The organism is Thermoactinospora rubra (genome assembly GCF_002093975.1).
Taxonomy (GTDB): Bacteria; Actinomycetota; Actinomycetes; order Streptosporangiales; family Streptosporangiaceae; genus Nonomuraea; species Nonomuraea rubra_A.
Genome location: NZ_MSZZ01000022.1, coordinates 1 through 208,477 on the forward strand (window position 1 = coordinate 1; position 208,477 = coordinate 208,477).

Consider the following 208,477-nt stretch of genomic DNA (forward strand, 5'->3'; position numbering starts at 1 on the left):
CACTGGCTTTTAGCACACTGTTGAGTTCTCAAGAAACGGACGCATACTCCCCGTCTTACCGGGGAGGCACATACCTCCGGTGCTTCATCTTACCAGTCCGGGACGATTCGTGTCAAACCGCCCGCACCAGGAAGATTCCGGCAGCCCCGCCAACCTACCCGAGATTCCTGACGTGTCCAAACGCGCGGACAAGCCCGAAGCTCGGGTGTGATCGGTGGGATGTGCAGAGCCTACCAGCCTCGGCGTGGCCTCCGGCCGCAGCACGATCAGCCGTGCAGCCCTGCACTTCAAACTTTACCAGCCCGCCAGGGGTGTCCGGGCCAGCTTCGGTAACAACACCCCACCGGCCGGGCCTATTCCCGGCCGGCGAGCTCCGCGAGCTGGCCCTCCAGCCGTGCGATGTCCGCCGCAGCCTGCTCGGCCCGCGCCTTGACCTTCGCCACGACGTCCGCCGGGGCCTTCGCCATGAACTGCTCGTTCCCCAGCTTGGCGGCGACCTGGGCCGCCTCCTTGCGAGCCGCGGCCAGGTCCTTCTCCAGGCGCTTGCGCTCCGCCGCCACGTCGATGGCGCCGGCCGTGTCGATCTCGACGGTCACGCCGCCGACCACGAGCCGCGCCGTCGGGGTGAAGCCCTCGCCCGGCGTCTCCAGCCGCAGCAGCGACCGGATCGCCGTCTCGTGCCCCGCGACAGCCGTACCGGACATAGCCAGCCGGGCGGCCACCTTCTGGCTGGGCTTGAGGCCCTGGTCGGAGCGGAACCGGCGGATCTCCGTCACCAGCTCCTGCAGCGCGGCGATCTCGGCCTCGGCCGCCGGGTCGGCGTAGCGCTGGTCGGCCACCGGCCACGGCGCGATGACGACCGATTCGCCGCCCGTGACGGCCCGCCACAGCTCTTCGGTGACGAACGGCACCAGCGGGTGCAGCAGCCGCAGCAACGCTTCGAGGACGTGGCCGAGCACCAGCCGCGTGTGGTCCAGTCCCTGCGACAGCTGGACCTTAGCCAGCTCGAGATACCAGTCGCAGACCTCGTCCCACGCGAAGTGGTAGAGCAGGTCGCAGGCCTTGGCGAACTCGAATTCCTCGAACGCCGCGTCGGCCGCGGCGATGACCGACTGGAGCCGCGACAGGATCCACCGATCGGCCGCCGTAAGCTCCAGGCCCTCCAGCGAGCCGACCGCCGCGCCGTTCATCAGCGCGAAGCGGGTCGCGTTCCAGATCTTGTTGCAGAAGTTGCGCGACCCGGCCGCCCACTCCTCGCTCACCGCGACGTCGGCGCCCGGGTTGGCCCCGCGCAGCAGGGTGAAGCGCGTGGCGTCGGCGCCGAAGCGGTCGATCCAGTCGAGCGGGTCGACGACGTTGCCGAACGACTTCGACATCTTCTTGCCGTACTGGTCGCGCACCATGCCGTGCAGCGCCACCACGCGGAAGGGCGGCTGGCCGTCCATGGCGTACAGCCCGAACATCATCATCCGGGCGACCCAGAAGAACAGGATGTCGTAGCCGGTCACCAGCACGGACGTCGGGTAGAAGCGCTCCAGGTCGGCGGTGCGCTCCGGCCAGCCCAGCGTGGAGAACGGCCACAGGCCCGAGGAGAACCACGTGTCGAGCACATCGGGGTCCTGCACGTAGCCCGCCGGCGGCTGCTCGTCGGGCCCCACGCACACGACCTCGCCATTGGGCCCGTACCAGACCGGGATCCGGTGCCCCCACCACAGCTGGCGCGAGATGCACCAGTCGTGCATGTCGTCGACCCAGTCGAAGTAGCGCTTGGCCAGCTCGGGCGGGTGGATCCGGGTGCGGCCGTCGCGTACGGCGTCGCCCGCGGCCTTGGCCAGCGGTCCCACGTTGACGAACCACTGCAGCGACAGGCGCGGCTCGACCACGGTCTTGCAGCGCGAGCAGTGGCCGACGGCGTGCACGTAGGGCCGCTTCTCGGCGACGATGCGGCCCTCGGCGCGCAGCGCCGCGACGACGGCCGGGCGCGCCTCGAAGCGGTCGAGCCCCTCGAACGGCCCGTGCGCGGTGATGACGCCGCGCTCGTCCATGATGGTCAGCGACGGCAGCGAGTGGCGGCGGCCGATCTCGAAGTCGTTGGGGTCGTGCGCCGGGGTCACCTTGACCGCGCCGGTGCCGAAGGCCGGGTCGACGTGCTCGTCGGCGACGATCGGGATCCTCCGGCCGGTCAGCGGCAGCTCGACCTCCTGGCCGATCAGGTGCCGGTAACGCTCGTCGGACGGGTGGACGGCCACGGCCGTGTCGCCCAGCATCGTCTCCGCGCGGGTCGTGGCCACGACGATCGACACGTCGCCCGAGCCGTAGCGGATCGAGACGAGCTCGCCCTCGTCGTCGGTGTGCTCGACCTCGATGTCGGACAGCGCGGTGTGGCAGCGCACGCACCAGTTGATGATGCGCTCGGCGCGGTAGATCAGCCCGTCGTCGAACAGCTTCTTGAAGATGGTCTGGACGGCGCGCGAGAGGCCCTCGTCCATCGTGAAGCGGTCGCGCGTCCAGTCGACCCCGTCGCCGAGCCGGCGCATCTGGCCCTGGATCTTGCCGCCGGACTCGGCCTTCCACTGCCAGACGCGCTCCACGAACGCCTCGCGCCCCAGGTCGTGGCGCGACAGCCCGTCCTTGGCCAGCTCGCGCTCCACGACGTTCTGCGTCGCGATGCCCGCGTGGTCCATGCCCGGCAGCCACAGGGTCTCCTTGCCCTGCATCCGGGCGCGGCGGGTGAGGGCGTCCATGATCGAGTGGTCGAGCGCGTGGCCCATGTGCAGGACGCCGGTGACGTTGGGGGGCGGGAGCACGATGCAGTACGGCTCGCGCGAGCTGCCCGGGTCGGCTACGAAGTAGCCCTTCGATACCCAGCGCTCGTAGCTGGGAGCCTCGACTTCGGCCGGGATGTACTGGGTAGGCAGCTCTGGCGTCGTCACAGTGCACAAGTTTAGGGCTGGCGGGAGGGCGGCGGAGACGAGCTGAGCGCCGCACCGCGCCGGCTACGCCGTACAGTGCCGGAAAGCGCCGGAGAGCGCCTACGCCGACTTCTCGCGAGGAGTCCGCTGCTGCTTGGCCGCCAGCGAGTCGCGGGGCACCAGCGTCGGGATCGCGTGCTCCAGCACCGCCTCCCGGGTGATCACCACCCGGCCGACGTCCTGCCGCGAGGGCACCTCGTACATCACCGACAGCAGCACCTCCTCCAGGATGGCCCGCAGGCCCCTGGCGCCGGTGCCGCGCAGGATCGCCTGGTCGGCGATGGCCTCCAGCGCGTCGTCGGTGAACTCCAGCTCCACCCCGTCGAGCTCGAAGAGCTTGCGGTACTGCTTCACCAGCGCGTTGCGCGGCTCGGTGAGGATGCGGATGAGCGCCTCGCGGTCGAGGTTGTGGACCGAGGTGATGACCGGCAGGCGGCCGACGAACTCGGGGATCATGCCGAACTTCAGCAGGTCCTCCGGCATCACGTCGGCGAAGATGTCGGCGGAGTCGATCTCCTCCTTGGAGCGGATGATCGCGTTGAAGCCGATGCCCTTCTTGCCGATCCGCGACTCGATGATCTTCTCCAGGCCCGCGAACGCGCCGCCGCAGATGAACAGCACGTTGGTGGTGTCGATCTGGATGAACTCCTGGTGCGGATGCTTGCGGCCGCCTTGGGGCGGGACGCTGGCCGTGGTGCCTTCGAGGATCTTCAGCAGCGCCTGCTGGACGCCCTCACCCGAGACGTCGCGCGTGATCGACGGGTTCTCGCTCTTGCGGGCGATCTTGTCGACCTCGTCGATGTAGATGATGCCGGTCTCGGCCTTCTTGACGTCGTAGTCGGCGGCCTGGATGAGCTTGAGGAGGATGTTCTCGACGTCCTCGCCGACGTATCCGGCCTCGGTCAGCGCGGTGGCGTCGGCGATGGCGAAGGGCACGTTGAGCATCTTCGCCAGCGTCTGGGCGAGCAGCGTCTTGCCGGAGCCCGTGGGCCCGAGCAGCAGGATGTTGGACTTGGCCAGCTCCAGGCCGTCGTCTCTGCCGCGGTCGCCGGACTGCACCCGCTTGTAGTGGTTGTAGACCGCCACCGAGAGCGCCTTCTTGGCCTTGTCCTGGCCGATCACGTAGGCGTCGAGGAACTCGTAGATCTCCCTCGGCTTGGGCAGGTTGTCCCACTTGAGCTCGGAGGACTCCGACAGCTCCTCCTCGATGATCTCGTTGCAGAGATCGATGCACTCATCGCAGATGTAGACGCCGGGACCGGCGATGAGCTTCTTGACTTGCTTCTGGCTCTTCCCGCAGAACGAGCACTTCAGCAGGTCTCCCCCGTCGCCGATGCGTGCCACCCCAGATACTCCTTTGCGTGGGACAGGAACCGCCCTGCTCCCGCGGTCCGTGTCACCGGACCGGGTCGAACCGCTCAGGTATCGACGTTACCGTCTTCTGGGCCCTCAGTGAGCCCCCTGGCGGCGAGTCGCACCGGAACGTGCCTTATCCGGCACCTTCCGGTGCGGTCCGCATCCGTCAGGAAACAGCGGCCTGAGCACGCTTCTTCCGAGACGGAATGATGTCGTCGATCAGACCATACGCCTTGGCATCGTCGGCAGTGAGAATTTTGTCGCGCTCGATGTCCTTGCGGATCTGGAGCACGTCCCTGCCGGTGTGCCGAGCGATGATCTCCTCGAGTTGGGCCCGCATGCGCAGGATCTCCCGCGCCTGGACCTCGATGTCGCTGGCCTGGCCGCCGCCCTCGGAGGAGGGCTGGTGGATCAGGATGCGGGCGGTGGGCAGCGCGAACCGCTTGCCCGGGGTGCCGCCGGCCAGCAGCACGGCGGCCGCGGAGGCGGCCTGGCCCAGGCACACGGTCTGGATCTCCGGACGCACGAACTGCATCGTGTCGTAGATCGCGGTCATCGCCGTGAACGACCCGCCCGGCGAGTTGATGTAGATGCTGATGTCGCGATCGGGGTCCAGCGACTCGAGTGTCAGGATCTGCGCCATGATGTCGTTGGCCACCGAGTCGTCGATCGGCACACCCAGGAAGATGATCCGGTCCTCGAAGAGCTTGGTGTACGGATTCATCTCCTTGATGCCGTACGACGTGCGCTCGGTGAACGAGGGGATGTAGTAGCGGCTTTGGATGTTCACTTCACTCCCCTTAGGAGACGGCACCCTGGGAGGGCACCTGCCGCGCGCTGCGCACCACGTGGTCGATGAAACCGTAATCCTTGGCCTCGTCGGCGGTGAACCAGCGGTCGCGGTCGGAGTCCTTCTCGATCTGCTCGAGCGGCTGACCGGTGTGGTAGGCGATCCGCTCGGCCAGCGTCTTCTTGACGTACAGCATCTGCTCGGCCTGGATGGCGATGTCGGCCGCGGTGCCGCCGATGCCGCCGGAAGGCTGGTGCATCATGATCCGCGCGTGCGGCAGGGCGTAGCGCTTGCCCGGCGCGCCCGCGCACAGCAGGAACTGCCCCATGGAGGCGGCCAGCCCCATCGCCACGGTGGCGACGTCGTTCGGCACATACTCCATCATGTCGTAAATCGCCATGCCCGCCGTCACCGAGCCGCCCGGCGAGTTGATGTAGAGGTAGATGTCCCGCTCCGGGTCGTCGGCGGCCAGCAGCAGCAGCTCGGCGGCGATGCGGTTGGCGATCGCGTCGTTCACCTCCGAGCCGAGCACAATGATGCGCTCACGCAGCAGGCGCTGGTAGAGCTGGTCTTCTAGCCGGAAGGCGGAGGCGTCTTCGCGGGCTCGCGACTCTGGGTTGAAGAAGGTCGGCGGGCTGATCACAGCGTCACCTTCCGATGCGTCGTTCTCGATGGGCTTTGCTTGTGACCTTAACGCGGACTGCCCACAGGTCATGCCAGCATCCTCGCACTGTTCGCTGTCGGCGCAGGTTGCCTCCACTTGCCTCCACTTGCCTCCGCGAGGCGGACGGGCGCGCCTCACGGCGACTCCGAGTGCCCGCGCCTGTCCTCCACGTCCAGCTCCCGCGACAGCTTGAGTTGCGTCTCCGCGCTGATCTTGCCCTTCCGGTAGAGCTCGTTCACCTTGTGCCGCTGGACGCGGACGAGGTCCCGGCGCAGCCTTCCGCGGCCGTGCGGGCTCTCGGAGTCCTCGTCCAGTACGGCGCGCACGCGGTCCAGGCGCAGCTGGAACAGCTGGCGGTACACCTCGGCGGTGCGGTCGTCCACCTCGTCGTCGGACGCCAGCTCGTCGATGCGGGCCAGCGCGGCCTCCAGCATGGCCTCCCGGGCGAGGGCCTCCTCGCGCAGCTCCGCCTCGCTCTCGCCCATGCCCAGGCGCCGCAGCAGCGGGGCGATGGTCGGGGCCTGGCCGAGCAGGGTGGCCAGCACCACGCAGGCGGCCAGGAACACCACCAGGTCGCGTCCCGGGGCGTCGTGCGGCAGCGACAGGGCGATGGCCAGCGTGATGGCGCCCCTGATGCCCGCCCAGCCCATCACGAACCGCTGCCGCAGGTCGATGCTCTCGAATCGCTTGAACCGCAGCAGCGGCACGACCACGATCGTCCAGACCATCCGCACGCCCACGACCACCGCCACGACGACCACGGCGGCCAGGACCAGCCGCTGCCAGTGATGGTCGAGGATGGCCGCGAAGACGTCGGTGAGCTGGAGTCCCAGCAGCACGAACAGCGTCGACTCCAGCAGGAACACCAGCACGTCCCAGAAGGTGTCGCCGGCCAGCCGGGAGGACGGCTGCAGCACGCCCTGGCGTTTGACGCCCAGGTGGAAGCCCACGACGATGGTCGCCAGCACGCCCGACAGGCCCAGGTGCTCGGCGGGGAGGTAGGCGACGAACGGCGTGGCCAGCGACAGGACGATCTGGGTGGCCGAGTCGCGGATGTGCGTGCGGACTCTGCCGATGACCCAGCCCAGCGCCGCGCCGTACAGCACACCGCCGGCGACCACGCGCAGCAGGTTCCCGCCGACCTCCAGCGGGGTGACGGCATGGGCCAACGCGCTCAGCGCCAGCCCGAACATGGTCAGCGCGACCCCGTCGTTGACCAGGCTCTCGCCCTCCAGGATCGTCACGAGCCGCCTGGGCGCGCCCAGCCGTTTGATCACCGAGGTGGCGGCCACGGGGTCCGTCGGGGCCACCGCCGCGCCCAGCGCGAGTGCCACCGCGCCGCTCAGCGCGGGTACGGCGAAGCCGGCCGCGAAGGCGACGCACAGCGCGGTGGCGCAGGTCAGGCTGAAGGCCATGATGCCGATCGGGACCGCGTCCTCGCGGGTCTCGCGGGGGGCGGTGAAGAAGGCCGCGTGGTAGACCAGGGGCGGCAGGAAGACGTTCAGCACCAGCTCGGGCGGCACGTGGACGTCGTCGGCGCCGGGCAGGAAGCTCGCCAGCAGGCCCAGGACGACCAGGAGGATGGCCTCGGGCACGTCGATGCGCCGGGCCACCGCCCTGGCCACGACGAGCGAGACGGCGACCGCCACGCCCACGATGAACAGCTTGTCCTCCATCGCTCTCCTCCCCCGGCGGCCCGGCGCCCGCCCTCGCCGCCGTGACACCGGGGCCTTGCCCTGCCCCGGGGACGGCGCGCCCGAGCCTCCCGCTGGTGTCGGACGCCGGGCCGTACCGTCGCACTTCCCGCTCCGGGGCGCCTCACCCCGGCGCTGCGGACGGCTCCGGCCCTGGAGCATGCTCGGCCCGGACCGCGAACGACCCACCCGGCACCGCGAACGACCCACCCGGCACCGCGGACGACCCGTCCAGCCCTGCGGATGGCCCGTCCAGCCCTGGAGACGACTCACCCGGTCCCGAAAACGACTCACCGTCCCGAAACGACTCATCCGTCCCGAAAACGACGAAACCCCCGGCCGCCGGGCCGGGGGTTCGCGTGAGAGGGGCGGGTTACTCCTTCTCGGACTCCTGCTCGGAGTCGGAGGCGGGCGCCTCGGCCTGCTCCTCGGCGCTGATCTCGGCGTAGATGGCCTTCAGGTCGACCTCGTTGCCCTCGGTGTCGACCACCTTGGCCGCGTCGCCCACAAGCGTCTTGGCCTTGTCGCGGACGATCTCCACCATGGCCAGCGTCAGCTCGCCGTTGTCGGCCATGTGCTGGGCCAGCTGGTTGGGCTGGACGCCCATCTGCATGGCCCGGCGGACGACGAAGTTGGTCAGCTCCTGCTCGGCGACGCCCAGCTCCTCGGCCTTGGCGATCTTGTCGAGCACGAAGCCCGCCTTGATGGCCCTGGCGGAGGTGGTCTCGAACTCGGCGAAGCGCTCCTCCTCCGTCGTCTGGTAGAGGCGGAAGAAGGCCTCGCGGCTCAGGCCGCTGTTGGCGATCTGGTGGTCGAGGTTGTGCTTGCGGGCGTCGATCTCGGCCTTGAGCGCGCTCTCGGGGATCGGGATGTCGATCTTGGCCAGCAGCGCGTCGAGGGCCTTCTCGCGGGCCTGGACGATCTGCTCGACGAGCTTGTTGCGGCGGACGCTCTCGCGGATGCTTTCCTTGAGCTCCTCGAGCGTGTCGAACTCGCTGGCCAGCTGCGCGAACTCGTCGTCGAGCTCGGGCAGGACCTTCTCCTTGACCTGCTTGAGGGTGATGATGACGTCCGCCTCCTGGCCGGCGTGCTCGCCGCCGACCAGCTCGGTGCGGAAGGTCTTCTCCTCGCCGGCCGACATGCCCTCGAGCGCGTCGTCGAGGCCCTGCAGCACCGACCCGGCGCCGACCTCGTAGGAGACCTCGCTGGCCTGCTGCTCCTCGATGTTCTCGCCGTCGATCTCGGCGCGCAGGTCCATGACCACGAAGTCGCCCCTGGCGGCCGGGCGGTCCACGCCGGTCAGCGTGGCGAAGCGCTGGCGCAGGGCGTCGAGCTGCTTGTCGACGTCCTCGTCGGTGACGGTGGCGGCGTCGACGGTGACCTCGATGTCGGAGTAGTCGGGCACCTCGAAGTTGGGGCGCACGTCGACCTCGGCGGTGAACTCGATCTGCTCGCCGTCCTCGATCTTGGTGACCTCGATGTCGGGCTGGCTCACCGGGAAGACGTCGGCCTCGTCGACGGCCTTGCCGTACAGCTTGGGCACCGCGTCGTTGAGGGTCTCCTCGAGCACGGGAGCCCGGCCGAACCGCTGCTCGATGATGCGGGCGGGAACCTTGCCAGGGCGGAAGCCCGGGACGCGCACCTGCTGCGCGATCTTCTTGTACGCCGCATCCAGACTCGGGCGCAGCTCCTCGAACGGCACCTCGACGGTGAGCTTCACCCGGGTCGGGCTGAGCTCCTCGACAGCGGTCTTCACGGGGTGGTCTCCTTGATCAAGCATCGAGTGATCGCGGGCGCGCCATTCGGTACGGCTCACGCGCCGCGCCCACATAGCGGCGATGGGCATGCTGCGCCCACGGCCCCTGTCAGTCTAGGGCAGATATTTCTCCACTCAGAACTCTTCGGCTATCTGCCTGAGCAGGTCCACCGTCTCGTCGGGCGTGGTGCTGACGGCGCACAACCGTTCCATGACCTGGCTGTAGCGGTCCACTTCCTCGCGCTTGTCCAAATACAGGGCGCTGGCCAGCTGTTCCACGTAAACGATGTCGGGCAGGTCGGGCTCGGGGAAGCGCATGATGCTGAAGGCGCCGCCCTCGGCGCTGTGGCCGCCGTAGCTGAAGGGCATGACCTGGATGGTGATGCGCGGCTGGCGCATCAGGTCGATCAGGTGCTCCAGCTGGGCCCGCATCACCTCGACGCCGCCGATGGGACGGCGCAGCGCCGCCTCGTCGATGACGGCCCAGAAGACCGGCCCGTTGGGGCGGTCCAGCACGCGCTGGCGCTCCAGCCTGAGGTCCACGCGGCGGGCGATCTCGTCCTGGGTGATGCCGGCCGACCCGGCCGTGACGACCGCCCTGGCGTACTCCTTGGTCTGCAGCAGGCCGGGCACGAACTGCACCTCGTAGGTCCTGATGCGGCTGGCGGCCTCCTCCAGGCCGATGTAGGCCTGGAACCAGCCGGGCAGCACGTCGTTGTAGCGGTACCACCAGCCGGGCTCGTTGGCCTGGTCCACCAGGTCCAGCACGGACTTGCGGGCTTCGGGGTCCTCGACGCCGTAGAGGGTCAGCAGATCGGCCACGTCGCGCGCCTTGAAGCCCACGCGACCCAGCTCCATACGGCTGATCTTGGACTCCGACCCTCTGATGAGGTGGGCCGCCTCCTCACGTGTGACGCCCTTGGCCTCCCTCAGCTTGCGCAGCTGAGTGCCCAGGAGCATGCGCAACGCCGTGGGACCCGTGGTGGGCTGGTTCCGCGTCACACTGCCTCCTTCCGCACACACAGTGACACCCCACCCGTGCTTATGACAAGCTCCCCTTTTTACCTGTTGCGTACCTGATGCAGACGGCACTTGCACGTGCATTTGGGTCTTGCAGACTCGCTCTTGGTATCCCATGATGGGCTAGTGCATATTGGGGCAAAGCGGTAGCAGCAGGATGGTGAGAGACCCGATAGCCGCTGCCGACTGCCTCCAGATCGCGCGCGAGGTGGACGTCGAGAGCGTCATGTCCTGTCCCCTCCCGTTCCAGGCGGACTCCGTCAAGATGGCCAGGGACGTCACGCGCAGCACCCTGGACGACTGGGGCCTGACGGAGCTCACGGACGACGCGACGCTGGTGGTGTCGGAGCTGGTGACGAACGCGGTCCGCTACGCGCGCGGCAACCGCGAGATCACGCTGTTGCTGGTGCGGGCGGCGCCGCACGTGGTGCTGGCGGTCGCCGACCCGAGCGACGAGGCGCCGCTGCCCAAGAAGCCCGACTTCTGCTCGGAGAACGGGCGGGGGTTGTACATCGTGGAGACCTACAGCCAGCGATGGGGCTGGGACCCGCTCAGCGGCGGCGGCAAGGCGGTGTGGGCGCTGTTCAGCGCCGACTCCTAATGATCAGCGGCCTCGCCGGCTCGCCCTGGCATGGCGATAGATGATCTTCGTGTGGTGCGCCCACGAGATCGCGCCGTACAGGAGGAAGGCGGCCCCTCGTAGGTAGTCCCAGAGGTCCGGCCCCACGATCAGATCGTGCGCTCCCCATACGGCGAAGCCGGGGCCTCCGATGAACGCCCACCAACCGGTCCGGAAGTCCTCGCTTCTGCTCCGGGATGGAGGCCCCGATCGCCCGGTCACGGCCACACCGTAGCCGACGGCAGCAGGGTTGGGCAGATGCCGGCCGCGTCCGCGCCCTCTTCCGTCCGCCTCGTCCGCCGGAGGGCAAGTTCGTGGACTCCGACCACCCGTGACTCTTCGTGAGCAACCGGCTGGACTGGCACGTCTGTGGCACGCCCACGGGGCGTCAGCGCCGCAGGAGTGCCGCCTCGATCCGCAAGACCAGGCCGACGAGGACCACGAGCATGAAGACGCCAAGGACCTGCCAGGACGGTTCGCCATCCTCGACCATCAAGGCGCCGGCACAGAGCGCCATGCCCGCGACGAGGATCACGGTGCCATAGGTCTGGACAGTTACGGGATCATTGCCCTCGCCCGGTGGCTCTTCTTGTGTTGCGCGCTTGTCCGATTCGGTCACAGCGCAGAGCATTCCACGTTGATCCATTTGCGTGGAAGAGGCGGCGAATTGCCGCACTCGTTCCCCTCCCCGATTTTCCCGGAGCCCGAGTCCCCGCCCGGAGGCCGTTAACGCGAACGAAGCAGGGTTGGCCCGCGGCCGAGACTGGTGGGTAGTGGACAGTCCCCCCGGCTCCCACGCGGGACCGGCCCCCAGGCCGCATGCCCGCGCGGGGAGAGCCGCGCGGGTGGCACGTCGATCTTCGAAACGGCGGTGAAGATTGGAAAGGCCAGGCTCCCTATGCGGGTTGACCTGGCCTCTCACCGTCGGAGCGGACGACGGGAATCGAACCCGCGTAGCCAGTTTGGAAGACTGGGGCTCTACCATTGAGCTACGTCCGCGCGAGCCGGGGGAAGTCTGGTCTAGACTTCATCCGGTTCGTCAGGGCGTAAGCGTACCGGAGTCGCGGAGCGCATGCGCACCTGGCGCCGCGGGGCGTGGCGCAGCTTGGTAGCGCGCTTGCTTTGGGAGCAAGAAGTCGCAGGTTCAAATCCTGTCGCCCCGACTTGCCGCGCTCCGGCACGCCCATCCGTCCGCCGTCATCGCCCCCCGATGGCTGGCGCCGATCCGATCATCGCAGGCCCGCGAAGAGATCGTCCTCCCGGTCCGGAGCGGCGACCCGGGTCCGGTGGCGCACGAAGTGCTCGGTCGAGAAGGCCATGCGCTGCACCTCGTCCGGCATCCGCAGCAGGAACATGTTCTCTCCCTGGCTCTCGTGCGCCTTCAACGCCAGGATCTTCTTCTCGGCGTACGGCGAGACGTCCACGGCGGCGGTGATGAGCTCGTCCGGGGTGCCGAAGTCGTCGGACTCCGGCAGGCCCTCCATCTCGATCCCGCTCGACCGCAGGAAGGCGAACATCTCCCGGATCCGCGCCCGGGGGATCGCCGTGAAGTAGAGCTTGTCCGGAATGCCGGTCGCCTCCGCGGCGGCCATGGTGATGCGGTGCGCCTGGATGTGGTCAGGGTGCCCGTAACCGCCGTCGGCGTCGTAGGTGACGACCACCTGCGGCCGGTACCGCTCCATCAGCTCCGCCAGCCGCCCGCTGGACTCCTCGACCGGCACGTTCGCGAAGGACGACGGGTCGCCGTTGGCGTCCCATCCGGCCATGCCGGAGTCGCGGTATCCGAGCAGCTCCAGGTGCGCGATCCCGAGGTGGTCGACGGACTCGCGCAGCTCGGCCAGCCGCCGGGCGGCCACCGCCTCGGGGTCGTGGCCGTCCTGGCCGGGCTTGACGCCGCCGGGTCCGTCGCCCTGCTCGCCGTTCGTGCACGTGACGAGGACCGTGCGGATGCCCTCGGCGGCGTAACGGGCGAACACGCCGCCGGTGCCCAGCACCTCGTCATCGGGGTGGGCGTGGACGGCCATCAACGTGAGCTCCATCAATTTCCTCCAACAGCGTGAAGTCGATCAATCCACCGGAAAGGTCGTGAAGTCCTGCGAAGCGCCGCAATCGCGTGGATTCCGGAACTGTGACGGAGCCTAGCCAGCGGGCCGCGACGGCGAGCGAAGCGTCCAGCATGGACACATCGGTCAAGCGCGGAAACGGTGGTTAGCGTGGAGGCATGCGTGCCCGCCCGATCTCCCCCCAGGCGCTGGTCGAGGAGCTGGCCGAGCGGATCGCGGCCGGCGGCGGCCCCTGGACGAGGGTCGCGGTCGACGGCGCGCCCGCCGCCCGGCCGGGCGAGCTCGCCGACCGGCTGGTGGAGCCGCTGCGGGTCCGGGGCAGGCCGGTGCTGCGGGTGTCGGCCGGCGACTTCCTGCGCCCGGCGTCGCTGCGGCTGGAGTACGGCAGGACCGACCCGGACGAGTTCTACACGGCATGGCTCGACACCGGAGGGCTGACGCGGGAGGTGCTCGGCCCGCTGGAGCCGGGCGGGAGCGGCCGGGTGCTGCCCAGGCTGTGGAACGCCGAGACCGACCGTGCCTATCGCGTGCCGTACGAGACGCTGCCGGAGCGAGGGGTGCTGCTCCTGGACGGCACGCTCCTGCTGGGGCGCGGGCTGCCGTTCGAGGTGACCGTGCACCTGGCCCTGTCGAAGGGCGCGCTGGAACGGCGGACCGATCCGGCGCAGCGGTGGCGGCTGCCGGCCTACGAACGCTACGAAAGGGAGGTCTGTCCGCAGAAGGTGGCCGATGTCGTGGTACGCGCCGACGACCCCCGCCACCCGGCCGTGCTGATCTAACCGCGGAAAGAAGCCCGGAAAGAGGCCCCGGAAAGAAGCCCCGGGAAGAGGCGATCTGCGGCCCGCGTTACGCGAGCCATGACTGACTACGGCCGTCCTGTGGAGTTCGGCTACTTCCTGGTCCCGGGCGCCGGCGATCCCCTGATCGAGCGCGCGAGGCTGGCCGACGACCTCGGCCTGGACCTGATCGGCGTGCAGGACCACCCCTACCAGCGCCGGTACGTCGACACCTGGACGCTGCTGAGCGTGATCGCCGCCTCGACGCGGCGCGTCAGGGTGTTCCCGGACGTGGCGAACCTGCCGTTGCGCCCGCCCGCCGTCCTGGCCAAGTCCGCCGCCAGCCTGGACCTGCTCAGCGGCGGCCGGGTGGAGCTCGGGCTCGGCGCGGGCGGGTTCTGGGACGCGATCGAGGCGTACGGCGGGCTGCGCCGTACGCCCAAGGACGCCAGGACGGCGCTGGAGGAGGCGATCGACGTCATGCGCGCGATCTGGAGCGGCGAGCGCAACCTGCGGTTCGAGGGCGAGCACTACCACCTGCGCGGCGCGCACTCCGGGCCGGTTCCCGCGCACCGCATCGAGATCTGGCTCGGCGTGCGGGGCCCCAGGGCGCTGGCGCTGACCGGGCGGAAGGCCGACGGCTGGCTGCCGTCCTCGCCGTGGGCGCCGCCGGAGAGCCTGCCCGGGTTCCACGCCCGCATCGACGAGGCGGCCGTGAGCGCCGGCAGGCGGCCGCGCGAGATCAGGCGCCTGTACAACGTCCACGGCCTCATCTCCGGCCGCAGCACCGACTTCCTCCGGGGCCCGGCCGACCAGTGGGGTGGAGGAGCTGACGGACCTGGCGCTGTCGCACGGCATGGACACCTTCCTCCTGTGGCCGGACGGCGAGGAGGACCGGCAGCTGCGGCTGTTCGCCGAGGAGGTCGTGCCCGAGGTGCGGCGGCAGGTCGCTCTGGAACGCAAGCCGTAACCGGCGCAGACTGTCCAGCATGACGCCAAGCCACTGGTACAACATCGTTCCCGACCTGCCGGCGCCGCCACCGCCGCCGCTGCATCCGGGCACGCTCCAGCCCGTGGGGCCGGACGACCTGGCCCCGCTGTTCCCGATGGAGCTCATCGCCCAGGAGGTCAGCGGCGAGCGGTTCGTGCCGATCCCGCAGGAGGTGCTGGACGTCTACCGGCTGTGGCGGCCGACGCCCCTGCTCAGGGCGCACCGGCTGGAGAAGGCGCTGGGGACGCCCGCGCGCATCTACTACAAGTACGAGGGCGGCTCGCCCGTCGGCTCGCACAAGCCCAACACCGCGGTGCCCCAGGCGTACTACAACGCGCGCGAGGGCGTGCGGAAGCTCACAACGGAGACCGGGGCCGGGCAGTGGGGCTCGGCGCTGGCCTTCGCCTGCGCGCAGTACGGCCTGGCCTGCGAGATCTGGATGGTGCGTGCCTCCTATGACCAGAAGCCCTACCGGCGCTCGCTCATGCAGGTGTACGGCGCGACCGTGCACGCCAGCCCGTCCCCGATGACGAGCGCGGGCAGCAAGATCCTCGCCGAGCATCCCGACTCCACCGGCAGCCTCGGCATCGCCATCAGCGAGGCGGTGGAGGTCGCCGCAGCCGCGGACGACACCCGCTACGCCCTGGGCAGCGTGCTCAACCATGTGCTCATGCACCAGACCGTCATCGGCGAGGAGGCGCTCGCGCAGCTGCCCGAGATGCCGGACCTGGTGGTGGGCTGCACGGGTGGCGGCTCGAACTTCGCCGGGCTGATGTTCCCGTTCCTGCGGGAGAAGCTCGCGGGGAAGATCTCCACGATCTTCCGGGCCGTCGAGCCCGAGGCGTGCCCGTCGTTCACGCGCGGCCGGTACGCCTACGACTTCGGCGACACCGCCGGGTTCACGCCGCTGCTCAAGATGCACACGCTCGGGCACACGTTCGTGCCGGACCCGATCCACGCGGGCGGGCTGCGCTACCACGGCATGTCGCCGCTGCTGTCGCACATGTACGAGCTGGGGATGTTCGAGGCGGTCGCCAGGTCGCAGACCGAGTGCTTCGAGGCGGGGGTCCGCTTCGCCAGGACCGAGGGGATCGTCCCGGCGCCCGAGCCCACGCACGCCCTGGCCGAGGCCATCGCCGAGGCGCTGCGCTGCAAGGAGACCGGCGAGGAGAAGGTCATCCTGACGGCGTTGTGCGGCCACGGCCACTTCGACATGACCGCCTACGACCGGTTCCTGTCCGGGGAGATGCGGGACTACTCGCTGCCGCCGGAGCGGATCGAGGAGGCGCTGACCGGCCTGCCGCGGGTCTGACCGGATAGCAGGCCGAACAGCAGCCGAACAGCAGGCCGGACGGCTGGCCGCCAGGCTCCGCGCGGACGTCTAGCGGGCGGCCGGCCGCTTGCCGTGGTTGGCCTTCTTCTTCTTGCGGGCTTTGCTCTTGCGTGCTCGTTTCGCCATGCGGACAACGTCTCCCGAGCCGGCCGATCCGACAAGCCCCTTCGGGGAATCGCTCACAGTTCAACACTTTCATGTCATAATTTGATGGAATGTGTTGGAAGGAGACAGCGTGCTCGCACAGCAGCGGCAGCAGGCGATCCTCGAGCGGGTGCGGCGCGACGGCGGGGTCCGTGTCGCCGAGCTGGTGCGCGAGCTCGGCGTCTCCGACATGACCATCCGGCGCGACCTCGAGGCGCTGGCCGAGCGCGGCCTGGTGGAGAAGGTGCACGGCGGCGCCACGGCCTCCGGTCCGGGCTCGACCGAGGAGCCGGGCTTCACCGCCAAGGCCACGCGCCAGCGCGAGGAGAAGGAGGCGATCGCGCGCAGGGCCGCCCAGCTGGTACGGCCCGGCACCGCGATCGCGCTGTCGGCCGGGACCACCACGTGGGCGCTGGCGCAGTTCCTCACCGAGGTGCCCGAGCTGACCGTGATCACCAACTCGATCCCGGTCGCCGACGTCTTCCACCGCGTGCCGCGCAACGACCGCACGGTGGTGCTGACCGGCGGGGTGCGGACGCCGTCCGACGCCCTGGTGGGGCCCGTGGCGGTGGCGGCCATCCGCGGCCTGCACGTCGACACCCTCTTCCTGGGAGTGCACGGGATGAGCGTGCGCGCCGGGTTCACCACCCCCAACCTGCTGGAGTCCGAGACCGACCGGGCTCTGGTGGCCTGCGCGACCCGCCTGGTCGTACTGGCCGATCACACCAAGTGGCAGACCGTGGGCATCAGCACGATCGCCGAGCTGTCGCAGGCCGACGCGGTCGTCAGCGACGCCGGGCTGGAGGAGGCGGCGCGCCGCGAGCTGTCGGAGCACGTCGGAGAGCTGATCATCGCGGAGGTCCCGCGGTGAGCGGCGCCGGGAAGGATCAGCAGTCAGCTTCTCGGCCTTGAAAGGGCCGAGCTTGCGGCTCCTTGCCGTCGGTGGATCCGACGGTTCAGGCCGCGTCGTCGGCAGCGTGACTCACTGCCCGGCGACCGATGTTGATCGCCGCGATGTGGTCGGCAGGCCCAGCGAAGCCGCACGCCACACACAGAAAGGAGTCCCGATGGGGACGGTTGCGTTTCGCGCAGTGCCCGCATGCGGGGCAGGTGCGCGAGGTGTTACGCGGATCCACCAGCCGCACCGGCACTCCGGCGATCGCCGCCTTGTAGGTGATAAAGGCGCGGAGCTGGTGGAAGCCCCAGCTGTGCAGATCGGCACGCTGCGCCCGGGTAACCGTGACCCGGTCGCGGATGCCCTGGAGGTCTTCCAGGGCGATCCCAGACCGGGTGTCTTGGGCCTTGCCGACCAGATGCTTGCTGATCACGTGGTTGGTGTTGCGGGCGAACCGGGCTTCGGCGCGGCGGCGCTTCTTCAACAGCCGCTTGGCACTCTTGGTGGCCTTCTGCTGGAGACGGCGGCGCAGCATCAGGTTGCGGTAGCGGACCGCCCGCACGGCCTTGCCCGAGTGGGCTTGGCCGGTGGAGTCGGTGGCCAGGTTGACGATCCCCAGATCCACGCCGAGCCAGCCGTCCGGCTCCCCGTCCTTCGGGGGTTCGGGCACGTCGATCACCACGGCCAGGTAGAGCGTGCCGTCGCGACAGACCAGATCGGCCTGCCCGCGCATGGTCGTCCCGCTGGCGGAAAGCCAGCGGCCCTGGTAGGCGACCGGGACCAGGATACGCCCGGTCAGAGTCAGGATGGAAACCCAGTCGCGTCCTTTGAAGGTGAGGATGCGCTGGTCGTAGGCGACTTCGGCGGCGCGGTTGGCGGCGGCGTTGCAGGCCCGCATCGTCGCCAGCAGACTTTGGGCCTGCTCGGCGTCCGGGGCGAGTTTCAGCATTTCCGTCACCAAAACGCTACCGACGGTATCACTCAATGTTCATGGAAAGGATCACAATATGCACGACCGTTCCGCGCTTCCTCCCGGCCCTGAGGGACCGGGCTTCCGCGCTGTAGGTGTCCAGTGAAGCGCACCGTCACCCACCTGGCCGACGGCCGGGAGCTCATCTACTTCGACCGGCGCGACGACGCCGACCGCAGCGCCGTCGACCGCAGGCCCCTGGACCCCCGTCCGGTCGCCTCGGAGCTGCGCTACGACCCGCTCACCGACGAGTGGATCGCGATCGCGGGACACCGGCAGACGCGCACGTTCATGCCGCCGCCCGACCAGTGCCCGCTGTGCCCGTCGACGCCGGAGCGCGCCACGGAGATCCCCTCGCCCGACTACGACGTCGTGGTCTTCGAGAACCGCTTCCCGTCCTTCTCCACCAATCTCGGGATTTATCAGGATGTGGGGGGTTTGAGCGAGGTACGGCCAGGCGTGGGCAGATGCGAGGTCGTCTGCTTCACCTCCGACCACAACTCGAGCTTCTCCCAGCTCAGCGACGAGCAGGTGGAGCTCGTCATGGAGGCCTGGGCGGACCGCACCGCCGAGCTGTCCGCGATCGAAGGCGTCGAGCAGGTCTTCTGCTTCGAGAACCGGGGCGAGGAGATCGGCATCACGCTCCACCACCCGCACGGGCAGATCTACGCCTACCCCTACGTCACCCCGCGCACCCGCCTCCACCTGGCCGCCGCCGCCCGCCGGCCCACCCTGTTCGCCGACGTGCTGGCCGCCGAGCGGGCCTCCGGCGAGCGCGTGGTCGCGGCCAACGACCTGTGGACCGCCTTCGTGCCCGCCGCGGCGCGCTGGCCGTACGAGGTGCACATCTACCCGCACCGCCAGGTGCCCGACCTCACGGCCCTGTCCCAGGAGGAGCGCGCCGCCTTCGCGCCGCTCTACACCGGCGTCCTGCGGGCGTTCGACGCGCTGTTCGACCTCCGCATGCCGTACATCGCCGCCTGGCACCAGGCTCCCGTACGGCAGGGCCGCGAGCTGGCCTACCTCCACCTGGAGCTGTTCAGCATCCGGCGGGCGGCCGGCAAGCTCAAGTATCTGGCCGGGTCTGAGTCGGCGATGGGCGCGTTCGTCAACGACGTGCTGCCGGAGGAGGCGGCCCGAATGTTGCGATCACGGGTAGATCTCTAGTTGGTCTCGGCCTGGACTCGCGTTACCTCCGTTTTACTACTAGTATCCCTCTCGCATCGGCCGTCACGGCCGTTGCACGCCTAATCCTGGGCGCGTCGCCCGGGAGCCGGGGACCCACCCGTTGCCATGGGGTGAATCCACTTCGGTGGTAGGGCTTCTTTCCTTGCCCGAACCCGTCAGCTAACCCGGTCGGCAGTAAGGAGAGGAAGGTTCGTGGCGGCCAAGTCCGCACTGCTCGTCGCCGCAGCGCTCACGGCGGCGGCCCTGACCCTCGGCCCCTCCCCCGCCCTCGCGGCTCCCAAGCCCAGCGAGAGTGAGCTGCGGGCCGAGCTGAAACAGCTCAACGAGAAGGTCGACAAGCTCATCGAGCGCTACAACGCCAAGCGAGTCGAGCTCGCCAAGGCGCAGGAGGAGGAGAAGGCGGCCGAAGAGCGGCTGGCCGCCGCCGACGCGCAGCTGGCCGACGCCGAGTCGCTCGTCCGCAAGATCGCCCAGGCCTACTACCAGGGCGACCCCGCCATCGCCGGCATCCTGCCCCCCTCCAGCGCGGACGGCGCCGCCGTCATCGCGCAGGTCACCGAGGAGCAGCAGGCGGTCGTGCAGAGCGTCCAGGCCATGCGCGACGCCCGTCAGCGGGCCGCCGACGCGGCCGCGGCGCTCACCGTCAAGATCAAGCAGGACGCGGCCGAGGTCGCGGACCAGCGTGAGGAGGCCGAAGACCTCATCGCGGACATCAGGAAGAAGCTGGAGCAGCTGGTGCCGTACGGCACCGGCCGCCGCTCCGACGGCACCTGGGCGCCCGAGCTGCCCAGCGGGCCCGACCACATCACGCCGCGCACCCGCCTGATGCGCGACCAGATCAAGAAGACCTTCGACCTGAAGTACACGGTCGGCTGCTACCGGGTCGACGACTCCGGCGAGCATCCACTGGGCCGGGCCTGCGACTTCATGATGAGCCAGGGCGGCAGCATGCCCTCGGCCGCCGACAGCGCGCTGGGCGACCAGATCGCGGCCTGGGCGCTGAAGAACATGGACCGGCTCGGGGTGAAGTACGTCATTTGGAAGCAGCGGATCAACATGGGTTCGGGGTGGCGGGCGATGGAGGACCGCGGCAGCATCACCGCGAACCATTGGGACCACGTGCACATCTCGATGCACTAGGCCCTCCTGGCTTGGCGTGCCCGGGCGTCTGGCGCGGAAGCCCGGGCACGCCATATGCATCGCCGGTCCCGGCCCGGCCTGCCGCACCGGGCCGGGACCGGGGTGCCATCCCAAGGGTGTCCGCCCTGCGCCGCAGCCGCGCGAGCGCTGCATGGCCAGGTCAGCGTGACGGTCAGCGCTGCAGCGCCGACAGCGCGTCCAGGGCCAGCAGCACGCCGACGATCCCCAGCGCCCAGCCGACGGCCGAGGCGGAGTGCTTCAGCAGCCAGGCACGCAATCGCTCCAGCTTGGGGTCCAGCCAGCGGCTCGCCACCGTGCGCGCGGCGAGCAGGGCCAGCGCCGGCACCACCATCACCACGACGTACCCGGCAAGCAGGACCGCCCACTGCGCCACGGGCAGCTCCGCCTTGGTCATGATGCCGACGGCCGCCAGGTAGGGCACCATGGTGGCGACCTCGACCAGGCCCGCGGTGAGCGCGACCAGCGCCATCACGCGGGGGCCGCCGAGCCGCGGCTCCCACAGCGGCCGGTAGCCGCGCTTCTTGGAGTCGAAGCGCCAGCTGAGCGCGAACAGCCCGACCCCGATGGCCAGCTGCACCCAGGACGCGGTCCGGCTGGCGAGCGCGTCGCCGAACCGCTCCAGCAGCGCGCCCAGTCCTAACATGAGCGCCGCGCCGACGGCGAAGTAGAACGCCGAGATCGTCGCCAGGTAGACGAGCAGGCGCTTCGCCGTGGCGCCGCTCAGCATGAGCACCACGGGCACCCCCAGCGTGCCGAAGCTCGTGCTGTCGACCAGGGCGAGCGCGACCAGCGTGACAACAAGCCCGATCGTCATGCCACGATCATGCGTCTCCCGCTCCGGGGGATTCCTCCTTCGCGATGCCCATCTCGGCATACATCTTTGTGATGAGCGTCTTGGGCGCGACCGCCCGGTAGGCGTCGGCGACGATCTCGGCGACCTCCTCCCAGTCCACCTCGACGTCGAGGTAGACCCCGAGCCAGCCGCGGTGGCCGACGTACGGCGGGCGGAAGAAGCGCCCGGGGTCCTCGGCGACCAGCTCCTCCTGCACGCCCGGCGGCGCCGCGCACCAGAACGCGACGCGGTCGTCGTGATGGTGGTCGGCGTACATGACGAAGGTCTTCTTGCCGCGCACGAACCAGGTCGGCTCGCCGTGGCTGAGCCGTTCGGTGACCTCGGGCAGCGCCATGCAGATGCGTCTCAGCTCCGTGAGGGGATCGACCATAGCCGCAACCTACGGCACGGACCCCGCGGGCGTCCGGGTCAGCCCGTGAGCCGGACCGGGTTGACCAGGTCCGCGTAGACCAGCAGCCCGGCCATGAAGATCATCACGAAGGCCAGCGCGTAGGTCAGCGGGAGCACCTTCGCCACGTCCACGTAGGCGGGCTCGGGGCGGCGCATGACCTTGGCGTAGGCCCGCTTGATCCCCTCCCAGAGGCCGCCCGCGATGTGGCCGCCGTCGAGCGGCAGCAGCGGGATGAGGTTGAACATGCCCACCGCGAGGTTGAAGCCGGCCAGCAGGTTGATGAAGAAGGCGAGCTTGTTCTCCACCGTGGTGTCGAGGCTGGCGATCTCGCCGCCGATGCGGCCCACGCCCACCACGCCGATGGGCCCGTAGGGGTCGCGCTCCTCTCCGGAGAAGGCCGCGTTCCACACCCCGACCATGCGGTTGGGGAGGTTGACCAGCGACTTGGCGACGCTGCCGGTCAGCTCGGCCATGTGGGTGGCGACGAAGCCGACGCCCTGCCGTTCCATGACCTGCTGCGGCATGACGCCGAGGAAGCCCACGCCCTTCTCCAGCTCGCGGGTGTCGTCGAGCTTGGGGCGGTCCTGGGCGATCAGGGTGACGTCGACGGTCAGCGGCCGGCCGTCGCGCACGATGCCCAGCTTGATGGGCCCGGCGCCGTGGCCGCGGATCATGTCCCTGGCGTCCTCCCAGGAATCGATCGGCTGGCCGTTGAAGGACACGAGGCGGTCGCCGACCTTCAGGCCGGCCGCCACGGCCGGGGTCTTGGGGTCACTGGGGGTGCAGGTGCGGTCAGGGTTGGCCTTGACCTCGGAGTAGGGGATGACGCACTGGGAGAGCTGGGCGATGACCGGCTTCTCGACCGCCACGCCGAAGCCCATGAACAGCACGCCGAACAGGAAGAAGGCCAGCACGAAGTTCATGAACGGGCCGCCGGCCATGATGATCGTCTTCTGCCACCACTTCTTGCGGTAGAAGACCCTGTTCTCGTCGCCGGGCCGTACCTCCTCCTGGGCCATGTCGCGCACCTGGTCGATGAGCGCCTGGAAGGGGCCGGTGGAGGCGCCGCGCAGCTTGCCGGGGTCGTCGCCCTGGCGCGGCGGCAGCATGCCGATCATGCGGATGTAGCCGCCGAAGGGCAGCCACTTGATGCCGTACTCCGTCTCGCCCTTGCGCCGTGACCACATGGTGGGGCCGAAGCCGACCATGTACTGCGTCACACGCACGCCGAAGAGCTTGGCGGGCAGGAGGTGGCCGATCTCGTGCAGGCCGATCGAGACCATCAGGCCGACGAGGATGATGGCGATCCCCGCCACGTAATACAACCAGTCCATCCACGACCTCCCGTAGGCCCCAGACTAGTCGAACTCTCCCGGGCCGCAGGGATCGCCGAACTTTTGCCGGGCGAGGATCGCAGGCCAGTGATGGCGCGCACGATCCGCGCACAATCCGGCACACAGTGCGATACGTGTCGTTGGTCACGTCACCGGACCGGGTCAGGGGCGCCAGATGAGCACGAGCGCGCAGTCGTCGTCGGCGGTGCCCGTCGACATGGCGTTGACCAGCGCCCGCGCCCCGTCGCGGAACCCGGCCGGCAGCAGCCGCTCGGCCTCGCCCAGCAGCCGGTCGAGGCCCGCGTCGATGTCGCGCCCGGGCTGCTCGATCAGCCCGTCGGTGTACAGCAGCAGCGCGTCGCCCCTGCGCAGCACCCCGCTGTCGGGCTCGCACTGCAGGTCGGGAACGACGCCGAGGACCACGCCCTTGGCGGAGGCGATCTGCCAGCTGCCCGACCCGGCGTCGAACTTCACCACCGGCGGATGCCCGGCCGAGGTGATCTCGTAGGCCCCGGTCGCCAGGTCCAGCCGCACGTGGACGGCGGTGACGAAGCCCTCGTCGGCCTTCTGCCGGTGCAGGTAGGCGTTGCAGGCGGCCAGGAAGTCCGTCGCCGAGCCCAGCAGCCCGCCGAAGGTGCCCGACAGCAGCAGCGCCCTGGTGCCCGCGTCGGCGCCCTTGCCGGACACGTCGACCAGCGCGATCTCCAGCCGGTCCCCGTCGCGCAGGGAGACCACGAAGTCGCCGCCGAAGGAGGACCCGCCCGCCTGCTTCAGGACGACCTTGCCGCCCCAGTCCTTGGGCAGCGGCGGCAGCTCGCTCTGGCGTTTGAGCCGGTCGCGCAGCTCCAGCAGCATGGCGTCGCCGCGCAGCCCCTGCATGCCGAGCTTGCCGCGGGTGCGTGCCATGAGAGCGGCCAGCACGGCGGTGAAGCCCGTCGTCGCCAGCAGCCCGGCGCCGAGCGCCTGCCAGCCCCTGACCACCGCGACGTAGCCGAGGGCCACGGCCACCGCCGTCAGCAGCTTGGCCAGGCTCCGCAGCCGCAGCTGCAGGCCGCCGACGAGGATGACGAGGATGAGCAGCGAGGGCGAGAACCACTCCATGTTCACCCGCGCCAGCGCGGCGATCAGCAACGCCGTCAGCGACAGCGTGATCAGCAGATTGCGGTCGCGGGCCAGCGGTCCGCGACGGAGGAACCGCACGAACGGCACCAGGAACGGCACCCGCACAAGGAACGCGCGGAGCCGTGGCGGGATCAGCGGCGCCGGACGTGAACTCATGATGCGCTCGACTGTATCGGTATGACCGGCCGTCAGGCAGCCGACTTGACCAATGCCTTGATCATTTAGCACGGATATTCGGTGGCCGTCCGGCTTTGGCCACTCCTACGGTGGATGGATGAGCTTCCCCATTCGCCCCTTCGGCGAGGACGAGTTCGGCGCCTTCGCCGATGTGCTGAACGAGGCCTTCGGCTGGGCGCCGACTCCCAAGGAGCTGGAGCGCTGGAAGGCCGGCACGGAGTTCGACCGCACGCTGGCGGCCTTCGACGGCGACCGCATGGTCGGCACGGCCGGGGCCTACACCTTCCAGATGACCGTGCCCGGCGGCCGGCTGCCGGTGGCGGGCGTGACCACGGTCGGCGTGCTGCCCTCGCACCGCCGCCGTGGCATCCTGTCGGCGCTGATGCGCCGCCAGCTGGCCGACGTCCGCGAGCGCGGCGAGCCGGTCGCCGCCCTCTACGCCTCCGAGGCGGTCATCTACGGCCGCTTCGGGTACGGCAGGGCCTCCGACGACCTGTCGTTCCGCATCCCCACCCATCGCTCCTCGTTCGTCCGCCACGCCCCCGTCGATCCGGCGTTGCGCCTGACGGTCGTCAAGCCGGCCGAGCGCCGCGCCGACTTCGAGCGGCTCTTCGAGGCGGTCGTGGACGGGCGGCCGGGGCAGTACCGCAGGAACGAGCACTTCTGGAACGGCGTGCTGGCCGACGAGGAGTCCGACCAGGGCGGCAACGGGCCGCTGCGCGCGCTCCTCGCCGAGGACCCCGGCGGCGTGCGCGGGTACGCGCTGTTCCGCGTCAAGTCCAAGTGGTCCGACACCGGCATCCCCGACGGCGAGCTGTTCCTCAACGAGCTCTACGCCGCCGACCCGGCGGCCTACGCGCTGCTGTGGCGAGGCGTCCTGGACCGCGACCTGGTCACGCACGTCAAGGCTCCCGGGCGTCCCGTCGACGACCCGATCACGCAGCTGCTGGCCGACACCCGCCAGCTGCAGGCGCGGCACGGCGACGACCTGTGGGTGCGCGTGGTGGAGGTCGACAAGGCGCTGACGGGCCGCGCGTACTCCGCCGCCGTGGACGTGGTGCTCGACGTGGCCGACGACGTCTGCCCGTGGAACGCCCGCCGGTGGCGGCTCACCGCCGACCCCGCCGGCGCCGAGTGCAAGCCGACCGACGAGGAGCCGGACATCTCGCTGCCCGTCTCGTCGCTGGGCGGCGCCTACCTGGGGGCCGGGTCGCTGGCGGCCCAGCTGGAGGCGGGGCTGGTCGCCGAGCACGCGGCGGGAGCCGTACGGCGGCTGGCCACCGCCATGTCGTGGACCCCCAAGCCCTGGGCCGGGCTTGTTTTCTGAGCCTGTGTTCTAATCGAGACATGGCACTGCAGAGCTTGCAGATCACCGCGGTCGTCGCCATGCGCGCCCGCGACGTGTCCAGGCCGAGCAAGGAGCAGCTGGAGGCGGCGGACCGGCGGCCCCTGCGCGACGAGATGCCCAGGAACCCGCGCAAGGGCCGCCAGAACGGCTGACGCGGTTACTGGGGCAGCGGCGGCAGCTGGCCGATGGTCTCGTAGGAGGCCAGCTGCGCGATCCGGCGGCTGTGCCGTTCGGCGCCGGAAAACGCCGTGCCCAGGAAGACCTCGACGAACCGCGTGGCGTCCTCGGTGGGGTGCATGCGCGCCCCGACGCTGACCACGTTGGCGTTGTTGTGCTCGCGTGCCAGGCGGGCCGTCTCCTCGCTCCAGGCCAGCGCGGCCCTGATGCCGCGGACCTTGTTGGCCGCGATCTGCTCGCCGTTGCCGGACCCGCCGATCACCACGCCGAGGCTGCCCGGGTCGCCCGCCACGCCCTCGGCCGCCCTCAGCACGAACGCCGGGTAGTCGTCCTCGGCGTCGTAGACGAACGGACCGCAGTCGACGACCTCGTGGCCGTGCTCCTTCAACCAGGACACGAGGTGGTTCTTCAGCTCAAAGCCGGCATGGTCGGCACCGATGTAGACACGCACACGGCAAGTCTTTCACAGTCGCTAGAGTAAGAGGCGGCAAGCTCTGGTGACCCTTACTCGTGGAGTGATCCATGCGCGACATCCGCGTCATCGGCGACCCCGTGCTGCGCACGCCCGCCGAGCCCGTCGTCGATTTCGACCGGGAGCTGCGCCGCCTGATCGACGAGATGTTCGAGGCCATGTACGCCGCCGAGGGCGTGGGACTGGCGGGGCCGCAGATCGGGGTGCCGCGGCGGCTGTTCGTCTACGACGTCAACGGGCGCAGGGGCCACGTGGTCAACCCGGTGCTCACCGTGGACGACGCCGAGGAGGTGCTGGACCACGAGGGCTGCCTGTCCGTCCCCGGCCGCGAGACGCGCAAGCCGCTCTACGCCCCCACGCCCCGCGCCGCCGGGGTGACCGTGACCGGCGTCGACCGCCTGGGCCGTCCCGTCAGCGTGCGGGCCCGCGGCACGCTCGCCCGGTGCTTCCAGCACGAGGTGGACCACCTCGACGGCAGGCTGTTCGTCGACCTGCTGCCCAAGAGCGAGGCGCGCAAGATCATGCTCCAGACGTAGGCCGGGCGAGCCGGGCGGCGGGCGGGCTGGTCGGATAGCTCGCCCGATATGGGGGGCGAATACGGAGGGATGCAAGCGGGCTGCAGGCGGTGACGGCTATCACGGGAGGGCACCAACCGCACCAGGGGAGCCAGACATGAACCATCCCGTCCCGTCGTCACGCATGCTCGGCAAGGTGAGACGCTGGGCGACGTGCCTCGCCGCCGCGGCGGTGGCCGTCACCACGGCGGCCACCGCTCCGGCCGTCGCCGAGACCGGCACCGCGGCCGGTAGCGCGGCCAGCGTCCAGGACCGCGTCAACGCCGCCCTCCGCTCGTGGATGTACGCGAACGGCGTCAGCAACGCGGGCCTCGCCGTGATGCGCGACAACGACCTCGTCGGCTCCTACGGCTACAACGAGATGTCGGCCGAGTCGCCCGCCAACGTGGCGTCGCTGTCCAAGGCGATCACCGGCGTGTGCGTCATGTCGCTCGTCGACAACGGCCGCCTCGGCCTCGGCACGCGGCTCGGCTCGATCCGCGGCCTGCGCCTGACCATCGGCCCGCGTGCCGCCCGGATCGCCCGCAACATCACGATCGAGGAGCTTCTGCGCCACCGCAGCGGCATCACGTTCGACCCGTCGCAGGCCGGGCTGGCCGGGATCCCCAACGCGGACTCCTCCGACGTGATCCTCATCCGCCGTGCCCTGTCCCGGCCGCTCGCCGCCCGCCCCGCGGCCGAGTCCTACAACAACGTCAATTACGCCCTGCTCGGCCATGTGATCCAGGTCGTCAGCGGCGAGCCGTACGAGAGCTACTGCCGGCGGATGGCGCTGGCCCCGCGCGGCGCGAACGGGCGCATCGGCCCGGGCACGCGGGCCATGGGCGCGTTCGGCGGGTGGGAGATCTCGGCGGTCGACTACGCGATGTTCGCGCGGGCGTACGACAAGAGGTCGCGGCTGATGAGCCCGGCGGCGCACCGGTTCATCGACGCCATGGGGTCGGCCGCCTCGCCGACGGCGTCGCTGGGGATGTACGTGGTCCACGCGCCGAAGGGGCGGAACCTCTTCCACCACGGCAACTGGCGGTCGACGGCGACGACGCCGAACGAGTTCAGCGCCTTCTTCGCCATGTGGAACAACGGCGTCTCGGTCGTCGTCACCTACGACCGGATGGTGAGCGACGCGGCGCGGGTGTCGCTGGACAACATGTTGCGGGAGGCGGCGTTCAGCCAGGGCTGACGGCCGTGACCGGACCTCCTCCGACTAGACGCCTAGAACTGCAGGGCCTTGGTCTCGAAGTACTCCTCGAGCCCTTCCTCGCCCAGCTCCCGCCCCAGTCCCGACTGCTTGTAGCCGCCGAAGGGGGCCTGCGGGTTGAACGAGCCGCCGTTGATGGACACCTGGCCGGTGCGCAGGCGGCGGGCCACCGCGACGGCCCGTTCCTCCGAGCCCGCCCAGACGGCGCCCGAAAGGCCGTAGGGCGTGCCGTCCGCGATCGCGACCGCCTGGTCCTCGCTCGTGTACGGGATGATCGACAGGACCGGCCCGAAGATCTCCTCCTGCTCGATCGTCATCCCCGGCTCGACGCCCGCGAAGACCGTAGGCTCGACGTAGTAGCCCCGTTCGAGCGGGGGCTCGGTGCCGCCGGTGACGAGGCGGGCGCCCTCCTCCTGACCCCGGTTGATGTAGCGGACCACCCGGTCGCGCTGCCGTTCGGACACGAGGGGGCCCAGGCGCGTGCCCTCGGCGAAGGGGTCGCCGACGGTGTACTTGCGCGCGGCCTCGACGGCGAGCTGGACGGCCGTGTCGTAGTGGTCGCGGTGGACGATCATGCGGGACAGGGCCGAGCAGGTCTGGCCGGAGTTGACGAAGGCGTTGGCGACGCCCACCTTGACGGCGGCGCCGAGGTCGGCGTCGGGCAGGATGATCGTCGCGGACTTGCCGCCGAGCTCCAGGGCCACGCGCTTGACGGTCTCGGAGGCCAGCGCGGCGACGCGGCGGCCCACCGCCGAGGAGCCGGTGAAGGAGACCATGTCGATCTCGGGGTGGGTGGCGATCGCCTCGCCGACGACGGGCCCGACGCCGCTGACGAGGTTGAAGACGCCCGGGGGCAGGCCCACCTCGTGGAAGATCTCCGCCAGCGCGTAGGCGGCCAGGGGCGCCACCTCGCTGGGCTTGAGCACGACCGTGCACCCGGCGGCCAGGGCCGGGGCGACCTTGCAGACGATCTGGTGGAGCGGGTAGTTCCAGGGGGTGATCGCCCCGACGACGCCCACGGGCTCCTTGACGACGAGCGAGTTGCCGACGCGCCGCTCGCGGGGGTGGCTCTCGGCGAGCTGCGCGTAGGAGGCGAGCACGCCGGCCGGCATCAGCGTCTGGACCTTCAGGGCGAAGCCGTACGGCGCGCCCATGTCGGTGGCGATCGTGCGGGCCAGCTCGGGCGCCCGTTGCCTGATCAGGTCGGCGGCGGCGGCCAGGAGCTTGGCGCGGTCGGCGGGAGCCGTACCCGACCAGGAGGGGAAGGCGGCACGGGCGGCACGGGCGGCGGCGTCCACGTCGGACGCGGAGCCGGCGGGCACGCGGTCGATGACCGCTTCTGTGGCGGGGTTGACGACGTCGACGCCCTCACCGGATGCCGAGGCGGTCCACGCCCCGTTGACATAGAGCTGACGCATGGCCCCCATCCTTACGCGCCTTCCCGGACAAAGCGAGCCCGCCCGGCCGTGCGGGCCGCCCGCGCTGTCCTTCCTTCCAGCAGGGTACGGCGGAGCGGCCACGCCGGCAGGAGATGTCGGAGATCTCGGGAAACTCTCAGCAAGGATGGCGCGTCGAGAGGGCTCAGTCGAAGGCCGGCTCCGCCGTCCTGGACCGCTTGATCTCGTAGAAGAACTCGTAGCCGGCCACGGTGAGCACGCCGTCCCACAGCCGCCCGGCCTCCTCGCCGCGCGGGATGCGGCTCAGCACGGGGCCGAAGAACGCCGTCCCCTCCACCGCGATCACCGGCGTGCCGACCTCCTGGCCGACCAGGCCGATGCCCGCGTGGTGGGACTCCCTGACGACCTCGTCGTACTCGTCGGACTCCATGACCTCGGCCAGGGCGACGTCGAGGCCCGCGGCGGCGAGGGAGTCGGCGACGGTCTCCGGCAGGCGGCCGGGCTGGTCGATGAGGCCCTGGTTGTGCAGGCGCGTGCCGAGCTCGGTGTACAGCGGCCCGACGACGTGGTCGCCGTACTTCTGCTGCGCGGCGGCGACGACACGGACGACCTCGATGGACCGCGCGATCTTGGCCCGGTAGTCGTCGGAGACGTCCTTGTCCTCGTTCAGCACGGTCAGGCTCATGACGTGCCAGCGAGGCTCGATGGGGCGAACCTTCTCAACTTCGAGGAGCCATCGTGACGTAATCCAGGCGAAGGGGCAGAAAGGATCGAACCAAAGGTCTACGGGGGTCTTCGCTGTCATGGCAAGCAATAACCTTGAGCACCGAGGACGATATTCCATGAACGACAACAGGAGCGGATCGTGGCAGGCAACCTGACCCGGGACGAGGCACGAGAGCGCGCCCGGTTGCTGAAGGTCGAGTCGTATGCTGTGGAGCTCGACCTGCGGGTCGGTGAGGAACGCTTCGACAGCGTCACCACGGTCCGCTTCACCGGGCTGCGGCCGGGCGCGTCCACCTTCATCGACCTGCATGGCGCAAACGTTTACAAGGTCACGCTCAACGGCACGGATCTCGACGTGTCCACCTACGACGCGGAGAAGGGCCGCTTCCCGCTGCCGGAGATCGCCGAGACCAACGAGCTGCGGATCGAGGCCGACTGCGCCTACATGCGCACCGGCGAGGGCCTGCACCGCTTCGTCGACCCGGTCGACAAGAACGTCTACCTCTACACGCAGTTCGAGACGGCCGACGCGCACCGCATGTACGCGTGCTTCGACCAGCCCGACCTGAAGGCCACCTTCGAGCTGACCGTGCACGCGCCCGAGAACTGGAAGGTCGTCTCCAACGCCGCGCCCGACAGCGTGGAGAACGGCCGCTGGCACTTCCCGCCCACGCCGGTGATGTCCACCTACGTCACCGCGCTGTGCGCCGGGCCGTACCACGAGGTCAGGTCCGAGCACGACGGCATCCCGCTGGGGATCTACTGCCGGGCCTCGCTGGCCGAGCACCTGGACGCCGACAACATTTTCGAGATCACCCGGCAGGGCTTCGACTTCTTCCACAAGGTCTTCGGCATCCGCTACCCGTTCGGCAAGTACGACCAGCTGTTCGTGCCGGAGTTCAACGCCGGGGCGATGGAGAACGCCGGGTGCGTCACGTTCCTGGAGGACTACGTCTTCCGCTCCCGCGTGACCGACGCGCTGGTGGAGCGCCGCGCCGAGACGATCCTGCACGAGATGGCGCACATGTGGTTCGGCGACCTGGTCACCATGCGCTGGTGGGACGACCTGTGGCTGAACGAGTCGTTCGCCACCTACGCCAGCGTGCTGTGCCAGGCGGAGGCGACCAGGTGGGGCCAGGGCGCCTGGACGACCTTCGCCAACGTCGAGAAGACCTGGGCCTACCGGCAGGACCAGCTGCCCTCCACGCACCCGATCGCCGCCGACATCCCCGACATGCAGGCGGTCGAGGTCAACTTCGACGGCATCACCTACGCCAAGGGCGCCAGCGTGCTCAAGCAGCTGGTGGCCTACGTGGGGCTGGAGAACTTCCTGGCCGGGGTGCGCGACTACTTCAACGACCACAAGTGGGGCAACACCACGCTGATGGACCTGCTCGGCGCGCTGGAGCGCACCAGCGGGCGCGACCTGTCGGCCTGGTCCAAGGAGTGGCTGGAGACGGCGGGCGTCAACACGCTGCGGCCCTCCTTCACCGTGACCGACGGCCGGTTCGACAGCTTCGAGGTGCTGCAGGAGGCCCACCCCGACTGGCCGACGCTGCGCTCGCACCGCGTGGCCGTCGGCCTGTACTCCCTGCGGGACGGCGTCCTGACCCGCACCAAGCGGGTCGAGCTCGACGTGGTGGGCGCCAGGACCGCCGTGCCCGAACTGGTGGGCGTCGAGCGCCCGGACCTGGTGCTGCTCAACGACGACGACCTGACCTACGCCAAGATCCGCCTGGACGACCGGTCGCTGGAGACCCTGGTCGGCGGCGGCATCAACGCCTTCGAGGCGTCGCTGCCCCGCGCCCTGTGCTGGTCGGCCGCCTGGGACATGACCCGCGACGGGGAGATGCGCGCCCGCGACTACGTCAAGCTGGTCGCCTCCGGCGTGGGCACGGTCAAGGACATCACGGTGCTGCAGGCCATCCTGAACCAGGCGCGGCTGGCCACCCAGCAGTACGCCGACCCGGCGTGGCGGGCCGAGGGGCTGGCGCTGCTGGCCTCGACCCTGCGCTCCCTGCTCGCCACGGCCGAGCCCGGCTCGGACCACCAGCTCGCCTACGTCAACGCCCTCTCGCAGGTGGCGATCTCGGCCGGCGACCTCGACTACCTGCAGGGCATCCTCGACGGCTCGGCCGTGCCCGAGGGGCTGTCGGTGGACGCGGACCTGCGCTGGACGCTGACGCGCGCCCTGGTCGCGGGCGGCCGGCTGGGCGAGCACGACATCGCGGCCGAGCTGCGGCGCGACGCCACGGCCTCGGGCGAGCGGTCGGCGGCGCTGTGCCGGGCCGCGATCCCGACGCCGCAGGCCAAGGAGGCCGCCTGGGCGTCGATCACCGGAGGGGAGCTGGCCAACGCGATCCTGCGCAGCACGATCGGCGGCTTCCAGGAGCCGCACCACGTCGAGCTGCTCAGGCCGTACCGGGAGAGGTACTTCGCCGAGGTGGGGCGCGTCTACCGGGAGTGGACGTTCGACAGCGCGCAGACCTTCGCCAACGGCTGCTTCCCTGCGCTGGTGATCGAGCAGGAGACCGTAGACGCCGCCGAGGCGTTCCTGGCCTCGGGCGACGTCCCGCACGCGCTGCGCCGGATGATCATGGAGGGCGCCGACGGCGTGCGCAGGGCGCTGCGCAACCGCGCCACCGACGCCGCCTGACCTCCGTCTCCTCCGAGCAGGGCCCCCGCCACGGCAGGGGCCCTGCCGCGTTTGCGGCTCTTGACAGGGAGGCGTCCGCGCCCTCATTCTTTCGGCACTAAGTTTAGTTCCGAAGAAAGTGATCCGGATGGCAGCCACCGATCGGGGCGACCTCACCAGGACGGCGATCCTCGCACTCCTGGGCACGGTCGGGCCGCTCAGCAGGACCGAGATCGCCCGCGAGCTGGACCTCAGCCCCGCCACCGTCACGCAGCTCACCAAGGAGCTCATCCGGTACGGCATGCTCGAGGAGCTGGACCTGCGGCCCTCGCGCGGCGGGCGCCCGGCCCAGCGCCTGGGCCTGGTCGGCAGCGCCGGACGCGCGCTCGGCGTCAAGGTCACCGCCGACCACCTCGTGATCGTCGACGTCCGGCTCGACGGCGAGGTGCTCGGCTCGTGGGAACGGCCCTTCCACCCGGCCTCGCCCGCCGCGCTGGAGGAGCTGGCCGACGCGGTCGCGGCCGTCGTCGAGACGGTCGAGGAGGCCCCGCCGCTGCTCGGGATCGGGGTGGGCGTGCCCGGCAGCGTGGACGAGCAGGCGGTCGGCACGGTCCACGCGCCCACGCTGGGCTGGCCCGCCATGCCGGTCGGCGAGCGGTTGCGGCGCCGGCTCAACCTGCCGGTCCTCGTCGAGAACGACGTCAACGCGCTGGCCGTGGCCGAGCGCCTGTACGGCAGGGGCCGCACCCACCGCGACTTCCTCGTGCTGACGATCGGCCGGGGCGTCGGCGCGGCGATCGTCGCGGACGGGCGGGTCTACCGCGGCGCCCGCGGCGGCGCCGGCGAGTTCGGCCACGTGCCGGTGCACCTGGACGGGCCGGTGTGCGGGTGCGGCGCGACGGGGTGCCTGGAGGCGTTCGTCGGCTCGGCGGGGCTGGTGGCGGCCGCGCGGGCCCGGGGGCTGCCGGCCGGGTCCGGCGAGGATCCGCCGGCGGTTGTGCGGGAGCTCGGCAGGGCCGCCGACGCGGGCGACGAGGGCGCGCAGGCGGTGTTCGCCGAGGCGGGCGCGATCCTGGGCCGCGCCGCGGCCGGGCTGGTCAACGTCATCGACCCGGAGGTCGTGGTGGTGCTCGGCGAGGGCACCACGGAGTGGGCGCACTGGCGTGAGGGGTTCGAGAGGGCGTTGCGCCGCCAGCTCATGCCGGGACGCCGCGACATCGCCGTCGAGGTCGAGGGCTGGGACGACACGAGCTGGGCGCAGGGCGCCGCCGCGCTGGTGCTCGCCACGCCGTTCGACGAGGCCGGGACTGCCGGCGAGCAGGGCCGCCTCGTGCGCGCCCGGCTGATCGGAGCCACCCCATGACCGCCACCGAAACCCCTGCGAGCGCCACCGCCCGCCGGGCCGGGGGCCGGCGGCGCGCGGGCGCCGGCGGGCGCCCGCCACGCGGACGCCGCCTGCGCTACGCCCTCACCGTCGCCGCGTTCCTCCTCCCGAGCCTGGTCCCGCTGACCCTCTACACGCTGATCCCAATGGCCGGGTCGCTGTGGGTGAGCCTGCACGAGTGGAACCTCATCACCCCGATGCGGTGGGTCGGCCTGGACAACTACGCGGACCTGCTGGGCGACCCCGGCACCAGGGCCGCCTTCCTCCACACGCTGGCCTTCATCGCCGGCTACCTCCCGCTGGTGTACGCCGGCGGCCTCGGCCTGGCGATGCTGCTCAACCGCGCGATGCCGGGACGGGCGCTGCTTCGCGGCATCTACTTCCTCCCGGTGATCACCAGCTGGGTGGTCGTGGCGCTGATGTGGAAGTGGCTGCTCAACCCCGCCTCCGGCCTGGTCAACTGGGCGCTGGGCCTGGTCGGGATCGACGGCCCCGGCTGGTGGACCGATCCGGCCTGGGCCATGCCGTCGATCGTGCTCGCCTCGGCGTGGAAGGACCTCGGCTTCGTGATGATCATCCTGCTGGCGGGGCTGCAGGCCGTCCCGAAGGAGTTCCACGAGGCGGCCCGGGTCGACGGCGCCTCGGCCTGGCAGCGCTTCCGTCACGTCACGCTGCCGCTGCTGTCGCCCTCCACGTTCTTCGTGGTCGTCATCTCACTGATCAACGGTTTCCAGGTCTTCGACCAGGTGCACGTCATGACCGGGGGCGGCCCGGGCGGGGCCACGCAGGTGGTCGTCGAGCAGGTCTACACCTTCACCTTCCAGTACCAGAAGGCCGGCGCCGCCTCGGCGCTGTCGTGGCTGCTGTTCGCGGTCGTCCTGCTCGTCACCCTCGTCCAGGTGCGCGCCCAGCGGAGGTGGGTGACCTATGCGTAGGATCCTCGGCCTGGCCGTGGTGGCGGCCGGCGCGCTGGTGATGCTGTTCCCCTTCGCCTGGGCGGTCATCACGTCGCTGACGCCCGGCGGGGCCGTGCTGGCCACGCCGCCGGACTTCACGCCGGAGGGCGCGGGGCTGGACGCCTACCGCCGCCTGCTGGAGGCGGTGCCGTTCTGGCGCATCCTGTTCAACAGCCTCTGGATCGGCATCGTCTCGACGCTGCTGCAGCTGGCCACCAGCGCCATGGCGGCCTACGCCTTCGCCCGGCTGCCCTTCCCAGGCCGGGGCGCGCTGTTCGCGGTGTACCTGGCCACGCTCATGGTGCCGCTCCAGGTGCTGATCGTGCCGCTGTTCATCGAGATGCGCATGTTCAACCTCGTCGACACCTACTTCGCCGTGCTCGCGCCGACCATCGCCTCGGCCTTCGGGGTGTTCCTGCTCCGGCAGGCGATCGCCCAGGTGCCGAAGGAGTTCGACGAGGCGGCCGTGCTCGACGGCGCCGGACATTTCAGGATTTTTGCCTTCATCGTGCTGCCGCTGATCCGGCCCGCCCTGGCGACCTTCGCCGTCTTCGGGTTCATGGCGAGCTGGAACAGCTACCTGTGGCCCCTGGTGATCATCAGATCGCCCGAGTTCATGACCCTCCCCCTCGGCCTGGCCGAGCTGCACGGCCGCTTCACCACCGAGTGGAACGTCGTCATGGCCGGATCCGTGGTCAGCGTCGTCCCGATCCTCGTCCTCTACCTGTTCGCCCAGAAGCACGTCATCGCCAGCGTCGCCCAGACCGGGCTCAAGTAACACTCGGAAGGTCCCCCATGAACAAGACAATCCTGGCGCTGGCCGTCCTGGCCACCGCGCTGGCCACGACGACCGCCTGCTCCCAGGGCTCGGCGACCAAGGCCCCCGCCGCCGACGGCGGCAAGGTGACGCTGCGGTACTTCACCTTCTCGGCCGCCCCCGACCACGTGAAGGACCTCGACAAGATCGTCGCGGCCTTCGAAAAGGAGAACCCGAAGATCGACGTCGTGGTGGAGACGGCGCCCTTCGACCAGTACTTCACCAAGCTCCAGACCAGCATCGCGGGCGGCACCGCCCCCGACGCCTTCGAGCTGAACTACGAGAACTTCGTCACCTACGCCGCCTCCGGCTCCCTGCTCGACCTCGGCGCCGTCGGCGGCGACAGCGACGTGTCCGCCTACGCCCCCGAGTCGCTGAACGCCTTCAAGCACGGCGGCAAGCAGTACGCCCTGCCCGCCTCCTTCTCCACGGTCGTGCTGTTCTACAACAAGGACCTGTTCGACAAGGCCGGGGTCGAGCCGCCCACGGCCGACTGGACGTGGGCCGACGAGCAGGCCGCCGCCGAGAAGCTCACCGACAGGAAGGCCGGGATCTACGGCGACTTCCAGCCGGTGCAGTTCTTCGAGTTCTACAAGGCGCTCAAGCAGGCGGGCGGGGAGTTCCTGTCGCCCGACGGCAAGAAGACCGCCTTCAACAGTCCGGCCGGGATCAAGGCGGCCAAGTGGCTCGTCGGCAAGGTCGGCAAGACCATGCCGACCGAGGCCGAGATCGGCGGCACCGCCGACTACGACACCAACCTGTTCAAGTCCGGCAAGCTCGCGATGTGGCACAACGGCATCTGGCAGTTCGCCGGGCTGAAGGACGTGCCGTTCGAGTGGGACGTCGTCGTCGAGCCCGGCGACGCCACCAAGGCCAGCGCCGTCTTCCACAACGCGGTCGCCGCCTCCTCGGCCACCAAGCTGGCCAAGGAGGCCTACGCCTGGGCGAGGTTCCTCAGCTCCTCCAAGGTCGCCGCCACCACGCGCATCGAGTCCTCCTGGGAGCTGCCGCCCGTCTCCGACCAGTCGGTCCTGGCGGGCTACCTGAAGGATCCCAAGCCCGCCAACCGGCAGGCCGTCTTCGACTCGCTGAAGTCCATCGCGCTGCCCCCGGTCATCCAGCGCCAGCAGGAGATGCAGGACGCGGTGACCGAGGAGCTGGCCAACGCCGCCGCCGGCCGCAAGCCCGTCGAGGAGGCGCTGAAGGACGCCGCCGCCAGGGTCGACGAGCTGCTGGCCTGACCCCTTTCCCGACCGGTCCCATCCCAGGGAGACGAACACGTGTCGCTAGTGACCCGAAGCCTCGAGGTGATCCGCGGGCACCAGGCCCCGACGGGCGCCTACCCGGCCTCGCCCACCTTTTCCGCCTACCGCGGCTACTCGTGGCTGCGCGACGGCGCGTTCATCGCCGAGGGGGTGAGCAGGCACGGCGACGCCGAGGGGGCCGTCGAAGGGGCGACCGCGTTCCACGCCTGGTGCGCCCGGGTCGTCGGCGACCGGGCCGGGCAGGTGGAGGCCCTCATCGCCCGGCCCGGCGCCCCCTCGCCCGCCGAGATGCTGCCCACGCGGTTCACCCTCGACGGGCTGGACGGCACCGACGAGTGGTGGGACTTCCAGCTCGACGGCTACGGCACGTGGCTGTGGGCGCTGGCCGAGCACACCGCCCGGCACGGCGTGACCGTGCCGGGCGCGGACAAGGCCGTGCGGGTGGCCGCGCGCTACCTGACGGCGTTCTGGCACCTGCCCTGTTACGACTGGTGGGAGGAGCACCTCGACCGGCGGCACGTCGCCACGCTGGGGGCGGTCCACGCGGGCCTGCGGGCCGCCGTACGGCTCGGCGTGCTGCCCGCTGCCGACGCGGAGGCCGCGCGCCGGGCGATCTCCGCCATCGCCGAGCTGATCGCGGCCGAGGGCGTCGCGCCCGCCGGGCACCTGCGCAAATGGCTGGGCGGCGACGCCGTCGACGCCAGCGTCCTGTCGTGCGTGGTCCCCTTCGGGCTCTACGCGCCCGACCACCCGGTGGGAGCCGCCACCGTGGCCGAGATCGAGCGCCGGCTGGCGGTCGGCGGGGGCGTCCACCGCTACCTCGAGGACACCTTCTACGGCGGCGGCCGGTGGGTGCTGCTGGCGGGCCTGCTCGGGTGGAACCACGCGCGGGCGGGACGCCGCGAGGAGGCGGCGCGCTACCTGGAGTGGATGGCCGCCCAGGCGACGCCCTCGGGCGACCTGCCGGAGCAGGTGTCGGACGTGCTGCTGGCCCCCGAGCGGCTGCAGGAGTGGGTGGACCGCTGGGGACCGGTGGCCACGCCGCTGCTGTGGTCGCACGGGATGTACCTGATCCTCGCCGACGAGCTGGGGGTGCGCCCGTGATCCGGCACCGCCCCTTCGGCTCCGGCCACCCCTACCGGCACAGTGAGGACCAGCGCGTCCCGGCCCTGCCGCTGGACGGCTCCCCCGTGGAGCTGCGTGTCCGCGCCTCCGCCCAGGTCACCTCGGTCGTCTGCGAGTGGGTCGTGGACGGCGGGGACCCGCTGACGCTCCCCCTGTCCAGGGCCGCCCGGGAGGGGGCCGCGCAGGCGCCGGGCGACGGCGGGCACCTGGCGGCGGCGCAGGCGCGGGCGACCAGGGCGCTGGCCGGTTCGTGGCACGTCACGACGCCGCCCCTGGCCGCGGGCCGCCGTTACCGGTACCGCTTCCGCGCCACGAGGAGCGACGGGGCCGGCCGTACCACCAGATGGTTCGAGACGACCGCGGCCCGCTGGCAGGACACCGGCGGCAAGCTCACCGTCGAGGGCGCCGACCGCGTCGTGCCCGGCAGCGTGCGGTGGCTGGTGGACGGGGACGGGCCGCGGCGCGTGCGGTTCGAGCTTCCCCTGCGCCCGGCCGATCACGTGGTCGGCTTCGGCGAGCGCTACGACGCCGTGGACCAGCGAGGCCGGACCCTCGACGCCGTCGTCTTCGAGCAGTACAAGGCGCAGGGCGAGCACGGCCGCACCTACCTGCCCATGCCGTTCGCCATGGTCGTCGGGCAGGCGGGCACGTGGGGCCTCCACGTGGTCACCTCGCGCAGGACCTGGTACGACGTGGGCGCCGCCAGGCCGGACCGGCTGGCCGTGGAGGCCGAGGTGGGCCAGGACGCGGAGCTGACGGTGCGCCTGCATGAGGGCGACCCGGCGGGCGTCCTGCGCCGATTCCTCGACGACGTCGGCCGCCCCACCGAGCTGCCCGCCTGGGTGTTCCGCCTGTGGGCCTCGGGCAACGAGTGGAACACCCAGGCCAGGGTCATGGCCGAGATGGACAGGCACCGCGAGCTGGACATCCCGGTCGGCGCGCTGGTCATCGAGGCGTGGAGCGACGAGACGACGTTCACCGCCTTCCGCGGCGCGCTCTACGAGCCGAGCGAGGAGCCGCGCCGGTACGCCGACTACACCTTCCCCGCCGACGGCCCGTGGCCGGACCCCAAGGGCATGGTGGAGGAGCTGCACGAGCGCGGCGTCAAGGTCCTGCTGTGGCAGATCCCCCTGCAGAAGACGCGCCCCCATCCCCGCCACCAGGCCGCCGTGGACGCCAGGCAGCTGGTCGAGCGCGGCTACGGTGTCCGGGAGGCCGACGGCCGGCCGTACCGCAACCGCGGCTGGTGGTTCCCGCTCGCCCTGATGCCCGACCTGTCCAGCCGGGAGGTGCGCGAGTGGTGGACGGCCAAGCGCGCCTACCTGGTGGAGGAGGTGGGCGTCGACGGGTTCAAGACCGACGGCGGCGAGCACGCCTGGGGCCACGACCTGCGCTACGCCGACGGCCGCCGCGGCGCCGACGGCAACAACCTCTTCCCCGTGCACTACGCCCGCGCCTTCGGCGACCTGCTCAGGAGGTACGGCAAGGCGCCGGTGACCTTCAGCAGGGCCGGGTTCGCCGGGTCGCAGCCGCACGGGGCGTTCTGGGCGGGCGACGAGGACTCCACGTGGGCGGCGTTCCGGTCCTCCATCAGGGCCGGGATCACCGCCTCCGCCTGCGGGATCGTCTACTGGGGCTGGGACCTGGCCGGCTTCTCCGGCGAGGTGCCCGACGCGGAGCTGTACCTGCGGGCCGCCGGGGCAGCGGCGTTCATGCCGATCATGCAGTACCACTCCGAGTTCAACCACCACCGCAAGCCCTGCCGGGACCGCACGCCGTGGAACGTCGCGGAGCGGACGGGCGACGAGCGGGTGGTCCCGGTCTTCCGCCGGCTCGTCCACCTGCGGGAGCGGCTGGTGCCCTACCTGGCGCGGGAGGCGCGCAAGGCCGTCGAGGGCGGCCCGCCGCTGATGCGGGGCCTGTTCTTCGACCACCCGGCGGACCCTCGGGTGTGGGAGCACCCGCTGCAGTACCGGCTGGGCGACGCCCTGCTGGTCGCGCCCGTCACCGAGCCGGGGGTGGGCGAGCTGCCGGTGTACCTGCCGGACGGCGAGTGGGTGGACGTCTGGACCGGCGCGGCCCTGCCCGGCGGGCGGACGGTCACGCTCCCGGCGCCCCTGGACCGGCCGCCGGTGCTGTGCGAGGCCGCGCACTGGCCCGGGCTCGCCCCCGTCTTCTCCCTCTGAACTCGCCGAACGTGCCCCGTCGCCGCCGCGCCCGGTGCTAGCCTCATCGGGTGCTCGGGGACGGTGCGTTGCTGAACGGTCGCTATCTGTTGACCAACCGGCTCGGTGCCGGCGGCATGGGCGAGGTATGGCGGGCCGAGGACACCCTGCTCGGGCGCACCGTCGCGGTCAAGGTCCTGCTCCACAACCCGGCCGCGACGGCGCGCTTCCTCAACGAGGCCAGGGCGATGGCCACGCTGCGCCATCCCGGCGTGGCCGACGTCTACGACTACGGCTCCGACGGGGTGAGCTTCCTGGTCATGGAGCTGGTCGACGGGGAGCCGCTCGACCGGCTGCTGGAGCGCGGGCCGCTGGGGTGCGAGAGCACGATGACGCTGGTCGCCCAGGTGGCCGAGGCGCTGGCGGCCGCGCACGAGCGCGGCATCGTCCACCGCGACGTCAAGCCGGGCAACCTCATGATCCGGTCGGACGGCAGCGTGGTGCTCACCGACTTCGGCATCGCCCACTCGCCCACCGCCGGGCAGCTCACCGCGACCGGGCAGATGCTCTGCTCGGCCGGGTACTGCGCGCCGGAACAGGCCGGAGCCAACCAGGTCAGCCCCGCCGTCGACATCTACGCGCTGGGCGTGGTGGCCTTCGAGTGCCTCACCGGGCGCCTGCCGTACGACGGGGACACCCCGGTCCAGATCATCTTCAAGCACCTCAACGCTCCGGTGCCCGAGCTGCCCGAGGACGTGCCGCCGGCCGTCCGCGAGGTCGTCGTCCGCGCCCTGGCCAAGGACCCGGCCAAGCGCTGGCCCTCGGCCGCCGCGATGGCCGAGGCGGCGCGCCGGGCGCTCGCCGGCCCTCCGGCGCCGACGGCCCAGCAGCCGCAGCAGCCGCAGGAGCACGGCAGGCGGCTGGCGCGGGCCGCGACGGCCGCGGGCGCGGCGATCGTGGCGGCGCTGGCGATCGTGGCCTCGCTGCGCGTGTGGCCGCCCATGTCGGCCAACTCGGTGCCGCGCCCGTCGGTGGCGCCGGAGCAGCCGCCCGGCCGCAGCGCGACCACGCCGGGACTGCGGCCCGCCAAGCAGCGCACGGCGCCGCCCCGCGACGCCACGCCCAGCCCGGGGGCCTCGGCCACCCTGGCTCCGGCGCCCACGCCGCTGCCCACGGCGCCCTCCACGCCGACGCCCACCCCGACCCGCACGCCCAGCCCCGAGCCGACGACGCCCGAGCCGAAACCCTCGCCCACGCCGACGCCCCCGCCGACGCCGTCGGAGGAGCCGCCGCCCTCCCCCACCGGGGTGCCGCAGAGCGGGATCCAGTCCCCCACGGAGGTGCCGCAGCTCGCCGGGGGCTGACACACCTGTTCTAAAGTGGTCCGGGTGAAGACGGCTCGGGACCTCCTGGTGGCGCTGGCCCGGCGCCACGCCTTCGCCGACCTGGGCGCGCTGGCGCCGACGCCGCAGATCGCCGAGGTGTGCGAGTTCGGCCACCGGCTGCTGTCGCTCGACGCGGAGGACTTCGCGGCCGACGTCAGGGCGGTCCCGCCCGGCCTGCGGCGGCGTGCCAGGGCCTGCCACATGCCGCAGACGCCGCGCGAGCAGCCGCGCGGCGCGCTGGAGTCGCTGCGCCCGGCCTACGGGCTGCTGCTGGAGGTGATCGCGACCCGATGGCACCGGCGCGAGCTGAGCCCGATGATCGCCGCCGTGCACATCGCCGCCGAATACCTGCCGCTGCTGGCGTTCGAGCCGGAGCTGGGCCACGCCGGCGACCCGGCCCGCTGGCCCGCCGGGCTCAGCGCCACCGGCAGCCGCTTCGGGGTGATCGGCGACCGGGAGTGCGACCACACCAAGGCCGAGCAGTCGGCCGCCAACCGCACCCTGCGCGTGGCGGGCGAGCCGCCGGAGGGCTGGCGCGCCTACTTCGACCGCCAGCACAGCCAGGTGGCCGGGGCGTTGGCGGTCTGCGTCGCGACCTGCCGCAATCCCTGCACGGCCATGGACTGGATCCCCGTGGAGCGGCGCGACCGGCTCGCCGTGCGGGCCCGCACCGCGCTGGCCTTCGCCGAGACCCCTCTGGTACGGCTGCGCCACGCCGCCCCGGTGGGCCACGGCTTCGGCGTGCCCTCGCTCGAGGAGGTGCTCGAGGCCTGGGACCGCAGCCGGGCCGCGCTCGACAAGAACGAGGTCGGCGCGGCGGCCCGGGCCGACGACGGCTTCCCGCTCCCGGGCCTGCCCTCGCTGTTCTCCGCCGTCGCCGCGGCGCCGATCACGCCCTCCACGCTGCTGGACGACGTCGGCTCCCACGTGGTGGGCCTGCTGGAGGAGGCGCTCTAGGCGATCACCTGGTCCAGCGGCTTGCGGGCCAGGTCGGGCACCTCGGCGTCCTCGGCGGCGTAGCCGACCGGGAAGAGGATGTAGGGCCGCTCGTTGGCCGGACGCCCGCAGATCTCGCTGAGGAAGGCCATCGGGTTGGGCGTGTGGGTGAGCGTCGACAGGCCCATGGTGTGCAGGGCGGTGACGAACAGGCCGCAGGCGATGCCCACGCTCTCGTTGACGTAGTAGTGCTTGACGCGGGTGCCGTCGGGGCGCACGCCGTACTTCTCCGCGAAGCACACCACGAGCCATGGGACGACCTCCAGGTAGCCCTTGTCGGAGGTGGTCTCCAGCGGGGCGAGCGCCGCGCGCCATTCGGGCGGCAGCCGCCCGCCCTCGTAGTTGTGCCGCTCCTCACGCTCGGCGGCCTCCCGGATGCGCCGCTTGGTGTCCGGGTCGCCGACGATCACGAACTTCCACGGCTGCTGGTGGGCTCCCGAGGGCGCGGTATTGGCCGCCATGACGGCCAGCTCGACGCACTCGCGCGGCACGGGCTCGGCGGAGAAGAAGCGGACGCTGCGCCGCCGGTCCATGTGCTCGTAGAAGGCCCGGCCCCGGCGGATCATCTCCTCCTCGGGGTAGCGCTCGGGGCGGTAGGGGACGAACGGGTGGGTGTGCTGCCTCATGGCCGCACTGTGGCCCGGGGGCGGCGATCCTGACAACACCCATCGCCCTATGCTGTCAAATATCCCGAAATATCGGCGCTATGGTGTCAATATGCCAGCACGCCATACCGGACTCGACGACCTCGACCTCAAGATCCTCCGCCTGGTCCACGAGCGGCCGCGCACCGGCCTGCTGGAGATCGCCCGGCTGCTGGGCGTGGCGCGTGGCACGGTCCAGGCCCGGCTGGACCGGATGACCTCCGACGGCGTGATCACCGACTTCGGCCCGAACCTGTCGCCGAAGGCGCTCGGCCACCCCGTGCAGGCGTTCACCACGCTGGAGGTGGAGCAGGCCTCCCGCGCGGACATCTCCGCGCGCCTGGCCGCCATCCCCGAGCTGCTGGAGGCGCACATCGTGACCGGCCCCGGCGACGTGTGGTGCCGCATCGCCGGCCGGGACCACGAGCACATCCAGCGGGTGATCGACCGGATGCTCACCATCGAGGGCGTACGGCGGAGCACCACGGTGATCACCTTGTCGACGGTCGTGCCGTACCGGGTGCTGCCCCTGGCGGAGCAGGCGCTATTTCGGGACACAGCTCGGGACACATTTCAGGACACCACCTAAAATGCTGGGATGTTCTTCGGTATCACCGATATCTGGACCTACGTCATCGGCGCGTTCCTCATCATCCTGCTTCCGGGTCCCAACTCGCTCTACGTGCTGTCGCAGGCCGCCCAGCGCGGCGTGCGGCACGGGTACCGGGCCGCGGCCGGGGTGTTCGTCGGCGACACCGTCCTGATGGCCCTGGCCGCGGCGGGCGCCGCGTCGGTGCTGAAGTCCAACGCGCTGCTGTTCACGATCGTCAAGTACGCGGGCGCGGGATACCTGGCCTGGATCGGCCTCCAGATGATCAGGGGCGCCTGGCGGGCGTGGCGCTCCCCGGCGCGGGAGTCGCAGGCCCCGGCGGCGGACGAGGGGGCGCGCGTGCGGCCGTTCCGCAGCGCGCTGCTGATCAGCCTGCTGAACCCGAAGGCGATCCTGTTCTTCGTCTCGTTCTTCATCCAGTTCGTGGACCCGGACTACGCCCATCCGGCGCTGTCGTTCCTCATCCTGGGCGCGATCATCCAGGTCTTCAGCGTGCTCTACCTGACCGCGCTCATCTTCGGCGGCACCTTCCTGGCCGGGCAGTTCCGCTCGCGCCGCAGGCTGGCGGCCGGGCTGACCTCGGGGGTGGGCGCGCTCTTCGTGGGCTTCGGCGCGAAGCTGGCCACCTCAAGCCTGGGCTGACCGGTGCCGAACGTGCACAAAGAGGCAGTCGCACTGGGGGATGTCGGGTACGGTAGGCGACCGGTGCGCCCCTCAGAGGTGAGCGCCTCCTTCCCTTCCGGGTCGCCTGACCTCGCGCGATCCGGGTAGTCGCAGGAAAACCGGCACCACAGCGGAGCAGCCTTGAACCATCCTCCGGTCACCCTCCCCCGTCTGACCTCGTTGCTGCGGCAGGCGACCCCTCGCCTGCTGGAAGGCGTCGTCGCCCCCATGGCCGTCTTCTACGTGGCGATGGCGGTGCTCGGCCTCAAGGTGGCCCTCCTGGCCACCATCGGCTGGGTCTACCTGTGCGTGGTGGTCAGGCTGGTGCGCGGGACGAGGGTGCCGGCGACGATGTTCGTGGCGGCGCTGGCGATCACGGCCCGGGCGGCGATCTCCTTCGTCCTGGACAGCTGGCAGTACTTCCTCATCCAGCCGGAGCTCGGCACCATGTGCATCGCCGTGGCGTTCCTGGCCTCGGTGCGGCTGAACCGGCCGCTGGTGCAAAAGCTCACCCTCGACTACATCCACCTGCCGCAGGCCGTGCTCAAGCATGAGCGGGTGCGCCGGTTCTTCGCCCGCATCACGCTGCTGTGGGCGTTCGTGCTGCTGGCCAACTCGACGGTGAGCATCTGGCTGGTGCTCCACCAGACGCTCGGCGGCTACATGCTGATCCGCACCTCAGTGGTGGCCGCTATCAGCGGTCTGGCGATCGCCTTCTCGATCCTCGGCTTCAAGCGGGTGCTGCGCCGCCTGCACCACGCGCCCGCCTGAGGTCAGCAGGAACGCTCCAGCGACGCCCATCACCAGCCCCGTCAGCGTGGCGAAGACCTCCACCACGTCGAGCGGCGAACGGCCCCCGCCCAGCGGGCCGCCCACGGCCAGCAGGACCACGCTGTACAGGCCCCACCCGAACGTCGAGCCCGCCCCCAGCCAGGCCGTCACCAGGTACGGCACGCCCCGCCGCCCCTCGGCCAGCGCCAGGTAAGCCACTCCCCCGCCGATCGTCAGCAGGCCCGCCACCACCTGCGGGATGCGCATGCCCAGGGTGGCGTCCGCCGTCACGGCCAGCGCGAGCCGCGCCAGGCCCAGCAGGACGCACATCAGCAGCGCGCCACGGGCGATCACCAGCTGCAGCGGGTGGCGGGCCGGGCCGTACCGCCCGGCGAAGACCCACGGCCACCTGTCCCGCGCGTAGAAGGCGAACGCGACCGCGAGCGCGACGCCCTGGACCACGAAGCCGCCGTAGACGACGGGGTAGACCCAGACCGCGAGCACGTCGGAGGACGTGAACGCGGACGGCCCCGACACCAGCAGGACCAGGGGCATGCTGAGCGCGATGCTGGACAGCAGCCCGGTGCCCACCCACAGCGGCAGCAGCACCGTCCAGGCGGGCAGCCGCATCCCCCATCGCATGATCATGCCCGCCGCCAGCACCAGGCCGACCGCCTCCATGCCGAACGTCGCGGCGTTGGCCCCCACCATCTCCGCGCTCTCGAACAGGTCGGGCCGCAGCACGCCCACATAGCTGCCGGTGAGCCAGAGGATCTTGATGGTGAGGTACGGCAGCATCGCGGCCAGGGCCACGGTGCCCGCCACGATCCTGCCAGTCGCTGTCTTGTCCATGGCTCCACCTTGGCGTGACGGCCCGCGCCGGTCCTCCCGCCCGGCGGGGAACCGCCTCCCCCTCACGGGGGATTGCGCCTCACGCCACCCCCGGCGGTGGTGCGGGCTGCACCCCAAGACGGATGCCTGCACTCCTGATCACGGGCGGCCCTCCCGGCTTGGATCGGAGCATGACCCCGACGAAAGTCAGGGCCCCACCCCGACCCCTGGCAGATGTGGCGTGACGTGCGCGAATCCTAGCCTCGGCCACGGCGGGCCCTGAGAGATCTCGGGGACGCACCCGTGACGCGACGGGGGATTCCCCGATGTCCCGGTCGCCGGCCCGCCGACAGGCTGGGAGAGCCCTCCCCTGATCCACGATCGGAGCTTCGCCGTGTCCAACGCCATCCTGGAGTTCGTCCACCAGGTGATGTCGTCGCCCTGGCTCTATGCGGCGCTGTTCGCCCTCGCGATGCTCGACGGGTTCTTCCCCATCGTGCCCGCCGAGACGTCGGTGATCACCGCCGGGGTGTTCGCGGCCTCGGGCGAGACGAACCTCGCCCTCGTCATGCTGGTGGCGGCGGCGGGCGCCTTCGCCGGCGACCACATCTCCTACGCGATCGGCTACAAGTCGGGCGGGCGGCTGCGGGAGAAGAAGGCCTTCCGGTGGGCGCGCCAGGCCCTGGCCGAGCGCGGCGGGCTGGTGCTGGTGGTGGCCCGCTACATCCCCGGCGGCAGGACCGCCACCACGATCACCATGGGCGCCGTGCGCCACCCCCTGCGGTCGTTCTCCTTCTTCGACACGATCGCCGCCGGCTCGTGGGCGCTGTACTCGGGCCTGATCGGCTACTTCGGCGGCATGGCGGTCGAGGGCGACCCGATCAAGGGCCTGCTGCTCGGCCTCGGCATCGCGGTGTCGATCACCGCCGTGGTGGAGCTGGTCCGCTGGGTGCGCAAGCGCCGCGGTTCACAGAGCGCTCGCAGGCCGCTCACGCGGGTGGCACAGGCCGCCGAACCAGACTCCTGATTGTTCGACCCGCAGTCGCCGCCCGGTGGCTCGGCGGACACCCACCGAAGCAACCATCCAGCTTGAAAGGAGCGCGCCATGACAGCGCCGGACATGGCAGTGCCGGGCATGACGGTGCCGGGCATGACGGTGCCGGACATCGCGGGGTCGGCGACACTGGTCGCCGCCGCCGTGGCCCTCGCCGGCTCGCTGTTCTTCGCGCTCGGCGCCGCCTTCCAGCAGTTCGAGGCCCTCGGAAGCGGCCGGGCCCGGCTGCGCGACCTGCTGCGCAGGCCCCGCTGGCTGCTCGGCGGGCTGTCCATCCTGGCCGGCGGCGGGCTGCACATCCTGGCGCTCGGCCTGGGCCCGCTGACCGTGGTGCAGCCGATGGGCGTGGCGAGCCTGCTGTTCGCGCTGCCCATCGCCGCGGCCCTGCACGGCCGCAGGCCCACGCGGCAGGAGCTGTGCGCCGCCGCGGTCGTCGCGATCGGCCTCATCGGGCTCGTCCTGCTCGTGCCGGAGCACTCGGGCCCGACCTACCTCAGCCCGCAGGGGGCGGCCACGCTGCTGGCGGTCGCGGGCGGCGCGGCGCTGCTGCTGTGGGCGGCCGCCCGGGCCGTCTCCCCCGCCGGGCGCGCGGCCCTGCTCGCCACCAGCTCCGGCGTCCTGTACGGCGCGACCGCCACGCTGCTGCGCGTCCTGGTCGACGGCGGCTGGAACTGGTGGTACGCCCTGGCCCTGCCGCTGCCCGCGCTGCTGGCGCTGATGGTGCTCCAGCGCGCCTACGCCGTCGGGCACTTCGGCGTCTCCTTCGCCTCGCTGCAGATCGCCGACCCGCTCACCGCGGTGGCCTTCGGCGCGCTGCTGCTCGGCGAGCCCCTGCCCTCGGGGCTGCCCTCGATCGTCGCCGCCGCGCTCGCCGCGGGCGGCACCGTCGCCCTCGCCAGAACCACACCCTTGGAAAGGACCAGCTGATGGCCATCCCTCTCCACGTCGTCGAGCACGCGCCGCAGCCCCTCCCGCGCCGGCCACGCCGGATCCTGATCTCGACCGACACCTACCCGCCCGACGTCAACGGCGCGGCCTACTTCACCCACCGCCTGGCCACCGGCCTGGCCGCGCGGGGCAACGAGGTGCACGTCGTGTGCCAGTCGGCGGACGGCCCGGCCCGCACGGAGATGGTGGACGGGGTGGTGCTGCACCGGCTGCGCTCGGCGCCGCTGGTGGTGCACCCCACGATGCGGGTGACCGTACCGGCCAGGCTGGACCGGCTGGTCGCGGCGATCGACCCCGACGTGCTGCACACGCAGGGCCACTTCGTCGTGGGGCGGGCGGCCATCGCCGCCGCCCGCCGGCGGGGCGTGCCGGTCGTGGCCACCAACCACTTCATGCCCGACAACCTCTTCCAGTTCGCCCACATCCCGGGCCGGCTGCGGACCGCGGCCGGGCGGCTGGCGTGGCGCGACTTCGGCCGGATCTTCGCCAGGGCCGACCACGTCACCACCCCCACCCCGCTGGCCGCCAAGCTGCTGGCCGACCAGGGCTTCGCCCGCGAGGTGGAGGCGGTCTCGTGCGGCATCGACCTGGCGCGCTTCCACCCGCACACCGAGCCCAAGTCGTGGGCGCGCAAGCTGTTCGGGCTGGCCGACCGGCCCACCGTGCTGTTCGTCGGGCGGCTGGATGAGGAAAAGCGCCTGGAGGAGCTGGTGCGGGCGCTGCCGCACGTGCTCAACGTGACCGACGCCCAGGTGGCGCTGGTCGGCAAGGGCAACCAGCGCGAGCACCTGGAGAAGCTGGCCGGGCGGATCGGGGTCGGCGACCGGGTGGACTTCCTCGGGTTCGTGCCCGACGAGCTGATGCCGCAGGCGTTCGCCGCCGCCGACGTCTTCGCCATGCCGGGCATCGCCGAGCTGCAGAGCATCGCCACGCTGGAGGCGATGGCCAGCGGGCTGCCGGTCGTGGCCGCCAACGCCATGGCGCTGCCGCACCTGGTGGAGGACAACGGCTTCCTCTACGAGCCGGGCGACGTGATCACGCTGGCCAAGCGGCTGACGGAGATCCTCACCGACGAGGACGCGCGCACGCGGATGGGCAAGGCGAGCCGCGAGCTGGCCCTCACCCACGACCACCAGGCGTCCCTGGCCCGCTTCGAGCAGATCTACGACGAGGTGGCGCGTTGATCAAGGCTGCGGCGGTGCTCGGGCCGGTGGTCACGCTGGCCACCCTCCTCTACGTCCACCTCGCGCTGCCCATGCAGACGCTCCTGAGCGACTACGTCCTGGTGGAGGGCGGCGTGCTGCCCGTGGCCGCAGGCATGCTGAGCCTGGCCGCCGGCTGCCTGGCGGTGGCGTACGGCCTGGCCGTACGGGAGCCGAACAGGAGCGCCGCGGCGCGCGTGCTGCTCGTGGCGGCGGCGGCCGGGCTCATGCTCAGCGCGGTCTTCCCGACCGACCCGGCGCCGGGGCCGCAGACCCTGGCGGGGGAGATCCACCGCTGGGCGGCGGCCGTGTTCTTCACCGCGCTGCCGGTGGCGGGATGGACGCTGGCCCGGCGGCGCCCCGCCCTGCCGCGCTGGAACCTGGTCCGGGCGCTGAGCGTCACCTCGGCCCTGACGCTGGTGGCCTACCTGGCGGCGCATCCGGCCAGCTTCACCTCCGCCCTGATCAACGGCGGCGCCTATTACGGGCTGCTCGAACGCGGGCTGGTCGCCGTGGAGATCGCCCTGGTGCTGGCGCTGGCCGCGGTCTCGCGCGAGGCCCAGCCCGCACGCGAGCCCGCCGAGGAGCCGCTGGAGCTGGCCGCCTGACGCCTCGGCGGGCTGACGCTTCGACGGGCCGACACTGCGGCGGGCCGACATTTCGACGCGCGCCGAGGGAACCTCGCCCTAGCGTGGGGGCATGCGCCCCCGCCCCGGAAGGACGACGCGCGTGAGCTTCCGCGACCTGCACCGCCCCGGCGACCCGCTCCTGCTGCCCAACGCCTGGGACTACGGCTCGGCCGCCATGCTGGCCGCCCAGGGCTTCACCGCCATCGGGACCACGAGCCTGGGCGTGGCGGCCGTCCACGGCAAGCCCGACGCCGCGGGGGCCACCCGTGAGGAGACCGTCCGCCTGGCCGCGCTCATCTGCCGCCTCCCGGTCCACGTGACCGTCGACGTCGAGGGCGGCTTCAGCGACGACCCCGCCGAGGTGCGCGAGCTGGTGCTGACCCTGCGCGAGCTCGGCGTGGCCGGGGTCAACATCGAGGACGGCCGCCCGGACGGCACCCTGCGCGACATCGGCCACCAGCGCGCCATCCTGGAGGCGGTGGCCGGGCTCGGCGTCTTCGTCAACGCCAGGACCGACACCTGCTGGCTCGGCACGGGCGACACCGGGGAACGGGTCGAGGCCTACGGGCTCGCCGACGGGATCTTCGTCCCCGGGCTGAGCGACCTGGACCGGATCGCCGCGCTCGTCGCGAGCACCCCCAAGCCCGTCAACATCCTCTACCGGCCCGGCGGCCCCAGCCTGGAGCAGCTGGCCGAGGCGGGCGCGGCGCGCGTCAGCACCGGCTCGCTGCTCTACCGCGCCGCGCTGCGGGGAGCGCTGGCCGTCCTGCGGGATCCGCCGCCGCCCATCCCGGCCTACGGCGAGATCGCCGCGATGCTGCCGCCGGTGTCGCCGTCGAGGTTGCCGTCATAATCGAGGCATGCGGGTAGAGATCCTGGGCGCCGCGCGGGCCGACGGCGCGCAGGTCGGCGGTCCGCGGCTGCGCCGGCTGCTCGTGCTGCTCGCTCTGGAGGCGGGCCGGATCGTCCCCGCCGCGCGGCTCGTCGACGGCCTGTACGGCGAGCGCCCGCCGGACGACGCGGCCAACGCCCTGCAGTCCCAGGTCTCCAGGTTGCGCCGGCTCATCGGGCGCGAGGTGGTGGAGTTCCACCCGGCCGGCTACCGCCTGGCCGTCGATCCCCTCGACGTCGACGCGCACCGCTTCCGCCACCTGGCCGCCGAAGGCGCCGCAGCCCTGGCGAGGGGCGACGCCGGGCGTGCCGCCGGGCTGCTGCGCGAGGCGCTGGCGCTGTGGCAGGGCCCGCCCGAGGCCCCTGAGCCCCTGGTCGCGCCGCTGCAGGAGGTGTGGCTGTCGGCCGTCGAGGACCGCGTCCAGGCCGACCTGGAGCTGGGCCGCCACCGTGACCTGGTCTCCGAGCTGCGCGAGCTGGTCGAGCGCCACCCCCTGCGCGAACGCCTGCGCGCCCAGCTGATGCGGGCCCTGCACGGCAGCGGCCGGCAGGCCGAGGCGCTGGCCGCCTTCGAGGAGGGCCGCCGCGTCCTGGACGAGGAGCTGGGCGTCCAGCCCGGCGCCGAGCTGGCCGGCGCCCACCTCGACGTGCTGCGCGCCGAACCCGCGCCGAGCCGGGCGCGGCGCGGCCTGCGCGCCCAGCTCACCAGCTTCGTCGGCCGCGGCGAGGACCTGGCCAGGGTGGGCGCGCTGCTGGAGCGGTCCCGGCTCGTCACGCTCATCGGCGCGGGCGGCGCGGGCAAGACCAGGCTGGCGGTCGAGGCGGCCGAGCGCGCCCCCGGCGACGTGTGCGTCGTGGAGCTGGCGCCGGTGCTCCACGACGACGGCGTCCCGGCGGCCGTGCTCGACGCGCTGGGCATCCGGGAGGCGACGCTGGGCGCCAGGACCGGCGGACCCGAGCCGCCCGCGCTGGACCCCGCCGAGCGGCTGGTCACCGCGCTGGCCGAGCGCAAGCTGCTGCTCGTGCTCGACAACTGCGAGCACGTGATCGGCGCCGCCGCGGAGCTGGCCGACCTGCTGCTGGCCGCCTGCCCGGGGCTGCGCGTGCTGGCCACCAGCCGGGAGGCGCTGGGCATCACCGGCGAGGCCATCCACCCGGTCGCGCCGCTGCGCCTGCCGCCGCCCGGCGCGCCCGACCCGCTGGACTTCCCCGCGGTCCGGCTGTTCGCCGACCGGGCGGCCGCGGTCGTGCCGGGCTTCGCCGTGGACGCCGCGACCGCGCCGCTGGTCACCCAGGTCTGCCGGGCACTGGACGGGCTGCCGCTGGCCATCGAGCTGGCCGCCGCCCGGCTGCGCACGCTGTCGCTGGCCGAGCTGGCCGCCCGGCTGGACGACCGGTTCCGGCTGCTGAGCCGCGGCAGCCGTACGGCGTTGCCACGCCACCAGGCGCTCCGCGCGGTGGTGGCGTGGAGCTGGGACCTGCTGGACGCCGACGAGCAGGCGATGGCCAGGCGGCTGACGGTGTTCGTGGGCGGGGCGACGATCGAGGCGGCCGAGCGCGTGTGCGGGCTGCCGGCCGAGGTGCTGCTGTCGCTGGCGGACAAGTCGCTCGTGGAGGTCGTGGACGGGCGCTACCGCATGCTGGAGACCATCCGGGCCTACTGCGCCGAACACCTGGCCGAGGCGGGCGAGGTGGAGGACGTACGGCGGGCGCACGCGCGGTGGTGCCTGGCCCTGGCCGAGGCGGCCGAGCCCCACCTGCGCCGGGCCGAGCAGCTGGAGTGGCTGCGGCGGCTGGACGAGGAGCGCGACGACCTGCACGCCGCGCTGCGCTGGGCGATCGACTCCGGCGATGCGGAGCTGGGCCTGCGCCTGACGGCCGCGCTGGCGTGCTATTGGTGGCTGCGCGGCCACCGGGGGGTCAGCGCCGCGCTGGCGACCGAGCTGTTGGAGCGGGTCGGCGAGCCGCCGGAGGGCCGCTGGGAGGAGTTCGTGACCTGCGTGCTGGTCGCCGGCTGGTCGGGCGGGACGCCGCCGCGGGCCGAGGAGTGGCTGGCGCGGCTGCGGGCGAGCGTGACGATGAAGAACTTCCCGTACCGGCTGGAGTTCCTGACCATGATCCTGTCGATGTTCCTGGGGCCGCCCGAAGACCTCGACACGGAGACCGCGCGGACGCTGCTGACCTTGGACATGACGCCGTGGGTCAGGGCGCTCAGCCACGCCGGGCAGGGGTTCATCCGGGTCAACCTCGGCGAGGCGGACCTCGCGCGGGCCGAGCTGGAGCGGGCTCTGGAGGGCTTCCACGCCATCGGCGACCGCTGGGGCGCCACGCTCGCGCTGGCGGGGCTGGCCGACCTGGCCTTCCAGGAGGGCGACTACGCCACCGTGCTGAAGCTGGTGGAGCAGTCGCTGGAGCTGTCCCATCAGCTCGGCTCGACCCCCGACGTGGCCGACTACCTGTGCCGCCGGGGCGACTGCCTGGTCCGGCTGGGCGACCTGGGGCAGGCCCGCGACTGCTACCTGCGCGCCGCCGAGCTCGCCCGCCGGGTGGGCTCGCCGGAGAACCTCGCCAACGCCTACCTCGGCCTGGGTGAGGTGGCCACGGCCGAGGGCGACTTCGAGCGGGCCGGGGCGCTGCTGAACCAGGCGTTGCACACCTGCCCGCCCAGCTGGTACGCCCACGTGGAACTCCGCCACCGCACGCTCCTGGCCCGGGCCCGGCTGGAGCTGGCCGGCGGCGACGCGGCGGCGGCCGAGCGGCTGTCGGTCGAGGCGCTGGCGGCGTGCGCGCGCACCAACCGCTACCTGGCGCGGCAGGCCGTCGAGACGCTGGCCGAGCTGGCCCGGCGGCGCGGCGACGAGGAGCGGGCCGCGCTGCTGGACGGCATGTCGCCGGCGCAGGCCCTGGCGGCCGTCAGCGCGCGGTAGGCCGTTCGTCAGCGGCGCCCGCCACGCTGCGGGCATGAAGAAGATCCCCAAGGGCGCCGTCCTGGCCCTGTGCTGCGTGGCCACCCTGCTGCTCACCGTCGACCTGACCGTGCTGCACCTGGCCATGCCGCGGCTGGTGGCCGACCTCGGCGCCTCCTCCACCCAGTACCTGTGGATCGGCGACATCTACGGCTTCGCCGTGGCGGGCCTGCTCATCACCATGGGCAACGTCGGCGACCGCATCGGACGCAAGAAGCTGCTGCTGATCGGCTCGGCGGCCTTCGGCGTCGCCTCCCTCGCCACCGCCTACGCGCCCAGCCCCGAACTGCTCATCGCGGCCCGTGCGCTCCTGGGCGTGGCGGGCGCCACGATCATGCCCTCGACCCTGTCGATCATCCGCAACGTCTTCACCGACCCCGGCGAGCGCACCGCCGCCGTCGGCCTGTGGAGCGGGATGAACGCGGCGGGCTTCGCGCTCGGCCCGGTGGTCGGCGGCCTGCTGCTCGACCGCTTCTGGTGGGGCTCGGTCTTCCTGATCAACGTGCCCGTCATGGCGGTCGTCCTGGTCGGCGGGCTCATCGTGCTGCCGGAGTCGAGGAACCCCGACCCCGGCCGCATCGACCCGGCCAGCGTCGCGCTGTCGTTCACCGGGCTGGTCGCCCTCGTCTACGCCATCAAGGAGGCGGCCGACAAGGGCCTCGGGCACGCCGACGTGCTCGTGGCCGGCGTGCTCGGCGTCGTCGCGCTGGCGGTCTTCACGCTCCGGCAGACCCGGCTGGCCGACCCGCTGATCGACGTGCGGCTGTTCCGCCGGCGGGCCTTCAGCGCCTCGATCGGCACGAACGTGCTCGGCATCTTCTCCATGATGGCCATGTCGCTGATCTTCGCCTGGTACTTCCAGCTCGTGCTGGGCTGGTCGCCGCTGCAGGCGGGCCTGGCCGGGCTGCCCGGCGGGCTGGCCGGCGGCATCGGGGGCGTGCTGGCCGCCAAGCTCATCCCCGCCCTGGGCAGGAACGGCGTCGTGGCGCTCGGCCTGCTGCTGACGGCCGGGGCGTTCGGCTACTACGGCACGCTCGGCACCGAGCTGAACTACCTGGCGCTGCTGCCGGTGATGCTGGTCGGCGGCATCGGGATCGGGCTGACCTTCACCGTCAACAACGACAACGTGCTGGCCGCCGCGCCGCGCGAGCGGGCGGGCGCCGCCGCCGCGGTCTCCGAGACCTCCTTCGAGCTCGGCGCCGCCCTGGGCATCGCCGTCCTGGGCACCGTGCTCAACACCGTCTACAGCGCGACCATGACCGGACCGGCCGTGGCGCGCGAGTCGATCGCCGGGGCCCTGGAGTACGCCGCGACGCTTCCCGCCGACCAGGCCGCGCAGGTGGTCCAGGCGGCGCGGCTGGCCTTCGTCGAAGGCGTGCACGCCACGGGGACGGTGACGGCGATCCTGCTAGCGTGCGTGGCTGTGCTCGCGTTCCTCGGCCTTCGGGGCGTGCCGAAGGTGATCCCTGAGGAGGTCCTGGCCGCCCGCCAGTGACCGCAGGCGCGCCAGCGTCAGCACCGAGGCCAGCGCCGTCAGCACCGGCGGCACCCAGAACGCCGCGCCCGGGCCGAACGCCTCGGTCCCGGCCGGGCCGTACGCGCCGGTGGGCCACTCCACCAGCAGCAGGACGCCCAGTTGCAGCATCGCGTACGGCAGGCGGGCGACCAGGGCGGGCAGGAGGAAGCGCCAGACTCCGGGCGACGCCGACGCCCGGCGCCTGGGTCAGAGGCTGGCCGGGCAGCGCACCGTGCGCTCCTGGCGCAGGTCGCCCAGGCGGCGGCCGATCATGCGGGCCAGGCCCTCGATCGCCCGGATGCCGCTGCCCTCCCCCGGCTGCATGTCGGTCTGCACGGCCAGCAGCAGGTCGCGGCCCGGGCCGCTGATGCGGCCGTAGCTGGTGACCGCCCAGGTGTTGCCCCTGAACGGGCGCGGCGTCCAGCCGTTCTTCAGCGCCACCTTCTCCCCCGGCCGCGCCGCCGCGCTCACGCCCCACGCCTGGTCACGCATCACCCTGCCCATCAGCGACAGCACCAGCGACCGGTCCCGCTCGGTCAGGCCCCGCCCGCCCTTGACCAGCAGCTTCAGCAGGCGGATCCGGTCGGCGGGGCTGGTGGTGGTGCCGCCCCAGAAGCGCGAGGGCCCCGGCACGGTCTCGCGCATGCCGACCAGGCGGTAGAAGCGGGCCATGGCGCCGCCTCCGCCGACCCGCCACCACAGGGCGTCGGCGGCGCCGTTGTCGCTCTCGCGGATCATGCGGGCGGCCAGGTCGCGTTCGGCCGGGGAGAGCCGGTGGCGGCGCTGGAGCAGCGCGGCGAGGATGTCGACCTTGGAGCCGCTCGCCGTGATCATGTCGCGCTGGTGCTCGCGGTGGCCCAGCCGTATGCCGGTGGCCAGGTCGTGGGCGCTGAAGGCGATCCGTCCCGGCTGCCGGGCCAGGTAGCGTCTCAGGTCGCGTTCGAGGCGGGCGCGTGCGGCACGCTCTGCCTTCTTGTCCCGAAATTTCAGGATGCAGGGTGGTGGTTCGGTCTCGCGCACCGTGACCGGGCCGGGCTGGGGACCTGTCGTCGCACGCCGCACTCCGCAGCCGGTCACCGCCAGCACCACTGCCAGCGCGACGCCGAGCCACCGCATGCCGTACCCCCGAAGAAAGACCATTCATCGGGGGATGAGGCGTCAATTCCCGCCCGTGCGGCTCATCACACCCTTGCGGAAGGGCGCGGCATATGCCCACTGCCAGGCGAGCTCGACCGGGCCGCGCGAGAACCGCCGCAGCCACAGGGAGGCCAGGATCATGAAGCTCACGCAGATGAGCGCCCACAGGAGCGGGACCCACCAGGGACGCAGCCAGTCCAGCCGGGCCGCCAGCCCCAGGCCCCAGCCGTAGCACAGCGCGCCGGCGACCAGGTTCTGGAACACGTAGCACGACAACGCGGTCCGGCCCACGTCGGTGAGGCCGCGCCTGATCGGGCCGGCAGGGCCGCGCATCCGCAGCACGATCGAGGTGATCAGTCCCAGCAGGCCCAGCGCGACCAGCGGCGGCAGGATGTAGCGGTCCACCGCGAACCAGGCGGGCCCGGCGTAGGAGGTGAGGAGGTTGAGCGGCGCCGCCACGCCCAGGCCCAGGATCGCCAGCCTCCTGCGCAGCGCCTCGCCCTCCGGCTCGAACACGCCCGCGCGCAGCAGCCGGGAGCCCAGCAGGAACAGCACGATGCCCATCGGGATGATGAAGATCAGCTCGGCGCGGTACAGGCCGGGGTTCTGCAGGCGGGAGGCGACCTGGTCGGCCCAGCTGCCCTGGGTGAAGAGCGTGCTGCCCGCAGGCTCGGGGGGCTGCGCGCCGCCGTACAGCATCGCCAGCGTGAGCAGCCCCACCAGCGCGACGTGGACGGCCCCCGCTCCGATCATCCACGCCCGCACGACCCGGTCGCTCCTGCCGATGAGGTAGGCGACGATCATCGAGGTGACCGCGTAGCCCATGAGCACGTCGAACTCGAAGATCAGGACGTAGTGCAGGACCCCCTCGGCGAGCAGCAGCGCGGCCCGCCACAGGTACCGGCCCGGCCAGCGCATGCCCTTGCGGACCGCGCTGCGGTACTGGATCTCCAGCCCCACGCCGAACAGCAGCGTGAGCAGGCCCAGGAACTTGCCGTTGGTCAGGAACCTCAGGAAGGTCTCCACCGCGCCGCTCTGCCCGCCCAGGCCCAGCAGGTCGGCGGGCCCGCCGGGCGCGGTGAAGATCCAGATGTTGGTCCCGAGCGTGCCCAGGATGGCCACGCCGCGCAGGACGTCCAGCGCTTCGATCCGCTTCATGCCTCCATGCTCAAGGCGTGATCATGCGCTTTTGTCGGCGTGCAGGGCGATTGTCCGGCTACATCGATGGATGTACGGCGATCCGCCTTTAGAGATGTTCGTGGAGGAATTCGGCCGTGGCGTCGACGGCCTGGGTGACGTACGGCTCGACGTCGTAGAGGTCGACGTGCTCCCGGGCATCCAGCCACACCAGCCGCTTGGGCTCCGACAGCCGCTTGAACGCCTCCTCCGCGCCCTCCGGCGAGCAGTAGCGGTCCACCACGCCGTGCACGATCAGGGCCGGCTTGGGCGACAGGAAGTCCGCGCCCATCATGTTGTCCACGGTGATCAGTTCGAGGACGCTCGCCCTGGTCACCTCGTTGCGCCAGCCCGGCGAGGCGCCGCGGTCGGTGCCGTAGTAGGCGAAGGGCTCCTCGCCCGGCATGGCCGCCTCGCCCTCGGCGGCCACCGCGGGAAGGTACTCGACCGGTCCGCCCTGGTCCTGGCGCTCCAGGATCTCGGTGAAGGACGCCAGCGCGGCCTGGTAGTCCATGCCGGCGCGCATGCCGTACGGGTTGTTGTAGGCCCCGGCGATGCCCGCGAAGACCTTCACCCGCGGGTCGAAGGCGGCGAACTTCAGGGCGTACCCGGCGCCGAGGCAGATGCCCACCGCGCCGATCCGCTCCCGGTCGACCTCGGGCCTGCCGCGCAGGAACGACACGGCCGCGCGCAGGTCGTGCAGCTTGCCCTGGGGGTCCTCGTGCCGCCTCGGCTCGCCGTCCGACTCGCCCCAGTTGCGGTGGTCGAAGGCCAGCGTGACGTAGCCGCGTGCGGTCAGGCGCTCGGCGTACCGCCCGGTCACCTGGCCGCGCACGCCGGTGAACGGGCCGGTGAGGACGAGCGCGGGATGCGGGCCGTCGCCCTCGGGCACGCGCAGGTCGCCCACCAGCCGCAGGCCCTCGCAGGGGAACTCGACTCTCATGCCGCCCAGCATGCACCTCCCGGTGCTTCCTCGCCACGCGCCGGGAGGCGGCGCTCGCCGGTGCCGGTGCCCGCACCGGCAAGATGCCCTGGAATCAAGATGCCCCTGGAATTCAGTCCATGTCGGGGCAGGGAATGCGTATAGTTGCCGTCTGTGAGTGGAGAGTCACCAGAGCCCCCACCTGCCCGCTCTCGTCTGACGACACGGGAGACGTCTACATTGGTTCTCATGGAAGCCCACGAACAGATCGACTACGACGCCCTGCGACGCCGGTTTCCGTGGGCCGGGATGGTGAGCACAGGAGAACACGATCTTTCTGCGCGATACCGTGAGATCATGGCGGAGGCACGCCGCGATCGGGAGATCGTCGAAGCCATCGACGCTGTCCGGCGGAGTGCATGAAGCGTCTGCTCTGTGACACGGGAGTACTGATAGCGGTATTCGATCGTGGCGACGTCAACCATGAGCGCTGCGCTCGCCTCCTCCAGGAGGAGACCGGACAGCTCACGATTCCGGAACCCGTTCTCGTTGAGACGTGCGGTTTCCTCCGGAACCAAGTGCGTAACGGGCCGTCGCTGGAACTCCGCTTTCTGAGCGCAATGCTCCAGGGGGGCGACTTCGAGATAGTCGATCCCACGCTGGAGGACAGGAGAAGGGCACTCCATCTCTGCGAAATGCTCGTCAGCGGCCCGCTTGGATACGTCGACGGCATCGTTCTGGCGATGGCAGAACGGCTGAAGATCACTGACATAGCCACGGTCGACTACAAGTTCGTGGGCCTGGGGACACCCCTGAGCCGGATAAAGCCGCTGCGCTGGATCCTTCAGGAGAGCTGAGCGAACTCGTCGGCACGTCGCGAGGCCACGCCTCCGTACGGCAACCGCCGGTCGCCGAAAGCCGTGCGTCGCCTTCAGGGTGCCGAGGTCGCGGCTTCCGGGCGGCAGTGGTGCGGCACGATGCCGGCGTGATGGGGTCGCACGCGATGCCGGGCAGACCGGTGAGGAAGCGGAAACTCATCGCCAGGGTGCGGGGTACGCCGGAGGCGGACCCCGCACACGACACAGCCCGAGCCGTCAGGAGTCGAAGCCCAGCCCCACCCGGTCGAGCGTGCGAAGCCACAGGTTGCGCCTGCCCTCACGCCGGTCCGCCTGCTTGATGGACCAGCGGGTGAGCTGGATGGCCGCCGAGCGGAAGGGCTCGGGCGGGAACGGGATGGGCTTCTCCCTGACCATCTGCAGGCGGGTGCGCTCGGTCTCCCGGCCGTCCAGCAGGTCGAGCATGACGTTCGCCCCGAAGCGCGTGGCCGCCACGCCCAGGCCGGTGTACCCGACGGCGTAGGCGAGGCGCGAGCCGTACGCCGTGCCGTAGAAGGCGGAGAACCGGCTGCACGTGTCGATCACGCCGCCCCACCGGTGGGAGAAGCGGACGTCCTCCAGCTGGGGGAAGGTCTGGTAGAAGTGCTCGGCCAGCTTGACGAAGGTCTCGTCCCGCTGGTCGTAGGCGGGCTTGACCTTGCCGCCCGTGTAGTAGACGGCGTCGTAGCCGCCCCACAGGATGCTGTTGTCGTCGGTGATCCGGTAGTAGTGGAACTGGTAGGCGTTGTCGCCCATGCCCTGGCGGTTCTTCCAGCCGATCGACTCCCGCTGCTCGGGCGTCAGCGGCTCGGTCATGAGCGCGTAGTCGTAGACCGGCACCACGTAGTACTTGAGCCGTCGCAGCAGCGGCGAGAAGACGCCGGTGCCGAGCGCGACCCGGGCGGCGCGGACCTTGCCGTACTGCGTGGTCAGCAGCAGCGAGGGGCCGTCGCGGTCGATGGACTGCACCGCGGAGTGCTCGTGGATGCGAACTCCGAGGGAGAGGCAGGCCTGCCTGAGCCCCCAGGCCAGGCGGGCCGGGTCGAGCATGGCGCAGTCGCCGCGCTCCCACAGCCCGCCCAGGTAGGTGGGCGAGTTGACCTCGGCACGCGCCTGCTCGGCGTCCAGCAGCGAGATGTCCATGCCGAGCTCGCGGCCGATGGTGTAGGCCTCCTCCATGCCGTCGAGCTGCCAGGGCTCGGTGGCGACGTTCATCTCGCCGGTCCGCTCCCAGGAGCAGTCGATGCCGTAGCGGCGGATGGTGTCCTCGATCTCGTCGAGGTTCCGCACCCCCATGCGGTAGAGGGTGGCGATCTCCTGCGGCCAGCGCTGCAGGCCGTTCTCCAGGCCGTGGGTGAGGCTGGCGTGGCAGAAGCCGCCGTTGCGCCCGGAGGCGGCCCAGCCGACGGTCCTGGCCTCCAGGAGGATCACATCGCGCGAGGGGTCGCGTTCCTTGGCCAGCAGCGCGGTCCACAGTCCCGAGAAGCCGCCGCCGATGACCGCGAGGTCGGCGGAGGTTGGCCCGAACAGGCGGGGCAGGGGCTCGGGTTCGGCCGGATCCTCATCCAGCCAGTACGGCTTGCGCTCCGCGTCAGCCAGTGCCTTGCGCGGATCCACAAATCTCACATCCCTTGAGGAAGAGTCAATTCGCTGATTGCCCGATCAGTCAGTTGAGCAGGCGCGGGTTCCCCCCGCCGAGATCCGATCTCGCCTCCCTGTTCTTGGCAGAGTGTTCTTGGCAGAGTCCGACAGGACTAGGCCCGGCGCCGGGCCGCGATGGAGTTCGCCACCGCGATGACGACGCCGATGCCGAAGATGAGCGTACCCATGACGTTGACCTGCGGCGGGATGCCGGTCTTGACCGACGCGACGATCCACAGCGGGAAGGTCATCGTCGAGCCGTTGACGAAGCTGGTCACCACGTAGTCGTCGACGCTCAGCGCGAAGGCCAGCATGGCGCCCGCCGCCACGCCCGGCATGATCGCCGGCAGCGTGACCTGCCGGAAGGTGGCCCACGGCGTGGCGCCCAGGTCCTTGGCGGCCTCCTCCAGCGCCGGGTCGAGGGTCAGGACCCGGGCCCGTACGGTCACCGTCACGAACGACAGCGAGAACAGCACGTGCGCGATCGTGATGGTGAGGGCGTCGCGCGGCAGGTTAGCCGAGACGAACAGCGACAGCAGCGAGGCGCCCATGACCAGCTCGGGCGTGGAGATGGCGGCGAAGACCAGGAAGTTGGTCACGCCCTGGCCGCGGAAGCGGTGGCGGCCGAGGGCCAGGCCGAGCAGGGTGCCCAGCACGACCGTGACGGCGGTGGAGACGACGGCGATCAGCAGCGAGGTGACCAGCGCGCTGGTCAGCCCGTCGATCTCGAAGAGCTGGTGGTACCACTTGAGGGTGAAGCCCTGCCAGGAGGTGTTGGACTTGCTCTTCTTGTCGTTGAAGCCGAACAGGATCATCACGGCGATCGGCGAGGACAGCCAGATGATGACCAGCCAGGTGTAGGCCTTCAGCAGACGACCGGAACTCATCGCGCCGCCGCCTCCAGCACGTTCTCGGTGCCGAGCGCGCGGGCGTAGGCGAAGATGCCCACGAGCAGCACGGCCATCAGCGTGAACGACAGCGCGGAGGCCGTCGGGTAGTTGTTGTTGGTGAGGTATTCGACCTGGATGATGTTGCCGATCATGGTGTTGTTCGTGCCGCCGAGGATCTGTGCGTTGATGGGGTCGGCCACGGCGGGCACGAACGTCATCAGCACGCCCGCGAAGACGCCCGGCAGCGACAGCGGCAGCACCACGCGGCGGAACACCGTGAACCGCGTGGCGTACAGGTCGTAGGCTGCCTCGATGACGCGCGGGTCGACCCGCTCCAGGCCCACGTAGATCGGCAGGATCATGAAGGGCAGCCAGTTGTAGGTCAGCCCCGCGATGACCGCGAACGACGTGGCCAGGACGTGGAAGTCGGGCGACAGCAGCCCCCAGCCCTTCAGCGTGCCGAACAGGATGCCGTCGTCGGCCAGCAGGAAGCCCCACGCGATCGTCCGCAGCACGAACGACACGAAGAAGGGCAGGAGCAGCAGGAACAGGTACATCGACTTGCGGCTGCCGCCCCGGAACGCGATCCAGTATGCGACCGGGTAGCCGATCGCCAGCATGGCCAGCGTGGCGGCTCCGCCGTACAGCAGCGACCTGACGAGCTGGGTGCTGTAGCGGCCGAGCGCGTCGGCGTAGTTGCCGAAGCTGAACGTCTGGGCGAAGCCGTCGACGACGTTGCCCGTCTGGGTGGAGACCGACGCCATGGCGGCGAGCGGCACCACTAGGAAGGCGGCCAGCCACAGCCAGCTGGGGAGCGCGAGCAGGTAGGGGGTCAGGCGGCGTCGCATGTCCTAGGCCTGGGTGATCGACTGGAAGACGCGGTTGAAGATCTGCTCTTCGGCCGTGGTGAGCGTGCGGTAGGAGCGCAGCTTGGCGTAGTCGGCCTCGGAGGGGAAGATCAGCGGACTGCCGACCATCGTCTCCAGCGTCTCCTTGTCCTCGCCCTTCAGCGTGGCGGCCTTCTGCTGCAGGATGTCCTTCACCGCGGGCACCGGCGAGATGAACTGGATGTACTCCTCCAGCTCGGCGGCGACGGCCGGTTGGTAGAGGTAGTCCATGAGCATGAGCGCGTCGACCGGGTTGGCCGCGCCCTTGGGGATCAGCATGTTGTCGGTCCAGATCGTGCCGCCCTCCTCGGGCACCACGAACTTGACCGGCTCACCGGCCAGCTGGCGCTGGAAGACGTCGCCCGACCACGCCATGGTGACCCAGACGTCGCCCTTGGAGACGGCGTCGATGTAGCTCTGGTCGTAGTACTTGCGCACCAGGCCGTCGTCGCGCTGCTTCTTCAGCAGCTCGCCGGCCTTCTCCCAGTCGGCCTGGGTGGACTTCTCCGGGTCGATGCCCAGGGCGAACATGCCGAAGTTGCCGATCTCCTGGGCGTCGCTCATCATGCCGATCCGGCCCTTGTACTTCGGGTCGAACAGCGCCTTGATGCTGGTGATGTCCTCTTTGACGTGGTCGGTGTTGTAGGCGATGCCGGTGATGCCCGAGGTGTACGGGACGGTGTACTGGTTGCCCGGGTCGTAGGAGCGCTGCTTGTACTTCTCGCCGGCGTTGGCGGCGAAGTTGGGCAGCTGGGAGTGGTCCAGGGGCACGACGTAGCCGAGCTGGATCATCTTCTGCAGCTGGACGCCGTTGGTCATGACGACGATGTCGTAGCCCAGCGACTGCCCGGCCCGCAGGACCGGCTCGGACTTGCCGAAGAACTCGGCGTTCTCCTGGATGACCTCCTTGTACTCGTAGGAGATCCCGGTGGCCTGCTGGAACTTCTTCAGCGGGGCCTGGTCCGGCGGCATGTACTCGGGCCAGTTGGCGAAGACGACCTTGCCGTTCTTCTTCTGCTTGGACCAGAAGTCCTTGACGGCGTCGGGCTTGGGCGGGGCCTGCTTCTGGCCCTGCACGCCGCACGCGGCCAGCGCGAGCCCCGCGGCCGACAGGCCGGCGAGGCGGAACACGTCACGACGGGTGCGGGGCTGGGTCATGCCTCGCAGCAACAGCGGATCCATTACTTTCCAATCGCATATGAGTGCTGCGGCTGCCACGACAGCCACACGGAGTCGCCCCGCTCCGCCGTCGCCGTGGCGTCGACCGCGTTCTGCTGGAACACCGTCACCTCGACCCCGTCAGCGAGGCGGACGGCATAACTGTTGTAGGTCCCCAGATACACCACCTCGGTGACGGTGCCCGAGACGATGCTCAGCTCGCCCTGCGGCTCCTCCGTGCAGATGGTGATCTTCTCCGGCCGTACGGTGACCGTCACCTCGCCTTCCTTGCCGGGCACCAGCACCCTGCCGCCGCCGACCTTGAGCACGCCGCCGTTGGCGGTGCCGGTCAGCAGGTTGGAGGTGCCGATGAAGCCGGCCACGAAGGCCGTCGCGGGCTCCTCGTAGATCGTGCGCGGGTCGCCCAGCTGCTCGACCAGGCCGTCCTTCATGACGGCGATACGGTCGCTCATGGTGAGCGCCTCGCTCTGGTCGTGCGTGACGTAGACGAAGGTGATGCCGACCTCGCGCTGGATCCGCTTGAGCTCCAGCTGCATGGCCTGGCGGAGCTTGAGGTCGAGGGCGCCCAGCGGCTCGTCCAGCAGCAGCGCGCGCGGGTGGTTGACCAGCGCGCGGGCCAGCGCGACGCGCTGCTGCTGCCCGCCGGACATCTCCCTGGGCCGCCGCTTCTCCCGGCCGACCAGGTCGACGATCTCGAGCATCTCGCCGACGCGGCGCTTGATCTCCTCGGCGGGGACCTTCTTCTGCTTCAGCCCGAACGCCACGTTGTCCCAGACGTTCATGTGCGGGAACAGCGCGTAGGACTGGAAGACCATGTTCACGTCGCGCTTGTTCGGCGGGACGTTGGTGACGTCCTGGCCGTGCAGCCGGATGGTGCCCTTCGAGGGCTCCTCGAACCCGGCGATCATGCGCATGGTCGTGGTCTTGCCGCAGCCGGAGGGGCCGAGGAGGGAGAAGAACTCCCCCTCGGCGATGTCCAGGGTGACGCCCTTCACAGCCTGGACGACCTCGCCGTGTGACGTGTATTCCTTGACGACGCCGTCAAGCTGGATCGCGTGCACCGTCCTAGTCTCCGATGTAGTGCATGACGTGCTTGACACGGGTGTAGTCGTGCAGGCCGAACACCGACAGGTCCTTGCCGTAGCCGGAGTGCTTGAAGCCGCCGTGCGGCATCTCGCTCACGAACGGGATGTGGGTGTTGACCCAGACGACGCCGAAGTCCAGCTTGTTGGACATCCGCATCGCGCGGCCGTGGTCGGAGGTCCACACCGAGCCGGACAGGCCGTACTTGACGTCGTTGGCCTTGGCCAGCGCGTCGGCCTCGTCGGTGAAGGTCTGGACGGTGATGACCGGGCCGAACACCTCGGTCTGGATCATCTCGTCGTCCTGCTTGAGCCCGTCGACGACGGTCGGGGCGAAGAAGTAGCCCTTCTCGCCGATGCGGTGGCCGCCGGTGAGCACCTTGGCGTGGCCGGGCAGCCGCTCGAAGAAGCCCTGGACGCGCTCGAGCTGGTTGGCGTTGTTGAGCGGGCCGAACAGGGCGTCGGCGTCGTCCAGGTCGCCGCAGACCGTGGCGGCGGCGGCCTCGGTGAGCGCCGCGACGAACTCGTCGTGGATGCTCTCGTGGACCAGCACGCGGCAGGCGGCGGTGCAGTCCTGGCCGGCGTTGTAGTAGCCGGCGGTGGCGATGGACTGGGCGGTCTTGGCGATGTCCTTGACGTCGTCGAAGACCACGACCGGGGCCTTGCCGCCGAGCTCGAGGTGGACGCGCTTGACGTCGTCGGCGGCGGTCTTGGCCACGGCCATGCCCGCGCCCACCGAGCCGGTGATGGCGACCATCGCGGCCTTGGGGTGGCCGACGACCAGGGCGCCGGTCTCGCGGTCGCCGGTGACGACGTTGAAGACGCCGGGCGGCAGGATCTCGCCGCAGATCTCGGCGAGCTTGAGCGTGGAGACCGGGGTGGTGTCGGAGGGCTTGAGGACGACCGTGTTGCCCGCGGCGAGCGCGGGGGCGATCTTCCACACGGCCATCATCATCGGGTAGTTCCAGGGGGTGACCTGGCCGATCACGCCGACGGGCTCGTGGCGGATGACGCTGGTGTGCTCGGCGAGGAACTCGCCGGCCGTGGGGCCTTCGAGCGTGCGGGCGGCGCCGGCGAAGAACCGGAAGTGGTCGGCCGCCACCGGGGTCTCGTCCTCGGCCATGCGGGCGCGTGGCTTGCCGGTGTTGCGGCACTCGGCCTCGTTGATCTCGTCGGCCCGCGCCTCGATCGCGTCGGCGATCTTCAGCAGCAGGTTCGCGCGCTCGCCGGGAGTGGTCGCGCCCCACGACTCGAACGCGGCGGCCGCCGCCGCGTAGGCGGCGTCGACGTCCTCCTGGCCGGAGACGGGCGCCTGGAGATAGGCCTCACCGGTGCACGGGTCGATGACATCGGAGTACCGGCCGCTCTTGGCGTCCACGAACTCACCGTTGATGAAGTTCTGCAGACGGCTGGTGGTCATACGGCCTCCTCCGTCGGCCGCATGACCATGGTGCTGTGTCTATTGATGACCTCGACAAGCTCGGTCATGTCTGACCTCCTGGCGATGGGGCTGAGTTGTCGCGACTCTGACAGAGGGGAAGCATCAGGACAAGGGATTTCGTTGCGACGATACCAAAATGCTACGAATTCGCTTGACACTGGGCCCAGAACTGACAACATGTCGCACCAACGACATACCCCGAGGAGTGCGAATGACGACCCCGCCCAAGGCACGCCGCGCGAACGACGCCGTCCCGGGCCCGGTCGTGCTGGACGCCCTGTCCAAGCAGATCATCGAGCAGCTCCAGCAGGACGGGCGCATGCCGTACGCGGCCATCGGCAAGGCCGTCGGGCTGTCGGAGGCGGCGGTCCGCCAGCGGGTCCAGCGGCTCCAGGAGGCCGGGGTCATGCAGATCGTGGCGGTCACGGACCCGCTGACGCTGGGCTTCCCCCGCCAGGCGATGATCGGCATCAACTGCGAGGGCGACCTGGAGGCGGTGGCCGACGAGCTCGCGGCCATTCCCGAGATCGACTACGTCGTGCTCACGGCCGGTTCCTTCGACGTCATCGTGGAGGTCGTCTGCGAGGGCGATCCGCACCTGCTGGAGATCCTCAGCAAGATCCGGGCCATCCCGGCGGTCCGGGCGACCGAATCCTTCGTCTACCTCAAGCTGCGCAAGCAGACCTACTCCTGGGGCACCCGGTAGATCCCTTTTACCCGGTACGGCGAAGCCGCTAGCCGATCACGACGACCGGGCAGCGGACGCCGGGCGCCCGCGCCAACCGGGCGTCGGCGGTGACGAGGGAGCATTCATAGAGCTCGGCCGCGGCCACATAAGCGGCGTCGTACGCGGTCATATTGCCGCGAAGCTCCCACATCCGCGCGGCCAGCATCCGCGTCCTGGGCGTGATCGGATCCAGCTCCCCCGCGGCCTGCACGGCCGCTTCGGCGTGGCCGGGCGCGATCTTGCCGCCGAGAAGGTGCCCCCGGATGACCGACAGCACCTCGACGAGCCAGTGCTCCGGCATGATCCATCTGGAGTCGGCACGCAGCGCCCCACGGCAGCCGTCGCCGATGGCGCCCTCGTCGAGCAGGGCGAACGCCATCACCGAGGCGTCGACGACGATCACTGATCGCTCTCGGGAACGCCGAGTGCGACGTCACGCTCGCGCCTGCCGACCCGCAGGGCGTCGAGAACATCCGGCTTCTCCAGGCGCGTGCCGTATCGGCCGCGGGAGAAACGGTCGATCACGGCCAGGTTGTCCTGGCGTCGCGCCTCGTCGCTGATGACGTCGAACAAATACGCCTGGAGCGACTGCCCGCGCTGCCTGGCCAGCTCGGCCAGCCGATCTCGCAGCTCGTCGGGCACGTCTCTGATCTGGAGCGCCACCATACATGCATTATTGCATGCACGCCTCATGCCACGCGGCACACGGCGCGGACCGGGGCGCCGTCCGCGCCCGCGAGGCGGATGGGCAGCAGCCAGGCCTCCAGGGACCGTCCGGCGGCCTGAGCGGTCAGGACCGGCGTCAGGTTGGCGAGATTCTCGGCGATGACGACGTGTGCGCCGCACAGCACCCGGTGGGCGGGGAAGTCGTGCGCGGGGGTCGGGTCGACGCTGAGCGCGTCGATGCCCACGGCCCTGACCCGGCGCGAGACCAGCACGCGGGCCGCCTCCTCCGACAGGAACGGGTGCTCGGCGTAGCCGTAGGTGCCCCACCGCGCCGACCAGCCGGTGGCGACCAGCACGATGACGTCCTCCGGAACCTCGGCGAACAGGGCGGCCTCCAGCGGCGAGCGGGGCGGGCGGCCGCGGGCGTCGACGGCCACGGCGGGGCCGGTGAAGCGGTCCAGGGGGAGGTCGTCGAGCCTGGGCAGGGAGTCGTCGATGTGGTACGGCGCGTCCACGTGGGTGCCCGACTGGGACCCGAGGTGGACGGCCAGCACGTTGACGCCGTCGGAGGCCACGGTGAGAGCGGGGGCGGTCAGGACCTCGGGGTCGCCGGGGTAGACCGGCATCCCGCTCTCGATGGGCACCGACAGGTCGATCAGTTCCATGCGTCCAGCATCACACCTCGGCCGTGGCCGGGACGATAGGCGGGACCGGGACGTCGGCGGCGCGCACCAGGCGCGGGCCGGCGGGGCCGTACACCTCGCGCGGCTCGGGGAACAGCGACAGCAGCGCCAGGTACAGCAGCGCGGCGGCGGCCAGGCCCAGCGGCAGGGAGACGTCCACGCCGCCGGCGAGTTCCCCGAGCGGGCCGACGAACTGGCCGGGCAGGTTGACGAAGGCCAGCGCCAGGGCCGCGGAGGCGAGCCAGGCGGTCATGCCGCGCCAGTTCCAGCCGTGGGTGAACCAGTAGCGCCCGCCGCGCTGGCGGCGGTTGAAGACCTGCAGGGCGTCGGCGTCGTACCAGCCGCGGCGGGTGAGGTAGCCGAGCGCCATGATGACCATCCACGGCGCGGTGCAGGTGATGATCAGCGTGGCGAACGTCGAGATGCTCTGGGTGAGGTTGGCGGCAAAGCGGCCGGCGAAGATGAACACGATCGACAGCGTGCCGATGAACAGCGTCGCCTGGACGCGGGAGAAGCGCGGGAAGACGCTGGAGAAGTCCAGGCCGGTGCCGTACAGCGAGGTCGTGCCGGTGGACATGCCGCCGATGAGCGCGATCAGGCACACGGGCACGAAGTACCAGCCGGGCGAGACCGCCAGCAGGCCGCCGACGTAGTTGGGGGCGGCCGGGTCGACGTACTGCGGGGCCTTGGCGGCGATGATCGAGGCGGTGGCCAGGCCGAAGGTGAACGGCAGGACGGTGGCGATCTGCGACAGGAACGCCGCGGCCATGACCCTGCGCCGGGGCGTGTGGGCGGGGATGTAGCGGGACCAGTCGCCCAGGAACGCGCCGAAGGACACCGGGTTGGACAGCACGATGAGCGCGGCGCCGATGAAGGACGGCCAGAACAGCGGGTCGCCGGCGCCCAGCGTGCCCGCGTAGCCCGGGTCGAAGTCGCCCGCGAAGGCGAACAGTCCCAGGACGAACAGCAGCGACGCCGCCGCGACGGCGATCTTGTTGACGAAGAGCATGAAGCGGAAGCCGTACACGCACACCACGAGGACGAGCAGCGCGAACACGGCGTAGGCCACGCCGTACACCCAGCCGGACTCCGGCAGGCCGACCAGCCGGTGGGCGCCGCCGACCAGCGCGTCGCCCGAGGACCACACCGAGATCGAGAAGAAGGCGACGGCGGTCAGCAGCGACAGGAAGGAGCCGACGATCCGGCCGTGGACGCCCAGGTGCGCCGAGGAGGACACGGCGTTGTTGGTGCCGTTGAGCGGCCCGAACAGCGCCATCGGGGCGAGGATCAGCGCGCCGACCGTCAGGCCGAGCAGCGTGGCGGCCACGCCGTGCCAGAACGACAGGCCGAACAGGATCGGGAAGGCGCCGAGCACGCAGGTGGCGAAGGTGTTCGCGCCGCCGAAGGCCACCCTGAACAGGTCGAACGGCGTGGCCGTGCGGTCGGCGTCGGGGATGCGCTCGACGCCGTAGGTCTCGATTTCGGTGATGCTCATCGCGCCTCCAGGGCGAGCAGGCTGACCAGGTCGTAGGCGACGTGGGAGGCCGCGATCGAGGTGATCTCGGCGTGGTCGTAGGCGGGCGCCACCTCGACGACGTCCGCTCCGACGATGCGGCATCCGGCCAGGCCGCGCAGGATCTCCAGCAGTTCCCTGCTGGTCAGGCCGCCCGCCTCGGGGGTGCCGGTGCCGGGGGCATGCGCGGGGTCGAGGACGTCGATGTCGACGGAGACGTACAGCGGGCGGTCGCCGATGCGCTGCCGGAGGGCGTCGACGACCTCGTCCACCCCCATGCGCATGACGTCGCGCGAGGTGAGGACGCCGAAGCCGAGGCGGCGGTCCTCCTCTAGATCGCGCTTGCCGTACAGGGGGCCGCGGATGCCGACGTGGCTGAGCGCCTCGGTGTCGAGCAGGCCCTCCTCCACGGCCCGGCGGAACGGCGTGCCGTGGGTGTAGGCGGCGCCGAAGTAGGTGTCCCAGGTGTCGAGGTGGGCGTCGAAATGCAGTAGCGCGACGGGGCCGTGGCGGCGGGAGACCGCGCGCAGCAGCGGCAGGGCGATGGTGTGGTCGCCGCCGATGGTCACGAGCCGGGCGTCGATGCCGCCCGCCGCCGCCTCGATGGTCTCGACGGCCTCCTCGATGTGGAAGGGGTTGCAGGCGATGTCGCCGGCGTCCGCCACCTGCACGCTCTCAAAAGGCGAAATATCCAGACCCGGGTGGTACGGCCGCAGCAGCCGCGACGCCTCACGCACCGCCGCAGGCCCGAACCGGGCGCCGGGCCGGTAGGAGACGCCGCTGTCGAACGGGACGCCGACCACGGCGACGTCGGCCGCGCCCACCTCGTCCAGGCGGGGCAGCCGGGCGAAGGTGGCCGGTCCGGCGAAGCGCGGCACCTTGGCGGAGTCGACGGGTCCTCGGCGTTGCGTCATGACGACGAGTGTGCAAAGGCCCACAGATCCACACAATTGTGGACGAAATTAAAAGGCCGCGTAGCCTTTGTGGGTGACCACAAGAATCACGGTCGAGGACCTGGTCCGCTCCCCCGCGCTCCAGCTGCGCGTGCTGGGCGGGGAGGCCGGGCTGGCGCGGTCGGTGTCCTGGGCGCACGTCAGCGAGCTGGAGGATCCGACGCCGTGGCTGCTCGGCGCCGAGGTGATCATGACGACCGGGATCGCGATCCCGCGGACGGCGGCCGGGCAGCGCGCCTACCTCGAACGGCTCGACGACGCGGGCGTCTCGGCGCTGGCCCTGTCCGCCCAGCTCCACGTGCCGCCGCTGCACCGGGAGTTCTTCGCCGCCGCCGAGGAGCGCGGCATGCCGCTGCTGGAGGTGCCGCTGGCGGTGCCGTTCATCGCCATCGCCCAGGAGGTGGCGGCCGCCGTGCAGGAGGACGCCAGGCAGCGGCTGGGCGCCCAGCTGCAGGTGTTCGGGGCGCTGCGCTGGCTGGCCGCCGAGGACCTGGACACCGCGACGCTGTTTCGCCGCCTGGAGCGGCTGTCGGGCTACGACGTCTACGCCTGCACCCCGCAGGGCCGGCCGCTGCTGGACGGGGTGCCCGTGCCCGACCTGTCGGCGCTGCCCGGCGAGGCGGACGCGCCGCCGACCATCCCGGGCGGGTTCGTGCTGCCCGTGCCCGCGCCGGGCGGGCCCGCCGGGTTCCTGGTGGCCTTCGAGCGCGAGGGCGCCCGGCCCGCTGGGCTGGCCGTGGTGCAGCACATCGCGACGGTGGCCGCGCTGCAGGTCGCCATGGCCAGGCACGAGCGCGAGACGCTGCGCCGCGAGGGCGCCGAGACGCTGTCGGAGCTGCTGCAGGACGTGCTGGACCCGGCCACCGCCCGCCGCCGCCTGGCCCGCATGGGCCTGCCCGTCGACGGCGAGGCCGTCCTGCTCGTGGTGCGGGACGCCGACGACGACGCCCTGCGCCGCTCGGTGGACGGGCTGCCGCACCTCATGCTGCGCCGCGGCGACGGCCATTACCTGCTCGGCCCGCCTTCCCTCGGTACGGCCGTCGCCGCCCTCCCGGGCGTGTCGGCGGGGGCGAGCAGGCCCTTCCCGCCGGGCGAGTCGATGCGGGTGGCGCAGCGGGAGGCGGTGTGGGCCGCCGCCCGGGCCCGGGAGTCGGGCCGGTCGCTGGTCCACTACGGCGAGGACACCACGGGCCGCTGGCTGCCCGACGACCCGTGGACGCTGACCGCCCTCGTCGAGCACGTGCTCGGCGAGGCGCTGGCCTACGACGCCCGCCACGGCTCGCGGCTGCTCGCCTCGGTGCGCACGTGGATGGAAAGGGACCGCCGCACCGAGGAGGCCGCGGCGGCCCTGCACATCCATCCCAACACGCTGGCCTACCGGCTGCGCCGCTTCGCCGAGCTGACCGGCCGCGACCTGTCGTCCACCGCGGCGTTCGCGGAGGTGTGGCTGGCCATCCGCGCGGCCGGGCAGCTCGGCATGCAGGATTAGGCGACCGTGACGGTCTCGGCGGGGGCGGCCTGGCGCTCGGGCCGGCGCAACACCACGAGCGCCACCACGAAGGCTGTCGCGAGCAGGCCCGCCGCCACGGCGAACGCCAGCCGGTAGCCGCCGGTCAGCGCCGCCGCCTGGCTCGCGCCCCCGGCCAGCAGCTCGCCGGTGCGGGAGGCGGCCAGGGTGGACAGCACCGCCACGCCCAGCGCCATGCCGATCTGCTGGGTGGTGTTGAACAGCCCGGAGGCCAGCCCCGCGTCGTCGGCCCCGGCGCCCGACATGCCGAGCGTGGTCAGCGCGGGCAGCACCAGCCCGCCGCCGGCGATCAGCACCATCACGGGCAGCAGGTCGGTGACGTAGGAGGCGTCCACCGGCACCCGCGTGAGCCAGCCCATGGCGGCCAGCAGCAGCGCCAGCCCGGCCAGCAGCACGGCGCGGGCCCCGAACCGGGTGATGAGCCGGGAGGAGACGGTCAGCGAGATCCCCCCGATGGCCACCGCGGCGGGCAGCATGGCCAGGCCCGTGTCCAGGGCGCCGTAGCCGAGGACCTTCTGCATGAACAGGGCGACGAGGATCTGGAAGGCGAACATGGCCGACAGCGTGAGCATCTGGACGAGGTTGGCGCCCGAGACGGTGCGCGAGCGCAGGATCCGCAGCGGCATGAGCGGGGTCGCGGCCCTGGCCTGCCGGACGAAGAACGCGGCGAGCAGGGCGAGCGAGACCGCGCCCAGGCCCAGCGTGTGGCCGGCGAGCCAGCCGTACTCCTCGATCTTGACGACCGTGTAGATGCCGAGCATCAGCCCGGCGGTGACCAGCGCCGCGCCGAGCACGTCGGCGCCGGCGCGCAGGCCGATGCCGCGGTCGGCGGGGACCGACCCCATCGCCAGCGCGAGCGTGGCCAGGCCGATCGGCACGTTGATGAAGAAGATCCAGTGCCAGGTCAGCAGGTCGGTGAGCACGCCGCCGAGCACCTGGCCGATCGAGGCGCCGACCGCGCCGGTGAAGCTGAACACGCCGATGGCCCTGGCCCGCTCGCGCGGCTCGGTGAACAGCGTCACGAGGATGCCCAGCACCACCGCCGAGGACATGGCGCTCCCCACGCCCTGCAGGAAGCGTGCGGCGACCAGCATGCCCGGCCCGGTGGCCAGCCCCGCGAGCAGCGAGGCGGCGGTGAAGACGGCGTTGCCGGCCAGGAACATGACCTTGCGGCCGACCAGGTCCCCCAGCCGCCCGGACAGCAGGAGCAGGCCGCCGAAGGGGATCAGGTAGGCGTTGACGGTCCAGCTCAGCTCGGCGGGCGCGAAGCCCAGGTCCCGCTGGATGGCGGGCATCGCCACGGTGACGATGCTGCCGTCCAGGATGGTCATCAAGGTGGACGCGGAAAGCACGGCGAGTGCGCGTGACATGACGGTTTCTCCTGTCAGGTGGCGACAGGAGAAACCGTAGCAGATAGTTTCGTTATAGACGATCCCTAATGGGATTGTCTTGCGCGCCTCGCCCCCACCGGCGCCTCCACGGGCGTGGCCAGGTGCCCTTCCGCCAGCCGCTTGAGCGCCCTGAGCAGGACCTCCCGCTCCTCCTCCGGCAGGGAGTCCAGCGCCGCCCGGTGCACGCCGTCGACGATGGCCTGGCTCTTCCTGGCCACCTCGGCGCCCTTCTCGGTGACCGCGACGATCCGGGCCCGCCGGTCGGTGCTGGAGGGGCGGCGCTCGGCCAGCCCCGCCTTCTCCAGCGCGTCGACCGTGACCACCATGGTGGTCTTGTCCATGTCGCCGATCTCGGCGAGCTGGATCTGGGTACGCTCCTCCTCCAGGGCGTGGACGAGCACGCAGTGCATCCGCGGCGTCAGCCCGATCTCCGCGAGCGCCGCCGCCATCCGCGTGCGCAGCACATGGCTGGTGTGGTCGAGGTAGAACGACAGGTCCGGTTCGGCCCGGGCGGGTGCCATGGCGGTCATGGCATCAGTCTAGTTCGGGATAATCCGCTCCCTATCGAAGCTGGACCGTGGCGATCTCCCAGGCGCGCATCGGCAGGCGCAGCACGCCGCCGGACACCTCCAGCGCCTCGCCGGGACGGCCGCGCAGGTCCGCCCGCCGGGCCTGCCCGAACGCCCCCTCCACGACGGCCTCGGTGTCGGCGTGGGCGACGACGCGCAGCTCCAGCCAGTCCTCCCGGCGGCGCAGCGAGGTCATCACCGCGCCCCGCACCTGCGGCCCGGTCCCCGGCCGCGGCAGCGGCAGGTCCCGCGGCCCGCTTCCCGGTACGGCCAGCAGGTCGTGCCGGAAGACCTCGGCCGCCTCCTGGACGCCCGCCCCGGCGGGCATGAGCGCCAGGCTCACCGACCGGACGCCGCGCGACTGGGCGGCGGGCGTGGGCAGCTGGGGCCCCGCGGGCTCCGGGCGCAGGCCGTTGCGGTTGCGCGACAGGTAGCCGACCGACCGCAGCAGCGTCAGCGCCAGCTCGTTCCCCGTCACCTCGTACTCGGTGACGTGCTCCAGCAACGCCGCCACCCCGCCCGCGGCCACCCACGAGGAGGCCGGGAAGGTGGGCAGCGGAGTCTCGCCGCAGCCGCCCTCGGCGGTCAGGCCGCGCTCCACGACCGCGAACTGCCCCTCGGCGAGGGAGGCCGTGGCCCGCTCGGGAAGCGGGACGTGCAGGCGCACCCGGTGGTCGACGCAGCGGTTGTCGAACTCGACGCGCAGCCGGACGAACGGCTCGCCGGCCCGCAGCTCCACCCGCGTGGTGACGACCGTCTCCTCGACCGCGCCGGGACCGCCCGGCCCCAGCTCAGGCGGCGCGTCCGCCCAGATCCCCTCGACGAGCTCGCCGGTGCGGTACCCGCCGTAGGCGGGCCAGCGGTAGGTCCGCCGCACGTCCAGGGCGGCCACCAGCGGCCCGGAGCAGACCAGCTCGACCTCCACGGCCTCGGGCTCCTCGACGAGCCGGTCGCGGGCGGGCGGGGCGTGGTTGTAGGTGTCGCCGACGTCGCCGCCGTCCACGATGCGGCCGGCGCCCGTGATCGTCACGCCGTCGGGCGTGGCCAGCGTCAGCGTGCCGTCCCCGGCCACCTCCACCCTGAGCAGGCCGTTGTCCAGCACCCGGTCCTCGGCCCTGCTCGGCGTGACGGGCAGGCCGCCGCCCTCCGCCCCGCCCTCCCCGTCCGGCTTCACGGCGATGTGCCCCAGCGGCGGGACCTCCACCAGGGCCGCGACGGTACGGCGGGGCTCGGCGACGATCCGCACGCGCGAGACGCCCTCCAGGCGGTCGCGCAGCTCGGCCACGTCGAACGCCGGGTCGGGCTCCCGCCCCACGGTGAAGGTGAGCACGCCGTCGCCGACCGACCAGCCGGTGACGTGCCGGCCGTACAGCTCGGTGCCGTGGACGAAGGTGAGCGCGACCGCGGGGTCCATCTCCTCGTCCAGCAGCAGCGTGGGCGCGTACTCCAGGGGTTGGAGGGGCACCCGGCGGCCGAGCGCGTCGGCCAGCGGCTCGGATCCGGCCACCTCGAACAGCACGACGCTCCGCCGTACCGCGGGGGTGGGGTTGACGACGAGCACCCCGCCGGAGGGGACGGCGGCGGCCAGGCGGGCGGTGACCATGTCGCGGACGGCCTGGCCCAGGTGCTCGGCCTCGGCGATGCGGGCGGCGACCTGCTGGGCGGTCTCGTCCACGCCGCAGCCGGTGACCGAGTCGTGCCCGCTGGCGTCGACCAGCCGCCACCAGGCCATGTCGAGGAAGCGGCCCGGCCACTCCTCGCCCCACAGCGCGGCCAGCGGCTCGGCGTAGCGTTCGACCATGCGCTCGGCCCGGCCCATGAGCTGCTTGACGTGCGCCCGGACCGAGATCACGCCGGGCAGGATGTTGGCCCGGGCGTGGGAGCGCAGCTCGCCGGCGACGCGCGGCAGGCCGGCTGTGCCGGCAGAAAAGTCCGCCGAAAATCTCCCGATATATCCCGCCAAGGTGTCCATGCGGGCGCCCAGCTCCGCGACCATGCCCGGCAGCCCGGCCACCGGCGCGGAGTGATCGGTCCCGTACATCGCCAGCAGCGGCCCCTCCGGCTGCCAGCGCCGCATCCGCGCCACGAACCCGGCGGCCCGCCCGGCCAGCCGGTCGGGCGCCTCGAACAGGTGGGCGCCGTTGCCGTAGCCGCCCTCGGGCAGGTACTGGGTCCTGATCGCGGTCCCGTCCGGCGCCACCCAGGCGAAGGCCGAGGTGGTCACCGACGACGGCACGCCGCGATACACGCACGCATGCTCAAGCCCCGCAAGCCGCAAGATCTGCGGCATCTGCGCGATATGCCCGAACATGTCCGGGAGGTAGCCCACCGGCAGCGCCCCGCCGAGCTTGTCCGCCCTGGCCATGCCGAGCTCCAGGTTGCGCACGATGGTCTCGCCCGAGCACAGGAACTCGTCCAGCAGGATCTGCCACGGCCCGATCGCCAGCCGCCCCGCCTCCACCAGGGCCGCGATCCGGTCGCGGTTCTCCGGCCGCACCTCCAGGTAGTCGTCCACGCACGCCAGCTGCCCGTCGAGGGTGAAGTGGTAGTCCGGCTCGCGCTCCATGCGGTCGAGCACCTCGTCCAGCAGCGCCACCAGCCGCAGCCGGAAGCGCTGGAACGGCTCGTACCACTCGCGGTCCCAGTGGGTGTGCGGGACGACGACGATCTCAGCGGCGATCTCAGAGCTCACTGGCTTCTCCTCCGAGGGGCAGTCCATGCTGTACGGCGTAGCGGGCCGCGATCCGCTGGGCGGTGACGATGTCCTCCAGCGCCCCCGCCTTGCCGGTCAGCGGCGGCACGCCCTCGGTCACGAAGGCGTGGAAGGCCAGCAGCTGCGCCTCGAACGCCTCGGTGACCTCGCGCCACTGGGTGCGGCTCTCCCCCGGCTCCACGACGGTCAGCACGGTCGGCGCGTTGAGCAGGTACGGCGCGGGGAAGACCAGCTCCAGCGAGCCCCTGTCGTGGTGGATCGCCACGGTCTCCCGGTAGGCGGGATAGTCCTCCAGGTAGTGCCACCGGATGGACAGGCGCCCGGCGGCCGGCAGCGGGCCGGAGATCTCGATCGACCCCGGCGTGCCGCCCCAGGCCGCCACGTGGTCGATCGCCGCGGGCGAGCCGGTGAAGCGCCGCAGCAGCGACAGGTCGTGGCAGATCGAGCCCAGCGCGACGGCGTAGAGGGCGCGCACGCTCGCGGGTGCCTGGGCGCCGAGAGCCTGGTCCACCAGCTCCTCCTCGGCCTTGCGCACCAGCGTGAGGTCGGCGTCGCGCGCCTGGACCAGGTTGGCGAAGGCCAGCTGCGACTCGCTGCTCGGGTGCAGCACGGTCACCTCGACCGACCTGATCTCGACGCCCTCCAGCAGCCGCTCGGCGCGCCGCACGGCCGGGTCGTACTGCTTCATGTAGCCGACCATGAGCCGCCCCTCCGGCAGCGCGGCGACCTCCGCCCTGGTGAGCGCGAGGGGCTTCTCGCACAGCACCGCGTACCCGGCTTCGAGCGCCTGCCGTACGGCCTGGCCGTGGGAGCCGGACGCGAGCAGCAGCACCGCCTCGAAGCCGCCGTCGGCCAGCATCGCCGTGAGGTCGGTGTAGCGGCGGGCGGCGCCCAGCCGGTCGCCCACGGCGCCCGCGAGGGTCGGCGACAGGTCGCACACCGCGGCGACCTCGAACAGCTCGCGGCGCCTGGACAGCAGCGGCGCGTACACCGCCTGCGTCACGGCCCCGCACCCGACGATCGCCACCTTCACAGCCCGAGCTCCTTCAGCTTCTCGCGGTTGGCCCGCTGGTCGGCCACGATGTCCGCCACCGGGCGGTGCCCGGGCAGCGTGTCCTGCTCGACGACGATCCAGCCCTCGTAGTCCCCGAGCGCCGCGACGACCCCGGCCAGGTCCAGGTCGCCCGCCCCCAGCGGGGTGAACACGCCGCGGCCCATCATGGCCCGCAGGTCCCCGCCCTGGGCGAACAGCTCGAAGGAGCCGTCCTTGACGTGCACGTGGCGGATGCGCCCGGCCCAGTCCCGCAGCGCCGCCACCGGGTCGCCCCCGGCCAGCAGCAGGTGCCCGGTGTCCAGGCACAGCCCCACGTCGGTCAGCTCCAGCAGCCGCTCGACGTCCTCGACGGTCTCCACGTAGGTGCCGAGGTGGTGGTGGAAGGCGGGCTCGAAGCCGCGCTCGCGGCAGCGGTCGGCCGTCTCTTGCACGCGCTTGGCGTACCCGGGCCAGTCCTCGCGCGCCAGGCCCGGCGCCTTGCCGCCCGGGGCGGCGAACCGCTCGGGCGAGCCGGGGCAGCCCAGCGTCGGCACCGGGGCCAGGGCCGGCGGGGCGGCGGGCGCGGCGGCGAACACCTCCAGCGTGGCCTCCAGCGCCGGGATGCCGTCGCGGAAGCGCGCGGCGTCGGCGTAGGGCAGGTCGGCCCAGCCGCCCGCGAGCAGCAGCCCCGCGCCCGACAGCCGCTCGGCCAGCTCGCGGCCCGTGCCGAGGTAGCCGACCGGGCCCAGGTCGATGCCGTCGTATCCGGCTGCGGCGAGCGCGGCGACCATCTCGTCGGCCGGCGGCGACGCCTGCGCGCCCGCCTCGAAGATCCCGAAGCTGACCGGGGCGTTCGCGATCATCCGCACAGCGCCATCACCTCGTTCTCGTAGGTCTCCAGCCGGTGCGGCCCGTCGCCGGCCTTCACCAGCACCCGGTCGCCGCGCACCACCTGCCGCGCGCCGCCGGGCCGTACCAGGACCAGCCCGTCGGCGTCCAGGGCCAGCAGCTCGTCGCCCAGCCTGACCAGCAGCGGCGCGCCGGGACCGGCGGACACGGCGGTCCGCCCGGCGCGGACGCCGTCCAGCACGCCGCCGGGGTCCTCGGCGAGCACCCAGGTCGTGGGCGTGCCCGGCAGCCCGTCGTCGCCGGGCCGGTGGAAGTCGCTGCCGCCGATGGCGACCACGTCGTCGCGCCAGGCGTCCGCCCAGGCCAGCGGGGCGCCCCAGCGGCGGTCCCACCAGGAGGCGTGCCACACCTCGGCCACGCGCGGGCGCTCCCGCAGCGGCAGCAGCCAGGCGCAGTCGGCGCCCAGCGGGTGGTTGATGGAGGCCAGCCCGCGTTCCATCCACCGGTCGGCGGGCTGCCGGAAGTCCACCCAGCCGACGTCGCCGAAGACGTTGGCGTGGCCGCGGTCGGTGGTGACCTCCTGGCCGGGGATGAGCGTGATGCCGCCGGCCGCGCCCAGCTCGGCGTGGTGGCTGACGGTGTTGTGGTCGGTGACGGCCAGGAAGTCCAGCCCCCTGCTCCTGGCCAGCTCGGCCAGCTCGGCGACGGTCAGCACGCCGTCGCTGTGCACGGTGTGGGTGTGGAAGTCCCCGGCCCACCAGCGCATGCCGTCGATGCCGGGGATGTCCCGCCGCGGCGGCCGCTCCGCGGGTTCCGGATCGGGTACGGCGGGCGCCTCCGGCATGCCGCCGGAGGTGACGATCTCCAGCTCGTAGGCGATGCCCTCGGGCGGCACCCGGTGCAGCCGCAGCCACACCTGCCAGACGCCGGGCTCGATCTCGCCGGGCAGGTAGCCGGGCGTCGCCCACTCCTCGGTGATCGTGTACCGCTCGCGCGCGCCGCCCGACCAGCCGCGAAAGCCCCGCGGCGAGCCGCAGCCCAGGTCCAGGACGCCGCGCGAGCGGTCGTAGCGCAGCTCCACGGTCAGCGAGCGGGTGCCCGGCGGGACCTCGAACGGCACCTCGCGCAGCATCCGCTCCAGCCGGTCGTCCAGCGTCCAGCGCCCCTCGATCCTCACACGAGCTCCCCGTCTCGGTAGACCAGCGCGCGGTCGGGCCTGGGCACGGCGCAGCCCGCCTCGCCCAGCTCAGGCTCCCGCCCCTCCGGCACGGTCACCTGGACCAGGTCCTCGCCCACCTCCAGCGTCACCAGGTAGCTGGCGCCCAGCGACTCCACGAGTACCACCTTCCCCGCGATGGGGCCCTCGGCCGCATACGACAGGTATTCGGGCCGCACGCCGTACACGATCTTCTCGCCGTCGGCGAGCCTGCCCGCGGCCGTCTCCGGCACCGGCACGCGGCAGCCCGCCACCTCCAGCGTGTCCCCCCGGACGACGCCGTCAAGGAGGTTCATCGGCGTGGAGCCGATGAAGGAGGCCACGAAGGTGTTCGCGGGCCGCTGGAACACCTCGGCCGGGGTGCCGATCTGCCGGATGTGCCCGTTCTCCATGACGGCCATGCGGTCGGCCATGGCCAGCGCCTCGGCCTGGTCGTGGGTGACGAAGACCGTGGTGACGCCGAGCTCGCGCTGGAGCTTCTTGAGGAACGTGCGCGCCTCCAGCCGCAGGCGGGCATCCAGGTTGGACAGCGGCTCGTCGAACAGGAACGCCTGCGCCTGGGTGGCCATCACGCGGGCCAGGGCCACGCGCTGCTGCTGGCCGCCCGACAGCTGCCCGGGCCGCCGGTCCATCAGCTTCTCCAGGCCCAGCCGCTCGCCGACCTCCCGTGCCTTCTGGGCCCGTACGGCTCTCGCAACCTTCTTGATCCGCAGGGGGTAGGCGATGTTGTCAGTGACGTCCATGTGGGGGAAGAGCGCGTAGTCCTGGAAGACCATCGCCACGTCCCGCGCCCCCGGCTGCAGGCCGGTCACGTCGCGGTCGCCGATGCGGATCGAGCCCGCGGTGGCGGTCTCCAGCCCGGCGATCGTGCGCAACAGCGTGGTCTTGCCGCAGCCGGAGGGCCCGAGCAGGGCGAAGAACTCCCCGTCGGGGATCACCAGGTCGAGGGAGTCGAGCGCCGTCACCCCTCCCGGGTAGACCTTGGTCAGGCCTCGCAGTTCGATGGCGGCCATCAGCGCTTGATCCCTCCGTGGAAGCGGAAGCCGTACTTCTTGCTGACGAACAGGTACATGAGCACCACGGGTATCGAGTAGAGCAGGCCGAAGGTCGACAGCAGCCGCAGGTTGGGCTGGCCGCCCTCGGTGTAGAGGGTGTACATGATCACCGCGGCCGGCTGCTTCTCCACGTCGCTGAGCAGCAGGTAGGGCATGAGGAAGTTGCCCCAGACGTTGGCCAGCGCCCACACCGCGATGGTCGCCAGCCCCGGGCGCACCAGGGGGACCACGATGTGGCCGACGATCTGCAGCGGCGAGGCGCCGAACACCCGGGCGGACTCCTCGTAGGACTTGGGGGTGGAGTCCATGAAGTCCTTGAGCATGAAGATCGCCGCCGGGAGCAGGCCGCCGGTCAGGATGAGGATGAGCCCCAGCTGGGAGTCGATGAGGCCGACCGTCACCGCGAGCTGGAACAGCGGGACCATCGCCGCGGTGCCGGTGATGATCGACGACAGCAGCAGCAGCGCGTACAGCAGCGCGTCGCGGCCCGGCAGGCGGACGCGGCTGAGCGCGTAGGCGGCCAGGGACGCGAAGAGCACCACCAGGGCCGCGGTGCCGACCGCCAGGATGATCGAGTTGACCAGCGAGCCGAGCGCGTAGGGGTGCTCCACGATGGCCTGGAAGTTGGCCGGCGTGAAGTCCGGGACCTTCACCTCGTAGGTCGGGGTGTCGGTGAAGGGCGCGGTGACCAGCCACAGCAGCGGGAGGGCGAAGAAGGCCAGGACGACCGCGACGAAGGTGTAGAAGCCTATCCGGCGCACGACGAATCCGGTCATCGCTGCTCCCTCAGCAGCCTGAGGTAGAAGACCGCCACGACCAGGTTGATCAGCAGGATCACCGTCGAGACCGCCGCGCCGTACCCCAGCTCGCCGCCCTGGAGGGCGACCTTGTAGACGTGCACGGCGAGGATCTCCGACTTGCCGTCGGGGCCGCCCGCGGTCAGCAGGAACGGGGTGAAGTCGTTGAACGTCCACAGGCTGATGAGCAGGAGGTTGGTGAGGATGTGGCCGCGGATGTGCGGGAAGATCACATCCCGCAGCTGCTGCCAGCCGTTGGCGCCGGCCAGGCGGGCGCTCTCCAGGTGGGAGGGCGGGACGTTCCCCAGCGCCGCGCCGTAGAGCATCATCGAGAACGCGGTGCCGCGCCAGGTGTTGAAGACGATGATCGACAGCATCGGGTGGTCGAGCAGCCACGGGAAGCCGGGGATGCCGAGCAGGGTGTTGAGGGTGCCCGAGTCGCGGTCCAGCAGGGCGATCCACAGGAACGACACCACGGCGCTGGGCAGGATCCAGGCGAGGATCACCAGGCCCTCCACGAACCGCTTGACGCGGCCGTGGAGGACCTTGGCGAGGGTGAAGCCGAGGATCGCCTGGCCGATGACGGCCGAGCCGAGCACGAACTGGACCGTCAGCCAGGTGGAGTCCAGGAAGCGGCCGTCGGTGAGGGCGGAGACGAAGTTGTCCAGCCCCACGAACTCAGGGTCGGCGGCGGCCAGGCCGGTCAGCCGGTAGTTCGTCACGCCGAGCAGGACCACCCACAGGGCGGGGAAGACGAGGAAGACGGCGATGAGGATCAGGGCGGGAGCGACGAACGCGCTCGCCCTGACCCTCCCGAGGCCGGCGGCGTCGGTGCTCATCCCGCCCGCCTCCAGGTCGCCAGGCTAGCTCGCGATGTTGGCCGCACCACCGACGAGCCCCTCCAGCTTCTTGGCGTAGTCGGCCGCCGCCTGCTCCGGCGGCGTGCCGCCGACGACCGCCGCCGTCGCCTCCTGCAGCGCCACCGACACCTGCGGGTAGACCGCCAGCGGCGGCCGGTAGGCGGTCAGCGGCAACACCTCCTCGGAGATGAACTGCAGGAGCGGGTCACCGGTGAGGATCTCCTTGTTGACGTCGGTCCGCGGCGTGATGCGCACGTTGCCCTTGGTCTCCTGCTTGAGCGCCTCGGGCGACAGGGTGAAGGCCAGCAGCTCGAAGGCCTCCTTCGGGTGCTTGGTGTTGGGGTTGAGCGTCCGCAGCGCGCCGCCCGACATGCTGACGAAGTCCTGCCCCCGGATGCCCTTGCCGGGCTCCATCGCCGGGATCTTGGCATACCCCACCACCTGGTCGCGATCGGCCATCTTCGCCACGCCGTCCTGCGGGTTCAGCACGCCGCGCCAGAAGTAGTCGCCTTCGAGCAGGATGCCGATCTTCCCCTCGGCGAACTGGGCGAAGGACTTGTCCCTGCCCTTGGCCTCCTGCTGCAGCTTGGGGTCGCCCAGGCCGCCGCCGTAGATCTTCTGGTAGAAGGCCAGCACGTCCTTGATCGGCTGGCTCGCGCCCGACCACTTGCCGCCGGAGTACACCTCGCCGCCCGCGCCCGCCAGCAGCGGCAGCACGCCCTGCATGGTGGTCGCCTCGCCCATCGCCGTGCCCGCGTTGATCTGGATGGGCACCGGGACGCCCGCGGCCTTCAGCTTGCCGCCGGCGTCGAGGATCTCCTGCCAGCTCGTGGGCTGCCAGTCGGCCGGCAGCCCGGCCTTGGCGAAGAGCGTCTTGTTGAAGTACAGCACCCGCCCGTCGGTGCCGATGGGCAGCGCGTACTTCTTGCCGTTGAAGGTGGCCAGGCCCTGCACGGCCTCGGGGATCTGGGCCCAGCCGTCCCAGGAATCGGCCTCGGGCACCAGCTCGGCCAGCGGCTTGATGTAGCCGGCCTCGGCGAACTCGCCGGCCCAGATGCCGTCGATGTCGATGACGTCCGCGCCCTTGCCCGACTTCAGGTCCAGGGCCAGCTTGGTCTTGTACTGCTCGTCGTCGACGCCGTTGGGGACGAACTTGACCTTGACGTTCTTCCCCTTGGCCTTCATGGCCTTCTCGAACTCGGGGATGAGCCACTTGGTCAGGTGGTCCGCGGCGGCGGCGTTCTTGCCGCCGGAGATGGCGTTCTGCGTGATGGTCAGTTCGATCGCGTCGCCACCGCCCGATCCCCCGGACTGGCCGCACGCGGCCAACGCCAGACCCGAGGCGGCGAGCACCGCGACGGCGCTCAGGCTTCTCTTGCGCAATCCCATGCATACCCTCCGGGGTGTCCGAAACGGGAGGCACCAGGGCGCCTAATATGTCATGACATGAAGACGACGTAAAGACTTGTTCTAGGGAAGACCGCGTGGCGTACGCTGCGGTTTCCCGACAGTAAACGATTGCACGTCAGGTAACGGGCGTATGTCCTGCGAAGGGGTTACGGTCACGTCACAATCGGGCATAGCGGACGTACTGATGTCATGACATTATGCGTAACGAGACAGGAGGGGCGTTGGACGACCTGATCACCGTGCACGGCTACGACCGGCTCACCCGGATCCGGGCCACCCAGCCGGAGCGCGTCATGGAGGCCGCCGCCCAGCGCGTGCGCGCCACAGCCAGGCTGCAGGCGCCCGACCGTCTCTTCCTCATCGCCGCCGACCACCCGGCGCGCGGGGCACTCGCCGTACGGGACCGTCCCCTCGCCATGGCCAGCCGCCACGACCTGCTGGACCGGCTCCGGGCGGCGCTGGCCAGGCCCGGCGTGCACGGCATCCTGGCAGCGCCCGACGTCGTGGAGGACCTGCTGCTGCTCGGCGCCCTCGACGGCAAGGTCGTCTTCGGCTCCATGAACCGGGGCGGGCTGCTGGGCTCGGTGTTCGAGGCCGACGACCGCTTCACCGGGTTCGACGCCGACGCCATCGCCGCGCTGGGCCTGGACGGCGGCAAGATGCTGTGCCGCATCGACCCCTCCGACCCCGTCACGGTCGCCACGCTGGAATCCTGCGCCCGCGCCGTCACCTCGCTGGCCCGCAGAGGGCTGATCGCGATGGTCGAGCCCTTCTGGTCGGCCCGGTCGGGCTCCGGCCCGCTGCGCAACGACCTGTCGCCCGAGGCGATGATCCGCGCCGTCAGCGTGGCCTCCGCCCTCGGCGCGACCTCCGCCTACACCTGGCTCAAGCTCCCGGCCGTCCCGGAGATGGACCGCGTTATGGCCGCCACCACCCTGCCCACCCTCCTGCTCGGCGGCGACCCCTCCTCCCTGGACGACGCGCTGGACCAATGGGGCCGCGCGCTGCGCCTGCCCGGCGTGCGGGGGCTCGTCGTCGGCCGCGCCCTGCTCTACCCTCCAGACGACGACGTCACCGCCGCCGTCGACGCCGCCGCGGCCCTGGTCGGAGAGGACGCCAGCTGACCTACATCCCGTACGGCGAGGCCGCCTCGTCCCCGTGGGCCGTGGAGATCACCCCGGGACGGCCGGATGGACCTACATTCGAGTTCCAGCGTGTCCCCCAGGCGACGCCGTCAAGCAGGTTCAGCGGGCGGAGCGCGCAGGCCCACTGTCTTCGTTCAGCTGCGCCGGGATCCCGCCATGTCAGGTGTCAGCATGGCCGCGTCGTAGCGCCGGATCAGACATTCGGTGACGTCTTCTTGCAGGTCCAGGTATCGCAACGTGAACCCGTCCAGGCGTTCGCGCAGCGCGTCCGACACGGTGGCGCCCATGCCCGCCGGGCCGCGCCACAGTTGCAGCGCCTCCTCCAGCAGGCGCAGCGCCGCCGCGCAGTCTCGGCTGCGCAAGGCCTGCTGCGCCGTCTCGGCGCACCGCGTGAACACGTGGACGTCGATATCGTCCAGGGAGGCCGTCAGCCGGTATCCGCCGCCGCTGCCGCCGCGTGAGGCTCGCAGCGTCTCCACGGCGACGGCAGAGGCGCCGCTGATCCGCAGGTAGCGGCGTATCGTCGCGATGTGGCCGCGGAGGTTGTTGATCGCCGAAGGCGGCAACACGTCCCACAACATGCCGCACAGCCGGTCGTGGGACACGGTCGACCCCGCTTCGAGCGCGAGCGCCGTCACCGCGCCCGCCGAGGCCGCTGTCGGTAACCGCACCGGTTCGCCGTCGAAGGCGAGTTCTACTTGTCCTAGAAGCCGAATCAACGTCTGGCTCTTCCCCCGCCTCGATCCCCACTCATGCATGGATCATGCAACAGCGAGTAGCAGGCAATACTGACACGAGGCGAAGTTTCGTGTCAGTGACAGTCGCCTGTCGTCACGGGACGCCGAGGCGGAGGGCGACTTTCCCCATCGGCGCCGTGATGTACACCGACTGTGCTTCCCCTGTGCCTCGCCGATGCGGCGCAGTGGTGTGATCTCAAACGCCCGGACGAAGAGATCCGGGTGGAGCTAGAGTGTGGGCGGCCCGGCTGCGCAAGGTTCCGCCCACACGTGTCGGCGACACGGAGGAGCTACCTCATGGCACGAAAGCTCCTGCTCGCTCTCGTCCCCGCGGCTGCCGCCGCTGCCGCGCTGGCGTTGTCCGGCACCGGCGCGGCCGTCGCCAGCCCCGAAACCGACGGCGGCATGGTGGAACTCGACGGCCCGAAGAACGGCCCGGTCGGCACGCTGGAGAACCCCGGCACCACCGTGAACGTCGGCGGCGGCACCTGGTACTACGGCACGACGTGGGCCAAGGGCACCTGGTCGGACTACTACCACGGCAGCCGCTGCCACGGCTCCTCGGCGCAGGGCACCTACTTCGACCGCTCGCCGAACACCGCCCGAGGCTACTGGGCACGGGCCTGGGCACCGAGGGCGGATTCCGGCAACAAGGCCTGGTGCGGCACTGCTAGCCGTCGGCTGACTCGTCCGGCATACCACGACGCGGGCCGGCAGGCGTCCCCTGTCGGCCCGCGCCATCGCGTCGACCTTGGAGGAACGTGCCTCACCGAGGAATCAGGTTCGCCTACGCGGCCTTCCTGGTGTTCTCCTGTGTCGCCGCCTTCGTCGTGTTACGCGGCGACGAGCAGGCGGGAGTCCAGGGCAACGACGCGACGGTGCGCGTGGCCGGAGACGGCAGGGCGAGTGGCCGGCAGGTCGTCGCGATGGTGGAGGCGTTCGCCCATCGCAGAGGCGTGAACGTCGGCAAGGAACAGCCGGACCTGACCGATCCAGGCAATGTACGGCATCTGTATCTGGCGGTCGGCGACCCCGACGCTCCGACGACGAGCTGGCCGTCGGCGGGCTATCCGGCGTTCGTGCCCGGCATCACGACGAGGATCCACGACATCGGCGAGGCGGCTTCGTCGCATCCCGGCGGCTATTACATGGTGTTCGGGGACGGGGAAGCCGCGCAGGAGCTCGCCGCCGAGTTCACGAAGCTGGGCTTCGAGGCCGAAGCCCATCGTCCGACACTGACCGGCTGGATCGCCGCCTACTTGTCGGACGGCTCGCTGCTGTGGTGCCTCCCGATCGTCACCACCGTGACGATGTCGCTGGTGGCGCTCAGCGTCATCATGGACGCCAAGGCCTACGGGATCCAGCGGCTGCAGGGCCGGTCGTTCGCCGCGATCCTGGCGAGGGACCTGCGCCTGCTGCTGCGGTTTCTCGCCTGGCTGGTGCCGCTGCTGCTGGCCGTACTGGTGGCGGCCTTGTATGCCTACAACGGGCTGAACCAGGTGGCGGACTTCCTGATGACCGCCGCCGGTTTCGCCGCGGTCTGGACGGTTGTCGCCTTGGCCACGCACGTTGTGGCGTTGACGTTCCGCACCCGCATCGTCTCCGCGATCAAGGGCGAGGTGTCGGGCCTGCTGGCGATGCTCTGCACCTACGCGGTACGGCTGGCCGCGGTGCTGTTGGCTTTCACCGTCGCAGTCTCCGTCCTGGCGGCCTGGAAGACGCTGGAGAACCACAAGGCGAGCAGACAGCAGTGGGTGGCGGCCGGTCACGCGGTGCGCGTCTACCTGAGCGGCACCGCCACGAGCCGCGAGGGCGTGCCGGTGATGGAGCAGGCGGTGGGCCGCTGGGTCCGCGACGCCGACAGACACGGCGACGCGATCATCGCGGTGCGGCGGTTCCTCACCGAGATGACCACCGTCCACGGCGAACTCCTCGTGGTCAACGACACCTACCTGCGGCACCAGCGCGTCATGCTGGCGTCGGGGAAGCCGGCTCGCGCGGCGCGAAGAGACGTCGAGGTGCTGATTCCTCCGATGCCGGCCCACCGGCAGGCGGAGGTCGTCGCAGGGGTGACCAGGTGGGCGGCGCTCATGGCGGACCTGGCCGAGACTCCGGTCCCGAAGGTGGTGCCACGTGGCCTGGCGGAGGGCCAGACGTTGTTCGCCTACGGCTCGGGCCAGGGCTACGTCCGGGATCACCTGCTGAGCGACTCGGTCGTCGTGGTGCTGCCGCGCGAGGCGGATCTGATCCCGCCTGCCGAATACACGGCGTACGCGACGATGGGCGGCGTCGTCTTCCCCGATCCGGCAGTCGTCGCGAAGGCCCGCGCCGATGCGGCGATGGCGGTCTACATCAACGGCGTGCAGCCGGTGGCCCGCAAGGCGGCCGACGAGCATCGCCGTCTGGAGTGGGAGTTCCGTTTCCAGCTGCTGAACCTGGCGGCGGCGCTGGCGGTGCTGTTCGTCACCGGCGTCGGCATCGGCATCGGCTTCTGCCGCAAGAACGCCAAACGCATCTTCGTCCAGCATGTCCACGGATGGTCGTTCCTGGCCACGTATCGCAAGGTGCTGACGATCGAGGGCGCGGTGATCGCCGCCTTCCTCGCGTGGATCACCTGGGACACGTTGTCGAGCCTGGCGCGGCTGCGCGGCCGGATTCCCGGCTCGATGCCGCCTTGGGAGTATGACGAGCTGGCCGCCGTCACCGGCTGGGAGCCGGTCCTGGTGGCGGGGATCGGCTCCGCCGGGCTGGGGTTCATCGTCGCCACGCTGGTCAGCCTGAACCGGCGTTTCGTCAAGGAGGTCTCAGCCGATGCGTGAAGCGACACCCGGGAAGGCCGCGACGCCGCTGGTCAGCGTCGTCGATGTCGCGAAGGAGTTCGGCTCGCGCGTGCTGTGGGACGGGCTCGGTTTCGACGTCGAGCACGGACAGATGCTCGCGTTGACGGGAGCCAGCGGCGCCGGGAAGACGACGCTGCTGAACTGTCTCGGCCTGCTGGAGACGGTCGACCGTGGCCACATCGTGATCGGCGGCGCCGACGTGACGAGATTCGGCCCGCGACGGGCCCGGCTGTTTCGCCGAGACCAGCTCGGCTACCTGTTCCAGAACTACGCGCTGATCGAGAACGCCACGGTGGCCGACAATCTCGACGTCGCCTCGCGGCCGGGGAGAGGACGCCGCGGCGGGTATGAGGAGGCGCTGGAGCAGGTCGGCTTGGCGGGCCGCCTGAAGGAGAAGGTGTTCCGTCTGTCGGGAGGCGAGCAGCAGCGGGTCGCGCTGGCCCGCCTGATCGTGAAAAGGCCCGTGGTGGTGCTGGCGGATGAGCCGACCGGCGCCCTGGACGAGGCCAACGCCGACGCGGTGATCAAGATTCTGCGGGGGATGGCGAGCCAGGGCTGCGCCGTGATCATCGCTACGCACAATCCCCGTGTCGAGGCTGCCTGCGACTCCGTTGTACACATCTAGGCTCCCCCAGATATGTCATGACATCATGGCAAGCATGCGAGAGGTCAGTCGCCGCCGCAGCCGCCTCGTCAGGGAGGACACCAGATGACCTATATTCCGTACGGCAAGGCCGCCTCGTCCCCATGGGCCGTGGAGATCACCCCGGAGACGGCCGGATGGACCTACAGCGGCCTGCGGGTGATCGACCTCGACGGCGACCCGGTGAGCTTCGAGACGGGCGCGGAGGAGATGATCGTCCTGCCGCTGTCCGGGTCGTGCTCGGTCACCTGCGCCCCGGTCGACCCCACGCCCACGACCACGTATCCCGCCGCCACAGGCGCGCCCGAGGAGCACTCGGTGGCCTTCGACCTGACCGGCCGGGAGTCGGTCTTCGACGGGCCCAGCGACTTCGCCTACCTGCCCGTCGGCTCGTCGGTCACGCTCAGCGGCCGCGGCCGCATCGCGCTGCCCTCCGCCCGGGCCGCCCGCCGCCTCCAGCCCCGCTACGTGCCCGCCGCCGACGTCCCCGTCGAGCTGCGCGGCGCCGGGCAGGCCAGCAGGCAGGTGCACAACTTCTGCGCGCCCGACGCCTTCGAGTGCGACAAGCTGGTGTCGGTGGAGGTGCTCACGCCCGGCGGCAACTGGTCGTCCTATCCCCCGCACAAGCACGACACCGAGGCGCCGGGCGAGGCGGTCCTGGAGGAGATCTACTACTTCGAGGGCGGCCCCGGCTACCAGCGTGTCTACAGCTCCGGCCGCGGCCCCATCGACACGCTGGCCGAGGTGGGCCCCGGCGACGTGGTGCTCGTGCCGCACGGCTACCACGGCCCGTCCATGGCCGCCCCCGGCTACGACCTGTACTACCTCAACGTCCTGGCGGGGCCCGCGCCGCAGCGCTCGATGGCCTTCTGCGACGACCCCCGCCACGCCTGGATCCGCGACACGTGGCGGGAGCAGGAGATCGATCCGCGCCTGCCGTACGGGAGGACACGATGACACGGCTCACGGTGGCCCAGGCGGTCACGCGGTTCCTGGCCCGGCAGCACTCCGAGCGCGACGGCGTCGAGCGGCCGTTCTTCGGCGGCGTCTTCGGCATCTTCGGCCACGGCAACGTGGCGGGGATCGGCCAGGCGCTCGCGGTCCACGGCGACCTGCCGTACTACCTGGCACGCAACGAGCAGGCGATGGTCCACACGGCCGCAGCCTACGCCCGCGCCAGTAACCGGCTGGCCACGCTGGCCTGCACGACCTCGATCGGGCCCGGCGCGACGAACATGGTCACCGGCGCCGCCGGGGCGACGATCAACCGCCTGCCCGTGCTGCTGCTGCCCGGCGACGTCTTCGCCACCCGCGTGGCCAACCCGGTCCTGCAGGAGCTGGAGGACCCCCGCTCCTACGACGTGTCGGTCAACGACTGCTTCAAGCCCGTCTCGCGCTACTGGGACCGGATCAACCGGCCCGAGCAGCTGCCCTCGGCGCTGCTGGCCGCGATGCGGGTGCTCACCGACCCCGTGGAGACCGGCGCGGTGACGCTGGCGCTGCCGCAGGACGTGCAGGCCGAGGCGCACGACTGGCCGGAGGAGCTGTTCGAGCGGCGCGTGTGGCACGTCCCGCGGCCGCGGCCGGAGGAGGCGGCGCTGCGCCGGGCCGCCGCGCTCATCAGGGAGTCCGCGCGCCCCCTGATCGTCGCCGGGGGCGGCGTGATCTACAGCGAGGCGACCGAGGCGCTGCGTGCCTTCGCCGAGGCGTGCGGCGTGCCCGTCGCCGAGACCCAGGCGGGCAAGGGCGCCCTGCCGTACGGTCACCCGCTGGCGGTCGGCGCGGTCGGCGCGACGGGCACCACGGCGGCCAACGCCCTGGCCCGCGAGGCAGACCTGATCATCGGCGTCGGCACCCGCTACAGCGACTTCACCACGGCCTCACGCTCGCTGTTCGCGCCTGGGGCGCGGGTGGTGAACCTCAACGTCGCCGCCTTCGACGCGGCCAAGCTGACCGGCCTGCAGCTCGTCGGCGACGCCCGCGCGGGCCTCGCGGACCTGGCGGCCGCCTGCGCGGGCTGGGCCACGGACGAGGCGTACCGCTCGCGGGTCGCCGAGCTCAACCGCGCCTGGAACGCCACCGTGGACGCCGCCTACGCGCTGGAGCCCGCCGACGCGCTGCTCCCCCAGCCGGCCGTCATCGGCGCGGTCAACGCCGCCGCGGGCGAGGACGGCGTGGTGGTGTGCGCGGCCGGGTCGATGCCGGGCGACCTGCACAAGCTGTGGCGGCCCAGCGGGCCGGGCTCCTACCACGTGGAGTACGGCTACAGCTGCATGGGCTACGAGATCGCGGGCGGCCTCGGGGTCAAGCTGGCGGCGCCGCAGCGCGAGGTCTTCGTCCTGGTGGGCGACGGGTCGTACCTGATGATGGCCCAGGAGCTGGCCACCGCCGTGGCCGAGGGCGTCAAGCTGATCGTGGTGCTGGTGGACAACCGGGGCTTCGCCTCGATCGGCCGCCTGTCGGAGAGCGTGGGCGCCGAGCGGCTGGGCACCTCCTACGCCTACCGGGGCTCGGGCCGCTACGACGGCGGGCCGCTGCCGGTGGACCTGGCGGCCAACGCCGCCAGCCTCGGCGCCGCGGTCATCCGCGCGGACACGCTGGCCGACCTGCACAAGGCGCTGGAGACGGCGCGGGCGGCCGAGCAGACGACCGTGATCTACGTGCGCGCCGACCCGATGATCGACGCGCCGTCGTCGGAGGCGTGGTGGGACGTGCCGGTCGCCGAGGGCACCGACCGGCGCGCGGCCTACGAGGAGGCCAAGCGGGCGCAGCGGCCCTTCTGAGGTCGGCGCGTGAGGTCGGCGAGGTCGGCTGCGAGGTCGTCGGCGCGCGAGGTCGGCGTGGCGCGTGCGGGAGAGGTCGGCGGGGTTGCCGGTGGCGCGTGCGGGGGTAGATCCTCCGCATGGCCGCCACGACCAGGGCGTGGCGCGCGCTCGGGGTGATCGCGCTCACCGCGGTGATCGTCTGGCTCCTCTGGTTCGCGCGCTCCGTCGTGCTCCCCGTCATCCTCGGCGTGTTCCTCACCACGTTGCTGCTGCCGCCCGCCCGCTGGCTGCGCGCCCGCGGCATGGGCCGCGCGCTGTCCACCGCCGTGGTCTGCGTGGGCGGGCTGCTGCTGGGCGGCGCGCTCGTCGCGCTGCTCGTCCCGCCGACGATCAGCGGGATCACGCAGCTGCGCGACAGCATCGGCAAGACCCTCGACGACCTGCACTCCCTGGCGCTGTCGCTGGGGCTCACCGACGCCACGATCGACCGGCTCATCACCCAGGCCAGGCAGTACGTCACCGAGCAGGCCCAGCAGATCGCCACCGGGGCGGTCACCGGGGCCCGCGTGGTCGTCGAGTTCGTGATCGGCGCGGTGCTGGCGGCCATCCTGGCGATCTACTTCGTGCACGGCGGCGACCGGCTGTTCGCCTGGCTGGTCGACCTGCTGCCCGCCGCCGCCCGGCCGCGGGTGCGCGACGGCGGCCGGATCGTCTTCGACGTCGTCGGCCGCTACATCCGCGGCGTCGCGCTGGTCGGCCTCGTGGACGGCTTCTTCATCGGCCTGGCGCTGTGGCTGCTCGGCGTCCCCATCGCCGTCCCCCTGGCCGTGCTGACCTTCGTGGGCGCCTTCCTGCCGGTGGTGGGGGCCTTCCTGGCGGGGCTGCTGGCCGCGGCCGTGGCGTTCGCCGCCAAGGGCTGGGCGGTGGCGCTCGTCGTGGTGGCCGTCACCGTCGCCGTCCAGCAGCTCGAGGGGCACGTGCTGGCGCCGCAGATCTACGGCCGGGCGCTGGACCTGCCGGGCGCGGTCATCCTCATCGCGATCGCCCTGGGCGGCGTGCTGGCCGGGATCACCGGCGCCTTCCTCGCCGCGCCGATCGTCTCGGCCGTGGTGGCGCTGCTCAGGCACCGGGAACCCGAGCCGGAGGAGACGGCTCCAGCCCGCGCCTGACGGTCAGCGCTGTTCCAGCACGTCGGCGATGCCAGCCAGGAAGGTGTCCACGTCCTGGATGAGGTAGCCCGGGCGCACCAGCACCGTCGGGAACTTCACGGTGCGCACCTCCTCGGCGGTCACCGGGTCGCTGGTCGTGCCGCGCAGCGTGGCCACGATGCGGTCGAGGAAGGCGTCGACGGCGTCCTCGTTGTAGCCGCTGCCCATCCGGCCCGGGCGGAAGGCCGCCCGCTCCACCCTCGCGGCCTGCTGCTCGAACCACTGCTCGCGGAGTAACTCGCCGGTCGGCTCGGCCATCGCCAGCCGTACCGGGGCCTTCTGCCGGGTCTCCAGCGCCACCACGAACGCCTCGAGCGCGAAGTCCACCGCCGTCTCGTTGTAGCCGCCCCGCCTGACCGAGAAGGTGGCCCGCCGCACCTCATCCGCGGTCACCGGCTCCAGGTCCCGCGGGCCGCGGCCCAGGGTGGACTCGATGCGCTCGATCAAGGCGTCGACCTCGGCGGGGTCGTAGCCTGACCGCATACCCATGACACGCGGAAAGCGATTCAAGCGGGGCCTCCAAGATTCGTCGCCACTCCATTGTGGGGCCAGGAGGAACCTACCGGCGAGTCGCCGCGAAAGCGTACGGCCCCGGCGCGGAGACGGGCTACTCGGCGGCGGCGAGCTGCCCGCAGGCGCCGTCGATCTCCCTGCCCCGGGTGTCCCGTACGGTCACCGGCACGCCGTGCAGCTGGAGGCGGCGCACGAAGGCGCGCTCGTCCTCGGGGCGCGAGGCGGTCCACTTCGAGCCCGGGGTCGGGTTGAGCGGGATCAGATTGACGTGCACCAGCTTGTTCTTGATCAGCCTGCCGAGCAGGTCGGCGCGCCACTCCTGGTCGTTGACGTCCTTGATCAGCGCGTACTCGATCGACACCCGTCGCTTGGTCTTGGCCGCGTACGCCCAGGCGGCGTCGAGCACCTCGGCGACCTTCCACCGCGTGTTGACCGGCACGAGCGTGTCGCGCAGCTCGTCGTCGGGGGCGTGCAGCGACACCGCGAGCGTCACGGGCAGGCCCTCGTCGGCGAGCTTGGCGATCGCGGGGACCAGGCCCACCGTCGAGACCGTGACGTTGCGGGCGGAGATGCCGAGCCCGCCCGGCGCCGGGTCGACCAGGCGGCGCACGGCGCCGACGACGGCCTTGTAGTTGGCCAGCGGCTCGCCCATGCCCATGAACACCACGTTGCTGACGCGCCCGGGACCGCCGGGGACCTCGCCCCTGGCCAGGGCCCGGGCGCCGGCGACGACCTGCTCGACGATCTCGGCCGTGGACATGTTGCGCGTCAGCCCGGCCTGGCCGGTGGCGCAGAAGGGGCAGTTCATGCCGCACCCGGCCTGGGAGGACACGCACATCGTCACCCGGTCGGGGTAGCGCATGAGGACCGACTCCACCAGCGCCCCGTCGAACAGCCGCCACAGCGTCTTGCGCGTGGCCCCGCCGTCGGTGGTCAGCTCGCGCACCGGGGTCAGCAGCGGGGGCAGCAGCGTGCCGAGCCGCTCGCGGGAGGCGGCGGGCAGGTCCGTCATCGCCTGCACGTCGGTGGTGAGGTGCGTGAAGTAGTGCCGGGAGAGCTGGTCGGCGCGGAAGGGCTTCTCGCCCAGCTCGGCGACGGCCGCCCGGCGCTCGGCCATGGTGAGGTCGGCCAGGTGCCGCGTGGGCTTGGCGCGCCGCGGCGCGGCGAACTGCAGCAGCGGCCGCCCGGCGGGTCCGGGATTCTGACTCACGCAACTCTCCAGGACGATCTAGAGTGTCCAAACGTATGGCGATTTTTCGGTCCGCCGCCGGCGAGGGGCACACCGAGGTCGTCCTCACCGCCGGTAACCCGTACGGCAGCCGCACGCTGGTGGTCGAGCGTGACGAGGAGTCCTCGGTAGCTTACCTGTGCTCGCCCGACGGCACCGTCCACGGAGCGGTCTGGCTCGCCAACCACCGCGAGGCCCCCGAGGCGGTCGACCTGCGCCGGATCAACGCCGGGCTGCCGCCGCTGATGCCCAGGGCCAACACCCGTCACCCCGCCGGGCGCCGCCCGCTGGCCCAGCTGACGCCGCTGTGGTTCGAGGAGGGCGACGGCGTCGCCCTGTATGAGAACGACGAGCTCCTCGCGGTCATTCCTGGCTGGGCGGACATGAGCCGCGGCATGCCCGGCTACGCCCGCGACGCCATCGGCGAGACCCCCTTCGCCTGGGCGCTGTCGGAGGCGCTGGAAGGGCTCGCGCCCCGCCTGGCCAACGCGCGCTCCTACTGGCAGTGGCGCTTCTCCGAGGGCTCCTGGGCGTCCTTCCAGCAGTTCGTCATGGGCCACCTGGACCGCGCGGTCGGCCCGGCCGGGCGCTACTGGGACGCCAGCGGCGAGCGCCTGCCGACCGTGGGCATCAGCGAGCGGCCCCCGCACGGCGACCGCGAGGTGACCGTCCTGTCGACCGTGGGGATGAGCTGCCAGCGCATGCCGACCGTCGAACAGTGGATCGACCAGCCCGACGCCTACGCCCGCATCGAGCTCGCCGTGGCCACGCGGGACGACCCCCGCGACGCCGCCCTGCTGCTGGTGTGGCTCGCGCAGTACCCCTGGCACTCGGTCACCTGGCTCGGCCACGGCCACACGGCCAAGTGGTACCACGAGCCGTCCACCTTCCCCTTCGGGCCGCAGTACGCCGGGGTGCTGCTCAACGCCGAACCCGACGACATGCCCGACATGTCGGGCTTCCGGTTCGGCGGCGAGGCCGTCCGCTGGCTCTGGCTCGAACCCTGGAACGGCTGAGCCGCCGGGTCACCCGAAGAACAGCGTGAGCAGCAGCCAGACCGGGATGAGCGTCGCCACCAGCGAGTCGAGCCGGTCCATCACGCCGCCGTGCCCGGGCAGGATCGTGCCCATGTCCTTGATCCCGAGGTCCCGCTTGATGATGGACTCGATCAGGTCCCCGATGGTCGCCAGCGCCGCGGCCAGCGCGCCGAGCAGTGCCCCCTGCCACAGCGCCCCGCCCATCAGCCACGCCACCAGCCACGCGCCCACGGCCACGCAGCCGATCACGGACCCGGCGAACCCCTCCCAGGTCTTCTTCGGGCTGATGACCGACATCTTGTGCCTGCCGAACAGCACGCCGGCGAAGTATCCGAAGATGTCGCTGGCCACGGTCACCGCGATGAAGATCAGCACCCGGTAGGGGCCGTCGTCGGGCTGGAGCAGCAGCGCCGCGAACCCCGCCAGCAGCGGCGGGTAGACCAGCGTGAACACCGAGGCCGTGGTGTCGCGCACGTACCCCTCGGTGCCGCCCGCGAACATCCGCCAGACGAGCAGCGCGAAGACGGCCACCACGAAGGTCCCGAGCAGCCACGACGGCCCGCCCCAGTACGCTCCCGCGATCATCGCGGTCATCGCGGCCAGCACCGGGACGATCGGCACGGCGATCCCGCGCGTCGCGAAGGCCCGCGACAGCTCTGCCACGCCGACGCCCACGGCCGCCACGATCACCGCCAGGAAGATCTCCTTGACGGTGAACAGCGAGACGATGACCAGGGCGCCGAGCCCCACGCCCACCGCGATGGCGGCGGGCAGGTTCCTTCCGGTACGGCTGCCGCCGCTCGGGCTGGTGCCAGCCGTACTTTCTTCCACTGGATCTCCCCTGACGCGGCGCGCTGCCGAATCCTGCCGCGCGGCCGCGCCGTACCGCACGCGGTATGCCTCACCTCACCGTACGGCCAGCCGGACCGCCGTGCCGACGGCATGTATGCGACGGTCCCCGTGCCGCGCGGGCACGGGGACCATGCTCGGCGGCTCAGACCTCGAGCAGCTCGGCTTCCTTGTGCTTGAGCAGCTCGTCGATCTTGGCGACGTGCCTGTGCGTGATGTCCTCGAGCTCTTTTTCCGCCCGCCGCACCTCGTCCTCGCCGGCCTCGCCGTCCTTGACCAGCTTGTCCAGGGCCTCCTTGGCGGCGCGCCGGATGTTGCGCACCGACACCCTGCCGTGCTCGGCCTTGTTGCGCGCGACCTTGATGTACTCCTTGCGGCGCTCCTCCGACAGCTCGGGGAAGACCACGCGGATCACCTGACCGTCGTTGGTCGGGTTGACGCCCAGGTCGGAGTCGCGGATCGCCTTCTCGATCGCGCCCATCGCGCTCTTGTCGAACGGCTGGATGATCACCATGCGGGCCTCGGGGACGTGGAACGAGGCCAGCTGCTGGATCGGGGTCGGCGTGCCGTAGTACTCAGCGTTGATCTTGTTGAACATCGACGGCGTGACCCGGCCCGTGCGGATGCCCGCGAAGTCCTCCTTGGCGACCGCGACGGCCTTGTCCATCTTTTCCTCGGCTTCGAGGAGAGTTTCGTCGATCACAGCGGCTCCCTACTTCCCTGCCGGACTCACCAGCGTGCCGATCTTCTCACCGCGGACCGCGCGCAGGATGTTCCCCTCGCCCATGAGGTCGAACACCACGATGGGCAGGTCGTTCTCCCTGCACAGGCTGATCGCGGTCTGGTCCATGACGGCGAGGTCGCGCACCAGGACCTCGGCGTAGTCGAGGTGGTCGAACCTGACCGCATCGGGGTTCTTGCGCGGGTCGGAGTCGTAGACCCCGTCCACCTGAGTGCCCTTGAGCAACGCCTCCGCACCTATCTCCAGCGCGCGCTGGGCCGCGCAGGTGTCGGTGGAGAAGAACGGCGAGCCCAGCCCGGCGCCGAAGATGACCACGCGGCCCTTCTCCAGGTGCCTGATGGCGCGCCTGGGCAGGAACGGCTCGGCGACCTGCTGCATGGTGATGGCCGTCTGGACCCGCGTGTCGATGCCACGCTTCTCCAGGAAGTCCTGCAACGCCAGGCAGTTGATCACCGTGCCGAGCATGCCCATGTAGTCGGCCCTGGCGCGGTCCAGGCCCTGCTTGGACAGGGCCGCGCCACGGAACATGTTGCCGCCGCCCACGACGACGGCGACCTGCACGCCCTCGCGCACCGCCTCGGCGATGGAGTCGGCCAGCTGGCCGACCACCGCCGCGTCGATGCCGAGCGGCTCGCCGCCGGCGAAGGCCTCGCCGGACAGCTTCAGCATCACCCGCTTCCACCTCAGCGGGTACGAAGAAGCCGCCGACGCAGCTGGCTCCTGAATCTCCTGCACGACGGCGGCCTCCTCGGTGTTGCGGTGTCCGCGGACTAGCGCTATGGACTAGCGCTATGGACCTCTGTGGACCCTCAAAGGACCCTCTATGGACAGAGACTAAGCCTGACCGACCTTGAAGCGAACGAAGGCGAGCACCTCGACGCCGTTCTCCTCGGCGTACTTGCCGACGGACTTCTTGTTGTCCTTGACGAACGCCTGCTGGAGCAGGGTGAAGTCCTTGTACCAGCCGTTGACGCGGCCCTCGACGATCTTCGGGATCGCGGCCTCGGGCTTGCCCTCCTCGCGGGTCATCTCCTCGAAGAGCGCGCGCTCCTTCTCGATGACCTCGGCGGGCACGGACTCGGGGGTGAGGTACTTGGGCGCCATCGCGGCGGCGTGCTGCGCGATGTCCTTGGCGACCTCGGGGTTGGGCTTGTCGAGCTGGACCAGCACGCCCACCTGCGGCGGCAGCTGCGGGTCGGTCTTGTGCATGTAGGCCGCGACGAAGCCGCCCTCCAGCACCGCGAAGCGGCGGACCTCGATCTTCTCGCCCAGCGCGGCGTTCGCCTCGTCCAGGTGCTCCTTGACCGTCTTGCCGTCGAAGGAGGACTCCAGCAGGCTCGCCACGTCGGCCGGCTTGGTGGCCAGCACGTGCTCGACGACGCGGGCGGCCAGCTCCTGGAAGCGCTCGCCCTTGGCGACGAAGTCGGTCTCGCAGTTGAGCTCCAGCAGCGCGGCCAGGGAGTCGCCGTCCTGCTTGAGCGCGATCAGGCCGTTGGAGGCGGTGCGCGCCTCGCGCTTGCCGACGTCCTTGGCGCCCTTGAGGCGCAGGATCTCGACGGCGCGGTCGAAGTCGCCCTCGGCCTCCTCCAGCGCCTTCTTGCAGTCCATCATGCCGGCGGCGGTCAGCTCGCGCAGCCGCTTGACGTCGGCCATGTTCACGGAAGCCATTGCTATTCCTCGTGGGATGTCGTCGTGGTCCGGTTGGGCGCATCCCGCCCTTGGGTGCCGGTGCGGCTGGCGCCCGGCTTCGGTGGTACGGCTCGCGGCCCGGCCTCGCGCCTGCTCCGCCGGAGCCTCGGTCTCCCGGCGGCGCGCGACCCGGACCCTGCACGGGTTTGGGTCTTCGCCGGCCGTTCGGCGTCTCGCCGGGTGCTCAGGCCCCGCCGACCCGGCCTGGGCCTGCCGGGGCCCGGCTCTGCCGGGAGTCCGGCTCCCCGCCGGGCCGTCGAGCCTGGCCGGGCCATCGATGCCCCGCCAGGCTCCGGACGCCCGGCCGCGAGGGCCTGGCGGCGCGAGCCGTACCGCAAGCTCTTAGGCCTGCTCCTCGGCCGGAGCGGCAGCCTCGGCCTCGGCGCTCTCGGCGGCCGGCTCCTGCGCCTCGGCCTGCTCGGCCGGAGCCGCGGCCTCGGCCTGGGCGCCCTCGATCAGCTCGCGCTCCCACTCGGCCAGCGGCTCGGCGGCGGCGGGCTTCTCGTCACCGCGCGCGGCGCCCGAACGGGCCATCAGGCCCGCGGCCACGGCGTCGGCCACCACGCGGGTCAGCAGCCCGACCGCGCGGATGGCGTCGTCGTTGCCCGGGATCGGGTAGTCGACCTCGTCGGGGTCGCAGTTGGTGTCGAGGATCGCGACGACCGGGATGCCCAGCTTGCGGGCCTCGCTGATCGCGATGTGCTCCTTCTTGGTGTCGACGACCCACACGGCGCTCGGCACGCGGTTCATGTCGCGGATGCCGCCCAGCGTGCGCTCCAGCTTCTCCTTCTCGCGGCGCCGCATGAGGAGCTCCTTCTTGGTGAGCCCCGAGGCGGCGACGTTGTCGAAGTCGAGCTCCTCGAGCTCCTTCAGCCGCTGCAGCCGCTTGTGGACGGTGGAGAAGTTGGTGAGCATGCCGCCCAGCCAGCGCTGGTTGACATACGGCATGCCGACGCGGGTGGCCTGCTCGGCGATGGCCTCCTGCGCCTGCTTCTTGGTGCCGATGAACAGGATCGTGCCCCCGTGGGCGACAGTCTCCTTGACGAAGTCGAAGGCGCGGTCGATGAACGACAGCGACTTCTGCAGGTCGATGATGTAGATGCCGTTGCGCTCGGTGAAGATGAAGCGCTTCATCTTCGGGTTCCACCGGCGGGTCTGGTGCCCGAAGTGAACGCCGCTCTCGAGCAGCTGTCGCATGGTGACGACGGGGGCCATCTGCTGGTCCTCCAGGTCGGCGCGCGGATGCGCGGTTTCTCGGTTGTGCCGCGGAGGCGGGTGCCGCCTCCGCCCTGACACCCCTGAGCCGCTCCAGCCTGGCGGAGCGCCAGGACCGAGGGACCGGCTCGCGGTGGGGCGTGCGAAGTCGGCCTGCTGTCGATCGAGGCTCGCTCTCCCAACGCACAGGCCACCGGAAAGTGTACCTCCTGACCGGGCGGGCTCGGCCCCGCCGCTGGTCTGGGGCACGCACGTGCCGCTGCTGGCGCGGGCCGTACGGCTGGCGCCGTGTCAGGCCCCGCCCTCCTCCGGCCGGTCGGCCGCGGCCTCGCCGCGAGCCCGGTCGTGGTCCTCGGTCGGCAGCCCCGGCACGCGCCGTTCCGGGCTGGGGAAGAGCCGGATGTGGGCCTGCACGACCCGCGCCCCCTCGGGCACGCCCTCCTGGCGGCGGCTGCCCGCCGAGTACGGCTGGACGAGCTCGTCTATCCGCTCCCCCAGCTCCTTCAGCTCCTGGGCGGTCATCAGGAGCGTGGCGCTGTTCATCGCCGTCGCGTCGCGCCACTCCTCGGGCTCGAACTCCAGCCGGGCCAGGGCGCGTCTGGCGGCGTCCTCCTGGTCCTTCCAGAGGGCGTCGATGAGCAGCTGCTTGGCCGCCCGGGTCTCCAGCGCGTCGCCGGGCTCGTACTCGATCGAGAAGCCGTCGCGGACGTTCTTCCAGAGCCGTTCCCGGCCGTCGCCCCGCGGGGGCGCGTCCTCCACGAAGCCGTACTTGGCAAGCATCCGCAGGTGATAGCTGGCCGCGCTCGGCGTCACGCCGGCGACCTCGGCCAGCTCCGTCGCCGTCGCGCTGCCCACCACCGCCAGGCGGTTGATCATCGCCAGCCTGGCCGGGTGCGCCAAAGCCCGCATCGCCTTGGGGTCGCTCAGCGGACGCCGCCTCTCGCTCATGGACCAAGGCTATCAATATGAAGTATTGCCTTCAGAACTCTGAAAGGTTACCTTCACATTCATGAAGGAAACCTTTCACGACTCGGCGGCCCCGGCCGATCCCGTCCCCCTTCGCAGGCAGCGCGACTACCGCCTCCTGTGGACCGCGCGAACGGTGTCCCTGACGGGCTCGGAGGTCTCGAAGCTCGCCATACCTCTCACCGCGATCACCCTCCTGTCCGCCTCCCCCTCCGAGATGGGCCTCCTGACCGCCTCGGCCTTCCTCCCGGCCCTCCTGCTCGGCCTGCACTCCGGCGCCATCGCCGACCGCATGCGCAGGCTCCGCCCCTTGATGATCGCCTGCGAGCTGGTCTCGGCCGCGGCCGCGCTGTCCGTCCCCGCCGCCTGGCTCCTCGGCGTGCTGTCCGTCCCCTGGCTCGTCGCGGTCGCGCTGATCATCGGCCTGTGCGCCGTGCTCTTCCGGGCCGCCAACTTCCCGTACGTCGCCGCGCTCGTCTCCCCCGACCAGCGCACCGCCGCCAACGCCGGCTTCAACGCCTCCTACTCGGTCGCCGGCGTCGCGGGCCCCGGACTGGCCGGGCTCCTCGTCCAGCTCATCACCGCGCCGCTCGCCGTCCTCGTGGAAGGGATCAGCTTCCTCGCCTCGGCGCTGCTCCTGCGTTCGATCAAGGCTCCCGACGACCGCGAACCCCGCGCCTCACGCGGCCTGATGCGGGACGTCGCAGAAGGCCTGCGCGTGACGGTCTCCCGCCCCACCATCCGCGCCTTGCTCGGCGCCGGAGTGACGATCAACTTCTTCGCGACCGTCTATCTGGCGGTCTTCATGCTGTACCTGCTCCACGACCTCGGCATCCCCACCGGGATGATCGGCCTCCTCACCGCTCTGTCGGGCCTCGGCGGCATCGGCGGCGCGTGGCTCACCACGCGCCTGGCCAAGCGGTACGGCGAGGACAAGGTGCTCCTGGGGTCGGTGATCTTCTTCCCTCTCGGCGTCGTCGTCGTGGGGACTCTCGACGGCCCCCTGTGGTGGAAGCTCGCGGCGCTGGCGGTCAGCAGCACGGTCACCGGTGCCGCGGTCGTCGCGTTCGCCACGTGCATGGGCACCGTCATCATGCGCGACGCGCCCGCCGAGGTGCTCGGCCACGTCAACGCCACGACCACGTTCGCGGTCCAGGGCGTGATGACCCTCGGCGGCCTCGTGGGCGGCCTGCTCGGCGAGCTCATCGGCCTGCGCCCGGTCGTCCTCGTCAGCGCCGCGGGCATCGCCTTGAGCGTCGCCTGGGTGTGGCTGTCTCCGCTCCGGCCGGGCCGCTCCAGAGCCTCTTCCGATGCGGCTTCCGGCGGGGCTCCCGGTGCGGCTTCTGACGGGGCTCCCGGCGCGGATGCGGTACGGCGTGCCGCCGGCACCGAGGGCGACACCGACCACCAGACCGGCCATGCCTCACCGGCTCCATCTGATGGTTCTTCCCGGGCGGTCTCCACCGACCAGTCCTCCGCCCGCTTCCCCACTGCCTCGGATCACACTTCCGCAGTCTCGACCAGCGCCTCCGCTGCTTCGGCCCGCGCTTCCGCGGCCTCGCCCGGCGCCCAGGGCGCTTCGGCCCACGCTCTCGGAACTTCGACCGGAACTTCAATCCAGGCCCAGACAGGCTCCACCCGCGTCCAAGCGGCTTGGACGTCCGCCCGTGGTGCTACCTCGGCCCAGGCGAACGCCGTTCCCGGCGATCCGGCCCTGTCGTCGGCACTCCGCAACCTGTCTGCGGCCACCGATACCCGGTTCCTGTGAACGGGCCACTGCTGCTCTCGCCACGGAGCCGGCTGTCCACAGCCTCCTCCTGCCACAGACCCCTTATCCACAGAACCGCGTTCGGCTCCTCTTCGACCCAGCCGCTCAAGGCACGCTCAGGCCATGCCACGCCCGCCCCGGCTTCGCCGCCGCCCTCCCCTGGTCACCCTCACCGTCATCGCCCTCGTGCTCGTCGTGCTGGCCACCCAAGGCTCCACCTCGACGGCCCCGACCCGCCTGTCCCCCGTCGCGGGCACGAGCCGTTACCACCCCGGCCCTGCGACACCCCAGCGCACACCGCCCACCGCTCCATCCCCCGCGAGTCAACCCGCCCGCGCCCCCACGACCTGGCAGTGGCCCCTCCCGAGCCACCCCAGAATCCTCCGCGACTTCCTGCCCCCTCCCGAACCCTGGCTCGCCGGCCACCGCGGCACCGACCTGGCGGCACCGCCGGGAACACCCGTCCTCGCCGCCGGGCCCGGCGTGGTCGGCTACGCCGGTGAGCTGGCCGGACGCGGCGTCGTCGTGGTCCTCCACCCCAACGGCCTGCGCACCACATACCTCCCGGTCGTGGCGTCAGTACGGCAGGGCGACCCCGTGACGACGGGGACACGTCTGGGAGTGGTGCAAGACCGGCCAGGCCACTGCCACGAGCCGTGCCTCCACTGGGGCCTGCTCCGAACCGACCACTACCTCGATCCCCTCCTGCTAGTGGGACTCGGCGTGGTCCGCCTTCTTCCCTACTGGGAAACCCGCTCGCCTTCTTGAACGAGTGACGCCCTCGAAGGAGTGACGTCCATGAAGGAGTGACGTCCATGAAGGAGTGACGTAGTCCTTTGCCGACAGACGATGAACGGAGGTATCCGGTGACCACCGGCTCACGAGCGAACGGCCCTCCATCACAAGGTCCGCCCCGGTCCGCCTCACCGTCACGCTTTGGCCGGTACGGCGCGGCTCTGTGATCGGCAACCTCAACGGCGACACGGCCGACCTCCCCGAAGGCACGCCCCGCCGTACCCGCTGGGACAGACCAGACAGCCGCCACACTCCAGACGGCCGCCCTGCGGCCCTACTCATGAGCCGCCCCGCTCCGATCCGGCAGGCACCGCAGACAGGACCGCGGATACCGGCTCAGAACCCTCCTCAACCTGGCACTGCTCCCCGACCGAGAACTCTTGGCCCACAACCTTGTCGTCCGGAGAAAACCGCGGCGTCGGCCTCTCCACGTCAGCGCGTCGAGCACCCGCGGCGGCCGATCAGCACCGACAACCACCCACGACGTGAACACGGACAACCCGCCACGTGAGCATGGGCAGCCACGTGAGCAGGAACAGCCACCCGCCACACGAGACGGACGGCCAGCCGCGGCCGGTCAGCATCCGGGGCGCTCAATTCTCTTGCGTCGCTCGATCCTCCTGCGTCGCCGCGGCCAGAAGGTCCCGCAGCAGGTCGGCGAGCTGTGTCCGGCTCTCCTCCGGCAACCGCTCGAAGACCTCGCGCTGAGCCGCCAGCCCAACCACCACCGCCTCGTCGACCAGCGCCCGCCCTTCCTCGGTGAGCGTGATGACGAGCCCACGGCGGTCCGACGGGTCCGGCGACCTCGTCACCAAGCCGCGCCGCTCCAGCCGGTCGAGCCTTCCTGTCATGCCGCCCGACGTGAGCATCATCGACGCGCACAGTTCCTTGGGCGACAGCTGGAACGGCGCCCCGGAGCGCCGAAGGGTGGCCAGGACGTCGAACTCCCCCCGATTGAGCCCCAGCCGGCCGTACACGGCCTCCTGCCGATCACCGACGATGCGCGCTATGCGGTAGATGCGGCCGAAGACCGCCATCGCCTCGGTGACGAGCTCAGGTCGTTCGCGGTTCCACTGCGCGACGATCCGATCGACCTCGTCCTGGCCCGTGACTGTCTTCACTCCGCCATAATATCTCGACACTCATTAGCTTATCGCTAAGATACTTAGCTGTGAGAGACATACGGATCGTCGCCACAAGCGCCCTCGCCCCCACGCTCTGGGACACGACCTACCTGGTCACCACGGAGTTCCTGCCGCCGAACCGCCCGCTCCTCGCCGGGGCCCTGCGCGCGTTGCCCGCCGGCCTGCTCCTGGTTTCGGCGGTCGCCGTCCTGGCCGGTCGCTCCGCGCTGCCCCGAGGCGCCTGGTGGTGGCGTTCCGCCGTTCTCGGCACGCTCAACATCGGCCTGTTCTTCGCCCTGCTGTTCGTCGCCGCCTACAGCCTCCCCGGGGGAGTCGCCGCAGTCCTCGGCGCGCTCGGCCCCTTCGTCGTCGCGGCCTTCGCCTTCGTCCTGCTGGGCCAGCATCCGACGCGCCGCACCCTCATCGGCGCCGTGATCGGTGTCGCGGGGGTCGGCCTTCTGGTCCTGCGTTCGAACGCCGCCCTCGACCCGCTCGGCCTGGCCGCCGCCGCGGGCGGCACGATCACCATGTCGCTGGGCACGGTCCTCGGCCGCCGCTGGGGCACACCGGCCGGGTACGCGCACACCCCCACGGCGCTCCTCGCGCTCACCGGCTGGCAGCTGACCGTCGGCGGCCTGCTCTTGCTGCCGGTGGCGTTCGCCGTCGAGGGCATGCCCTCGACGCTCACCACCACGAACCTGGCCGGATTCGGCTACCTTTCGCTGCTCGGTACTGCCTTGGCGTACTTCCTGTGGTTCCGCGGCGTCACCACGCTCGCCCCGGCCCGGGTCACCATGCTCGCCCTGCTGAGTCCCGTCGGCGCCGCCGTACTCGGCTGGGCAGTGCTGGGCCAGGCGCTCACCGTCGGCCAGCTCATCGGCGCGGCAGCCGTCCTGGCCGCCATCTTGATCGGCACCTCATCCCCCTCACCCTCACGCCAGGAAGCGCAGCCGCCCTCTCCCACACGTTCGTCTGTGCTGGCCCGGCGCTAGATCCACGCTGAACGTGCCGACAGCTGTTGGGGAGACCTTTCCGTCTGTCCGTGTCTGGCCGGAGTTGGAGGTACGGCGAAGCGTCCCTGGGATCAGACGGATGCAACCGCATCTTCGCGCCGCCGAATCGGACGGGCGCGCAGCCGGTCCAGCGAACGGATCGGCGGGCGGCGACGCCAGAGCGAAGGGTCCGCGCAGCCACACCGCCACGCGGATGAATGGAACTCGTCCTGCTTCAGGTCATGCGCGCGGGTGGGCCTGGCGGTAGGCGCTACGGAGCCGGTCTATCGAGACATGCGTGTAGATCTGTGTCGTGTTGAGCGATGCGTGTCCCAGCATTTCCTGAACGCTGCGGAGGTCCGCTCCGGCTTCCAGGAGATGCGTGGCCGCGCTGTGCCGCAGACCGTGGGGTGCGAGGTCAGGCGCGCCTTCGACCTGGCGGAGGCGGGCGTGGACGATGCGCCTCACAGTCCCCGGATCAATGCGTCCGCCTCGAACGCCCAGGAACAGGGCATGACCCGACCGCTCACCGATCATGCGGGGCCGGCCGTAGACGCACCAACGGTCGAGGGCGTGGAGGGCCGGAAGCCCGAAGGGGACCGAACGTTCCTTGCGTCCCTTCCCCAGCACGCGCACGACATGGCGCTCCCGGTCGACATCGTCGACGTCGAGCCCGCACAGCTCGCCGACGCGCATGCCGGTCGAGTAAAGCAACTCCATGATCGCCTGATCGCGCAGGCCCTTCGGATCGCCGTCTTCCGGGATCTCCATCGCCGCGCGCGCCTGCTCCTGGTTCAGCACCACCGGAAGCGAACGCGCCGCCTTCGCGCTGCCCAACAGCAATCCCGGATCATGGCCCAGCCAGCCTCGCCGGTAGCAGAACGCGGTGAAGGTCCGCGCGCAGGCGGTCCTCCTCGCGAGGGTCGATCGCGACTTGCCCGCGGCATGCTGCTCCGCCAGCCACGCTCGCAGCACGGTGATGTCCAGGCCGTCCAGTCCGTGAGGAAGGAGGTCCAGCAGGCTGGACAGATCGGAAAGATACGCCCGGACCGTGTGCGGGGAGAGATCCCTTTCGAGCTTCAGATGCCGCTCGAACTCGGCCACGATCGTGTCCCTGTCCGCGGGCTGCGGGACGGGGGTCTGCCGGTGCTCTGGTGATGGCACATTCTCACTGTGCCCGGTTGGCTCCCCAGTTTTCTCCGCGAAACGCCGAGATCCGCGCCATTCGGTCGCGTTGCCTCATCTCACTCACGCTCTCCCGCACCTCACCCGTCCGTGATCATCGAGTCTCAGGTCGTCGTCGTGGTCGGTCTGGCCGTCGTGGACGCCGAGGGCTCGGCAAGTCGGTTCGGACGGGTTGGCGCGACACCGGCGGGCAAGGGTCCATGGCCCGTCCCGTGCCAAGCCTGGCCAGGCATTCCACCAGCACGGTCCGCTCCGCACCAAGGAACGCCTCAAATGCCCCGGCTTCCATCAAGGAACCGGCCTTCTCAGCGTCCAGCCTCCCCAAACACCACACTCCCTCAAGGAATCGACATCCCGTTACGAAACCAACCTTCCCCAAGCGCTCACCCCAAGAGACATTGACGCAGCGAGAAGGGCAGACGCTGGTGACGCCCCCATCCCACCAGGCACGACGCCCCATCCCGCAACCTTCATCGCGGACGTGAGGCACGAGCCCGCCGTATGCGCCATCCGGCAGTCGTACGCTCGACGAAGCCGGCCGCCGCCAGGCTCCCCAGGCAGCTGAGCACCGTGTTCAGATCGACTCCCGCCGCCACGGCGATGGTCGCCGGGCCCTTGCCGGTGCGCGCGGGCACCGCGTCGAGCACTCTCCGGCTCTCCTCGCTCAAGGAGTCCAGCGGCACGACAGGGCCACGCAGCTCGGGAGCCAGATCCTCGCCCAGGTCGCCGACGAGCTCGATGACTTCCTCGTACCGCGTGACGCAGATCGCCCGGCCCTCCCGGATGAGGCGGTGGCAGCCCGTGGAGACCTCGGACGTGACAGGACCTGGTACGGCGGCCACATGGCGGCCCAGGGACAACGCATGGCTGACCGTGTTGAGCGCGCCGCTGCGCAATGCCGCCTCGATCACCACCGTCCCGCGGGACAAGGCGGCGATCAGCCGGTTTCTGATGAGGAAGCGGCCACGGGTGGGATGGACGCCGGGAGGGCATTCGCTGACGAGCACGCCTTGCTCGCGGATGGCGGCGAAGAGGTTGGTGTGGCCGGTCGGGTACGAGATGTCCACGCCGCAGGCCAGCACCGCGACGGTGGACGTACCGCCCGCCAGGGCGCCCCGATGGGCGGCCCCGTCGATGCCGTAGGCGCCGCCCGACACGACCGTCCAGCCCGCGTCGCTGAGCTCGGCGCCGAAGTCGGCCGCTATGTGCACGCCGTACGCGGTCGCCGCCCTCGCGCCCACGACAGCCACCGACCGCAGGCACGAGAAGCGCAGATCGGCCGAGCCGAGCACCCACAGTCCCACCGGCACGGTGTCGCCCAGCGCGTCGAGCTGAGTCGGCCACTCGCTGTCTCCGGGAATGATCAGCCGCGCACCGGCCTTGTCGCCGAAGGCCAGGTCCGCCTCCGGATCGGCCTGCGTCAGACGTGTCCGCCACGAGTGGATCCGGCGGTCGAGCTGGTCTTTGGCGACCTCGCGTCCGTCAGCGGTGACCGCTCGGTCGGCGAACTCTTCCGGGCAGGTGCCGGATCGGATGATCTCGACGGCCGCCTCGGGACCGTAGGCGCGGACGAGCTGTCCCATGATGGGATCACCGCTCTCGGCGGCCCGCATCAGCGCTGCTCGGGCGACGTGCTCATGCAAGGTCTCCTCCAGGGAGTCGGGGTTAAGGAGTCGATGAAGTGGCGCGGGGTTGACGGCTGGGCGGGGTTGACAGCGGTGCGGACCTAACGGCTGGGCGGGGTTGACGGTGACCTGGCGTTGACGGTGACCTGGCGTTGACGGTGACCTGGCGTTGACGGTGGTGCGGACCTAACGGCGCGGCGGAATTAAGGCACGAACGGCAGGGCTGCCAGCATGCGCGCCGTCGCAGCACGATCGAGAACCGCCGACCGCGCCTACGACTGCCTACGACCATGCCTACGACCGCGTCGCGGCTGCGCCCGGAACCGTCGCCGTCGCCAGGACCGCCGCCGCGACATGGCCAAATACCACTTGCGTGTTGCGCCCCCAAGCCCACCGCCCGGCACAGCCCAAGACCTCCAGCCCCACCACGTGCACCGTCGCAGCACGGCCAAGCACCCAAGACCGTCACAACCCCGGCACCTCGCACGGCCGAAGATCACTAGACGCCATCGCCCAAGCCACTGCGTACCGTGGACCAAATCGCCAGCCACTACCACGTGCCCCGTACAAGCGCGGCCGAGAACCGCCGACCACACCCATGGCCGCAATCGCGGCGCTGCTCGGAGCCGTCGACCGTCATGACCGCCATCACGGAGGCTGGAAACCAGCCATGCACGCCATAGCCCAAGACCACCGCCCAGCACAGCCGAAGCTCGCCAACCGCATCCACGCCCGCAGGCGCGCCACAGCCGAAAGCGGCCCATGCCATTCCCCAAGACCACTACGTAACGGCGACCAAGACCGCCAGCCACCGACGCGACCTCCGCCAGGACCACCGGCCATCACCGTGCCAACGGTCACGGCACAGCGCAGCCGCAATGCGGCCCGCCGCGCTACAGCCCTGCTCAGCCGGAACGCGGGCCGTCGCGGCACCGCACAGGAGGCATCGCGCACGACGCCGCACCCGCAGGCCCGTCCCGCCCCGCGCGCCAGGCGGCCAGGTGTGCCGGACCCGCCCCATGCCCGATGCCGCCACGGCCAGGCGGATCCGCCCTTGAGGCACGACCCGCCACGTCCACGGCGCCTCGCCCACCAGCCACACCCCGGCCTCACGCACCCACCCCCAGCCAGAACGCCAGAGCACGCGAGGTCTCCTCTTCCCCCGGCTGGTCCCTGTCCGCCAGATCGGCCAAGGTCCAGGCGACCCGCACGACCCTGTCCAGGCCACGCGCGCTGAGAGTGCCGGATTCGAGGCAGGACGAGAGGGGCTTCATGGCGGCGTCACAAGGCCGGTAGTCGGCGTGGAGCGCGGCCGAGGAGATCTCGGCGTTGGTGCGCCAAGGAGTCCCGTCGAGGCGTTTGGCCGCCCGCTGCCGCGCGTTCAGCACCCGCTCCGCCACGGTCTTGCTGCTCTCGACGAACGTGCGGTCCGCCATCAGCTCGGCCTTGCTCGACCGCGCCACGGTGACCTTCACGTCGACGCGGTCGAGCAGGGGGCCGGACAGCTTGGCGAGATAGCGCCGCCGTAGGGCAGGGGTGCACTGGCATGCGTCACCCGGCGTGGCGGGCTGCGAGCAGGGGCACGGGTTGGCGGCCAGGACCAGCAGGAACCGGGCGGGGAAGGTGATGGTGCCCGCGGCCCTGGCGACCGTGACCTGGCCGGACTCCAGGGGCTGCCGCAGCGAGTCGAGCACGTGGCGCGGGAACTCGGGGGCTTCGTCCAGGAACAGCGTGCCGCGATGGGCCAGCGAGACCGCGCCGGGACGCACGACGGTGCTGCCGCCGCCCACCAGCGCGGCGGCGGTGGCGGTGTGGTGGGGGCTGACATACGGCGGGCGGCTGATCATGGGGCTGCTGGGCGGCAGCACGCCCGCGACCGAGTGGATGGCGGTGACCTCCAGGGCGTGGTCGAGCTCCAGGTCGGGCAGCAGCGTCGGCAGCCGCTCGGCGAGCATCGTCTTGCCGGTGCCGGGAGGGCCCAGCATCCACAGGTTGTGCCCGCCCGCCGCGCACACCTCCAGCGCCCGGCGGCCGATCGGCTGGCCCACCACGTCGGCCAGGTCGACGCTGGGCAGCTCGGTGGTGGGGATCGCGGCGTCGTCGGGGGATTCCGCGAGCGCCGGCGGCTCCTCGCCGTCGCGCAGCCATCCCACCAGCTGGCGCAGATCCGCCACGGGGATCACCTTGGCGTCCGGCACCAGCGCGGCCTCGGCGGCGTTGGCGGCCGGGACGACCACGGTGACCTCGCAGGTCTTGGCGGCGCCCAGCACGGACGGCAGGATGCCGCGCACCGGGCGCAGGCGGCCGTCCAGGCCCAGCTCGCCGAGGAAGAACGGCGTGGACACGCGGTCGGGCGGGACGACGCCCGCCGCGCCCAGGATCGCCACCGCGATGGCCAGGTCGAACTGGCTGCCCCGCTTGGGCAGGCTGGCGGGGAAGAGGCTGACCGTGATGCGGGCGTCGGGCCAGGGAAAACGACTGTTGACCATCGCGGACCTGACCCTCTCGCGCGCCTCGCTCAGGGCGGTGTCGGGCAGGCCGATGAGGTGGATGCCGGCCAGGCCGTTGCCGACGTCGGCCTCCACCTCCACGATGCGCCCCGTCACGCCGATGAGGGCGACGCTGCGCGTGCGGGCGACGGCCACCTACATCACCCCCCGGACGTGGCGCAGCGCGAAGTCACCGGCGAAACGCTCCAGCGCGATCACGTCGACCCGGACCGTGCGGAAGGCGCACGGCTGGGCGGCGAGCCACCGGGCGGCCAGCGCCCGCAGCCGGGACAGCTTTCCCGGCCGCACCGACTCCAGGGCAGTGCCGTGCGACCGGCCCGACCGGGTGCGCACCTCCACGACGACGAGGTCGTCGCCGTCCTGGGCGATGATGTCGATCTCGCCCTGGGCGCATCGCCAGTTTCGCTCGAGGATGCGCATGCCCCTGTCGCGCAGATAGCGGGCGGCGACCTCTTCGCCGTGCCTGCCGAGCTCGTCCTTCGCGGCCATCTGACCACCTCCGCGCCCGACTGTGGCGGAAGGGCCCGGCCCCGCGAGGCGCCGAACGCCGCTCTGTGGATATCAGGCCGAGGCGGCGGCCGACCTGTGGAGGGAGGAGCTCAGCCCGAGAAGCCCTCCTTGGGCATCTCCAGGTCGCTCTTGGCCAGCTCCTCCACGTTGACGTCCTTGAACGTCACGACCCGAACGTTCTTGACGAACCGGGCGGGGCGGTACATATCCCACACCCATGCGTCCTGCATGCGCACGTCGAAATACACGTCCCCGTTCTCCGCCGTCCGCACGTCGAGATCCACCGAGTTGGTCAGATAGAAGCGCCGCTCGGTCTCCACCACGTACGTGAACAGGCCGACCACGTCACGGTACTCGCGGTAGAGCTGCAGCTCCATCTCGGTCTCGTACTTCTCGAGATCCTCCGCGCTCATCCCGTCCCTCCTGTCGCGCCCGTCATGCGGCCCCCAAGTCTCCATTGTCCCGCATCTCCCTACCGACCGTGACGAAGGAGAAGCGGTGGTGCGCGCAGGGCCCATGCTCGCGCAACGCCCGGCGATGGCCCGGCGTCACATAACCCTTGTGCTCCGCGAAGCCGTACTGCGGGAACTCCTCGTGCAGCCCCGTCATGATGCGGTCTCGCGTCACCTTCGCCACGATCGACGCCGCCGCCATGCACGCGGCGACCTGGTCCCCCTTCCACACGGCCAGCGACGGCGCCGGAAGGCCCGGCACCGGGAAGCCGTCGACGAGGATGTACTCCGGAACCATGGGCAACCGCGCGACCGCCCGCCGCATTCCCTCGACGTTGCAGCGGTGCAGCCCCCGCGCGTCGATCTCCGCCGGCGGGATGACGACCGTCTCCACCAGGGCGTTGCGGACGATCAGCTCGTGCAGCCGCTCCCGCTCCCCGGGGGCCAGCAGCTTGGAGTCGGCCAGGCCGGGCAGCTCGCGGCGCAGGATCACGGCCGAGACCACCAGCGGACCGGCGCACGCCCCCCGGCCCGCCTCGTCGACCCCCGCCACCGGGCTCAGTCCCCGGCGAGCCAGAGCCCGCTCGTAGGCGTAGAGCCCGGAATCGCGGCGGACGACGCTGGGCCGGGGACGGAACGACGTTGTCATGACAGTCGCAGCATACGCCGCGACATGCCGGCGAACTTAACGAACCTTGGCGAACGTCTCGGGGGTGGAGAAGATCCCGATGCGGTTGAGCGGCCAGTACCGCAGGAAGGCCGTCCCCACGACGTCGTCCTCGGAGATCCAGCCGCCGGGCAGCTCGTAGTTGGCACGCGAGTCCGCGGAGGCCGAGCGGTGGTCGCCCATGAGCCACAGCTTGCCCGGGGGCACGGTAACCGAGAACTCCTCCCCCGACGGATAGTCATCGGGGTGCAGGTAGTCCTCGTCCAGCGGCACGCCGTTGACCGTGATGCGCCTCTTGGAGTCGCAGCACTTGACCTTGTCGCCGCCGACGCCGATGACCCGCTTGATCGTGTCCTCGCCGTTCCAGCCCTTGAACACGACGATCTCGCCGCGGTCGATGGAGCCGTCGAGCTTGTTGACGAACACGCGGTCGTTGATCAGCAGCGTGTTCTCCATCGACTCCGACGGGATGTAGAACGAGCCGATGACGAACGCCTGCAGCAGCAGCGCGAGCCCCACGCCCATGACCAGCAGCATGAGCGTCTCGCGGAAGCCGCCGCCCTTCTTCTTGGGCTTGCCCGCCTTGCCGCCGGCCTTGTCGTCTCGTTCCACGTTTCCAGCCGCCTTCCCCCCGGCCGCCCCGGCGTCGCCGGCGGCGGCGACCCCCGATCCGCTCTCCGCGGCCTTCTCCGAAGCGGACTCCGTCACTTCTTCCCCCTCGCCGCCAGCCTCCGGCGCAGCAGCACGAGGGGTACGGCTCCCGCGAACCCCGCGACCATCGGCGTCGCCCCGCCCAGCGCCCGCAGCGCCGGCTGGGCGAACGTCTCAGGGATCGGCAGCGTGTCGAACCGCGAGAACGGCCACACGATCACGAAGGCGCGCCCCACGACCTGGTCCACCGGAATGGTCCCCCCGCCGGGGTCGCCCATGTGCGCCCGCGAGTCCTGCGAGACGCGCCGGTGGTCGCCCATCACCCACAGCCGCCCCTCGGGCACCTTCACGTCGAAGGGCCGGTCGGAGGGCACGTCGCCGGGGTGCAGGTAGCTCCGCTCATCCAGCGGCACGCCGTTGACCGTCACCCGCCCCTTGGCGTCGCAGCACCGCACGCGGTCCCCCGCGACCCCGATGACGCGCTTGATGTAGTCCTTCTCGCCGGGCACGACGCCGAAGGCGGTGCCCACCCAGCGGAAGAACCCCGCCACAGGGTTCGTCGGCTCCTGAAGCCGCACCTCGCCGTCCCAGGAGTCGACCCCCGAGAAGACCACGACGTCGCCGCGCTCGATGTCGCGGGTGTGGTACACCAGCTTGTTCACCAGCACCCTGTCGTTGATCAACAGGGTGTTCTCCATGGACTCCGACGGGATGTAGAAGGCCTGGATCACGAACGTCTTGATGAGGAAGGCCAGGACCAGCGCCACGACCACGAGGACGGGCAGTTCCTTCCAGAACGACCCTTTCTTGTCCTTGCCACCTTTGGCCGGCTTCTGCGTGTCTTCCGCGACCACGTCCACCTCGTTGTCCTGGCTCTCGCTAGTCATCGCCCACGAGCCTAGATGATGCGCGTGCGCGACAAGCCACGACCGAGGCTACAGCCGTCATGCGTCGCTCAAGATAAAGAAAACGGCCTGGCACGGCCGCACCGTACCAGGCCATTTCGGACGCTTACTTGGCGGCCGGGGTCTCGCGCTTCTCGCGGATGCGGGCGGCCTTGCCGCGCAGGTCACGCATGTAGTAGAGCTTGGCGCGGCGGACGTCGCCACGGGAGACCACGACGATCTTCTCGAGCACCGGGCTGTGCACCGGGAAGGTGCGCTCGACGCCGACACCGTAGCTCACCTTGCGGACCGTGAAGGTCTCACGGGCGCCGGAACCCTGGCGGCGGAGCACGAAGCCCTTGAAGACCTGGATTCGGGAGCGGTTTCCTTCGACGACTCGGACGTGCACCTCGAGCGTGTCACCGGGGCGGAAGTCGGGGACGTCGCTGCGCAGCGCCGTCTTCTCGAGCTCCTGGATCTTCGTGTGCATGGGAACAGTTCCTCAACGTTTTCGATGGTCACGCGGAGGTCCACCCGGCCGAAGCTCGAAGGGGACACGCGCGCACGGTTAACAGGCCCGACACCGAGCCAGCGCTTCAGTCTGCCACATCTTCCGGCCCGGCGCGAAACGCGAGCTCCTCCAGGACCTGCCGGTCCCGCTTGTCCAGGCCGGTGAGCCGCGCCGCCAGGTCCGGCCGGTTGCGCACCGTACGGCGCAGCGCCTCGTCCCGCCGCCACCTGGCCACCTTGCCGTGGTGCCCGGACAGCAGCACTTCTGGTACGGCGTGGCCGCGCCACACGGGCGGCTTGGTGTAGACGGGCCCCTCCAGGAGGTTCTCCATCGCGCCGGGGGCGAAGGAGTCGTCGACGGCCGAGCTCGCGTTGCCCAGCACGCCGGGCAGCAGCCGCCCGATCGCCTCGATCATCACCAGCACGGCCACCTCGCCGCCCGCCAGCACGTAGTCGCCGATGCTGAGCTCGTCGACGCGCAGCCGCTTGCCGTACTCCTCCATCACCCGTGCGTCGATACCCTCGTAGCGGCCGCAGGCGAAGACCAGCCACGGCTCGGCCGCCAGCTCCTGGGCGAGCGCCTGGGTGAAGGGGCGGCCGCTGGGGGTGGGAACGACGATCCGCGGCCGGCCAGAGCCGATGATCTCGTCCAGCGCCTCGCCCCACGGCTCGGGCTTCATGACCATGCCGGGGCCGCCGCCGTACGGGGTGTCGTCGACGGTCTTGTGGACGTCGTGGGTCCAGTCGCGCAGTTGGTGGAGCCGCACGTCGAGGAGGCCGCGCTCGCGCGCCTTGCCGATGAGGGAGACCTCCAGCGGCGAGAAGTACTCGGGGAAGATCGAGACGATGTCGACCCTCATGACAGCAACCCTTCAGGCGGGTCGACGACGAGCCGCCCGGCCTCGAGGTCGACCTCCGGCACCAGGGCCTTGACGAACGGCACGTAGGCGTCCTCCTGGCCGCCGCGCCGTACCACCAGCAGGTCCTGGCCGTGGTGGAGCACGTCGGCCACCTCGCCCACGAGCTCGCCCGAGACCGTCACCACGGTGAGCCCGATGAGCTGGTGGTCGTGGAACTCGTCGGGGTCGTCGGTGGGCGGCAGCTGCGAGGAGTCGATGAGCAGCATCGTGTCGCGCAGCTCCTCGGCCTGGTCGCGGCTGTGCACGCCCTCCAGGCTCAGCAGCAGCACGCCCTTGTGCCAGCGGGTGCCGGCCACCACGAGCTCCCCCGCGTCGGTGGCGAAGGAGACGCCGGGCCGGAAGCGCGCGGCCGGGTCGTCGGTGAGCACCTCGACGGTGACCTCGCCGCGCACGCCGTGCGGGCGGCCGATGCGGCCGACGGCCAGCTTCACGACCTCGCCTCCAACGAAACTCCCAACCGGACAACAACAAACAACGCGCCCCCACCGGGACACCGATGAGGGCGCGCGAGAGCTCCCGCTAGCGGGCCACTTCGTATAGGTCGCGCAGGTCGACCTGGACCCGCTTCCCGCCGGCCAGGGCGTTGACGACGGTGCGCAACGCCTTGGCCGTGCGGCCGTTGCGGCCGATGACCTTGCCGAGGTCGTCGGGGTGCACCCGGACCTCGAGCACGCTCCCGCTGCGGATGCGGCGCGAGCGGACCCGGACGTCGTCGGGGTGGTCGACGATGCCCTTCACGAGGTGCTCGAGTGCCTCCTCGAGCATGTCAGCCCTCATTCTCCGGCGCGGCCGGGGTCTCGGCGGGGGCCTCGGCGGCCTCTTCCTTCTTCGGCCTGGCCTTCTTCGGCGTGGTGGCGGCCGTGCCGGTGTCACCGCCGGACAGGGCCTCCTTGGCGGCGGCCTCGTAGATCGCGTGGCGGTCGGGCTTGGGCTCGGCCACCTTCAGCGGCGGCGGGGCGGGCTCGCCCTTGAACTTCTGCCAGTCGCCGGTGAGCTTGAGCAGCTTCAGGACGGGCTCGGTCGGCTGGGCGCCGACGCTCAGCCAGTACTGTGCGCGCTCGGAGTTCACCTCGATGCGGGAGGGGTTCTCCTTCGGGTGGTACAGGCCGATCTCCTCGATCGCCCGACCGTCGCGCTTGGTCCGGCTGTCGGCGATGACGATGCGGTACTGCGGGTTGCGGATCATGCCGAGCCGCTTGAGCTTGATCTTGACTGCCACGGGTGTGGTCTCTCCTGCATTCGAGCGTGGGTGAACGGCACCTCGCCGAGTGGGGCACGACGGGAACCGTCCGAGGGACAGACGCGGCCTGCGGGCAGTGAGAGGGCACCCACATGGTCACGGTGTTCCAACATGCCATTGTGCCAGATCGACACGAGTGCCTCGGTCAGGCGCGCGGGATGATCCCCCAGACCTGCAGCGCGTACAGCACCGCCGTCCCGAGGACCAGCAGCGCGATGATCCACTGCACCCGGCGCGGGTTCTTCATGTGCTCATTCGCCTCGCTTCGCTCGGCGGTTCGGTCGCTGGAAACCCGCCGTCTTCCCTCGTCGCGGCTCGGGCGTTGAACGCCCTCACCGCTCCTCAGTCCAGACGGCGGCGCTCCCTCACGACACCCTCACTGCTTGGGCAGGTTGAGCTTCGACGGGTCGAACCCGGGCGGCAGCTCCATGCCCGGCGGCAGCCGCAGGTTGCCGAGGGCGCCGCCGACCTTGGGCTGCTCGGCGGTGCCCGCCTTGCCCAGCGCGGCCTTGCGCGTGTCGCCGCTGACCCGGCGGCCCTTCTTGCCCTTCTTGCCCTGCTTGGCGGCCTTGCCCCTGCCGGGCATGCCCGGCAGGCCGATGCCGCTGGCCATCCGCTTCATCATCTTCTGCGCCTCGAAGAAGCGGGTGACCAGGTTGTTGACCGCCGAGACCTCCACGCCGGAGCCGCGGGCGATGCGGGCCCGCCGCGAGCCGTTGATGATCTTCGGGTCGGCCCGCTCGGCCGGGGTCATGGACCGGATGATGGCCTGGATGCGGTCGAGGTCGCGCTCGTCGATGGAGTTGAGCTGGTCGCGCATCTGCCCCATGCCGGGCATCATGCCGAGCAGGTTCTTGATCGGCCCCATCTTGCGGACCATCTGCATCTGCTCGAGGAAGTCCTCAAGGGTAAAGTCCTCGCCCGAGGTGAGCTTGCCCGCCATCTTGGCGGCCTGCTCCTCGTCGAAGGTCTTCTGCGCCTGCTCGATCAGGGTGAGGATGTCGCCCATGTCGAGGATGCGCGAGGCCATCCGGTCAGGGTGGAAGGCGTCGAAGTCGTCAAGCTTCTCACCGGTCGACGCGAACATGATCGGCTTGCCGGTGATGTGGCGCACCGACAGCGCGGCGCCGCCCCGCGCGTCGCCGTCGAGCTTGGTCAGCACGACGCCGTCGAAGCCCACGCCGTCCATGAACGCCTGCGCGGTGGTGACCGCGTCCTGGCCGATCATGGCGTCGACGACGAAGAGGACCTCGTCGGGCTGGACCGCGTCGCGGATGTCGGCGGCCTGCTTCATCAGCTCCTGGTCGATGCCCAGGCGGCCGGCGGTGTCGATGATGACGATGTCGTGCTGCTGCCGCCTGGCGTGCTCGACCGACCGGCGAGCCACCTCGACCGGGTCGCCCACGCCGTTGCCGGGCTCGGGGGCGAAGACCGGCACCTGCGCGCGCTCGCCGATGACCTGCAGCTGCTGCACCGCGTTGGGACGCTGCAGGTCGGCCGCGACGAGCATGGGGACGTGGCCCTGCTCGCGCAGCCACTTGGCGAGCTTGCCGGCCAGCGTCGTCTTGCCGGAACCCTGCAGGCCGGCCAGCATGACGACCGTGGGCGGGGTCTTGGCGAAGCGCAGCCGCCGGGTCTCGCCGCCCAGGATCGCGATCAGCTCGTCGTGAACGATCTTGACGACCTGCTGCGCCGGGTTGAGCGCCTGGGAGACCTCCGCACCGCGGGCGCGCTCCTTGACATGGGCGACGAACGCCCGCACCACGGGCAGTGCGACGTCGGCCTCGAGCAGCGCGATGCGGATCTCGCGGCACGTGGCGTCGATGTCGGCCTCAGACAGGCGGCCCTTGGCCCGGAGGGAGGAGAAGACCGATGTCAGGCGGTCGGAAAGCGTCTCGAACACGTCGTAGACCAGTCCTCAGTGCGAAGATGCGAACAGGCGTGGGCTTCCCAGCCTATCCCCACCCGGAGACCGCGGCGTCGACGTTCAGCGCGTGCTCGACCAAGGTGATCAAGGAGGCGAACACCGAGTCCCTGGCGCGGGCGTCGAGCCGGACGATCGGCACCGACTCGGCGATCGTCAGCGCCTCGCGCACCTGGGCCTCGGTGTGGGAGAACGAGCCGTCCCAGCCGTTCAGGCCGATGATGAAGGGAAGCTTCGCCTCCTCGAAGTAGTCGATGGCCGCGAAGCAGTCGGCCAGGCGGCGCGTGTCCACCAGCACCACCGCCCCGATCGCGCCGCGCACCAGGTCGTCCCACATGAACCAGAAACGCTGCTGGCCGGGCGTGCCGAACAGGTACAGGATCAGGTCCCTGTCCAGCGACACCCGGCCGAAGTCCATGGCCACCGTGGTGGTGGACTTCATCGGCGTCATGGCTAAGTCGTCCACGTCGGCCGAAGCGTCGGTCATGACCGCCTCCGTCGTCAGCGGGACGATCTCCGAGACCGAACCGACGAAGGTCGTCTTGCCCACGCCGAAGCCACCAGCCACCACGATCTTCGCCGACGTGGTCTCAGAGCTGCTTGCGAAGTCCACTCAACACCCTTTCCAGCAGCACCCTCGTCGGCCTGCCAGCGTTCAGTTCGGGCTGATGCACCCGGATCAGGCCCTCGGCCGCCATGTCCGCGATGAGCACCCTGACCACGCCGAGCGGCATGCGCAACAGCGCGGAGACCTCCGCGACCGACCTGACCTGGCGGCACAGGTCGCTGATCGCCTGGTACTCGGGCGTCATGTTCGAGAACGGACGAGGCTCGACCGTCGCCGACGACACCAGCGCCTCCATGGCCAGCTTGATGCGCGGCGCCGTACGGCCCCCGGTCACCGCGTAGGGCCGGACCGGGGAGGCGGGATCGGCCGGGCGCGGCGGCTCCCAGCCGCCGTAGGTCCACCTGTCGTCAGTCACCGCGATCACCTGGTCTGGTTGGCGCGCAGCTCGGCGCGTACGGCGGGCGTGAGCACCTGGCCGGCGCGCTCGACCATCAACGTCATCTGGTAGGCGACCAGGCCCAGGTCGCAGTCGGGGGCGGCCAGCACGGCCAGGCACGAGCCGTCGCTGATCGACATGATCAGCATGAGGCCGCGCTGCATCTCCACGATGGTCTGGGTGACGTTCCCGCCCTCGAACACCCGCGCGGCGCCCTGGGTGAGGCTGATCAGCCCCGAGGCGATCGCCGCGAGCTGGTCGGCCCGGTCCGGCGGGAAGCCCGCGGAGGCCGCCAGCGGCAGGCCGTCGGACGAGACGACCACCGCGTGCGCCACACCGGGCACGGTGTTGACGAAGTCGGTGATAAGCCAGTCGACCCCGCGGGCCGCGTGGCTCAGATCGTTCATTCGCCCTCCTCCCTGCTGTCAACGTGCCGGGGACCGCTCTGGTAGGCCCGGCCCTCGCTGATGTCCGCGCGAGCCGCCCTGAAGCCCTGCTGGAAGCTGGACAGCCGGCTGCGCACCCGTTCCGGCGAGTAGGCCGGCGTGGGCGTGACGCCCTTGGGAGCCGTCGCGGAGTCGGCCGAGCCCGGCACGAGGTTGGCCTTGGGCACCCGCTTGGGCAGGCCCGCCGCCGTGGAGCCGTCCTTGACCGGTTCCCGTACGGCTTCCGCCGCGCTCCACCCGGCGTCGGCCTTGCTCGACCCCCACGTGCTGGAGCCGCCCTGCTCGAACCAGGCCGACTCGACCGACGCGAAGATCGGCAGGAACTCGTCGCCCGCCGACGGCGGCTTGACCACGGGGATCGGCCCGGTGGCGGCCGCCTCGGTCTCGGGGAAGTCGTAGCTCTTGTCGGCACCCGGGTCGGGGAAGTCGTAGTTCCTACCGGCGTCCGGGTCGGGGAAGTCGTGGCTCCTGCCGGCGCCCGTCTCCCCGCGCGACCAGGCCGGGGCCTCGTCCGGCGCCGGTGGAGGGGAGGAGTTCCAGCCGCGCGAGGCCAGCCAGGGGTCGGCGGTGTCGAACCGCTCGACCGTCTCGCCTGCGGAGCTCGGCCAGGGGCCGGCGGTCTCGCCGATGCGGGGCTCCGACGGCCAGGACGGGCCCGGGTCCGACGGCCAGCCGGTCTGCGGGATGGACGGCCAGGAGCCGGGCGGCGCCTGCTCGGGCACCATGGGCGGGGCCTGCCAGGCGGGGGCGGCCGTGCCGAAGGAGCCGGCGCCGAAGGAGTCAGGACCGAACGAGTCAGGGCCGAAGGAGTCGGCGCCGAACGAGTCAGGGCCGAAGGAGTCGGCGCGCAGGCCCGGCGCTCCGGCCGTGGCCGGGGCCGGCGTGCCGAGCAGCGTCTCGGGCAGCAGCACCATGGCGGTCAGGCCGCCGGAGCCGTGCGGGCGCAGCTGCACCCTGATGCCGTGCCGGTGCGCCAGCCGGGCGACCACGAACAGGCCCATGCGCCGCGAGACGGACACGTCCACGGTGGGGCTGTGCTCCAGCCGCTCGTTGGCGGCGGCCAGCTCCTCCTGCGTCATCCCGATGCCGTTGTCGGTGATCGAGATCATGATGCCGCCGGTGTCGATCCTGCTGCCCGACACCGTCACCCGGGTCTCGCGCGGCGAGAACGACAGCGCGTTCTCGATGAGCTCGGCCAGCAGGTGGATGACGTCGTTGACGGCCTGCCCGGCCACCGCCACGCCCTCGGGGAGCTGGAGCGTCACCCGCTCGTAGTTCTCCACCTCCGACAGCGAGGCGCGGGCCACGTCGATGAGCTTGACCGGCTGGCTCCAGCGCCGCGGCGGCTCCTGGCCGGCCAGGACCAGCAGGTTCTCGCTGTTGCGCCGCATGCGGGTGGCCAGGTGGTCCAGCTTGAACAGGTTGCCGAGCCGCTGCTCGTCCTGCTCGCCCTGCTCCAGGCTGTCGATGAGGGTGATCTGCCGCTCCACCAGGGTCTGGCTGCGCCGGGAGAGGTTGACGAACATCGCGTTGACGTTGGCCCGCAGGCGGGCCTCCTCGCCGGCCAGCCGTACGGCCTCGCGGTGGACCTCGTCGAAGGCCCGCGCCACCTCGCCGATCTCGTCGTCGGAGTCCACCCCGATCGGCTCCACGCGCACGGTGGTCTCGCCGGTGTCGCGCAGCTGCTGCACGGTGTCGGGCAGGCGCCGGCCGGCGATCTGCAGGGCCTCGCTGCGCAGCCGGCGCAGCGGCCGGACGAGGGAGCGGGCGACCACGGTGGTGATGAGCAGCACCAGGATCAGCAGGGCCATCACGAGCACGGCGCTGATCACGGCCGCGCTCTGCTCGGCGCCGCGGACGTCGGCGGTGCGCAGGGTGATGGACTCGGCCAGGCGCTTCTCCACGTCGTAGACGCGGTCCGCGGTGGTCGTCACGGCCTTGAACCAGCGGTCGACGTCGTCGGCCGCGGCGACCTCGAGCTTGCGCAGGCTGCTCCTGGAGTTGTGCAGGAAGATCGCGCGGCTGACGTACAGCTCGCTCAGGCCGATCTCCTGGCCCGACACGACGTCATCGTACACCTGGCGCTGCTCGGGCGTGGCCGCCAGGCGGAAGGCCTCACGGTCGCTGTCGCGCCGCGACCGCGCGGCGTGGAAGGCCTCGAACTCCGCCCCCTCGAAGCGGCCCCGGATCAGCCCGATGGCCAGCAGGCCGCGCTGCTGGGAGATCTCGTCCTTCTGGCGGGCGATCGCGCCCAGCGCGGCGGAGGTCGAGATCAGCTGCTCGTCGCTGGTGCCCTGGCCGACCTCGTCGTAGATCGACAGCAGGTCGGCCGTGATGAGGGAGTACTTCTCCATGGTCGGCAGCGGCGGCAGCTGCGAGGATTCCACCGTGTCGCGCAGGTCCTTCAGGCCGCGCAGGCGGTCGACCAGCCGCGCCAGCTGGCGCTGGCCGAGCTCGGACAGGGCGCCCGACAACGAGGGCGAGCGGTCGAGCACCCGCTTGGCCGCCGCGTCCACCAGCTCCTGCTGGTTGCGCAGCGGTTCCAGGTCCTGCTCGCGACGGCCGGCCGCCACGTAGCGGGCCGCGAGGTCGCGTTCGGCCGCCAGCTCGTGCCCGAGCGCGCCGAGGTCGGTGACGAGCGAGGCCACGTCGCTGGCCCGCTGGTACTCCAGGGCGCTTCCGACGGAGGTGGCCACGCGCAGGCCGCCGAGCACGACGCCGACCAGAGTGGGGATGAGGATCAGGGCCAGGAGCTTGCTGCGCACCCGCCAGTTGCGGATTCGCCACTTGCCGCCGCGGGAGCCGACGGGCTGGTGCGACGCGACCTTGGGAGGAAGGGGAGCATCCGGCTGCTGGGGCGTCTGTTGGGGCGATTCGCCGCGACCGCTCTCAGTCGATGATGTCCTCACTGGTCGCATACCTCTCGGGGGGATGCCTGGTCGAGCAACAAGAGACTCGCCTCGACCAGTGGGTGAGCCTTGAGGCGAGTACCGGGACAATTGGAGCATAAAGCTTCTCGCGTGAATGCCAGGACTAGCAAGTCGTAGAGCGTTCCACGGGAACGGGAATCTCCCCGTCCGGTGCGGTAGGCCCCGTCATAGGCTGTTTCAACAGGCGCCATCACGCACTGATCATCGCCTGCTACTCAACAGCTGCTTGACACCCCATGACTCCTCGGCGCTCCATGGCTCCTGACGCTCCGTTACATCCCTCGGGAATTACCCACAAATCCCTCAATCGGGACATATTGGACTATTTCACGATATAGGGCGCAATAATTCAGACCCGGTGATCGGCTTCCGGTACCATTCACGTCCGTCGCCTCCGGCCATCAGCCGCCGACGCTCCCAAATGCCGCTTTCTCTTCCCCCAGGGAGATCACATGACCCCCAGATCCCGCGGTCTCGCCATCGCGACCGCATTACTGTCCTCGCTCCTGCTGGCCGCCTGCGGCGGCGGGGACGACACCGGCACGAGCGCCACGAGCGGGAGCGGCAAGCTCGAGAAGACCACCATCAAGGTCGGCGCACTCCCCATCCCGGACCCCGCGGCCCTCTACGTGGCCAACAAGAAGGGCTTCTTCAAGGAGGAGGGCCTCACGGTCGAGCCGGTGACCATCCAGGGCGGCGCCGCCGCGCTGCCCCAGATCAAGAGCGGCGCCCTCGACATCTCCCACACCAACTACGTCTCGACGTTCCTCGCCGCCAGCAAGGGCGAGAAGATCAAGATCGTCGGCGACGTCTACCAGGCGGCCCCGAACACCTTCAACCTGATGGTGCCCAAGGACTCGCCCCTGCAGTCGGTGGCCGACCTGAAGGGCAAGACCATCCTGGTCAACACGCTGAAGAACATCGGCACGCTCAGCGTGGAGGCCACGCTCAAGGTCGCCGGCCTCACCGCGGCCGACGTGAAGTTCGTCGAGAAGCCCTTCCCCGAGATGGGCAACGCCCTGCTGGCCGGCCAGGGTGACGCCGCCTGGATGACCGAGCCGGGCATCACCGCCGCGCAGAGCAAGCTGGGCTTCCGCAAGCTGGCCGACACCATGTCCGGCGAGACCGAGAACATGCCCATCGCCGCGTGGATGGCCACCGAGGAGTGGGTGAAGAACAACCCCAACACGCTGGCCGCCTTCCAGCGCGCCATCGCCAAGGCCCAGGCCATCGTGGCCAAGGACCGCAAGGAGGTCGAGGCCGTCCTGCCGACCTACACGCAGATCGACGCCAAGACCGCCTCGGTGATCACGCTCGGCTCGTTCCCGACCAGCCTCAACGAGAGCCGGCTGCAGCGCGTGGCCGACCTGATGCTGGCCTACAAGTACATCGACAAGCCGCTGGACGTGAAGAGCATGCTGGCGGGCCCGACCGGATGATCAGTGCGCGACTGCTCCGCGGCGCCGCGGGCGTCGCGGGGTTTCTCGTCGCGGGGGAACTCCTCATCCGCTTCGCCCTCCCCGAGGGCGTGGAGTTCCCCCCGCCGTCCACCGTGCTGCCCGAGGCCGGCAGGCTCCTGGTCAACGGGGAGTTCCTGCAGGGCGTCGTGACCACGATGGCGAACTGGGCGGCCGGGCTGCTGCTGGCGATCGCCGTCGGCGTCCCGGCCGGCGTCCTGCTCGGCGCCGTGCCGCCCGTGGAGCGGGCCCTGCGCCCGATCCTGGAGTTCCTGCGGCCCATCCCCTCGGTGGCCATCATCCCGCTGGCGATCCTGCTCATCGCGTCCGACTCGCTGATGAAGATCACCGTCACCGCCTATGCGTGCCTGTGGCCGGTGCTGATCAACACCTTGTACGGCATGCGCGACGTCGACCCGATCGCCAAGGACTCCCTGCGCAGCTTCGGCTTCGGCCCGCTCGCGGTGCTGTGGCGGGTCAGCGTCCCCGCCTCCGCGCCGTTCATGGCCGCGGGGATCCGGATCGCCTCGGGCGTGGCGCTCATCCTCGCGGTCAGCGCCGAGCTGTTTGCCGGGGGCACGGCGGGCATCGGCGTGTTCGTCATCAAGGCGGGCAGCGTCCTCCGCCTGGACCTCATCGTCGCGGCCACCCTGTGGGCGGGCGTGCTCGGCCTGCTGGTCAACCTCGCGCTGGTCGCCGTGGAGCGGCGTGTGTTCCACTGGCACCGCGCCAGGACGGGAGAGGCCGTATGAGAGGCAGGCTGGCAGGCGGCGCGCGGCGGCTCGCCGGGCTGTGGCTCGTCCCCGTGGTGATCGCGGTGTGGGAGGTGACGACGCGCCTGCTGGAGGACACCGACTTCCCCCCGCCGTCGACGATCGTCACGAGCATGTACGAGCTGTGGTTCTCGGGCCCGCCGAGCCGGCTGTTCTTCACCGACGAGGCGATCGGCAACATCCTGCCCAGCCTGGGCCGCATGTTCGCCGGGTGGATCCTGGCCGCGGTCATCGGCGTCCTGCTGGGCGTGGCGCTGGGCCGGGCCCCCGTGGCCACGCAGTACGTCGACCCGCTGATCCAGCTCGGCCGGGCCATCCCGCCGCCGCTGCTGGTGTCGCTGTTCGCGCTGCTGTTCAGGGAGGAGCTGCGCACGCAGCTGGCCACCATCGTCTTCGGCGTCATCTGGCCGGTGCTGCTCAACTCCATCGAGGGCGCCCGCTCCGTGGACCCGGTCCAGGTGGAGACCGCGACCGTGTTCGGGCTGTCCAGGCGGCAGCAGCTGTGGCGGATCGTCATCCCGGCCGCGGCGCCCAAGATCTTCGCCGGGCTGCGCCTGTCGCTGTCGCTCGCGCTGATCCTCATGGTCATCGCCGAGGTGTTCGCCGGCAGCGACGGCATCGGCTACCAGCTGCGGGAGGCGCAGCGGGAGTTCGAGACCCCCATCGTGTGGGGCGCCATCGTGCTGCTCGGCGTCCTCGGCTACCTGGTGAACTCGCTGTTCGTGCTGGCCGAGAGCAGACTGCTGGTGTGGCACCGGCAGGCGACCCGAGCCACGTGACCGTCAACCCTCATCCGTGGAGAGCCCATGTCCCACCCCACCGGTCCGATCTGGGATGCCATCGGCGGCATCTCCCGCTTCGCGGCCCTGGCGACCATGGCCGAGTTGCGCTGCGCCGACGAGCTCGCGGCCGGGCCGCTCAGCACCGAGGAGCTCGCGGCCCGGTGCGGCGCCCACGCCCCCTCGCTGCGGCGCGTCCTGCGGGAGCTCGCGAGCATGGGCGTCGTGCGGCCGGTCGGCGAGGACCGCTTCGAGCTGACCGAGCACGGCCACACGATGCGCTCCGACGTGCCGGACTCGGTCCGCTCCGCCGTCCGCATGATCGCCGAGAAGGGCTTCTGGTACGCCATGGGCAACCTGCCCACGACCGTGCGCCAGGGCCGGTCGGCCTTCGCGGAGAAGTTCGGCCCGCTGTACCGCTACCTGGCCGACAACCCCGACTCCAGCCGCATCTTCGACGACTACATGACCGCCAGGGCCACGCCGTTCGCCCGCGCGGTGGCCGAGCGGTACGACTTCTCCGCCGCGCGGACCATGGTGGACGTCGCCGGAGGGAAGGGGCACATCCTGGCGGAGGTGCTGCGCGCCAACCCCCGCCTGCGCGGCATCCTGTTCGACCTGGAGCACGTGGTGCCGGCCGCGGCCGAGTTCATGCGCTCGCAGGGGCTGGAGGACAGGTGCGAGGTCGTCTCGGGGGACTTCTTCCGTGAGGTCCCCCAGGACGGCGACGTCTATCTGCTGGCGAGCATCCTGCACAACTGGGACGACGCCGACGGGATCCGGATCCTCCGCAACGTCCGCTCCGCCATGGCCCGCGACGGCCGCCTGCTCGTCCTGGAGATGGTCCTGCCCGACGAGGACGTCCCGCACGTCGGCAAGGACATGGACATGCGGATGCTCGCCATCTTCGACGGGGGCACCGAGCGCACCCGCGCCGAGTACTCCGTGCTGCTGGAGAAGTCCGGCTTCACGCTGGCGCAGGTCATCCCCCTCACGGCCGGGGCCGGCCTCATCGAGGCCCTGCCCCACTGATCCCTAGGAAGTCGGCCTTGCTCGAGATCTCCAACCTCACCCACGTCTACGGCAGCGGCCCCACCGCCCACCGGGCCATCGACGGGCTCGACCTCAGCGTCGCCGAGGGCGAGCTGCTGTCCGTCGTCGGGCCCTCCGGCTGCGGCAAGTCCACGCTCATCCGCTGCATCGCCGGGCTCATCCGCCCCACCGGCGGCGAGATCCGCATCGCCGGCACGCCCGTCCGCGACACCCCCGACAACCTCGCCGTCGTCTTCCAGGACTACAGCCGGTCGCTGTTCCCGTGGATGTCGGTCGCCGACAACGTCGCCCTCCCCCTGCGCCGCAGGAACATGGACAAGGCCCGGCGCAGGGCGGCCGCCCAGGAGGCCCTGGAGTCGGTCGGGCTGGCCGCGGCGGGCAAGAAGTACCCCTTCCAGCTGTCCGGCGGCATGCAGCAGCGGGTGGCCATCGCCCGCGCCCTGGCCTACCGGCCCAGCCTCATGCTGATGGACGAGCCCTTCGGCTCGGTCGACGCCCAGACCCGCGAAGACCTCGAGGACCTCGTGCTCCAGGTGCGGGGCCACCACAGGATGACGATCGTGCTCATCACGCACGACATCGACGAGAGCGTCTACGTCGGCGACCGCGTCGTGGTGCTGTCCAAGGCCCCCGCCCACGTCGTCGGCGACCTGAAGGTCGACCTGCCCGCGCCCCGCGACCAGATCACCACGCGGGAGCACCCCGACTTCGTCCACCTGCGCGCCGAGGTCGGCCGCCTGGTGCGCGGGGTCGAGGCCGCGGCCTCCTGAGCTCGTCCTGACCGGCTCCGCCGGGGTTCCGGCCCCGCCGTACCGCGGGGCCCACTGCTCCACGGCCTCGCGCCGAGCCGGACCGGGCCACCCCGCGGGGTGACTCGGCCCGGCCTACGCGCGGGCGGTCATGTGCTGGGCGAGCGCGTGCTCGACCAGCGTGATCAGCGTGTTCTTCACCGCTTCGCGGGAGCGCGCGTCCAGCCGCACGATCGGCACGTGGGCCGGCAGCGTCAGCGCCTCCCGCACTTCCTCGTTGTCGTGCTGGAACTGCCCGTCCCAGCCGTTGACGCCGATGACGAACGGCAGCCCCGCCTCCTCGAAGTAGTCGATGGCGGGGAAGCTGTCGGCCAGACGCCGGGTGTCGACCAGCACCACCGCGCCGATCGCGCCGCGCACCAGGTCGTCCCACATGAACCAGAACCTGTGCTGGCCGGGCGTGCCGAACAGGTACAGGATCAGGTCCTCATCCAGCGTGACCCGGCCGAAGTCCATGGCCACGGTGGTGGTCGTCTTGGTGGGCGTGAGCGACAGGTCGTCCACGCCCGCCGAGGCGTCGGTCATGATCGCCTCGGTCGTCAGCGGGAGGATCTCCGACACCGCGCCCACGAAGGTCGTCTTGCCGACGCCGAAGCCGCCCGCGACGACGATCTTCGTCGAGGACAGCCCCCTAGAGCCTGCGAAGTCCACTGAGCACCCTTTCGAGCAGGTTGAGGTCTGGCGATCCGGATTCCAGCGCGGGCTGGTGGACGCGGATCAAGCCCTCCGCCGCCATGTCGGCGATCAGCACGCGGACCACGCCGAGCGGCTGCCGTAAGAGGGCGGAGATCTCCGCGATCGACCGGACCTGGCGCGCCAGCTGCATGATCGCCTGGAACTCCGGACTGAGGAGTGAAAGGTCTTGCTGAGGAGAGGCCGTCTCCGCCGGCACGGAGACCAGCGCCTCCATCGCGAACTTGATGCGCGGCGCGGTGCGCCCTCCGGTCACCGCGTACGGCCGGACCAGCTTGCTCGCCTTGCGTGAGCGGTCCGGCCGCGTGCTATCACCCGTCCAACCCTGATCTGTCACCAACGTCTCCTGTCTAGGCGCCTGCCGAGGTCAGCCGCCCTCACCGGGGGCGAGCCGCCTGCAGCTCGGCCCGTACGGCAGGCGTCAGCACCTGCCCGGCGCGCTCCACGAGCAGCGTCATCTGGTAGGCCACCAGACCCAGATCGCAGTCCGGCGCGGCCAGCACCGCCAGACACGAGCCGTCGCTGATGGACATGATCATCAGCAGGCCCCGCTGCATCTCGATCACGGTCTGCGTCACCAGACCGCCCTCGAAGACGCGCGCGGCGCCCTGGGTCAGGCTGACCACCCCGGAGGCCACGGCGGCCAGCTGGTCGGCGCGGTCCTTCGGGAAGCCCTCGGAGAAGGCCAGCGGCAGGCCGTCGGACGAGACGACCACCGCGTGCGCGACTCCCGGCACGTTGGCGACGAAATCGGTGATCAACCAGTTGATCCCGCGTGCGCCCTGGCTCAGTTCCCTCACTAGTCCTCCTTCAGTTGCTCACGGCCCTGCCGTACACCTTGCTGGAAGCTCGACAGCCGGCTGCGCAGCTGGTCGGGCGAGACCTGTTCGGCGGGCCCGCCGCCGAACAGCGACTCCGACGAGCGCGCGGACCCGGGTACGAGGTTGGCCTTGGGCACGCGCCTCGGCAGGCCGCCCGGGGTGTGCCCGGCCGTCACCGGCTCAACCGGAGCGCCCTGCGGCAGCCCGGCGCCCGGCGAACGCTGGGGCAGGGCCTGGTCGGGGGCGCCGGTCTCCGGACGCGCCTGCGGCTGCGGCCGTCCGGCGGGGGCGGCGGAGCCCTCCGCCGGGGCGGGCGGCTCCGGCGGCGCCGGCCGGGACAGGATCGCCGGCTTGGTGAACCAGTCCGACGTCGGGATCGAGCCCGCGGCGCCGGTGTCCTGGCCGTCGCCCTCGCGATAGGCGGGCAGCGGGCCGGTCAGCTCGGGCGCCTCCTGGGTGCTCCACGGGGAGCTCCAGGAGGACGAGCCCGGCTCGCCCGCCGCGGCGCTCGCCGTCTCGGCGAACGAGGGGAACAGGGGCTCCTCCGCCGCGGGCCGCCCGGAGAAGGACGGCTCCTCGCGACGGTCGGCGAACGACGGGAACGCGGGCTCCTCACGGCGGTCCCCGAACGACGGGAACGCGGATTCCTCACGATGATCCGTGAAGGACGGGAACGCGGGCTCCTCACGGCGATCCGCGACCGGCGGAAACGCGGGCTCCTCGCGACGGTCCGTGAAGGACGGGAACGCGGGCTCCTCGCGACGGTCCCCGAACGACGGGAATGCGGGCTCCTCCGGACGCGCACCGCCGGGCGCCGTGAAGGACGGGAAGGCCGGCTCGTCGGCGAAGGCGGACGGGCGGTCACCGTACGGCGCGATCCCGGGCTCCGCCGCCGGGCGGCCGGGCCGCTCCCGCGTGGGCAGCGCCTGCGGCTCCTCCGCGAACGACGGCCAGGAGCCCGCGCCGGGCGGCGGCACGCTGTCCGGCCACGGCGTGTCGACGGGAGCGGCGCTGAACACGCTCGTCGCCTCGTCCGCCAGGTCGTGGCCCGGGTCGCGGGTCGCGGGCGAGCCGCCGAAGCCGTACTGCGTGGCGGCCTCGAAGGACGGGTAGGACCCGCCGCCCGCCATGACCGGCGCCGAGGCGATGAGCACCGCGGGCAGCAGCACCTGGGCGGTCAGGCCCGGCCCGCCCTCGCGGGCGCGCAGCTGCACCTGGATGCCGTGCCGCAGGGCCAGGCGGCCGACCACGAACAGGCCCATGCGCCGGGCGACGGACACGTCGACCACCGGCGGGTGGGCCAGCCGCCAGTTGGCCTCGGCCAGCTCCTCGGCCGTCATGCCGATGCCCTGGTCGGACACCGACACCAGCACGCCGCCGCCCTCGGCCGGAGCGCTGGTGACCACGACCTTGCTCTCGCGCGGCGAGAAGGAGATGGCGTTCTCGATGAGCTCGGCCAGCAGGTGGACGACGTCGGTGACGGCCGGGCCGACGACCTCCACGTCCGAGCGGATCTGGATGGAGACCCGCTCGTAGTTCTCGACCTCCGACAGCGAGGCGCGGGCCACGTCGACCAGCGGGACCGGCTCGCTCCACTTGCGCGCGCCCTCCTGACCGGCCAGGACCAGCAGGTTCTCGCTGTTGCGCCGCATGCGGGTGGCCAGGTGGTCCAGCCGGAACAGCTGGGACAGCCGGCTCTCGTCCTCCTCGCCGTGCTCCAGGTCCTCGATCAGCTGGAGCTGCCGCTCGACCAGGGTCTGGCTGCGCCGCGAGAGGTTGACGAACATCGCGTTGACGTTGGCGCGGAGCTTGGCCTCCTCACCGGCCAGCCGTACGGCCTCGCGGTGGACCTCGTCGAAGGCCCGCGCCACCTCGCCGATCTCGTCGCGGGTGTCGATGCCCACCGAGGGCACCTCGACCCCCGCGGACTCGCCGCCCTCGCGCAGCCGCTGGACCGTCTCGGGCAGCCGGCGGCCGGCGATCTCCAGGGCCTCGGCGCGCAGCCGGCGCAGCGGCCGGACCAGCGACCCGGCGACCCGGACGGTGATCAGCAGGACGAGCAGGAGCAGGACGAGGATGACCGCGCCGGAGACGATCGCGTTGCGCTGCTCGGCGTCGCTCAGCTCCCCGGCCCGCTTGACCAGCTGGCCGGCCAGGTCCTCCTCGACCTTGCGCATCGCGTCGACCGTGGCGCCGGTGCTGGTGTACCAGACGGTCAGGTCGCGCTTGGTGGTGATGTCCAGGTCGCGGATGGTGCGGTACTCGCGCAGCTGGGCCAGGGCCCGCTGGCGCATGGCGTCGGCGCGGTCCACCTGGAAGCCGCGGACGGTCCTCTTGTACAGCCCGGCCTCCGCCGCCCCGGCCTCGGTGTCGAAGGTGGCCAGCTCGGCCTGCTGCCGGTCCCAGGAGCCCAGGAAGTCGGCCAGGTCGTCGTAGTCCAGCCGGCGCTCCACCAGGGCGACCAGGAGGATGACCTGCTGGCGGGAGACCTCCTCCTTGGCCTGGTGCAGCGCCGCGAAGGCGGTCGCGTCGCCGATGAGGTCCTCGTCGCCGCCCACGGTGGCCAGCTCGCCCTGCAGGCCGCGCAGCACCTGGATGAGGCTGGAGTAGGTGCGGATGGCCGCGCGGGCGGGCGCGCTCTCGCCCAGGATGGCGTCGCGCAGCCCGTCCAGGCCGTTGAGCCAGCGGCGGATCTCCTGGGTCGCCGTCTGGACTCGGGCGGAGTGGTCGGGGCCGATCGCGGCCGTGGCGTCCAGCACCTGGATCTTCGCCTTGTCGACGACCTCGCGCTGCTCGCGCAGGCGCGCCATGTGGGTGGTGGGCCGCCGGTCGGCCCTGGACCAGGCGACCAGCGTGCGTTCCTTGCCCAGCTCGTGGGACAGGGCGCTCAGCCGCTGGACCAGCTCGGCCACCTGGGTCAGCCGCCGGTACTCGGCGTTGGTGCCCACCGCGTCGGCGAGCTGGATGCCGGCGAGAAGCACGCCCACGACGGTGGGAATGAGGATCAGCGCCACGAGCCTGGTGCGCACGCGCCAGTTCCCCAGGTGGAACCGCCCGCGTGAGCGCTGTCCTGGCGTGGCTCGCCGGGGGTTTTCCTTCCTCACTTGCCTTCGCAACCTCTCGCCCTGTGCTCGAAATCGACGCCCTGTGGGACGCATGGGACAGGTGTAACCAGGGTAATTGGATCACACCCCTTACCAGATCGGCGAACCGACCGTTTACCTGGTCCTACCTGCTCATGCCCTTTATGCCGATAAGTGCCTAGAAGTCGTATTTCAGGCTGGCCGGAACGAGTCCCGCTCGACCGGTGCGGCATGCTTGATCATCAGGTGGCGGGTCACCGAGTACTCCAGGACCGCCTCCTGGCTCATGTCCTTGCCGAACCCGCTGCCCTTGACGCCGCCGTGCGGGGCCTCGCTGGCGATCGGCAGGTGGTCGTTCACCCACGTCACGCCCACGTCCAGGCGGTGCGACACCCGCATCGCGCGGGCCACGTCGCGTGACCACACCGACGAGGCCAGGCCGTAGCGGGTGTCGTTGGCCAGCCGTACCGCCTCGTCCTCCCCGTCGAAGGGCAGCACCACCAGCACCGGGCCGAAGACCTCGCCCTGCACCAGCTCGCTGTCCTGTGCCACGCCGGTGACCAGGGTCGGCGGGTAGTAGAAGCCCGGGCCCGCCGGCGGGGCGCCGCCGTGGACGACGGTGCCGCGGGCGCGTTCGACGAAGCCGTGCACCCGCTCGCGGTGCTGGGCCGAGATCAGCGGGCCGATGTCGGTCTTGGCGTCCCACGGGTCGCCCACCGTGATGCCCGCGATCGTGGCGCGCAGGGCCTCGACGGCCTCGCCGTACACGCTCCTGGCGACGTAGACGCGGGTGGCGGCGGTGCAGTCCTGGCCGGTGTTGTAGGTGGCGCCCATGGCCACGCCGCGCGCCATCTCGGCCAGGTCGGCGTCCTCGAACACCAGCGCCGGGGCCTTGCCGCCCAGCTCCAGGTGGACGCGCTTGAGGCTGCGGGCCGCGCCGCTCATCACCGCCCGGCCGGTCTCGGTCGAGCCCGTCACGCTGACCATGTCGACGCCGGGATCGGTCACCAGGGCCTGGCCGACCTCGGCGCCGCCCAGCACCACCTGCGCCAGGCCCTCCGGCGCGCCCGCGCGGGCGATCAGCTCGGCCAGGCGCAGGGTGGTGCGCGGGGTCTGGGGCGCGGGCTTGACGACCACCGCATTGCCCGCCGCCAGGGCGGGGGCAGCCTTCCAGACGGCCATGATGAACGGGAAGTTCCACGGCGCGATCGACCCGACCACCCCGACCGGGCGGCGCAGCAGGACCGAGGTGTAGCCCTGGCTGAACACGCCCGCGCCGGAGCCGTCCAGGCTGCGCGCAGCGCCGGCGAAGAAGCGCAGGTTGTCCACGGCGAAGGGCAGCTCGCCGTCCCTGAAGACCGCCGCGGGCTTGCCGGTCTCCTCCACCTCGAGCCTGGTCAACTCCTCGGCGTCGGCCTCCACCAGGTCGGCCAGGCGCAGCAGGACCCTGGCGCGCTCGGCGGGCGTGGCCTCGGCCCACTCGGCGAAGGCGGCCCTGGCCCGCCGTACGGCGGCGCCGACGGCCTCCACGGAGGTGTCGGGCACCTCCGCGACGGGCTGTCCGGTGGCCGGGTTGATCAGCTGGCGCATGTGACTCTCTACTTCTTCCCGAGGCCCTCGATGAGGTCGGCCGCCTTGCGCAGGCCGTCGCGGCGGCGGATCTCCTCGCCGATGCCCGCCAGGCGCTCGCGGAGCTCGGTGTCCCCCAGCAGGCGGTCCACGGCGCCCAGCAGCTCGGCGTCGGTGAACGTGTAGGTGGACAGCCGCACGCCGAAGCCGAGCTCGTCGACCCGCTGGGCGTTGTCGTACTGGTCCCAGAACAGCGGCAGCAGGATCATGGGCTTGCCGAAGTGCATGGCCTCGGTGGTGGTGTTGTTGCCGCCGTGCGTGATGACGAGGTCCGCCAGCGGGATGATCTTGGTCTGCGGGACGAACTCCGCGCCCCACATGTTCTCCGCCAGCCTGATCTCCTTGTGCAGCGGCCCCATCGAGACGATGTACTGGTGCTCGGTCTTGCCCAGCACGTCGATGACCCGCTGCATCAACTCCACGTCGGAGGAGCCCAGCGAGCCGAGGGAGAAGTACACCAGCGAGGCGCCCTCGCGCCGCTCGAAGGGCGGCGTGAAGTCCTCGTCGGTCTCCCGCACCGAGGAGTCCAGCCGGTGCCAGGTGGCGTCCAGCGGCCGGGCGCCGACGTAGTCCAGCGCCTCCGGGTAGACGTAGAGGTTCAGGTCGCCGGAGTGGATGAAGTCCAGCTCGGGCAGCGGCCGGGTGCCCTGGGAGACGCACCACTCGTTGAAGGCACTCCACAGCTCCCGGTGCGTGCGGTCGTACTCGGCGCGGAAGGCGTCCCACTGCGAGCGGTCCGCGGAGGGCAGGCCGGAGAAGACCGGCGGGACGTTCTCGCCGCGGATCTCCAGCGGGTTGCAGGAGACGATGCGGACGAACGGCTTGCCCGCGGTGAGCAGCGCCGGGAAGGTGAGGACGTTGTCCTCGACGATGACGTCCGGCCGGACGCGCTCGATGATCTCCTTCAGCTGCGGCTCGCAGTACTTGGCGCCGTCGATCAGCGACTCCCAGATGGGCTTGATGACGGTCTCGAGCTGCTCGAAGGTGCTCTTGCGGTACTCGGGCGCGGTCTCGCGGATGAAGTCCTTCCAGAACTGGCCCGGGTCCTGCTCCTCCCCGGCCTCGGCGGGCGGGGCCAGGTCGACGAGGTCCTCCTCGAAGCCCAGCGCCTCCAGCTTGCCCTTCCAGGAGGCCTCGGCGGCGAAGACCACGCGGTGCCCGCGGCGGCGCAGGATGTCGCCGATCCCGATGCAGTTGTTAGTTGGCCCGTAGGCGCTTTCCGGCATGAAGAGGATGGTCAGCGGCATGTTTGCCTCCCATGGGACAGACGAGTTGAATCACACTTCAAAAGGTCAGCTGGCGTAAAGGTCGGCTTCACGGCACTATGGCTCGCGTGACCCAGCGGAAGAGCCGCACCGACCGGCGAAACGACCTGATCGAGGCCGCCCGCCGCGCGATCGTCCGCCACGGCATCGACCGGGTGCAGCTCGCGCACGTCGCCGAGGAGGCCGGGCTGAGCTCCGGCGCGGTGCTCTATCACTACCCCGACCTGTCGGACCTGCTGCTGGACGCCCAGCAGGCCGGGCTGGAGCGCTTCTACGAGCAGCGGCTCAAGCAGATCGCGAGCCTGTCGGACCCGGCCGAGAAGCTGGTCACCACCATCAGGGCCGGGCTGCCCACCGGGCCGGACGACCCCGACGTGCGGCTGCTCAACGAGTGCGGCGGCGCCGCGGGGCGCAACCGCATGTACGCGCTGATGCTGACCGCGCTGTACGACCGGCAGGTGTCGATGTACCAGTCGATCCTGGACACCGGGGCGGCCCTCGGGGTCTTCACGCTGACCGCCGACTCGCAGACGATCGCGCGCAACCTGGTGGCTCTGGAGGACGCGTACGGCTACCGCATCACGGCCCGGCACCCGGCGATCGGCCCGGCGCAGGCCGTCGAGCTGATCCTGTCCTACGCCCGGACGGCGACGGGGTGCCCGCTCACGCATTGATGATCACCGCGTCCTCGGGCGCCCAGCCGAGCACGACCTGTTCGCCGGGCCGTACCCTGCTGGCTCCCTGGACGGCGGCCAGCACCGGCTTGGGGTGGCCCGCGACCTGCACGGAGACGTGCGAGACGCCGCCGTAGAAGCTCACGTCGGCGACGGTGCCCGCCAGCCCCTCCCCGGCGTCGAGCCGGACCTTCTCCGGCCGGACGGCGAGCAGCGCGGCGGCGCCCTCGGTGGCCTGGCCCGTGCCGCGCAGCAGCCCGAACGCCTCGGTCTTGACTCCGCCGTCGGTGAAGACGCCCTCGAACAGGTTGTTGGCGCCGACGAAGTCGGCCACGAAGCGGGTGCGCGGCCGCTCGTAGAGGGCGACCGGCTCGTCCACCTGGCAGACGCGCCCGGCGGAGAAGACGGCGATGCGGTCGGCCAGCGACATGGCCTCCTCCTGGTCGTGGGTGACCACGACGAAGGTGATGCCGACCTCGTGCTGCAGGCGCTTGAGCTCCAGCTGCATGTCCGCGCGGACCTTCTTGTCCAGCGCCGACAGCGGCTCGTCGAGCAGCAGCAGGCGGGGCCGCTTGACGATCGCGCGGGCCAGGGCGACGCGCTGGCGCTGGCCGCCGGACAGCTGGTGGGGCTTCCTGCCGCCGAGGTCCGACAGCCCGACGGTCTCCAGCACCTCGCCGACGCGGTGCCTGATCTCGGCCCGGTCCAGCTTCTCCTGCTCCAGGCCGTAGGCGACGTTCTTGGCGACCGTCATGTGCGGGAAGAGCGCGTAGGACTGGAACATGAGGTTGACGGGCCGCTTGTTCGGCGGCTTGGCGAGCAGGTCCGCCCCGTCGAGCGTGACCGTGCCGGAGTCGGGCGTCTCGAAGCCGGCGAGGATGCGCAGCAGCGTGGTCTTGCCGCAGCCGGAGGGGCCCAGCAGCGCGAAGAACTCGCCCTGGCCGATCTCCAGCGAGACGTCCTCCAGGGCGGTGACCTCGCCGAAGCGGCGGCTGACCCGGTCAATCGTGAGCACGACGACTCTCCCCGATCTTGGTGAGGCGCTGCCCCGCGATGACGGCGGTGAAGCTGACCAGCAGCATGATCGAGGCCAGCGCGTTGACCTCGGGCTTCACCCCGACGCGGAGCATGGAGTAGATGACGATGGGCAACGTCTGCTCGGTCGGCCCGATCGTGAAGAAGGCGATGACGAACTCGTCGACGGACAGCGTGAAGGCCAGCAGCGCCCCGGCCACGATGCCCGGCAGCAGCTGCGGCAGCGTGATCCTGACGAACGTCCGGACGGCTCCGGCGCCCAGGTCGCGCGAGGCCTCCTCCAGCGAGGTGTCGGCGTGCGTCAGCCGCGTGCGCACCACGGCGGCGACGAACGCCATGGCGAACACCGTGTGCGCGATCGTCACCGACCACAGGCCGAGCGTGAACTCGACCACGGTGTAGAGCATGAGCAGCCCGATCGCGATGATGAGGTCGGGCAGCACGGCCGGCATGAGGCTGACGGCGTCCAGCAGCCGGGAGCGGCTGTAGCGGGCCAGGCCCACGGCCAGCAGGGTGCCGAGCACCGTGGCCAGCACGGTGGTGCCCGCCGCCACGACGAGGGTGTTGACCAGGCCCTCGCCGATCCGGGCGTTGCCGGCCAGCTCGCCGTACCACTTGAGGCTGAAGCCCTCGAACACGTACGGCGAGGTGCCCGCGTTGAAGGACATGGCCACGACGACCAGGATCGGCACGTAGAGGAAGGCGTAGGTCAGCCAGAGCGGGACGAATCGCAGCTTACCCATGGCGGGCCGCCTTCGCCTGGACGACCAGCAGCACCAGCAGCACGGCGATCAGGGTCAGCGCCAGCGCCGAGCCGAAGGGATAGTCCCGCTCGCGCAGGAACGCCGTCTGGACGAGGTTGCCGACCATGAGGCTCTTGCCGCCGCCCAGCAGCTCGGGCACCGCGAAGTTGCCGAAGCTGGGCACGAACACGAACATGCACCCGGTCATCACGCCCGGCAGGGTGAGCGGGAAGGTCACCCGGCGGAACGTGGTGAACGCCGAGGCCCCCAGGTTCGCCGACGCCTCGCGCAGCTGGGGGTCCAGCCGCTCGATGGCGCTGTAGAGCGGCAGCACCATCAGCGGCAGGTAGGCGTACAGCAGGCCGGTGACGATCGCGCCGTCGGTGTAGAGCATCTCCAGCTCGGCGCCGAGCAGGCGGTTGATCAGGCCCGGCCCGCTCATCAGGATGATCAGCGCGAACATCCGGATGATGAAGCTGGTCAGGAACGGCAGCACGATCGCCACCAGCGCGACCGTCTTCCACCGGGGCGGCAGGTGGGCGATCGCGTACGCCGTCGGGTAGCCCACGAGCAGCGCGATCACCGTCGCGATGGTGGCCAGCTTCAGCGAGTCGACGACGACGCCCAGGTAGAGCGGGTCGATCAGGCGCGTGAAGTTCTCGGTGGTGAACTCGTACACCACGCCGCCGAAGCGGCCGCGGCGGAACACCGAGTGGGCGAACACCAGCGCCAGCGGGATCAGCAGGAAGACCAGCAGGTACGTCAGCCCCGGTCCCAGGAACGCCGAAGCGGCGAGCCGCCGGGACCGCCTCGCCGCGGCCGGCGCGCCGCCGGCAGGCCCCGGCCGGCCCCCCGGGGGCGCCGGCCGGGTGGACGTGCTCGTCATTTCTGGGCCGCGACCTCGGTCGCCAGGCGGGTGTACTTGGTGGACGCCTCACCCAGGTCGATGATCGACTCACCCTGGAGCAGCTCGGCCGGGCTGATGCCGAGCAGCGAGCCCTCGGGGATCTCCACCCGGTCCATCGCGGCCTTGTTGGGCACCTTGTAGCCGATGTTCTCGGCCGCCCAGCTGTGGATCTCCGGGGAGAGCACGTAGTTGATGAAGGCGTGGGCGGCCTCCTTGTTCTTGGAGGACTTCATGATCACCATGGTGTCCACCCACAGGTCGCTGCCCTCCTTGGGCACGACCCAGCCGATGTTCTTCTCGGTGGTCGGGCACCAGCCGTCCCAGGCCTCCACCATCACGGCCTCGCCGGACTTCAGCTTCTCGCCGAAGGTGAGGTCGTCGTAGCCGAGCAGGTGCGGCTTGGCCTTCAGCAGCAGCTCCTTGACCTTGGCGATGTCCTCATCCTTGTCGGTGTTGACCGACAGGCCCAGGGCCTTGAGCGCGGGCAGGGCCAGCCACCGCTCGGTGGTCATCATGGTGACCTTCTTGTCCGCCTCGGCCGGCGGGTTGAGCAGGTCGTTCCAGCTCTGCGGCGGGCTCTTGAGCAGGTCCTTGCGGTAGCAGATGCCGGTGGTGCCCCAGGTGTAGGGCACGGAGAACTTGTTGCCCTTGTCGTAGGACAGCTGGGTGGCCTCGGGGTAGAGGTTGGCCAGGTTCGGGATCAGCTCGGGGTGGATCGGCTCCAGCATGCCCTGCTCGGCCAGCGCCTGGGCGTACTGGCCGGAGACGAAGGCCACGTCGATGCCGTGATCGCCGGGGGCGGTCAGCTTGGCCATCGCCTTCTCGTTGGTGTCGTGCAGGGTGATCTTCACTTCCTGCACGCCCAGCTCGGCCTTGGCCCGCTCGGGCAGCTCCTTGGGCGTGTAGCCGTCCCACACCGTCACGGTGATGCGCTGCTTGGACAGGTCCGCCTTGGCGTCGAGCTGGGCCGCCGTCGCGGTGGCCTGGGCGCCGCCACTACCGGAGGACTGGCCGCCGCAGGCGGCTGCGGCTAGCGCGAGCCCGGCGACCGCCAGAGCTGCCGGGAGACGACGCGGGACTCGGGTACGGAACACGACCGCTTCTCCTTGATGGAACGATGGGTTGGGTCATGCCTGACATGACTCACCAGACCCTACACAGCACACCAGGGTAGGACTTTTGCAGAAGATTTAAACTTGAGCAACACTTATCGCCCATTGGGCTAGCTGGAAGTACGGTCGGTGTTTTGAACAACGATTCAGTTTGGGCACGCCTGCTCTCCGTGCGTGAGAAGCCGGTCACGGGGCGGGACCAGGGTGTCACCGCGGCGTTGCTGGCCGCCCTCGGCGAACAGCCTCCGCCGCCTTTCCGCGTGCGGGCGTTCCGGCCGCTAGGCGCGCTGGGGCCGGGCGTGGAGCGGGAATTCTCCGTGGACCAGACCAATCATTCGGTCGTGGTGGACGAACGTTTCGTCGTGAAATGGATCACACCGCCCGCGCCCGTGCCGCATCCCGCGCCGGAGCTCCTCGGGCATCTCGCCGCCGTGGGGTTCGCCGAGACGGCTCCGCCGTACGCGGCCGTCTTCCTGCGGGAGGGCGGGCGTGAGTTCCTCGTGGCGCTGGTGACCGGGTTCCTTCCCGGGGCGCGGGACGGCTGGGAGTGGTGCGTCGAGGAGGCGGTGGCCGGGCGGGTGGAGTTCGCCGCCGCCGTGGGCGGCCTCGCCGCAGGCCTGCACCGGGCGCTGGCCTCCTTCCCGGGCACGGCTCCTGGTACGGCGCAGCCGGGCCTCGACGCGGCGTCCCGGGCCGAGGCGGCGCTGCGCGAGGCGCTGGAGCTGACCGGCAAGGACGACGAGGAGGACGGCGCATGGCTGGCGACCAGGGCCGGGGCCATGCGGCGCGAGCTCGCCCGGCTGCGCGACCCCGCCGGCTCTCCGGCCATCCGCATCCACGGCGACCTCCACGTCGGCCAGATCCTCCGGTGGGAGGGCGGCTACGCGGTCGTCGACTTCGACGGCAACCCCACGATCCCCGACGCCGCGCCGTACCAGCCGGCCGCCAGGGACGTCGCCCAGCTGACCACGAGCCTGGAGCACGTCGCGCAGGTGGCCGTCAAGCGCCGCGGGCTGGAGCCCGGCAGGGCCCGCGAGTGGGCGGCCGAGGCGCGCGAACGGCTGCTGGCGGCCTACCGGGCCCGCGCCCGCGACCTGCTGGACGAGACGCTCCTGCGGCCCTTCGAGGTGGAGCAGGAGTGCCGCGAGCTCATCTACGCCGCCCGCCACCTGCCGCGATGGCGCTACGCCCCGATGGGCGTGCTGCGCACCTGGTACCCGGAGGAGAACCCGTGAAGCCCGACCTGTTCCTGGCCGACCTGGAGGCCAAGCCCGCCGCGCTGGCGGAGCTGGCCAGGCACCTGGAGGACCCCCCCCTCCCGCCGCTGCCGCGGGTGCGGCGGGTGCTGCTGCTGGGCATGGGCAGCTCGCGGTACGCCGCCGGGGTGGCCGCCCGCCGCCTGCGGGCCGCGGGGATCGACGCCCACGCCGAGTACGGCTCGGCCGCCGCGTCCTTCCCGCCGGGCGAGGGCCTGCTCGTGGTCCCCATCTCGGCCACGGGCGGCAGCCGCGAGACGCTGGACGCCGCGGCCCGCTACACCGGCACCGGCGCCACCGTCCTGGCGATCACCAACGTGCCCGGCTCGAAGGTCACCGAGGGCGCCGACGCGGTGATCCCCATGCTGGCCGGCGAGGAGCGGGGCGGGGTGGCCTGCCGGACCTTCCAGCACACCCTCGTCTGGCTGCTGGCCCTGGAGGCCGCGCTCACCGGCGCCCCGCACGACCTGCCCGCGCTCGTCCGCCGGGCCGCCGAGGCGACCGCCGACCTGCTGGAGCGCCGCGACGCCTGGCTGCCCAAGACGCTGGAGCTGCTGGACGGGCCGCACGGCGTCTACGCCATCGCCCCGGCCGAGCGGCTGTCGTCGGCGCAGCAGTCGGCGCTCATGGTCCGCGAGGGGCCGCGCCGCCCCGCCGACGCCTGCGAGACGGGCGACTGGGCGCACGTGGACGTCTACCTGACCAAGACGCTGGACTACCGGGCCCTCCTGTTCCCCGGCTCGGCCTACGACGAGCAGGCCATGGAGTGGGTACGGCGGCGCGGCTCGACCGTGGTCATGGTGGGCGTGGGCGGCGACGTGCGCTACCGGCACGACGAGGAGCCCGACGTGGCGCTGCTCACCGAGACGCTGGTCGCCGAGCTGGTGGCCGCCCGGTGGTGGCTGGACGCTCAGTAGGTGGCGCCGTACGCGGTGCGCACCCGCAGGGCGTGCTCGACCAGCGTGATCAGGGTCTCCTTGACGGCGTTGCGGCGCCGGGCGTCGGTCTGCACGATCGGCACCGACGGGCTGACCGCCAGCGCCTCGCGCACCTCGGCCTCACCGTGCGAGAACTGGCCGTCCCAGCCGTTGACCGCGATGACGAACGGCAGGCGGGCCTCCTCGAAGTAGTCGATGGCGGGGAAGCTGTCGGCCAGGCGCCGGGTGTCGACCAGCACCACCGCGCCGATCGCGCCGCGCACCAGGTCGTCCCACATGAACCAGAACCTGTGCTGCCCGGGCGTGCCGAACAGGTACAGGATCAGATCCTTGTCCAGCGTGACCCGGCCGAAGTCCATCGCCACGGTCGTGGTGGACTTCAGCGGCGTCATCTCCAGGTCGTCCACGCCCACCGAGGCGTCGGTCATCACCGCCTCCGTGGTCAGCGGCATGATCTCGGAGACGGCGCCGACGAACGTCGTCTTGCCGACGCCGAACCCCCCGGCCACCACGATCTTCGCCGAGGTGATCCCGGGGCTAGAGCCTGCGAAGTCCACTGAGCACCCTTTCCAGCAGGTTCCTGTCCGGCGTGCCGGCCGCCTCCAGCTGCGGCTGGTAGACCCGCACCAGCCCCTCGGCCTCCATGTCGGCGATCAGCACGCGAGCGACTCCCAACGGCACCGCGAGCAGCGCGGAGACCTCGGCCACGGATCTGACCTGGCGGCACAGCTCGCTGATCGCACGGTACTCCCGGGAATAGGTCGGGCCCAGCTGAACCGAGGTCGCCGAGGAGACCAGCGCCTCCATCGCCAGGTTGCTGCGCGGCACGGTACGTCCGCCGGTGACCGCGTACATGCGCACCAAAGAGGGCTGCTCCGGCTCCCCCGGCCCGGACGCCCCGTCATGAAACCCGTCTTGCCACGATGTCACCGGTCTACTCCCTTACCACGGGCGCGACGTCGACAGCTCCGCCCGCACCGCGGGCGTCAGCACCTGCCCCGCGCGCTCGACGAGAATCGTCATCTGGTAGGCGACCAGCCCCATGTCGCAGTCGGGGGCGGCCAGCACCGCCAGACACGAGCCGTCGCTGATCGACATGACCAGCAGCAGCCCGCGCTGCATCTCCACGAGGGTCTGGGTGACGTTCCCGCCCTCGAACACTCGCGCGGCGCCCTGAGTGAGGCTGATCAACCCGGCCGCGATGGCCGCGAGCTGGTCGGCCCGGTCCTTGGGGAAGCCGCGGGAGAAGGCCATGGGCAGCCCGTCGGCGGAGACCACGACCGCGTGCGCGACGCCGGGCACGTCCTCCACGAACCGGGTGACCAGCCAGTTCACGTCACGCGCTGCCTGACTCAGTTCCCTCATAGTGACTCCCCTCCTGTCGGCCTCTCTTGATCCCCTGCTGGTAACTGGAGAGCCGGTCGCGTACCTCGTGCGGCGAGACGGGCGGCGCGGGCGGCATCGGCTGGGGCGGCGGGGGCGGCGCGCCTGGCACCAGGTTGGCCCTGGGAGTGCGTTTGGGCAAGCCGGCCCGGGTGGTCCCGGCCTGCTGGGGCTGGACCGCCGGCTCGGCCACCGCTCCCCAGCCGTCGCCCCTCGGCGGGGCGGCGGGCCGCTCGGCGGGCCGTTCCGCAGGCACGGGCGCCCTGGTGAACCAGCTGCTGGGCTGCTCCATCGAGTCGAAGACCGGCAGGCGCTCCTCCTCCGCGCGAGGCTCGATGCGGGGCTCGATGTGGGGCTCCATGCGGGATGGCTCCACGCGCGGCTCCATCCAGGAGTCCGTGCGCGACTCCACCCGGCCCAGCGGATCGACCGGCGCGCCGCCGTGCCCCACCGAGTTCGTGTTCGGGTTCGGGTTCGGGAAGGACGGCAGGCTCGGCAGCTCCGCCGACGACGGAGACGGCCTGCTGAACCAGGAGGAGGCCGGCTCCGCCGCCCGGTCGAACGCCGCCCGGTCGAAGTCCACCCGGTCGAAGCTGTCCATGGTCGGGGCGACGTCGAAGGAGGGGTGCCCGTAGGTGAACGGGTCGGGCGAGGCCGGTGGCGGGGGCGGCGGCGCGGGCACCTGGCCGGGCACCACCGTGAGCAGGTGCTCCGGCAGCAGCACCATCGCCGACAGGCCGCCCACGTCCTGCTGGCGCAGCTGCACCCGGATGTCGTGGCGCAGGGCCAGGCGGCCGACCACGAACAGGCCCATCCGGCGGGAGACCGACACGTCCACCACGGGCGGGTGGGCCAGCCGCCAGTTGGCCTGGGCGAGCTCTTCCTGCGTCATGCCGATGCCCTGGTCGGACACCGACACCATGACGCCGCCGCCGTCGATGCGGCTGCTGGAGATCACCACCTTGGTGTCGTGCCGGGAGAAGGAGATGGCGTTCTCCACCAGCTCGGCGAGCAGGTGGACCACGTCGTTGACGGCCTGGCCGACGACGGCGACGTCGGAGGCCACCTGGATGCTGACCCGGTCGTAGTTCTCCACCTCGCCGAGCGCCGCCCGCACGACGTCGAGCAGCTCGACCGGCTGGGTCCACTTGCGGGCGATCTCCTGGCCGGCCAGGACCAGCAGGTTCTCGCTGTTGCGCCGCATGCGGGTGGCCAGGTGGTCCAGCTTGAACAGGTCGCCGAGCCTGGCGTCGTCGCGCTCGCCCCGCTCCAGCCGCTCGATCAGCGTCAGCTGCCGCTCGACCAGGGTCTGGCTGCGGCGCGAGAGGTTGACGAACATCGCGTTGACGTTGGCGCGGAGCTTGGCCTCCTCGCCCGCCAGCCGTACGGCCTCGCGGTGGACCTCGTCGAAGGCCCGCGCCACCTCGCCGACCTCATCCCTGGTGAAGATGCCGATGGGCGGCACCTCCGGGATGTCCATGGCATCGCCGTCGCGGGCCTCGCGCAGCCGCTGGACGAACTCCGGCAGCTTCTGGCCGGCGATCTCCAGGGCCTCCCTGCGCAGCCGCCGCAGCGGGCGCACCAGCGACCTGGCCACCCCGGTGGTGATGAGCAGGACGGCCACGAGCAGGGCCACGACGGCCCCGGCGACCACGAAGGCGCGCCGCCGCTCGGTCGAGCTGAGCTCCTCGCTCCTGAGCACGATCGCGTCGGCCTGGGCGCGCTCGACGTTACGCATCGCGTCGAGGATCACCCTGCTCGCCTCGAACCACTCGCGGGCGTCGTCGCTCTTGGTGAGGTCCAGGCCGCGCAGCGGGGCGCCGGAGGTGGCCCGGGTGAGCACCAGCTCGCGCAGGAACAGGGCGCGGTCGGCGCCGCGGCCGTTGACGGCCTCGTCGAACCGGCGGCGCTCCTCGGCGGTGGCCTCGTCGGCGAACGCCTTGCGCTCGATCTGCTCGCGCGACAGCTCGCCGAGGAAGCGCTGCAGCTGGTCGTTCTCGAAGCGGCCCTCCACCAGCACCACGGTGAGCAGCGCCTGCTGGAGCGACAGGCTCTCCTTGGCCCTGGCCAGGGCCTGGAGCATGCGGTTCTGGCGGAAGAGGGCGTCGTCGTCGGCGCCCTTGCTGACCTCGTCGTGGACGGTCAGCAGGTCGCCGATGACGGTGGTGTACAGGTCGACGGTGGCGCCGGGCAGGAGGTCGCCTTCGAGCGCCTGCTTGCGCAGCTCGCGCAGGTCCTCCAGCCGGGTCTTCATGGTCTCGACCTCGTCGGCGGTGCGGCCGGTGAGCTCGCCGGCGAGCTGGGCCGCGGTGTCGGTGGCCGCCTGGGCGGCGGTGTCGACCTCGGCCAGCTGCCTGGCGATCCCGTCACGTCCGCCGGCGGGCCGTCCCCGGGCGACGAACCAGGACACCCTGGCCCGCTCGTCGGCCAGGTGGTGGGTGAGCTCGCCGACCTGGCTCGACAGCCTGGCCAGGTCACTGGTCCTGGCGTACTCCGCGGCCGCGCCGGTGGAGTTGAGCACCTGAATGCCGCCGAGCAGCACGGCGGCCGCGGTGGGCACCAGGATGAGGGCGACGAGCCGGGCGCGAACCCGCCAGTTGCGCAATCGCCATCTGCTGTCGCTCCCCGCCGGGGGACGCCTCTCACCCATCTGTTGTCCTGACATCGGCCGAAAATTTCCGACGGGTCTTTCTCCGTGTACAGCCGAGTACGGTACACACGTCTACCAGTTCGGCCAAACAAACATTACGCGACAAAACTCGAGCAATGGGGCTCAGGCCAAGAAAGCTGGAGCTCCCAATCCTGTCGCTCTTGTGCGGTTGTGAACGTCTATGTCCTAGTATGAGCGGTTGGGCCGCGCCAATAGGTAACAGTCAGGGCTCCGGCAGGTCACAGCGTTGAGGGAATCTTCTCGAAGGACATATGTTGTCCCATCATGCTCTGATCCTCTGGAGGGAATTGTGCGGGTTGCTCCCGAGAGACCGAGCATCGACCCGGCCGGAATCAAGGTCACCGGACTGTGGAAGATCTTCGGCCCGAGGGCGGAGCGTGTGCTGGCCGGCGAGGACAGGAATCTCGACCCCGAGGAGCTGCGCCGCAGGACCGGCTGCACCGCGGCCGTGCGTGACGTCTCCTTCGAGGTACGGCCCGGCGAGATGTTCGTCGTCATGGGCCTGTCGGGAAGCGGCAAGTCCACGCTGGTGCGCTGCCTGACCCGGCTCGTCGAGCCCACGGCGGGCGAGATCAGCATCGGCGGCGAGGACGTCGTGCGCGCCTCCCCCGCACAGCTGCGCGAGCTGCGCCGCCACCGGGTCAGCATGGTCTTCCAGCACTTCGGGCTGCTGCCGCACCGCCGCGTCATCGACAACGTCGCCTACGGCCTGGAGATCCAGGGCAAGCCCAAGGCGGCCAGGCGGGAACGCGCCAGGCAGATCCTCGCCCTGGTCGGGCTCGACGGCCACGCCGACTCCTACCCCGACCAGCTGTCCGGCGGCATGCAGCAGCGGGTGGGGCTGGCCCGCGCACTCGCCGTCGACCCGGAGGTCATGCTGTTCGACGAGCCGTTCAGCGCGCTGGACCCGCTGATCCGCCGGGACATGCAGGCCGAGGTCGTCCGCCTGCACCGCGAGGTCGGCAAGACCATGGTCTTCATCACCCACGACCTGTCGGAGGCCCTGAAGCTGGGCGAGCGCATCGCCATCATGCGCGCCGGGGCGATCGTCCAGCTCGGCACCCCCGAGGAGCTGGTGGGCGCGCCCGCTGACGACTACGTCGCCGACTTCGTGCGCGACGTCCCGCGCAGCGAGGTGCTCTCGCTGCGGTGGATCTGCCGCGACCCCGAGCCCGGGGAGTCGCTGGAGGGCCCCGAGCTGCCCGCGCACACCGTCATCAAGGACGCCGTGCCCGTGGCCGCCGCCTCCGCCCAGCCGATCCGCGTGGTCGACGGCGAGAAGCTCGTGGGCGTGGTGGACCGGGTGGACATCCTCGGCTCGCTGGCCCCGGCGCCGGCCGTACCGGAGAAGGCTCCGGCATGAGCCTGCAGGCCACCGCCGCGCCCGCGGCCGTCCGGCTGCCGCGCTGGCTGGTCCCGGCGGGCGTGGCGGCGCTGTTCGTGGCGGCCTACCTGGTCTTCAAGGGGACCGGCACGCTGCCGCACGACAAGGAGGCGCCGCAGTTCCTGGCCATCACGGACCTGCGCGAGTGGATCGACGCCAACCGCAACTCCAGCCCGGTCTTCCTGTACTTCGTCAACTACATCCGGATCTACGTCGGCGAGCTGTACACCGCCCTGTATGTGGCGCTGACCTCGCTGGGCTGGCCGGGGCTGATCGGCGTGATGGGCGGGCTGGGCTGGCTGGCGGGCGGCTGGCGCGTCGGCCTGGCGGCGGTGGCCGGGTTCGGCTCGTTCGCGGTGCTGGGGCTGTGGGACGAGAGCGTGCTGACCCTCACCCTGGTGGTGGCCGCGGTGCTGCTGTCGCTGCTGGTCGGGATGCCGCTGGGCGTGTGGGCGGGCCGCTCGCCGCGGCTGCGCAGGCTGGTGACGCCCGCGCTGGACGTCATGCAGATCATGCCGACGTTCGCCTACCTGGCGCCGCTGGTGCTGTTCTTCCAGATCGGCCCGATCGCGGGCATCGTGGCCACGATGATCTACTCGATCCCGCCCGCGATCCGGATCACCGCACTGGCGATCGAGCAGGTCTCCCCCACCGCCGTGGAGGCCTCCGCCTCGCTGGGCGCCACGCGCTGGCAGACGCTGCGCAAGGTCTACCTGCCGCTGGGCCGCTCGACCATGGCGCTCGCGGTCAACCAGACCATCATGATGGCGCTGTCCATGGTCGTCATCGCGGCGTTGATCGCCGCGCCGGGGCTGGGCGACATCATCATCCGCGGCCTGTCGCGCGCCCAGGTCGGCATCATGCTCCCGGCCGGCATCGCGATCGTCGTCATGGCGGTGGTGCTGGACCGGATCACCATGGCCGCCGCCCGGCGCGGGCCGCACGACCGCATCGGGCGGGCCCGCCTGCTGGGCGCCGCGGCGCCGGCCGTTCTCGGGCTCGCGGGCACGGCGGTGCTGCCGGCGCAGTACCCGGAGGACTGGTCGGTCCGCTTCGTCACCCAGGTCAACGAGGCCGTCCGGTGGGCGGAGACCAACTGGTACCCGGTCACCGCCTTCGTCAAGGACGTCACCAGCGCGGTGCTGCTGAACCCGCTGGAGGGCCTGCTCACCTCCGCGCCGTGGTGGCTGGTCGCCGCCGCCGTGCTGACGGTGGGCTGGTGGGCCGGCGGGGTACGGCCGGCGCTCACGGCCCTGGGCTGCCTGCTGGCGATCGCGCTGCTCGGCGTGTGGGAGCACGCGATGAGCACGCTGAGCATGGTCCTGGTCGCGGTGGTGTTCACGCTCGCCGCCGGGCTCCTGCTGGGCGTGGCGGCCGCCCGCCGGCCACGGTTCTCGGCCGTCCAGCGGCCGATCCTGGACGCCGCGCAGACCATGCCGTCCTTCGTCTACCTGCTGCCGGCGCTGGCGCTGTTCGAGTCGACCAAGTTCACGGCCATCTTCGCCTCGGTGATCTACTCCATTCCGCCGGTCGTCCGCCTGGTCGAGGACGGCATACGCGGGGTGCCCGAGACAGTGGTGGAGGCGGCGACGGCCGCCGGCTCCACTCCGCGGCAGCTGTTGTGGAAGGTGCAGCTGCCGATGGCGCGCCGGGCCATCATGCTCGCCGCCAACCAGGGGATCGTGATGACGCTCGCCATGGTCGTCATCGGCGGCATGGTCGGGGCGGGCGCTCTCGGCTACGACGTGATCACCGGCTTCTCCCAGCGCTCGGACTTCGGGATGGGCTTCGCCGCCGGTGTGGCGACGGTGCTGCTCGGGGTCATGCTTGACCGCATCACTACCGCGAGGAGATCTTCATGAGGATGCGCCTGCTCGCAGGCTTTTTAGTGCTCGGCATGAGCGTCGCCGGATGCGGCGGCGCCAAGGTGGACACCGCGCCGCAAACCGGCGCCCCCACGGCGGGGTCGGCTCCGGCCTCCTCGGCGGCGGGCACCGTCAAGATCGCGATCAACCCTTGGGTGGGCTACGAGGCCAGCGCCAACGTGGTGGCCTACCTGCTGAAGAACGAGCTCGGCTACCAGGTGGAGATGCCGGAGCTCAAGGAGCAGGTGGCCTGGGAGGGCTTCGAGACCGGCACGGTCGACGTGATCATCGAGAACTGGGGTCACGAGGACCTGAAGAAGAAGTTCATCGAGGAGAAGAAGGTCGCCGTCGAGGCCGGCTCCACCGGCAACAAGGGCGTCATCGGCTGGTACGTGCCCAAGTGGATGGCCGACAAGTACCCCGACATCACCGACTGGAAGAACCTCAACAAGTACGCCGACCTGTTCAAGACCTCCGAGTCCGGCGACAAGGGCGCGCTGCTGTTCGGCGACCCCTCCTACGTCAGCAACGAGGAAGCGCTGATCAAGAACCTCAAGCTGAACTTCAAGGTCGTCACCGGCGGCTCGGAGGCCGCCCTGATCAAGAGCGCCCAGCAGGCGCAGGAGCAGAAGAAGCCGCTGCTGTTCTACTTCTGGGACCCGCACTGGCTGTTCAGCAAGATCGAGCTGGTCCGCGTCAAGCTGCCCCCGTACACCCCGGGCTGCGACGCCGACCCCAAGAAGGTAGCCTGCGACTACCCTGAGCTGGACCTCGACAAGATCGTGAGCAAGAAGTTCGCCGACACCGGCGGCAAGGCCTACGAGCTGGTCAAGAACTTCAGCTGGACCAACGAGGACCAGAACCAGGTCGCCCTCGACATCAACAACGGCACCGACCCCCAGGAAGCGGCCAAGAAGTGGATCGAGGCCAACCCCGCCAAGTGGCAGGCCTGGATCCCCAAGTGACCGATCGCGTCCGCGGCTCCCGGCCTCCGGGGGCCGCGGCACGGAGACTCCCATGAAGACCAAACTGCTCGCTGTACCGCTCGCCCTGATCCTGCTGGCCGCCTGCACCGCCGAGGACCCGCAGCAGCAGGCCGCCGGCAAGGGCACGGTGCGGATCGACGTCCACGGCTGGGTGGGCTACGAGGCCACCGCCGCCGTGCTGTCCTACCTGCTGGAGCACGAGCTCGGCTACCGGGTGATCCAGCGCAAGACCACCGAGGACAAGTCCTGGCCGGACTTCGAGACCGGCAAGGTCGACGTCATCGTCGAGAACTGGGGTCACGAGGACCTCAAGAAGAAGTACATCGAGGAGAAGAAGGTCGCGGTCTCCGCCGGACTCAACGGCAACAAGGGCGTCATCGGCTGGTACATCCCGCAATGGATGGCCGACGAGTATCCCGGCATCACGGACTGGCGCACCCTCAACCGGCGGGCGTCCCTGTTCCGGACCGAGAAGACCGGGGAGCAGGGCCAGCTCCTCGACGGCGACCCGACGTTCGTGACCAACGACGAGGCTCTGGTCAGGAACCTCGGGCTGAACTTCAAGGTCGTCTACTCCGGCAGCGAGGACGCGCTGATCAAGGCCGCCCAGGAGGCGACCAAGAAGCGCAAGCCGCTGCTGATGTACTTCTACGAGCCGCAGTGGCTGTTCACCAAGCTCAAGCTCGTGAAGGTGAACCTGCCGCCCTACGCCATCGGCTGCGACGCCGACCCGGCCAAGGTCAAGTGCGACTACCCGCCCTACCTGCTCGACAAGATCGTCAGCGCCCGGTTCGCCCGCGAGGGCGGCGCCGCCTACGAGCTCGTGCGCAACTTCCAGTGGACCAACGACCACCAGAACAAGGTCGCCGGCGACATCGTGAGCGGCATGAAGCCCGAAGAGGCCGCCAGGAAGTGGGTCCAGGAGAACAAGATCGTGTGGAAGGACTGGATGCCCAGGTGAGAACTTGGGACTACGTCATCGTCGGCGGCGGCTCGGCCGGGTGCGCCCTGGCCAACCGGCTGAGCGCGGACCCGTCCACCTCAGTGTTGGTCCTGGAGGCGGGCCGGCCCGACTACTGGTGGGACGTGTTCATCCACATGCCGGCGGCGCTGATGTTTCCCATCGGCAACCGCTTCTACGACTGGAAGTACGAGTCCGAGCCCGAGCCCCACATGAACGGGCGGCGGATCTACCACGCCCGCGGCAAGGTGCTCGGCGGCTCCAGCAGCATCAACGGCATGATCTTCCAGCGCGGCAACCCGCTGGACTACGAGCGCTGGGCCGCCGACCCCGGCATGGAGGCATGGGACTACGCGCACTGCCTGCCGTACTTCAAGAAGATGGAGAACTGCCTGGCCGACCCCGGCACGCCGTACCGGGGCCACGACGGGCCGCTCGTGCTGGAGCGCGGACCCGCCGAGGGGCCGCTGTTCGAGGCGTTCTTCGCGGCCGTCCAGCAGGCCGGGCACGAGCTGACCGACGACGTCAACGGCTACCGGCAGGAGGGCTTCGCCGCCTTCGACCGCACCCTGCACCGGGGCCGCCGGCTCAGCGCCGCCCGCGCCTACCTGCATCCGGTACGGCACCGCCGCAACCTGTCGGTGCGCACCCGGGCCTTCGTCTCGAAGATCCTCTTCGAGGGCACGCGGGCGGTGGGCGTCGTGGCCGACGGCGAGCGCGTCCGCAGCCGGGAGATCATCCTGTGCGGCGGCGCGATCAACTCCCCTCACCTGCTCCAGGTGTCCGGCGTCGGCCCCAAGGACCTGCTGGAACAGGTCGGCGTCGAGGTCGTCCACGACCTGCCGGGCGTGGGCGCGAACCTGCAGGACCACCTGGAGGTCTACGTCCAGCACTCCTGCCTGAAGCCGGTCTCGCAGCAGCCCTCGCTGGCCCTGTGGCGCCGGCCGTTCATCGGCGCCGACTGGCTGTTCCTGCGCCGGGGGCCGGGGGCGACCAACCACTTCGAGGCGGGCGGCTTCCTGCGCTCCAACGACGAGGTCGCCTACCCGAACCTGATGATCCACTTCCTGCCGCTGGCCGTGCGCTACGACGGGTCGGCTCCGGCCGGCGGGCACGGCTACCAGCTGCACATCGGCCCCATGTACTCCGACGCCCGGGGATCGGTGCGGATCCGGTCGGCCGATCCCCGGGTCAAGCCGGCGCTGCGGTTCAACTACCTGTCCACCGACCAGGACCGGCGGGAGTGGGTCGAGGCGATCAGGCACGCGCGCCACATCCTGTCCCAGCCCGCGTGGGACGGGCTGAACGGCGGGGAGATCTCCCCCGGTCCCGGAGTGGAGACCGACGAGGAGATCCTCGACTGGGTGCGGCGCGACGGGGAGACCGCCCTGCACCCCTCGTGCACCTGCCGGATGGGCGTGGACGAGATGTCCGTCGTGGACCCCGCGACCATGCGCGTCCACGGGCTGGACGGGCTGCGGGTGGTCGACGCCTCGGTCATGCCGTACGTCACCAACGGCAACATCTACGCGCCGGTCATGATGCTGGCGGAGAAGGCGGCCGACCTCGTCATGGGCAACACGCCGCTGCCGCCCGAGCCGGTGGAGTTCCACCGGCGCCGGGCGGCCTAGCGGGTCACCGGCCCAGCCGCCGGAAGGCCCGCACCGACAGCGGGAAGAACACCGCCGCCAGCGCCACGGGCCAGACCACGGCCATGAGCACCGCGTGCTGCGCCACCCACGACTCACCGCCCCACGACGGGTTGCCGAACAGCTCCCGTACGGCGGCGACCGTGGAGGACATGGGGTTCCACTCCGCGAGCGCCCCCAGCCAGCCCGGCATGGTCCCGGGGGCGACGAAGGCGTTGGACAGGAAGCCGACCGGGAACTCCAGCGTCTGCACGGCCAGCAGGGCGCCCTGCTCCCTGACCACCAGCCCGAGGTAGATGCCGGCCCACAGCAGGGCGAAGCGCAGCAGCAACAGCAGCCCGACCGCCGCCGCGGCGCCCGCGAGGCCGCCCTCGGGCCGCCACCCCACGGCCAGGCCGCAGCCCAGCATGAGGACCAGCAGCACCGCCGACTGCAGCATGTCGGCGATGCAGCGGCCCAGCAGCACGCCGGAGGAGGCCATCGGCAGCGAGCGGAAGCGGTCCATGACGCCGCGGTCGAGGTCCGTGGTCACCGCGATCATCGTGGCGCTCAGCCCGAACAGCATCGTCATGCCGTACATGCCGGGCATGAGGAAGGCGAAGTAGTCCGCGCCCGGCGGCACCGCGACCGCGCCGCCGAACAGGTAGCCGAACACCAGCGTGATGAAGACGGGGAAGATCAGCCCGAACACCGCGCCGATGGGCTGGGCGACCCAGTGCAGCAGGTCCCTGCGGGCCACCGTCCAGCCGTCCGCCAGCGCCGTCATACGCCCGCCTCCTTCTCGCTCTTCGCGCCGTGCCCGCCTGTCTGATCCCTGTCGGTCAGGTCGAGGAACACCTCGTCCAGCGTCGGGCGGCGGACCGCGATGTCCTCGACGTCCTCGCCCAGCACCGACAGCGCCGCCGTGATCGCCGCGATCCGGTCGGAGACCGGGACGCTGACGCGCCGGGTGTCGCGGTCGGTCTCGGCGGCCGTCCCGGCGATCGACGACAGCGCCCGGGCGGCCCGCTCCAGCGCCTCCTCCCGGCGGACGACCACGTCCAGCCGGTCTCCCCCGAGCCGGGACTTCAGCTCGGCGGGCGTGCCCTCGGCGACGACCCGGCCGGCGTCGATCACCGCGATCCGGTCGGCCAGCTGATCGGCCTCCTCCAGGTACTGGGTCGTGAGCAGCACCGTGGCGCCCAGCTCGCGCACCGACTGCCACACCTGGCTGCGGCTGCGGGGATCCAGCCCGGTGGTCGGCTCGTCCAGGAACAGCACGGGCGGCGACAGGATGAGGCTCGCCGCCAGGTCCAGGCGGCGGCGCATGCCGCCCGAGTAGTGCTTGACCGGCTTGCTCCCGGTGTCGGCCAGGCCGAAGCGCTCCAGCAGCTCCTCCGCGCGCCGGCGGGCCTGGCGGGGGCTCAGCTGGTAGAGCCGGCCGAACAGCTCCAGGTTCTGCCGCCCGCTGAGGATCTCGTCGACCGCGGCGTGCTGGCCCACCAGGCCGATGCTCCGCCGTACCTGCTTGGGCTGCCTGGCCACGTCGTAGCCCGCCACGCGGGCGGTGCCGGCGTCGTGGGCCAGCAGCGTGGTCAGGATGCGCACCGCCGTGGTCTTGCCCGCGCCGTTCGGGCCGAGGAGCCCGTAGATGACGCCTTCCGGCACCTCCAGGTCGAAGCCGTCGAGCGCCGGTTTGCCCCTGAAGCTCTTGCGTAGGCCGTCCGCTTGAATCATACGCTGTACCGTACATCATACGATCCAGTGACCGCTACCGTACGGTGTATGACAGTGGAGTACTCGGGCAAGGGGGATCCGGCCCGCAGCCTGGCCCTGCTCTGGCGCACCAGCGAGAAGCCCAGCCGCAAGGGCAAGCCGGAGCTCAGCGTGGCGCGCATCGTCCAGGCGGCCATCGAGATCGCCGACGAGGAGGGGCTGCAGGCGCTGTCGATGCGCCGCGTCGCCGAGAAGCTCGGCGTGGGCACCATGTCCCTGTACACCTACGTGCCCGGCAAGCCCGAGCTGCTGGACGTCATGTTCGACACCGTGGTCGGCGAGACCCTGCGCCCAGCCGACGTGCCCGAGGGCTGGCGCGCCCGCCTGGAGCACGTCGCCAGGGAGAACTGGGCCATGTACCTGCGCCATCCCTGGCTGCTGCAGGTCGCGACCACGCGCCCGGTCCTCGGCCCCAACGTGGTCGCCAAGTACGAGTACGAGCTGCGCGCCGTGGACGGCATCGGGCTGACCGACCTGGAGATGGACCTGGTGGTCACGCTGATCTCGGGTTTCGTGCACGGTACGGCACGCGGCGCGGTCGACATGGCCCAGGCCGAGCGCGCCACGGGCGTGTCCGACGAGCAGTGGTGGGCGACGCACGCGCCCTTCCTCGGCAAGATGATGGACCCCGGCCGCTTCCCGCTGGCCAGCCGCGTCGGGCAGGCCGCCGGGGAGGCCTACCAGGCCGCCACGAGCCCGGAGCGCGCCTTCGAGTTCGGCCTGCAGCGCATCCTCGACGGGATCCAGGTGCTGATCGACTCCAGGCGGGCATAGGCCCGGCCATGCCCGTACACCGTGGGCCCGGCCAGGTCGGGCACGAGCCCGGCGGGCGCGCCCAGCGTCAGCTCCACCAGCCGGTCGGCCACCTCCCGCGCGTCCACCGGCTCGAACCGCAGCCCGCACGAGGTTCCGGGTCGCCACGCCGTAGCCCCTGGGGCCGCCCGCCAGGTGCAGGATCACGTCGGCGCCGTCCACCGAGGCCTCGACCCCCCTTCGTCGCGGCATGAGCGGCGCTTCATGGAGATACCCCTCGAGCCACCAGGCCCCTGCGTGCAGCCCTGTGCCGCCAAGGCCGAGCCGGGCTTCCGGTCGAGCCGGGGTTGCTGATATGCCTGGTCGGCAAGTCCCGGCTCCGCCGCGACTTCAGCGACCTTCCCACCGTCGCCCGCTGGCTGGCCGCCCACATCGCGCCGGGCACCACCGGCGGCGAGCGCGTCTCCGGCAGCCGGGAGGCGCCCGTCCCAGTACGGCTGGACGTGCTGTCGATGCTCCATCATGTTCACGACCCCGGCCGCGACCAGACCGGGCCGCCGTCGATCCCGGCCACCTTGAAGTCGTGGATCCGGCTGATCTGCGAGCATCGGGGCCTGGGCTACCCGATGCTGCCCGACATCGCCGCCATGTGCAGCTGGCTGCTGACCCACGTCGAATGGGCCGCCGCCCGGCCGTGGATCGGCGACTTCATGGACGAGGTCGCCGGCCTGCGGCGTGCCGCTCACGGCCTGGTCCCGTGGAGCGTGGCCGTCGAGCCGATCGTGGACGTGCCCTGCCCCAAGTGCGACCTGCGGGCGCTGTTCCGCACGGCCGGGTCGGACTGGATCGAGTGCGACGACGATGAGCTGGTTGGCGGCTGCGGCCACCTGATGAGCCGCGAGGAGTACCAGCGGCACGTCGAGCGCTTGTTGGATGCGAAAACGAAGTGAGGCACTACCATCATGTTCATGAGAAACCCTGGGCGTCAGCCGGACCCGAGCGAGCGCATCGCAGCCGAGGCCGAGTTCGCCGAGGCGGCCCGGCAGTACTACGAGGGGATCGCCGAGCCGACGCGGAGGTTCCACGAGGCCATCGCCAAGGCGTCCGGCCCGCCGCCGAGCGAACCTGGCATGGACAAGTCCTTGGTGACCCGCCAGCGCATCTCGGAGATCACCAAGGAGATGGACCCGACCGGCGAAGGGCTGACGGTGTACGCCATCCGCGGGATTGTGGACGCCGTGCGGACGCCGTAGATTAGGCGCGGGAGTTGAGCTGTCATTCACCTCGCATCGAGGCCCTCCGAGCCACCGGCTCGGAGGGCCTCGATCATATTCGCGGCTGTGGAAGGTGGCCCTGCCCCCGCGCCCTCCGACTCGGAGGCAAGGCCACCACCCGGCCCGCCGCTCCGGGATCGGTGCGACGGGCCGGGCAGCTTAAGGAATCGGCTCCGGCTGCATGCCGGAGAGCTGGACGACGAGCTGGGTGGCCAGCACGAAGGGATGGCGGGCGAACTCGTCGAACCCGACGAACTCGTTGTGCCCCACCGGCAGGGCGACGCCGCCGAGGCTGGGCTCGAACACCTCGGCCAGCACGCCCGCCGGCTCGGCCCTCGTGGCGGTGTACACGGTGGCCGACTTGCGCAGCTGCGGGCACCACCGCAGCGATTCGGGGATGCAGCGGGGACAGGTGGGCGGCGCATTGGTCAGCCCGCCGTCGTCGCCGATCGCGCGGAACGCGGTCTCAGTGATCACCCACCAGGTCCGCCCCGTCTCCAGGTCACCGGCAGGACGCCCGCAGACCTGACACAGGTGACGCTCCATGCAGCGGCGTTGCCGCCGGGAGTTCAGCAACCGCCACATCGGCTCGCCGCGCCGGTTGAGCTTTACCCGCGCCCACAGCAGGTCGTTGACGCGGTCATCCGGCAGGGGATCGGGATAGTCCAGCCGCAGGCCGCCGGAGGCGCGATGCGGGACGAACACCAGGCGGTGCGGAACGGCTTCGCCCGACCAGGCGATCACGTACGGGACGGTCATCGCCGTCGACGTCATCGCGGGTCCCATGCCAGTTTCCAGGCGTGCGCGATCCGCTCGACCGCCGCCTTCGCGTGGAGATCGTCGAGCGTGTCGGCTTCGATCACCGCGCCCGAGCAGCGGTGACGGCCATACAGCCTGCCCGCATCGTCCACCCACGTCTCAAACTCGGGTACTTCGGGGGCGTACCACGGCATCGACACGGGCCGCATCGCCTGCTGGGCAGGGGTTTCAGGCTGTCGGGAGGGCATGTCTTCGACGCTAGGAGCGGCAATACCAGCGTCTCAAGGAGATTGCTCGCTATTGCTCGACCTACGGCCCGGGTTGCTGCTCGTCTTCCGGGAAGAAGGTGGTGGCGAGATCGTCGAGCACCCGGGTCATGAGGGCGCGGGCCTGTTTGCCGTACACGGCGGTCTTGTGCATAAGGTCGAAGATCTTGCCGTAGAGGGCGATCTCCTCCGGCTGGATGAGCGACAGCTCGGCGGCGAAGGTCTCCACGGTCACCAACTGCTCGCCGTACAGCCAAAAACCGTGCACGGGCGTCTTGGGCAGCCGCGCGGTCCAGGGGATGACGCCCAACGCCACGTTCGGGAGTGTGGCGCTGGCCACCAGCCGCTCGATCTGGCCCATCATCACCTCCGGCGGGCACATGAGGTTCCGCAGCGCGCTCTCACACAGGACGAAGTGGAAGCGATGACCGGGCCGGTACAGGATCTCCTGCCGCTCCATCCGCGCCTGGACTCCGGCCTCGAGGTCGTCCAGCACGCCGTGGACGGCGATGGCCTGGGCGAACAGATGACGGGCGTACTCGCGGGTCTGGAGCAGCCCCGGCACGGTGGCGGGCTCGAAGACACGCAGCAGTTCGGTTTCGGCCTCGATGGCGGCAATCTGGCGTTGCCGGTCCCGCGTTCCGGCGCGAAGCTGCCGATGCCAGGCGGCGTAGGCGAGTTCGAGGCTGCGCAGCTGAGCCAAGAGCGAGGGAAGCTGGTCGGCGGCGTCGCAGGCGCGCGCCCACTGCTGAAGATCGGCCTCAGTGGGGGTCTGCTTGCCCAGCTCGATCTTGGAGATTTTGGTGGCGATCCAGCCGAGACGCTGCGCGAGCTGCTTGCCGTTCAGTCCAGCGTCTTTGCGCAGCTCGCGCAGTCGTGCACCGAGCGCTTCACGCGCTTGGCGGATGTTCGCCAAGGCCAGCCCACTTCTTGACGTACACCGGATAGGGGACCGCGTGCTGCCAGGCCAGCTGCTGCCCGGACCGGTAGCGTGCCAGGGTGGCCGGCTCGTCGGTCAGCTCCATGCCGGTCAGCACGTCATCGTCGTCGAACCGCAGCACCACGGCCACGGCCCCATCGAACAGCCAGTAGTCCTCGCCCGGCAAGTCCAGCGTGGCCGCCTGCTCACGGGGCAGATACCGGATGTCCTCGCCGGCCTCGGCGTTGCCGGCGTTGAGGGTGAGTTCGAACTGGATGTAGCGCGAGGGCGGCTCGCTGACCACGCGGACACGCTCGACCTGCCGCCCGGACGTGGTGGCGTCCTTCATCAGCTGCATCCAGACGGCGCGCTGAACGCGGTTGAGCTCCTCCAGCCGCGCCCAGTCTGCGGCGAGGAAGGCTTCCCAGCGCTCCCGCTCGGCCGCCACGTTGTAGCGGTCCCGCAGCTCCAGCCGGAACGCACCCCGCCGCATGGTGCGGAACAGGTCGAGAAACTCCTCATTGTGAACCGGACGCCTCACGATGCTTCTCGCCAAAGCTCCAGAACGTCTGGCGGTACCTCTACGATCGTCTCGTCCGGGGCGAGGTCTCGCACATCGGCGAGCGCGTCGGGGTCGGTGACGATCTTTCCTTGGACGACGACGGTGCCGCGGTCGGTCCGGTAGAGGGCGGGGCAACTTCCCTCGTTGCTGGTGTTGGTCTTGCCCAGGTAGGTCAAGCGCATGCTCACTCCTGAGGGATTGCTCGCGATTGCTCGCTGCCGCCTCAATGCTTCCTCAGCAGGCCGGGCGCGTCAATGGAAACAGCCGAACTTGCTGGGTCGCGCGGCCGACCAGCGCCTTGGCCAGATCCTCCGAGAGCTCCGCCTCTCGCGCGGTTAGACCCTGGAGGACGTCGCCGATGGCGTGGACGACCTCGGCGCGTGTGCCTGAACGTGTCGCCCGGACGGCGGCGGGCGGGCGCGCTCAGCGGGCGTGTACGGCGTCCGCGGTGGCCGTGCCGCACAACCCGGCCACCGGACCCTGGTAGAGCACCTGCCCGCCGTGCCTGCCCGGCCCGGGGCCGAGGTCGATGACCCAGTCCGCATGCCGTATCACGTCGACGTTGTGCTCGATGACCACGACCGTGTGGCCCCGGTCGACGAGCTGGTCGAGGATGCCGAGCAGGGTGGCGATGTCGCGCAGGTGCAGGCCGGTCGTGGGCTCGTCGAGCACGTAGAGGGTGGGTTCTGCGGCGTCGCGCAGTTCCTTGGCGATCTTGACGCGCTGGCTCTCGCCGCCCGACAGCGTCGTCAGCGGCTGGCCGAGGCGCAGGTAGCCGAGCCCGACCTGGTCGAGGTGGTGCAGCGCCTGCTTGATCGCCCGGTCGGGCAGCGCGTCGATGGCGTCGGCGATCGTCAGCTCGTCGACGTCGGCGATCGACAGCCCGTTGACGGTGTGCTCGAGCACCTCGGGCGTGAAGCGGCGGCCCTGGCAGGTCTCGCAGACGGTCTCCTGGCCGTCCATGAACGCCAGGTCGGTGTAGATGACGCCCAAGCCCTTGCAGTCGGGGCAGGCGCCTTCGGAGTTCGCGCTGAAGAAGGCGGCGGGCAGCCCGCTCCGCCTGGCGAACAGGCGGCGGATCGGGATGGCGATGCCCGTGTAGGTGATGGGCGTGGAGCGGCGGTTCGCGCCGACCGGACGCTGATCGATCACGATCGCGCCCCGCTGGGCGACCAGCTCGGCCGCCAGGCTCGACTTGCCCGAGCCGGCGACGCCGGTCAGGACCGTCAGCACGCCGGCGGGGAAGCCGACGGTCAGGTTCTTGAGGTTGTTGCTGGTCGCGCCGGTCACGGTGATCGTGCCCTTGGGAGTGCGCGGGTCGGTGTTGATCGGCGTCTGGGCGGCCAGGGCGGCGGCGGTGGCCGTACCGGCCTGCTTGAGACCGTCGAAGGCGCCCTGGAACACCAGCTCGCCGCCGCCCGCCCCGGCGTCGGGCCCGATCTCGACGATCTGGTCGGCCACCGCCATCACCGCGGGGTCGTGCTCGACGACCAGCACGGTGTTGCCCTGGTCGCGGAGCCGCCGGAGCAGGGTGATCATGGAGGCGACGTCGTGGGGGTGCAGGCCCACGGTCGGCTCGTCGAAGACGTACAGCATCTCGATGAGGCTGCTGCCGAGGTGCTTGACCGTCTTGATCCGCTGGGACTCGCCGCCGGACAGCGTCGCCGTACCCCGGCCGAGGTGGAGGTAGCCGAGCCCGATGGTGATCATGGCGCCGAGCCGGTCGAGCAGGGCCTGCTTGACCGGCGCGACCGCCGGTTCCGTCACGCGCCCGACCAGCTCGGCCAGCTCGGTGATCTCCATGCGGGCCAGCTCGCCGATCGTGTGGCCGAGGACCGTGGCGGTACGGCCGGCCTCGTTGAGCCGGTCGCCGTGACACTCCGGGCAGGTCTCCGAGCGGGTGAACCGGGCGATCGTCTCCTGCTTGCGCTCGGAGAGGTTGTCGGAGGTGTGCAGGTAGATGCGCTCGAAGCGCTGCACGATGCCCTCGTAGTCCTTGGGCGGCCGGGTGCCCAGGCGGGCGGCGTGCTCTCCGCCGTACAGCAGGGCCTGCCGCTCCTCTTCGGTCCAGTCGCGGAGCGGGGTGTCGGGGTCGAAGCTGCCGATGTCGGCGTACAGGCTGTACCAGTACCCGCCGTTGCCGAAGCCGGGCAGCAGGATCGCCCCCTCGGCCAGCGACCTGTCCAGGTCGAGGAACCGGTCGACGGCGCTCACCACCACCTCGCCCAGCCCTGAGCAGGTCGGGCACATGCCGGCCGGGTCGTTGAAGGAGAAGTGGTTGGACTCGCCCACGTGCGGCGTGCTGATCCGGGAGAACAGCAGCCGCAGGTAGGTCCAGGCGTCGGTGATGGTGCCGACCGTCGATCGGGCGTTGCCGCCGAGCCTGCGCTGGTCGATCACGATCACGGGCGACAGCCCCTTGATGTCGTCCACGTCCGGGCGGGTCCACTTGGGCAGCCGGTTGCGGGTGAAGGGCGGGAAGGTCTCGTTGAGCTGGTGGCCGGCTTCGGCCGCGATCGTGTCGAAGACGAGCGACGACTTGCCCGAGCCCGAGACGCCGGCGAACACGACCAGCCGGCCGCGCGGGATGTCCACGTCGAGGGACTTCAGGTTGTTGGTCCGGGCACCCCGGATGCGGATGGTTCGCCTCATGGGTGCGAGGCTAGGCAGAGATGTGGCCACAATGTGACCGCAATGGGCGGGAGGTTGAGCGGCATGGCGGACGTCACCCAGCGGATCCTCGCCCTGTTGACGACCCTCCAGTCGGGGCGGGCCTTCAGCAGCGCCGAGCTCGCGGCGCGGCTCGAGGTCAGCCCGCGCACGCTGCGCCGCGACATCGACCGCCTGCGCGGCTACGGCTACCCGGTGCAGGCCCAGCCCGGTCCCGGCGGCCACTACCGCCTGACGGCCGGCAACGCCATGCCGCCGCTGGTCCTGGACGACGACGAGGCCGTCGCCACCCTGCTCGGCCTGGCCACCCTGGCGGCGACGGGCAGCGCCACCGGAGGCAGCGTGGGCGAGGCCGCGACCCGCGCCTATGGCAAGGTCGACCAGCTCCTGCCCCGGCGCCTGCGCCACCGCGCCGCCCAGCTGCGCGCCAGCCTGGAGACCAGCACGACCGTCGCTCCCGCCGCCGGCGCCGAGGACCTCGCCACGCTGGCCGAGGCGATCCAGCGGCGGCTCGTCGTCGCCTTCGACTACCGGGGCAAGGACGGCGAAGCGGCCCGCCGCCGCGTCGAGCCGTACCGGCAGATCCACCACCTGCAACGGTGGTACCTGCTGGGGTGGGACGCCGAGAAGGACGACTGGCGGGTGTTCCGCACCGACCGGCTCACCGGGCTGGAGGTGCTGACCGGCACCTTCGCGCCCCGGCCGCTTCCGGCGGAGTCGGGGGTGGAGTACCTGCGGCAGGGCATCGGCAGGGACCGGCGGCGGGTGGTGCTGACCGTGGACGCGCCGGCGACGGCGGTGGCCGACGCCTTCAGGTACCAGGACGTGGAGGTCGCGTCCATGGAGGGTGGGCGGACACGGGTCGTCCTCATGCTGGACACCTGGCAGTGGCTGCTCGGGGGCCTGGCGTTCCTCGGCGCGGACTTCCAGATCGAGGAGCCGGAGGAGTTCCGGGAGGCGTGCCGCGCGTTCGGCGCCCGGCTGCTCGGCAGGCGGTGAGCCGGCTTCTACGCGGGCGTCCCGTACGCCGCCCGGATCCTGACCACGTGCTCCACCAGCGTGATCAGCGTCTGCTTGACGGCTTCCCTGTGCCTGGCGTCGGTCCGCACGATCGGCACGTGCGGCGACAGCGCCAGCGCCTCCCGCACCTCGTCCTCCCCGTGCAGGAACTGCCCGTCCCACCCGTTGATGGCGATGACGAAGGGCAGCTTGGCCTCTTCGAAGTAGTCGATCGCCGGGAAGCTGTCCGCGAGCCGTCGCGTGTCGACCAGCACCACGGCGCCGATCGCGCCGCGGACGAGGTCGTCCCACATGAACCAGAACCGGTGCTGTCCCGGCGTGCCGAACAGGTAGAGGATGAGGTCCCGGTCCAGCGACAACCGGCCGAAGTCCATGGCCACGGTCGTGGTCTGCTTGTTCGGGGTCATGCCGAGGTCGTCGATGCCCACGGAGGCATCGGTCATGACCGCTTCCGTGGTCAGCGGAAGGATCTCGGACACGGCGCCCACGAACGTCGTCTTACCGACGCCGAAGCCGCCCGCGACGACGATTTTCGTCGACGTCAGGCCGGGGCTAGAGCCTGCGAAGTCCACTGAGCACCCTTTCGAGCATGTTGAGGTCTGGCTGTCCCTGCTTGAGCTGTGGCTGGTGCAGGCGGACGAGTCCTTCGTCGGACATGTCCGCCACCAGCACGCGGGCAACCCCGAGCGGGACCCGCAGCAGGGCCGAGATCTCCGCCACTGAGCGGAACGTACGGCACAACTGCATGATCGCCTCCTGCTCGGGGGTGAGCAGGGCGAGCTCGTCGTCCGGGATCGACATCGAGGAGACCAGGGTCTCCATGGCCAGGTGGTAGCGAGGCTCCGACCGGCCGCCCGTCACCGCGTACGGACGGAACAGAGGCTCGTCGTCCCCCGCCCCATCGGTGCCGTACACCATCACATCACCGTGTCCTGGCTGCCTGGAGCTCAGCGCGGAGCGCCGGGGTCAGCGCCTGCCCGGCGCGGTCGACCAGCAGCGTCATCTGGTACGCCACCAGTCCCATGTCGCAGTCGGGAGCGGCCAGCACGGTCAGCACCGAACCGTCGCTGATGGCCATGACGAGCAGCAGGCCGCGCTGCATCTCGACGACGGTCTGCGTGACCGCGCCGCCCTCGAAGACGCGGGAGGCGCCGACGGTCAGGCTGAGCAGTCCGGCCGAGACGGCGGCGAGCTGGTCGGCACGGTCGGGCGGGAATCCCTCGGAGGAGGCGAGGCAGAGGCCGTCCGCCGATACCACGACGGCGTGCGCCACACCCGGGGTGTTGCGCACGAAGTCGGTGATCAGCCAGTCGAACCGGTGAGCCTCATGGCTGAGGGTCGTCACGCTTCCTCCTTCGTCGTCAGCGTGCCTGCGGGGGCAGACGCGCTCACGGCTTCCTTCGTCATCGCCGGCGATGCGGCGCTCACGATTCGTTCTCCTGTCCGGTCAGCTCCGCGCGGCCTCGCCGTACCCCTTGCTGGAAGCTGGCCATCCGGCTGCGCACGCGGTCGGCGGAGAGCCGGGGGGCCGGCGCGGGCTGCTGCTGCCCCTGGGGGACCAGGCGCCCGGCCGAGCCGGGGACCAGGTTGGCCTTGGGGGTGCGCCTGGGCAGCCCGGCGGACGTGACGCCGCCGAGGCTGGGGTCGCTCGCGGCGGCGGCGGCTCGCCATCCGGCGTCGGCTGGGGTCCGCCACACGTCCTCTCCCGAGGGTACGGCCTCGCCGTCACCGTTCTCGCCGGAGGCCGGGGCCCGGTCGGCACGGTCGGCGCGGTCGGGGTCGCGGGTGGCGTCGGGCCTGCGGAACCAGGCGGACTCGACCGCGGCGAAGATGGGCAGGTACTCGTCGGCGTCGGGCTCCAGCGGGGAGACCTCGACCGAGGGCGGGTCGGGGCGCCGGAAGTCCGCGGAGGGGTACGAGGGCGCCGCGGGCGGCGCGGGCGGCCTCGGCGCCATCGGGTCGGGGAAGTCGCCGCTGTCGCCGCGGCGGAATTCGCCGCTGTGGAACTCGCCGCTGTCCGCGCTGCGGAAGCCGCCGGCGTCATCGCGGCGGAACTCGCCGGTGTCGCCGCGCGGTTCGCGGCGGGGCAGCCGGTCCGCGGTGGGGAAGGCGCCGGTGGAGAACGCGCCCGCGTCGGAGCGCGGCTCCCGGCGCGGCAGCCGGTCGGCCGACGGGTAGTCGCCGCCGGCGAAGGACCCGCTGTCCAGGCTCGGGAACGGGCTCTCCTGGCTGGGGAAGGACGGGTGGGATCCCGGCGAGAAGCCGCCTTGCGGCTGGAAGGAGCCGGCGTCGCCGGAGAACGCGCCGAGTCCCTGCCGGAGGGGCCCGCCGCCGGCGGTGTCGTAGCCGTCCAGGGAGCCCGCGGAGGGGAAGGAGCCGTTCTGCGACGGTACGGCGGCAGCCGCGCCGCCGAAGGCCGGGCGCCCGGGCAGGGGGACCTGGGAGGCGTCGGGGATGAGCGCCGGCGGCAGCAGGACCATCGCGATGAGGCCGCTGCCCTCGCCCTTCCTGAGCTGGACGCGGATGCCGTGGCGCAGCGCCAGGCGACCGACGACGAACAGGCCCATGCGGCGGGAGACCGACACGTCGACGACGGGCGGCTCGGCCAGACGCCGGTTGGCCTCGGCGAGCTCCTCCTCGGTCATGCTGATGCCGTTGTCGCTGACCGACAGCAGCGCGCCGCCGCCCTCGATGACGCTGCTGGAGACGGTGACCTGGGAGTTCTTCGGGGAGAACTGCACGGCGTTCTCGACCAGCTCGGCGACGAGGTGCACGAGGTCGTTGGCGGCGCTGCCGACCACCATGGTGGAGCGGTGGACGCGGACCTGGACGCGCTCGTAGTCCTCGACCTCCGACAGGGCGGCGCGGACGACGTCGACGAGGCGGGCGGGCTGGCTGCGGCGGCGGGGCGGCTCGTGGCCGGCGAGGACCAGGAGGTTCTCGGAGTTGCGCCGCATGCGGGTGGCCAGGTGGTCGAGCTTGAACAGGTCGGCCAGGCGGGCGCCGTCCTGCTCGCCCTTCTCCAGGCCGTCGATGAGGGAGATCTGCCGCTCCACCAGCGTCTGGGTGCGCCGGGAGAGGTTGACGAACATGGCGCTGATGTTGCTGCGCAGCTCGGCCTCCTCGGCCGCGAGCCGTACGGCCTGGCGGTGGACCTCGTCGAAGGCCTGCGCCACCTCGCCGATCTCGTCGTTGCCCTCGACGGGGATGGGCTGGACCTCCGGCGGGGTGGACTCGCCGGACACGCGCAGGTTGCGCACCACGTCGGGCAGCCGGATACCGGCGATCTCGAGGGCTTCGGAGCGCAGGCGGCGCAGCGGCGTGACCATCGAGCGGGCCACGGCGATGGTGAACAGCAGCACCAGCAGCAACAGGAGCAGGATGGCGGCGCCGACCACGATGGCGGTCCTGAGCTCGGCGTTGCGCAGGTCGCGGGCGCGCAGCAGGGCCTTCTCCGCCAGGTCGGTCTCGACCGTCTTGCGGATCTGGTCGATGGACCAGGAGTTGTCGTTGAACCACTGGACGATGCCGTCGGGGTTGTCGGAGATGAGGTTGGGCTGGAAGGTCAGCCCGCGGCCCGCCAGCGTGATGGCGCGTCCCTTGGTCAGCTCGGCGCGGTAGTACTGCTCGCCCTCGGCCAGGGCCTTGTTGAGGTCGGCGGCGGCCTGGGGGCCGACCTCGGTGGCGAAGTTGCGCATGGCCTCGCGCTGGCGCGCGCCCATGGCCACGATGTCCTGGACTTCCTGGGGCGACAGCGGCGTCTTCTTGTAGACGGCCTGGAGCAGGGCGATGCGCTGCTCCGACAGCGACTCCTTGAAGCGGCTGAGGGCCGACAGGCCGCGCATGTAGCCGAGGATCTGGGAGTCCTGGCTGAGCAGGCTCAGCTCGTCGTGCAGGCGCAGCAGGTTGTCGATGACGCCGCCGTAGCGGGCGGTGTTCTTCTCGGCCCGGACCTGGGGCAGGTTCTTGATGGCCGAGCTGGCGTCGCGGGCCTGCTTGGCGGCGCGCTGGCCGTAGGTGTCGTCGATGACGGCCAGGTCGTTCAGCACGGTCTTGGCGAGGTCGTCGACCTCCTTGACGCGCTCCTGGGCGGGCGCCCTGAGCTGCTTGTTGCTCCGGGTGGCGTTGTACCAGCCGACGGTGTCACGCTCCAGCCCGATGGCCTGCAGCAGGTCGCGGATGTGGGCAGCTTGCTCGGCGGCGTCCGCCACGCGGGTGTAGTCGCCGACGCGGTCGACGGACTCCACGACGCGGGCGCCGGCCAGCCCCACGCCCGCGATGGTGGGTACCAGGATCAGGGCCGTCAGACGCCATCGCACACGCCAGTTGCGCAGCGCGAACCGCGGCAGTGTCCGCTTTTGGCGGTCTCGCCGCGTGGCACGGCCACTGTCGGAGTTAAGCGTTGTCACCGCTGTCGCTACCCCTCAAGGTCATCCCATCGCATAGGACGGGTCATAAGTCGTCCACAAAGTATCCACAGGACGCGCACTACCCGGCAAAACCGACACAATCGTTACAAATGTGACCACAGACTGTGTATGTCTGTTTATCGCAGCGCGGCGAGCACCTGGTCGCGGACCTCGTTGCGCTGCGCGTCGTCGCTGAGGGGGCGACCGGCGCGATCGACCACGTAGAAGACGTCCACCGCCTCCGCGCCCAGAGTCTCCACACGAGCAGCTTTCACGTCAAGTCCGCACTCGCCGAAAGCGCGCCCAATCCGCCACAAAAGCCCAGGTCGGTCGTGGGCTCTGACTTCGACAACTGTCGCTGTGGCAGAAGCGTCGTCAACAAGGGAGACACGCGGAGGGGCGACGGGGACCCGCGCGGGCCGGACCGAGCGGGTACGGCGGGCCAGGCGCTGTTCGATGTCGAGCCGCCCGGCCAGGACCAGCCGCAGGTCGGCCTCCAGCGTGGCGGGGTCGGGCGGCGAGCCGTACTCGGGGATGACCGAGAACTCGATGACGGCGGTCGACCCGGCGGAGGCGGCGGAGGCCGAGCGGACCACCAGGTGGTGTGCCGCGAGCACGCCCGCCGCCCGCCACAGCAGGCCGGGGCGGTCGGGCGCGACGACGGTGACGGCGGTGCCGTTGACCCGGACCGCACCGCCGCCGTGCCGGGCCAGCGCGGCCTGCTCGGGCGAGAGGGCGGGCGGCCTGGGCGGCGGCGAGCCGGCGAGCACCGAGCGGACGCGGCGCACCAGGTCGGCGACCAGGCCCGCCTTCCAGGAGTTCCACGCGGCCGGGCCGGTGGCGTGGCCGTCCGCGACGGCCAGCGCGGCCAGCAGGCCGAGCACCTCCCGGTCGCCGACCGCCCCGGCGACCTTCTCGATCGTCACCGGGTCGTCCAGGTCGCGGCGCGTGGCGGTCTCGGGCAGCAGCAGGTGGTGGCGCACGACGGTGGCGAGGATCTCCACGTCGGCGGGGGGCAGCCCGATGCGGGCGCCGATGTCGCGCACCACGACCTCGCCGGTGGCCGAGTGGTCGCCGGGCCAGCCCTTGCCGATGTCGTGCAGCAGGGCGGCGATGAGCAGCAGGTCGGGCCGGGAGACCTCGCGGGTGTGCGCGGCGGCGTTGGCGGCCGTCTCGATCAGGTGGCGGTCGACCGTGAAGCGGTGGATCGGGTTGCGCTGCGGCCGGTGCCGTACCCGCTCCCAGTCGGGCAGCAGCTTGACCAGCACGCCCGCCTGGTCCAGCTCCTCCCAGACGGGTACGGCGGCGCGCCCGGCGCCCAGCAGCGCCACGAGCGCGTCGCGGGCCTCGGGCGGCCACGGCACCGGCATCGGCGGCGACTGGGCCGCCAGCGTGGAGACGGTGGCCGGGGCGAGGGGCAGCCCGGCCTCGGCCGCGGCGGCCGCCGCGCGCAGGACGAGCACGGGATCCTTGCGGGGGTCGGCCCCGCGGGCGAGCACGACCTCGCCGCCGTGCTCGACCACGCCGTCGGCCACCGGCCTGCGCCCGCGCGGCTGCGGACCGGCCAGCAGGCGGTCGACGGCGCGCCAGGTGCCGTCGAAGGCGTGGGAGACGGTACGGCCGGCCTCGGCCAGCCTGCGCATGAGCGCGTCGGCGTCCAGCAGGCCCAGCGCGCCGGCCACGGCGTCCTGCTCCTGCAGGACCAGCCGGTCGGCGCCGCGCGCGGTCACCACGTGGAGGGCGTGGCGGACGTCGAGGATGAACTCGTAGGCCTCGCGGACCCGGGGCCCGGGGGCGGAGGCCACCCAGGCGGCGGCGACGGCCTGCATGGCCTGCACGTCGCGCAGGCCGCCGCGGCAGTCCTTGAGGTCGGGTTCGAGGAGGAAGGCGAGCTCGCCGCAGCTCTCGGCGCGGCGGTCCGCGGCCTCGCGCAGCTCGGCGAGGCGGCGGCGGGAGTCGGCCCGCCACTCGGCGAGCACCGCCTCCCGCGCCTTCCTCGTCAGCTCGGGATCGCCCGCGACGTGCCTGGCCTGGATCAGGCCCAGCGCGGCCTTGAGGTCCTCGCGGGCGACCTGCACGGCCTCCTCGACCGTGCGCACCGAGTGGTCGAGGCCGACGCCGGAGTCCCAGATCGGGTACCAGATCCGGTCCGCGACCACGGCGATGTCGTGGCTGCCGTCGTGCAGCAGGACCAGATCCAGGTCGCTGCCCGGCGCGAGCTCCCCCCGCCCCAGACTCCCCACCGCGACCATGGTCACGCCTCCGGCGTGACGGCTCGGGGCGCCTTCAAAGCCTGCTCTTCCCTCGTCGCGGTGAGGGCGCTGGGCGCCCTCACCGCTCCTCAGTCCAGAGCCGGCCGCGCCCCTCGCGGGCTCGGGCGTTGGACGCCCTCGCCAACCCTCAGTGGTGGACGTGCCCCGGGCGAGGAGCGCGGTGGCGAGGAGATCACGCAACCAGCGGTCGATCTCGGCGGTCCGCGACGAGCGCTCCGCCGAGAACGAACGGACCGAATCTCTCACAGGGCCTCGGGGCCCCGCTCTCCGGTGCGGACCCGTACCACGGTGTCCACGGGCACGGACCACACCTTCCCGTCGCCGATCTTCCCGGTCTGGGCGGCCTTGACGATGACGTCGATGACGTCCTCGGCGTCCTCCTCGTCGGCCAGCACCTCGACGCGCACCTTGGGCACCAGGTCGACCTGGTACTCGGCGCCGCGGTAGACCTCGGTGTGGCCGCGCTGGCGGCCGTAGCCGCTGGCCTCGCTGACCGTCATGCCCTTGATGCCGAACTGCTCCAGGGCGGCCTTGACGTCATCGAGCTTGAAGGGCTTGATGACCGCGGTGATGAGTCTCATGCGTCCACCTTCTTAGCTGCGGAGGGCACGGGGCCGTTGGCGGAGACCACGCCGGAGGCGTGGACGCTGCCGAGGTCGTAGCCGGTCTCGGCGTGGGTGGTGATGTCGATGCCGGTCACCTCGGCCTCCTCGGCGATGCGGAAGCCCATGGTCTTGTCGATGAGCTTGCCCAGCACCCAGGAGATCACGAAGGAGTACGCGCCCACCGCGACCGGGCCGAGGATCTGCAGGCCGAGCTGGGTGAGGCCGCCGCCGTACAGCAGGCCCTTGTTCTGGCCGGGCAGGAAGGGGTAGGCGGCGACGAAGCCGAGCGACACGGCGCCGATCACGCCGCCGACCAGGTGGACGCCGACGACGTCGAGGGAGTCGTCGTAGCCGAGCTTGTTCTTCAGGCCGACCGCGTAGCAGCAGACGACGCCGGCGAGCAGGCCGATGACCACGGCCGCCCAGGGGTCGACGAAGCCGCAGGCGGGGGTGATGGCGACCAGGCCGGCGACCGCGCCGGAGGCCACGCCGAGGGTGGTGGAGTGCTTGTCGCGCAGTTTCTCCACGACGATCCAGGCGCCCGCGGCGACGGCGGTGGCGATCTGGGTGTTCATGAAGGCCAGGCCAGCGGTCTGGTCGGCGGCCAGCTCGGAGCCGGCGTTGAAGCCGAACCAGCCGAACCACAGCAGGCCGGTGCCGAGCAGGACCAGCGTGAGGTTGTGCGGCCGCATCGGCTCCTTGCCCCAGCCCTTGCGCTTGCCGAGCACCAGGGCGAGCGCCAGGGCGGCGGCGCCGGCGTTGATGTGGACGACCGTGCCGCCCGCGAAGTCCTCGATGCCCAGGTCGGTCAGCCAGCCGCCGCCCCAGACCCAGTGCGCCACGGGGAAGTACACCAGCGTGGCCCACAGCGTGGCGAAGGCCACCCAGGCGCCGAACTTGGCGCGGTCGGCGATGGCGCCGCTGATCAGCGCGACGGTGATGATGGCGAAGGTGAGCTGGAAGGCCGAGTAGACCATCATCGGGAAGTTGTCGACGGCCGCGGCCTCGGCGGTGATCTGCTTGGCCGCGTCCTCGACGATGAGGTTCTCGTAGACGGCGTTGAAGACGCCCGCCAGCCCCAAGTAGTCCAGACCACCGATGATCTTGTCCACCGCGCCGTTCCCGGCCGAGTCGAAGAACAGCGAGAACCCGTAGAGAACCCAGGTGATCGTCACCACGATGATGCTGACGAAGGACATCATCATCATGTTGAGCACGCTCTTGGCCCGGGTCATGCCCCCGTAGAAGAACGCGAGGCCCGGAGTCATCAGCAGCACCAGGGCGGTGCATACCAGCATCCAGGCGGTAGTGCCGCTATCGATCATCGATGCGACCCTCCTTCAATTGGCGTGTGGCCCGTCTTTCGTGTCGCAGTGATCGCTTCCAGGGCACCGTCGACCGGCCGCGCACTGACGTTGACGAGAAGGGTGTTCTTCCGCCGTTTCACGCCTCGACCAGGCATGTTTCACGTTCGTGAATCTCCACGCCGGGGTGTTTCCATCATGTTTCGGACACCTCACAACAGAGGTAACGGAACACCGCCTCTACACTAAGGCGAGCCTTACCTAATCCCCTACGTGAGGACTGTCTGCCCATGCGTCTGCGCCTGGCCGCTCTCGCCATGCTGCCCCTCGTCGCCCTGTCGGCCTGCGGGTCGTCCACCTCCGCCGGAGCGGACGGCCCCACCCGGACGGTCAAGCACGCCATGGGGACCACGCAGGTCCCGATGACCCCCAAGCGGGTGGTCGTGCTGGACACCGACAAGCTCGACACGCTGGTCTCCCTCGGGATGAGCCCCGTCGGCGCCGCCCAGGCGGGCGAGAGCCAGAAGTGGCCCGCCTACCTCGGCTCGGCCCTGGCCGCCACCAAGCCGGTGGGCACCCTGCAGCAGCCGAGCATCGAGGCCATCTCGGCACTCAAGCCCGACCTCATCCTCGGCTCGAAGTTCCGCCAGGAGGCCTTCTACGACAAGCTGAGCAAGATCGCGCCGACCGTCTTCACCGAGAAGGTGGGCGTCACGTGGAAGGAGAACTTCCTCCTGGACGCCGAGGCGCTCGGCAAGAAGGAGCAGGCCGCCAAGCTGCTGGCCGACTACGAGGCACGCGCCAAGCAGATCGGCGCCGGGTACGCCAAGCTCAAGATCAGCATTGTGCGCTTCATGCCCACCGAGATCCGCATGTACGGCCCCGAGTCCTTCAGCGGCATCGTCGTCGGCGACGCGGGCATCGGCCGCCCCGAGCCGCAGCTGCTGGCGAACCAGCCGGACAAGCGCTTCGGCAAGCTGTCGCAGGAGAACCTGGCCCTGGCCGACGGCGACGCCCTCTTCTACAGCGCGTACGGCGAAGCCGCCAAGGAGCAGCAGGCCCAGATCACGGCCGGACCGCTGTGGAAGAACCTCAAGGCGGTCTCGGCCGGGCATGCGTTCAACGTCGACGACGAGGTGTGGATGCTGGGCATCGGCGTCACCGCCGCCGGCAAGATCCTCGACGACCTCGACAAGTACCTCAAGCCCCTGGCCTGAGAGTCACAGGACCGTAAGTCACGGGCCGCCTGACGGGCAGGTGGCCCGAGGGTCAGAGAGTCACGGAGCGGGTCAGGCGGCCGAGGAGGCCATCTTCCGCAGCCGGGCCAGCGCGTCGCGCTCGATGCGGCGCGCCCGGTCGCGGCCGATGCCGTAGCGCTCCCCCACCTCGGTGAGGGTGTGCTCGCGGCCGTCCACCAGCCCGTAGCGCCAGCGCAGCATGTCGCGGGTGGCGCCCTCCAGACCGGTCAGCCACTCGTCCAGCCGCTCCCGCTCGATGCTGTCGATCGCCTGCTGCTCCGGGTCGGCCCAGGTCTCATCCGCGATCATGTCGCCCAGCTCGGTCTCGTCCTCGTCGCCCACGCCCAGCTGGAGCGAGACCGGGTCGGAGGCCCAGCGGCGCAGCTCGCGCACCCGCTCGATGGGCAGGTCGAGCACCTCGGCCAGCTCGTCGTCGCTCGGCTCGACGTCCAGCTCGGCCAGCATGTCGCGGCGCACCCGCATCAGCCGGGTCATCTGCTCGCCGGCGTGCGTGGGCAGCCGAACCGGGCGGGCCTGCTCGTGGATCGCGCGCCCCACCGACTGGCGGATCCACCACGTGGCGTAGGTCGAGAACTTGTAGCCGCGCCGGTAGTCGAACTTCTCCACCGCGCGGACCAGGCCCAGGTTCCCCTCCTGGACCAGGTCGATCAGCGGCATCCCGCGGCCGGAGTACTTGCGCGCCACGGCCACCACCAGCCGCAGGTTGGCCTGGATGAACTCCTCCTTGGCCCGCTGTCCGGAGATCGCCAGGCGCTCGAGCTCCTCGTCCGTGGCGTCCCCGATGCGCGGCTCCGTGCCTCCCCCGTCCAGCAACTGCTCGGCGAAGAGCCCCGCTTCGATGCGCTTGGCGAGCTCGACCTCCTCCTCCGCGGTGAGGAGCGGGACCTTCCCGATCTCCGCCAGGTAGGTCCCGAGCAGGTCGCGTTCCGCGGCCGCCTGCTCCTGCGTGCGATTCCCCGTAGGCCTTGCCATCCCCAGGCACCTCGTTCCCGCAGCTGCGTTCTATACCCCGGCAACGTTTCGCCCGATGCAAAGATTCCCTCAAGGGGTACGCCTGGAGGACGGTTCTGCTCCTCCTCCTTCAGGAGGAGACGACCCGGCGCACCAGCGGCACCCCGGGGCGGTAGGCGAGGTGGACGTAGGAGGGCGCGTCGAGGATCACCAGGTCGGCGCGCGATCCGGGACGCAGGACGCCCACGTCGTCACGTCGCAGCGCCCTCGCTCCGCCGTACGTGGCGGCCCTGACGGCCTCCAGCGGGGTCATGCCCATCTCCCGTACGGCCAGCGCGATGCAGAAGGGCATGGAGGTGGTGTAGGAGGAGCCCGGGTTGCAGTCGGTGGCCAGGGCGACGGTCACACCCGCGTCCAGCAGCCGGCGCGCGTCCGGGTACGGCGAGCGGGTGGAGAACTCCGCGCCCGGCAGCAGCGTGGCGACCGTGCCGGAGGAGGCCAGGGCGTCGACGTCGGCGTCGGTGAGGTGCGTGCAGTGGTCGGCCGAGGCCGCGCCGAGCTCGCACGCGATCTGGACGCCGGGCCCCTCGCCCAGCTGGTTGGCGTGCACGCGCGGCAGCAGCCCGGCCTTGACGCCGGCGGTCAGGATCTCCCGGGTCTGGTCGCCGTCGAAGGCGCCGCGCTCGCAGAAGACGTCCACCCATTTGGCGTACGGCGCGCACGCGGCGAGCATCTCGCCGGTCACCAGCCGGACGTAGTCGTCGGCGGGCATGTCGGCGGGCACCACGTGGGCGCCCAGGAAGGTCGTCTCCTCGGTGTGCCGGGCGGCGATGGCCAGCGAGCGGCGCTCGTCCTCCACCGTGAGCCCGTAGCCGCTCTTGATCTCCACGGTCGTGGTGCCCTGCCGCCGCATCTCCTCCAGCAGCCGGGCCGTGCCGCGCTCCAGCGTGGCGTCGTCCGCGGCCCTGGTGGCGGCCACCGTGGTCCGGATCCCGCCCGCCGTGTACGGCCGGCCGGACATGCGGGCGTTGAACTCCTCGGTGCGGTCGCCCGCGAAGACCAGGTGGGCGTGGCTGTCGACGAAGCCGGGGATGACGCAGCCGCCCCGGGCGTCCTCGCGCTCGTCGGCCGCCGGGGCGCGGCTGGAGGGGCCGACCCAGGCGACCCTGCCGTGCTCGATCACCAGCGCCGCGTCACGGTGCTCCTCGTGCCCGTCGAACAGCAGCCCGATCCCGTCCACGAGCAGGCTCATCCGATCGCCTCTCTCAGCGCTTCCTTCAACGCCTGTTTCAACATCGTCCCGACGTCGCCCAGCACGTGCCGCCCGTCCTCCACGACGCGGCGCCCGCCGGACACCACGCTGTGCACGTCGGCCGCCGTCGCCGCGAACACCACCGTCTCGACGGCCGTCTCGCGGGTGGCGCCGGCCGTACGGACCGAGTCCAGGCGGATGGAGACCAGGTCGGCCCAGGCGCCGGGCACCAGCAGCCCCGCGTCGGGGAAGCCGAGCGAGGAGTGGCCCACGCCGGTCGCGGCCGACAGCAGCTCGTGCGCCTGCCAGTGGCCGCGCCGCTGGGTGGCCAGGCGCTCGTCGAGCTCCACCGCCCTGGCCTCCTCCAGCAGGTCGACGACGGCGTGGCTGTCGGAGCCCAGCGTGATCGGCGAGCCGCGCTCGAACAGCGTCCTGGCCGGGCCGATGCCGTCGGCCAGGTCCCGCTCGGTGGTGGGGCACATGCACACGTGGGTCCTCGACTGGCCCAGCAGCTCGATGTCGACGTCCGACAGGTGGGTGGCGTGGACCGCGGTGGAGCGGGGGCCCAGGGCGCCGTGTTCGGCGAGCACCTGGACGGGGCTGGCGGCGTACATCTGCACGCAGGCGTCGTTCTCGGCCCGCTGCTCCGACACGTGGGCGTGCAGCGGGGCGGCGTGCTTGTGGGAGAACTCCACCACGACGGGCATCTGCTCGGGCGGCACCGCGCGCACCGAGTGGATGGCCGCGCCGATCTCCACGTCGCGCTGCCCGTCGTAGGCGGCGGCCAGCGCCTCCACGCGGGAGGCCCACCGGTCGGCCGTGCCGTCGCCGAACCGGAGCTGGACCCCCTGCAGCCCGGCGCCGATCCCGCCCGTCAAGTAGCAGGTGTCCAGCAGGGCGATGCGCAGCCCCGCCTCGCGCGCCGCCCGGACCAGCGCGTGCCCCATCTCGTTGGGGTCGGAGTACGGCTCGCCGCCCGGCCCGTGGTGCAGGTAGTGGAACTCGCCCACGCAGGTGACGCCGGCCAGCGCCATCTCGGCGTAGACGGCTCTGGCCAGCGCGTAGTAGGAGTCGGGGTCGAGGGCGGCGGCGGTCTCGTACATCTGGTCGCGCCAGGTCCAGAAGTCGCCCTTGCCGCGCTGGGTCCGGCCCCGCAGCGCCCGGTGGAAGGCGTGGGAGTGCGCGTTGGCCATGCCGGGGACGGTCAGCCCGGGCAGCCGGACCGCGTCGTGGGCGGGGCCCTGGTCGACGCGGGAGATGCGCTCGCCGTCGGTCTCGATCAGCACGCTCTCGGTGACGCCGTCGGCCAGCCAAGCGTACTCGCACCAGTAGGTGGTCATCGGGTCAGCTCCTCCAGCGCGGCCGCCAAGGCGGTCACGCCCGCCTCGCAGTCGGATCGCTCCGCGTGTTCGTCGGGCGAATGGGAAATACCCGTCGGATTACGGACGAAAAGCATCGCGCTGGGTACCCCTGCCGACGCGAGGATCCCGGCGTCGTGCCCGGCTCCCGTGGGCAGGGCGGGCACCTCCACGCCGAGCCCCCGCCCCGCCGCCCGCGCGACCCTCTCCCGCAGGCCCAGGTCGAAGTCGACGACGGGCGTCCAGGACTCCTCCCGCACCTCGGCGCCCTCGGCCAGCTCCGCCACCAGCGCCCGCACCTCGCGCTCCCCGGGCCCGCGGGCGTCCAGCCAGCCGGTCACCAGGCCCGGGATCGCGTTGGCGTTGTTGGGCGAGACGCGGACCTTGCCGAAGGTGGCCACGACGCCGTGGCGGACCGCCGCCTCCCGCGCGGCCAGCACCTTGGCCGCGTAGGCGAGCATGGGGTCGTCGCGGTCCTCCAGCCGCGTGGTGCCCGCGTGGTTGGCCTGGCCGCGGAAGTCGAAGCGCCACCGCCCGTGCGGCCAGATCGCGCTGGCCACCCCGACCGGCGCGCCCAGGTCCACCAGCCCGCGGCCCTGCTCGATGTGCAGCTCCACGAACACGCCGACGTGCCCCAGGGTCTCCGGGTCCGCGCCGAGCTCCTCCGGCTTGCGACCGGCGCGCGACAGCACGTCGGCCAGCGTGTCGCCCGCGTCGTCGGTCAGCGCGAGGGCCCGCCCGGGGTCCAGCACGCCCGTCAGCAGCCGCGAGCCCATGCAGGGCACGCCGAACCTGGCGCCCTCCTCGTCGGTGAAGCAGGCCACCCCCAGCGGCCTGCCGGGGACGAAGCCCCGGCTCCTGAGCAGGTCGAGGGCCGCGAACGCCGACACCACGCCCAGCGGGCCGTCGAAGGCGCCGCCCTGCCGTACCGAGTCCAGGTGGCTGCCGGTGACCACGCCGGGCCGCCGGGAGGGGTCGCCCCACCAGGCCCACAGGTTGCCGTTGCGGTCTTCGCGCAGGTCCAGCCCGCGCCGGGCGGCCTGGTCGGCGAACCACTCGCGCAGTCGCATGTCGGCGGGCGACCAGGCGTCCCGCACATAGCCGCCGGTGCCGGGGTCCCGGCCGATGTCCGCGAGGTCTTCGAGCATGGACCCACTGTAGTGAATAGCTTCATTCACGACACGGGGCCGCTCCGGGGACGCAGCGTGAGCTCGGTCAGGTGCGCGTCGGGACCGGCGGTCACGGCGGCCACGATCGCCCTGGCGACGGTCTCGGCCTGCAGGTACTTCTCCGGCTCGTACGGCCCGCCCTCCTGCTCGCGCACGCTGCGCTGCATGTCGGTGTCCACGCGGCCCGGGTAGACCGTGGTGACGCGCAGCGACGGCTCCTCCAGGCGCAGGGCGTCGGCGAAGGCGCGCAGGGCGAACTTGCTGGCCGCGTACGAGGCCCAGCCGGGGTTGGCGCGCTGCCCCGAGCCGGAGTTCACGCACACCACGTGCCCTCCGGCGGCCCGCAGCGCCGGCAGCAGCAGCCTGGTCAGCTCGGCGACGGCGACCACGTTGACCTCCATCGTGTCGCGCCACACCTGGGCGGGCGTGTCGGCCACGCGGCCCAGCCGTACCGTCCCGGCGCTGTGGACGAGCACGTCGAGCAGGTCGACGCCGGCCACGTCCCGCTCGGTCACCGCCGTGAGCTCCACCGGCCAGGCCCTGGCCTCGGGCAGCTCGGCGGCCAGCTTCTCCAGCCGTGTGCGGTCGCGTCCGCCCAGGATCAGCCGGTGGGTCGGGGCCAGCGCCCGCGCCACCGCCTCGCCCACTCCCCGGGAGGCCCCCGTCACCAGCGCAGTCGGTCGTTCAGCCATGCCCGCCAGCCTAAAGCCGTTGACACGGTACTCAAATTTGAATACAAACTTGAGTATGTCCTCGACCCGGCTGCTCATCCTCGGCACCCTGCTGGACGAGCCGCGCAACGGCTACCAGGTGCGGCGGATCCTCGAGATGTGGGGCGCCAACCACTGGGCCAACGTCGCGTTCGGGTCGATCTACCACGGGCTCGGCAAGATGGCCGACGAAGGGCTCCTCGACGTCGTCGAGCAGGGCAAGGGCGGCAAGACCGTCTACGCCGTGACCGACGTGGGCCGCCAGGAGTTCTACCGGCTGCTGCTGACCGCCTGGACGCAGCTGCAGCCCATCGTGGACCCGTTCCAGGTCGCCATGACCTTCATGAACCGCCTGGGCAAGGGCGACCTGCTGGCCGCGCTGCGCACCCGGATCGACCAGCTCAAGCTGTCCATCGGCATGTGCGAGCGGGCGATCGGCGCCAAGCAGTCCTACGGCGCGCCCCGCCACATCGACGAGAACCTCAAGCTCAACATGAAGATGCTGCGGGCCCAGCTGGAGTGGTGCGAAGAGGCCGTCAAGCGGGTCGAGGACGACGAGCTCCCCTGACCGAGGAGAACCCTCATGATGATCAACGCGCACGGGTTGCGCAAAACCTTCACCACGCGCTCGCGCAAGGGCAGCCAGACCGTCGAGGCGGTCAGGGGCGTGGACTTAGAGGTCCAGCGGGGCGAGATCTACGGCGTCCTCGGACCCAACGGCGCCGGGAAGACCACCACCATCCGCATGCTCGCCACGCTCATCGCCCCCGACGCCGGCACGGCCACCGTCGCCGGCCACGACCTGCTCAAGCAGCCGCGGGAGATCCGGCGGCGGCTGGGCTACGTCAGCCAGGCCGGCGGGGTCGACGACATGTCCACGCCCCGGGCGCAGCTGCTGTTCGCCGCCAGGCTGTACGGCGTGGCCGACCCCGCCGCCGCGGCCGAGGAGGTGCTGAAGACCTTCGACCTGGCCGAGCTGGCCGACCGGCCGGGCCGTACCCTCTCCGGCGGCCAGAAGCGCCGCGTCTCCCTCGCGCTCGGCCTGGTCCACACCCCGCCGCTGCTGTTCCTCGACGAGCCGACCACCGGCCTGGACCCGCAGAACCGCGCCAACCTCTGGGACAGGATCAGGCAGCTGCGCGACCAGGGCACCACCGTGCTGCTGAGCACCCACTACCTGGAGGAGGCCGACGCCCTGTGCGACCGGCTGGCCATCGTCGACCACGGCGTGGTCGTGGCCGAGGGCACGCCCGGCACGCTCAAGCGGGAGCTGTCCGGCGACGTGATCACGCTCCGCCTCGACGACGCCGCGCGCGGCGCCGAGGTCCTGCGCCCCTACGCCAAGGAGACCCGCCTGGACGGGGAGTTGCTGCGCGTCTACGCCGACGACGGCGAGCACGCCCTGCCGTCCATGCTGCGCACGCTGGAGGAGCACGGGCTCGGCCTGAAGTCCGTGGCGCTCGACCGATCCACCCTCGACGACGTCTTCCTGGCCAAGACCGGCCGTTCCCTGCGCGACACCGGAGCCGCCGCATGATCCGCGACACGCTGCTGTTCTTCCGCTACGAGATGGCCAAGACCTTCAGGAACCCCGTCTGGCCCCTGTTCGGCATCCTGCAGCCGGTCCTGTACCTGCTGATGTTCGCCCCGCTGACCAAGGGGCTCGTGGGCGGCTCGGAGGTCGAGGCGCTGCGGGCGTTCACCCCGGCCGCGCTCATGATGATCGCCGTGTTCGGGTCGCTGTTCACCGGCTTCGGGCTGATCGCCGACCTGCGCAACGGCTCGCTGGAACGGCTGGCCGTCAGCCCGGCCTGGCGTCCGGCGCTGGTGCTCGGCCGGGTCCTGCGCGACATGGTCACGCTCGTGGTGCAGGCCCTGCTGGTGTTCGCCGTGGCCGCGCTCATGGGGCTGCGGGTGGGACCGGTCGAGCTGGTGCTGATGCTGCTGCTCATGGCCGCCACCGGGCTGTTCGCCTCCAGCCTGTCGCAGGGGCTCGCGCTGGCCGTGCGGGACGAGAACGGCATGTCCCAGACGCTCAATCTGTTCATGCTGCCCGTCATGCTGCTGGCCGGGCTGTTCATCCCGATCGCGTTCGCGCCGGAGTGGATGCAGACGATCGCGCCGGTCAACCCGCTCTACCACGCGGCCGAGGCCGGGCGGGCGCTGTTCGCCGGACGGCTGGGGGACAGCGAGATCCCGATCGCGTTCGGGCTGTTCATCGCGCTGGCGGCGCTGACGACGACCTGGTCGGTGCGGTCGCTGCGCAGGATCGCGGGCTAACCCGGCTCGAAGGTGCCCGCCTCCTCGGCCAGCCGCTCGTACTCCTCCAGGCGCTTACGGGTCCGCAACGGCTCGGCGTCGGCCATGGCCTCGACCAGGGCCATGGCCAGGGCGAGGGGCGCGGCGTGGGAGTCGAACACCAGCCGGTCGCCGACGGGCGCGTCGAGCAGGACCTCGGCGGGCAGGCCGGGCCGGTCGGCGATGACGGCCCGCTTCAGGCCCGCCTTCTCCGCGAACCTCAGGGCGTGGACGGCTTCCGCGGGATACCTCGGCAGCACGAAGGCGACCATCCACTCGGCTCCCGCGTTCCTGGCGGCGTGCAGGGCGTCGAGCAGTTCCGAGCCGCCGTGGGTGAGCAGGCGGACGTCCGGGTGGATGCGCCGGGCGTAGTAGGCGAAGGTCGTCGCCAGGCCGGAGGAGACGCGCAGGCCGACGACGGGCAGGGGCGCGCCGGCGGCCAGGTCCTTGCCGAGGGACTGCAGGGGCAGGCTCGCGAGCCGGTCCTTGAGGGCGCGGAGGTTGCGGATCTCGCCGTCGATCGCGCTCTCGATGAGGTCGGGCTGCGGCCTGGCGCCCAGGACGAGGGGGCGCAGGGCGTTGCGCAGCTCGGGGTAGCCGGCGAAGCCGAGCGCCACGGCGAACCTCGTCACCGACGGCTGGCTCACTCCGGCCCGTTCGGCGAGCTCGACGCTGGACAGGAAGATCGCCTCGGTGAGGTGCTCCGACAGGTAGTGCGCGATCCGCCGCTGCACGGGCGACAACCTGCGCCCGTGCAGCAACTCGTCGAGGCTGCCGGCCATGCCGGGCCCTCCTCTCTCGTGGCTGTGCCCGTGCCGTGCCCGTCCCGGCGTGCCCCGCCGTACGGCCCGCGCACCCCGGCGGGCGGTCAGCTCTCCCGCATGGGGATGCGCACGCCGCGGGCCTCGGCGACCGCCACGGCCTCCTCGTAGCCCGCGTCCACGTGCCGCATGACCCCGGTCCCCGGGTCGTTCGTGAGCACCCGCGTGAGCTTCTCCCGCCCCAGCGGCGTGCCGTCGGCCACCGTCACCTGTCCCGCGTGGATCGACCGCCCGATCCCGACGCCGCCTCCGTGGTGGATGGACACCCACGCCGCCCCCGACGCCGTGTTCAGCAGCGCGTTGAGCAGCGGCCAGTCGGCGATCGCGTCGGAGCCGTCCAGCATCCCCTCGGTCTCCCGGTACGGCGAGGCGACCGACCCGGCGTCGAGGTGGTCGCGGCCGATCACGATGGGCGCCTGGAGCTCCCCGGAGGCCACCATGTCGTTGAACCGCTCCCCCGCCAGGTGGCGCTCGCCGTACCCGAGCCAGCAGATGCGCGCCGGAAGCCCCTGGAAGTGGACCTTCTCCCCCGCCTTGGTGATCCACCTGGCCAGCGCCTCGTTCTCGGGGAACAGCTCCAGGATCGCCCGGTCGGTCGCCGCGATGTCGGCCGGGTCGCCCGACAGCGCCGCCCACCGGAACGGGCCCTTCCCCTCGCAGAACAGCGGCCGGATGTAGGCGGGCACGAAGCCGGGGAAGTCGAACGCCCGCGCGTAGCCGGCCAGCTTCGCCTCGCCGCGGATCGAGTTGCCGTAGTCGAACACCTCCGCGCCCGCGTCGAGGAAGCCCACCATGGCCTCCACGTGCCGCGCCATCGACTCGCGCGCCCGCTGGGTGAACCCGGCGGGGTCCTTGTCCCGCTCGGCGGCCATGTCCTCGAAGGCGACGCCGAGCGGGAGGTACATGAGCGGGTCGTGCGCCGAGGTCTGGTCGGTGACGATGTCGATCTCGGCCCCCTTGGCCAGCAGCTCGGGTACGGCGTGCGCCGCGTTGTCGACCACGCCGATGGACAGCGGCCTGCGCTGGTCGCGGGCCTCGTAGGCCAGGCGCAGCGCCTCCTCCAGCGACTCGGCGCGCACGTCGAGGTAGCGGTGGTCCAGGCGGCGCTGCACGCTGCGGGGGTCGCAGTCGACGCAGATGGCCACGCCGCCGTTCATGGTGACGGCCAGCGGCTGGGCGCCGCCCATGCCGCCCAGGCCCGCGGTCAGCGTGACGGTCCCGGCGAGCGAGCCGCCGAAGCGCTTGGCGGCGACGGCGGCGAAGGTCTCGTAGGTGCCCTGGAGGATGCCCTGCGTGCCGATGTAGATCCACGACCCGGCGGTCATCTGCCCGTACATGGTCAGCCCGGCGGCCTCCAGCCGGCGGAATTCCTCCCAGGTGGCCCAGTCCGGCACGAGGTTGGAGTTGGCGATGAGCACGCGCGGCGCCCACTCGTGGGTGCGGAAGACGCCCACGGGCCGGCCCGACTGCACGAGCAGGGTCTCGTCGCCCTCCAGCGTGGTGAGGGTCCTGACGATGGCGTCGAAGGAGGCCCAGTCGCGGGCCGCCCGGCCCGAGCCGCCGTAGACCACCAGCTGCTCGGGGTGCTCGGCGACCTCGGGGTCCAGGTTGTTCTGGAGCATGCGGAGGGCGGCCTCCTGCGGCCACCCCTTGGCGGTCAGCGTTGTCCCTCGCGGTGCGCGCACGGTCCGGCTCATGGCCACCCCTTCGTGAATGAACCTATTCATCACGACGATACACGCGCGTCAGCTGGTCAGGAACTGCGTGGCGGCCAGCTCGCGGTAAAGCTCGTCGGCGCCGACCAGCTCGTCGTGGGTGCCGACCGCCCGCACGCCGCCGCCCTCCATGACGACGATCCGGTCGGCGTTGGTGACCGTGGACAGCCGGTGCGCGATGACCAGCACGGTCGTCTCGGTGGCGACCTCGGCGATGACCTCGCGCAGGCGCAGCTCGTTGACGGCGTCGAGCTGGGAGGTGGCCTCGTCGAGCAGCAGCAGGCGCGGCTTGCGGAGCAGGGCGCGGGCGATGGCCACCCGCTGCCGCTCGCCGCCCGACAGCAGGACGCCGCGGTGGCCGACCGGGGTGTCCAGGCCGTCGGGGAGCCGGGCCACCAGGTCGTCCAGGCGGGTGCGGGCGATGGCGCGGGCCAGCTCCTCCTCGGTGGCGTCGGGGGCGGCGAACAGCAGGTTCTCCCGCAGCGTCCCGGCCAGCACGGGGGCGTCCTGCTCGACGTACCCGAGGGCCTGGCGCAGCTCGGCCAGCGGCCAGTCGCGGATGTCGCGCCCGCCGACGGTGATCGTCCCGCCCTGGTGCTCGTAGAAGCGCTCCAGCAGCGCGAACACCGTGGACTTGCCCGCTCCCGACGGGCCGACGAGCGCGGTCAGCCCGCCCGGCGGCACCTCGAAGCTCACGCCGTTGTGCACCAGGGGGCGGTCCTCGCCGTACCGGAAGACGACGTCCTCGAACGTGACGCCGACCGGCTCCGCCGTCCCGCCGCCCGGAACGCCGGGCTCCTCGGCGGGCAGCTCCTCGATCTCCTTGATGCGCTTGAGCGCGGCCAGGCCGTTCTGCAGCAGCACCGCGCCCTGGACCAGCTGCCCGATGGGCGCGACGAGGTAGAACAGGTAGAGCAGGAAGGCGATCAGCGCGGCCACGTCCAGGGCGCCGGAGGCCACGCGGGCGCCGCCGATGGCCAGCACCGCGACGAAGGCGATCTGGATCGCCACCCACGTCGAGACGCCGGCGAGCGAGCCCCAGCCCGCCACCTGGAGGCCGCGGCGACGGGCCTGCTCGGCCGCCTCGGTGACGGTGGCGATCTCGCGCTCCTCCGACCCGCTGGCCTTGACGGTGCGGTAGGCCTGCAGCGACCGGTCGAGCACCGCGCCCATCTCGCCGACCGCCTCCTGGGCCTGGAGCTGGGCCTTCTGGATCTTCGGCATGATCAGCGCGACCATGCCGCCGATGACGACGACCACGAGGAGGGTCACCAGCAGCAGCACGATGTCCTTGTTGGCCATCAGCACGACGGCGCCGACGAGCGTGAACACCGCGCCGATCGACTCGACGATGCCGTTGGTGAGCACCTGGCGGAGCATCGTGGTGTCGCCGGTCACCCGCGAGAGCAGGTCGCCGGGCTTGAGCCGGTCGACGTCGGCGACCTTGAGCCGCAGCATGTGGGCCACCAGCTTCTTGCGCGCCTCCATGACGACGCCCTCGCCGGTGCGCTCCATGAGGTAGGCGCCGCCCGCCGAGATCACGGCGCCGACCAGCACGGCCACGGTCAGCCAGATCAGCGGCCCGGCGATGGACCGGCCCGATCCGAACGCCTCCACCACGAACTGCGCCATCTGCGGCATCGCCAACGCGGCGGCCGAGCCCACCAGCGCCAGCACGCCGCCTATGACCAGCACGCCGCGCTGCGGTCTTAAGTAGGCCAGCAGATCGCGTATCGGTGCCTTCTCGCCCGGATCCACCATGCCCTCGGGCCGCTCCTGCGTCATCGAGCCCCCTTCGTCGGTCCGCCTGATCCAACGCGCGGCGACGCGCGAAGTACACCGGTCAACCTAAATTGACGACCAAAGTATGTCAACTCGAGTTGACGCTCCTCCTCGCGGAGGAGGCGGTCGCTAGTCGACGTCGGGGATGTCGGGGGCGTCGTACTCGATGTCTCCTTCTTCGGCCCTGCGCAGCTTGATGTCCTCGACCCAGGCGTAGGCGAACCGCCGGATCTCGTGGAGGCGTTCCTCGGTGATGCCGTAGATCAGGAAGGCGTCGTCATCAAGGAGATCCACGCCTTCCAGGCGCTGGAGGAGGTTGTCGAGGGACCATTCGTCGTCGTGGAGGCGGCCGAGCCGTTCGAGCTCGCGGAAGGCGTACAGGTCGGCCACGGCCGCGACGTCGATGAAGTCACGGGGCAGGCCGCGGGCCTGCAGGGCGCGGACCTTGAGCCCGACGGCGTCGTCCTGGCCGACCACCTGGCACAGGTCCAGGGTGAGCGGCTGGTCCAGCAGCGCCTCCCGCATCAGGTCGACCTCGCACTCCTGGCCGGACACCTCTTCGACCACGAGCATCCGTCCCCAGCGCGGCGAGAAGTCCATCGCCCTTACGGCGAAGCCCTGGCGGCGGAACTCGGCGGCCACCGCCTCCGCGACCTCGGGCAACGGCATGTCGACGGGAACCGCGAAGTCCAGGTCCTTGCTGGGCCGGTCGGTGAAGCCGTGCGCCCGCATGGAGTGGCCGCCGCACAGCATCAAGCCGTACCGCCCCGCGACGCCGCCGATGGCCTCCAGGATCCGCTGGTGGAAGGGAGCGAACCTCACGACTGGACCAGGGTGGGGAAGCGTTCCTCCCAGATCCGGCACAGGGGGCGCGGAATGAGCCTGCGCAGGAGCGGCCAGTCGTTCCGGACGTGCTCGGCGCAGAGGAAGCGCTCGACGTCCACGCGCCGCCCCACGGCGATGACCAGGTGATACATCGACAGCCGCAGCCGCGGGTCCGACACGTCGAACGACGTCAGCCCCGACCACGCCACCTCTATCGGCAGGTCGACCACGCCCTCCGCCGGTCCGTGGAGGTCGTCCAGCGACTCGGGGACTCGCTTCTCGGCGCCTTCCCACCACGACGGCAGCGCACTCATGCCTCAAGTATGCCCGCGGCGCTTACGCGACGAAGGTAGATCGTGACGCCCCGAGACGAACTCCTGGACCGCGATCTTCGCCCGGATCACCGGTCTGCGCCAGCGTTCCTCCCGATGGATGGCCTTGGCCAGCTTGCGGGGGTTGCGCCCCGCGAAGAACCAGTGCGCCCACGGCGACCCCGGGCGCGCCAGCCGTACGGCGCCGACGAGCAGCAGGACCGGCACGAACAGCCCGACCAGGCCGGTCCAGATCTTGCCCTTGAGCAGGGTGACGATGGCCAGCGCCAGGTTCGCCACCATGATCACGGTCGGGTTGATCAGCCCGCCGATGTCCACCACGAGCGGGCGCAGGCCGATCAGCAGCAGCCCGGTGACCGCGATGGCCACGAACACGGCGTCGACCGAGGTGCGGCCCTCCTCCTCCCAGTAGACGTCGTGCAGGTGGAGGATCAGCGCGAACTCGTCCAGCACCAGCGCCGAGCCGATGCCGAAGACGAAGGCCGCGACCGCGAACCAGAACTGCGACAGGCTCGAGACGACCAGCCCGGTCACCCCGCCGACCAGCATCAGCACGACGCCGAAGACCACGTGGTGGATGTGCATGTCGCCGACGTTGACGTTGCGGAACCAGCCGACCTTCGCCCGGATCAGCCGCACGTTCACCCGCGTGAACAGGAAGGCGCCGATGAGCGCGACGAAGAAGCAGAACAGCGGCAGCCGTCCTGTCCCCACGATGCTGTTGCGAAACCAGTCCCCCATTGACTCATCTCGATGGTACGGGGACCAGGGTTAGATTGGTCGTGACCTTTCCCGCCGGAGGCCTGGGGCGTGTCATGGCTGGTTTCGTCGCCCGGAGCGGGCAGCTCGCCCTCTTCCGCGACAATCTCCGGCTGGGGCCGGACGACGAGCGGCGCACGTCGGGTCTACGACGGCTATGAGCGGACCGGCCTGTTCCTCGACCCCGACCTGATGGTCACCTCCGGCCGCGTCTAGCCGTACGTCAGGCGCTCCTGGAGAGGGCGTCGGCCTGCACTCCGTGCTCGAACGGCAGGCCGCGGGCGTAGCGGGCCAGCTCGCCGAGGGAGAGGTCCGCCATGCGGGCCAGTTCTCCGCCGAGCGACCCGGCGATGTGGGGGGTGAGCAGGACGTTGGGCAGGCGGTACAACGGCGAGCCGGGCGGCGGCACCTCCGGCTCGGTGACGTCGATGACCGCGTGGATGCGGCCGGTGGACAGCTCGGCGACGAGGGCGTCCTGGTCGACCAGGGCGCCGCGGGCGGTGTTGATGAGCGTGGCGCCGTCGCGCATGGCGGCCAGGCGGGCGGCGTTCATCAGGTGGCGGGTCTCCGGCAGCGAGGGGGCGTGCAGGCTGACGACGTCGGAGCGCGCGACGAGCTCGTCCAGCGGCACGTGGGCCACGCCCAGGTCCTCGGTGAGGTAGGGGTCGGCGACCAGCACCTCCAACTCGAACGGGCGCAGCAGCTCGATGACCCGGCGGCCGATCCGGGAGGCCCCGACGACGCCGACCGTGCGGCGGTAGTTGCCGAAGCCGGGGTAGAGCGCGTCCCAGTCGTGCCCGCGCATGGTCGTGCGGTAGATGTGAGCGATGTCGAGCACCCGCTTGTTGGCGAAGAGGATCGCCGCGAGCGTGTATTCGGCGACCGGCTCGGCGTTGGCCGCGGCGGCGGAGGACACCTTGATGCCGCGCTGCCAGCAGGCGTCGGTCACGTGGTGCTTGACCGACCCGGCGGCGTGCACGATGGCGCTCAGCCGGGGCGCCCCGGCCAGCACCTCGGCGGTCACCGGCGGGCAGCCCCACGAGGTGTACAGGACCTCCGTCTCGGCCAGGTCGGCGCCGGCGAAGTCGCAGACCACGAGGTCGGGGTCCACGTCGGTGATGGCCGTCAGCCGCTCCCGCACGGGCGGCGTGATCAGGCGGCGCGCCACGTCGGCGCTCATGGCGATCAGCGTCTTGGGCCGTCTCATAATGGTGATCTCCCCCGGGAACGAGGTCACTTGACGCTGCCCGCCGTCATGCCGGCCTTCCAGAACCGCTGCGGGGACAGGAACACCCGGCAGCAGCGGCACCACCGCGAGCGATGGAAACATCTTTCGCTCATTTTAGATCGTTTGCCTGTGTTCGATCAGTAGCGAAAGAATCTCGCCGTGGAGCGATCGTGGAGTCGCGCACGCGGAGCTCGGGCAGGAGGGCCAGGTGCTGCCTGGGCAGGCCCGGACCCTCGTCGATCCTGCGCAGGAGCAGGTCGACGGCGTGCCGGCCGACCGCGACCTTGGGCGGCGCCACGGCGGTGAGCGGCGGATCGCACAGCACGGCGACCTCGTCGTCGTAGGCGACGATCGACACCTCGCCCGGCACGCCCACCCCGGCGACGCGCAGGTGCTGGACCAGCAGGAGCGCGTCCTCGTCGTTGTGCACCAGCAGCCCTGTGACGCCGTCCCGCCTGATCGCCGAGACCACCTCGGCCACCTGCCGCTCGGACGGCCCCTCCTGGTCGATGCCCAGCTCGCCGGGGGCGTGCAGGTCCAGGGCCCGGACCGCGGCGAGGAAGCCCTGCCGTACCCGGGGAGCGGTCGGGCTGGCGCGCGAGACCATGGCCACCCGGCGGTGCCCCAGCTCGGCCAGGTGCCTGACCCCGAGGAAGGCGCCGTGGGCGTGGTGGGAGGCCACGGCGTCCAGCAGCGAGGCCGGGCCGCCGAGCTTCGCCAGGCGCTCCACCAGCACGGCGGGCACGCCGAGCTCGGCCAGCCACTCCCCGTGGCTCTCGTCCGGCTGCCGGGTGAGCGTGAGCAGCAGGCCCTCGACCCCGCCGCCGGCGAGCCGCTTGACCTGCGTGCGCTCCTCGGCCTCCTCGTAGCGGGAGACGCCGAGGACCAGGCGGGCGCCCAGCTCGGCGGTGCGCTCGCGGGCGCCCCTGATCACGCTCGGGAAGTAGTAGGTGGCCGAGGGCACGAGCATGCCGATGACCGCCCCGCTCGCGGCGGCGCGGTGCCCGGGCTCGGGCAGCGTGATACCGCCGTGCACCCGGTTGACCAGGCCCCTGGCGGCCAGCTGCTCCACGTCCCTGCGCAGGGTCACCATCGACACGCCCAGGCGCTCGGCCAGCTCGGCCAGGCGCAGCGAGCCGCGTTCGCGGACCTCGCGGAGGATCAGTTCATGGCGTTGCTCGACGAACACGCAAGGCTCCTTCTGGGTCGACGCCGCGATCCTATCGCCTCAACTTTCGGATCTGAACGTTTCTTTCGTTCGATCAGAGTGGTACGGTCCTGCCATGCTCGCCCTTCCCCCCGAGGATCGTTCGCTCAGCCCGCACACCGGCTGGACCCGCGCCCACTGGGAGGCCGTGGCCGACCAGTTGCTGGCCGCCGTCGACCCGTACCGCACGCCGGACGGCGCGCAGGTGATCCTGCCCGGCCGGGAGAGCTGGTCGCACTGCGACGGGCTGGAGGGGTTCGCGCGCACGTTCCTGCTGGCCGCCTTCCGCGTGGCCGGGGGCGGGCCGGTGGAGCTGCTGGAGCCGTACCGCAGGGGCCTGGCCGCCGGGCCGCGCGTGTGGCAGCCGGTCACCGACCGTAGCCAGCCCATGGTCGAGGCCGCCTCCATCGCCGTCGGCCTGTGGCTGACCAGGGAGCATCTGTGGGACACGCTCGACGCGCCGGTGCGAGCGCAAGCCGAGGAGTGGCTGTCGGGGGCCGTGCGGCACGAGCCGGTGGACAACAACTGGTGGCTGTTCACGGTCATGGTCGGCGCCTTCCTCGGCGACCGCGAAGCCGTCGAGCGCGGCCTGGCGCGGATCGAGCCGTGGTACGTCGGCGACGGCTGGTACTCCGACGGGCCGGGCCGCCGCTTCGACCACTACAACGGCTGGGCCATGCACCTGTACCCGGCGCTGCTGTCGCTGCTGGCCAAGCGGGATCCCGGCGCGTACGGCCCCCGCCTGCGCGAGTTCCTCCGCTCCTACGCGCTCACCTTCGACCGCCGCGGCGGGATGCTCTACCACGGGCGCTCGGTCACCTACCGCTTCGCCTCCGTCTCGCCGCTCTTCGCCGGGGCGCTGCTCGGCGCGACGCCGCTGTCGCCCGGCCAGACCCGGTGCGTCGCGTCCGGCGTGCTGCGGCACTTCCTGGAGCGTGACGCTCTGTCGCCCGAGGGCCTGCTGACCCTGGGCTGGTACGGCCCGCACGAGCCCTCCCTGCAGGACTACTCGGGCTGGGCTTCGCCGTACTGGGCGTCGAAGGCGTTCCTGGGGCTGCTGCTGCCGCCGGACCATCCGGTGTGGACGGCGGTGGAGGAACCCGGGCCGGCCGGCGTGCTGGCGGTGCCGTCGACGGGGCTGGTGGTGCACAACACCGGCGACGTGGCGCGGCTGGTCAACCACGGCAGCCAGTACCAGGTCGGCGATCCGCTGTATGACCGGTATGCGTACTCCACGGCCACCGGGCCGACCGTGGCCGGCGAGGCGGCCGACAACCACGTGGGGATCGTCGCGGCCGACGGGTCGGTGTCACCGCGCGGGCCCCTGACGGCGCGGGGCGCGGGCATGCTGGGCGAGGTGGCGTGGGCGGCGTCGGCCGCGGGCCGGGTGGAGAGCCTGAGCGTGGTGCGCGGCGCGGTGGAGCTGCGGATCCACCGGGTCGCGCCGGGGACCCGGCTGCGGCAGACCGGCTGGGCCGTGACCGGGCCGTGCCGGATCGACGCCGCGCCGCCCGGCCTCGTGCTCCGCCCGGCGGACGGCGGCCCGGTGTCGTGGCTGGCGGGCCTGCACGGGTTCGCGGAGGCCGCGGCCCTGGAGGCGCCCTCGGGGACGGCTTTCGGCACCCCCGCCGTGGTGCCCGCGCTGACGGGGGTCACCGAGACGGGATGGGCGGTCTCGGCCGCCGTCCTGGGCTGGGAGGAGGAGGTGGCGTTGCCGGCCGTGGAGGTGTCCGGCCACGTGACCGTCGTCTGGCCGGACGGGCTCCGCCAGGCCTTCACCGTCACCGGACCGCTCCCGGAGGACTGACCCCGCCGGCCTCCAGTACGGCGCCCGCCGGGCGGGTCAGGCGCGCTGGGCGGCGGTGGCGCGCTCGGCGGCCGTGATCGCGTTGCGGAACAGCATCGCCACGGTCGTCGGCCCGACGCCGCCCACCCGGGGCGTGATCGCCCCGGCCACCTTCTCCACCGACTCGTCCACGTCGGGCAGCAGCCGCCGTCCCTCATAGCGCACGCCGCCGCCGATGACGACCGCCCCCGGCTTGACGTGGTCGGGCTGGATGATGCCCGGCACGCCCGCCGCCGCGACCAGGATGTCGGCGCGGCGCGTGTAGCGGTCCCAGTCGGGCACGCCGGTGTGGACCACGGTGACCGCCGCGTTGGCGGTGGGCCGCTTCTGGCTCAGCAGCAGCGACAGCGGACGCCCCAGGGTCGCGCCGCGGCCGAGGATGACCACCTCGCGGCCGGAGACGGGGATCTCGTAGTAGGCCAGCAACGCCTCGATGCCCGCGGGCGTGCAGGGCAGCGGCCCCGGCATGCCCAGCGCCAGCCGTCCCATGTTGAGCGGGTGCATGCCGTCGACGTCCTTGTCGGGGTGCATGAACGCCAGCGCGGCCTCGTAGTCGAGGTGGCGCGGCACGGGGTACTGGATCAGCAGCCCGTGCACCGCCGGGTCGTCGTTGTAGGCGGCGATGGCGGCGTGCAGGTCCTCCTGCGTCGCGTCGCCGGGCAGGTGCGTGTGCGGCGACTCGAAGCCCAGCTCGGCGGCCTTGCGCTGCTTGATGCGGATGTAGCCGGCGCTGGCGTCGTCGTCGCCGACGAGGATGGTGGCCAGCGACGGCACGACCCCGGCGGCGCGGAGGGCGGCCACGCGGTCGGCGACGTCGGACAGGACCTGCTCGGCGACGGGTCCGCCGGGAAGCATGCGGGCGTCGGGCATGCGTCTCCTCCAGACCGTGGGGCCCAGGCGGTCGGCGCCCACGAGGTGCTCCCTGATGGTCGATTCCATCCTCTTGCCGCCAGTCGCGCTGGTCCTAGCATGCCCGATCGGCCGGACGCGGCGGAAATCGCCTCAGGACAGGAAGCCGCGCAGCAGCGCCGCCGTACCGTCGAGGTGCTCGGCGACCGCCCGGCGCGCCGCCTCCGGGTCGCCGGCCAGGATCGCCGCGACGATGGCCCGGTGCTGCGCCGCCGCGTGCTCGATGTTGACCTGCAGCATCGGGATCGCGTTGAGCAGGTCGCTCACGCGCAGCCGGGCATCGGCGCAGGCGGCGGCCAGCAGCGGCGAGCCGGTCAGCTCGGCGATGGACAGGTGGAAGGCGGTGTCGAGGCGGCGGTAGTCCTGGAGCGCCGCGCCGTTCAGCTCCTCCAGCCGGCCGCACAGGATCTCCCGCTGCTCCCGCGTCAGCTTCCTCGTGGCCAGCACCTGCGCCGCCCCGCACTCGACGGCCATGCGGAAGGTGAGCGCGTCCTCCAGGTCCTCCAGACCCATGTCCGCCACCACCCGCCGCAGGTCGCCGGCGCCCGGGGCGGGCGGGCGGTAGGTGACGAACGCCCCGCCGTAGCGGCCCCGCCGTACGTCGAGATAACCCGCGTCCTGCAGCGCCCGGATGGCCTCGCGGAGCGTCACGCGGCTGATGCCCAGCTGGACGGCCAGCTCGCGTTCGGGAGGCAGCCTCTCGCCCGGCGGGACCACGCCAAGCTTGATCGCCTGCAGGAGCCGTTCGACGGTCTCCTCGAAGGCGTTGCCGGCTCGCACCGGTCGCAGCACTGACATCAGACGGGCTGGGCGGTCCACCGTGTCCTCGGGCGTCCTCGGTCGTCGTGACTGGGTCTTGACAAGAGTACGGCGATGCACATCAATGGTCTGACACTAGCCCAATAAACGACATCTGGGGGCTGCGCGCCGTGATATCGCTGGAGGAACTGCGGGACGAGGTCGCCGCCGGACGGGTCGACACCGTGCTGCTCGGGCTCGCCGACATGCAGGGCAGGTTGCAGGGCAAGCGGCTGTCGGCGCGGTACTTCCTCGACGAGGTCGTCACGCACGGCTCGGAGGGGTGCAACTACCTCCTGGCGGTCGACGTGGACATGAACACCGTGGGCGGGTACGCCATGTCGTCGTGGGAGCGCGGCTACGGCGACTTCATGATGAAGCCCGACCTGTCGACGCTGCGGCGCGTGCCCTGGCAGGACGGCACGGCCATGCTCATGGCCGACCTGACCTGGGAGGACGGGTCCGACGTCGTCGCCTCCCCCCGGCAGATCCTCAAGCGGCAGCTCGCCCGGCTGGCCGAGCGGGACCTGGCCGCCTACGTCGGCACGGAGCTGGAGTTCGTCGTCTACAACGACAGCTACGAGGAGGCGTGGCGGCGTGGGTACCGCGACCTGACCCCCGCGAACCTGTACAACGTGGACTACTCGCTCCTCGGGACGGCCCGCATCGAGCCCCTGCTCAGGCGCATCCGCCTGGCGATGGAGGGGGCGGGGATGTACGTCGAGTCGGCCAAGGGCGAGTGCAACCTCGGGCAGCACGAGATCGCGTTCCGGTACGACGAGGCGTTGCGCACGTGCGACAACCACGTGATCTACAAGAACGGGGCCAAGGAGATCGCCGCCCAGGAGGGCAAATCGATCACCTTCATGGCCAAGCCGAACCAGCGCGAGGGCAACTCCTGCCACATCCACATCAGCCTGCGGTCGGCCGACGGGCGGCCGGTCATGGCCGGGGAGGAGCCGCACGGGCTGTCGCGGCTGGGCGCGCACTTCATCGCGGGGCAGCTCGCCTGCCTGCGGGAGCTCACGTTGCTCTACGCGCCGAACATCAACTCCTACAAGCGGTTCGTGCCCGGGAGCTTCGCGCCGACGGCCGTCAAGTGGGGCGTCGACAACCGCACGTGCGCGCTGCGGCTGGTGGGGCACGGGCCGTCGTTGCGCGTGGAGAACCGGGTGCCGGGCGGCGACGTGAACCCGTACCTGGCCGTCGCGGCGCTCATCGCCGCGGGGCTGCACGGGATCGACAACGAGCTGCCGCTGGAGGAGGCGTTCACCGGGAACGCCTACGCCTCGGGAGCCGAGACGGTCCCGCACACGCTCCGGGACGCGCTGGCGCTGTTCGAGGGGTCGAAGCTGGCCAGGGAGACCTTCGGCGACGAGGTGGTCGAGCATTACGCGAACAACGCCCGGGTGGAGCTGGCGGCCTTCGACTCGGCCGTGACGGACTGGGAGCTGTTCCGGGGATTCGAGAGGCTGTGAGCGTGCCCCTACCTCCCCCTTGGTCCTCAGCCACCCGCCTGCCCGTACCCACGGGCCGGCGGGGTAGGAGCACAGTGAGCATCGAGAGGGAAAGATGAAGATCGTAAATCCGGCGACCGAAGACGTGATCGCCGAGGTGGAGCCGGTCGACGCGGCCGAGGTCGACCGCGCGGTGGAGCGTGCCAGGCGCGCCTACGCGACCTGGCGCGACGTGGCCCCCGGCGAGCGTGCCAGGCTGCTGAGGCGCTTCGCCGCCCAGGTCGAGGAGCACGCCGGCGAGCTGGCCGCCCTCGAGGTCGCCAACGCCGGGCACACGATCGGCAACGCCCGCTGGGAGGCCGGCAACGTCCGCGACGTCCTGACCTTCTACTCCGGCGCCCCCGAGCGCAACCACGGCAAGCAGATCCCGGTCCCCGGCGGCGTGGACGTCACCTTCCAGGAGCCGCTGGGCGTGGTGGGCGTGATCGTCCCGTGGAACTTCCCCATGGTGATCATGATGTGGGGGGTCGCCCCCGCCCTCGCCGCGGGCAACACGGTGATCGTCAAGCCGGCCGAATGGACCCCGCTGACCGCGCTGAGGCTGGCGGAGCTGGCCCTGGCGGCGGGCCTCCCCGAGGGGGTGCTCCAGGTCCTGCCTGGGGCAGGGGAGGTCGCGGGGGCCCGGCTGGTGGAGCACCCGGACGTGGCCAAGATCGTGTTCACCGGCTCCACCGAGGTCGGCAAGGAGATCGCCGCCAAGTGCGCGAACAGCATCAAGCGCCTGACCCTTGAGCTAGGCGGCAAATCCGCAAATATCGTATTTGCCGACTCCGATCTCGATAAAGCCGCGAAAACCGCCCCCTACGCCGTCTTCGACAACGCCGGCCAGGACTGCTGCGCCCGCTCCAGGATCCTCGTCGAGCACACCGTCTACGACGACTTCCTGGTACGGCTCGCGCAAGCCGTACAGAACGTCAAGGTCGGCGACCCCCTCGACGAGAGCACCGAGATGGGCCCGCTCATCAGCGCCGAGCACCTGGAGCGCGTGCGGGGCTTCGTCGACCGCGAGCCGTACGTCCAGGGCTCCTGCCCGTCCGGCAAGGGCTACTGGTTCCCCCCGACGGTCCTGACCTCGCAGGTCACGGACCGTGCGTTCACCGAGGAGATCTTCGGTCCCGTCGTGTCGGTGGTCCCGTTCCGCGACGAGGCGCACGCCGTCGAGATCGCCAACGACACCCGCTACGGCCTGTCGGGCTCGATCTGGACCAGGGACGTCGGCCGGGCGCTGCGCGTGGCCCGCGCGGTCGAGTCGGGCAACCTGAGCGTGAACTCCCACTCCAGCGTCCGCTACTGGACGCCCTTCGGCGGCTTCAAGCAGTCCGGCCTGGGCCGCGAGCTGGGGCCCGACGCGCTGGCCGCGTTCACGGAAACCAAGAACGTCTTCATCTCAACGGAGTAGTCATATGCAGCGTTTGCAGGACCGCGTGGCCGTGATCACCGGCGCGGGCAGCGGGATCGGCCTGGCCACGGCGCACCGCTTCGCCGAGGAGGGCGCCCGCGTCGTGTGCGCCGACGTCGACGAGGAGAGCGGCGCCAAGGTGGCGGGCGACGTCGGCGGCATCTTCGTCAAGGCCGACGTCACCAGCGAGGACGACGTCAGGAGGATGTACCAGACGGCGTACGACACCTACGGCAGCGTCGACATCGCGTTCAACAACGCGGGCATCTCCCCGCCCGACGACGACTCGATCCTGGAGACCGGCATCGAGGCCTGGCGCCGGGTGCAGGAGGTCAACCTGACGAGCGTGTACCTGTGCTGCAAGCACGTCATCCCCTACATGCAGCGCCAGGGCAAGGGCTCGATCATCAACACGGCCAGCTTCGTGGCGGTCATGGGCTCGGCGACGAGCCAGATCTCCTACACGGCCTCCAAGGGCGGAGTGCTGGCCATGTCGCGCGAGCTCGGCGTGCAGTTCGCCCGCCAGGGCATCCGCGTCAACGCCCTGTGCCCGGGCCCGGTGAACACGCCGCTGCTGCAGGAGCTGTTCGCCAAGGACCCCGAGCGGGCGCAGCGGCGGCTGGTGCACATCCCGCTGGGGCGCTTCGCCGAGGCCAGTGAGATCGCGGCGGCGGTGGCGTTCCTGGCCTCCGACGACGCCGGCTTCATCACGGCCTCCCAGTTCCTCGTCGACGGGGGGATCTCCGGTGCCTACGTCACGCCGCTCTAGGCCGCTCATCGGCATCACCTGCTACGTGGAGCCCGCCCGGTTCACGGTGTGGGACATGCCGGCCGCGCTGCTGCCGTACCGGTACGTCGACATGGTGATCAGGGCGGGCGGCCAGCCGGTGCTCATCCCCCCGGCCGGGGACCCCCGCGAGGTGGTGCGGCGGCTGGACGGGCTGATCCTGGCCGGAGGCGGCGACATCGACCCCGCCCGGTACGGCCAGGCCCCGCACGAGCGGATCAGCCACATCAGGCCCTTCCGCGACGAGGCGGAGTTCGCCGTGCTGGAGGAGGCGCTGGAGGCCGGGCTGCCGAGCCTGGGCATCTGCCGGGGCCTGCAGGTGCTCAACGTCGCCATGGGCGGCACGCTCCACCAGCACCTGCCCGACGTCGTCGGCCACGAGGGCCACTCCCCCGCCCCCGGCCGGTACGGCAGGCTGCCCGTCAAGACGGTCCCGGGCACGGCGCTGGCGGGCGTCCTGGGTGAGGGCGAGACGGTCCCGCACTACCACCACCAGGCGATCGACCGGCTCGCGCCGGGCCTGACGGTGTCGGCCCACGCCGAGGACGGCACGATCGAGGCCGTGGAGCTGGACGGGCGGCCCTTCGCCCTGGCCGTGCAGTGGCATCCGGAGGCCGGGGAGGACTGCCTGCTGTTCGAGGCACTGGTGGGGGCCTGCTGACCTGAAGAATTGGGCCTTAATGGAAAGCTTCTTTACAAATAAACTCGCGGTGTGGAGCTCGAGGTCCGTCATCTGAGGGTGCTGCGCGCCATCGCCGACACCGGGAGCATCTCCAAGGCGGCCGCGACCATGGGCATGTCCCAGCCGGCCGTGGCCGCCCAGCTGCGCCGCATCGAGCGGATGTTCGGCGGCCGGCTGTTCGACAGGGGCCACGACGGGGCCCGCCCCACCCCGCTGGGCGACTGGCTGCTGGCGCGCTCCCGGCCGCTGCTGCCCGCCTTCGACGAGCTGGAGCGCAGCGCCAGGCGCTACGCCAGGGACTCGGCGCAGATCCGGGTGGCCTGCGCGCTGACCCGCCTGGCCGGCATGCTGGCCAGGAGCCTGCACCGCCTGCTGCCCGGGGCCGACATCACGCTGCGCACCGAGGAGTCCACCGAGGTCATCCCCGGCCTGCTGGCCTCGGCGCGGATCGAGCTGGGCAGCCTGGACGAGTACCCCGGCCACGAGCTGACCGCCCCGCCGGGGACCACCTACGTCCGCGTGGCCACCGAGCCGATCTTCGTGGGCCTCGCGCCGGGGCATCCGCTGGCCGCATGCGAGGAGGTCGACCTCGCCGACCTGTCCGAGGAGGACTGGGCGCAGCCGTGCGTGATCGACGCCGCGCCGCGCGAGCACTTCTGGCGCGTGTGCGCCGAGCACGGCTTCACCCCGCGTGTGGCCTACGGGGTGACCGTGGACGTGGCGCTGGAGCTCATCTCCGAGGGCAGGTGCGTGGGGCTGTTCCAGGCCAGCGGCCCGGTGCGGGAGGGGATCGCGATCCGCCCGCTGAAGGGCTCGCCACTGCGCTTCGGCCACGTGCTGGGCTGGACCGACCAGGGGCCGATCGCGCCGCACGCCCACGACCTGGTGGAGGCGGTGACCAAGACCTACTGGGCCGAGGCCAGGCGCAACCCCGACTATCACGCCTGGTTGCAGCGCCACGAGCCGTTATAGCGCGCCATTATGACAACTCGTTGGGTTACGCGCGCCTGACCCGACGGTGTGCACTGGGGTCACCCGAGCCGGCCCGGGCTCCGCCGTACCACCCCCCACAAGGAGCCAACCCCAGTGAACCCCAAACTCAGGTTGGGGGCTGCCGCCGTGCTCGCGCTCGCCTTAACCCTCACGGGCGCGACCAGCGTGCGGGCCAGCACCGACCCGCCCAGGGAACCCAGGGAAACCGCCCTTTCCACCGCCCACAGCGCCATCCTGGCCAACGCCGCGACGCTGTTCGCCGCCGAGCAGGACGACTTCCGCCTCGCCTCGGCGGTCACCGGCCTGCGCGGCATGCAGTACCTGACCTACACCCGCACCCACAAGGGCCTGCCCGTCTACGGCGGCGACGTCGTGGTCGCCACCGACTCCACCGGCCAGGTCGTCACCACGGTCACCACCGGCCAGCGGGCCGTCATCGAGGTGCCCGACGCGGCACGGGTGACCGCCGCGTCCGCCGCTGCGACGGCCCGCGCCCGGCTGGCCAGGCCCACCAGCGTGAGCGAGCCCGTGCTGCTCGTCCACGCGGCGACCGAGCGGCCCCGGCTGGCCTGGGAGGTCGTCGTCACCAGCGCCAAGCCCAGCCGCCTGCACGTCTACGTGGACGCCGTGACCGGCGCGGTCGTCGACGAGTGGGACGAGGTCAGGGCCGGGATCGGCCACAGCCACTACAACGGCGACCCCGTCCAGATCGACACCACGCCCGGCTACTCGATGGTCGACCCCAACCGCCGCGGCCTGCAGTGCGGCGGCCAGAGCGGCGCCGCCTACACCGGCCCCGACGACAACTGGGGCAACGGCGGCGCGACCGACCTGGAGACCGCGTGCGTGGACGTGCTCTTCGCGGCCCAGCGCCAGTGGAGCATGCTCAGCGAGTGGCTCGGCCGCAACGGCATGAACGGCCAGGGCGGCGGCTATCCCGCCCGGGTCGGCCTCAACCAGGCCAACGCCTTCTGGAACGGCTCCTACACCAACTTCGGCCACAATGGCCAGTCCGGCGCGGGACGCAAGAACCTGGTGCCGATGGACGTGGTGGGCCACGAGTACGGCCACGCCATCTTCCAGACCTCCGGCAGCGGCGGCTCGGGCAGCGGCAACGAGACCGGCGGGCTGAACGAGTCCACCGGCGACATCTTCGGCGCCCTGCTGGAGGCCTACGTCAACCACCCGAGCGGCGACACGCCCGACTACCTCGTGGGCGAGATGGCGCGGCTGGGCGGCAGCCACATCCGCAACATGGCCAACCCCGCCGAGAAGGGCCACCCGAACTGCTACACCGGCACCTTCCCCGAGGTCCACGCGGGGGCGGGGCCCCAGAACCACTGGTTCGTGCTGGTCGCCGAGGGCACCAGGATCAGCAGCCGGTGCGACGGCGGTCCGGCGATCACCGGCATCGGCATCCGCAAGGCCGGGCAGATCTTCCAGACCGCGCTGAACACCAAGACCATCCCGTGGACCCACGGCAAGGCGCGGGTGGCGACGCTGCAGGCCGCCAAGACGCTCTTCCCCGGCAGCTGCGCCGAGTTCGACGTGGTCAGGAACGCCTGGAACGGCGTCAGCGTGCCCGCCCAGCCGGGCGAGCCGACCTGCCAGCCGCAGGGCAACGACTTCACCGTCGCCCTCGACCCGGCCTCCCGCACGGTCCAGCCGGGCCAGAGCGCCACCACCACGGTGCGGACCACCGTGACCAGCGGCTCGGCCCAGTCGATCACCCTGCGGACGGCGGGCACCCTGCCGGCCGGGGTGACCGCCACGTTCGACCCGCCGGCCATCACCGCGGGACAGACCTCCACGCTGACCCTGACCACGACATCGGGCACTCCGGCGGGCACGCACGCGGTCAGGGTCGTCGCCGACGGCGCCGACGTCGACAAGGAGGCCGCGTTCTCCCTGGTGGTCGGCGGGTCCGACCCCGGCACGCCGGACATCCCGGTGGCCGGCGTCACCGCCCACCTGAACCAGCTGCAGACCATCGCCAACGGCAACGGCGGCAACCGCGCCTCGGCCAGGCCGGGCCACACCGCGTCGCTGAACTACATCAAGGGCAGGCTCGACGCGGCCGGCTTCTCCACCCGGGTGCAGACCTTCACCTACAACGGAGCCACGCACAGCAACCTCATCGCCGACTGGCCGGGCGGTCCCGCGGGCCAGGTCGTCATGCTGGGCGCGCACCTCGACAGCGTCACCGCAGGCCCCGGCATCAACGACAACGGCTCGGGCTCCGCGGCCCTGCTGGAGATCGCGCTGACGCTGGCCGCCCGCAACCCGACGCTGTCCAAGCACGTGCGCTTCGCCTGGTGGGGCGCCGAGGAGCTGGGCCTGCGCGGGTCGCAGCACTACGTGTCGAGCGGCGGCACGGCGGGCGTGGAGGCGTACCTCAACTTCGACATGACCGCCTCGCGCAACGCCGGGTACTTCGTCTACGACGACGACCCCGCGCTGCAGCGCCTGTTCAACGAGTACTTCGCCACCATCGGCGTGCCGACGGAGGCCGACCTGGTCGGCGACGGCCGCAGCGACCACGCCCCGTTCAAGAACGCGGGCGTGCGGGTGAGCGGCCTGTTCACCGGCGCGGGCGAGACCAAGTCCGCCGCCCAGGCGGCCAAGTGGGGCGGTACGGCGGGCCAGCCGTTCGACCCCTGCTACCACTCCGCCTGCGACACCTACCCGGCCAACGTCAACACCACGGCGCTGGACCGCAACGCCGACGCCGCGGCGTACGTGCTGTGGAAGCTGGCCGTGAGCGGCTCGACCCCGGCCGACGACTACCTGATGACGGTGACCCCGTCGTCGGCGTCGGTCCAGCCGGGCCAGTCGGTCACCGCGACCGTGGGCACGCAGGTCACCTCAGGTAATGCCCAGCAGGTGACGCTGAGCGCGAGCGGCGCGCCCGCGGGCGTGACGGTGAGCTTCAACCCGCAGACGATCACCTCGGGCCAGTCCTCGACGGTCACGATCGCCGTGGGATCGTCCGTCACCCCGGGCACCTACCAGATCAGCCTCAACGGCGACGGCGCCTCGGCCGACCGGTCGGCGGCCTTCTCGCTCACCGTCGGCGGCGGAGGCGAGACGACGTGGGCGCCCTACACCGCCTACGCGGTGGGCGACGTCGTCACCTACCAGGGCGTGAGGTACCGGTGCCTGCAGGCGCACACCTCGTTGCCCAGTTGGGAGCCGCCCAACACCCCGGCCCTCTGGCAGCGGCTCTAGGTAACGCCGCGTGGCCACGGCTGGGGAGTGGTGGCCACGCGGCCCCCGTCACGGCACGGGCGTGAGGAAGGCGTGCAGCCGGACCACGCCCGTGCCGAACTTCTCGTCGACCTGGCGCTGGAGCTCGCCGGTGGCGACCCAGACGCCGACGTCCACCTTGCCGCTGACCACGTCGGCGGAGGAATCCGTCACGCCGGGGATCTCCTGCTGGGCGCGCTCCTGGATGGCGCGAAGCTCGGCCTCCGTCCGCTCGGCGCGGGTGACGCACAGGGCGCCGCCCCACACCTCGCGCAGCCACGCCTCCCGGGCGGCCACGTCGCCGGTGAAGCGGACGTTGACCACCAGTTTCTTGGGGTCGTTGGCGTACTTCTCGGCCATCTCCGGGCTGGAGTCGTAGCCGGGGATCTGCTCCAGGTAGCTCTGGTCCAGCCACAGCCCGGCGAAGTCGCCGGCCTGCATGGCGCGCCGCTGCACGGCCTCCATGGCCTCCGGCGTGGCCTTGGCCGGGTCGACCGGCTTCCACCCGCCCTCGGGCGTGGGGCAGGGCGTGGTGGGCCTCGGCGGCTGCGCGGGCTTGTTCTCGGCCGGGCGCGGCGGCTCGGTGAGCGTCAGGCGGGACCCGTCCCAGGTGCCCACCACGTGGTAGCGGCCCCACTTGGTGCCCGCCCGCGATTCGTGCGGCACCTTCGCCCAGTCCCAGCCCACGACGTCGGGCCCGCCGCACTGCGGCGGCAGGGACAGGGCGGCGAACCTGCACAGCTGCGGCCCGTGCTCAGGGCTCTCCAGCACGGTCGCGTCCGCCTGGTAGCGCGGCGGGGCCGGCTCCGCCTTGACCGTGCCGCAGGCGGCCAGGGCGAGCAGGGCGGCGAGGGCGAGAGCGCGCATGCCCTTCAGACGGACGCCGGCCGTACCCGGTTCACGGGTGCGAGGTCAGGTTGCGCAGCATGCGGGTGAGCAGCTCGGTGGCCGTCGCCCTGTCCTCCTCCGAGAAGCCGGCCAGCAGGCGGCCGCCCACCTTGCCGAAGGCGGGCATGACGCGCGGCAGCAGCGCCTTGCCCGCCTCGGTGGGCTCGATGACCACCGAGCGCCGGTCGGCCGGGTTGGGCACGCGGGCCACCAGCCCCTTGGCCTCCAGCCGGTCCACCAGCCGGGTCATGCCCGCGGTGTCGGTGCCCACGAGGGCGGCCAACTGGTTCGGCTTGTTCTCCCCCAGCGCGGCCCGCATGAGCACGGCGCCCTGCTGGGTGGTCAGCCCGAGCGGCGCGAGCTCCGCGTCCAGCAGCGCGCGCAGCTCGCGGGCCAGCTTCGGGATCAGCGACGGCACACCTTCACCAAGCATGCCTAGACAATAACTGTTATAACAGCTACTGTCTAAGCATGCATATTGTGATCATCGGAGGAGGGATCGGCGGACTCTGTCTGGCACAGGGGCTGAAGAAGCACGGCATCGACGCCACCGTCTACGACCGCGATCCCTCCGCCCGGTTCCACGACCAGGGATGGCGGCTGACCATCAAGGAAGAGGGCGACCGCGCGCTGCGCGAGTGCCTGACCGAGGAGCTCTATCAGGAGGTCAGGGCGGGAGCCATCCGGCCCGCAACGCGCCTGGCCTTCATGGACCACCTGCTGAACCCCAAGTTCGTCAAGCCGGTGCCGCAGGTGCCCGGCCACTTCGGCGTCAGGCGCCAGCTGTTGCGCCAGACCCTGCTCAAGGGGCTGGACGTGCGCTTCGGCAAGACCTTCGTGCGCTACGAGGGCGCCACGGCCCACTTCGCCGACGGCACCACCGCGAGCGGCGACCTGATCGTCGGGGCCGACGGCACGTTCTCCGCCGTGCGCCGCCAGCTGGTCCCCGGCGCCGAGCTGGAGGACCTCGGCAGCGCGATCTACGGCGTGACGCCGTTCACCACCCTGGACGAGGTGCCCGACCTGCTCGTCGACACCTTCAACCGGATCACCGGCCCCCACGGCGCCGCCATGGCCGTCGCCACCTGCCGGCCCGGCGACTACTTCACCTGGACGCTGAGCGGCGGCGCCTCCCCCGCCCAGGCACGCGACCTGGTGGCCGGCTGGCATCCCGCGGTGCGCCGCATCGTGGCCGAGGCGACGACGGCCTTCATGGTCCAGATCCGCAGCGCGCTGCCGTACGAGCCGTGGGACGACCCGCACGTCACCCTACTCGGCGACGCCGCCCACACCATGACGCCGGGCCGCGGCGACGGCGCCAACACCGCCCTGCGCGACGCGCTGCTGCTCACGCGGACGCTCGCCGCCGGCGGCCCGGTGCGGGCCTACGAGGAGGAGATGCTGCGGTACGGCTTCGCGGCCGTGGCCGCCTCGCGCGACATGCCCTTCGCTCCGCGGCACGGGTTCCGCTCCTCCGCCTCGGCGCACTAGGCTGACCGTGACACCGAAAGAACCCGTGCGGGAGAGCGCCCTGGCAGCCGGCCAGGGCCCCTGAAGGAGCAAGCCCTCCCCGCGAACCTCTCAAGGCAAAGGACCGCACGGGCCAGGGTGACCTCTGGAAAGCAGGCCGGGAAACCGCCTCGCCGAAGGTGAAAGTCTGGCAAACAACCAGGCGAAGCTCTCAGGCATCATGGACAGAGGGGGAGGATCCTGGCATCCGACCCTGCCTCCGAGGTGCGAACACATGGCACGACCGACACCGTTGCGAGACGTCCACGAGAGCCTGGGCGCGACGCTCACCGACTTCGCCGGATGGCTCATGCCGCTGCGCTACGGCAGCGAGACGGCCGAGCACCGCGCGGTGCGCGAGGCGGCCGGCCTGTTCGACCTGTCGCACATGGGCGAGATCTTCGTGACCGGCCCGCAGGCGGGCCAGGCTCTCGACTACGCGCTCGTCGGTCACCTGTCGGTGCTGGCCACGGGCCGGGCACGCTACACCATGATCGTCAATCCCGCCGGCGGGGTGGTGGACGACCTGATCGTCTACCGCCTCGCCGACGACGAGTTCATGGTCGTCGCCAACGCCTCCAACTACCGCACCGTGGCGCTCGCGCTGACCAACCGGGCCAGGGGCTTCGACGCCCAGGTCGACGACCGCTCCGACGCCTACGCGCTCGTCGCCGTCCAGGGCCCGCACGCCCAGGAGATCCTGGCCTCGCTGACCGACACCGACCTGCCGAACCTGAGGTACTACGCGGGCCTGCCCGGCGTCGTCGCGGGCGTGGAGGCGCTCATCGCCCGCACCGGCTACACCGGCGAGGACGGCTTCGAGCTGTTCGTCCGCGGCGAGGACGCCGTCACGCTCTGGCAGGAGATCTCCAAGGCGGGCCAGCCGTACGGGCTGGTCCCCGCGGGCCTGTCGGCGCGCGACACGCTCCGGCTGGAGGCCGGCATGCCGCTGTACGGCAACGAGCTGAACGAGGAGACCACCCCGTTCGACGCCGGCCTGGGGCGGGTGGTGAAATTCGACAAGCCAGGCGACTTCGTCGGCAGGGCTGCGCTCGAGGCGTTGCGTGACGCACCGCCCAGGCGGCAGCTCGTCGGCCTGGTCGCCCGGGGCCGCCGGGTCCCGCGCCACGGCTTCTCCGTCGTGGCGGGAGACCGGGTGGTCGGCGAGGTGACCAGCGGCGCGCCCTCCCCCACCTTGGGCAAGCCGATCGCGATGGCCTACGTCGAGACCGGAGCGCACGAAGGTCTGGCCGTTGACATCCGGGGCAGCCTCGAACCGATGGACGTCGTCGAGCTGCCTTTCTACAGGAGGAACAAGTGAGCAACATTCCAGAGGGCCTGAGCTACACCAAGGAGCACGAGTGGGTGGCGGGCCTCGACGAGGGCCTGACCGTGACGGTGGGCATCACCGACTACGCCCAGGACCAGCTCGGTGACGTCGTCTACGTGCAGCTGCCCGAGGCCGGCACGACGGTCGAGGCCGGCGACTCGGTGGGCGAGGTGGAGTCCACCAAGTCGGTGAGCGAGATCTACTCGCCGGTGGGCGGCGAGGTCGTCGAGGTGAACCAGGCCGTGGTGGACAAGCCCGACCTGATCAACAGCGACCCCTACGGCGAGGGCTGGCTGTTCCGCGTCCGCGTTGAGGGCGAGCCCGAGGACCTGCTGTCGCCCGAGGAGTACACGGCGCTGACCTCGGGCGAAGCCTGACCCTCGAACCCCGGGGCCGCGGCGGGCGGCCCCGCCTCCCTCCTGTCCTGAAGGGCGCACATCAGTGACTCCTCCGCTCCCTGAAGGGAGCGGCTTCTCGCTAGGCCGCTTCCGCAGCGCTGCGAAGGGCAAGCCCTGCCCTGAGGATGTTGATCGCCGCGTTCACGTCGGCGTGAGCGGCATGCCCGCACGCCGTACATCGGAACTCGGCCTGGGTGGGGCGGTTCTCCGCAGCGCAATGCCCGCACCGCGAGCACGTGCGGGAGGTGTTGCGGGGCTCGACTGCGATCAGCTCGCGCCCGGCGCTTTCAGCCTTGTGCGCGAGAACCGTCAGGAACACCCCCCAACCCGCGTCCAGGATGCTCCGGTTGAGGCCGGACTTGGCGGCGACGTTACGGCCGGGTGCGTCGATCGTGCCCGCTGCCGAGCGGGTCATGTTGGTGATCTCCAGGTCCTCGTGCACGATCAGGTCGTAGGCACGGACCAGGGCGAGCGCGGCCTTGTGCGCGTGGTCGAGGCGTTGACGGCGGGCCTTGGCGTGCAGCGCGGCGATGCGGGCGACGGCCTGACGGCGGCGCGTCGATCCGCGCCGCTTGCGGGCCAGGTCGCGCTGGGCGTCCGCGAGACGGCCGGCGGTGGCGGCCAGGTGGCGCGGGTTGGCCAGGTGCCCACCGTCGCTGGTGGTGACCAGCGAGGCCACGCCCATGTCGATTCCGGCCACGGCTCCGGTGGCGGGCAGGGGTTCGGCGGGCACGTCGTCACACGACAGGATCACATACCAGCGCTTACTCTCGCGCTTGACGCTGATCGTCTTCACCCGGCCCGTGACCGGGCGGTGCCGGTGAACCCGGACATGCCCGATGCCGAGCAGGTACAGGCGGGTCTGGGTCTCGTGCGGTGCCGAATCCCAGGTCGCGCCGTTCTTGGTGGCGGGCCACTCGACGGTGTCGAACCAGCCGCGCCCCTTGAACCGCGGGTAGCCCGGCTTCTGCCCGGCCTTGATGCGGCGGAAGAACGCCGCGAACGCCTTGTCCAACCGCCGCAGGGTCTGTTGCTGGGACCCAGCCGACCAGCGGCCCTGATCATCGGGATCAGCCGCGCGAATCTCCTTCAGCTCCGCCGACTGATCGCCGTAGCGGACGGTCACGCCTGCCTTGGCGTAGGCGGTGCGCCGGTGCTCCAACGCGGCGTTGTACAGCTGCCGGTGATCCTCCAGACACGCCGCCAGCGCCGCCGCCTGCTTGGCGGTGGGGCGCAGCAGGAACTTGAACGACCTGCGCACACCCACCTCCCACGCTCGGTAACGAGAAGACCACGGTATCGGATGGCGCCGACAAACCTCAGAAGGACATCTGTGATGCGCAGATCAGGCAGGTCATGGCACGCTCGGGCCTTGGCGCCCCTCCTGCTCCCGATTCCCCCGTCGCCTGAAGGCGACGGTCCCCTCAGGAGAAACTGATGGCGATCAGCGTCTTCGACCTTTTCAAGATCGGTATCGGTCCGTCCAGCTCGC

Annotated in this window: 197 protein-coding genes, 2 tRNA genes, 1 pseudogene and 3 riboswitches; of the genes and pseudogenes, 78 read left to right on the plus strand and 122 right to left on the minus strand. The window is 71.3% G+C overall.

Going from position 1 to position 208,477, the window contains the following annotated elements; genetic code table 11:
* Positions 1–353: 353 nt before the first annotated feature.
* The 7 genes from BSB02_RS21625 to BSB02_RS21655 form a co-directional block, all read right to left on the minus strand.
* The gene (locus tag BSB02_RS21625; protein WP_420855875.1) at positions 354–2,933 is read right to left on the minus strand and encodes a valine--tRNA ligase; all 2,580 of its coding nucleotides are present in this window, start codon (positions 2,931–2,933) and stop codon (positions 354–356) included.
* A 99-nt stretch (positions 2,934–3,032) separates the two neighbouring features.
* Positions 3,033–4,316: an ATP-dependent Clp protease ATP-binding subunit ClpX gene (gene clpX, locus BSB02_RS21630; protein ID WP_084961191.1), complete on the minus strand. Its 1,284-nt coding sequence runs from the start codon at positions 4,314–4,316 to the stop codon at positions 3,033–3,035.
* Positions 4,317–4,494: 178 nt separating this feature from the next.
* The gene (locus BSB02_RS21635) at positions 4,495–5,118 is read right to left on the minus strand and encodes an ATP-dependent Clp protease proteolytic subunit (protein ID WP_276206342.1); all 624 of its coding nucleotides are present in this window, start codon (positions 5,116–5,118) and stop codon (positions 4,495–4,497) included.
* Positions 5,119–5,128: 10 nt separating this feature from the next.
* Entirely contained in the window at positions 5,129–5,761 is a 633-nt protein-coding gene (locus BSB02_RS21640) for a ClpP family protease (RefSeq protein ID WP_143590979.1), read from the minus strand.
* 155 nt (positions 5,762–5,916) lie between these two features.
* The gene (locus tag BSB02_RS21645) at positions 5,917–7,458 is read right to left on the minus strand and encodes a Na+/H+ antiporter (RefSeq protein WP_158088695.1); all 1,542 of its coding nucleotides are present in this window, start codon (positions 7,456–7,458) and stop codon (positions 5,917–5,919) included.
* 391 nt (positions 7,459–7,849) lie between these two features.
* Positions 7,850–9,232: a trigger factor gene (gene tig / locus BSB02_RS21650; protein ID WP_084961197.1), complete on the minus strand. Its 1,383-nt coding sequence runs from the start codon at positions 9,230–9,232 to the stop codon at positions 7,850–7,852.
* Positions 9,233–9,367: 135 nt separating this feature from the next.
* Entirely contained in the window at positions 9,368–10,234 is an 867-nt protein-coding gene (locus BSB02_RS21655; protein WP_240506567.1) for a helix-turn-helix domain-containing protein, read from the minus strand.
* A gap of 244 nt (positions 10,235–10,478) precedes the next feature.
* On the opposite strand from BSB02_RS21655, the gene BSB02_RS21660 reads away from it, so the two are divergent.
* Positions 10,479–10,853: an ATP-binding protein gene (locus tag BSB02_RS21660; protein ID WP_240506568.1), complete on the plus strand. Its 375-nt coding sequence runs from the start codon at positions 10,479–10,481 to the stop codon at positions 10,851–10,853.
* A 3-nt stretch (positions 10,854–10,856) separates the two neighbouring features.
* On the opposite strand, the gene BSB02_RS43060 is transcribed toward BSB02_RS21660, so the two are convergent.
* The 3 genes from BSB02_RS43060 to BSB02_RS21665 all read right to left on the minus strand — a co-directional run bounded on the left by BSB02_RS43060 (position 10,857) and on the right by BSB02_RS21665 (position 11,870).
* On the minus strand, positions 10,857–10,979 hold the full coding sequence (locus BSB02_RS43060) for a hypothetical protein (protein WP_276206343.1): 123 nt from the start codon (positions 10,977–10,979) through the stop codon (positions 10,857–10,859).
* Between the two features lie 280 nt (positions 10,980–11,259).
* Positions 11,260–11,490 (minus strand): hypothetical protein, encoded by a 231-nt coding sequence (locus BSB02_RS39810; protein WP_143590983.1) that lies wholly within the window; start codon positions 11,488–11,490, stop codon positions 11,260–11,262.
* A gap of 309 nt (positions 11,491–11,799) precedes the next feature.
* Positions 11,800–11,870 (minus strand) — tRNA-Gly (locus BSB02_RS21665).
* A gap of 90 nt (positions 11,871–11,960) precedes the next feature.
* On the opposite strand from BSB02_RS21665, the gene BSB02_RS21670 reads away from it, so the two are divergent.
* Positions 11,961–12,034: transfer RNA gene (locus BSB02_RS21670), tRNA-Pro, on the plus strand.
* 66 nt (positions 12,035–12,100) lie between these two features.
* Here the strand turns inward: BSB02_RS21670 and BSB02_RS21675 are convergent.
* On the minus strand, positions 12,101–12,910 hold the full coding sequence (locus BSB02_RS21675; protein ID WP_084961203.1) for a PIG-L family deacetylase: 810 nt from the start codon (positions 12,908–12,910) through the stop codon (positions 12,101–12,103).
* Positions 12,911–13,092: 182 nt separating this feature from the next.
* On the opposite strand from BSB02_RS21675, the gene BSB02_RS21680 reads away from it, so the two are divergent.
* The 3 genes from BSB02_RS21680 to BSB02_RS21690 all read left to right on the plus strand — a co-directional run bounded on the left by BSB02_RS21680 (position 13,093) and on the right by BSB02_RS21690 (position 16,013).
* Entirely contained in the window at positions 13,093–13,713 is a 621-nt protein-coding gene (locus BSB02_RS21680) for a nucleoside/nucleotide kinase family protein (protein WP_084961205.1), read from the plus strand.
* 78 nt (positions 13,714–13,791) lie between these two features.
* On the plus strand, positions 13,792–14,703 hold the full coding sequence (locus tag BSB02_RS21685) for an LLM class flavin-dependent oxidoreductase (protein ID WP_084961207.1): 912 nt from the start codon (positions 13,792–13,794) through the stop codon (positions 14,701–14,703).
* Positions 14,700–16,013 carry a TrpB-like pyridoxal phosphate-dependent enzyme gene (locus BSB02_RS21690; protein WP_084961208.1) on the plus strand — a complete coding sequence of 438 codons (1,314 nt, stop codon included), beginning with the start codon at positions 14,700–14,702 and terminating at the stop codon, positions 16,011–16,013. The genes BSB02_RS21685 and BSB02_RS21690 overlap by 4 nt, the downstream gene beginning before the upstream one ends.
* 69 nt (positions 16,014–16,082) lie before the next feature.
* Here BSB02_RS21690 and BSB02_RS43635 read toward each other — a convergent pair whose 3' ends face one another.
* Positions 16,083–16,160, minus strand: coding sequence for a 50S ribosomal protein bL37 (locus tag BSB02_RS43635; RefSeq protein WP_420855877.1), 78 nt, complete (start codon positions 16,158–16,160; stop codon positions 16,083–16,085).
* 109 nt (positions 16,161–16,269) lie between these two features.
* On the opposite strand from BSB02_RS43635, the gene BSB02_RS21695 reads away from it, so the two are divergent.
* Entirely contained in the window at positions 16,270–17,049 is a 780-nt protein-coding gene (locus BSB02_RS21695; RefSeq protein WP_084961210.1) for a DeoR/GlpR family DNA-binding transcription regulator, read from the plus strand.
* An 85-nt stretch (positions 17,050–17,134) separates the two neighbouring features.
* Here BSB02_RS21695 and BSB02_RS21700 read toward each other — a convergent pair whose 3' ends face one another.
* Positions 17,135–18,022: an RNA-guided endonuclease InsQ/TnpB family protein gene (locus BSB02_RS21700; RefSeq protein WP_084961212.1), complete on the minus strand. Its 888-nt coding sequence runs from the start codon at positions 18,020–18,022 to the stop codon at positions 17,135–17,137.
* A 123-nt stretch (positions 18,023–18,145) separates the two neighbouring features.
* Here BSB02_RS21700 and galT point away from each other — a divergent pair, with 123 nt between their 5' ends.
* Together galT and BSB02_RS21710 are read left to right on the plus strand one after the other, a co-directional pair.
* Entirely contained in the window at positions 18,146–19,210 is a 1,065-nt protein-coding gene (gene galT / locus BSB02_RS21705; protein WP_084961214.1) for a galactose-1-phosphate uridylyltransferase, read from the plus strand.
* A gap of 67 nt (positions 19,211–19,277) precedes the next feature.
* Positions 19,278–19,420: riboswitch (cyclic di-AMP (ydaO/yuaA leader) on the plus strand.
* Positions 19,421–19,423: 3 nt separating this feature from the next.
* The gene (locus tag BSB02_RS21710) at positions 19,424–20,371 is read left to right on the plus strand and encodes a coiled-coil domain-containing protein (protein WP_084961215.1); all 948 of its coding nucleotides are present in this window, start codon (positions 19,424–19,426) and stop codon (positions 20,369–20,371) included.
* A gap of 172 nt (positions 20,372–20,543) precedes the next feature.
* Here the strand turns inward: BSB02_RS21710 and BSB02_RS21715 are convergent, their stop codons facing one another.
* The 4 genes from BSB02_RS21715 to BSB02_RS21730 form a co-directional block, all read right to left on the minus strand.
* The gene (locus BSB02_RS21715) at positions 20,544–21,206 is read right to left on the minus strand and encodes a GAP family protein (RefSeq protein ID WP_084961216.1); all 663 of its coding nucleotides are present in this window, start codon (positions 21,204–21,206) and stop codon (positions 20,544–20,546) included.
* Between the two features lie 7 nt (positions 21,207–21,213).
* Entirely contained in the window at positions 21,214–21,615 is a 402-nt protein-coding gene (locus tag BSB02_RS21720; RefSeq protein ID WP_084961218.1) for an MmcQ/YjbR family DNA-binding protein, read from the minus strand.
* 38 nt (positions 21,616–21,653) lie between these two features.
* Positions 21,654–22,970: a M50 family metallopeptidase gene (locus BSB02_RS21725; RefSeq protein WP_084961220.1), complete on the minus strand. Its 1,317-nt coding sequence runs from the start codon at positions 22,968–22,970 to the stop codon at positions 21,654–21,656.
* A gap of 162 nt (positions 22,971–23,132) precedes the next feature.
* Positions 23,133–24,248, minus strand: a complete 1,116-nt coding sequence (locus BSB02_RS21730; RefSeq protein ID WP_084961222.1) for a PP2C family protein-serine/threonine phosphatase — start codon at positions 24,246–24,248, stop codon at positions 23,133–23,135.
* Positions 24,249–24,366: 118 nt separating this feature from the next.
* Here BSB02_RS21730 and BSB02_RS21735 point away from each other — a divergent pair, with 118 nt between their 5' ends.
* Entirely contained in the window at positions 24,367–25,596 is a 1,230-nt protein-coding gene (locus BSB02_RS21735) for a GNAT family N-acetyltransferase (RefSeq protein ID WP_084961224.1), read from the plus strand.
* A gap of 20 nt (positions 25,597–25,616) precedes the next feature.
* A complete protein-coding gene (locus BSB02_RS40675) occupies positions 25,617–25,769 on the plus strand; it encodes a hypothetical protein (RefSeq protein ID WP_158088696.1) in 153 nt (50 codons plus the stop codon).
* Positions 25,770–25,774: 5 nt separating this feature from the next.
* Here BSB02_RS40675 and BSB02_RS21740 read toward each other — a convergent pair whose 3' ends face one another.
* Entirely contained in the window at positions 25,775–26,245 is a 471-nt protein-coding gene (locus BSB02_RS21740) for a ribose-5-phosphate isomerase (protein ID WP_084961226.1), read from the minus strand.
* 71 nt (positions 26,246–26,316) lie between these two features.
* Between BSB02_RS21740 and def the strand changes: the two genes are divergently transcribed.
* Together def and BSB02_RS21750 are read left to right on the plus strand one after the other, a co-directional pair.
* Complete coding sequence (gene def, locus BSB02_RS21745) at positions 26,317–26,802, plus strand: peptide deformylase (RefSeq protein ID WP_084961229.1); 486 nt, start codon at positions 26,317–26,319, stop codon at positions 26,800–26,802.
* Between the two features lie 136 nt (positions 26,803–26,938).
* Positions 26,939–28,021: a serine hydrolase domain-containing protein gene (locus BSB02_RS21750; protein WP_143590985.1), complete on the plus strand. Its 1,083-nt coding sequence runs from the start codon at positions 26,939–26,941 to the stop codon at positions 28,019–28,021.
* 32 nt (positions 28,022–28,053) lie between these two features.
* Here BSB02_RS21750 and BSB02_RS21755 read toward each other — a convergent pair whose 3' ends face one another.
* Both BSB02_RS21755 and BSB02_RS21760 read right to left on the minus strand, forming a co-directional pair.
* A complete protein-coding gene (locus BSB02_RS21755; RefSeq protein ID WP_206184820.1) occupies positions 28,054–29,457 on the minus strand; it encodes an aldehyde dehydrogenase family protein in 1,404 nt (467 codons plus the stop codon).
* Between the two features lie 163 nt (positions 29,458–29,620).
* Entirely contained in the window at positions 29,621–30,241 is a 621-nt protein-coding gene (locus BSB02_RS21760) for a mycothiol-dependent nitroreductase Rv2466c family protein (RefSeq protein ID WP_084961235.1), read from the minus strand.
* A gap of 60 nt (positions 30,242–30,301) precedes the next feature.
* On the opposite strand from BSB02_RS21760, the gene pepN reads away from it, so the two are divergent.
* From pepN to BSB02_RS21805, 9 genes are all read left to right on the plus strand, one after another.
* Positions 30,302–32,818, plus strand: coding sequence for an aminopeptidase N (gene pepN, locus BSB02_RS21765; RefSeq protein WP_084961237.1), 2,517 nt, complete (start codon positions 30,302–30,304; stop codon positions 32,816–32,818).
* A 127-nt stretch (positions 32,819–32,945) separates the two neighbouring features.
* Entirely contained in the window at positions 32,946–34,160 is a 1,215-nt protein-coding gene (locus tag BSB02_RS21770; RefSeq protein WP_084961239.1) for an ROK family transcriptional regulator, read from the plus strand.
* Positions 34,157–35,116: a carbohydrate ABC transporter permease gene (locus tag BSB02_RS21775; RefSeq protein ID WP_084961241.1), complete on the plus strand. Its 960-nt coding sequence runs from the start codon at positions 34,157–34,159 to the stop codon at positions 35,114–35,116. The genes BSB02_RS21770 and BSB02_RS21775 overlap by 4 nt, the downstream gene beginning before the upstream one ends.
* Positions 35,109–35,915 carry a carbohydrate ABC transporter permease gene (locus BSB02_RS21780; protein WP_084961243.1) on the plus strand — a complete coding sequence of 269 codons (807 nt, stop codon included), beginning with the start codon at positions 35,109–35,111 and terminating at the stop codon, positions 35,913–35,915. Before BSB02_RS21775 ends, BSB02_RS21780 begins: the two co-directional genes overlap by 8 nt.
* Before the next feature lie 17 nt (positions 35,916–35,932).
* Positions 35,933–37,195, plus strand: a complete 1,263-nt coding sequence (locus BSB02_RS21785) for an ABC transporter substrate-binding protein (protein ID WP_084961245.1) — start codon at positions 35,933–35,935, stop codon at positions 37,193–37,195.
* A gap of 48 nt (positions 37,196–37,243) precedes the next feature.
* Positions 37,244–38,323 (plus strand): glycoside hydrolase family 15 protein, encoded by a 1,080-nt coding sequence (locus BSB02_RS21790; RefSeq protein WP_158088697.1) that lies wholly within the window; start codon positions 37,244–37,246, stop codon positions 38,321–38,323.
* The gene (locus tag BSB02_RS21795) at positions 38,320–40,530 is read left to right on the plus strand and encodes a glycoside hydrolase family 31 protein (RefSeq protein ID WP_084961249.1); all 2,211 of its coding nucleotides are present in this window, start codon (positions 38,320–38,322) and stop codon (positions 40,528–40,530) included. The genes BSB02_RS21790 and BSB02_RS21795 overlap by 4 nt, the downstream gene beginning before the upstream one ends.
* A 50-nt stretch (positions 40,531–40,580) precedes the next feature.
* A complete protein-coding gene (locus BSB02_RS21800; protein WP_240506569.1) occupies positions 40,581–41,873 on the plus strand; it encodes a serine/threonine-protein kinase in 1,293 nt (430 codons plus the stop codon).
* A 24-nt stretch (positions 41,874–41,897) separates the two neighbouring features.
* Positions 41,898–42,851, plus strand: coding sequence for a hypothetical protein (locus BSB02_RS21805; protein ID WP_084961252.1), 954 nt, complete (start codon positions 41,898–41,900; stop codon positions 42,849–42,851).
* Here BSB02_RS21805 and BSB02_RS21810 read toward each other — a convergent pair.
* The gene (locus BSB02_RS21810; protein WP_084961254.1) at positions 42,848–43,516 is read right to left on the minus strand and encodes a nitroreductase family protein; all 669 of its coding nucleotides are present in this window, start codon (positions 43,514–43,516) and stop codon (positions 42,848–42,850) included. The two genes, BSB02_RS21805 and BSB02_RS21810, sit on opposite strands and share 4 nt — an antisense overlap.
* A gap of 91 nt (positions 43,517–43,607) precedes the next feature.
* Between BSB02_RS21810 and BSB02_RS21815 the strand changes: the two genes are divergently transcribed.
* The 3 genes from BSB02_RS21815 to BSB02_RS21825 all read left to right on the plus strand — a co-directional run bounded on the left by BSB02_RS21815 (position 43,608) and on the right by BSB02_RS21825 (position 45,578).
* Entirely contained in the window at positions 43,608–44,123 is a 516-nt protein-coding gene (locus BSB02_RS21815; protein WP_084961256.1) for an Lrp/AsnC family transcriptional regulator, read from the plus strand.
* A gap of 9 nt (positions 44,124–44,132) precedes the next feature.
* Entirely contained in the window at positions 44,133–44,786 is a 654-nt protein-coding gene (gene leuE / locus BSB02_RS21820) for a leucine efflux protein LeuE (protein WP_084961258.1), read from the plus strand.
* Between the two features lie 162 nt (positions 44,787–44,948).
* The gene (locus tag BSB02_RS21825; RefSeq protein ID WP_084961259.1) at positions 44,949–45,578 is read left to right on the plus strand and encodes a VC0807 family protein; all 630 of its coding nucleotides are present in this window, start codon (positions 44,949–44,951) and stop codon (positions 45,576–45,578) included.
* Here BSB02_RS21825 and BSB02_RS39815 read toward each other — a convergent pair.
* Positions 45,486–46,430, minus strand: a complete 945-nt coding sequence (locus BSB02_RS39815; RefSeq protein ID WP_143590987.1) for a hypothetical protein — start codon at positions 46,428–46,430, stop codon at positions 45,486–45,488. The two genes, BSB02_RS21825 and BSB02_RS39815, sit on opposite strands and share 93 nt — an antisense overlap.
* 373 nt (positions 46,431–46,803) lie before the next feature.
* On the opposite strand from BSB02_RS39815, the gene BSB02_RS21835 reads away from it, so the two are divergent.
* The 7 genes from BSB02_RS21835 to BSB02_RS21865 all read left to right on the plus strand — a co-directional run bounded on the left by BSB02_RS21835 (position 46,804) and on the right by BSB02_RS21865 (position 55,594).
* On the plus strand, positions 46,804–47,436 hold the full coding sequence (locus BSB02_RS21835; RefSeq protein WP_084961263.1) for a DedA family protein: 633 nt from the start codon (positions 46,804–46,806) through the stop codon (positions 47,434–47,436).
* Between the two features lie 78 nt (positions 47,437–47,514).
* Positions 47,515–48,390 (plus strand): DMT family transporter, encoded by an 876-nt coding sequence (locus BSB02_RS21840; protein ID WP_240506570.1) that lies wholly within the window; start codon positions 47,515–47,517, stop codon positions 48,388–48,390.
* Complete coding sequence (locus BSB02_RS21845) at positions 48,390–49,595, plus strand: glycosyltransferase (protein WP_084961265.1); 1,206 nt, start codon at positions 48,390–48,392, stop codon at positions 49,593–49,595. The genes BSB02_RS21840 and BSB02_RS21845 overlap by 1 nt, the downstream gene beginning before the upstream one ends.
* A complete protein-coding gene (locus BSB02_RS21850) occupies positions 49,592–50,221 on the plus strand; it encodes a DUF998 domain-containing protein (RefSeq protein WP_084961267.1) in 630 nt (209 codons plus the stop codon). The genes BSB02_RS21845 and BSB02_RS21850 overlap by 4 nt, the downstream gene beginning before the upstream one ends.
* Before the next feature lie 121 nt (positions 50,222–50,342).
* Positions 50,343–51,095, plus strand: a complete 753-nt coding sequence (locus BSB02_RS21855; protein ID WP_240506571.1) for an isocitrate lyase/PEP mutase family protein — start codon at positions 50,343–50,345, stop codon at positions 51,093–51,095.
* A gap of 7 nt (positions 51,096–51,102) precedes the next feature.
* Positions 51,103–54,060: an AfsR/SARP family transcriptional regulator gene (locus BSB02_RS21860; protein ID WP_084961272.1), complete on the plus strand. Its 2,958-nt coding sequence runs from the start codon at positions 51,103–51,105 to the stop codon at positions 54,058–54,060.
* 34 nt (positions 54,061–54,094) lie between these two features.
* Positions 54,095–55,594, plus strand: a complete 1,500-nt coding sequence (locus BSB02_RS21865) for an MFS transporter (protein WP_084961274.1) — start codon at positions 54,095–54,097, stop codon at positions 55,592–55,594.
* Here the strand turns inward: BSB02_RS21865 and BSB02_RS21870 are convergent.
* From BSB02_RS21870 to BSB02_RS21885, 4 genes are all read right to left on the minus strand, one after another.
* A complete protein-coding gene (locus tag BSB02_RS21870; RefSeq protein WP_084961276.1) occupies positions 55,508–55,744 on the minus strand; it encodes a hypothetical protein in 237 nt (78 codons plus the stop codon). The two genes, BSB02_RS21865 and BSB02_RS21870, sit on opposite strands and share 87 nt — an antisense overlap.
* A gap of 78 nt (positions 55,745–55,822) precedes the next feature.
* On the minus strand, positions 55,823–56,755 hold the full coding sequence (locus tag BSB02_RS21875; RefSeq protein WP_084961278.1) for a serine hydrolase: 933 nt from the start codon (positions 56,753–56,755) through the stop codon (positions 55,823–55,825).
* Between the two features lie 18 nt (positions 56,756–56,773).
* A complete protein-coding gene (locus BSB02_RS21880; protein ID WP_084961280.1) occupies positions 56,774–57,910 on the minus strand; it encodes a DUF418 domain-containing protein in 1,137 nt (378 codons plus the stop codon).
* Between the two features lie 88 nt (positions 57,911–57,998).
* Positions 57,999–58,871 carry an alpha/beta hydrolase gene (locus BSB02_RS21885; protein WP_143590989.1) on the minus strand — a complete coding sequence of 291 codons (873 nt, stop codon included), beginning with the start codon at positions 58,869–58,871 and terminating at the stop codon, positions 57,999–58,001.
* 228 nt (positions 58,872–59,099) lie between these two features.
* Between BSB02_RS21885 and BSB02_RS40680 the strand changes: the two genes are divergently transcribed.
* On the plus strand, positions 59,100–59,273 hold the full coding sequence (locus tag BSB02_RS40680) for a hypothetical protein (RefSeq protein ID WP_158088698.1): 174 nt from the start codon (positions 59,100–59,102) through the stop codon (positions 59,271–59,273).
* Positions 59,270–59,707: a type II toxin-antitoxin system VapC family toxin gene (locus tag BSB02_RS21890; protein WP_084961284.1), complete on the plus strand. Its 438-nt coding sequence runs from the start codon at positions 59,270–59,272 to the stop codon at positions 59,705–59,707. Before BSB02_RS40680 ends, BSB02_RS21890 begins: the two co-directional genes overlap by 4 nt.
* Before the next feature lie 237 nt (positions 59,708–59,944).
* On the opposite strand, the gene BSB02_RS21895 is transcribed toward BSB02_RS21890, so the two are convergent.
* From BSB02_RS21895 to BSB02_RS21920, 6 genes are all read right to left on the minus strand, one after another.
* Entirely contained in the window at positions 59,945–61,342 is a 1,398-nt protein-coding gene (locus tag BSB02_RS21895) for an NAD(P)/FAD-dependent oxidoreductase (protein WP_084961286.1), read from the minus strand.
* Between the two features lie 137 nt (positions 61,343–61,479).
* The gene (locus tag BSB02_RS21900) at positions 61,480–62,253 is read right to left on the minus strand and encodes an ABC transporter permease (protein WP_084961287.1); all 774 of its coding nucleotides are present in this window, start codon (positions 62,251–62,253) and stop codon (positions 61,480–61,482) included.
* The gene (locus BSB02_RS21905; protein WP_084961289.1) at positions 62,250–63,104 is read right to left on the minus strand and encodes an ABC transporter permease; all 855 of its coding nucleotides are present in this window, start codon (positions 63,102–63,104) and stop codon (positions 62,250–62,252) included. Before BSB02_RS21905 ends, BSB02_RS21900 begins: the two co-directional genes overlap by 4 nt.
* 3 nt (positions 63,105–63,107) lie before the next feature.
* Complete coding sequence (locus BSB02_RS21910) at positions 63,108–64,301, minus strand: polyamine ABC transporter substrate-binding protein (RefSeq protein ID WP_143590991.1); 1,194 nt, start codon at positions 64,299–64,301, stop codon at positions 63,108–63,110.
* A 23-nt stretch (positions 64,302–64,324) separates the two neighbouring features.
* Positions 64,325–65,383, minus strand: coding sequence for an ABC transporter ATP-binding protein (locus tag BSB02_RS21915; RefSeq protein WP_240506572.1), 1,059 nt, complete (start codon positions 65,381–65,383; stop codon positions 64,325–64,327).
* Between the two features lie 4 nt (positions 65,384–65,387).
* Positions 65,388–66,824 carry a gamma-aminobutyraldehyde dehydrogenase gene (locus tag BSB02_RS21920; RefSeq protein ID WP_084961295.1) on the minus strand — a complete coding sequence of 479 codons (1,437 nt, stop codon included), beginning with the start codon at positions 66,822–66,824 and terminating at the stop codon, positions 65,388–65,390.
* Between the two features lie 232 nt (positions 66,825–67,056).
* Between BSB02_RS21920 and BSB02_RS21925 the strand changes: the two genes are divergently transcribed.
* Positions 67,057–67,551 (plus strand): Lrp/AsnC family transcriptional regulator, encoded by a 495-nt coding sequence (locus BSB02_RS21925; RefSeq protein ID WP_084961297.1) that lies wholly within the window; start codon positions 67,057–67,059, stop codon positions 67,549–67,551.
* Positions 67,552–67,579: 28 nt separating this feature from the next.
* Here the strand turns inward: BSB02_RS21925 and BSB02_RS21930 are convergent, their stop codons facing one another.
* From BSB02_RS21930 to speB, 5 genes are read right to left on the minus strand one after another with little or no spacing between them, the layout of a single operon-like run.
* The gene (locus BSB02_RS21930; protein WP_084961299.1) at positions 67,580–67,975 is read right to left on the minus strand and encodes a type II toxin-antitoxin system VapC family toxin; all 396 of its coding nucleotides are present in this window, start codon (positions 67,973–67,975) and stop codon (positions 67,580–67,582) included.
* On the minus strand, positions 67,972–68,238 hold the full coding sequence (locus tag BSB02_RS21935; protein WP_084961301.1) for a FitA-like ribbon-helix-helix domain-containing protein: 267 nt from the start codon (positions 68,236–68,238) through the stop codon (positions 67,972–67,974). The genes BSB02_RS21930 and BSB02_RS21935 overlap by 4 nt, the downstream gene beginning before the upstream one ends.
* Positions 68,239–68,261: 23 nt before the next feature.
* Entirely contained in the window at positions 68,262–68,903 is a 642-nt protein-coding gene (locus tag BSB02_RS21940; protein WP_084961303.1) for a cyclase family protein, read from the minus strand.
* A 10-nt stretch (positions 68,904–68,913) separates the two neighbouring features.
* Positions 68,914–70,416 (minus strand): purine-cytosine permease family protein, encoded by a 1,503-nt coding sequence (locus BSB02_RS21945; protein WP_084961305.1) that lies wholly within the window; start codon positions 70,414–70,416, stop codon positions 68,914–68,916.
* Positions 70,413–71,348, minus strand: a complete 936-nt coding sequence (gene speB, locus BSB02_RS21950) for an agmatinase (protein ID WP_084961307.1) — start codon at positions 71,346–71,348, stop codon at positions 70,413–70,415. The genes BSB02_RS21945 and speB overlap by 4 nt, the downstream gene beginning before the upstream one ends.
* A 73-nt stretch (positions 71,349–71,421) precedes the next feature.
* Between speB and BSB02_RS21955 the strand changes: the two genes are divergently transcribed.
* Positions 71,422–72,876, plus strand: coding sequence for a PucR family transcriptional regulator (locus BSB02_RS21955; protein ID WP_240506573.1), 1,455 nt, complete (start codon positions 71,422–71,424; stop codon positions 72,874–72,876).
* Here the strand turns inward: BSB02_RS21955 and BSB02_RS21960 are convergent.
* From BSB02_RS21960 to BSB02_RS22005, 10 genes are all read right to left on the minus strand, one after another.
* Complete coding sequence (locus tag BSB02_RS21960) at positions 72,873–74,285, minus strand: MFS transporter (RefSeq protein ID WP_084961311.1); 1,413 nt, start codon at positions 74,283–74,285, stop codon at positions 72,873–72,875. The two genes, BSB02_RS21955 and BSB02_RS21960, sit on opposite strands and share 4 nt — an antisense overlap.
* A gap of 65 nt (positions 74,286–74,350) precedes the next feature.
* Complete coding sequence (locus BSB02_RS21965; RefSeq protein WP_084961313.1) at positions 74,351–74,836, minus strand: MarR family winged helix-turn-helix transcriptional regulator; 486 nt, start codon at positions 74,834–74,836, stop codon at positions 74,351–74,353.
* 31 nt (positions 74,837–74,867) lie between these two features.
* Complete coding sequence (locus tag BSB02_RS21970; RefSeq protein WP_143590993.1) at positions 74,868–77,567, minus strand: glycoside hydrolase family 38 N-terminal domain-containing protein; 2,700 nt, start codon at positions 77,565–77,567, stop codon at positions 74,868–74,870.
* Positions 77,557–78,621, minus strand: a complete 1,065-nt coding sequence (locus BSB02_RS21975; RefSeq protein WP_084961315.1) for a Gfo/Idh/MocA family protein — start codon at positions 78,619–78,621, stop codon at positions 77,557–77,559. Before BSB02_RS21975 ends, BSB02_RS21970 begins: the two co-directional genes overlap by 11 nt.
* On the minus strand, positions 78,618–79,484 hold the full coding sequence (locus BSB02_RS21980) for a TIM barrel protein (protein WP_084961317.1): 867 nt from the start codon (positions 79,482–79,484) through the stop codon (positions 78,618–78,620). The genes BSB02_RS21975 and BSB02_RS21980 overlap by 4 nt, the downstream gene beginning before the upstream one ends.
* The gene (locus BSB02_RS21985; RefSeq protein ID WP_084961319.1) at positions 79,481–80,647 is read right to left on the minus strand and encodes a CehA/McbA family metallohydrolase; all 1,167 of its coding nucleotides are present in this window, start codon (positions 80,645–80,647) and stop codon (positions 79,481–79,483) included. The genes BSB02_RS21980 and BSB02_RS21985 overlap by 4 nt, the downstream gene beginning before the upstream one ends.
* On the minus strand, positions 80,644–81,699 hold the full coding sequence (locus BSB02_RS21990; RefSeq protein ID WP_084961321.1) for an ABC transporter ATP-binding protein: 1,056 nt from the start codon (positions 81,697–81,699) through the stop codon (positions 80,644–80,646). Before BSB02_RS21990 ends, BSB02_RS21985 begins: the two co-directional genes overlap by 4 nt.
* Positions 81,699–82,517 carry a carbohydrate ABC transporter permease gene (locus BSB02_RS21995; protein WP_084961323.1) on the minus strand — a complete coding sequence of 273 codons (819 nt, stop codon included), beginning with the start codon at positions 82,515–82,517 and terminating at the stop codon, positions 81,699–81,701. Before BSB02_RS21995 ends, BSB02_RS21990 begins: the two co-directional genes overlap by 1 nt.
* On the minus strand, positions 82,514–83,377 hold the full coding sequence (locus tag BSB02_RS22000; protein WP_084961325.1) for a carbohydrate ABC transporter permease: 864 nt from the start codon (positions 83,375–83,377) through the stop codon (positions 82,514–82,516). The genes BSB02_RS21995 and BSB02_RS22000 overlap by 4 nt, the downstream gene beginning before the upstream one ends.
* A 24-nt stretch (positions 83,378–83,401) precedes the next feature.
* On the minus strand, positions 83,402–84,787 hold the full coding sequence (locus BSB02_RS22005) for an extracellular solute-binding protein (protein WP_169729416.1): 1,386 nt from the start codon (positions 84,785–84,787) through the stop codon (positions 83,402–83,404).
* A gap of 314 nt (positions 84,788–85,101) precedes the next feature.
* On the opposite strand from BSB02_RS22005, the gene BSB02_RS22010 reads away from it, so the two are divergent.
* A complete protein-coding gene (locus BSB02_RS22010) occupies positions 85,102–85,932 on the plus strand; it encodes a Cgl0159 family (beta/alpha)8-fold protein (RefSeq protein ID WP_206184824.1) in 831 nt (276 codons plus the stop codon).
* Positions 85,933–86,087: 155 nt separating this feature from the next.
* On the opposite strand, the gene BSB02_RS22015 is transcribed toward BSB02_RS22010, so the two are convergent.
* The gene (locus BSB02_RS22015; RefSeq protein ID WP_158088699.1) at positions 86,088–86,591 is read right to left on the minus strand and encodes an AfsR/SARP family transcriptional regulator; all 504 of its coding nucleotides are present in this window, start codon (positions 86,589–86,591) and stop codon (positions 86,088–86,090) included.
* 396 nt (positions 86,592–86,987) lie between these two features.
* Between BSB02_RS22015 and BSB02_RS43640 the strand changes: the two are divergent.
* The 6 genes and pseudogenes from BSB02_RS43640 to BSB02_RS22045 form a co-directional block, all read left to right on the plus strand.
* Positions 86,988–87,338: pseudogene (locus BSB02_RS43640) on the plus strand (lactococcin 972 family bacteriocin); the annotation flags it as partial.
* 113 nt (positions 87,339–87,451) lie between these two features.
* Entirely contained in the window at positions 87,452–89,509 is a 2,058-nt protein-coding gene (locus BSB02_RS42415) for a hypothetical protein (RefSeq protein ID WP_240506574.1), read from the plus strand.
* Between the two features lie 28 nt (positions 89,510–89,537).
* Positions 89,538–90,155 carry an ATP-binding cassette domain-containing protein gene (locus tag BSB02_RS22030; RefSeq protein ID WP_084961540.1) on the plus strand — a complete coding sequence of 206 codons (618 nt, stop codon included), beginning with the start codon at positions 89,538–89,540 and terminating at the stop codon, positions 90,153–90,155.
* Positions 90,156–90,239: 84 nt separating this feature from the next.
* Positions 90,240–91,130 carry a 5-deoxy-glucuronate isomerase gene (gene iolB / locus BSB02_RS22035; protein WP_084961333.1) on the plus strand — a complete coding sequence of 297 codons (891 nt, stop codon included), beginning with the start codon at positions 90,240–90,242 and terminating at the stop codon, positions 91,128–91,130.
* A complete protein-coding gene (gene iolD, locus BSB02_RS22040; RefSeq protein WP_084961335.1) occupies positions 91,127–92,956 on the plus strand; it encodes a 3D-(3,5/4)-trihydroxycyclohexane-1,2-dione acylhydrolase (decyclizing) in 1,830 nt (609 codons plus the stop codon). The genes iolB and iolD overlap by 4 nt, the downstream gene beginning before the upstream one ends.
* Before the next feature lie 119 nt (positions 92,957–93,075).
* On the plus strand, positions 93,076–94,107 hold the full coding sequence (locus BSB02_RS22045) for an AI-2E family transporter (protein WP_084961336.1): 1,032 nt from the start codon (positions 93,076–93,078) through the stop codon (positions 94,105–94,107).
* 3 nt (positions 94,108–94,110) lie between these two features.
* On the opposite strand, the gene BSB02_RS41100 is transcribed toward BSB02_RS22045, so the two are convergent.
* Both BSB02_RS41100 and rlmN read right to left on the minus strand, forming a co-directional pair.
* Positions 94,111–94,656, minus strand: a complete 546-nt coding sequence (locus BSB02_RS41100) for a DivIVA domain-containing protein (protein WP_276206344.1) — start codon at positions 94,654–94,656, stop codon at positions 94,111–94,113.
* A gap of 97 nt (positions 94,657–94,753) precedes the next feature.
* Positions 94,754–95,869, minus strand: coding sequence for a dual-specificity RNA methyltransferase RlmN (gene rlmN, locus BSB02_RS22055; protein ID WP_084961340.1), 1,116 nt, complete (start codon positions 95,867–95,869; stop codon positions 94,754–94,756).
* A gap of 35 nt (positions 95,870–95,904) precedes the next feature.
* On the opposite strand from rlmN, the gene BSB02_RS22060 reads away from it, so the two are divergent.
* Complete coding sequence (locus BSB02_RS22060) at positions 95,905–96,903, plus strand: suppressor of fused domain protein (protein WP_084961342.1); 999 nt, start codon at positions 95,905–95,907, stop codon at positions 96,901–96,903.
* Positions 96,904–96,912: 9 nt separating this feature from the next.
* On the opposite strand, the gene BSB02_RS22065 is transcribed toward BSB02_RS22060, so the two are convergent.
* The 6 genes from BSB02_RS22065 to BSB02_RS22090 all read right to left on the minus strand — a co-directional run bounded on the left by BSB02_RS22065 (position 96,913) and on the right by BSB02_RS22090 (position 102,367).
* A complete protein-coding gene (locus tag BSB02_RS22065; protein WP_240506575.1) occupies positions 96,913–97,755 on the minus strand; it encodes a phosphatidate cytidylyltransferase in 843 nt (280 codons plus the stop codon).
* Between the two features lie 163 nt (positions 97,756–97,918).
* The gene (gene frr, locus BSB02_RS22070; RefSeq protein ID WP_084961346.1) at positions 97,919–98,476 is read right to left on the minus strand and encodes a ribosome recycling factor; all 558 of its coding nucleotides are present in this window, start codon (positions 98,474–98,476) and stop codon (positions 97,919–97,921) included.
* Between the two features lie 9 nt (positions 98,477–98,485).
* Positions 98,486–99,184: a UMP kinase gene (pyrH, locus tag BSB02_RS22075; protein ID WP_240506586.1), complete on the minus strand. Its 699-nt coding sequence runs from the start codon at positions 99,182–99,184 to the stop codon at positions 98,486–98,488.
* Between the two features lie 165 nt (positions 99,185–99,349).
* Positions 99,350–100,183, minus strand: a complete 834-nt coding sequence (gene tsf, locus BSB02_RS22080) for a translation elongation factor Ts (protein WP_084961350.1) — start codon at positions 100,181–100,183, stop codon at positions 99,350–99,352.
* A 363-nt stretch (positions 100,184–100,546) separates the two neighbouring features.
* A complete protein-coding gene (gene rpsB / locus BSB02_RS22085) occupies positions 100,547–101,419 on the minus strand; it encodes a 30S ribosomal protein S2 (protein ID WP_084961352.1) in 873 nt (290 codons plus the stop codon).
* Positions 101,420–101,710: 291 nt separating this feature from the next.
* On the minus strand, positions 101,711–102,367 hold the full coding sequence (locus BSB02_RS22090) for an ArsR/SmtB family transcription factor (protein WP_084961354.1): 657 nt from the start codon (positions 102,365–102,367) through the stop codon (positions 101,711–101,713).
* A 61-nt stretch (positions 102,368–102,428) separates the two neighbouring features.
* Here BSB02_RS22090 and BSB02_RS22095 point away from each other — a divergent pair, with 61 nt between their 5' ends.
* Positions 102,429–104,153 (plus strand): MFS transporter, encoded by a 1,725-nt coding sequence (locus BSB02_RS22095; RefSeq protein WP_084961356.1) that lies wholly within the window; start codon positions 102,429–102,431, stop codon positions 104,151–104,153.
* Between the two features lie 123 nt (positions 104,154–104,276).
* Positions 104,277–104,921, plus strand: a complete 645-nt coding sequence (locus tag BSB02_RS22100; RefSeq protein ID WP_084961358.1) for a M23 family metallopeptidase — start codon at positions 104,277–104,279, stop codon at positions 104,919–104,921.
* 620 nt (positions 104,922–105,541) lie between these two features.
* On the opposite strand, the gene BSB02_RS22105 is transcribed toward BSB02_RS22100, so the two are convergent.
* Positions 105,542–106,069, minus strand: coding sequence for a MarR family winged helix-turn-helix transcriptional regulator (locus tag BSB02_RS22105; protein WP_240506576.1), 528 nt, complete (start codon positions 106,067–106,069; stop codon positions 105,542–105,544).
* Between the two features lie 50 nt (positions 106,070–106,119).
* Here BSB02_RS22105 and BSB02_RS22110 point away from each other — a divergent pair, with 50 nt between their 5' ends.
* A complete protein-coding gene (locus BSB02_RS22110; protein ID WP_084961360.1) occupies positions 106,120–107,064 on the plus strand; it encodes an EamA family transporter in 945 nt (314 codons plus the stop codon).
* Between the two features lie 240 nt (positions 107,065–107,304).
* Here the strand turns inward: BSB02_RS22110 and BSB02_RS22115 are convergent, their stop codons facing one another.
* The 18 genes from BSB02_RS22115 to BSB02_RS22200 form a co-directional block, all read right to left on the minus strand.
* Positions 107,305–108,171: a tyrosine recombinase XerC gene (locus tag BSB02_RS22115; RefSeq protein ID WP_084961544.1), complete on the minus strand. Its 867-nt coding sequence runs from the start codon at positions 108,169–108,171 to the stop codon at positions 107,305–107,307.
* A 548-nt stretch (positions 108,172–108,719) separates the two neighbouring features.
* On the minus strand, positions 108,720–109,892 hold the full coding sequence (gene dprA / locus BSB02_RS22120; protein WP_240506577.1) for a DNA-processing protein DprA: 1,173 nt from the start codon (positions 109,890–109,892) through the stop codon (positions 108,720–108,722).
* A 1,091-nt stretch (positions 109,893–110,983) separates the two neighbouring features.
* On the minus strand, positions 110,984–112,519 hold the full coding sequence (locus tag BSB02_RS22125) for a YifB family Mg chelatase-like AAA ATPase (protein ID WP_084961364.1): 1,536 nt from the start codon (positions 112,517–112,519) through the stop codon (positions 110,984–110,986).
* Positions 112,520–112,873 carry a YraN family protein gene (locus BSB02_RS22130; RefSeq protein ID WP_084961367.1) on the minus strand — a complete coding sequence of 118 codons (354 nt, stop codon included), beginning with the start codon at positions 112,871–112,873 and terminating at the stop codon, positions 112,520–112,522.
* A gap of 110 nt (positions 112,874–112,983) precedes the next feature.
* On the minus strand, positions 112,984–113,307 hold the full coding sequence (locus tag BSB02_RS22135) for a DUF2469 domain-containing protein (RefSeq protein WP_084961369.1): 324 nt from the start codon (positions 113,305–113,307) through the stop codon (positions 112,984–112,986).
* Between the two features lie 22 nt (positions 113,308–113,329).
* Complete coding sequence (locus BSB02_RS22140) at positions 113,330–113,995, minus strand: ribonuclease HII (protein WP_084961371.1); 666 nt, start codon at positions 113,993–113,995, stop codon at positions 113,330–113,332.
* A gap of 36 nt (positions 113,996–114,031) precedes the next feature.
* Positions 114,032–114,721 carry a signal peptidase I gene (lepB, locus tag BSB02_RS22145; protein WP_240506578.1) on the minus strand — a complete coding sequence of 230 codons (690 nt, stop codon included), beginning with the start codon at positions 114,719–114,721 and terminating at the stop codon, positions 114,032–114,034.
* Positions 114,718–115,551 (minus strand): signal peptidase I, encoded by an 834-nt coding sequence (gene lepB, locus BSB02_RS22150; protein WP_084961373.1) that lies wholly within the window; start codon positions 115,549–115,551, stop codon positions 114,718–114,720. Before lepB (BSB02_RS22150) ends, lepB (BSB02_RS22145) begins: the two co-directional genes overlap by 4 nt.
* A 124-nt stretch (positions 115,552–115,675) precedes the next feature.
* Positions 115,676–116,038, minus strand: a complete 363-nt coding sequence (gene rplS, locus BSB02_RS22155) for a 50S ribosomal protein L19 (RefSeq protein WP_084961375.1) — start codon at positions 116,036–116,038, stop codon at positions 115,676–115,678.
* A 106-nt stretch (positions 116,039–116,144) separates the two neighbouring features.
* A complete protein-coding gene (gene trmD / locus BSB02_RS22160; RefSeq protein ID WP_084961377.1) occupies positions 116,145–116,918 on the minus strand; it encodes a tRNA (guanosine(37)-N1)-methyltransferase TrmD in 774 nt (257 codons plus the stop codon).
* Positions 116,915–117,409: a ribosome maturation factor RimM gene (gene rimM, locus BSB02_RS22165; RefSeq protein WP_084961379.1), complete on the minus strand. Its 495-nt coding sequence runs from the start codon at positions 117,407–117,409 to the stop codon at positions 116,915–116,917. Before rimM ends, trmD begins: the two co-directional genes overlap by 4 nt.
* Before the next feature lie 88 nt (positions 117,410–117,497).
* A complete protein-coding gene (locus tag BSB02_RS22170; protein ID WP_084961381.1) occupies positions 117,498–117,743 on the minus strand; it encodes an RNA-binding protein in 246 nt (81 codons plus the stop codon).
* A gap of 1 nt (position 117,744) precedes the next feature.
* Positions 117,745–118,197 carry a 30S ribosomal protein S16 gene (rpsP, locus tag BSB02_RS22175; protein WP_084961383.1) on the minus strand — a complete coding sequence of 151 codons (453 nt, stop codon included), beginning with the start codon at positions 118,195–118,197 and terminating at the stop codon, positions 117,745–117,747.
* Positions 118,198–118,594: 397 nt separating this feature from the next.
* Entirely contained in the window at positions 118,595–120,121 is a 1,527-nt protein-coding gene (ffh, locus tag BSB02_RS22180; protein WP_084961385.1) for a signal recognition particle protein, read from the minus strand.
* Between the two features lie 52 nt (positions 120,122–120,173).
* A complete protein-coding gene (locus BSB02_RS22185; protein WP_084961386.1) occupies positions 120,174–120,755 on the minus strand; it encodes a GTP-binding protein in 582 nt (193 codons plus the stop codon).
* Positions 120,733–121,125, minus strand: coding sequence for a DUF742 domain-containing protein (locus BSB02_RS22190; protein WP_206184821.1), 393 nt, complete (start codon positions 121,123–121,125; stop codon positions 120,733–120,735). Before BSB02_RS22190 ends, BSB02_RS22185 begins: the two co-directional genes overlap by 23 nt.
* A 5-nt stretch (positions 121,126–121,130) precedes the next feature.
* The gene (locus BSB02_RS22195) at positions 121,131–121,553 is read right to left on the minus strand and encodes a roadblock/LC7 domain-containing protein (protein WP_084961390.1); all 423 of its coding nucleotides are present in this window, start codon (positions 121,551–121,553) and stop codon (positions 121,131–121,133) included.
* Positions 121,550–124,357, minus strand: a complete 2,808-nt coding sequence (locus BSB02_RS22200; protein WP_158088700.1) for a sensor histidine kinase — start codon at positions 124,355–124,357, stop codon at positions 121,550–121,552. The genes BSB02_RS22195 and BSB02_RS22200 overlap by 4 nt, the downstream gene beginning before the upstream one ends.
* 617 nt (positions 124,358–124,974) lie before the next feature.
* Between BSB02_RS22200 and BSB02_RS22205 the strand changes: the two genes are divergently transcribed.
* From BSB02_RS22205 to BSB02_RS22225, 5 genes are read left to right on the plus strand one after another with little or no spacing between them, the layout of a single operon-like run.
* Positions 124,975–125,961, plus strand: a complete 987-nt coding sequence (locus BSB02_RS22205; protein ID WP_084961393.1) for an ABC transporter substrate-binding protein — start codon at positions 124,975–124,977, stop codon at positions 125,959–125,961.
* Entirely contained in the window at positions 125,958–126,731 is a 774-nt protein-coding gene (locus BSB02_RS22210) for an ABC transporter permease (RefSeq protein WP_084961395.1), read from the plus strand. Before BSB02_RS22205 ends, BSB02_RS22210 begins: the two co-directional genes overlap by 4 nt.
* Complete coding sequence (locus BSB02_RS22215; RefSeq protein WP_084961397.1) at positions 126,728–127,531, plus strand: ABC transporter permease; 804 nt, start codon at positions 126,728–126,730, stop codon at positions 127,529–127,531. Before BSB02_RS22210 ends, BSB02_RS22215 begins: the two co-directional genes overlap by 4 nt.
* A 27-nt stretch (positions 127,532–127,558) precedes the next feature.
* Entirely contained in the window at positions 127,559–128,563 is a 1,005-nt protein-coding gene (locus BSB02_RS22220; protein WP_084961400.1) for a methyltransferase, read from the plus strand.
* A 17-nt stretch (positions 128,564–128,580) separates the two neighbouring features.
* The gene (locus BSB02_RS22225) at positions 128,581–129,354 is read left to right on the plus strand and encodes an ABC transporter ATP-binding protein (protein ID WP_084961402.1); all 774 of its coding nucleotides are present in this window, start codon (positions 128,581–128,583) and stop codon (positions 129,352–129,354) included.
* A gap of 114 nt (positions 129,355–129,468) precedes the next feature.
* Here the strand turns inward: BSB02_RS22225 and BSB02_RS22230 are convergent, their stop codons facing one another.
* The 6 genes from BSB02_RS22230 to BSB02_RS22255 form a co-directional block, all read right to left on the minus strand.
* Positions 129,469–130,044: a GTP-binding protein gene (locus BSB02_RS22230; RefSeq protein ID WP_084961404.1), complete on the minus strand. Its 576-nt coding sequence runs from the start codon at positions 130,042–130,044 to the stop codon at positions 129,469–129,471.
* A complete protein-coding gene (locus BSB02_RS22235; protein WP_240506579.1) occupies positions 130,025–130,423 on the minus strand; it encodes a DUF742 domain-containing protein in 399 nt (132 codons plus the stop codon). Before BSB02_RS22235 ends, BSB02_RS22230 begins: the two co-directional genes overlap by 20 nt.
* 40 nt (positions 130,424–130,463) lie before the next feature.
* The gene (locus BSB02_RS22240) at positions 130,464–130,886 is read right to left on the minus strand and encodes a roadblock/LC7 domain-containing protein (RefSeq protein WP_084961408.1); all 423 of its coding nucleotides are present in this window, start codon (positions 130,884–130,886) and stop codon (positions 130,464–130,466) included.
* Complete coding sequence (locus BSB02_RS22245) at positions 130,886–133,936, minus strand: sensor histidine kinase (RefSeq protein ID WP_158088701.1); 3,051 nt, start codon at positions 133,934–133,936, stop codon at positions 130,886–130,888. Before BSB02_RS22245 ends, BSB02_RS22240 begins: the two co-directional genes overlap by 1 nt.
* A 246-nt stretch (positions 133,937–134,182) precedes the next feature.
* Positions 134,183–135,580, minus strand: a complete 1,398-nt coding sequence (locus tag BSB02_RS22250; RefSeq protein ID WP_084961412.1) for an aminobutyraldehyde dehydrogenase — start codon at positions 135,578–135,580, stop codon at positions 134,183–134,185.
* Between the two features lie 8 nt (positions 135,581–135,588).
* Positions 135,589–136,866 carry a glycosyltransferase gene (locus BSB02_RS22255; protein WP_084961414.1) on the minus strand — a complete coding sequence of 426 codons (1,278 nt, stop codon included), beginning with the start codon at positions 136,864–136,866 and terminating at the stop codon, positions 135,589–135,591.
* Between the two features lie 86 nt (positions 136,867–136,952).
* On the opposite strand from BSB02_RS22255, the gene BSB02_RS22260 reads away from it, so the two are divergent.
* On the plus strand, positions 136,953–137,558 hold the full coding sequence (locus tag BSB02_RS22260) for a TetR/AcrR family transcriptional regulator (RefSeq protein ID WP_240506580.1): 606 nt from the start codon (positions 136,953–136,955) through the stop codon (positions 137,556–137,558).
* Here the strand turns inward: BSB02_RS22260 and BSB02_RS22265 are convergent.
* Genes BSB02_RS22265 through BSB02_RS22280 form a run of 4 tightly spaced genes read right to left on the minus strand, consistent with a single transcriptional unit; the run spans position 137,548 to position 141,337 of the window.
* Positions 137,548–138,573: an ABC transporter ATP-binding protein gene (locus BSB02_RS22265; RefSeq protein WP_084961418.1), complete on the minus strand. Its 1,026-nt coding sequence runs from the start codon at positions 138,571–138,573 to the stop codon at positions 137,548–137,550. The genes BSB02_RS22260 and BSB02_RS22265 overlap by 11 nt on opposite strands.
* The gene (locus BSB02_RS22270; protein ID WP_084961419.1) at positions 138,560–139,336 is read right to left on the minus strand and encodes an ABC transporter permease; all 777 of its coding nucleotides are present in this window, start codon (positions 139,334–139,336) and stop codon (positions 138,560–138,562) included. Before BSB02_RS22270 ends, BSB02_RS22265 begins: the two co-directional genes overlap by 14 nt.
* Positions 139,329–140,222, minus strand: a complete 894-nt coding sequence (locus tag BSB02_RS22275) for an ABC transporter permease (protein WP_084961422.1) — start codon at positions 140,220–140,222, stop codon at positions 139,329–139,331. The genes BSB02_RS22270 and BSB02_RS22275 overlap by 8 nt, the downstream gene beginning before the upstream one ends.
* Complete coding sequence (locus BSB02_RS22280; protein ID WP_084961423.1) at positions 140,219–141,337, minus strand: polyamine ABC transporter substrate-binding protein; 1,119 nt, start codon at positions 141,335–141,337, stop codon at positions 140,219–140,221. The genes BSB02_RS22275 and BSB02_RS22280 overlap by 4 nt, the downstream gene beginning before the upstream one ends.
* Positions 141,338–141,525: 188 nt before the next feature.
* Between BSB02_RS22280 and BSB02_RS22285 the strand changes: the two genes are divergently transcribed.
* Together BSB02_RS22285 and BSB02_RS22290 are read left to right on the plus strand one after the other, a co-directional pair.
* Positions 141,526–142,590, plus strand: coding sequence for a hypothetical protein (locus BSB02_RS22285; RefSeq protein WP_084961425.1), 1,065 nt, complete (start codon positions 141,526–141,528; stop codon positions 142,588–142,590).
* Positions 142,587–143,528, plus strand: a complete 942-nt coding sequence (locus BSB02_RS22290) for an SIS domain-containing protein (RefSeq protein ID WP_084961427.1) — start codon at positions 142,587–142,589, stop codon at positions 143,526–143,528. Before BSB02_RS22285 ends, BSB02_RS22290 begins: the two co-directional genes overlap by 4 nt.
* Here BSB02_RS22290 and BSB02_RS22295 read toward each other — a convergent pair.
* The 4 genes from BSB02_RS22295 to BSB02_RS22310 all read right to left on the minus strand — a co-directional run bounded on the left by BSB02_RS22295 (position 143,522) and on the right by BSB02_RS22310 (position 147,582).
* Positions 143,522–144,079: a GTP-binding protein gene (locus BSB02_RS22295; RefSeq protein WP_084961549.1), complete on the minus strand. Its 558-nt coding sequence runs from the start codon at positions 144,077–144,079 to the stop codon at positions 143,522–143,524. The two genes, BSB02_RS22290 and BSB02_RS22295, sit on opposite strands and share 7 nt — an antisense overlap.
* Positions 144,080–144,086: 7 nt before the next feature.
* Positions 144,087–144,404 carry a DUF742 domain-containing protein gene (locus tag BSB02_RS22300; protein WP_084961429.1) on the minus strand — a complete coding sequence of 106 codons (318 nt, stop codon included), beginning with the start codon at positions 144,402–144,404 and terminating at the stop codon, positions 144,087–144,089.
* An 87-nt stretch (positions 144,405–144,491) separates the two neighbouring features.
* Positions 144,492–144,914, minus strand: a complete 423-nt coding sequence (locus tag BSB02_RS22305) for a roadblock/LC7 domain-containing protein (RefSeq protein ID WP_084961431.1) — start codon at positions 144,912–144,914, stop codon at positions 144,492–144,494.
* Positions 144,886–147,582: a nitrate- and nitrite sensing domain-containing protein gene (locus tag BSB02_RS22310; RefSeq protein WP_240506581.1), complete on the minus strand. Its 2,697-nt coding sequence runs from the start codon at positions 147,580–147,582 to the stop codon at positions 144,886–144,888. Before BSB02_RS22310 ends, BSB02_RS22305 begins: the two co-directional genes overlap by 29 nt.
* Positions 147,583–147,892: 310 nt before the next feature.
* Between BSB02_RS22310 and BSB02_RS22315 the strand changes: the two genes are divergently transcribed.
* From BSB02_RS22315 to betA, 5 genes are read left to right on the plus strand one after another with little or no spacing between them, the layout of a single operon-like run.
* On the plus strand, positions 147,893–148,966 hold the full coding sequence (locus BSB02_RS22315; RefSeq protein WP_338064353.1) for a quaternary amine ABC transporter ATP-binding protein: 1,074 nt from the start codon (positions 147,893–147,895) through the stop codon (positions 148,964–148,966).
* Complete coding sequence (locus BSB02_RS22320; RefSeq protein ID WP_240506582.1) at positions 148,963–150,849, plus strand: ABC transporter permease; 1,887 nt, start codon at positions 148,963–148,965, stop codon at positions 150,847–150,849. Before BSB02_RS22315 ends, BSB02_RS22320 begins: the two co-directional genes overlap by 4 nt.
* Positions 150,846–151,817, plus strand: coding sequence for an ABC transporter substrate-binding protein (locus BSB02_RS22325; protein ID WP_084961436.1), 972 nt, complete (start codon positions 150,846–150,848; stop codon positions 151,815–151,817). The genes BSB02_RS22320 and BSB02_RS22325 overlap by 4 nt, the downstream gene beginning before the upstream one ends.
* Before the next feature lie 52 nt (positions 151,818–151,869).
* On the plus strand, positions 151,870–152,799 hold the full coding sequence (locus tag BSB02_RS22330) for an ABC transporter substrate-binding protein (protein ID WP_084961438.1): 930 nt from the start codon (positions 151,870–151,872) through the stop codon (positions 152,797–152,799).
* Positions 152,796–154,430 carry a choline dehydrogenase gene (gene betA, locus BSB02_RS22335; RefSeq protein WP_084961439.1) on the plus strand — a complete coding sequence of 545 codons (1,635 nt, stop codon included), beginning with the start codon at positions 152,796–152,798 and terminating at the stop codon, positions 154,428–154,430. Before BSB02_RS22330 ends, betA begins: the two co-directional genes overlap by 4 nt.
* A gap of 4 nt (positions 154,431–154,434) precedes the next feature.
* Here betA and BSB02_RS22340 read toward each other — a convergent pair whose 3' ends face one another.
* Positions 154,435–155,214, minus strand: coding sequence for an ABC transporter permease (locus tag BSB02_RS22340; protein WP_084961441.1), 780 nt, complete (start codon positions 155,212–155,214; stop codon positions 154,435–154,437).
* Positions 155,211–156,164: an ATP-binding cassette domain-containing protein gene (locus BSB02_RS22345; RefSeq protein ID WP_084961442.1), complete on the minus strand. Its 954-nt coding sequence runs from the start codon at positions 156,162–156,164 to the stop codon at positions 155,211–155,213. Before BSB02_RS22345 ends, BSB02_RS22340 begins: the two co-directional genes overlap by 4 nt.
* Before the next feature lie 48 nt (positions 156,165–156,212).
* On the opposite strand from BSB02_RS22345, the gene BSB02_RS22350 reads away from it, so the two are divergent.
* From BSB02_RS22350 to BSB02_RS22365, 3 genes are all read left to right on the plus strand, one after another.
* On the plus strand, positions 156,213–156,977 hold the full coding sequence (locus BSB02_RS22350) for a TetR/AcrR family transcriptional regulator (RefSeq protein ID WP_084961444.1): 765 nt from the start codon (positions 156,213–156,215) through the stop codon (positions 156,975–156,977).
* Between the two features lie 326 nt (positions 156,978–157,303).
* Positions 157,304–157,906 (plus strand): hypothetical protein, encoded by a 603-nt coding sequence (locus tag BSB02_RS22360; RefSeq protein ID WP_084961448.1) that lies wholly within the window; start codon positions 157,304–157,306, stop codon positions 157,904–157,906.
* Positions 157,907–157,924: 18 nt separating this feature from the next.
* Entirely contained in the window at positions 157,925–158,209 is a 285-nt protein-coding gene (locus tag BSB02_RS22365) for a hypothetical protein (protein WP_143590997.1), read from the plus strand.
* Between the two features lie 180 nt (positions 158,210–158,389).
* Here BSB02_RS22365 and BSB02_RS22370 read toward each other — a convergent pair whose 3' ends face one another.
* The 6 genes from BSB02_RS22370 to BSB02_RS22395 all read right to left on the minus strand — a co-directional run bounded on the left by BSB02_RS22370 (position 158,390) and on the right by BSB02_RS22395 (position 163,388).
* Complete coding sequence (locus BSB02_RS22370) at positions 158,390–159,004, minus strand: hypothetical protein (RefSeq protein WP_143590999.1); 615 nt, start codon at positions 159,002–159,004, stop codon at positions 158,390–158,392.
* Positions 159,001–159,237 (minus strand): hypothetical protein, encoded by a 237-nt coding sequence (locus BSB02_RS22375; RefSeq protein ID WP_084961454.1) that lies wholly within the window; start codon positions 159,235–159,237, stop codon positions 159,001–159,003. Before BSB02_RS22375 ends, BSB02_RS22370 begins: the two co-directional genes overlap by 4 nt.
* Positions 159,238–159,298: 61 nt before the next feature.
* Entirely contained in the window at positions 159,299–160,171 is an 873-nt protein-coding gene (locus tag BSB02_RS22380) for a helix-turn-helix domain-containing protein (protein WP_206184822.1), read from the minus strand.
* Positions 160,146–160,715 (minus strand): DUF6879 family protein, encoded by a 570-nt coding sequence (locus tag BSB02_RS22385; RefSeq protein ID WP_143591001.1) that lies wholly within the window; start codon positions 160,713–160,715, stop codon positions 160,146–160,148. Before BSB02_RS22385 ends, BSB02_RS22380 begins: the two co-directional genes overlap by 26 nt.
* Positions 160,712–160,918 (minus strand): hypothetical protein, encoded by a 207-nt coding sequence (locus BSB02_RS22390; RefSeq protein WP_084961458.1) that lies wholly within the window; start codon positions 160,916–160,918, stop codon positions 160,712–160,714. The genes BSB02_RS22385 and BSB02_RS22390 overlap by 4 nt, the downstream gene beginning before the upstream one ends.
* Positions 160,919–161,159: 241 nt before the next feature.
* Positions 161,160–163,388 (minus strand): ATP-binding cassette domain-containing protein, encoded by a 2,229-nt coding sequence (locus tag BSB02_RS22395; protein ID WP_084961459.1) that lies wholly within the window; start codon positions 163,386–163,388, stop codon positions 161,160–161,162.
* Between the two features lie 63 nt (positions 163,389–163,451).
* Between BSB02_RS22395 and BSB02_RS22400 the strand changes: the two genes are divergently transcribed.
* On the plus strand, positions 163,452–164,405 hold the full coding sequence (locus BSB02_RS22400; protein WP_084961461.1) for a helix-turn-helix transcriptional regulator: 954 nt from the start codon (positions 163,452–163,454) through the stop codon (positions 164,403–164,405).
* A gap of 8 nt (positions 164,406–164,413) precedes the next feature.
* Here BSB02_RS22400 and BSB02_RS22405 read toward each other — a convergent pair whose 3' ends face one another.
* The 7 genes from BSB02_RS22405 to BSB02_RS22435 form a co-directional block, all read right to left on the minus strand.
* Complete coding sequence (locus tag BSB02_RS22405) at positions 164,414–164,998, minus strand: GTP-binding protein (RefSeq protein ID WP_084961463.1); 585 nt, start codon at positions 164,996–164,998, stop codon at positions 164,414–164,416.
* Positions 164,979–165,344: a DUF742 domain-containing protein gene (locus tag BSB02_RS22410; RefSeq protein WP_084961557.1), complete on the minus strand. Its 366-nt coding sequence runs from the start codon at positions 165,342–165,344 to the stop codon at positions 164,979–164,981. The genes BSB02_RS22405 and BSB02_RS22410 overlap by 20 nt, the downstream gene beginning before the upstream one ends.
* A 4-nt stretch (positions 165,345–165,348) precedes the next feature.
* On the minus strand, positions 165,349–165,771 hold the full coding sequence (locus tag BSB02_RS22415) for a roadblock/LC7 domain-containing protein (protein ID WP_084961465.1): 423 nt from the start codon (positions 165,769–165,771) through the stop codon (positions 165,349–165,351).
* 79 nt (positions 165,772–165,850) lie between these two features.
* Positions 165,851–168,745: a sensor histidine kinase gene (locus BSB02_RS22420; RefSeq protein WP_158088702.1), complete on the minus strand. Its 2,895-nt coding sequence runs from the start codon at positions 168,743–168,745 to the stop codon at positions 165,851–165,853.
* 227 nt (positions 168,746–168,972) lie between these two features.
* Positions 168,973–171,354, minus strand: coding sequence for a [protein-PII] uridylyltransferase (locus BSB02_RS22425; protein WP_084961469.1), 2,382 nt, complete (start codon positions 171,352–171,354; stop codon positions 168,973–168,975).
* Positions 171,351–171,689 (minus strand): P-II family nitrogen regulator, encoded by a 339-nt coding sequence (locus BSB02_RS22430; protein WP_084961471.1) that lies wholly within the window; start codon positions 171,687–171,689, stop codon positions 171,351–171,353. Before BSB02_RS22430 ends, BSB02_RS22425 begins: the two co-directional genes overlap by 4 nt.
* Entirely contained in the window at positions 171,686–173,038 is a 1,353-nt protein-coding gene (locus BSB02_RS22435) for an ammonium transporter (protein WP_084961473.1), read from the minus strand. The genes BSB02_RS22430 and BSB02_RS22435 overlap by 4 nt, the downstream gene beginning before the upstream one ends.
* A 269-nt stretch (positions 173,039–173,307) precedes the next feature.
* On the opposite strand from BSB02_RS22435, the gene BSB02_RS22440 reads away from it, so the two are divergent.
* Positions 173,308–174,234 carry an ABC transporter substrate-binding protein gene (locus tag BSB02_RS22440; RefSeq protein ID WP_084961475.1) on the plus strand — a complete coding sequence of 309 codons (927 nt, stop codon included), beginning with the start codon at positions 173,308–173,310 and terminating at the stop codon, positions 174,232–174,234.
* 72 nt (positions 174,235–174,306) lie between these two features.
* Here BSB02_RS22440 and BSB02_RS22445 read toward each other — a convergent pair whose 3' ends face one another.
* From BSB02_RS22445 to BSB02_RS22465, 5 genes are all read right to left on the minus strand, one after another.
* Positions 174,307–175,248, minus strand: a complete 942-nt coding sequence (locus tag BSB02_RS22445; RefSeq protein WP_084961477.1) for a sigma-70 family RNA polymerase sigma factor — start codon at positions 175,246–175,248, stop codon at positions 174,307–174,309.
* 109 nt (positions 175,249–175,357) lie between these two features.
* Positions 175,358–176,479 carry an imidazolonepropionase gene (gene hutI, locus BSB02_RS22450; RefSeq protein ID WP_084961479.1) on the minus strand — a complete coding sequence of 374 codons (1,122 nt, stop codon included), beginning with the start codon at positions 176,477–176,479 and terminating at the stop codon, positions 175,358–175,360.
* The gene (locus tag BSB02_RS22455; RefSeq protein ID WP_084961481.1) at positions 176,476–177,819 is read right to left on the minus strand and encodes a formimidoylglutamate deiminase; all 1,344 of its coding nucleotides are present in this window, start codon (positions 177,817–177,819) and stop codon (positions 176,476–176,478) included. Before BSB02_RS22455 ends, hutI begins: the two co-directional genes overlap by 4 nt.
* The gene (locus BSB02_RS22460; protein ID WP_084961483.1) at positions 177,816–178,985 is read right to left on the minus strand and encodes an allantoate amidohydrolase; all 1,170 of its coding nucleotides are present in this window, start codon (positions 178,983–178,985) and stop codon (positions 177,816–177,818) included. The genes BSB02_RS22455 and BSB02_RS22460 overlap by 4 nt, the downstream gene beginning before the upstream one ends.
* A gap of 26 nt (positions 178,986–179,011) precedes the next feature.
* Positions 179,012–179,698 carry an SDR family oxidoreductase gene (locus tag BSB02_RS22465; RefSeq protein ID WP_084961485.1) on the minus strand — a complete coding sequence of 229 codons (687 nt, stop codon included), beginning with the start codon at positions 179,696–179,698 and terminating at the stop codon, positions 179,012–179,014.
* Positions 179,699–179,753: 55 nt separating this feature from the next.
* On the opposite strand from BSB02_RS22465, the gene BSB02_RS22470 reads away from it, so the two are divergent.
* The 3 genes from BSB02_RS22470 to BSB02_RS22480 are packed head-to-tail and all read left to right on the plus strand — an operon-like array spanning position 179,754 to position 181,996.
* Positions 179,754–180,284: a PadR family transcriptional regulator gene (locus BSB02_RS22470; RefSeq protein WP_158088703.1), complete on the plus strand. Its 531-nt coding sequence runs from the start codon at positions 179,754–179,756 to the stop codon at positions 180,282–180,284.
* 15 nt (positions 180,285–180,299) lie between these two features.
* On the plus strand, positions 180,300–181,253 hold the full coding sequence (locus tag BSB02_RS22475) for an ATP-binding cassette domain-containing protein (RefSeq protein WP_338064354.1): 954 nt from the start codon (positions 180,300–180,302) through the stop codon (positions 181,251–181,253).
* Positions 181,250–181,996 (plus strand): ABC transporter permease, encoded by a 747-nt coding sequence (locus BSB02_RS22480; protein ID WP_084961489.1) that lies wholly within the window; start codon positions 181,250–181,252, stop codon positions 181,994–181,996. Before BSB02_RS22475 ends, BSB02_RS22480 begins: the two co-directional genes overlap by 4 nt.
* Here BSB02_RS22480 and BSB02_RS22485 read toward each other — a convergent pair.
* The 6 genes from BSB02_RS22485 to BSB02_RS22510 all read right to left on the minus strand — a co-directional run bounded on the left by BSB02_RS22485 (position 181,993) and on the right by BSB02_RS22510 (position 188,230).
* Positions 181,993–182,796 (minus strand): MurR/RpiR family transcriptional regulator, encoded by an 804-nt coding sequence (locus tag BSB02_RS22485; protein WP_084961491.1) that lies wholly within the window; start codon positions 182,794–182,796, stop codon positions 181,993–181,995. The genes BSB02_RS22480 and BSB02_RS22485 overlap by 4 nt on opposite strands.
* Before the next feature lie 86 nt (positions 182,797–182,882).
* Complete coding sequence (gene hutU, locus BSB02_RS22490) at positions 182,883–184,532, minus strand: urocanate hydratase (RefSeq protein WP_206184823.1); 1,650 nt, start codon at positions 184,530–184,532, stop codon at positions 182,883–182,885.
* A 48-nt stretch (positions 184,533–184,580) separates the two neighbouring features.
* Positions 184,581–186,335 (minus strand): ABC transporter ATP-binding protein, encoded by a 1,755-nt coding sequence (locus tag BSB02_RS22495; RefSeq protein ID WP_084961495.1) that lies wholly within the window; start codon positions 186,333–186,335, stop codon positions 184,581–184,583.
* A gap of 126 nt (positions 186,336–186,461) precedes the next feature.
* Positions 186,462–187,154 carry a nucleotidyl transferase AbiEii/AbiGii toxin family protein gene (locus BSB02_RS22500; protein WP_143591003.1) on the minus strand — a complete coding sequence of 231 codons (693 nt, stop codon included), beginning with the start codon at positions 187,152–187,154 and terminating at the stop codon, positions 186,462–186,464.
* Positions 187,151–187,471, minus strand: coding sequence for a hypothetical protein (locus tag BSB02_RS22505; RefSeq protein ID WP_084961497.1), 321 nt, complete (start codon positions 187,469–187,471; stop codon positions 187,151–187,153). The genes BSB02_RS22500 and BSB02_RS22505 overlap by 4 nt, the downstream gene beginning before the upstream one ends.
* Positions 187,472–187,474: 3 nt before the next feature.
* On the minus strand, positions 187,475–188,230 hold the full coding sequence (locus BSB02_RS22510; RefSeq protein WP_084961499.1) for a hypothetical protein: 756 nt from the start codon (positions 188,228–188,230) through the stop codon (positions 187,475–187,477).
* A gap of 69 nt (positions 188,231–188,299) precedes the next feature.
* Here BSB02_RS22510 and BSB02_RS40685 point away from each other — a divergent pair, with 69 nt between their 5' ends.
* Positions 188,300–188,464 carry a hypothetical protein gene (locus BSB02_RS40685; RefSeq protein ID WP_158088704.1) on the plus strand — a complete coding sequence of 55 codons (165 nt, stop codon included), beginning with the start codon at positions 188,300–188,302 and terminating at the stop codon, positions 188,462–188,464.
* A 7-nt stretch (positions 188,465–188,471) separates the two neighbouring features.
* Here BSB02_RS40685 and BSB02_RS22515 read toward each other — a convergent pair whose 3' ends face one another.
* Positions 188,472–189,455: a hydroxyacid dehydrogenase gene (locus BSB02_RS22515; RefSeq protein ID WP_240506583.1), complete on the minus strand. Its 984-nt coding sequence runs from the start codon at positions 189,453–189,455 to the stop codon at positions 188,472–188,474.
* A gap of 130 nt (positions 189,456–189,585) precedes the next feature.
* Positions 189,586–190,665: a LacI family DNA-binding transcriptional regulator gene (locus tag BSB02_RS22520; protein ID WP_084961501.1), complete on the minus strand. Its 1,080-nt coding sequence runs from the start codon at positions 190,663–190,665 to the stop codon at positions 189,586–189,588.
* 94 nt (positions 190,666–190,759) lie between these two features.
* Here BSB02_RS22520 and BSB02_RS22525 point away from each other — a divergent pair, with 94 nt between their 5' ends.
* Positions 190,760–192,490 carry a DUF2264 domain-containing protein gene (locus BSB02_RS22525; protein ID WP_084961503.1) on the plus strand — a complete coding sequence of 577 codons (1,731 nt, stop codon included), beginning with the start codon at positions 190,760–190,762 and terminating at the stop codon, positions 192,488–192,490.
* A 36-nt stretch (positions 192,491–192,526) separates the two neighbouring features.
* On the opposite strand, the gene BSB02_RS22530 is transcribed toward BSB02_RS22525, so the two are convergent.
* Both BSB02_RS22530 and BSB02_RS22535 read right to left on the minus strand, forming a co-directional pair.
* Positions 192,527–193,399: a bifunctional 5,10-methylenetetrahydrofolate dehydrogenase/5,10-methenyltetrahydrofolate cyclohydrolase gene (locus BSB02_RS22530; protein WP_084961565.1), complete on the minus strand. Its 873-nt coding sequence runs from the start codon at positions 193,397–193,399 to the stop codon at positions 192,527–192,529.
* 14 nt (positions 193,400–193,413) lie between these two features.
* Positions 193,414–193,496, minus strand: a riboswitch (ZMP/ZTP riboswitch).
* A gap of 35 nt (positions 193,497–193,531) precedes the next feature.
* Positions 193,532–194,236 carry a FadR/GntR family transcriptional regulator gene (locus tag BSB02_RS22535; RefSeq protein ID WP_084961505.1) on the minus strand — a complete coding sequence of 235 codons (705 nt, stop codon included), beginning with the start codon at positions 194,234–194,236 and terminating at the stop codon, positions 193,532–193,534.
* Positions 194,237–194,370: 134 nt separating this feature from the next.
* On the opposite strand from BSB02_RS22535, the gene BSB02_RS22540 reads away from it, so the two are divergent.
* The 6 genes from BSB02_RS22540 (at position 194,371) to BSB02_RS22565 (ending at position 202,842) form a co-directional block, all read left to right on the plus strand.
* Positions 194,371–195,714 (plus strand): glutamine synthetase family protein, encoded by a 1,344-nt coding sequence (locus tag BSB02_RS22540; RefSeq protein ID WP_240506590.1) that lies wholly within the window; start codon positions 194,371–194,373, stop codon positions 195,712–195,714.
* A 94-nt stretch (positions 195,715–195,808) separates the two neighbouring features.
* Complete coding sequence (locus BSB02_RS22545; protein ID WP_084961509.1) at positions 195,809–197,152, plus strand: aldehyde dehydrogenase family protein; 1,344 nt, start codon at positions 195,809–195,811, stop codon at positions 197,150–197,152.
* Positions 197,153–197,156: 4 nt separating this feature from the next.
* A complete protein-coding gene (locus BSB02_RS22550) occupies positions 197,157–197,921 on the plus strand; it encodes a 3-oxoacyl-ACP reductase (protein ID WP_084961511.1) in 765 nt (254 codons plus the stop codon).
* Entirely contained in the window at positions 197,899–198,600 is a 702-nt protein-coding gene (locus tag BSB02_RS22555) for a gamma-glutamyl-gamma-aminobutyrate hydrolase family protein (RefSeq protein ID WP_084961513.1), read from the plus strand. Before BSB02_RS22550 ends, BSB02_RS22555 begins: the two co-directional genes overlap by 23 nt.
* Before the next feature lie 51 nt (positions 198,601–198,651).
* Positions 198,652–199,593: a LysR family transcriptional regulator gene (locus BSB02_RS22560; RefSeq protein WP_084961515.1), complete on the plus strand. Its 942-nt coding sequence runs from the start codon at positions 198,652–198,654 to the stop codon at positions 199,591–199,593.
* 114 nt (positions 199,594–199,707) lie between these two features.
* On the plus strand, positions 199,708–202,842 hold the full coding sequence (locus BSB02_RS22565; protein ID WP_084961517.1) for a M28 family peptidase: 3,135 nt from the start codon (positions 199,708–199,710) through the stop codon (positions 202,840–202,842).
* A 48-nt stretch (positions 202,843–202,890) separates the two neighbouring features.
* On the opposite strand, the gene BSB02_RS22570 is transcribed toward BSB02_RS22565, so the two are convergent.
* Positions 202,891–203,727, minus strand: coding sequence for a hypothetical protein (locus tag BSB02_RS22570; RefSeq protein WP_084961519.1), 837 nt, complete (start codon positions 203,725–203,727; stop codon positions 202,891–202,893).
* A 31-nt stretch (positions 203,728–203,758) separates the two neighbouring features.
* The gene (locus BSB02_RS22575; RefSeq protein WP_084961521.1) at positions 203,759–204,181 is read right to left on the minus strand and encodes a MarR family winged helix-turn-helix transcriptional regulator; all 423 of its coding nucleotides are present in this window, start codon (positions 204,179–204,181) and stop codon (positions 203,759–203,761) included.
* Positions 204,182–204,219: 38 nt separating this feature from the next.
* On the opposite strand from BSB02_RS22575, the gene BSB02_RS22580 reads away from it, so the two are divergent.
* The 3 genes from BSB02_RS22580 (at position 204,220) to gcvH (ending at position 206,964) form a co-directional block, all read left to right on the plus strand.
* Positions 204,220–205,239 carry an FAD-dependent oxidoreductase gene (locus tag BSB02_RS22580; RefSeq protein ID WP_084961523.1) on the plus strand — a complete coding sequence of 340 codons (1,020 nt, stop codon included), beginning with the start codon at positions 204,220–204,222 and terminating at the stop codon, positions 205,237–205,239.
* 18 nt (positions 205,240–205,257) lie between these two features.
* Positions 205,258–205,355, plus strand: a riboswitch (glycine riboswitch).
* A gap of 137 nt (positions 205,356–205,492) precedes the next feature.
* A complete protein-coding gene (gene gcvT, locus BSB02_RS22585) occupies positions 205,493–206,578 on the plus strand; it encodes a glycine cleavage system aminomethyltransferase GcvT (protein WP_084961525.1) in 1,086 nt (361 codons plus the stop codon).
* The gene (gene gcvH / locus BSB02_RS22590; protein ID WP_084961527.1) at positions 206,575–206,964 is read left to right on the plus strand and encodes a glycine cleavage system protein GcvH; all 390 of its coding nucleotides are present in this window, start codon (positions 206,575–206,577) and stop codon (positions 206,962–206,964) included. The genes gcvT and gcvH overlap by 4 nt, the downstream gene beginning before the upstream one ends.
* Before the next feature lie 100 nt (positions 206,965–207,064).
* Here the strand turns inward: gcvH and BSB02_RS22595 are convergent, their stop codons facing one another.
* On the minus strand, positions 207,065–208,246 hold the full coding sequence (locus tag BSB02_RS22595) for an RNA-guided endonuclease InsQ/TnpB family protein (RefSeq protein WP_240506584.1): 1,182 nt from the start codon (positions 208,244–208,246) through the stop codon (positions 207,065–207,067).
* Positions 208,247–208,477: the final 231 nt, after the last annotated feature.

Coding starts and splice junctions, on each gene's coding strand:
- BSB02_RS21645 (WP_158088695.1), bottom strand. CDS start 7,458: ATGGAGGACAAGCTGTTCATCGTGGGCGTGGCGGTCGCCGTCTCGCTC.
- BSB02_RS21660 (WP_240506568.1), top strand. CDS start 10,479: ATGTCCTGTCCCCTCCCGTTCCAGGCGGACTCCGTCAAGATGGCCAGG.
- BSB02_RS21675 (WP_084961203.1), bottom strand. CDS start 12,910: ATGGAGCTCACGTTGATGGCCGTCCACGCCCACCCCGATGACGAGGTG.
- BSB02_RS21680 (WP_084961205.1), top strand. CDS start 13,093: ATGCGTGCCCGCCCGATCTCCCCCCAGGCGCTGGTCGAGGAGCTGGCC.
- BSB02_RS21685 (WP_084961207.1), top strand. CDS start 13,792: ATGACTGACTACGGCCGTCCTGTGGAGTTCGGCTACTTCCTGGTCCCG.
- BSB02_RS21690 (WP_084961208.1), top strand. CDS start 14,700: ATGACGCCAAGCCACTGGTACAACATCGTTCCCGACCTGCCGGCGCCG.
- BSB02_RS43635 (WP_420855877.1), bottom strand. CDS start 16,160: ATGGCGAAACGAGCACGCAAGAGCAAAGCCCGCAAGAAGAAGAAGGCC.
- BSB02_RS21700 (WP_084961212.1), bottom strand. CDS start 18,022: ATGCTGAAACTCGCCCCGGACGCCGAGCAGGCCCAAAGTCTGCTGGCG.
- BSB02_RS21715 (WP_084961216.1), bottom strand. CDS start 21,206: ATGACGATCGGGCTTGTTGTCACGCTGGTCGCGCTCGCCCTGGTCGAC.
- BSB02_RS21720 (WP_084961218.1), bottom strand. CDS start 21,615: ATGGTCGATCCCCTCACGGAGCTGAGACGCATCTGCATGGCGCTGCCC.
- BSB02_RS21725 (WP_084961220.1), bottom strand. CDS start 22,970: ATGGACTGGTTGTATTACGTGGCGGGGATCGCCATCATCCTCGTCGGC.
- BSB02_RS21730 (WP_084961222.1), bottom strand. CDS start 24,248: ATGAGTTCACGTCCGGCGCCGCTGATCCCGCCACGGCTCCGCGCGTTC.
- BSB02_RS21735 (WP_084961224.1), top strand. CDS start 24,367: ATGAGCTTCCCCATTCGCCCCTTCGGCGAGGACGAGTTCGGCGCCTTC.
- BSB02_RS40675 (WP_158088696.1), top strand. CDS start 25,617: ATGGCACTGCAGAGCTTGCAGATCACCGCGGTCGTCGCCATGCGCGCC.
- def (WP_084961229.1), top strand. CDS start 26,317: ATGCGCGACATCCGCGTCATCGGCGACCCCGTGCTGCGCACGCCCGCC.
- BSB02_RS21750 (WP_143590985.1), top strand. CDS start 26,939: ATGAACCATCCCGTCCCGTCGTCACGCATGCTCGGCAAGGTGAGACGC.
- BSB02_RS21755 (WP_206184820.1), bottom strand. CDS start 29,457: ATGCGTCAGCTCTATGTCAACGGGGCGTGGACCGCCTCGGCATCCGGT.
- BSB02_RS21760 (WP_084961235.1), bottom strand. CDS start 30,241: ATGACAGCGAAGACCCCCGTAGACCTTTGGTTCGATCCTTTCTGCCCC.
- BSB02_RS21770 (WP_084961239.1), top strand. CDS start 32,946: ATGGCAGCCACCGATCGGGGCGACCTCACCAGGACGGCGATCCTCGCA.
- BSB02_RS21775 (WP_084961241.1), top strand. CDS start 34,157: ATGACCGCCACCGAAACCCCTGCGAGCGCCACCGCCCGCCGGGCCGGG.
- BSB02_RS21780 (WP_084961243.1), top strand. CDS start 35,109: ATGCGTAGGATCCTCGGCCTGGCCGTGGTGGCGGCCGGCGCGCTGGTG.
- BSB02_RS21785 (WP_084961245.1), top strand. CDS start 35,933: ATGAACAAGACAATCCTGGCGCTGGCCGTCCTGGCCACCGCGCTGGCC.
- BSB02_RS21810 (WP_084961254.1), bottom strand. CDS start 43,516: ATGAGGCAGCACACCCACCCGTTCGTCCCCTACCGCCCCGAGCGCTAC.
- BSB02_RS21815 (WP_084961256.1), top strand. CDS start 43,608: ATGCCAGCACGCCATACCGGACTCGACGACCTCGACCTCAAGATCCTC.
- leuE (WP_084961258.1), top strand. CDS start 44,133: ATGTTCTTCGGTATCACCGATATCTGGACCTACGTCATCGGCGCGTTC.
- BSB02_RS39815 (WP_143590987.1), bottom strand. CDS start 46,430: ATGGACAAGACAGCGACTGGCAGGATCGTGGCGGGCACCGTGGCCCTG.
- BSB02_RS21840 (WP_240506570.1), top strand. CDS start 47,515: ATGACAGCGCCGGACATGGCAGTGCCGGGCATGACGGTGCCGGGCATG.
- BSB02_RS21845 (WP_084961265.1), top strand. CDS start 48,390: ATGGCCATCCCTCTCCACGTCGTCGAGCACGCGCCGCAGCCCCTCCCG.
- BSB02_RS21860 (WP_084961272.1), top strand. CDS start 51,103: ATGCGGGTAGAGATCCTGGGCGCCGCGCGGGCCGACGGCGCGCAGGTC.
- BSB02_RS21865 (WP_084961274.1), top strand. CDS start 54,095: ATGAAGAAGATCCCCAAGGGCGCCGTCCTGGCCCTGTGCTGCGTGGCC.
- BSB02_RS21870 (WP_084961276.1), bottom strand. CDS start 55,744: ATGCTGCAACTGGGCGTCCTGCTGCTGGTGGAGTGGCCCACCGGCGCG.
- BSB02_RS21875 (WP_084961278.1), bottom strand. CDS start 56,755: ATGGTCTTTCTTCGGGGGTACGGCATGCGGTGGCTCGGCGTCGCGCTG.
- BSB02_RS21880 (WP_084961280.1), bottom strand. CDS start 57,910: ATGAAGCGGATCGAAGCGCTGGACGTCCTGCGCGGCGTGGCCATCCTG.
- BSB02_RS21885 (WP_143590989.1), bottom strand. CDS start 58,871: ATGAGAGTCGAGTTCCCCTGCGAGGGCCTGCGGCTGGTGGGCGACCTG.
- BSB02_RS40680 (WP_158088698.1), top strand. CDS start 59,100: ATGGAAGCCCACGAACAGATCGACTACGACGCCCTGCGACGCCGGTTT.
- BSB02_RS21890 (WP_084961284.1), top strand. CDS start 59,270: ATGAAGCGTCTGCTCTGTGACACGGGAGTACTGATAGCGGTATTCGAT.
- BSB02_RS21900 (WP_084961287.1), bottom strand. CDS start 62,253: ATGAGTTCCGGTCGTCTGCTGAAGGCCTACACCTGGCTGGTCATCATC.
- BSB02_RS21905 (WP_084961289.1), bottom strand. CDS start 63,104: ATGCGACGCCGCCTGACCCCCTACCTGCTCGCGCTCCCCAGCTGGCTG.
- BSB02_RS21910 (WP_143590991.1), bottom strand. CDS start 64,301: ATGACCCAGCCCCGCACCCGTCGTGACGTGTTCCGCCTCGCCGGCCTG.
- BSB02_RS21920 (WP_084961295.1), bottom strand. CDS start 66,824: ATGACCACCAGCCGTCTGCAGAACTTCATCAACGGTGAGTTCGTGGAC.
- BSB02_RS21925 (WP_084961297.1), top strand. CDS start 67,057: ATGACGACCCCGCCCAAGGCACGCCGCGCGAACGACGCCGTCCCGGGC.
- BSB02_RS21935 (WP_084961301.1), bottom strand. CDS start 68,238: ATGGTGGCGCTCCAGATCAGAGACGTGCCCGACGAGCTGCGAGATCGG.
- BSB02_RS21940 (WP_084961303.1), bottom strand. CDS start 68,903: ATGGAACTGATCGACCTGTCGGTGCCCATCGAGAGCGGGATGCCGGTC.
- BSB02_RS21945 (WP_084961305.1), bottom strand. CDS start 70,416: ATGAGCATCACCGAAATCGAGACCTACGGCGTCGAGCGCATCCCCGAC.
- speB (WP_084961307.1), bottom strand. CDS start 71,348: ATGACGCAACGCCGAGGACCCGTCGACTCCGCCAAGGTGCCGCGCTTC.
- BSB02_RS21960 (WP_084961311.1), bottom strand. CDS start 74,285: ATGTCACGCGCACTCGCCGTGCTTTCCGCGTCCACCTTGATGACCATC.
- BSB02_RS21965 (WP_084961313.1), bottom strand. CDS start 74,836: ATGACCGCCATGGCACCCGCCCGGGCCGAACCGGACCTGTCGTTCTAC.
- BSB02_RS21980 (WP_084961317.1), bottom strand. CDS start 79,484: ATGATCGCGAACGCCCCGGTCAGCTTCGGGATCTTCGAGGCGGGCGCG.
- BSB02_RS21990 (WP_084961321.1), bottom strand. CDS start 81,699: ATGGCCGCCATCGAACTGCGAGGCCTGACCAAGGTCTACCCGGGAGGG.
- BSB02_RS21995 (WP_084961323.1), bottom strand. CDS start 82,517: ATGACCGGATTCGTCGTGCGCCGGATAGGCTTCTACACCTTCGTCGCG.
- BSB02_RS22000 (WP_084961325.1), bottom strand. CDS start 83,377: ATGAGCACCGACGCCGCCGGCCTCGGGAGGGTCAGGGCGAGCGCGTTC.
- BSB02_RS22005 (WP_169729416.1), bottom strand. CDS start 84,787: ATGGGATTGCGCAAGAGAAGCCTGAGCGCCGTCGCGGTGCTCGCCGCC.
- BSB02_RS22010 (WP_206184824.1), top strand. CDS start 85,102: ATGGAGGCCGCCGCCCAGCGCGTGCGCGCCACAGCCAGGCTGCAGGCG.
- iolB (WP_084961333.1), top strand. CDS start 90,240: ATGACCTATATTCCGTACGGCAAGGCCGCCTCGTCCCCATGGGCCGTG.
- iolD (WP_084961335.1), top strand. CDS start 91,127: ATGACACGGCTCACGGTGGCCCAGGCGGTCACGCGGTTCCTGGCCCGG.
- BSB02_RS22045 (WP_084961336.1), top strand. CDS start 93,076: ATGGCCGCCACGACCAGGGCGTGGCGCGCGCTCGGGGTGATCGCGCTC.
- BSB02_RS22060 (WP_084961342.1), top strand. CDS start 95,905: ATGGCGATTTTTCGGTCCGCCGCCGGCGAGGGGCACACCGAGGTCGTC.
- pyrH (WP_240506586.1), bottom strand. CDS start 99,184: ATGCTGAAGCTGTCCGGCGAGGCCTTCGCCGGCGGCGAGCCGCTCGGC.
- tsf (WP_084961350.1), bottom strand. CDS start 100,183: ATGGCTTCCGTGAACATGGCCGACGTCAAGCGGCTGCGCGAGCTGACC.
- rpsB (WP_084961352.1), bottom strand. CDS start 101,419: ATGGCCCCCGTCGTCACCATGCGACAGCTGCTCGAGAGCGGCGTTCAC.
- BSB02_RS22090 (WP_084961354.1), bottom strand. CDS start 102,367: ATGAGCGAGAGGCGGCGTCCGCTGAGCGACCCCAAGGCGATGCGGGCT.
- BSB02_RS22095 (WP_084961356.1), top strand. CDS start 102,429: ATGAAGGAAACCTTTCACGACTCGGCGGCCCCGGCCGATCCCGTCCCC.
- BSB02_RS22100 (WP_084961358.1), top strand. CDS start 104,277: ATGCCACGCCCGCCCCGGCTTCGCCGCCGCCCTCCCCTGGTCACCCTC.
- BSB02_RS22130 (WP_084961367.1), bottom strand. CDS start 112,873: ATGGCCGCGAAGGACGAGCTCGGCAGGCACGGCGAAGAGGTCGCCGCC.
- BSB02_RS22135 (WP_084961369.1), bottom strand. CDS start 113,307: ATGAGCGCGGAGGATCTCGAGAAGTACGAGACCGAGATGGAGCTGCAG.
- BSB02_RS22140 (WP_084961371.1), bottom strand. CDS start 113,995: ATGACAACGTCGTTCCGTCCCCGGCCCAGCGTCGTCCGCCGCGATTCC.
- lepB (WP_084961373.1), bottom strand. CDS start 115,551: ATGACTAGCGAGAGCCAGGACAACGAGGTGGACGTGGTCGCGGAAGAC.
- rplS (WP_084961375.1), bottom strand. CDS start 116,038: ATGCACACGAAGATCCAGGAGCTCGAGAAGACGGCGCTGCGCAGCGAC.
- trmD (WP_084961377.1), bottom strand. CDS start 116,918: ATGAGGGTCGACATCGTCTCGATCTTCCCCGAGTACTTCTCGCCGCTG.
- BSB02_RS22170 (WP_084961381.1), bottom strand. CDS start 117,743: ATGCTCGAGGAGGCACTCGAGCACCTCGTGAAGGGCATCGTCGACCAC.
- BSB02_RS22195 (WP_084961390.1), bottom strand. CDS start 121,553: ATGAACGATCTGAGCCACGCGGCCCGCGGGGTCGACTGGCTTATCACC.
- BSB02_RS22205 (WP_084961393.1), top strand. CDS start 124,975: ATGACCCCCAGATCCCGCGGTCTCGCCATCGCGACCGCATTACTGTCC.
- BSB02_RS22210 (WP_084961395.1), top strand. CDS start 125,958: ATGATCAGTGCGCGACTGCTCCGCGGCGCCGCGGGCGTCGCGGGGTTT.
- BSB02_RS22215 (WP_084961397.1), top strand. CDS start 126,728: ATGAGAGGCAGGCTGGCAGGCGGCGCGCGGCGGCTCGCCGGGCTGTGG.
- BSB02_RS22220 (WP_084961400.1), top strand. CDS start 127,559: ATGTCCCACCCCACCGGTCCGATCTGGGATGCCATCGGCGGCATCTCC.
- BSB02_RS22250 (WP_084961412.1), bottom strand. CDS start 135,580: ATGCGCCAGCTGATCAACCCGGCCACCGGACAGCCCGTCGCGGAGGTG.
- BSB02_RS22255 (WP_084961414.1), bottom strand. CDS start 136,866: ATGCCGCTGACCATCCTCTTCATGCCGGAAAGCGCCTACGGGCCAACT.
- BSB02_RS22270 (WP_084961419.1), bottom strand. CDS start 139,336: ATGGGTAAGCTGCGATTCGTCCCGCTCTGGCTGACCTACGCCTTCCTC.
- BSB02_RS22275 (WP_084961422.1), bottom strand. CDS start 140,222: ATGACGAGCACGTCCACCCGGCCGGCGCCCCCGGGGGGCCGGCCGGGG.
- BSB02_RS22300 (WP_084961429.1), bottom strand. CDS start 144,404: ATGTACGCGGTCACCGGCGGACGTACCGTGCCGCGCAGCAACCTGGCG.
- BSB02_RS22305 (WP_084961431.1), bottom strand. CDS start 144,914: ATGAGGGAACTGAGTCAGGCAGCGCGTGACGTGAACTGGCTGGTCACC.
- BSB02_RS22310 (WP_240506581.1), bottom strand. CDS start 147,582: ATGGGTGAGAGGCGTCCCCCGGCGGGGAGCGACAGCAGATGGCGATTG.
- BSB02_RS22320 (WP_240506582.1), top strand. CDS start 148,963: ATGAGCCTGCAGGCCACCGCCGCGCCCGCGGCCGTCCGGCTGCCGCGC.
- BSB02_RS22325 (WP_084961436.1), top strand. CDS start 150,846: ATGAGGATGCGCCTGCTCGCAGGCTTTTTAGTGCTCGGCATGAGCGTC.
- BSB02_RS22330 (WP_084961438.1), top strand. CDS start 151,870: ATGAAGACCAAACTGCTCGCTGTACCGCTCGCCCTGATCCTGCTGGCC.
- BSB02_RS22340 (WP_084961441.1), bottom strand. CDS start 155,214: ATGACGGCGCTGGCGGACGGCTGGACGGTGGCCCGCAGGGACCTGCTG.
- BSB02_RS22345 (WP_084961442.1), bottom strand. CDS start 156,164: ATGATTCAAGCGGACGGCCTACGCAAGAGCTTCAGGGGCAAACCGGCG.
- BSB02_RS22350 (WP_084961444.1), top strand. CDS start 156,213: ATGACAGTGGAGTACTCGGGCAAGGGGGATCCGGCCCGCAGCCTGGCC.
- BSB02_RS22365 (WP_143590997.1), top strand. CDS start 157,925: ATGAGAAACCCTGGGCGTCAGCCGGACCCGAGCGAGCGCATCGCAGCC.
- BSB02_RS22370 (WP_143590999.1), bottom strand. CDS start 159,004: ATGACGTCGACGGCGATGACCGTCCCGTACGTGATCGCCTGGTCGGGC.
- BSB02_RS22375 (WP_084961454.1), bottom strand. CDS start 159,237: ATGCCCTCCCGACAGCCTGAAACCCCTGCCCAGCAGGCGATGCGGCCC.
- BSB02_RS22390 (WP_084961458.1), bottom strand. CDS start 160,918: ATGCGCTTGACCTACCTGGGCAAGACCAACACCAGCAACGAGGGAAGT.
- BSB02_RS22395 (WP_084961459.1), bottom strand. CDS start 163,388: ATGAGGCGAACCATCCGCATCCGGGGTGCCCGGACCAACAACCTGAAG.
- BSB02_RS22400 (WP_084961461.1), top strand. CDS start 163,452: ATGGCGGACGTCACCCAGCGGATCCTCGCCCTGTTGACGACCCTCCAG.
- BSB02_RS22410 (WP_084961557.1), bottom strand. CDS start 165,344: ATGGTGTACGGCACCGATGGGGCGGGGGACGACGAGCCTCTGTTCCGT.
- BSB02_RS22430 (WP_084961471.1), bottom strand. CDS start 171,689: ATGAGACTCATCACCGCGGTCATCAAGCCCTTCAAGCTCGATGACGTC.
- BSB02_RS22435 (WP_084961473.1), bottom strand. CDS start 173,038: ATGATCGATAGCGGCACTACCGCCTGGATGCTGGTATGCACCGCCCTG.
- BSB02_RS22440 (WP_084961475.1), top strand. CDS start 173,308: ATGCGTCTGCGCCTGGCCGCTCTCGCCATGCTGCCCCTCGTCGCCCTG.
- BSB02_RS22445 (WP_084961477.1), bottom strand. CDS start 175,248: ATGGCAAGGCCTACGGGGAATCGCACGCAGGAGCAGGCGGCCGCGGAA.
- hutI (WP_084961479.1), bottom strand. CDS start 176,479: ATGAGCCTGCTCGTGGACGGGATCGGGCTGCTGTTCGACGGGCACGAG.
- BSB02_RS22455 (WP_084961481.1), bottom strand. CDS start 177,819: ATGACCACCTACTGGTGCGAGTACGCTTGGCTGGCCGACGGCGTCACC.
- BSB02_RS22460 (WP_084961483.1), bottom strand. CDS start 178,985: ATGCTCGAAGACCTCGCGGACATCGGCCGGGACCCCGGCACCGGCGGC.
- BSB02_RS22465 (WP_084961485.1), bottom strand. CDS start 179,698: ATGGCTGAACGACCGACTGCGCTGGTGACGGGGGCCTCCCGGGGAGTG.
- BSB02_RS22470 (WP_158088703.1), top strand. CDS start 179,754: ATGTCCTCGACCCGGCTGCTCATCCTCGGCACCCTGCTGGACGAGCCG.
- BSB02_RS22475 (WP_338064354.1), top strand. CDS start 180,300: ATGATGATCAACGCGCACGGGTTGCGCAAAACCTTCACCACGCGCTCG.
- BSB02_RS22480 (WP_084961489.1), top strand. CDS start 181,250: ATGATCCGCGACACGCTGCTGTTCTTCCGCTACGAGATGGCCAAGACC.
- BSB02_RS22485 (WP_084961491.1), bottom strand. CDS start 182,796: ATGGCCGGCAGCCTCGACGAGTTGCTGCACGGGCGCAGGTTGTCGCCC.
- hutU (WP_206184823.1), bottom strand. CDS start 184,532: ATGAGCCGGACCGTGCGCGCACCGCGAGGGACAACGCTGACCGCCAAG.
- BSB02_RS22495 (WP_084961495.1), bottom strand. CDS start 186,335: ATGACGCAGGAGCGGCCCGAGGGCATGGTGGATCCGGGCGAGAAGGCA.
- BSB02_RS22505 (WP_084961497.1), bottom strand. CDS start 187,471: ATGAGTGCGCTGCCGTCGTGGTGGGAAGGCGCCGAGAAGCGAGTCCCC.
- BSB02_RS22510 (WP_084961499.1), bottom strand. CDS start 188,230: ATGGGGGACTGGTTTCGCAACAGCATCGTGGGGACAGGACGGCTGCCG.
- BSB02_RS22515 (WP_240506583.1), bottom strand. CDS start 189,455: ATGAGACGGCCCAAGACGCTGATCGCCATGAGCGCCGACGTGGCGCGC.
- BSB02_RS22525 (WP_084961503.1), top strand. CDS start 190,760: ATGCTCGCCCTTCCCCCCGAGGATCGTTCGCTCAGCCCGCACACCGGC.
- BSB02_RS22530 (WP_084961565.1), bottom strand. CDS start 193,399: ATGCCCGACGCCCGCATGCTTCCCGGCGGACCCGTCGCCGAGCAGGTC.
- BSB02_RS22535 (WP_084961505.1), bottom strand. CDS start 194,236: ATGTCAGTGCTGCGACCGGTGCGAGCCGGCAACGCCTTCGAGGAGACC.
- BSB02_RS22545 (WP_084961509.1), top strand. CDS start 195,809: ATGAAGATCGTAAATCCGGCGACCGAAGACGTGATCGCCGAGGTGGAG.
- BSB02_RS22550 (WP_084961511.1), top strand. CDS start 197,157: ATGCAGCGTTTGCAGGACCGCGTGGCCGTGATCACCGGCGCGGGCAGC.
- BSB02_RS22570 (WP_084961519.1), bottom strand. CDS start 203,727: ATGCGCGCTCTCGCCCTCGCCGCCCTGCTCGCCCTGGCCGCCTGCGGC.
- BSB02_RS22575 (WP_084961521.1), bottom strand. CDS start 204,181: ATGCTTGGTGAAGGTGTGCCGTCGCTGATCCCGAAGCTGGCCCGCGAG.
- BSB02_RS22580 (WP_084961523.1), top strand. CDS start 204,220: ATGCATATTGTGATCATCGGAGGAGGGATCGGCGGACTCTGTCTGGCA.
- gcvT (WP_084961525.1), top strand. CDS start 205,493: ATGGCACGACCGACACCGTTGCGAGACGTCCACGAGAGCCTGGGCGCG.